Origin of the sequence: Nocardioides aquaticus, from assembly GCF_018459925.1 — a bacterium.
GTDB classification, from domain to species: domain Bacteria; phylum Actinomycetota; class Actinomycetes; order Propionibacteriales; family Nocardioidaceae; genus Nocardioides; species Nocardioides aquaticus.
Window position 1 is genome coordinate 724,256 of the sequence record NZ_CP075371.1, and the last position, 227,083, is coordinate 951,338.

Annotated in this window: 206 protein-coding genes, 1 tRNA gene and 2 pseudogenes (1 of these 209 only partly in view); 115 read left to right on the top strand and 94 right to left on the bottom strand. The window is 73.3% G+C overall.

Annotated features, from left to right (window positions below; translation table 11 throughout):
* Positions 1–24: 24 nt before the first annotated feature.
* Both ENKNEFLB_RS03585 and ENKNEFLB_RS03590 read left to right on the top strand, forming a co-directional pair.
* On the top strand, positions 25–231 hold the full coding sequence (locus ENKNEFLB_RS03585) for a heavy-metal-associated domain-containing protein (protein WP_214057936.1): 207 nt from the start codon (positions 25–27) through the stop codon (positions 229–231).
* Positions 228–2,465 carry a heavy metal translocating P-type ATPase gene (locus ENKNEFLB_RS03590; protein WP_214057937.1) on the top strand — a complete coding sequence of 746 codons (2,238 nt, stop codon included), beginning with the start codon at positions 228–230 and terminating at the stop codon, positions 2,463–2,465. The genes ENKNEFLB_RS03585 and ENKNEFLB_RS03590 overlap by 4 nt, the downstream gene beginning before the upstream one ends.
* 21 nt (positions 2,466–2,486) lie before the next feature.
* Here ENKNEFLB_RS03590 and ENKNEFLB_RS03595 read toward each other — a convergent pair whose 3' ends face one another.
* The gene (locus ENKNEFLB_RS03595; protein ID WP_214057938.1) at positions 2,487–3,605 is read right to left on the bottom strand and encodes a hypothetical protein; all 1,119 of its coding nucleotides are present in this window, start codon (positions 3,603–3,605) and stop codon (positions 2,487–2,489) included.
* A 40-nt stretch (positions 3,606–3,645) separates the two neighbouring features.
* Here ENKNEFLB_RS03595 and ENKNEFLB_RS03600 point away from each other — a divergent pair, with 40 nt between their 5' ends.
* The 6 genes from ENKNEFLB_RS03600 to ENKNEFLB_RS03625 all read left to right on the top strand — a co-directional run bounded on the left by ENKNEFLB_RS03600 (position 3,646) and on the right by ENKNEFLB_RS03625 (position 10,020).
* Positions 3,646–4,524: an NUDIX hydrolase gene (locus ENKNEFLB_RS03600; RefSeq protein ID WP_214057939.1), complete on the top strand. Its 879-nt coding sequence runs from the start codon at positions 3,646–3,648 to the stop codon at positions 4,522–4,524.
* Between the two features lie 209 nt (positions 4,525–4,733).
* Positions 4,734–5,852: a phosphate ABC transporter substrate-binding protein PstS gene (locus ENKNEFLB_RS03605; RefSeq protein ID WP_214057940.1), complete on the top strand. Its 1,119-nt coding sequence runs from the start codon at positions 4,734–4,736 to the stop codon at positions 5,850–5,852.
* Positions 5,853–5,993: 141 nt separating this feature from the next.
* Positions 5,994–6,944, top strand: coding sequence for a phosphate ABC transporter permease subunit PstC (gene pstC, locus ENKNEFLB_RS03610; protein ID WP_246535823.1), 951 nt, complete (start codon positions 5,994–5,996; stop codon positions 6,942–6,944).
* A 4-nt stretch (positions 6,945–6,948) separates the two neighbouring features.
* Entirely contained in the window at positions 6,949–8,037 is a 1,089-nt protein-coding gene (gene pstA / locus ENKNEFLB_RS03615; RefSeq protein WP_214057941.1) for a phosphate ABC transporter permease PstA, read from the top strand.
* 34 nt (positions 8,038–8,071) lie between these two features.
* Positions 8,072–8,851, top strand: coding sequence for a phosphate ABC transporter ATP-binding protein PstB (gene pstB / locus ENKNEFLB_RS03620; RefSeq protein WP_214057942.1), 780 nt, complete (start codon positions 8,072–8,074; stop codon positions 8,849–8,851).
* Positions 8,852–8,994: 143 nt separating this feature from the next.
* Positions 8,995–10,020, top strand: coding sequence for a hypothetical protein (locus ENKNEFLB_RS03625; RefSeq protein ID WP_214057943.1), 1,026 nt, complete (start codon positions 8,995–8,997; stop codon positions 10,018–10,020).
* 63 nt (positions 10,021–10,083) lie between these two features.
* Here the strand turns inward: ENKNEFLB_RS03625 and ENKNEFLB_RS03630 are convergent, their stop codons facing one another.
* From ENKNEFLB_RS03630 to ENKNEFLB_RS03640, 3 genes are all read right to left on the bottom strand, one after another.
* A complete protein-coding gene (locus tag ENKNEFLB_RS03630) occupies positions 10,084–11,103 on the bottom strand; it encodes an inorganic phosphate transporter (RefSeq protein WP_214057944.1) in 1,020 nt (339 codons plus the stop codon).
* Between the two features lies 1 nt (position 11,104).
* The gene (locus tag ENKNEFLB_RS03635; protein WP_214057945.1) at positions 11,105–11,722 is read right to left on the bottom strand and encodes a DUF47 domain-containing protein; all 618 of its coding nucleotides are present in this window, start codon (positions 11,720–11,722) and stop codon (positions 11,105–11,107) included.
* A gap of 75 nt (positions 11,723–11,797) precedes the next feature.
* Positions 11,798–14,014 (bottom strand): RNA degradosome polyphosphate kinase, encoded by a 2,217-nt coding sequence (locus ENKNEFLB_RS03640; protein WP_246535824.1) that lies wholly within the window; start codon positions 14,012–14,014, stop codon positions 11,798–11,800.
* Between the two features lie 133 nt (positions 14,015–14,147).
* On the opposite strand from ENKNEFLB_RS03640, the gene ENKNEFLB_RS03645 reads away from it, so the two are divergent.
* Positions 14,148–15,380 carry an alpha/beta hydrolase gene (locus ENKNEFLB_RS03645; RefSeq protein WP_214057946.1) on the top strand — a complete coding sequence of 411 codons (1,233 nt, stop codon included), beginning with the start codon at positions 14,148–14,150 and terminating at the stop codon, positions 15,378–15,380.
* A gap of 155 nt (positions 15,381–15,535) precedes the next feature.
* On the opposite strand, the gene ENKNEFLB_RS03650 is transcribed toward ENKNEFLB_RS03645, so the two are convergent.
* The 3 genes from ENKNEFLB_RS03650 to ENKNEFLB_RS03660 are packed head-to-tail and all read right to left on the bottom strand — an operon-like array spanning position 15,536 to position 17,803.
* Positions 15,536–16,150: a hypothetical protein gene (locus ENKNEFLB_RS03650; protein WP_214057947.1), complete on the bottom strand. Its 615-nt coding sequence runs from the start codon at positions 16,148–16,150 to the stop codon at positions 15,536–15,538.
* Positions 16,147–17,034 (bottom strand): mycothiol synthase, encoded by an 888-nt coding sequence (gene mshD / locus ENKNEFLB_RS03655; protein ID WP_214059309.1) that lies wholly within the window; start codon positions 17,032–17,034, stop codon positions 16,147–16,149. The genes ENKNEFLB_RS03650 and mshD overlap by 4 nt, the downstream gene beginning before the upstream one ends.
* Positions 17,024–17,803: a winged helix-turn-helix transcriptional regulator gene (locus ENKNEFLB_RS03660; protein ID WP_214057948.1), complete on the bottom strand. Its 780-nt coding sequence runs from the start codon at positions 17,801–17,803 to the stop codon at positions 17,024–17,026. Before ENKNEFLB_RS03660 ends, mshD begins: the two co-directional genes overlap by 11 nt.
* A gap of 89 nt (positions 17,804–17,892) precedes the next feature.
* Between ENKNEFLB_RS03660 and ENKNEFLB_RS03665 the strand changes: the two genes are divergently transcribed.
* Both ENKNEFLB_RS03665 and ENKNEFLB_RS03670 read left to right on the top strand, forming a co-directional pair.
* A complete protein-coding gene (locus tag ENKNEFLB_RS03665; RefSeq protein WP_214057949.1) occupies positions 17,893–18,204 on the top strand; it encodes a MoaD/ThiS family protein in 312 nt (103 codons plus the stop codon).
* A 175-nt stretch (positions 18,205–18,379) separates the two neighbouring features.
* A complete protein-coding gene (locus ENKNEFLB_RS03670; protein WP_214057950.1) occupies positions 18,380–19,228 on the top strand; it encodes an alpha/beta fold hydrolase in 849 nt (282 codons plus the stop codon).
* 31 nt (positions 19,229–19,259) lie between these two features.
* On the opposite strand, the gene ENKNEFLB_RS03675 is transcribed toward ENKNEFLB_RS03670, so the two are convergent.
* Positions 19,260–19,643 (bottom strand): DsrE family protein, encoded by a 384-nt coding sequence (locus ENKNEFLB_RS03675; protein WP_214057951.1) that lies wholly within the window; start codon positions 19,641–19,643, stop codon positions 19,260–19,262.
* A gap of 38 nt (positions 19,644–19,681) precedes the next feature.
* Between ENKNEFLB_RS03675 and ENKNEFLB_RS03680 the strand changes: the two genes are divergently transcribed.
* From ENKNEFLB_RS03680 to ENKNEFLB_RS03720, 9 genes are all read left to right on the top strand, one after another.
* Positions 19,682–20,176, top strand: coding sequence for a heme-binding beta-barrel domain-containing protein (locus tag ENKNEFLB_RS03680; RefSeq protein WP_214057952.1), 495 nt, complete (start codon positions 19,682–19,684; stop codon positions 20,174–20,176).
* A 1-nt stretch (position 20,177) separates the two neighbouring features.
* A complete protein-coding gene (locus ENKNEFLB_RS03685) occupies positions 20,178–20,678 on the top strand; it encodes a Fur family transcriptional regulator (protein WP_246535825.1) in 501 nt (166 codons plus the stop codon).
* Positions 20,675–21,682, top strand: a complete 1,008-nt coding sequence (gene ygfZ, locus ENKNEFLB_RS03690) for a CAF17-like 4Fe-4S cluster assembly/insertion protein YgfZ (RefSeq protein ID WP_214057953.1) — start codon at positions 20,675–20,677, stop codon at positions 21,680–21,682. Before ENKNEFLB_RS03685 ends, ygfZ begins: the two co-directional genes overlap by 4 nt.
* Positions 21,679–22,173 carry a thioredoxin family protein gene (locus tag ENKNEFLB_RS03695; protein ID WP_214057954.1) on the top strand — a complete coding sequence of 165 codons (495 nt, stop codon included), beginning with the start codon at positions 21,679–21,681 and terminating at the stop codon, positions 22,171–22,173. Before ygfZ ends, ENKNEFLB_RS03695 begins: the two co-directional genes overlap by 4 nt.
* Before the next feature lie 277 nt (positions 22,174–22,450).
* On the top strand, positions 22,451–23,980 hold the full coding sequence (locus ENKNEFLB_RS03700) for a hypothetical protein (protein ID WP_214057955.1): 1,530 nt from the start codon (positions 22,451–22,453) through the stop codon (positions 23,978–23,980).
* Between the two features lie 250 nt (positions 23,981–24,230).
* The gene (locus ENKNEFLB_RS03705; protein ID WP_214057956.1) at positions 24,231–24,695 is read left to right on the top strand and encodes a DUF4395 domain-containing protein; all 465 of its coding nucleotides are present in this window, start codon (positions 24,231–24,233) and stop codon (positions 24,693–24,695) included.
* Positions 24,696–24,755: 60 nt separating this feature from the next.
* The gene (locus tag ENKNEFLB_RS03710; RefSeq protein ID WP_214057957.1) at positions 24,756–25,604 is read left to right on the top strand and encodes a sulfurtransferase; all 849 of its coding nucleotides are present in this window, start codon (positions 24,756–24,758) and stop codon (positions 25,602–25,604) included.
* Positions 25,604–25,900 carry a DUF1416 domain-containing protein gene (locus ENKNEFLB_RS03715; RefSeq protein WP_214057958.1) on the top strand — a complete coding sequence of 99 codons (297 nt, stop codon included), beginning with the start codon at positions 25,604–25,606 and terminating at the stop codon, positions 25,898–25,900. The genes ENKNEFLB_RS03710 and ENKNEFLB_RS03715 overlap by 1 nt, the downstream gene beginning before the upstream one ends.
* A gap of 87 nt (positions 25,901–25,987) precedes the next feature.
* A complete protein-coding gene (locus tag ENKNEFLB_RS03720) occupies positions 25,988–26,305 on the top strand; it encodes a putative quinol monooxygenase (protein WP_214057959.1) in 318 nt (105 codons plus the stop codon).
* Positions 26,306–26,447: 142 nt separating this feature from the next.
* Here ENKNEFLB_RS03720 and dtd read toward each other — a convergent pair whose 3' ends face one another.
* Positions 26,448–26,882 carry a D-aminoacyl-tRNA deacylase gene (gene dtd / locus ENKNEFLB_RS03725; RefSeq protein WP_214057960.1) on the bottom strand — a complete coding sequence of 145 codons (435 nt, stop codon included), beginning with the start codon at positions 26,880–26,882 and terminating at the stop codon, positions 26,448–26,450.
* Between the two features lie 296 nt (positions 26,883–27,178).
* Here dtd and ENKNEFLB_RS03730 point away from each other — a divergent pair, with 296 nt between their 5' ends.
* The 5 genes from ENKNEFLB_RS03730 (at position 27,179) to ENKNEFLB_RS03750 (ending at position 32,062) form a co-directional block, all read left to right on the top strand.
* Positions 27,179–27,880 (top strand): maltokinase N-terminal cap-like domain-containing protein, encoded by a 702-nt coding sequence (locus ENKNEFLB_RS03730; protein ID WP_214057961.1) that lies wholly within the window; start codon positions 27,179–27,181, stop codon positions 27,878–27,880.
* A gap of 49 nt (positions 27,881–27,929) precedes the next feature.
* Positions 27,930–28,859 (top strand): NADP-dependent oxidoreductase, encoded by a 930-nt coding sequence (locus ENKNEFLB_RS03735; protein WP_214057962.1) that lies wholly within the window; start codon positions 27,930–27,932, stop codon positions 28,857–28,859.
* A 141-nt stretch (positions 28,860–29,000) separates the two neighbouring features.
* Positions 29,001–29,885 (top strand): SDR family oxidoreductase, encoded by an 885-nt coding sequence (locus tag ENKNEFLB_RS03740; RefSeq protein WP_214057963.1) that lies wholly within the window; start codon positions 29,001–29,003, stop codon positions 29,883–29,885.
* 91 nt (positions 29,886–29,976) lie between these two features.
* Complete coding sequence (locus ENKNEFLB_RS03745; protein WP_214057964.1) at positions 29,977–30,306, top strand: hypothetical protein; 330 nt, start codon at positions 29,977–29,979, stop codon at positions 30,304–30,306.
* A 148-nt stretch (positions 30,307–30,454) separates the two neighbouring features.
* A complete protein-coding gene (locus ENKNEFLB_RS03750) occupies positions 30,455–32,062 on the top strand; it encodes a glycoside hydrolase family 5 protein (RefSeq protein ID WP_214057965.1) in 1,608 nt (535 codons plus the stop codon).
* Positions 32,063–32,224: 162 nt separating this feature from the next.
* Here ENKNEFLB_RS03750 and ENKNEFLB_RS03755 read toward each other — a convergent pair whose 3' ends face one another.
* The 3 genes from ENKNEFLB_RS03755 to ENKNEFLB_RS03765 form a co-directional block, all read right to left on the bottom strand.
* A complete protein-coding gene (locus ENKNEFLB_RS03755; protein ID WP_214057966.1) occupies positions 32,225–32,911 on the bottom strand; it encodes a GAF and ANTAR domain-containing protein in 687 nt (228 codons plus the stop codon).
* A gap of 71 nt (positions 32,912–32,982) precedes the next feature.
* Positions 32,983–33,654, bottom strand: a complete 672-nt coding sequence (locus tag ENKNEFLB_RS03760; protein ID WP_214057967.1) for a response regulator transcription factor — start codon at positions 33,652–33,654, stop codon at positions 32,983–32,985.
* Positions 33,655–33,764: 110 nt separating this feature from the next.
* Positions 33,765–34,556, bottom strand: a complete 792-nt coding sequence (locus ENKNEFLB_RS03765; RefSeq protein WP_214057968.1) for a DUF4118 domain-containing protein — start codon at positions 34,554–34,556, stop codon at positions 33,765–33,767.
* A 313-nt stretch (positions 34,557–34,869) separates the two neighbouring features.
* On the opposite strand from ENKNEFLB_RS03765, the gene kdpA reads away from it, so the two are divergent.
* The 6 genes and pseudogenes from kdpA (at position 34,870) to ENKNEFLB_RS03795 (ending at position 43,022) form a co-directional block, all read left to right on the top strand.
* A complete protein-coding gene (gene kdpA / locus ENKNEFLB_RS03770) occupies positions 34,870–36,534 on the top strand; it encodes a potassium-transporting ATPase subunit KdpA (protein WP_246535826.1) in 1,665 nt (554 codons plus the stop codon).
* Positions 36,531–38,566, top strand: a pseudogene (kdpB, locus tag ENKNEFLB_RS03775) (potassium-transporting ATPase subunit KdpB). Before kdpA ends, kdpB begins: the two are co-directional and overlap by 4 nt.
* A 7-nt stretch (positions 38,567–38,573) precedes the next feature.
* Positions 38,574–39,200: a K(+)-transporting ATPase subunit C gene (kdpC, locus tag ENKNEFLB_RS03780; RefSeq protein ID WP_246535827.1), complete on the top strand. Its 627-nt coding sequence runs from the start codon at positions 38,574–38,576 to the stop codon at positions 39,198–39,200.
* A gap of 40 nt (positions 39,201–39,240) precedes the next feature.
* Positions 39,241–41,733, top strand: coding sequence for a DUF4118 domain-containing protein (locus tag ENKNEFLB_RS03785; RefSeq protein ID WP_246535828.1), 2,493 nt, complete (start codon positions 39,241–39,243; stop codon positions 41,731–41,733).
* Positions 41,730–42,410 carry a response regulator transcription factor gene (locus tag ENKNEFLB_RS03790; protein ID WP_246535829.1) on the top strand — a complete coding sequence of 227 codons (681 nt, stop codon included), beginning with the start codon at positions 41,730–41,732 and terminating at the stop codon, positions 42,408–42,410. Before ENKNEFLB_RS03785 ends, ENKNEFLB_RS03790 begins: the two co-directional genes overlap by 4 nt.
* Before the next feature lie 90 nt (positions 42,411–42,500).
* Positions 42,501–43,022, top strand: a complete 522-nt coding sequence (locus ENKNEFLB_RS03795; RefSeq protein ID WP_214057970.1) for a hypothetical protein — start codon at positions 42,501–42,503, stop codon at positions 43,020–43,022.
* Positions 43,023–43,047: 25 nt separating this feature from the next.
* On the opposite strand, the gene ENKNEFLB_RS03800 is transcribed toward ENKNEFLB_RS03795, so the two are convergent.
* Entirely contained in the window at positions 43,048–44,637 is a 1,590-nt protein-coding gene (locus ENKNEFLB_RS03800; protein ID WP_214057971.1) for a PAS domain-containing sensor histidine kinase, read from the bottom strand.
* A gap of 110 nt (positions 44,638–44,747) precedes the next feature.
* Between ENKNEFLB_RS03800 and ENKNEFLB_RS03805 the strand changes: the two genes are divergently transcribed.
* Positions 44,748–45,611: a beta-keto acid cleavage family enzyme gene (locus ENKNEFLB_RS03805; protein ID WP_214057972.1), complete on the top strand. Its 864-nt coding sequence runs from the start codon at positions 44,748–44,750 to the stop codon at positions 45,609–45,611.
* 10 nt (positions 45,612–45,621) lie between these two features.
* Here ENKNEFLB_RS03805 and ENKNEFLB_RS03810 read toward each other — a convergent pair whose 3' ends face one another.
* The 3 genes from ENKNEFLB_RS03810 to ENKNEFLB_RS03820 all read right to left on the bottom strand — a co-directional run bounded on the left by ENKNEFLB_RS03810 (position 45,622) and on the right by ENKNEFLB_RS03820 (position 48,101).
* Positions 45,622–46,503, bottom strand: a complete 882-nt coding sequence (locus ENKNEFLB_RS03810) for a LamG-like jellyroll fold domain-containing protein (protein WP_214057973.1) — start codon at positions 46,501–46,503, stop codon at positions 45,622–45,624.
* The gene (locus tag ENKNEFLB_RS03815) at positions 46,500–47,360 is read right to left on the bottom strand and encodes a S24/S26 family peptidase (protein ID WP_214057974.1); all 861 of its coding nucleotides are present in this window, start codon (positions 47,358–47,360) and stop codon (positions 46,500–46,502) included. Before ENKNEFLB_RS03815 ends, ENKNEFLB_RS03810 begins: the two co-directional genes overlap by 4 nt.
* 87 nt (positions 47,361–47,447) lie before the next feature.
* Positions 47,448–48,101 carry a hypothetical protein gene (locus tag ENKNEFLB_RS03820; protein ID WP_214057975.1) on the bottom strand — a complete coding sequence of 218 codons (654 nt, stop codon included), beginning with the start codon at positions 48,099–48,101 and terminating at the stop codon, positions 47,448–47,450.
* A 467-nt stretch (positions 48,102–48,568) separates the two neighbouring features.
* On the opposite strand from ENKNEFLB_RS03820, the gene ENKNEFLB_RS03825 reads away from it, so the two are divergent.
* Both ENKNEFLB_RS03825 and ENKNEFLB_RS03830 read left to right on the top strand, forming a co-directional pair.
* Positions 48,569–48,739, top strand: a complete 171-nt coding sequence (locus ENKNEFLB_RS03825; protein ID WP_214057976.1) for a hypothetical protein — start codon at positions 48,569–48,571, stop codon at positions 48,737–48,739.
* 133 nt (positions 48,740–48,872) lie between these two features.
* Positions 48,873–49,073: a hypothetical protein gene (locus ENKNEFLB_RS03830; RefSeq protein ID WP_214057977.1), complete on the top strand. Its 201-nt coding sequence runs from the start codon at positions 48,873–48,875 to the stop codon at positions 49,071–49,073.
* A 71-nt stretch (positions 49,074–49,144) separates the two neighbouring features.
* On the opposite strand, the gene ENKNEFLB_RS03835 is transcribed toward ENKNEFLB_RS03830, so the two are convergent.
* Positions 49,145–49,723: a copper resistance CopC family protein gene (locus ENKNEFLB_RS03835; protein ID WP_214057978.1), complete on the bottom strand. Its 579-nt coding sequence runs from the start codon at positions 49,721–49,723 to the stop codon at positions 49,145–49,147.
* Positions 49,720–50,286: a hypothetical protein gene (locus ENKNEFLB_RS03840; RefSeq protein WP_214057979.1), complete on the bottom strand. Its 567-nt coding sequence runs from the start codon at positions 50,284–50,286 to the stop codon at positions 49,720–49,722. The genes ENKNEFLB_RS03835 and ENKNEFLB_RS03840 overlap by 4 nt, the downstream gene beginning before the upstream one ends.
* A gap of 210 nt (positions 50,287–50,496) precedes the next feature.
* Here ENKNEFLB_RS03840 and ENKNEFLB_RS03845 point away from each other — a divergent pair, with 210 nt between their 5' ends.
* The 6 genes from ENKNEFLB_RS03845 to ENKNEFLB_RS03870 all read left to right on the top strand — a co-directional run bounded on the left by ENKNEFLB_RS03845 (position 50,497) and on the right by ENKNEFLB_RS03870 (position 60,682).
* A complete protein-coding gene (locus tag ENKNEFLB_RS03845; protein ID WP_214057980.1) occupies positions 50,497–51,798 on the top strand; it encodes a DUF1501 domain-containing protein in 1,302 nt (433 codons plus the stop codon).
* 85 nt (positions 51,799–51,883) lie between these two features.
* The gene (locus ENKNEFLB_RS03850) at positions 51,884–53,761 is read left to right on the top strand and encodes a DUF1800 domain-containing protein (RefSeq protein ID WP_214057981.1); all 1,878 of its coding nucleotides are present in this window, start codon (positions 51,884–51,886) and stop codon (positions 53,759–53,761) included.
* Between the two features lie 67 nt (positions 53,762–53,828).
* Entirely contained in the window at positions 53,829–55,214 is a 1,386-nt protein-coding gene (locus tag ENKNEFLB_RS03855; protein WP_214057982.1) for a lipopolysaccharide biosynthesis protein, read from the top strand.
* A 123-nt stretch (positions 55,215–55,337) separates the two neighbouring features.
* Positions 55,338–56,714 carry a hypothetical protein gene (locus ENKNEFLB_RS03860; protein WP_214057983.1) on the top strand — a complete coding sequence of 459 codons (1,377 nt, stop codon included), beginning with the start codon at positions 55,338–55,340 and terminating at the stop codon, positions 56,712–56,714.
* Positions 56,715–56,872: 158 nt separating this feature from the next.
* The gene (locus ENKNEFLB_RS03865; protein WP_214057984.1) at positions 56,873–59,080 is read left to right on the top strand and encodes a hypothetical protein; all 2,208 of its coding nucleotides are present in this window, start codon (positions 56,873–56,875) and stop codon (positions 59,078–59,080) included.
* A 327-nt stretch (positions 59,081–59,407) separates the two neighbouring features.
* Positions 59,408–60,682 carry a hypothetical protein gene (locus tag ENKNEFLB_RS03870; RefSeq protein WP_214057985.1) on the top strand — a complete coding sequence of 425 codons (1,275 nt, stop codon included), beginning with the start codon at positions 59,408–59,410 and terminating at the stop codon, positions 60,680–60,682.
* Here ENKNEFLB_RS03870 and ENKNEFLB_RS03875 read toward each other — a convergent pair.
* The 3 genes from ENKNEFLB_RS03875 to ENKNEFLB_RS03885 form a co-directional block, all read right to left on the bottom strand.
* On the bottom strand, positions 60,679–61,455 hold the full coding sequence (locus tag ENKNEFLB_RS03875; RefSeq protein ID WP_214057986.1) for a hypothetical protein: 777 nt from the start codon (positions 61,453–61,455) through the stop codon (positions 60,679–60,681). The two genes, ENKNEFLB_RS03870 and ENKNEFLB_RS03875, sit on opposite strands and share 4 nt — an antisense overlap.
* A gap of 152 nt (positions 61,456–61,607) precedes the next feature.
* On the bottom strand, positions 61,608–62,897 hold the full coding sequence (locus ENKNEFLB_RS03880; protein WP_214057987.1) for a hypothetical protein: 1,290 nt from the start codon (positions 62,895–62,897) through the stop codon (positions 61,608–61,610).
* A 1,042-nt stretch (positions 62,898–63,939) separates the two neighbouring features.
* Entirely contained in the window at positions 63,940–65,367 is a 1,428-nt protein-coding gene (locus ENKNEFLB_RS03885; protein WP_214057988.1) for a hypothetical protein, read from the bottom strand.
* A gap of 244 nt (positions 65,368–65,611) precedes the next feature.
* Here ENKNEFLB_RS03885 and ENKNEFLB_RS03890 point away from each other — a divergent pair, with 244 nt between their 5' ends.
* Positions 65,612–66,547, top strand: a complete 936-nt coding sequence (locus ENKNEFLB_RS03890) for a sulfotransferase family protein (RefSeq protein WP_214057989.1) — start codon at positions 65,612–65,614, stop codon at positions 66,545–66,547.
* A 16-nt stretch (positions 66,548–66,563) separates the two neighbouring features.
* Here the strand turns inward: ENKNEFLB_RS03890 and ENKNEFLB_RS03895 are convergent, their stop codons facing one another.
* The 3 genes from ENKNEFLB_RS03895 to ENKNEFLB_RS03905 all read right to left on the bottom strand — a co-directional run bounded on the left by ENKNEFLB_RS03895 (position 66,564) and on the right by ENKNEFLB_RS03905 (position 70,249).
* Entirely contained in the window at positions 66,564–67,463 is a 900-nt protein-coding gene (locus ENKNEFLB_RS03895) for a hypothetical protein (RefSeq protein ID WP_214057990.1), read from the bottom strand.
* A 352-nt stretch (positions 67,464–67,815) separates the two neighbouring features.
* Positions 67,816–69,111: a hypothetical protein gene (locus tag ENKNEFLB_RS03900; protein ID WP_214057991.1), complete on the bottom strand. Its 1,296-nt coding sequence runs from the start codon at positions 69,109–69,111 to the stop codon at positions 67,816–67,818.
* Between the two features lie 787 nt (positions 69,112–69,898).
* Positions 69,899–70,249, bottom strand: a complete 351-nt coding sequence (locus ENKNEFLB_RS03905) for a hypothetical protein (RefSeq protein ID WP_214057992.1) — start codon at positions 70,247–70,249, stop codon at positions 69,899–69,901.
* 320 nt (positions 70,250–70,569) lie between these two features.
* Here ENKNEFLB_RS03905 and ENKNEFLB_RS03910 point away from each other — a divergent pair, with 320 nt between their 5' ends.
* Positions 70,570–71,505: a sulfotransferase domain-containing protein gene (locus ENKNEFLB_RS03910; RefSeq protein ID WP_214057993.1), complete on the top strand. Its 936-nt coding sequence runs from the start codon at positions 70,570–70,572 to the stop codon at positions 71,503–71,505.
* 25 nt (positions 71,506–71,530) lie between these two features.
* Here the strand turns inward: ENKNEFLB_RS03910 and ENKNEFLB_RS03915 are convergent, their stop codons facing one another.
* The 3 genes from ENKNEFLB_RS03915 to ENKNEFLB_RS03925 form a co-directional block, all read right to left on the bottom strand.
* Positions 71,531–73,069, bottom strand: a complete 1,539-nt coding sequence (locus ENKNEFLB_RS03915; RefSeq protein WP_214057994.1) for a tyrosine-protein kinase domain-containing protein — start codon at positions 73,067–73,069, stop codon at positions 71,531–71,533.
* A 143-nt stretch (positions 73,070–73,212) separates the two neighbouring features.
* Positions 73,213–74,196, bottom strand: a complete 984-nt coding sequence (locus ENKNEFLB_RS03920; protein ID WP_214057995.1) for a glycerophosphodiester phosphodiesterase — start codon at positions 74,194–74,196, stop codon at positions 73,213–73,215.
* Positions 74,197–74,425: 229 nt separating this feature from the next.
* Entirely contained in the window at positions 74,426–75,607 is a 1,182-nt protein-coding gene (locus ENKNEFLB_RS03925) for a glycosyltransferase (RefSeq protein WP_214057996.1), read from the bottom strand.
* A gap of 283 nt (positions 75,608–75,890) precedes the next feature.
* On the opposite strand from ENKNEFLB_RS03925, the gene ENKNEFLB_RS03930 reads away from it, so the two are divergent.
* Positions 75,891–76,784 (top strand): sulfotransferase, encoded by an 894-nt coding sequence (locus tag ENKNEFLB_RS03930; RefSeq protein WP_214057997.1) that lies wholly within the window; start codon positions 75,891–75,893, stop codon positions 76,782–76,784.
* A gap of 53 nt (positions 76,785–76,837) precedes the next feature.
* The gene (locus ENKNEFLB_RS03935; RefSeq protein ID WP_275955959.1) at positions 76,838–77,953 is read left to right on the top strand and encodes a glycosyltransferase; all 1,116 of its coding nucleotides are present in this window, start codon (positions 76,838–76,840) and stop codon (positions 77,951–77,953) included.
* A 227-nt stretch (positions 77,954–78,180) separates the two neighbouring features.
* Here the strand turns inward: ENKNEFLB_RS03935 and ENKNEFLB_RS03940 are convergent, their stop codons facing one another.
* Both ENKNEFLB_RS03940 and ENKNEFLB_RS03945 read right to left on the bottom strand, forming a co-directional pair.
* A complete protein-coding gene (locus ENKNEFLB_RS03940; RefSeq protein ID WP_214057999.1) occupies positions 78,181–78,930 on the bottom strand; it encodes a hypothetical protein in 750 nt (249 codons plus the stop codon).
* Positions 78,931–79,026: 96 nt separating this feature from the next.
* The gene (locus ENKNEFLB_RS03945) at positions 79,027–79,383 is read right to left on the bottom strand and encodes a hypothetical protein (protein ID WP_214058000.1); all 357 of its coding nucleotides are present in this window, start codon (positions 79,381–79,383) and stop codon (positions 79,027–79,029) included.
* A 487-nt stretch (positions 79,384–79,870) separates the two neighbouring features.
* Here ENKNEFLB_RS03945 and ENKNEFLB_RS03950 point away from each other — a divergent pair, with 487 nt between their 5' ends.
* The 6 genes from ENKNEFLB_RS03950 to ENKNEFLB_RS03975 all read left to right on the top strand — a co-directional run bounded on the left by ENKNEFLB_RS03950 (position 79,871) and on the right by ENKNEFLB_RS03975 (position 88,809).
* Positions 79,871–80,956, top strand: coding sequence for a glycosyltransferase (locus ENKNEFLB_RS03950; protein WP_214058001.1), 1,086 nt, complete (start codon positions 79,871–79,873; stop codon positions 80,954–80,956).
* Positions 80,953–82,107, top strand: coding sequence for a glycosyltransferase family 4 protein (locus tag ENKNEFLB_RS03955; protein ID WP_214058002.1), 1,155 nt, complete (start codon positions 80,953–80,955; stop codon positions 82,105–82,107). Before ENKNEFLB_RS03950 ends, ENKNEFLB_RS03955 begins: the two co-directional genes overlap by 4 nt.
* A complete protein-coding gene (locus ENKNEFLB_RS03960) occupies positions 82,104–84,284 on the top strand; it encodes a glycosyltransferase (protein ID WP_214058003.1) in 2,181 nt (726 codons plus the stop codon). Before ENKNEFLB_RS03955 ends, ENKNEFLB_RS03960 begins: the two co-directional genes overlap by 4 nt.
* Positions 84,285–85,747: 1,463 nt before the next feature.
* Positions 85,748–86,635 carry a sulfotransferase domain-containing protein gene (locus ENKNEFLB_RS23100; RefSeq protein WP_420830542.1) on the top strand — a complete coding sequence of 296 codons (888 nt, stop codon included), beginning with the start codon at positions 85,748–85,750 and terminating at the stop codon, positions 86,633–86,635.
* On the top strand, positions 86,632–87,393 hold the full coding sequence (locus ENKNEFLB_RS03970) for a hypothetical protein (RefSeq protein WP_214058005.1): 762 nt from the start codon (positions 86,632–86,634) through the stop codon (positions 87,391–87,393). The genes ENKNEFLB_RS23100 and ENKNEFLB_RS03970 overlap by 4 nt, the downstream gene beginning before the upstream one ends.
* A gap of 72 nt (positions 87,394–87,465) precedes the next feature.
* Positions 87,466–88,809: an oligosaccharide flippase family protein gene (locus ENKNEFLB_RS03975; RefSeq protein WP_214058006.1), complete on the top strand. Its 1,344-nt coding sequence runs from the start codon at positions 87,466–87,468 to the stop codon at positions 88,807–88,809.
* A gap of 28 nt (positions 88,810–88,837) precedes the next feature.
* Here ENKNEFLB_RS03975 and ENKNEFLB_RS03980 read toward each other — a convergent pair whose 3' ends face one another.
* Genes ENKNEFLB_RS03980 through cysD form a run of 3 tightly spaced genes read right to left on the bottom strand, consistent with a single transcriptional unit; the run spans position 88,838 to position 91,876 of the window.
* A complete protein-coding gene (locus ENKNEFLB_RS03980; protein WP_214058007.1) occupies positions 88,838–89,647 on the bottom strand; it encodes a polysaccharide pyruvyl transferase family protein in 810 nt (269 codons plus the stop codon).
* A gap of 34 nt (positions 89,648–89,681) precedes the next feature.
* On the bottom strand, positions 89,682–90,962 hold the full coding sequence (locus ENKNEFLB_RS03985) for a sulfate adenylyltransferase subunit 1 (protein WP_214058008.1): 1,281 nt from the start codon (positions 90,960–90,962) through the stop codon (positions 89,682–89,684).
* Complete coding sequence (gene cysD / locus ENKNEFLB_RS03990) at positions 90,962–91,876, bottom strand: sulfate adenylyltransferase subunit CysD (protein WP_160004932.1); 915 nt, start codon at positions 91,874–91,876, stop codon at positions 90,962–90,964. Before cysD ends, ENKNEFLB_RS03985 begins: the two co-directional genes overlap by 1 nt.
* Positions 91,877–92,013: 137 nt before the next feature.
* Here cysD and ENKNEFLB_RS03995 point away from each other — a divergent pair, with 137 nt between their 5' ends.
* The 3 genes from ENKNEFLB_RS03995 to ENKNEFLB_RS04005 all read left to right on the top strand — a co-directional run bounded on the left by ENKNEFLB_RS03995 (position 92,014) and on the right by ENKNEFLB_RS04005 (position 95,715).
* A complete protein-coding gene (locus tag ENKNEFLB_RS03995) occupies positions 92,014–93,327 on the top strand; it encodes a UDP-glucose dehydrogenase family protein (protein ID WP_214058009.1) in 1,314 nt (437 codons plus the stop codon).
* 144 nt (positions 93,328–93,471) lie between these two features.
* A complete protein-coding gene (locus ENKNEFLB_RS04000; protein WP_214058010.1) occupies positions 93,472–93,891 on the top strand; it encodes a hypothetical protein in 420 nt (139 codons plus the stop codon).
* Positions 93,892–93,969: 78 nt separating this feature from the next.
* Positions 93,970–95,715, top strand: a complete 1,746-nt coding sequence (locus tag ENKNEFLB_RS04005) for a DUF4012 domain-containing protein (RefSeq protein ID WP_214058011.1) — start codon at positions 93,970–93,972, stop codon at positions 95,713–95,715.
* 4 nt (positions 95,716–95,719) lie between these two features.
* Here the strand turns inward: ENKNEFLB_RS04005 and manA are convergent, their stop codons facing one another.
* Genes manA through cysC form a run of 4 tightly spaced genes read right to left on the bottom strand, consistent with a single transcriptional unit; the run spans position 95,720 to position 99,846 of the window.
* Positions 95,720–96,643: a mannose-6-phosphate isomerase, class I gene (manA, locus tag ENKNEFLB_RS04010; protein WP_214059313.1), complete on the bottom strand. Its 924-nt coding sequence runs from the start codon at positions 96,641–96,643 to the stop codon at positions 95,720–95,722.
* A complete protein-coding gene (locus tag ENKNEFLB_RS04015; RefSeq protein WP_214058012.1) occupies positions 96,550–96,954 on the bottom strand; it encodes a type I phosphomannose isomerase catalytic subunit in 405 nt (134 codons plus the stop codon). Before ENKNEFLB_RS04015 ends, manA begins: the two co-directional genes overlap by 94 nt.
* A 41-nt stretch (positions 96,955–96,995) precedes the next feature.
* Positions 96,996–98,000, bottom strand: a complete 1,005-nt coding sequence (locus tag ENKNEFLB_RS04020) for a sulfite exporter TauE/SafE family protein (RefSeq protein WP_214058013.1) — start codon at positions 97,998–98,000, stop codon at positions 96,996–96,998.
* Between the two features lie 13 nt (positions 98,001–98,013).
* Positions 98,014–99,846, bottom strand: a complete 1,833-nt coding sequence (gene cysC, locus ENKNEFLB_RS22840; RefSeq protein WP_214058014.1) for an adenylyl-sulfate kinase — start codon at positions 99,844–99,846, stop codon at positions 98,014–98,016.
* A gap of 81 nt (positions 99,847–99,927) precedes the next feature.
* Here cysC and ENKNEFLB_RS04030 point away from each other — a divergent pair, with 81 nt between their 5' ends.
* Positions 99,928–100,884 (top strand): asparaginase, encoded by a 957-nt coding sequence (locus ENKNEFLB_RS04030; protein WP_214058015.1) that lies wholly within the window; start codon positions 99,928–99,930, stop codon positions 100,882–100,884.
* Positions 100,885–100,942: 58 nt separating this feature from the next.
* Here the strand turns inward: ENKNEFLB_RS04030 and gmd are convergent, their stop codons facing one another.
* Positions 100,943–101,980 (bottom strand): GDP-mannose 4,6-dehydratase, encoded by a 1,038-nt coding sequence (gene gmd / locus ENKNEFLB_RS04035; RefSeq protein ID WP_214058016.1) that lies wholly within the window; start codon positions 101,978–101,980, stop codon positions 100,943–100,945.
* 110 nt (positions 101,981–102,090) lie between these two features.
* On the opposite strand from gmd, the gene ENKNEFLB_RS04040 reads away from it, so the two are divergent.
* From ENKNEFLB_RS04040 to ENKNEFLB_RS04055, 4 genes are all read left to right on the top strand, one after another.
* Complete coding sequence (locus ENKNEFLB_RS04040) at positions 102,091–102,498, top strand: helix-turn-helix domain-containing protein (RefSeq protein WP_214058017.1); 408 nt, start codon at positions 102,091–102,093, stop codon at positions 102,496–102,498.
* 11 nt (positions 102,499–102,509) lie between these two features.
* Positions 102,510–103,214 carry a hypothetical protein gene (locus ENKNEFLB_RS04045; RefSeq protein WP_214058018.1) on the top strand — a complete coding sequence of 235 codons (705 nt, stop codon included), beginning with the start codon at positions 102,510–102,512 and terminating at the stop codon, positions 103,212–103,214.
* 105 nt (positions 103,215–103,319) lie between these two features.
* Entirely contained in the window at positions 103,320–103,598 is a 279-nt protein-coding gene (locus ENKNEFLB_RS04050) for a DUF2516 family protein (protein ID WP_160004280.1), read from the top strand.
* 96 nt (positions 103,599–103,694) lie between these two features.
* A complete protein-coding gene (locus ENKNEFLB_RS04055) occupies positions 103,695–105,146 on the top strand; it encodes a tyrosine-protein kinase domain-containing protein (protein WP_214058019.1) in 1,452 nt (483 codons plus the stop codon).
* A gap of 677 nt (positions 105,147–105,823) precedes the next feature.
* Here the strand turns inward: ENKNEFLB_RS04055 and ENKNEFLB_RS04060 are convergent.
* Complete coding sequence (locus ENKNEFLB_RS04060; protein ID WP_214058020.1) at positions 105,824–107,227, bottom strand: sugar transferase; 1,404 nt, start codon at positions 107,225–107,227, stop codon at positions 105,824–105,826.
* A 329-nt stretch (positions 107,228–107,556) separates the two neighbouring features.
* Between ENKNEFLB_RS04060 and ENKNEFLB_RS04065 the strand changes: the two genes are divergently transcribed.
* Positions 107,557–108,048 carry a hypothetical protein gene (locus tag ENKNEFLB_RS04065; protein ID WP_214058021.1) on the top strand — a complete coding sequence of 164 codons (492 nt, stop codon included), beginning with the start codon at positions 107,557–107,559 and terminating at the stop codon, positions 108,046–108,048.
* A 32-nt stretch (positions 108,049–108,080) separates the two neighbouring features.
* Here the strand turns inward: ENKNEFLB_RS04065 and ENKNEFLB_RS04075 are convergent.
* Positions 108,081–109,750: pseudogene (locus ENKNEFLB_RS04075) on the bottom strand (sugar transferase).
* Between ENKNEFLB_RS04075 and ENKNEFLB_RS04080 the strand changes: the two are divergent.
* The 4 genes from ENKNEFLB_RS04080 to ENKNEFLB_RS04095 are packed head-to-tail and all read left to right on the top strand — an operon-like array spanning position 109,710 to position 113,116.
* Complete coding sequence (locus ENKNEFLB_RS04080; RefSeq protein ID WP_214058024.1) at positions 109,710–110,633, top strand: alpha/beta hydrolase; 924 nt, start codon at positions 109,710–109,712, stop codon at positions 110,631–110,633. The pseudogene ENKNEFLB_RS04075 and the gene ENKNEFLB_RS04080 sit on opposite strands and share 41 nt — an antisense overlap.
* Before the next feature lie 4 nt (positions 110,634–110,637).
* A complete protein-coding gene (locus ENKNEFLB_RS04085; protein ID WP_214058025.1) occupies positions 110,638–111,657 on the top strand; it encodes a glucosyl-3-phosphoglycerate synthase in 1,020 nt (339 codons plus the stop codon).
* A gap of 23 nt (positions 111,658–111,680) precedes the next feature.
* Positions 111,681–112,541, top strand: a complete 861-nt coding sequence (folP, locus tag ENKNEFLB_RS04090) for a dihydropteroate synthase (protein ID WP_246535831.1) — start codon at positions 111,681–111,683, stop codon at positions 112,539–112,541.
* 59 nt (positions 112,542–112,600) lie between these two features.
* Positions 112,601–113,116 carry a class III extradiol ring-cleavage dioxygenase family protein gene (locus ENKNEFLB_RS04095; protein WP_246535832.1) on the top strand — a complete coding sequence of 172 codons (516 nt, stop codon included), beginning with the start codon at positions 112,601–112,603 and terminating at the stop codon, positions 113,114–113,116.
* Between the two features lie 1,128 nt (positions 113,117–114,244).
* Here ENKNEFLB_RS04095 and ENKNEFLB_RS04100 read toward each other — a convergent pair.
* Positions 114,245–114,595: a hypothetical protein gene (locus ENKNEFLB_RS04100; protein WP_214058027.1), complete on the bottom strand. Its 351-nt coding sequence runs from the start codon at positions 114,593–114,595 to the stop codon at positions 114,245–114,247.
* Positions 114,596–114,663: 68 nt separating this feature from the next.
* On the opposite strand from ENKNEFLB_RS04100, the gene ENKNEFLB_RS04105 reads away from it, so the two are divergent.
* Both ENKNEFLB_RS04105 and ENKNEFLB_RS04110 read left to right on the top strand, forming a co-directional pair.
* The gene (locus ENKNEFLB_RS04105; protein WP_214058028.1) at positions 114,664–115,278 is read left to right on the top strand and encodes a rhomboid family intramembrane serine protease; all 615 of its coding nucleotides are present in this window, start codon (positions 114,664–114,666) and stop codon (positions 115,276–115,278) included.
* Positions 115,275–115,967, top strand: coding sequence for a dihydrofolate reductase family protein (locus ENKNEFLB_RS04110; protein ID WP_214058029.1), 693 nt, complete (start codon positions 115,275–115,277; stop codon positions 115,965–115,967). Before ENKNEFLB_RS04105 ends, ENKNEFLB_RS04110 begins: the two co-directional genes overlap by 4 nt.
* A 5-nt stretch (positions 115,968–115,972) precedes the next feature.
* Here the strand turns inward: ENKNEFLB_RS04110 and ENKNEFLB_RS04115 are convergent, their stop codons facing one another.
* Positions 115,973–116,761, bottom strand: coding sequence for a DeoR/GlpR family DNA-binding transcription regulator (locus ENKNEFLB_RS04115; RefSeq protein ID WP_214058030.1), 789 nt, complete (start codon positions 116,759–116,761; stop codon positions 115,973–115,975).
* 311 nt (positions 116,762–117,072) lie between these two features.
* On the opposite strand from ENKNEFLB_RS04115, the gene ENKNEFLB_RS04120 reads away from it, so the two are divergent.
* From ENKNEFLB_RS04120 to ENKNEFLB_RS04150, 7 genes are read left to right on the top strand one after another with little or no spacing between them, the layout of a single operon-like run.
* Positions 117,073–118,173: a substrate-binding domain-containing protein gene (locus ENKNEFLB_RS04120; protein ID WP_214058031.1), complete on the top strand. Its 1,101-nt coding sequence runs from the start codon at positions 117,073–117,075 to the stop codon at positions 118,171–118,173.
* Positions 118,170–119,024, top strand: a complete 855-nt coding sequence (locus ENKNEFLB_RS04125) for an ATP-binding cassette domain-containing protein (RefSeq protein ID WP_246535833.1) — start codon at positions 118,170–118,172, stop codon at positions 119,022–119,024. The genes ENKNEFLB_RS04120 and ENKNEFLB_RS04125 overlap by 4 nt, the downstream gene beginning before the upstream one ends.
* Positions 119,021–120,289 carry a sugar ABC transporter permease gene (locus ENKNEFLB_RS04130; protein ID WP_214058032.1) on the top strand — a complete coding sequence of 423 codons (1,269 nt, stop codon included), beginning with the start codon at positions 119,021–119,023 and terminating at the stop codon, positions 120,287–120,289. The genes ENKNEFLB_RS04125 and ENKNEFLB_RS04130 overlap by 4 nt, the downstream gene beginning before the upstream one ends.
* 40 nt (positions 120,290–120,329) lie before the next feature.
* Complete coding sequence (locus tag ENKNEFLB_RS04135) at positions 120,330–121,853, top strand: FGGY family carbohydrate kinase (RefSeq protein WP_214058033.1); 1,524 nt, start codon at positions 120,330–120,332, stop codon at positions 121,851–121,853.
* Positions 121,850–123,373, top strand: a complete 1,524-nt coding sequence (locus tag ENKNEFLB_RS04140; RefSeq protein ID WP_214058034.1) for an FGGY-family carbohydrate kinase — start codon at positions 121,850–121,852, stop codon at positions 123,371–123,373. The genes ENKNEFLB_RS04135 and ENKNEFLB_RS04140 overlap by 4 nt, the downstream gene beginning before the upstream one ends.
* Positions 123,370–124,011 (top strand): histidine phosphatase family protein, encoded by a 642-nt coding sequence (locus ENKNEFLB_RS04145; protein WP_214058035.1) that lies wholly within the window; start codon positions 123,370–123,372, stop codon positions 124,009–124,011. Before ENKNEFLB_RS04140 ends, ENKNEFLB_RS04145 begins: the two co-directional genes overlap by 4 nt.
* 37 nt (positions 124,012–124,048) lie before the next feature.
* Entirely contained in the window at positions 124,049–125,098 is a 1,050-nt protein-coding gene (locus tag ENKNEFLB_RS04150) for a 2-hydroxyacid dehydrogenase (protein ID WP_214058036.1), read from the top strand.
* Positions 125,099–125,108: 10 nt separating this feature from the next.
* Here ENKNEFLB_RS04150 and ENKNEFLB_RS04155 read toward each other — a convergent pair whose 3' ends face one another.
* The 3 genes from ENKNEFLB_RS04155 to ENKNEFLB_RS04165 form a co-directional block, all read right to left on the bottom strand.
* Entirely contained in the window at positions 125,109–125,744 is a 636-nt protein-coding gene (locus tag ENKNEFLB_RS04155) for a fasciclin domain-containing protein (RefSeq protein WP_214058037.1), read from the bottom strand.
* 128 nt (positions 125,745–125,872) lie between these two features.
* A complete protein-coding gene (locus ENKNEFLB_RS04160) occupies positions 125,873–126,463 on the bottom strand; it encodes a sigma-70 family RNA polymerase sigma factor (RefSeq protein WP_214058038.1) in 591 nt (196 codons plus the stop codon).
* A 306-nt stretch (positions 126,464–126,769) separates the two neighbouring features.
* Positions 126,770–128,110: a DUF2254 domain-containing protein gene (locus ENKNEFLB_RS04165; protein ID WP_214058039.1), complete on the bottom strand. Its 1,341-nt coding sequence runs from the start codon at positions 128,108–128,110 to the stop codon at positions 126,770–126,772.
* A 99-nt stretch (positions 128,111–128,209) separates the two neighbouring features.
* On the opposite strand from ENKNEFLB_RS04165, the gene ENKNEFLB_RS04170 reads away from it, so the two are divergent.
* The 4 genes from ENKNEFLB_RS04170 (at position 128,210) to ENKNEFLB_RS04185 (ending at position 132,127) form a co-directional block, all read left to right on the top strand.
* Complete coding sequence (locus tag ENKNEFLB_RS04170; protein ID WP_214058040.1) at positions 128,210–128,539, top strand: hypothetical protein; 330 nt, start codon at positions 128,210–128,212, stop codon at positions 128,537–128,539.
* Between the two features lie 79 nt (positions 128,540–128,618).
* Positions 128,619–129,512, top strand: coding sequence for a mechanosensitive ion channel family protein (locus ENKNEFLB_RS04175; RefSeq protein ID WP_214058041.1), 894 nt, complete (start codon positions 128,619–128,621; stop codon positions 129,510–129,512).
* A 115-nt stretch (positions 129,513–129,627) separates the two neighbouring features.
* A complete protein-coding gene (locus tag ENKNEFLB_RS04180) occupies positions 129,628–129,957 on the top strand; it encodes a hypothetical protein (protein WP_214058042.1) in 330 nt (109 codons plus the stop codon).
* A 67-nt stretch (positions 129,958–130,024) separates the two neighbouring features.
* Positions 130,025–132,127 (top strand): ATP-binding protein, encoded by a 2,103-nt coding sequence (locus ENKNEFLB_RS04185; RefSeq protein ID WP_214058043.1) that lies wholly within the window; start codon positions 130,025–130,027, stop codon positions 132,125–132,127.
* 19 nt (positions 132,128–132,146) lie between these two features.
* On the opposite strand, the gene ENKNEFLB_RS04190 is transcribed toward ENKNEFLB_RS04185, so the two are convergent.
* Positions 132,147–132,359, bottom strand: a complete 213-nt coding sequence (locus ENKNEFLB_RS04190; RefSeq protein ID WP_214058044.1) for a hypothetical protein — start codon at positions 132,357–132,359, stop codon at positions 132,147–132,149.
* Between the two features lie 272 nt (positions 132,360–132,631).
* On the opposite strand from ENKNEFLB_RS04190, the gene ENKNEFLB_RS04195 reads away from it, so the two are divergent.
* Complete coding sequence (locus ENKNEFLB_RS04195) at positions 132,632–134,056, top strand: DEAD/DEAH box helicase (protein WP_214058045.1); 1,425 nt, start codon at positions 132,632–132,634, stop codon at positions 134,054–134,056.
* A 79-nt stretch (positions 134,057–134,135) separates the two neighbouring features.
* Here ENKNEFLB_RS04195 and ENKNEFLB_RS04200 read toward each other — a convergent pair whose 3' ends face one another.
* A complete protein-coding gene (locus ENKNEFLB_RS04200; RefSeq protein ID WP_214058046.1) occupies positions 134,136–134,738 on the bottom strand; it encodes a hypothetical protein in 603 nt (200 codons plus the stop codon).
* Positions 134,739–134,851: 113 nt separating this feature from the next.
* Positions 134,852–136,051, bottom strand: coding sequence for a glycosyl hydrolase (locus tag ENKNEFLB_RS04205; protein WP_214058047.1), 1,200 nt, complete (start codon positions 136,049–136,051; stop codon positions 134,852–134,854).
* Between the two features lie 363 nt (positions 136,052–136,414).
* Between ENKNEFLB_RS04205 and ENKNEFLB_RS04210 the strand changes: the two genes are divergently transcribed.
* Together ENKNEFLB_RS04210 and ENKNEFLB_RS04215 are read left to right on the top strand one after the other, a co-directional pair.
* Entirely contained in the window at positions 136,415–137,599 is a 1,185-nt protein-coding gene (locus ENKNEFLB_RS04210; RefSeq protein ID WP_214058048.1) for a zinc-dependent alcohol dehydrogenase, read from the top strand.
* Positions 137,600–137,655: 56 nt separating this feature from the next.
* Positions 137,656–138,525: an SDR family NAD(P)-dependent oxidoreductase gene (locus tag ENKNEFLB_RS04215; protein ID WP_214058049.1), complete on the top strand. Its 870-nt coding sequence runs from the start codon at positions 137,656–137,658 to the stop codon at positions 138,523–138,525.
* Positions 138,526–138,697: 172 nt separating this feature from the next.
* On the opposite strand, the gene ENKNEFLB_RS04220 is transcribed toward ENKNEFLB_RS04215, so the two are convergent.
* The 4 genes from ENKNEFLB_RS04220 to ENKNEFLB_RS04235 form a co-directional block, all read right to left on the bottom strand.
* A complete protein-coding gene (locus ENKNEFLB_RS04220) occupies positions 138,698–139,354 on the bottom strand; it encodes a response regulator transcription factor (RefSeq protein ID WP_214058050.1) in 657 nt (218 codons plus the stop codon).
* Positions 139,355–139,529: 175 nt separating this feature from the next.
* Positions 139,530–141,743, bottom strand: coding sequence for a catalase (locus ENKNEFLB_RS04225; protein WP_214058051.1), 2,214 nt, complete (start codon positions 141,741–141,743; stop codon positions 139,530–139,532).
* Positions 141,744–142,168: 425 nt separating this feature from the next.
* Complete coding sequence (locus tag ENKNEFLB_RS04230) at positions 142,169–142,468, bottom strand: hypothetical protein (protein ID WP_214058052.1); 300 nt, start codon at positions 142,466–142,468, stop codon at positions 142,169–142,171.
* Positions 142,469–142,479: 11 nt separating this feature from the next.
* Positions 142,480–142,896, bottom strand: coding sequence for a TetR family transcriptional regulator (locus ENKNEFLB_RS04235; RefSeq protein ID WP_214058053.1), 417 nt, complete (start codon positions 142,894–142,896; stop codon positions 142,480–142,482).
* A 211-nt stretch (positions 142,897–143,107) separates the two neighbouring features.
* On the opposite strand from ENKNEFLB_RS04235, the gene ENKNEFLB_RS04240 reads away from it, so the two are divergent.
* The 5 genes from ENKNEFLB_RS04240 to ENKNEFLB_RS04260 all read left to right on the top strand — a co-directional run bounded on the left by ENKNEFLB_RS04240 (position 143,108) and on the right by ENKNEFLB_RS04260 (position 146,851).
* Positions 143,108–143,953, top strand: a complete 846-nt coding sequence (locus ENKNEFLB_RS04240) for a YsnF/AvaK domain-containing protein (RefSeq protein WP_214058054.1) — start codon at positions 143,108–143,110, stop codon at positions 143,951–143,953.
* A 9-nt stretch (positions 143,954–143,962) separates the two neighbouring features.
* Complete coding sequence (locus tag ENKNEFLB_RS04245; RefSeq protein ID WP_214058055.1) at positions 143,963–144,607, top strand: hypothetical protein; 645 nt, start codon at positions 143,963–143,965, stop codon at positions 144,605–144,607.
* A gap of 67 nt (positions 144,608–144,674) precedes the next feature.
* A complete protein-coding gene (locus ENKNEFLB_RS04250; RefSeq protein ID WP_214058056.1) occupies positions 144,675–145,376 on the top strand; it encodes a hypothetical protein in 702 nt (233 codons plus the stop codon).
* A gap of 106 nt (positions 145,377–145,482) precedes the next feature.
* A complete protein-coding gene (locus ENKNEFLB_RS04255) occupies positions 145,483–145,881 on the top strand; it encodes a hypothetical protein (RefSeq protein WP_214058057.1) in 399 nt (132 codons plus the stop codon).
* Between the two features lie 169 nt (positions 145,882–146,050).
* Positions 146,051–146,851, top strand: coding sequence for a mechanosensitive ion channel family protein (locus ENKNEFLB_RS04260; RefSeq protein ID WP_214058058.1), 801 nt, complete (start codon positions 146,051–146,053; stop codon positions 146,849–146,851).
* 151 nt (positions 146,852–147,002) lie between these two features.
* Here ENKNEFLB_RS04260 and ENKNEFLB_RS04265 read toward each other — a convergent pair whose 3' ends face one another.
* Positions 147,003–147,686, bottom strand: coding sequence for a response regulator transcription factor (locus tag ENKNEFLB_RS04265; RefSeq protein ID WP_214058059.1), 684 nt, complete (start codon positions 147,684–147,686; stop codon positions 147,003–147,005).
* Positions 147,687–147,855: 169 nt separating this feature from the next.
* Between ENKNEFLB_RS04265 and ENKNEFLB_RS04270 the strand changes: the two genes are divergently transcribed.
* Genes ENKNEFLB_RS04270 through ENKNEFLB_RS04280 form a run of 3 tightly spaced genes read left to right on the top strand, consistent with a single transcriptional unit; the run spans position 147,856 to position 150,736 of the window.
* A complete protein-coding gene (locus tag ENKNEFLB_RS04270) occupies positions 147,856–148,290 on the top strand; it encodes an SRPBCC family protein (protein WP_214058060.1) in 435 nt (144 codons plus the stop codon).
* Positions 148,287–149,924 (top strand): phytoene desaturase family protein, encoded by a 1,638-nt coding sequence (locus tag ENKNEFLB_RS04275; protein WP_214058061.1) that lies wholly within the window; start codon positions 148,287–148,289, stop codon positions 149,922–149,924. The genes ENKNEFLB_RS04270 and ENKNEFLB_RS04275 overlap by 4 nt, the downstream gene beginning before the upstream one ends.
* A complete protein-coding gene (locus tag ENKNEFLB_RS04280; protein WP_214058062.1) occupies positions 149,921–150,736 on the top strand; it encodes an MBL fold metallo-hydrolase in 816 nt (271 codons plus the stop codon). The genes ENKNEFLB_RS04275 and ENKNEFLB_RS04280 overlap by 4 nt, the downstream gene beginning before the upstream one ends.
* A gap of 40 nt (positions 150,737–150,776) precedes the next feature.
* Here ENKNEFLB_RS04280 and ENKNEFLB_RS04285 read toward each other — a convergent pair whose 3' ends face one another.
* Both ENKNEFLB_RS04285 and ENKNEFLB_RS04290 read right to left on the bottom strand, forming a co-directional pair.
* The gene (locus tag ENKNEFLB_RS04285) at positions 150,777–151,874 is read right to left on the bottom strand and encodes an NAD-dependent epimerase/dehydratase family protein (RefSeq protein ID WP_214058063.1); all 1,098 of its coding nucleotides are present in this window, start codon (positions 151,872–151,874) and stop codon (positions 150,777–150,779) included.
* A complete protein-coding gene (locus ENKNEFLB_RS04290) occupies positions 151,871–152,311 on the bottom strand; it encodes a Rieske (2Fe-2S) protein (RefSeq protein ID WP_214058064.1) in 441 nt (146 codons plus the stop codon). The genes ENKNEFLB_RS04285 and ENKNEFLB_RS04290 overlap by 4 nt, the downstream gene beginning before the upstream one ends.
* A 331-nt stretch (positions 152,312–152,642) precedes the next feature.
* On the opposite strand from ENKNEFLB_RS04290, the gene ENKNEFLB_RS04295 reads away from it, so the two are divergent.
* Positions 152,643–153,374 carry a hypothetical protein gene (locus tag ENKNEFLB_RS04295; protein WP_214058065.1) on the top strand — a complete coding sequence of 244 codons (732 nt, stop codon included), beginning with the start codon at positions 152,643–152,645 and terminating at the stop codon, positions 153,372–153,374.
* On the opposite strand, the gene ENKNEFLB_RS04300 is transcribed toward ENKNEFLB_RS04295, so the two are convergent.
* Entirely contained in the window at positions 153,371–154,486 is a 1,116-nt protein-coding gene (locus ENKNEFLB_RS04300; protein WP_214058066.1) for a two-component system sensor histidine kinase NtrB, read from the bottom strand. The two genes, ENKNEFLB_RS04295 and ENKNEFLB_RS04300, sit on opposite strands and share 4 nt — an antisense overlap.
* 91 nt (positions 154,487–154,577) lie before the next feature.
* On the opposite strand from ENKNEFLB_RS04300, the gene ENKNEFLB_RS04305 reads away from it, so the two are divergent.
* Positions 154,578–155,996 carry a sensor histidine kinase gene (locus ENKNEFLB_RS04305; protein ID WP_214058067.1) on the top strand — a complete coding sequence of 473 codons (1,419 nt, stop codon included), beginning with the start codon at positions 154,578–154,580 and terminating at the stop codon, positions 155,994–155,996.
* A gap of 31 nt (positions 155,997–156,027) precedes the next feature.
* Here the strand turns inward: ENKNEFLB_RS04305 and ENKNEFLB_RS04310 are convergent, their stop codons facing one another.
* The 3 genes from ENKNEFLB_RS04310 to ENKNEFLB_RS04320 all read right to left on the bottom strand — a co-directional run bounded on the left by ENKNEFLB_RS04310 (position 156,028) and on the right by ENKNEFLB_RS04320 (position 160,782).
* Positions 156,028–156,846 carry an SGNH/GDSL hydrolase family protein gene (locus tag ENKNEFLB_RS04310; protein WP_214058068.1) on the bottom strand — a complete coding sequence of 273 codons (819 nt, stop codon included), beginning with the start codon at positions 156,844–156,846 and terminating at the stop codon, positions 156,028–156,030.
* A gap of 136 nt (positions 156,847–156,982) precedes the next feature.
* Positions 156,983–158,647, bottom strand: coding sequence for a sensor histidine kinase (locus ENKNEFLB_RS04315; RefSeq protein ID WP_214058069.1), 1,665 nt, complete (start codon positions 158,645–158,647; stop codon positions 156,983–156,985).
* A 122-nt stretch (positions 158,648–158,769) separates the two neighbouring features.
* On the bottom strand, positions 158,770–160,782 hold the full coding sequence (locus ENKNEFLB_RS04320; protein WP_214058070.1) for a fibronectin type III domain-containing protein: 2,013 nt from the start codon (positions 160,780–160,782) through the stop codon (positions 158,770–158,772).
* 305 nt (positions 160,783–161,087) lie between these two features.
* Between ENKNEFLB_RS04320 and ENKNEFLB_RS04325 the strand changes: the two genes are divergently transcribed.
* The 3 genes from ENKNEFLB_RS04325 to ENKNEFLB_RS04335 all read left to right on the top strand — a co-directional run bounded on the left by ENKNEFLB_RS04325 (position 161,088) and on the right by ENKNEFLB_RS04335 (position 167,368).
* Positions 161,088–162,557, top strand: coding sequence for a helix-turn-helix domain-containing protein (locus ENKNEFLB_RS04325; protein ID WP_214058071.1), 1,470 nt, complete (start codon positions 161,088–161,090; stop codon positions 162,555–162,557).
* A 79-nt stretch (positions 162,558–162,636) separates the two neighbouring features.
* Entirely contained in the window at positions 162,637–163,962 is a 1,326-nt protein-coding gene (locus tag ENKNEFLB_RS04330; protein ID WP_214058072.1) for an MFS transporter, read from the top strand.
* A gap of 166 nt (positions 163,963–164,128) precedes the next feature.
* Entirely contained in the window at positions 164,129–167,368 is a 3,240-nt protein-coding gene (locus ENKNEFLB_RS04335) for a reprolysin-like metallopeptidase (protein WP_214058073.1), read from the top strand.
* A 142-nt stretch (positions 167,369–167,510) separates the two neighbouring features.
* On the opposite strand, the gene ENKNEFLB_RS04340 is transcribed toward ENKNEFLB_RS04335, so the two are convergent.
* Positions 167,511–168,917 (bottom strand): FAD-binding oxidoreductase, encoded by a 1,407-nt coding sequence (locus ENKNEFLB_RS04340; RefSeq protein WP_246535834.1) that lies wholly within the window; start codon positions 168,915–168,917, stop codon positions 167,511–167,513.
* Between the two features lie 123 nt (positions 168,918–169,040).
* The gene (locus tag ENKNEFLB_RS04345; RefSeq protein WP_246535835.1) at positions 169,041–169,805 is read right to left on the bottom strand and encodes an IclR family transcriptional regulator; all 765 of its coding nucleotides are present in this window, start codon (positions 169,803–169,805) and stop codon (positions 169,041–169,043) included.
* Between the two features lie 92 nt (positions 169,806–169,897).
* Here ENKNEFLB_RS04345 and ENKNEFLB_RS04350 point away from each other — a divergent pair, with 92 nt between their 5' ends.
* Both ENKNEFLB_RS04350 and ENKNEFLB_RS04355 read left to right on the top strand, forming a co-directional pair.
* Complete coding sequence (locus ENKNEFLB_RS04350; RefSeq protein WP_214058075.1) at positions 169,898–172,147, top strand: malate synthase G; 2,250 nt, start codon at positions 169,898–169,900, stop codon at positions 172,145–172,147.
* A 28-nt stretch (positions 172,148–172,175) separates the two neighbouring features.
* Entirely contained in the window at positions 172,176–172,613 is a 438-nt protein-coding gene (locus tag ENKNEFLB_RS04355) for a GlcG/HbpS family heme-binding protein (RefSeq protein WP_214058076.1), read from the top strand.
* 89 nt (positions 172,614–172,702) lie between these two features.
* Here the strand turns inward: ENKNEFLB_RS04355 and ENKNEFLB_RS04360 are convergent, their stop codons facing one another.
* The 3 genes from ENKNEFLB_RS04360 to heR all read right to left on the bottom strand — a co-directional run bounded on the left by ENKNEFLB_RS04360 (position 172,703) and on the right by heR (position 176,172).
* Entirely contained in the window at positions 172,703–173,260 is a 558-nt protein-coding gene (locus ENKNEFLB_RS04360) for a hypothetical protein (protein WP_214058077.1), read from the bottom strand.
* 101 nt (positions 173,261–173,361) lie between these two features.
* Positions 173,362–175,257 carry a translational GTPase TypA gene (gene typA / locus ENKNEFLB_RS04365; RefSeq protein WP_214058078.1) on the bottom strand — a complete coding sequence of 632 codons (1,896 nt, stop codon included), beginning with the start codon at positions 175,255–175,257 and terminating at the stop codon, positions 173,362–173,364.
* A 120-nt stretch (positions 175,258–175,377) separates the two neighbouring features.
* Positions 175,378–176,172, bottom strand: a complete 795-nt coding sequence (heR, locus tag ENKNEFLB_RS04370; protein ID WP_214058079.1) for a heliorhodopsin HeR — start codon at positions 176,170–176,172, stop codon at positions 175,378–175,380.
* Between the two features lie 77 nt (positions 176,173–176,249).
* On the opposite strand from heR, the gene ENKNEFLB_RS04375 reads away from it, so the two are divergent.
* Positions 176,250–176,714: a PPOX class F420-dependent oxidoreductase gene (locus ENKNEFLB_RS04375; RefSeq protein WP_214058080.1), complete on the top strand. Its 465-nt coding sequence runs from the start codon at positions 176,250–176,252 to the stop codon at positions 176,712–176,714.
* Between the two features lie 3 nt (positions 176,715–176,717).
* Here the strand turns inward: ENKNEFLB_RS04375 and ENKNEFLB_RS04380 are convergent, their stop codons facing one another.
* Positions 176,718–177,560 carry a helix-turn-helix domain-containing protein gene (locus ENKNEFLB_RS04380; protein WP_214058081.1) on the bottom strand — a complete coding sequence of 281 codons (843 nt, stop codon included), beginning with the start codon at positions 177,558–177,560 and terminating at the stop codon, positions 176,718–176,720.
* Positions 177,561–177,690: 130 nt separating this feature from the next.
* On the opposite strand from ENKNEFLB_RS04380, the gene ENKNEFLB_RS04385 reads away from it, so the two are divergent.
* A complete protein-coding gene (locus tag ENKNEFLB_RS04385) occupies positions 177,691–178,569 on the top strand; it encodes an alpha/beta fold hydrolase (RefSeq protein ID WP_214058082.1) in 879 nt (292 codons plus the stop codon).
* Positions 178,570–178,663: 94 nt separating this feature from the next.
* Here the strand turns inward: ENKNEFLB_RS04385 and ENKNEFLB_RS04390 are convergent, their stop codons facing one another.
* Both ENKNEFLB_RS04390 and ENKNEFLB_RS04395 read right to left on the bottom strand, forming a co-directional pair.
* Positions 178,664–180,970 (bottom strand): MMPL family transporter, encoded by a 2,307-nt coding sequence (locus ENKNEFLB_RS04390; protein WP_214058083.1) that lies wholly within the window; start codon positions 180,968–180,970, stop codon positions 178,664–178,666.
* Entirely contained in the window at positions 180,967–181,557 is a 591-nt protein-coding gene (locus tag ENKNEFLB_RS04395; RefSeq protein ID WP_214058084.1) for a hypothetical protein, read from the bottom strand. The genes ENKNEFLB_RS04390 and ENKNEFLB_RS04395 overlap by 4 nt, the downstream gene beginning before the upstream one ends.
* Positions 181,558–181,688: 131 nt before the next feature.
* On the opposite strand from ENKNEFLB_RS04395, the gene ENKNEFLB_RS04400 reads away from it, so the two are divergent.
* From ENKNEFLB_RS04400 to ENKNEFLB_RS04410, 3 genes are all read left to right on the top strand, one after another.
* Entirely contained in the window at positions 181,689–182,156 is a 468-nt protein-coding gene (locus ENKNEFLB_RS04400; protein WP_214058085.1) for a hypothetical protein, read from the top strand.
* A gap of 80 nt (positions 182,157–182,236) precedes the next feature.
* Complete coding sequence (locus ENKNEFLB_RS04405) at positions 182,237–183,565, top strand: M4 family metallopeptidase (RefSeq protein ID WP_214058086.1); 1,329 nt, start codon at positions 182,237–182,239, stop codon at positions 183,563–183,565.
* Positions 183,566–183,592: 27 nt separating this feature from the next.
* Positions 183,593–184,552, top strand: coding sequence for a DMT family transporter (locus tag ENKNEFLB_RS04410; RefSeq protein ID WP_214058087.1), 960 nt, complete (start codon positions 183,593–183,595; stop codon positions 184,550–184,552).
* A gap of 100 nt (positions 184,553–184,652) precedes the next feature.
* Here the strand turns inward: ENKNEFLB_RS04410 and ENKNEFLB_RS04415 are convergent, their stop codons facing one another.
* Positions 184,653–185,342: an aspartate/glutamate racemase family protein gene (locus tag ENKNEFLB_RS04415; protein ID WP_214058088.1), complete on the bottom strand. Its 690-nt coding sequence runs from the start codon at positions 185,340–185,342 to the stop codon at positions 184,653–184,655.
* A gap of 120 nt (positions 185,343–185,462) precedes the next feature.
* Positions 185,463–186,209 carry an SDR family NAD(P)-dependent oxidoreductase gene (locus tag ENKNEFLB_RS04420; protein ID WP_214058089.1) on the bottom strand — a complete coding sequence of 249 codons (747 nt, stop codon included), beginning with the start codon at positions 186,207–186,209 and terminating at the stop codon, positions 185,463–185,465.
* A gap of 100 nt (positions 186,210–186,309) precedes the next feature.
* Between ENKNEFLB_RS04420 and mshA the strand changes: the two genes are divergently transcribed.
* Together mshA and ENKNEFLB_RS04430 are read left to right on the top strand one after the other, a co-directional pair.
* The gene (gene mshA, locus ENKNEFLB_RS04425) at positions 186,310–187,575 is read left to right on the top strand and encodes a D-inositol-3-phosphate glycosyltransferase (protein ID WP_425543754.1); all 1,266 of its coding nucleotides are present in this window, start codon (positions 186,310–186,312) and stop codon (positions 187,573–187,575) included.
* A complete protein-coding gene (locus ENKNEFLB_RS04430; RefSeq protein ID WP_214058091.1) occupies positions 187,572–188,213 on the top strand; it encodes a YbjN domain-containing protein in 642 nt (213 codons plus the stop codon). The genes mshA and ENKNEFLB_RS04430 overlap by 4 nt, the downstream gene beginning before the upstream one ends.
* A 27-nt stretch (positions 188,214–188,240) precedes the next feature.
* Here ENKNEFLB_RS04430 and ENKNEFLB_RS04435 read toward each other — a convergent pair whose 3' ends face one another.
* From ENKNEFLB_RS04435 to ENKNEFLB_RS04445, 3 genes are all read right to left on the bottom strand, one after another.
* Positions 188,241–189,647: a bifunctional diguanylate cyclase/phosphodiesterase gene (locus ENKNEFLB_RS04435; protein ID WP_214058092.1), complete on the bottom strand. Its 1,407-nt coding sequence runs from the start codon at positions 189,645–189,647 to the stop codon at positions 188,241–188,243.
* A 1-nt stretch (position 189,648) separates the two neighbouring features.
* Positions 189,649–190,080, bottom strand: coding sequence for a response regulator (locus ENKNEFLB_RS04440; RefSeq protein ID WP_214058093.1), 432 nt, complete (start codon positions 190,078–190,080; stop codon positions 189,649–189,651).
* 166 nt (positions 190,081–190,246) lie between these two features.
* Positions 190,247–191,653: a putative bifunctional diguanylate cyclase/phosphodiesterase gene (locus ENKNEFLB_RS04445; RefSeq protein WP_214058094.1), complete on the bottom strand. Its 1,407-nt coding sequence runs from the start codon at positions 191,651–191,653 to the stop codon at positions 190,247–190,249.
* A 319-nt stretch (positions 191,654–191,972) separates the two neighbouring features.
* Here ENKNEFLB_RS04445 and ENKNEFLB_RS04450 point away from each other — a divergent pair, with 319 nt between their 5' ends.
* Positions 191,973–192,491, top strand: coding sequence for an RsiG family protein (locus tag ENKNEFLB_RS04450; RefSeq protein ID WP_214058095.1), 519 nt, complete (start codon positions 191,973–191,975; stop codon positions 192,489–192,491).
* Positions 192,491–193,261, top strand: a complete 771-nt coding sequence (locus ENKNEFLB_RS04455) for a FliA/WhiG family RNA polymerase sigma factor (RefSeq protein WP_214058096.1) — start codon at positions 192,491–192,493, stop codon at positions 193,259–193,261. Before ENKNEFLB_RS04450 ends, ENKNEFLB_RS04455 begins: the two co-directional genes overlap by 1 nt.
* Here the strand turns inward: ENKNEFLB_RS04455 and ENKNEFLB_RS04460 are convergent.
* The 4 genes from ENKNEFLB_RS04460 to zwf all read right to left on the bottom strand — a co-directional run bounded on the left by ENKNEFLB_RS04460 (position 193,239) and on the right by zwf (position 198,395).
* A complete protein-coding gene (locus tag ENKNEFLB_RS04460) occupies positions 193,239–194,195 on the bottom strand; it encodes a DMT family transporter (protein ID WP_214058097.1) in 957 nt (318 codons plus the stop codon). The genes ENKNEFLB_RS04455 and ENKNEFLB_RS04460 overlap by 23 nt on opposite strands.
* Positions 194,196–194,276: 81 nt before the next feature.
* Entirely contained in the window at positions 194,277–194,933 is a 657-nt protein-coding gene (gene eda, locus ENKNEFLB_RS04465) for a bifunctional 4-hydroxy-2-oxoglutarate aldolase/2-dehydro-3-deoxy-phosphogluconate aldolase (RefSeq protein ID WP_246535836.1), read from the bottom strand.
* Positions 194,917–196,893, bottom strand: coding sequence for a phosphogluconate dehydratase (edd, locus tag ENKNEFLB_RS04470; protein WP_246535837.1), 1,977 nt, complete (start codon positions 196,891–196,893; stop codon positions 194,917–194,919). Before edd ends, eda begins: the two co-directional genes overlap by 17 nt.
* Positions 196,890–198,395: a glucose-6-phosphate dehydrogenase gene (zwf, locus tag ENKNEFLB_RS04475; RefSeq protein ID WP_214058098.1), complete on the bottom strand. Its 1,506-nt coding sequence runs from the start codon at positions 198,393–198,395 to the stop codon at positions 196,890–196,892. The genes edd and zwf overlap by 4 nt, the downstream gene beginning before the upstream one ends.
* Before the next feature lie 101 nt (positions 198,396–198,496).
* Here zwf and ENKNEFLB_RS04480 point away from each other — a divergent pair, with 101 nt between their 5' ends.
* Positions 198,497–199,744 (top strand): ROK family protein, encoded by a 1,248-nt coding sequence (locus ENKNEFLB_RS04480; protein ID WP_214058099.1) that lies wholly within the window; start codon positions 198,497–198,499, stop codon positions 199,742–199,744.
* A gap of 59 nt (positions 199,745–199,803) precedes the next feature.
* The gene (locus ENKNEFLB_RS04485) at positions 199,804–200,448 is read left to right on the top strand and encodes a maleylpyruvate isomerase N-terminal domain-containing protein (protein ID WP_214058100.1); all 645 of its coding nucleotides are present in this window, start codon (positions 199,804–199,806) and stop codon (positions 200,446–200,448) included.
* Between the two features lie 13 nt (positions 200,449–200,461).
* Here the strand turns inward: ENKNEFLB_RS04485 and ENKNEFLB_RS04490 are convergent, their stop codons facing one another.
* From ENKNEFLB_RS04490 to ENKNEFLB_RS22395, 3 genes are read right to left on the bottom strand one after another with little or no spacing between them, the layout of a single operon-like run.
* Positions 200,462–201,139, bottom strand: a complete 678-nt coding sequence (locus ENKNEFLB_RS04490; protein WP_160005166.1) for a response regulator transcription factor — start codon at positions 201,137–201,139, stop codon at positions 200,462–200,464.
* Complete coding sequence (locus tag ENKNEFLB_RS04495) at positions 201,136–201,996, bottom strand: sensor histidine kinase (protein ID WP_246535838.1); 861 nt, start codon at positions 201,994–201,996, stop codon at positions 201,136–201,138. The genes ENKNEFLB_RS04490 and ENKNEFLB_RS04495 overlap by 4 nt, the downstream gene beginning before the upstream one ends.
* Positions 201,909–202,388, bottom strand: coding sequence for a hypothetical protein (locus ENKNEFLB_RS22395; RefSeq protein WP_246535839.1), 480 nt, complete (start codon positions 202,386–202,388; stop codon positions 201,909–201,911). Before ENKNEFLB_RS22395 ends, ENKNEFLB_RS04495 begins: the two co-directional genes overlap by 88 nt.
* Before the next feature lie 131 nt (positions 202,389–202,519).
* On the opposite strand from ENKNEFLB_RS22395, the gene phoU reads away from it, so the two are divergent.
* The gene (gene phoU, locus ENKNEFLB_RS04500; protein WP_214058101.1) at positions 202,520–203,173 is read left to right on the top strand and encodes a phosphate signaling complex protein PhoU; all 654 of its coding nucleotides are present in this window, start codon (positions 202,520–202,522) and stop codon (positions 203,171–203,173) included.
* Positions 203,174–203,230: 57 nt separating this feature from the next.
* On the opposite strand, the gene ENKNEFLB_RS04505 is transcribed toward phoU, so the two are convergent.
* The 3 genes from ENKNEFLB_RS04505 to ENKNEFLB_RS04515 all read right to left on the bottom strand — a co-directional run bounded on the left by ENKNEFLB_RS04505 (position 203,231) and on the right by ENKNEFLB_RS04515 (position 205,674).
* On the bottom strand, positions 203,231–203,974 hold the full coding sequence (locus tag ENKNEFLB_RS04505) for a phosphoglyceromutase (protein ID WP_214058102.1): 744 nt from the start codon (positions 203,972–203,974) through the stop codon (positions 203,231–203,233).
* A gap of 10 nt (positions 203,975–203,984) precedes the next feature.
* On the bottom strand, positions 203,985–204,620 hold the full coding sequence (locus ENKNEFLB_RS04510; RefSeq protein ID WP_214058103.1) for a hypothetical protein: 636 nt from the start codon (positions 204,618–204,620) through the stop codon (positions 203,985–203,987).
* A 112-nt stretch (positions 204,621–204,732) separates the two neighbouring features.
* The gene (locus tag ENKNEFLB_RS04515; protein WP_214058104.1) at positions 204,733–205,674 is read right to left on the bottom strand and encodes a hypothetical protein; all 942 of its coding nucleotides are present in this window, start codon (positions 205,672–205,674) and stop codon (positions 204,733–204,735) included.
* Between the two features lie 254 nt (positions 205,675–205,928).
* Between ENKNEFLB_RS04515 and ENKNEFLB_RS04520 the strand changes: the two genes are divergently transcribed.
* Positions 205,929–206,414, top strand: a complete 486-nt coding sequence (locus ENKNEFLB_RS04520) for a CarD family transcriptional regulator (protein WP_160005177.1) — start codon at positions 205,929–205,931, stop codon at positions 206,412–206,414.
* Between the two features lie 105 nt (positions 206,415–206,519).
* Positions 206,520–207,128, top strand: a complete 609-nt coding sequence (locus tag ENKNEFLB_RS04525) for a 2-C-methyl-D-erythritol 4-phosphate cytidylyltransferase (RefSeq protein ID WP_246535840.1) — start codon at positions 206,520–206,522, stop codon at positions 207,126–207,128.
* A gap of 154 nt (positions 207,129–207,282) precedes the next feature.
* On the opposite strand, the gene ENKNEFLB_RS04530 is transcribed toward ENKNEFLB_RS04525, so the two are convergent.
* Together ENKNEFLB_RS04530 and ENKNEFLB_RS04535 are read right to left on the bottom strand one after the other, a co-directional pair.
* On the bottom strand, positions 207,283–207,972 hold the full coding sequence (locus ENKNEFLB_RS04530; RefSeq protein ID WP_214058105.1) for an IspD/TarI family cytidylyltransferase: 690 nt from the start codon (positions 207,970–207,972) through the stop codon (positions 207,283–207,285).
* Positions 207,973–208,050: 78 nt separating this feature from the next.
* Positions 208,051–208,368: a hypothetical protein gene (locus ENKNEFLB_RS04535; RefSeq protein ID WP_214058106.1), complete on the bottom strand. Its 318-nt coding sequence runs from the start codon at positions 208,366–208,368 to the stop codon at positions 208,051–208,053.
* A gap of 148 nt (positions 208,369–208,516) precedes the next feature.
* Between ENKNEFLB_RS04535 and ENKNEFLB_RS04540 the strand changes: the two genes are divergently transcribed.
* Positions 208,517–208,945, top strand: a complete 429-nt coding sequence (locus tag ENKNEFLB_RS04540; RefSeq protein WP_214058107.1) for a hypothetical protein — start codon at positions 208,517–208,519, stop codon at positions 208,943–208,945.
* A gap of 109 nt (positions 208,946–209,054) precedes the next feature.
* On the top strand, positions 209,055–209,426 hold the full coding sequence (gene nirD, locus ENKNEFLB_RS04545; protein ID WP_214058108.1) for a nitrite reductase small subunit NirD: 372 nt from the start codon (positions 209,055–209,057) through the stop codon (positions 209,424–209,426).
* On the opposite strand, the gene ispF is transcribed toward nirD, so the two are convergent.
* Positions 209,408–209,920, bottom strand: a complete 513-nt coding sequence (ispF, locus tag ENKNEFLB_RS04550) for a 2-C-methyl-D-erythritol 2,4-cyclodiphosphate synthase (protein WP_214059320.1) — start codon at positions 209,918–209,920, stop codon at positions 209,408–209,410. The two genes, nirD and ispF, sit on opposite strands and share 19 nt — an antisense overlap.
* A 101-nt stretch (positions 209,921–210,021) precedes the next feature.
* On the opposite strand from ispF, the gene ENKNEFLB_RS04555 reads away from it, so the two are divergent.
* Positions 210,022–211,554, top strand: coding sequence for a molybdopterin-dependent oxidoreductase (locus ENKNEFLB_RS04555; RefSeq protein WP_214058109.1), 1,533 nt, complete (start codon positions 210,022–210,024; stop codon positions 211,552–211,554).
* Positions 211,555–211,575: 21 nt separating this feature from the next.
* On the opposite strand, the gene ENKNEFLB_RS22845 is transcribed toward ENKNEFLB_RS04555, so the two are convergent.
* A complete protein-coding gene (locus ENKNEFLB_RS22845; protein ID WP_214058110.1) occupies positions 211,576–212,886 on the bottom strand; it encodes a peptidase C39 family protein in 1,311 nt (436 codons plus the stop codon).
* A gap of 162 nt (positions 212,887–213,048) precedes the next feature.
* Between ENKNEFLB_RS22845 and cysS the strand changes: the two genes are divergently transcribed.
* Together cysS and rlmB are read left to right on the top strand one after the other, a co-directional pair.
* The gene (gene cysS / locus ENKNEFLB_RS04565; RefSeq protein ID WP_214058111.1) at positions 213,049–214,470 is read left to right on the top strand and encodes a cysteine--tRNA ligase; all 1,422 of its coding nucleotides are present in this window, start codon (positions 213,049–213,051) and stop codon (positions 214,468–214,470) included.
* A gap of 51 nt (positions 214,471–214,521) precedes the next feature.
* Positions 214,522–215,514: a 23S rRNA (guanosine(2251)-2'-O)-methyltransferase RlmB gene (gene rlmB / locus ENKNEFLB_RS04570; RefSeq protein ID WP_214059321.1), complete on the top strand. Its 993-nt coding sequence runs from the start codon at positions 214,522–214,524 to the stop codon at positions 215,512–215,514.
* Positions 215,515–215,583: 69 nt separating this feature from the next.
* On the opposite strand, the gene ENKNEFLB_RS04575 is transcribed toward rlmB, so the two are convergent.
* The 7 genes from ENKNEFLB_RS04575 to ENKNEFLB_RS04605 form a co-directional block, all read right to left on the bottom strand.
* Positions 215,584–216,759 carry a GNAT family N-acetyltransferase gene (locus ENKNEFLB_RS04575; protein ID WP_214058112.1) on the bottom strand — a complete coding sequence of 392 codons (1,176 nt, stop codon included), beginning with the start codon at positions 216,757–216,759 and terminating at the stop codon, positions 215,584–215,586.
* 80 nt (positions 216,760–216,839) lie between these two features.
* The gene (locus ENKNEFLB_RS04580) at positions 216,840–217,793 is read right to left on the bottom strand and encodes a hypothetical protein (protein ID WP_214058113.1); all 954 of its coding nucleotides are present in this window, start codon (positions 217,791–217,793) and stop codon (positions 216,840–216,842) included.
* A gap of 129 nt (positions 217,794–217,922) precedes the next feature.
* Positions 217,923–219,134 (bottom strand): DUF4032 domain-containing protein, encoded by a 1,212-nt coding sequence (locus ENKNEFLB_RS04585; protein WP_214058114.1) that lies wholly within the window; start codon positions 219,132–219,134, stop codon positions 217,923–217,925.
* 109 nt (positions 219,135–219,243) lie between these two features.
* Entirely contained in the window at positions 219,244–220,590 is a 1,347-nt protein-coding gene (locus tag ENKNEFLB_RS04590) for an NAD(P)/FAD-dependent oxidoreductase (protein ID WP_214058115.1), read from the bottom strand.
* A gap of 40 nt (positions 220,591–220,630) precedes the next feature.
* Positions 220,631–221,812 (bottom strand): FAD-binding oxidoreductase, encoded by a 1,182-nt coding sequence (locus ENKNEFLB_RS04595; RefSeq protein WP_214058116.1) that lies wholly within the window; start codon positions 221,810–221,812, stop codon positions 220,631–220,633.
* Positions 221,809–223,113 (bottom strand): aromatic ring-hydroxylating oxygenase subunit alpha, encoded by a 1,305-nt coding sequence (locus ENKNEFLB_RS04600; RefSeq protein WP_214058117.1) that lies wholly within the window; start codon positions 223,111–223,113, stop codon positions 221,809–221,811. Before ENKNEFLB_RS04600 ends, ENKNEFLB_RS04595 begins: the two co-directional genes overlap by 4 nt.
* A 32-nt stretch (positions 223,114–223,145) precedes the next feature.
* The gene (locus ENKNEFLB_RS04605; RefSeq protein ID WP_246535841.1) at positions 223,146–225,218 is read right to left on the bottom strand and encodes an oxidoreductase; all 2,073 of its coding nucleotides are present in this window, start codon (positions 225,216–225,218) and stop codon (positions 223,146–223,148) included.
* A gap of 73 nt (positions 225,219–225,291) precedes the next feature.
* On the opposite strand from ENKNEFLB_RS04605, the gene ENKNEFLB_RS04610 reads away from it, so the two are divergent.
* Both ENKNEFLB_RS04610 and ENKNEFLB_RS04615 read left to right on the top strand, forming a co-directional pair.
* Positions 225,292–226,227, top strand: a complete 936-nt coding sequence (locus tag ENKNEFLB_RS04610; RefSeq protein ID WP_214058119.1) for a LysR family transcriptional regulator — start codon at positions 225,292–225,294, stop codon at positions 226,225–226,227.
* 40 nt (positions 226,228–226,267) lie between these two features.
* Positions 226,268–226,340, top strand: a tRNA-Thr gene (locus ENKNEFLB_RS04615).
* Here the strand turns inward: ENKNEFLB_RS04615 and ENKNEFLB_RS04620 are convergent.
* Positions 226,332–226,727, bottom strand: a complete 396-nt coding sequence (locus ENKNEFLB_RS04620) for a 3-keto-5-aminohexanoate cleavage protein (RefSeq protein ID WP_214058120.1) — start codon at positions 226,725–226,727, stop codon at positions 226,332–226,334. The genes ENKNEFLB_RS04615 and ENKNEFLB_RS04620 overlap by 9 nt on opposite strands.
* Positions 226,728–226,750: 23 nt before the next feature.
* Positions 226,751–227,083, bottom strand: the 3' portion of a protein-coding gene (locus tag ENKNEFLB_RS04625; RefSeq protein WP_214058121.1) for a GTP pyrophosphokinase. The gene runs 423 nt beyond the window's last position; only the last 333 of its 756 coding nucleotides appear in the window; its start codon lies off the right edge, out of view; the stop codon is at positions 226,751–226,753.

Genomic DNA, 227,083 nt, shown 5'->3' on the forward strand with positions numbered 1-227,083 from the left:
CGTACGACCCCCGAGGAGCACCAGATGACCCGCACCAGCGAGTGGACCGTCACCGGCATGACCTGCGAGCACTGCGTCGCCTCGGTCACCGAGGAGGTCTCCGAGATCCCGACCGTCACCGACGTCTCCGTCACCCTCGACGGCGGCCGCGTCGTCGTCACCAGCGACGCCCCGCTCGAGCGGTCGCAGGTCGAGCAGGCCGTGACCGAGGCCGGGTACGCCCTGGCATGAGCACCACCGACCCCGAGCTCGAGCTGGCCATCACCGGGATGACCTGCGCCTCGTGCGCGCACCGGATCGAGCGCAAGCTCACCAGGCTCGACGGGGTCGAGGCGACGGTCAACTACGCGACCGAGAAGGCCACCGTGCGCCACCGCGTCGACGTCGACCCGCAGCTGCTGCTCGACACCGTGGCCGCCGCGGGCTACGCAGCGAGCCTGCCCCCGCCGCCCGGCGAGCAGGACGGGACGGACGACGCCGCCGATGCCGAGCTGGCCCTGCTGCGCCGCCGCCTCGTCGTGGCCTCGGTCCTGGCGCTGCCGGTCGTGGTGATGGCGATGGTGCCGCCCGCCCAGCTCCCCGGCTGGCAGTGGCTCTCGCTGGTGCTGGCGGCGCCGGTGGTCACCTGGGCGGCCTGGCCCTTCCACCGCGCCGCGGCCGTCAACGCCCGGCACGGCGCCGCCACCATGGACACCCTCGTCTCCGTCGGCGTGCTGGCCGCGACCCTCTGGTCGCTGGTCGCGCTGACGGTCGGCACCGCCGGCGAGATCGGGATGACGCACGGGTTCTCGCTGACCGCGGCCGGCTCCGACGGGCTGGGCAACGTCTACCTCGAGGTCGCCACCGCCGTCACCGCGTTCCTCCTCGCCGGGCGCTACGTCGAGAAGCGCGCCAAGCGCCGGGCCGGGGCCGCGCTGCGGGCCCTGCTCGACCTCGGCGCCAAGGACGTCGCCGTCCTCGACGAGCACGGTGTCGAGCAGCGCGTCCCCACCGACCGGCTGGCGCCCGGCACCCGCTTCGTGGTGCGCCCCGGCGAGAAGGTCGCCACCGACGGCGAGGTCGTCGAGGGCCGCTCCGCGGTGGACGCCTCGCTGGTCACCGGCGAGCCGGTGCCGGTCGAGGTCGTCCCCGGCGACACCGTGGTCGGCGGCACGATCAGCACCAGCGGGCGGCTGGTCGTCCGCGCCACCCGGGTCGGCGCCGACACCCAGCTGGCGCAGATGGCCCGGCTCGTCGAGCAGGCGCAGTCCGGCAAGGCCGACGTGCAGCGCCTCGCCGACCGCGTCGCAGGGGTCTTCGTCCCCGCGGTGCTCGTGCTGGCCCTGCTCACCCTGGCCGGCTGGCTGCTGCTCGGCGGGAGCGCCACCGAGGCCGCGACCGCGGCCGTCGCGGTGCTGATCATCGCCTGTCCCTGCGCGCTGGGCCTGGCCACGCCGACCGCGCTGCTGGTCGGCACGGGTCGCGGTGCTCAGCTCGGCATCCTGATCCGCGGGCCCGAGGTCCTCGAGAGCACCCGCCGCGTGGACACCGTCGTGCTCGACAAGACCGGCACCGTCACCACCGGCGTGATGAGCCTGGTCGACGTCGTCGCCGCGCCGGGGGAGGAGGTCGACGACGTGCGCCGGCTCGCCGCCGCCGTCGAGGCCGCCTCCGGGCACCCGGTCGCCCGTGCCGTCGTGGCCGGGTCGGCCGCACCGCTCCCGCCGGTCACCGACTTCACCTCCCTCGAGGGCCTCGGCGTGGAGGGCGTCGTCGAGGGCCGTGCCGTCGTCGTCGGCCGGCCGCGGCTGCTCGCCGAGCGTGGCGTCGACCTCCCCGCCGCGCTGCTGGCGGCCGTGGAGGCGGCGGAGGCGGCCGGGCGTACGGCCGTCGTGGCCGCCTGGGACGGCCGCGCGCGCGGCGTGCTCGTGGTGGCCGACACCGTCAAGGACGGCGCCGCCGAGGCGGTCGCGTCGCTGCGCGGGCTCGGGCTGCGCCCGATGCTGCTGACCGGCGACCACGCCCGCGCCGCGCGTGCCGTGGCCGACGAGGTCGGGATCGAGGCGGGCCCCGACGGCGCGGGCGTCGTCGCCGAGGTGCTGCCGGCCGAGAAGCTCGCCGCCGTCCGCCGCCTCCAGCAGCAGGGTCACGTGGTGGCGATGGTCGGCGACGGGGTCAACGACGCCGCCGCGCTGGCCCAGGCCGACCTCGGGATCGCGCTGGGCACCGGCACCGACGTCGCCATCCAGGCCGCGGACCTCACACTGGTGCGCGGCGACCTGCGCCTGGCGGCCGACGCCGTACGCCTGTCCCGCCGCACCCTGGCCACCATCCGGGGCAACCTGTTCTGGGCCTTCGCCTACAACGTCGCGGCGCTGCCGGTGGCTGCCGCCGGGCTGCTGAACCCGATGATCGCGGGGCTGGCGATGGCGCTGTCGTCGGTCTTCGTGGTCACCAACAGCCTGCGGCTGCGCCGCTTCCGCTGACCGCCCCCGGGACGACCACCCTCAGCAGGTCGCGAACAGGACCGGCCCGGACGACAGGTCGGAGAGCACGCGCGCGTCCTCGGTCGGCTCGAGCTCCATCGTCACGACCCGCCCCTCGGCCGCGGTGGTGCCGAGGCTGAACCGGTCGGCGAAGTCGCCGCCCTGGCCGGGCGCCGGGCCCGAGGCCAGCCGCGCGCGGGTGTCGGCGTTCTCCCGGGCCTGGTCGTCGGTCTCGAAGGCCAGCGCCGCGGTCGCGTCGCCACCGGGCTGGACGCCCAGGCCGAAGCCGGCGAGCGGGTTGACCGGTCCGGCGGCGGCGAGCAGCGTGCGGGCCTGCTCCTGCGCGGCCCCGTCGGCCGAGGCCATCGCCAGGGACTCGCAGGCCACGGCGCTGTCGTAGACCGCGGCCGCGAGCGGCGGGCCGGCGTCGGCCAGCGCCTCCACGGCGTCCGCGACGCCCTGCCCGGGCTCGGGCGGGTCGGTGTCGACCGCCCGCTGCAGGTAGGCCGAGGCGTCGCTGGCGCGCACGACGAGCTCCTCGCTGTCGACCGCCACGAAGGACAGCTCGGGGGAGAGCTGCCCGAGCGTGGCGAGCACGTCCGGGCCGCCGCGCCACACGCCGGTCGCGTCCTCGGGCGGGGTGAAGCCGGCCTGGCGCAGCCGGTCCTCGACCAGCGCGGCGTCGGACTCCTCGGCCAGGCCCATCGTGACCAGCGCCCCCTCCTCGCCCTGGCTGAACAGCTCCCAGGACAGGGTCGCGGGGGAGAAGCCGAGCGCGGTCTGGGAGGTCGCCGCGGACTCGCCCAGCGCGGTGGTGGCGGACAGGTCGGCGTCAAAGGCGGCGTCGAGCAGCTCCTCGACGTCCCGGGTCGACGGGTCGGCCGGCGGGTCCAGGGCGAGGTCGTCGCGCACCCCGGCCCAGTCGGTCCACGAGAAGCGCACCGCGTCCGCGGGGGCCATCGCGACCGCCCGCTCGAGCTCCGAGCCGGGCCCGACCCCGGGCAGCGCGGAGAGGCCGGGGACGTCGGCGAGACGGGGCAGCGTCCCGCGTACCGCCCCCGCCACGACGGCGGCCGCCGTGAGGGCCAGGAGCACGCCGAGGACCAGCAGCAGCCGCGCCCGGCCGAGGTCGTCCCCCACGGTTCTCCTCCTGGTCACCCGGAGATGTGAGACTAGCCCCATGGTCAGCACGCCCCCCCGCGCCGTCCTCGCCGCCGGCGTGGTGGCGTTCCGCGCGGGCCGCCAGGTGCTGGTGGTCCACCGCCCGCGCTACGACGACTGGTCCTTCCCCAAGGGCAAGGTCGACCCCGGCGAGCACGTCACCGCCACCGCCGTGCGCGAGGCCTGGGAGGAGACCGGGCTGCACGTCCGGCTCGGCCCGCAGCTGGCCGACCAGCGCTACGCCATCGCGGGCGGGCGGCCGAAGGTCGTCTCCTACTGGACCGGACGCGCCGTCGGCGACGACGACGTGGCCACCTACGCCGCGAACCGCGAGATCGACGAGGTCGCCTGGGTCGACCTCGACAAGGCCGAGGGCCTGCTGACCTACCCCCACGACCGCACGACGCTGGCGCAGGCGACCGGGCTGCGGCGGCGTACCGCACCCATCGTGGTGCTGCGCCACGGCAAGGCGCGCTCCCGCAAGGCGTGGCGCAAGGACGACCGCCAGCGCCCCCTGCTCGCGCTGGGCACGCTGCAGGCCGAGCGGCTGGTCCCGGTGCTGTCGGCCTACGCGGTGACCCGCGTCGTCACCTCCTCCAGCACCCGCTGCCTGCAGACCGTGACGCCCTTCGCCGACACGACCGGCTGGGAGGTCGAGGCCACCGACGGGCTCAGCGAGGAGGGGCACACCAAGGGCTCCGTACGCCGGGTGGTCGCCGCCGCGCGCGAGGCCGCGGCCGACGGCGTCGGGACCGTCCTCTGCTCCCACCGCCCGGTGCTGCCGCAGCTGCTGCGCGAGCTCGGGCTGAAGGACCCCCAGCTCGCCCCCGGGCAGCTGCTCGTCGCTCACACCCGCAAGGGCGACGTGGTCGCGCACGAGGTCCAGGGCGTCGGCTGAGCGGGTCCTCCTACCCCGTTGACCTGGGTCGATGGTCCCGTTCCCGGGGTCGTTCACCCGCCGTACGTCCCCCGGCCCCGGCCCCGCCCACCAACCGTCCGGGTGCGTTCACCCCTCGTTCACCGTCGGCCCCCGATCGGGTCACCTCGCATGCCTAGCGTCTGCGTCGTCCGAGACACAGCCTCATCTCTCTCTTCAGGAGTCACGAAGTGACGATCACTTCCCTGCGCCGCGCCGTCCTCCCCGGCGTCGCCACCCTCGCGCTCGCCCTCTCGGCGTGCAGCGCGTCCAACGAGACCGACACCGCGTCCGGTGGCGGCGACGAGGCCGCGGCCGAGCTGTCCGGTCAGTACACGATCGGCGGCGCCTCCTCCCAGGAGGCCGCCCAGCTGGCCTGGACGACCGGGTTCACCGAGGTCGCCCCCGACGTCACCATGACCTACGAGCCCGTCGGCTCCGGCGGTGGCCGCGAGAACTTCATCTCCGGCGCCTACATGCTGGCCGGCTCCGACGCCTACCTCACCGACGACGAGGGCGAGCTGTCCGACGCCACCGAGCGGTGCGGCGGCGAGGCCCCGATCGAGGTGCCCAACTACGTCAGCCCGATCGCGATCATCTTCAACGTCGACGGCGTCGACGAGCTGAACCTCACCCCGGAGACCCTCGGCGCCATCTTCGCCGGCGAGATCACCCAGTGGGACGACCCGGCCATCGCCGAGGAGAACCCCGACGCCGACCTGCCGAGCGCGCCGATCAACGCGGTGCACCGCTCCGACGAGTCCGGCACGACCGAGAACTTCACCAGCTACCTCGACGTCGCCGCGTCCGACTCGTGGACCGGGGGCGTCGTCGAGACGTGGCCCCGCGAGTTCGGCGGCGAGGGTGCCCAGGGCACCTCCGGCGTCGTCTCCGCGGTCACCGACGGCCAGAACGCGATCGGCTACGCCGACGCCAGCCAGGCCGGCGACCTCGGCACCGCCAACATCCAGGTCGGCGAGGAGTTCGTCGCGCCGACCCCGGAGGCGGCCGCCAACATCCTCGCGGTCTCGCCGCTGGCGGAGTCGGCCGAGGAGAACCAGCTGATCTACGACCTCGACTACCTCACCGAGGAGGCCGACGCGTACCCGATCGTGCTGACCTCCTACATGATCGCCTGCCCGACCTACGAGGACCAGGCCGAGGCCGACGTCGCCAAGGCCTACCTCGAGTACGTCATCGGCCCCGAGGGCCAGGAGCAGGGCGCCAACGAGGCCGGCGCCGCGCCGCTCGAGTCCGGTCTGCAGGAGGACGCGCTCGCGATCATCGAGACGATCTCCGCCGGCAGCTGACGCCGGTCCGACCCCGCGAGGGTCCCGCTCCCGCCCGTCCGGCGGCCGGGACCCTCGCGGTGCGTCACCGCCCGTCCACGGCGGTGACAGACTCAGCACGACCCACCATCTCCACGTAGCACCACCGAACCAGGGGGCCAGGTGTCCACCACCGAGAAAGAGCGCGCGGAACCGCGTGAGCCGGAGGCTCCGCGCGGCGTCTCGCGCCGCGGCGACCTGATCTTCGCCGGGCTCGCGAAGGGCTCCGGGCTCTTCATCATGCTGGCGCTGGCCGGCGTCGCGATCTTCCTGGTGCTCCAGAGCATCCCGGCGATCGGGGCCAGCGGGGACAACGCCTACGGCCGCGACAACATCGTGCTCTACATCTGGCCGCTGCTCTACGGCACCGTGCTGGCCGCGATCATCGCCCTGGTGATCGCCACGCCGCTGGCGATCGGGGTCGCGCTGGTGATCAGCGTCTACGCGCCGCGCCGGATCGCCCGCCTGCTGGGCTACGTCATCGACCTGCTCGCCGCCGTGCCCAGCGTCGTCTACGGGCTCTGGGGCCGCGAGACGCTGCAGAGCTGGGTCTTCCCGATCTACCAGTGGCTGGCCGACAACCTCGGCTGGATCCCGCTCTTCGCGGGACCGGTCACCACCGGTCGGACGATCTTGACCGCCGGGATCGTGCTGGCCGTGATGGCCCTGCCGATCATCACCGCCCTGTGCCGCGAGGTCTTCGCCCAGACCCCGACCATGCACATGGAGGCCGCGCTGGCGCTGGGGGCCACCCGCTGGGAGATGATCAAGATGGCGGTCTTCCCCTACTCCCGCTCCGGCGTCACCTCCGCGGTCCTGCTCGGCCTGGGTCGCGCCCTCGGTGAGACCATGGCCGTGGCGCTGGTGCTCTCCGCCAGCGGCGTGATCACGATCAACCTCATCTCCTCCCAGAACCCCTCGACGATCGCGGCCAGCATCGCGCTGAACTACGCGAACGCCTCGGGCATCAAGACCAACGTCCTCATCGCCGGCGGACTGGTCCTCTTCGTCGTCACCTTCGCCGTCAACTTCCTCGGCCGCTGGCTCGCCGCCCGCGGTCAGGCCAAGGGGTAAGACCATGGCTCAGACCACCCAGACCCGCCCGCCGGGACCCGACGACACCGCCGTCGTGCCGCTGACCAAGCCGCAGCTGCCGGGCTGGGCGCCCCTGCTCGCCGGGGTCCTCGCCTTCGGCGCCGCCGCCTTGGTGGGGCTCCTGCTCGGCTGGGGCGTCGTCGGCATCCTCGTCGTCGGCTGGATCCTCCTGCTGATCGGTCTCCCCGCCTGGTCCACCGCCGTCGAGGGCTCCCGCAAGGGCACCGACCGCCTGGTCGGCACCGTGGTGTGGTCGACCCTCGTGATCGCGATGCTCCCGCTGGTCGCGGTGCTCTGGGAGGTCGTCAGCCGTGGCGCCCCGGCGCTGAGCAGCACCTTCTTCACCGCCTCGCAGTCCGGGGTCCTCGGCGAGGGCGGCGGGATCTACCACGCGATCATGGGCACGCTGATCGTCACGCTGATCGCCACCGTCATCTCGGTGCCGATCGGGATCATGGCCGCGATCTACCTGGTCGAGTACGGCAAGAAGAACCGCCTCTCCCAGGTGCTCACCTTCCTGATCGACGTGATGACCGGCATCCCCTCGATCGTGGCCGGTCTCTTCGCGCTGGCGCTGTTCACGCTGATCTTCGGCCCCGGCGTCCGGATGGCCTTCGGCGGCTCGATCGCGCTGAGCGTGCTGATGATCCCGATCGTGGTGCGCTCCACCGAGGAGATGCTCAAGCTGGTGCCGGACGAGCTGCGCGAGGGGGCGTACGCCCTGGGGGTGCCGAAGTGGCGCACCATCGTCAAGGTCGTGCTCCCCACCGCCCTGGGCGGCATCGTCACCGGCGCCACCCTGGCCGTGGCCCGCGTCGCCGGCGAGACCGCGCCGCTGCTGCTGATCGTGGGCACCTTCCGCGCCACGAACTTCAACCCGTTCGACGGGGCGATGGCGACGCTGCCGGTGCTGATCTTCTCCGAGGCCACCCGCGGCGGCCTGCAGGAGTACATCCCCTTCCAGCTCGAGCGCGCCTGGGGTGCGGCGCTCGTGCTGATCATCATCGTGATGGCGCTGAACCTGCTGGCCCGCCTGGTCGGCAGCTACTTCTCGCCCAAGACCGGCCGCTGACCGGCCCGACGTGCCACCGAGGACCTGAGGACACATGGCCAAGAGCATCGACATCTCCGACGTCAACATCTACTACGGCGACTTCCTCGCCGTGCAGGGCGTCAACATGACCGTCAAGGCGCACCAGGTGACCGCCTTCATCGGGCCCTCCGGCTGCGGCAAGTCGACGGTGCTGCGCACCCTGAACCGCATGCACGAGGTCATCCCGGGCGCCCGCGTCGAGGGCAAGGTCGTCGTCGACGGCCAGTCGCTCTACGACGCCAGCGTGGACCCGGTGGCCGTGCGCCGCCAGATCGGGATGGTCTTCCAGCGCCCCAACCCGTTCCCGACCATGTCGATCTACGACAACGTCCTGGCCGGCAACAAGCTGAACGCCAAGAAGATGAAGAAGTCCGAGGCGGACTCCATCGTGGAGAAGTCGCTGAAGGGCGCCAACCTCTGGAACGAGGTCAAGGACCGCCTGGCCAAGCCCGGCATGGGGCTCTCCGGCGGCCAGCAGCAGCGTCTCTGCATCGCCCGCGCGATCGCCGTCGAGCCCCAGGTGCTGCTGATGGACGAGCCGTGCTCGGCGCTCGACCCGATCTCGACCTCGGCCATCGAGGACCTGATCCACGAGCTCAAGGCCGACTACACGATCGTGATCGTGACCCACAACATGCAGCAGGCCGCCCGCGTCTCCGACGAGACCGGCTTCTTCAACCTCAAGGCCACCGGCGAGCCCGGCCAGCTGGTCGAGTTCAACTCCACCACCAAGATGTTCTCCAACCCCGACGAGCCGGCCACCGAGGCCTACATCTCCGGCCGCTTCGGCTGATCCTGCGGGTCCCGGGGCACGCTGCCCCACGTTCGTGTGGCTGATCCGCCCTGTGGGCCACACGAACGTGTGGCAGCGTCGGTCGACAGGGCGCCTGTGGACGGCGCGAGCGGTCGCGGCCTGCCGTGGGCCACGGTGGTGCCATGCGCACGACCGACCGTCCGGGGCTCGTACGCCCGGTGCGTCGTGATCCCCGGGGCCTGACCGGGCCCACCCCGGAGCAGACCCGGGGTAGCGCCTGGCGGCGGACGAGCCGGGGTCTCTACGTCCCCGCAGCCGTCGACGGCACCTGCCCCGAGCAGCGGGTCCTGGAGGCGGCGCCGCTCGTCCCGCGCGGGGGAGCGGTGACCGGCTGGGCGGCGGTGCGGTGGTGGACCGGCAGCCCGTGGTTCGACGGGACCACGCCCGACGGGGGTCTCCACCCGGTCGCGATCGTGGCGCCGTCGGTCCGGGTGCGGTCCAGGGCCGGGGTGGAGGTGAGCGAGGAGCGGCTGGGCCGCTCGGACCTCCGCGATCGGGACGGTGTGGTGGTGGCCCGTCCGGGGAGCGCGGTCTCCTACGAGGTGCGCCGCCGTACGGCCCGGGTGGCCGACGCCGTGGCCTGCCTCGACATGGCCTGCGGGACCGACACCGTCTCGCTCGACGAGCTGCGCGAGGTCGCTGCCGAGCAGGCCGGGTGGACCGGCGTCGAACGGCTGCGACAGGCCCTCGACCTGGCCGACGAGAACAGCTGGTCGCCGCAGGAGAGCCGTGCGCGGCTCGCGTGGGTGGGAGCCGGGTTCCCGCAGCCGCGGTGCAACGCTCCGCTCTTCGACCGCTCCGGTCGCCACCTCGGCACCCCGGACCTGCTCGACCCGGTCGCCGGGGTGGTCGCGGAGTACGACGGCAGGGTCCACCTCGGCCGGCGGCTCCAGGACGTGCGGCGCGAAGACCTCTTCCGCGAGCACGGGCTGGAGTACGTCACGACCCTCGCCGGGGACCGGGGCCCGCAGGGCTTCGTCATCCGGCTGCGCCGGGCGTACGACCGGGCGCTTGCGGCGCGGGACCGCGGTGAGGCCCCGAGGTGGTGCGCCGACCCGCCCCCGTGGTGGACCAGCACCGAGACCGTGGCCCAGCGACGCGCGTTGAGCCCGGCGCAGCGGGCGCGGTTCCTGCGCTACCGCCGCTGACGCTGCCACACCTTCGTGTGGGCGTACGGCCCTCCGACCCACACGAACGTGTGGCAGCGGCGCCTACAGCACCTCGAGGAAGAAGTGGGCCACGGCGTAGCAGAGCGCGGCGGCGGCGGCGGCCATCGGGAAGGTCAGCACCCAGGCGGTGAGGATGGAGCGGGCGACGCCCCAGCGGACGGCCGAGAGGCGCTTGGTGGCACCGACGCCCATCACGGCGGAGGTGATGGTGTGGGTGGTCGAGATCGGGGCCTCGTACACGTAGGCCGTCGTGTAGAGCACCGTCGCCGCCACCGACTCGGCGGCGAACCCGCGGGAGGGGTCGAGGGCGATGATCCGGCGCCCCAGGGTGCGCATGATCCGCCAGCCGCCCGAGTAGGTGCCCAGCGAGATGGCGGCCGCGGCCGAGAAGATCACCCAGACCGGCAGGTCGTCGCCGGCGCTGACGTACCCCCCGGCGAGCAAGGCCAGGAAGATCACGCCCATCGTCTTCTGCGCGTCCTGCAGGCCGTGGCCGAGGGCCATCGCGGCCGCCGAGACGGTCTGCGCGACCCGGAAGCGGCGCTGGGCCCGGTGCGGGTTGGCCCGCCTGAAGAGCCACATGATGGCGATCATCACCGCGAAGCCCGCGCCGAACGCGAACAGCGGCGAGAGCACCATCGGGATCAGCACCTTGTTGACGACGGTGTCCCAGTTCACGCTGACCCCTCCGGCGATCGCGGCGCCGCCGAGGCCGCCGATCAGCGCGTGCGAGGACGACGAGGGCAGGCCGTAGTACCAGGTGATCATGTTCCAGGTGATCGCCCCGAGCAGCCCGGACATCACGATCACCAGCGCGTGCACCGGGTCGGCGGCGAGCATGTCGTCGGGGAAGCTGATCACCTCGGCGACCGTCTGGGCGACCTTCTGGCCCAGGAACGCCCCGATGAAGTTCATCACCGCGGCCATCGCCAGGGCGACCCGCGGGGTCAGCGCCCGGGTCGACACCGAGGTGGCGATGGCGTTGGCGGCGTCGTGGAAACCGTTGGTGTAGTCGAAGACCAGGGCGACGACGACGACGGCGATGACGATCGCGAGGACCACCTCAGCCCTCCTTGACGGCGATCTGCTCCACGGTGTTGGCGACCGTCTCGAAGGCGTCGATCGCGGACTCGAGGGTCTCCACGATGTCCTTCAGCTTGAGCACCTCGAGCGCCTTGTACTCGCCGGAGAACAGCCGGGCCATGATCCGGCGGTGGTTCTTGTCACCGGCGTTCTCCAGGCGGTTGATCTCGATCCAGTAGTCCTCGAGCGACTGCATCGACCGCAGCCGGGGCATCGAGGTCGCGGTCAGGTCCGCGCACTGCTGCAGCACCTCGACCTGGCCCAGCACCTCGGCCGGCATCGACTTCACGTGGTAGAGCAGGATCATGTCGACGACCTCCTCCATCTCGTCCATCACGTCGTCGAGCCCGGAGGCCAGCGCGTAGATGTCCTCGCGGTCGAAGGGCGTCACGAAGGTGCCGTTGACCTTGCGGATGATCGCGTGGGTGGTCTCGTCGGCGGCGTGCTCGGCCGCGCGCATCCGCTGCGCGACGTCCTCCTTGTCGGCCGACTCCGAGAGCATCTCGGCGACCAGGGCGACGCCGCCGACGAGGTGGGCGGCGGCCTCGGTGAAGAGGTCGTAGAACTCCGCGTTGACCGGACGAAGACGCAGACCCACGGGGAACTCCTGGTGACGGGATGGCAAACGTCGACCAGCGTAGGGGGCGCGGTCCCCGCCTGCGAAACCAGTCGGTCAGGCGCGCCGCCGCCGCTGGCTCTCGATCAGCTTCTCCTGCAGGTGCACGCCGCCGTCGTTGGGCGTCCAGGTCCCGTCGCGGTGCAGCTCCCACGCCGAGGTGTCGTCGTCGAAGGCCAGCTCGAGCAGGTCGGTCACCGGCTGGCGCGACTCCTCGCCGGGCAGGCGTACGAGGACCTCGACGCGGCGGTCCAGGTTGCGGTGCATCATGTCGGCGGAGCCGATCCAGGCCTCGTGCTCGCCGCCGTTGGCGAACCAGAAGACCCGGCTGTGCTCGAGGAACCGGCCGAGCACCGAGCGGACCCGGATGTTCTCCGAGAGCCCCGGCACCCCCGGGCGCAGCGCGCAGATGCCGCGCACCAGCAGCTCGACCGGGACCCCCTCGCGGGAGGCGAGGTAGAGCGCGTCGATGATCGCCTCGTCGACGACCGAGTTCGCCTTGATCCGGATGTGCGCCTCACGCCCGGCCCGGTGGTGCTCGATCTCGTGGTAGATCCGCTCGACCAGCCCGCTGCGCACCGAGTCCGGCGCGACGAGCAGCTCGGCGTACGTGGCGTTGCGCGACCAGCCGGACAGGTTGTTGAACAGGTGGGCGACGTCTTCGGCGATGGCGGTGTTGGTGGTGATCAGGCCGAGGTCCTCGTACATCCGTGAGGTCTTCGGGTTGTAGTTGCCGGTGCCGAGGTGGACGTAGCGGCGGATGCCGTCGGGCTCGTCGCGCACCACCAGCGCGAGCTTGCAGTGCGTCTTGAGCCCGACCTGGCCGTAGACGACGTGGCAGCCGGCCTGCTCGAGCTTGCGCGCCCAGCGGATGTTGGCGTGCTCGTCGAAGCGGGCCTTGATCTCGACCAGCACCAGCACCTGCTTGCCGACCTCGGCGGCGTCGATGAGGGCGTCGATGATCGGGGAGTCGCCCGAGGTGCGGTAGAGCGTCTGCTTGATCGCCAGCACGTGCGGGTCGGCGGCGGCCTGCTCGATGAAGCGCTGCACGCTGGTGGCGAAGGAGTCGTACGGGTGGTGCAGCAGCACGTCGTGGCGGCGTGCGGCCTTGAACACGTCGACCGGCGCGGCCGACTCGACCTCGGCCAGGAACGAGTGCGTGGTCGGCACGAACGCGGGGAACTTCAGCTCCTCGCGGGACAGGTCCGCGATCCCGTGCAGCCCGCGCAGGTCCAGCGGGCCGGGCAGCTTGAAGACCTCGTCCTTGGTGACCTCGAGCTCGCCCATCAGCAGCTCGAGGACCGCGCTGCTGATCGACTCCTCGACCTCGAGGCGCACCGGCGGGCCGAACCGGCGGCGCAGCAGCTCCTTCTCGAGCGCAGCGAGCAGGTTCTCGGCGTCGTCCTCCTCGACCTCGAGGTCCTCGTTGCGGGTGACCCGGAAGGTGTGGGTCTCGACGACCTCCAGGCCGGGGAAGAGCCGCTTGAGGTGGGCGCCGATGACGTCCTCCAGCGGCACGAAGCGGGCGTTGCCCAGCGGCACGAACCGCTCGAAGATCGGCGGCACCTTGACCCGCGCGAAGTGCGTCTTGCCGGCCTTGGGGTCGCGCAGCACCACGGCGAGGTTCAGCGACAGCCCGGAGATGTACGGGAACGGGTGCGCGGGGTCGACGGCCAGCGGCGTGAGCACCGGGAAGATGCGGTCGCGGAAGAGCCGCTTGCACTCCTTCTGCTCCTCGCGGTCGAGGTCCTCCCAGCGCACCAGCTTGATGTCGTGCTCGGCCAGCGCCGGCACGATCTGGTCGGCGAAGGTGCGGGCGTGGCGCTGGGTCAGCTCGGCGGTGACCCGCCAGATCGACTCCAGCACCTCGCGCGGCATCATCCCCGAGGCCGCCTTGACGGCCAGCCCGGTGGCGATCCGCCGCTTCAGGCCGGCCACGCGGACCATGAAGAACTCGTCGAGGTTGCTGGTGAAGATCGCCAGGAACCGGGCCCGCTCGAGCAGCGGGAGGTTCTCGTCCTCGGCCAGCTCGAGCACCCGCTGGTTGAACCGCAGCCAGGACAGCTCGCGGTCCAGGAACCGCTCGGGGTGCTCCTGCACGGCGGCCAGGGCCGCCTCGTCGGGGGCGTACGGGCCGGTCTCGGCGACCTCGGCCAGGTCGGTGGGGGCGGGGGACTCGTACCCCTCGTCGACGGCGGCCTCGCCGGCGAGGGTCTCGTCGCCCCCGTCCGGGTGCGGTCCGGAGGACTGGCTGTTCGTGGTCTCGACGGACATGGCGCCATCCTCCCACCCGCGGGTGAACGTCGGGTGACTCCTGGGCGTGGTCGCCCGCCCATCCCGGGGTGCTTCCGCGTGATGCTACTCACCAGTAGTCTCACGCATCGCTCCCGATCGAGAGGAACCCCGGATGGTCGCCGTCCCCCGTCAGGTCCACGCCGCCGCAGCCGGTGCCGCAGCCGGTGCCGCAGCCAGCGTCGAGGCCGGCGCGATCCGTGCCGTGCTCGGCCTGCCGACCACGCTGCTGCGCCGCGTCGCCGGAGAGCCGATCACCCGCGACGGCCAGCGCCTCGACACCGAGACCCAGGTGGTGCTGAAGATGATGGCGCTGTCCGGCAAGCCCGACCCGGGCTCGCTCGGCGTGCCCGAGGGCCGCGCCGCGCTGCTGGCCCAGACCACCTCGGTCGGCGGCCGGCAGCCGATCGCCGAGACCCGCGACCTCACCGCCGGCGGGCGGCCGGCCCGTCTCTACGTGCCGGGCGGACGTCCGCCGGGCCCGGACCCGCTGCTGGTCTTCTTCCACGGCGGCGGCTTCATGCACGGCGACCTCGAGACGCACGACGCGCCGTGCCGTTACCTCGCCGAGCGCGCCGGCGTCCGGGTGCTGTCGGTCGACTACCGCCTCGGCCCCGAGGCCGTCTTCCCGGCGGCCCACGACGACGCGTTCGCGGCGTACGAGTGGGTGCTCGACCACGCCGACGAGCTCGGCGCCGACCGGGACCGGATCGGCGTCGGCGGCGACTCGGCCGGGGGCAACCTGGCCGCGGCCGTGGCCATCCAGGCCGCCCGCTCGGGCTGGCCGTGCAAGGTCCAGGTGCTGGTCTACCCGGCCACCGACTGCGTCGACCGCTCCGGCTACCGCAGCTACGAGCTGTTCGCCGAGGGCTTCTACCTGACGAAGGTCTACATGGAGCTGGCCAACGAGTCGTACGCCCCGGACCCCGCGGTCCGCGGCGACTGGCGCCTCAGCCCGGTCCTGATGGACCCCGCCGACCTGCCCGACGACCTGGCCCCCGCGCTGGTCGCCACCGCGGGCTTCGACCCGCTGCGCGACGAGGGGGAGGCCTACGCCCGCAAGCTCGCCGACGCCGGCGTCGAGGTCCAGCTGACCCGCTACCCCGACCTCGTCCACGGGTTCTTCAACATCGTCGGCGTCGGCCGCCAGACCCGCGCGGTCAACGCCGAGATCGCCACCCGGGTCGGCAACGCCCTGCGCCGCGACCCCGAGCCGGCCGACGAGGACCAGCCCGACAGCGAGCTGGACCAGGACCCCACCTCGGAGTCCGGCAGCCACCAGCCCGGCACCGACGGCGAGCGCGACGCCAGCACCGGCCTCGGCAGCGCGGAGCTCGGCAAGGGCTGACCCGGCCGGGGACCCGATCGCTGCGATGCGGTGCCGTAACCAGGCGTACCAGCCGGGTGAACGGCCCGGAGGGCGACCCGCTGACCTGCGCAGATGTGGGTGACCAACGCCCGGAAGCTCGTTGGGTACGCCTGGCTACGGCAGGTGGGGCGCCCTCAGGCCTCGGGGCGCCAGCGGCGCAGCTCGGCGGTGAACGCCTCGGGGTCGGTCGCGGCCGGGGTGACGACGAGGTCGTCCAGGCCGCGCCGCACGAGCACGACCTGCCAGCCGCGGTCACCGGGCTCGCCGACGACCCGCACCGTCGTGGCCTCGCGGCGCAGGTCGAAGCGGTGGACGCCGTCGCGCCCGCGCAGCACGATGACGCCGTCCTCCACCCGGGCCCGGGGGCCGCGCATGGTCCAGGCGCGGCGGGTGGCCCACACCAGCCCGGCGGCGATCAGCACGGTCAGCGCGCCGCCGACCGAGAGCAGCTCGCCGTTGAGGACGACCAGCGCGACGACCATCACCGCGACCACCGCGGTCGCGCCGACGCCGACCACGAGGATCCCGGGGTCGGTGCCGTCGCCGGTCGCCGTGCTGCCGGTCGGCAGCGCGCCGGCGGGCTCGGGGTCGTGGGACTCGGCGGCCGCGGTGACGTCGGCGCGGGCGGCGGCCAGGTGCGAGGCGAGGTCCTCGGCGATCTGCTCGGCCTCCAGGCAGCGGTTGCGCCAGCGGTCCCGGTCGGCGCGCAGCGCCGCGAGCTCGACGGCCGGCCCGTCGTCCCGGCTCACGCGGGACGCCGGTACATCACGTGCGTGTCCACGTCCGCGTGGTCGAACCCCAGCCGGGAGTAGACCGCGACCGCGGGGGCGTTGTCGGACTCGACGTAGAGCAGCACCTCGCCGACCCCGCGCCCGGCCAGGTGGTGCAGCCCGGCCAGGGTCAGCGTGCGCCCCAGCCCGCGGCCCTGGGCGGCCGGCGCGATCCCGACGACGTACACCTCGCCGAGCGTGGACGAGTGCTGCTTGGTCCAGTGGAAGCCGAGCAGGTCGCCGGTCGCCTCGTCGGTGGCCAGCAGCAGCCCGGACGGGTCGAACCAGTCCTCGGCCATCCGCGCGGCTAGGTCGGCGCGGTCCATCCCGCCCTGCTCGGGGTGGTGGGCGAACGCAGCCCCGTTGACGGCCAGCAGCGCGGCCGTCTCCGCCTCCGGGTCCGGCTCCCACCCGTCGCGCCAGTGGCCCAGGCGTACGCCCGGGGCGGGTGCGACCTCCGGCAGCGGGGGAGCGGCGGGCCCGACGGGCCGGCGCATCACCCACAGGTCACGTACCCGCTCCAGCCCCTGGGCGGTGGCGATCCGCGCGGCGGCGGGGTGGTGGCCGTGCGACCAGGCGGTGACCTCGCCGGGCGCGGCGAGCGCCTGCGCGGCGAGGCCCGAGCCGACGCCGCGACCACGGGCGCCGGGGCGTACGACGAGGTCCAGCGCGCCCTCGTGGCGCAGCGCGACCCCGTCCCACGGCCCGTCCGCGGCGCCGTCGGTCCACAGGTCGGTGCCGTCCAGGCCCTGGTGCTTCAGGCGCAGGTGGACGGACTCGTCGACCGGGTCCTGCCCGTCGGCCGCGGCGGCCTCGGCGAGCAGGTCGCGCAGGGCTGCGAGGCGGGGGTCCTCAGCGCTCAGCGGTCTGCTCCCGTACGGCGCCGTGCGCGGCGTCCTCGGCGGCCCGGGTCGCCTGCGCCTCGGCGGTGGCCGGGTCGTCCTGGCCCCGCTTGGAGGGCAGCACGAACCGGTAGCCGACGTTGCGCACGGTGCCGATCAGCGTCTCGTGCTCCGGGCCGAGCTTGGCGCGCAGCCGCCGGACGTGGACGTCGACGGTGCGGGTGCCGCCGAAGTAGTCGTAGCCCCACACCTCCTGGAGCAGCTGCTGGCGGCTGAAGACCCGGCCCGGGTGCTGGGCCAGGAACTTCAGCAGCTCGAACTCCTTGAAGGTCAGGTCGAGCGTGCGCGGGCCGACCCGGGCGGTGTAGGTGGCCTCGTCGACCACGACCTCGCCGGAGCGGATGACGTGGGCCTCGGGGTCGGCGGCGTCGTGCGCGGCCTGGAGCCGGCTCACGGCCAGCCGGATCCGGGCCTCCAGCTCGGCCGGTCCGCAGGTGCCGAGCACCACGTCGTCCATGCCCCAGTCGTGCGCGACGACCGACAGGCCGCCCTCGGTGACCGCCAGCAGGACGGGCACGTCGGTGCCGGTGGTGCGGATCAGCCGGCAGAGGTCACGGGCCCCGGCGAGGTCCTGGCGGCCGTCGACCAGGAGCAGGTCGGCGTCGGGCGCCTCGAGCAGGGCGCTGCCCTCGGCGGGCAGGATGCGCACCTGGTGGCCCAGCAGCGCCAGCGCGGGCACCACCTCGGCGGAGGGTTGGAGCGCGTTGGTGAGCAGGAGGAGGGTGCTCATGCGGGTCTCCCTGGGCACGGGTGCGGGTGAGACCGAAACGCGACGGTGGGCTCCGGCTGCTGCTGGTGTTACAGGCAGAATAGCGAAACATGAGCGAAACCCCTCCGCTACCGCCCGGTAGTGAGACGTACGTGACGGTCCGCTACTGGGCCTCGGCCCGCGCCGCGGCCGGCGTCGCGTCCGACCGGCTGCCGGTCACGGGCGACGTCACGCTGGCCGACGTGGCCGCCCGCGCCGTCGCCGCGCGGGAGGGGAGCCCGGCCGCCGACCGCCTGGCCCGCGTCCTGGCCGTCTGCTCCGTGCTCGTCGGGGAGACCCCCGTCGGCACCCGCGACCACGCCGACGTGGTCGTCCACCCCGGCGACTCCGTCGAGTTCCTCCCGCCCTTCGCCGGCGGCTGACGCCGGGACGACGCCCCCGCCCAGACAACGCCCCGCCGGGATAACTCCCCGCCGAGATGACGCTCGCGGACAGCCGAGGTGACGCTCGCGGCGCCTCGAGGTGACGGTTGCGGCGCGTGATCGGGGGCCGTGCGCCCCACCCGCCCGGGCCGACCGCGGCTGGCAGCATCGCCGGGTGACCTCCCGCACCTCCGCGCGCACCTCCTCCCGCCCCTCCGCCCGCATCTCCTCCCGCCCCGCCGCCCGCCCGTCCGTCGGCCTGCTCGGCACCGTCGGCCTGCTCAGCGCGGGGCGCCCCCTGGCCCCCGGCCGCGTGGCCCGCCCGACCGGACCGCCGCCGGCCTCGCGCCAGGTCGGTGAGCTCGCCGCCGGTCTCCAGGTCGCCCGCCTCGTGGCCGCCGCGCCGCGGCTGCTCCTCACACCCCGCGCCTCCCGCGCCCCCCGCGACAGCCCCACCGGCAGGGTCGTCGTCGACGTCCCCGGCTGGAAGGCCCCCGAGGCCACCGGGCTGCCGCTGCGTCTCTACCTGCGCCGGCTCGGCTGGGACGCCCGCGGCTGGGGCTACGGCACCAACACCGGCAGCCCGGACGCCGACGCCGAGCGGCTGACCGCCCAGGTCGTCGCGCTGGCCGCCGAGCACGGCCCGGTCGCCCTGGTCGGCTGGAGCCTCGGCGGCGTGATCTCCCGCGAGGTGGCGCGCCGTCGGCCCGACGCCGTACGCCGGGTCGTCACCTACGGCACCCCGGTCGTCGGCGGACCGAGCTTCACCTCGGTCGCCCCGCTCTACCCCGCCCGCACGCGCCGGCGGATGAGCGAGGTGTCGGCCCGTACCGAGCGCGACGCCCCGCTGCGGGTGCCGGTCACCGCGCTGCTCAGCCGCCGCGACGGCGTGGTGGCGTGGGAGTCGTGCGTCGACCGCACCTCCACCGACGTCGAGCACGTCGAGGTCGGCTCCCCGCACCTCGGGATGGGCATCGACCCCGACGTGTGGCGGGTCGTCGCCGACCGGCTGGCCCGCCCCTGACCCCCGGCGACGGCAACGGCGACGGCGACCGTCAGTAGACGAGCGCCTGGACGCCCTCGGCGAGGACCTCCTCGGTCCACAGCGCCGCGCCGGCCAGGCGTACCCCCGCCAGCAGGTCGTCGTCGCCGATCCCGCGCCGCGCCGCGCACTGGCTGCACACCGTGACCCGCCCGGCCTCCAGGACCACCGCGAGCAGGTCCTCGGGCGCGACCGCGTGCTCCAGGTCGTACGTCGGGGGCCGGCCGTCGGTGGCGACCACGGTGCCCAGCCAGGCGGCGTCCCCGGTCAGCCACAGCGACACCCGGGAGCCGGCCGCGATCGCCGTCGCGGCGACCGTCAGGCCTTGGTTGCTGCGTTCGGGGGCGTCGGCGGCGCAGGTGACCTTGACGTTGAGCGGGCGCGGGGAGGACGGCATCTGCCGACCTTAGGGCCCGGGGCTCCTAGACTGCCCCTGTGCCTTTCGAGATCCCCGACAACCTCCACCCCGACTGCGGCCCGGTGGCCTGGATGCTCGGCACGTGGCAGGGCAACGGCCACGGCGACTACCCCGGCATCGAGAAGTACGAGTTCGGCCAGGAGCTGATCTTCACCCACGACGGCCGCCCGTTCTTCCACTACTTCTCGCGGAGCTGGCTCGTCGACGCCAGCGGCGAGAAGGTGCGCGAGGACGCCCTCGAGACCGGCTTCCTGCGCTGCCACCCCGGCGGGGCGGTCGAGCTCGTGCTGACCCACGAGACCGGGTACGCCGAGATCTACTACGGCGAGGCCGGCGGCGGGAAGCTCGACCTCACCACCGACGCCGTGGCCCGCACCGAGACCGCCGACGAGTACACCGCCGGCAAGCGGCTCTACGGCAACGTCGAGGGCGACCTGCTCTACGCCTACGACGTCGCCGCCCGGGGCGAGGGCCTGCAGCCGCGTCTCTGGGCCCGGTTGAAGCGGGCCTGACGTGCCGCCGGGCGAGGTCGAGGGCGTGGTCCCGGGCGCGCCCGACTGGCGCGCGCAGCTGCGCGAGCGCGGCTACCGGCTCACGCCCCAGCGCGAGCTCGTCCTCGCGGCGGTCGACACCCTCGGCCACGCGACCCCCGACGAGGTCCACCACGAGGTACGCCGGCACGCCAGCGCGGTCAACGTCTCGACGGTCTACCGCGCCCTCGAGGTGCTCGAGGACCTCGGCCTGGTGCGGCACGCCCACCTCTCGGACCGGGCCCCGACCTACCACTCCGTGCGCGGCCACGAGCACGTCCACCTGGTCTGCCGGGCCTGCCGGCGCACCATCTCGGTCGACGCCGAGGTCGTCGCCGCGCTGACCGAGCGGCTGCGCGCCGAGCACGGGTTCGTCGCCGACGTCGGCCACCTGACTGTCTTCGGGGAGCACGAGGACTGCGAGGCCGGGGCGGCGGAGGACGCGAGGAACACCACGCCGGCCGAGGGTGTTGACCCCGCATGACTGAGCAGCCCCCCACGACGGAGCAGCACCGAGCCCCCGCGAGCCCGCTGCTGGCCCTACCCGGTGCGGTGGCCGGCAACGACGTCGACGCCCCGGTCGCCGCGCACTACGGGTCCTTCAACGGCGAGCAGCGCGTCCTCGAGGCCGGTGACGGGTTCGTCGACCTGTCGCACCGCGACGTCGTCCGCATCTCGGGACCCGACCGGCTGACCTGGCTGCACGCGCTGACCACCCAGCACCTCGAGCAGCTGCAGCCCGGCGTCACCACCGGCGTGCTGGTGCTGAGCCCGAACGGCCACGTCGAGCACGCCTTCTTCGGCTCCGACGACGGCGAGGCGTTCACCGCCCACACCGAGCCCGGGGCGGCCGCCGCGCTGGTCGGGTTCCTGGACCGGATGCGGTTCATGTCGCGCGTCGAGGTCACCGACCTCACCGCCGACCTCGCGGTCTGCTGGCGGCCGGCCAAGGTGGGCGAGGCGCCGTACTCCGGCTACGAGCTCGTGCCCCGCGCCCAGCTCGAGGCGTACGCCGAGGCCGCGGGCCCCGCCGCCGGGCTCTGGGCCTTCGAGGCGCTGCGCATCGCCCGCGGCGAGCCGCGCCTCGGCCTGGACACCGACGAGCGGACCATCCCCAACGAGGCCGGCTGGATCGGTCCCGCGGTGCACCTCGAGAAGGGCTGCTACCGCGGCCAGGAGACGGTCGCCCGCGTGCACACCCTCGGCCGACCCCCGCGCCGGCTGACCCTGCTGCACCTCGACGGCTCCGAGAACCGGCTGCCCACCCGCGGCGCCCCGCTGGTCGTCGACGGCGACCCGAAGGCCAAGCCGGTCGGCTTCGTCGGCACCTCCGCACGCCACCACGAGCTCGGACCGATCGCCCTGGCCCTGGTCAAGCGCAACGTCGACCTGGGCGTACCGCTTCTCGCCGACGGCCTGCCCGCCGCCCAGGAGGTCGTCGTCGACCCGGAGGTCGGGCTGCACGTGCGCCCGACCGGCTTCCGGTGACCGCCGGGGCCTGGGTGCTGCTGGTCGCCCTCGTCGCCGCAGGCGGCTTCGGGCTCTACCGCGCCCGCACCGACGGCCGCTTCGGTCGTACGCGCGCCGCCGCCGCCGCGCCCGGCGTACCGGCCCCGCCGTCGGCCACCCCGGCCACCGCGGACGACGCGGACGCCGCGCCGACGCCCGAGCCCACCACCTGGGACAGCGTGGCCGCCGCGGCCGGCGTCGAGCCGGGGGAGCGGGCGACGCTGGTGCAGTTCTCCTCCGCCTTCTGCGCTCCCTGCCGCGCCACCCGGCGGGTGCTCTCCGACGTCGCCGAGGTGGTCCCGGGCGTGGTCCACGTCGAGATCGACGCCGAGCTGCACCTCGACCTCGTCCGCGAGCTCGACGTGCTGCGTACCCCGACCACGATCGTGCTGGACGCCGCCGGGGTCGAGCGCACCCGCGCCGTCGGCGCCCCGCGCAAGGAGCAGGTGCTGGGCGCGCTGTCCGCCTGACCAGCCGGCCCGCGTCCGCTCGTGGCCCGGCCCGCCGCGGTCCGTCCGCCGCTGTCCGCCCGCCCCGACCGCGAGCTGTAACGCTGTGTTACTTCGTCAGGTGCGGTGTCGTGACGCTGGATCTGACGAAGTAACACAGCGTTACAGCGCAGGTCGGGCCGCGCGGTCCAGACCGGCGCGCCCGGATCGTCCAGCCCACGCGACACGCGGTGACCCCGGTGGTGGTCGGTCGTTCGGGGGCAGGGCCGGACCCCCGCTGGCCGCAGAGGAGACCGCCGTGCCCCCCACCCGCCGTACCCCCGCGACCCCTGCCGCTCCCGCCGCCCCCGGCAGGGATGCCGTCCCCGACGTGCCGAGCGACGCCGCGCTCGTCGCGCTGGTGGTCCTGGGCGACGAGGCGGCCGGGCACCGGCTGCGCGCCCGCCACGAGCTGTCGGTCGGTCCGTACGCCGACCACCTCGCCGCCGCGGACGGCCCCGAGCTCCTCGGTGACGCCTGGGCGCGGCTGCTCGAGGGCGTCCGGCTCGGCGCCGGTCTCGACGTGCCGGTACGGGTGGCCTGGGTGTCGCTGGTCGCCCAGCACGCCACCGGCTCCCGCGTCGCGCGCCCGTGGGTCGGGGGCGACACCACGTGGGCGGCCTTCCTGTCGCTGCCCCCGGCCTGGCAGGTGGTGCTCTGGCACGCCGAGGTCGAGGGCGACCCGCCCGAGGTCCTGGCCGCGCTGGCCGGGGCCGACCAGTCCAGTGTCGAGCGCTGGACGCGGGTGGCTCGTGGCGCCCTGCGCCGCGAGGTGGTCCGACGGCACCTGCCCACGCTGAGCGACGCCGCCTGCCTGCGCCTGGCCACCGGCCTCCTCGGCGACCTCGACGCCGCGGCCTCCCCGGTCGAGCTGGGCCACCTGCACACCCACGGCCTGGGCTGCGCCTCCTGCGGGGAGCTCTCCGCCGACGTGCTCGGCGTCGAGCGCGACCTCGGCCGGGTGCTGGCCCGGCGCGTGCTGGGCGACGACACCGGGTGGTACGTCGGGGAGGTCGACGCCGTGCCGGTTCCTGTCCCGCTCCCCGCCCCGGTCCCCGCCCTCGCGTCCGCGCCGGCTCCCGCGCCGGCTCCCGCGCAGGTGCTCGAACCGGTGGCGGCGCCGACCCCTCCGGCGGCCCACCCCGCGCCCCGTCCGACGCCACGTCCGACGCCGCGTCCGGCGGCCCGGACGACGTCGCGACCCGCCCCGGCCCGGCGCCGCGGCGGCAGCCTGCTCGTCGGGGTCGCCGCGGCGGCGGTGGTCGCCGGCATCCTGGTCGGCCTGCGTGACGATGCCCCGCTCGACGCCGACCTCGAGGCCGGGCGGGAGGCCGGGGGGCGTCAGGGCCGGGCGGCGCAGGTCGCCGACGGCGACCGCGACGGGGGACCGGCGGCGTCCGCTCGCACAGCCTCCGCGCCCCCTGCAGGCACCGCCCCCGCGGCCTCGTCCGCCGCCCCTGCGTCGGAGCCGGTCGACGCCCCGGCGGAGGCTCCGGCCGCCGTCCCCGCCGACCGGTCTGCTCCGGACCGGTCCAGCAGCCCGTCGGCGCCGACCGGGCCGAGCAGTCCCAGCAGTCCGAGCACCTCGCCCCCGGCAGGCGGCAGCACCGGCACCGACCCCGTACCCCAGCCCCCGACCGGAACGCCGGACCTCCCGCTGCGCCTGTCGGTCGACCGGGACTCCGGCTCGGCCACGGTCGAGCTCGACCCGCCGCTGCTGGGTGGCAGCCTCAGCCTGTCCACGCCGCCGCTCGGTGCGCTGGGCGGTCTGGGAGCCGGCGCCCGCTGACCCTATCTCACCAAATGAGACTCGTGTCCACGCCTCGGGACGCCCGGCTGGTTTACCCCTCGGGCGGTCCCTACGCTGGATCCATGTTCTCGACCTGGTTGACGAAGCGACGCGCAGTGGACCACTGCCGCGTGCGCTCCAGCCTGTGTCGACGCTCCTGAGCGTCGAGGACCCTCTCTGCCCTGATCCAGGGCCAGCCCGCCTCGGCCGACGCCCGACCATCGTCAGCGCTGCCAGGAGCACGAGCACCATGACCGACATCCGCGCCACCCAGGCCGTCCGGCCGGCTGCCCCCGGGATCGACCCGCGCGGCCCCCGCGTCGCCGCGACGATCACCAGCCTCGTGCTGGCGCTGGTGCTGCTCACCGCGCCGAGCGCGTTCGCCACCACCCTGCTGGCGCTGCAGACGGTCGTCTTCGCCGTCGGCGCGACCGCGGGCGTCCAGCGCACGCCGTACGCCTGGTTCTTCCGGCGCGTCGTGCGCCCCCGCCTGGACCCGCCCGCCGAGACCGAGGACCCGCGCCCGCCGCGGTTCGCGCAGACCGTCGGCCTGGTCTTCGCCGTCGTCGGCCTCCTCGGCCTGCTGAGCGGCGTCACGGCCCTCGGCCTGGTCGCGGTCGGCCTGGCGCTGGTCGCCGCCCTGCTCAACGCGGTCTTCGACTACTGCCTGGGCTGCGAGATGTACCTGCTGCTCAAGCGCGTCCAGCACGCCTGACCCCACACCCCTCACCCCGTCCGACCCTGTCCCCGCACCAGAACGCACCAAGGAGCACACATGACCCGCGAGAACGTACTCGTCACCGCCCAGTGGGTGGAGGACCACCTCGACGACCCCCAGGTGGTGCTCGTCGAGGTCGACGAGGACACCTCGGCCTACGACAAGGGCCACATCAAGGGCGCCATCAAGCTCGACTGGACCAAGGACCTGCAGGACCAGGTGCGCCGTGACGCGATCAGCCAGGACCAGTTCTCGGCCCTGCTCTCCGAGCGTGGCGTGAAGAACGACGACACCGTCGTCCTCTACGGCGGCAACAACAACTGGTTCGCCGCCTACGCCTACTGGTACTTCAAGCTGTACGGCCACTCCGACGTGCGCCTGATGGACGGCGGCCGCAAGAAGTGGGAGCTCGACTCCCGCGAGCTGACCGACGACGCCGTGTCGCGCGAGGCCACCACCTACACCGCCTCCGCGCCCGACCTGTCGATCCGCGCCTTCCGCGACGAGGCCGTCGAGGCCATCGGCACCAAGAACCTCGTCGACGTGCGCAGCCCCGACGAGTACGCCGGGCGGCTGATGGCCCCCGCGCACCTCCCGCAGGAGCAGGCGCAGCGCGCCGGCCACATCCCGACCGCGGCGAACGTCCCGTGGTCCAAGGCGGCCAACGACGACGGCACCTTCAAGTCCGACGACGAGCTGAAGCAGATCTACACCGACGCCGGCGTGGACTGGGACAAGGACACCGTCGCCTACTGCCGTATCGGTGAGCGCTCCAGCCACACCTGGTTCGTGCTCAAGGAGCTGCTCGACCAGCCGAACGTCAAGAACTACGACGGCTCGTGGACCGAGTACGGCTCCCTCATCGGCGTGCCGGTCGTCCTCGGTGACGAGAAGGGCGACGCCTGATGTGCGGCGCCACCGAGGGCGGTCTCTCGCTCGACGGCGTCGACGTGGACAAGGAGGCCGTGGTCCAGGGCCAGGTGCTGCGTGACGGCGAGCCCGTCGGCAACGCCTATGTCCGCCTGCTCGACCGCACCGGCGAGTTCACCGCCGAGGTCCCCACCTCGGCCAGCGGCCACTTCCGCTTCTTCGCCGGCGACGGCGAGTGGACCCTGCGCACCCTGGCCCCGAAGGCCGACCCGGTGGACCGCAAGGTCAGCGCCGCGGTCGGCTCGGTCGCCGAGGTCAGCATCGCGATCTGAGCCCAGGCTCACGCAGCGTCAGTGACGGCCCGCCATCCCCTCGGGGTGGCGGGTCGTCCGCGTTCCCGGTGAGACTCCCGATGACTCGTGACCGCCGAGCGGGTCGACCCCCGCATGATCATCGTCTCCGGCCACCTCACCGTCGCCCCCGAGCAGCGGGACGCGTACCTCGCCGACTGCGTCGACGTCGTGCGGCAGGCCCGCGCGACGGCGGGCTGCCGGGAGTTCGCGATCTGCGCCGACCCCCTCGACCCCGGCCGGATCGTCGTCGTCGAACGGTGGGACTCCCGGGGGGCGGTGGAGGCCTTCCGGGGCGACGGCCCCGGCGAGCAGCAGCAGATCGCGGTCCTCGACGCCTCGGTCGACGAGCACGAGGTGGCGTCCTCCCGCTCCCTGACCGGGTGAGGCCCGGAAGAACGTACACAAGGCCGATCTGGCGCTCGTGGGCCGGATCGGCAGGTCTCTGACCTGCGGCGATGTAACAGGTGGGGCGAGCGGAGCGGGCACTGTACGTTCTTCCGTCGCCCCGGCCCCGGGTCGGGCCCCGTCAGCGCTCCAGCAGCAGCGTCATCGGCCCGTCGTTGACCGACTCGACCGCCATGTCGGCGCCGAACACCCCGCGCTCCACCCGCGCGCCGAGCCGCTCCAGCTCGGCGCAGAACGCGTCGTACGCCGGCTCGCCGACCTCGCCAGGGGCCGCCGCCGACCAGGTGGGCCGGCGGCCCTTGCGGGCGTCGCCGTAGAGCGTGAACTGGCTGACCACCAGCACCGGCGCGCCGACGTCGGAGGCGGACTGCTCGTCGTGGAGCAGCCGTACGTCCCACACCTTCCGGGCCAGCCAGGCGGTCTCGGTCGGGCCGTCGCCGTGCGTGACGCCGAGGTAGACCAGCAGCCCCGGACCGTCCTCGGCCGCGACCTGCCCGACCACCTCTCCGTCCACGCGTACCGAGGCCGACGTCACCCGCTGCACCACTGCCCTCATCCGGGCGAGCCTGCCACGGCCCTCGCCCGCCCGCCCGCCCGCCCGCCCGCCGGCCCGCCGGCCCGCCGGCTGTAACGCTGCGTTACTTCATCTGGTGCAGCAGCATGACGCCGCACCAGAGGAAGTAACAGCGCGTTACAGCTGCCGCCCGGCCCGCCCGGCCCGCCCGGCCCGCCCGGCCCGCCCGCCCGCCCGCCGGCCCCGCGCCCACCAGTCCCCGCCCGCCCGACCGCCCGCCCGCCCGACCACGCCCGCAGGTGGTCCGGCCGTGCCGGCCCGCCACCTAGCCTCACCCCATGGCCCTCCTCCACGCCGCCCAGCTGTCCCCGTCCAAGGCCGAGGTGGTCGGCCGGCTGCTGGCCGCCGCCCCCTGGACCCCCGCCGACGTCGACCCGTCCACCGTCACGCTCGTCGGCGCCTACCGCCTTGACGACCCGGCCGGCGAGGTCGGGATCGAGGGCCACCTCGCCACCGTCGGGGCGGACCCGACCGTCTGGCACGTGCCGCTGACCTACCGCGCCGTCTCGCTCGAGGGCGCCGAGGACCACCTCGTCGCCGAGATGGAGCACACCGTGCTCGGCGCCCGGTACACCTACGACGCCGTCGGCGACCCCGCCTACCTCGCCTCCGTCACCGCGCTCGCCCTCACCGGCGTCGGGCAGGCCGTCGAGATGCGCCAGGACGAGCAGGGGCACTGGCAGACCCGCCCGGCCTCGGTACGCCTGGCCGGCGGCCCGCGCCCGGGTGACGCCGGGCTGGCCGCGGGGGAGTGGGCCGAGGTCGGCGCGTACTCCGGCCCCGACGTCCAGGGCACCAGCACCACGCTGCGCAGCGGCGCCTGGGAGCTGCGCGTCGAGCGCCGCCCGCAGCCGACCCAGCAGCCCTCCCGCGCCTACGACCTCACCGGCACCTGGGCCGGGCAGGAGGACCCCGCGCTGCTGGTGCGCGTCAGCGACCTCGCCACCCCGGTGCCGCCCGAGACCGGCTTCGAGGGCTGAGGCCGGTCCCACCCGCGCTCACCCGCCCCGCGGCCGTACGGTCGCTGCCATGAAGGCCATCACTTACAGCCAGTACGGCGGCGCCGAGGTCCTGCAGCTGACCGAGGTCGACGACCCCAAGATCGGCCCCGACTGGGTCGCGATCGACGTCAAGGCGACCTCGGTCAACCCGGTCGACTGGAAGATCGCCTCGGGCGGTCTCGACGCGATGCTGCCGACGTACTTCCCGGTCGTGCCGGGCTGGGACGTCGCCGGCGTCGTCACCGCGGTCGGGCCGTCCGTCGACGACCTGGCGGTCGGCGACGAGGTCTACGGCTACCTGCGCAAGGACGCCGTCCAGGACGGGACGTACGCCGAGAAGGTCGGCGCCCCGCAGCGCTGCGTGACCCGCAAGCCCCAGCGCGCCTCCTTCGCCGAGGCCGCCGCGATCCCGCTGGCCGGCCTCACCGCGCTGCAGTGCCTCGACCTCGTCGGCACCACCGGCGAGGACACCGTGCTGGTGCACAGCGCCGCCGGCGGCGTCGGCATGCTCGCGGTCCAGATCGCCCGGGCCCGCGGCGCTCGCGTGATCGGCACCGCCTCGCCCGACAACCACGACTTCGTCCGCTCGCTGGGCGCCGAGCCGGTGGCGTACGGCGACGGGTTGGTCGCGGCGGTCCGCGAGCTCGCCCCCGACGGCGTGACCGCGGTCCTCGACACCCAGGGCGGCGACACCCTCACGCAGAGCGTCGAGCTGCTCGCGGACGGTGCCGCCGGCCGGATCGCCTCGGTCGCCGACCCGTCGGTCGCCGAGCACGGCGGCCGCTACGTCTTCGTGCGTCCCGACGTCGCCGACCTCACCACCCTCGCCGGGCTGGTCGACGCCGGCGAGATGCGCGTCGAGGTCGCCGAGCTGTTCCCGCTGGCCGAGACCGCCCGCGCCTGGGAGCGCAGCATGGAGGGCCACGTCCGCGGCAAGCTGGTCATCACCGTCCCCTGACGGAGGTACCCGGCGGAGCCCCGGGACGTCATACGTCGCGCCGCCCGGCCCCGGCGCCGGTCGTATGACGTCCCGCACTCCTGGCCACTTCGCCCCCCAGGGGTGGCGGTACGCGCCGCGCCCGCGGGACAGGGTGGTCGCATGACCTCCGAAGCAGACCAGCAGGACACCGACCAGGGCGAGCAGCTGCCCGCCCCGGGCTCTCCCGGCTCCGTGACCTCCGCCCTGCGCCAGCAGCCCGACCACGGCGAGGAGTCGTACGTCGGGCACGGGCGGCTGACCGACCAGGTCGCCCTGATCACCGGCGGCGACTCCGGGATCGGCCGGGCGGTCGCGCTCGCCTTCGCCCGGGAGGGCGCCGACGTGGCGATCGCCTACCTCGCCGAGGAGGACGAGGACGCGCAGGAGACGGCCCGCCTGGTCCGCGAGGCCGGCCGCCGCGTCCTGCTCGTCCCGGGGGACCTCACGCAGGAGGACAACTGCCAGGCGCTCGTCGACGCCACCGTCGCCGAGCTCGGCGGGATCGACGTCCTGGTGAACAACGCGGCCTACCAGATGGCGCAGACCGGCGGCATCGCCGACATCACCACCGAGCAGCTCGACCGCGTCATGCGCACCAACCTCTACGCGCTGTTCTGGATGTGCCTGAAGGCGCTGCCGCACCTGCGCCCGGGCTCCTCGATCATCAACACCAGCTCGGTGCAGGCCTCCTCGCCGGCCCCGGCGCTGCTCGACTACGCCACCACCAAGGCCGGCATCGTGAACTTCACCCGCGGCCTGGCCACCAGCCTCGCCGAACAGGGGATCCGGGTGAACGCGGTCGCCCCCGGCCCGATCTGGACGCCCCTCATCCCCGCGACCATGCCGGCCGAGCAGGTCGCCGAGTTCGGGGAGCAGACGCCGATGGGTCGGGCCGGCCAGCCCGCCGAGGTGGCCACGGCGTTCGTCTACCTCGCCTCGAGCGACGCCAGCTACGTCACCGGCGAGGTCGTGGCGGTGACCGGCGGGCTCCCCGTCCCGGCCTGACCGGCCGTCCGCCCGGGCCGCGCGGGACGTCATACCTCGCGCGGACCGGGTCCCGCCCCAGCCGTATGACGTCCCACCAGCAGGAGACCGGATGACCGACCCCGACGACACGACCGAGACCGACGACGGCTTCTGGTCCGGCGACGACACCAGCCAGACCGCGGCCCAGACCGCCGAGAGCCGGCGCACCAGGGGCACCGGCCACTCAACCAACGACTCCGCCGACGACTCCGCCGACGACTCCGCCGACGACTCCGCCGACGACTCCACCGACGACTCCACCGACGACTCCACCGACGACTCCACCGACGACTCCACCGACGACTCCACCGACGACTCCACCGACGACTCCACCGACGACTCCACCGACGACTCCACCGACGACTCGGCGTCCGACTCCACCGCAGACGACGGCAGCTGACCGGCGCCCCCCGCGGCGCCGCGCGCGTCACGTTCCCCGTCGTTCCCCGTCGTTCCCCGGACACCGCCCCGCCGACCCCCTAGCCTGGATCCGCCCCCGCACCCTCCCGCCGCGCCCGCGGCACCCCCCGCCGTACCCGGAGCCCCCCGTGCCCGCACCCCCAGCACCCCTGCTCCGGCACCGTCCCCTCGTCGTCGGGCTGCTCGCGCTGGTCGCCGTGGTGGTCGTGGCCCTGGTGACCGCGCTGCTCACCGGTCCCGGGCCGAGCGCCCCGACCGGCGCCACCTCCGCCGACGACCGCACCCAGCTCCCGACCCCGGGCGCGATCGCCGCGGCGGCGCCCGCGCCGGTCCAGGCGGACCCGCCGCACCCCGTCGTGCGCGGCGCCCGCCTCGTCGACGCCCGCACCGGTGACCCGCTCCGGCTCGCCGGGGTCAACCGCTCCGGCGCGGAGTACGCCTGCATCCAGGACTTCGGCTTCTTCGACGGCCCCGTCGACGACGCCGCCATCGCCCGGATCGTCGCCTGGGGCACCAACGTGGTGCGGGTCCCGCTCAACTCCACCTGCTGGCTCGGCATCAACGGGGCCCCCGCGCGCTGGTCCGGCGCGGCCTACCGCGGCCAGGTCGACGCCCTCGTCGACCGCCTGCACGCCCAGGGCCAGGCCGTGATCCTCGACCTGCACTGGTCCGCGCCCGGCACCCGCCAGGCCACCGAGCAGACCGTCGCGCCGGACGCCGACCACGCCCCCGACTTCTGGCGCAGCGTCGCCCGCCGGTACGCCGACGACCCCGCGGTGATGTTCGAGCTCTTCAACGAGCCCCGCGACATCTCCTGGGGCTGCTGGCGCGACGGGTGCACGACCCCGGAGGGCTGGCGCGCGGTCGGCCACCAGCGGCTCGTCGACGTCGTCCGCGCCACCGGCGCCCGTCAGCCGATCGTGCTCGACGGCCTCAACTACGGCGGCGACCTCTCGGCCTGGGCCGAGTACGAGCCCACCGACCCGCTCGACCAGCTGGTCGCCGGGTGGCACATCTACAACTTCTCGCAGTGCGGCGTGGAGTCCTGCTGGGACGCCACCGCCGGCCGCCTGTCCCGGACCACGCCCGTGCTGCTCACCGAGACCGGGCAGGACGGCTGCCGCGGCGACTTCCTGCGCGCACTGCTGCCCTGGGCCGACCGCCACCAGATCGGCTACCTCGGCTGGGCCTGGAACGCCGCCGACTGCTCGGCCGGCCCGTCGCTGATCTCCGACTACGACGGCACCCCGACGGCGTACGGCCGGGTCTTCCGCGACCACCTCGCCGCCACCGCGCCGGACCCCGACGACCCGGACCCCGACGCACCGAGCGTTCGGATGGACTTCGAGCGGGCCGGCACCCAGGGCTGGGCCGTCACCGCGGGTCGCGGCACGGTCGCCCGGACCACCGCCGGCCCCGTCCGCGGCCGGGCGTCCCTGGCGCTGACCAGCCGCTCCGCCACCACCACCGCCACGACTCGCCGAGTGAGCGGGCTCGCGCCCGGCGACGTGGCGACCCTGCGGGTGCGGCCCCTGGGGCGGGGCGCTGCCCCCGCCGTACGCCCGGTGCTCGCCACCGCCGACGGCCTCACCGTCCTCGCCCCGCAGCGGCTGCGGAAGCAGGCCTGGCGCACGGTCACCGTCACCGTCCCGGCCGACCTCGCCGCCCCGGCCGCGCTCGGGCTGCGGACGAAGGGTGCCGGCGTCCGGCTGCTCGTCGACGACGTCGCCTGGTAGCCCGGGACGTCATACCCCGCGCCGCTCGGCGCAGGCACCAGCCGTATGACGTCCCGCGCCCGCGCCCGCGCCCCGCGCCGCTCGGCGCGGGCACCAGCCGTATGACGTCCCGCGCCCACGCCCACGCCCGCGCCCTCGCCCCTCGCCCCACGCCCCGCGGGCTCAGCCGCCCGGCATCGTCCGGGTCACGACCAGCTCCTGCGCGACGTCGCGCACCTTGCGGTTGAGGTCCTGCGAGAGCCTCGACAGCACGGCGAAGGCCCGGTCGGGCTCGAGGTCGAAGCGCTCCATCACGATCCCCACGGCCTGGCCGATGACGGTCCGGGAGTCCAGCGCGATCTCAAGGTTCTCGATCTTCTGCGACGACACCACGGCCAGCGCGGCGTGCGCGGCCAGCGCCGCGCCGGTGTCGCGGTCGTGCTCGTCGAAGGAGCCCGGCTCGGTGGAGTAGAGGTTCAGGGCCCCCACGACGTCGTGGTGGGCGAACAGCCGGAAGGCCATCATCGAGCGGATGCCGGTCTCCTCGACCGTGCGCGGGCCCCACACGGGCCAGCGCGGGTCGTGCGCGAGGTCGGCGGAGTGGACCCACTCGTGCTGGCGGATGGCGTCGAGGCAGGGGCCCTGGTCGAACTCGTACTGCAGCTCGTCGACCCGCTGCACCACCGGGTCGCTGGTGGCCGGCGAGGTGATCACGCCACGCCGGTTGAGGGAGATGCCGGCGTGCCGGCACCCGTCGACCATCTGCACGGCGAGCTGCGCCACCCGGTCCAGGGTGTCCTGCGAGCCGGTCTCGCGCTGCAGCGCGCGGGCGGCGGTCACGAGGGACTCGGCCAGTGCGCTCTCCGTCATCCACCCACGCTCCCACGTCCCGGACGGGCTGGGGGGCGCCCGCCGCCACGGCCCGGGCGGGGCGTCGTCCATCAGGACGTCCCGGCCACGGCGGGCGGCACCACGCGCAGGGTGGGGACGTCCACCCACGGCGACGGGGTGGGGTCGAAGCCGTGCCCCAGCGCCCAGATCACGGCCTGTGAGCGGGTGGTAGCCCCGATCTTGCGGTAGGCGGAGCGGATGTAGGTCTTGACCGTGTTGATGCTGACGTAGGCCTCCGCGGCGATCTCCGCGTTGGTCAGGCCGCGGCTCACCATCGCGATCACCTCGGACTCCCGCACGCTCAGGCCGTGCGCCGCGCCCCGCCAGGGCAGGGCGTCGTACGGCGCGCGCCGCTCGCCCGGTCGCACCGTCTCCCCGGCGTGGACCCGCTCGACGGCGTCGACGAGCTCGGTGGCCGTGCTGGACTTGACCAGGTAGCCGTCGGCACCGGCGGCGAACGCCACCGCCACCAGGTCGGCGTCGCCGCGCCAGCTGAAGACGATCAGCCTCGCGCGGGGACGACCGAGGACCCGGCGCGGGTCGGGCGAGCCCGGCTGGGGTCCGGTGAAGGGGTCGTGGAGGACGACGTCGACGGCGAGCGCGGCGACGGGTGCCAGCGGCCCCGCGAGCAGGCGGACCCGGTCGGCGTACGGCGCGAGGACGGTGCCGAGTCCGGCGAGGACCAGGGGGTGGTCCTCGACGAGGGCGACGGTGACGGGCATCGACGGACCTAGGGGGTGCGGCTGCGACGCTCGCGCGGGGTTGGCGCGACCGGGCCGGGCCCGGGCAGCGCTCCGAGACTAGCCCTTCCCCTCGGCCCCGGCTGGTGATCTCACCAGCGGGGACGCTGCTCCCCGGGGTCGACGCCGGCGAGCACCGGCACCACCTGCTCGGCCAGGAGGACGCAGACGCGGCGCTGCTCGACCGTCGGGTAGGTGGCCGCCACGGAGCCGATGACGAACTGGCCCACGAGGTCGGGCCCGCGACGGACCGGCAGCGTGGTCTCCTCCATCACCGGGAGCCCGCCCCGGTCGACGTCGACGACGTGGCCGGCCCACACCACGGTGCCGTCCGGCTCCAGGACCGCGTGGCGGGGGTCGAGCAGGGCGACCGGCTCGAAGTGGCAGTCGGTGACGTCGAGCACCGTACGGATCTGCTCGGCCACCCGGGCGCACAGCGCGTCGGCGGGCAGGTCGCGCACCGCGGCCAGCCCGGCCACCTCGATCACCCCGTCGAGGTAGCCCTCCCGGCGGCTGGCCCGCTCCTGCTGCCGGCGGCCCCACAGGGCCAGCTCCGAGACCGCCGCCCCGATCAGCACCAGCAGCACGGTGATCTCGACGTTGTCCCGGTCGCGGATGGTCAGGCTGTAGAAGGGCCGGGTCAGGAAGTAGTCGAACCAGACGCCGCAGGACACCGCGGCGACGAGGCCGGCCGCCCGGTCCCCGGCGGCGGCCACGGCGACCACGGCGGCCACCAGGACGAGGCAGGCGGACGTCGGGGGGACCGCGTCCCGCACGCCCGCCAGCGCTCCGGCCACCACGACCGGGACCACCGCCGCGACCAGCACCAGCACGGCCCGCGACGGCGGGCGGACGCCGTCCGGGAACCACCGTCGGCCGGTCATGACGGGACTGTCGTGGTCGAGGTCATCCTCCGACGCTAGGACGGTCCGGGCCGCCTGCGGCCGGTCCTCACGCTTCCTTGACGCTCGGTGGCCCGACCTTGATCCCGCCTTGACGCCCGGCCGCGCCGTGGCCCGGGTCACACCGTCGCGCGGATCGCGTCAAGGAACGGCCCGCGACCGTCAAGGAAGCGTCAAGAGGGTGCGGTCACGACCTCCGGCCGGACTACGAATGACCCGTGACCGACCTCCTCTACCTCTCCCTCACCGTCGGGGCCTTCCTCGCGCTCGCCCTCCTGACCCGCGTCCTCGACCGGTGAGCGAGCTCGCCCCGGCCCTGGGCCAGATCGCGGTGCTGGTCGCCGCGCTGGCGGTGACCGTCCCGTTCCTGGGCCGCTACCTCGCCCACGTCTACACCGCGCCGCGGCACCTCGCCGTCGAGCGCGTGACCTACCGCGTCCTGCGCGTCGACCCCGACGCCGACCAGCACTGGCGCAGCTACGCGATGTCGGTGCTCGGCTTCTCGCTGGTCGGGGTGCTGTTCCTCTACGCGTTCGGGCGGCTCCAGCAGCACCTGCCGCTCAGCCTGGGCTTCGCGGCGCTCCCAGCCGACGGGGCCTGGAACACCTCGGTCAGCTTCGTGACCAACACCAACTGGCAGTGGTACTCCGGCGAGGCCGCCCTGGGCCACCTGATGCAGATGTCCGGCCTGACGGTGCAGAACTTCGTCTCCGCCGGCGTCGGGATGTGCGTGGCCGCCGCCTTCGCCCGTGGCCTGGCCCGCGCCGGCGGCGACGCGCGCGTCGGGAACTTCTTCGCCGACCTCGTCCGCACCGTGCTGCGTGTCCTGCTGCCGGTCGCCGCGGTCGCCGCGCTCCTGCTCGTCCTGCTCGGCGCCGTCCAGAACCTGGCGTCCAACGCCGACATGGACACCCTCGGCGGCGCGACCCAGGTGCTCACCGGTGGCCCCGTGGCCAGCCAGGAGGCGATCAAGGAGCTCGGCACCAACGGCGGCGGGTTCTACAACGTCAACTCCGCGCACCCCTTCGAGAACCCGACCCCGCTGTCCAACATCCTCGAGATCTACCTCCTGCTGCTGATCCCCTTCGCGATGGCGTGGGCCTTCGGGCTCATCGTCCGGGACCGCCGCCAGGGCGTCGCGGTGCTGACCGTCATGGGCCTGCTGCTCAGCCTGGGCGTCGGCCTGCTGACCTGGGCCGAGATGGCCGGGCCCGGCACGGCGCCCCAGCTGGCCGGCGCCGCGATGGAGCGCAAGGAGACCCGCTTCGGCGAGGCCGGCTCGGCGCTCTTCGGCGCGGCCACGACCGGCACCTCGACCGGGGCGGTGAACTCCATGCACGACTCGCTGACCGCCCCCGGCGGGGGAGTGACCCTGTTCTCGATGATGCTCGGCGAGATCGCGCCGGGCGGCGTCGGCAGCGGGCTGTACGGCATGCTCGTGCTGGCCATCCTGACGGTGTTCCTGTGCGGCCTGATGGTCGGCCGGACGCCGGAGTACCTCGGCAAGAAGATCGGGCAGCGCGAGATCGTCCTGGTCGCCGCCTACGTGCTGGCCACGCCCGTGCTGCTGCTGACCGGGATCGCGGTCGCGATCACCGCCGGCGGCGGGCTGGCCGGGCTCCAGGAGTCCGGGCCGCACGGCCTCTCGGAGGCGCTCTACGCGGTCACCTCGGCGGCCAACAACAACGGCAGCGCGTTCGGGGGCCTGACCTCGGGCACGCCGTTCTGGAACACCCTGCTCGGCGTGCTGATGCTCTTCGGCCGGTTTCTGCCGATGCTGCTCGTCCTGGCCCTGGCGGGCCGGTTCGCCCAGCAGAAGCAGCTCCCGCCGAGCGCCGGCACGCTGCCCACCCACCGGCCGCTCTTCGTGGCCCTCCTCACCGGCGTCGCCCTGGTCGTGGTCGGTCTGACCTACGTCCCCGTCCTCGCCCTCGGTCCGATCGCGGAGTCCCTCTCATGAGCACTGACGTACGCCCCCCCGCCCCCGCGCGCAGCAGCATGCTGACCCCCGCCCAGCTGCGCGAGGCCGTCCCGGGCGCCCTGCGCAAGCTGGACCCCCGGGCCCTCGTGGCCACCCCCGTGATGCTCGTCGTCGAGGCCGGGGCGGTGCTCACCACGGTGCTGTCCGTGCTGGACCCCAGCGTCCTGGGCTGGTCGGTCACGGTGTGGCTCTGGCTCACGGTGCTCTTCGGCAACCTCGCCGAGTCCGTCGCCGAGGGCCGCGGCAAGGCGCAGGCCGCCAGCCTGCGCGCGCTGCAGGAGGAGACCACCGCACGCCGCCGGGGCCCCGACGGCTCCACCGAGGAGGTCCCCTCCACGGTGCTGCGCACCGGCGACCTGGTCGTCGTCGAGGCCGGCGAGCGGATCCCCGGTGACGGCGACGTCGTCGAGGGCGTCGCCTCGGTCGACGAGTCGGCCGTGACCGGCGAGTCGGCCCCGGTGATCCGGGAGTCCGGCGGCGACCGGTCCGCGGTCACCGGCGGCACGATCGTGCTCTCGGACCGGATCGTCGTACGCATCACTTCCGACCCGGGCCAGTCCTTCGTGGACCGGATGATCGCGATGGTGGAGGGCTCCCAGCGCCAGCGGACCCCCAACGAGATCGCGCTCGGCGTGCTCCTCTCCGCGCTGACCATCGTGTTCGTGGCCGTCGTGGGGTCGCTCTACTTCGTCGCCGACTACAGCGACGCCGGGCAGTCCGTGCTGGTCCTGACGGCCCTGCTGGTCTGCCTCATCCCGACCACCATCGGGGCGCTGCTCTCCGCGATCGGCATCGCCGGCATGGACCGCCTCGTGCGGCGCAACGTCCTGGCGATGTCCGGGCGGGCCGTCGAGGCCGCCGGCGACGTCGACGTCCTGCTGCTCGACAAGACCGGCACCATCACCTACGGCAACCGCCAGGCCTCCGAGGTGCTCACGCTGACCGGGGTGCCGCGCGAGGAGCTGCTCGACGCCGCCCTGCTGTCGTCCCTGGCCGACGAGACCCCGGAGGGCCGCAGCATCGTGGCCCTGATCGGGGAGGGTCGCGACGTGCCGGCGGGCGCCACGTTGGTCGAGTTCTCCGCGACGACCCGGATGAGCGGCCTCGACGCCGAGGGCCGCCGGGTCCGCAAGGGCGCCGCCTCCTCGGCCGTGCAGTGGGTCCGCGACTCCGGGGGGCAGACGTCCGCCGAGGTCGACGACCTCGTCGGCCGGGTGAGCGCCTCCGGCGGCACCCCGCTGGTCGTCGCCGAGCAGCGGGGGACCGACCCGGCCCGGCTGCTCGGGGTCATCCACCTCAAGGACGTCGTGAAGGACGGCATCAAGGAGCGCTTCGAGGAGCTGCGGGCGATGGGCATCCGCACGGTGATGATCACCGGCGACAACGCCGTGACCGCGCAGGCGATCGCCGAGGAGGCCGGGGTCGACGACTTCCTGGCCGAGGCCACCCCCGAGGACAAGATGGCCCTGATCCGTAAGGAGCAGGCCGGGGGCCGGATGGTCGCGATGTGCGGCGACGGCACCAACGACGCCCCCGCGCTGGCCCAGGCCGACGTCGGCGTCGCGATGAACACGGGGACCTCGGCGGCCAAGGAGGCCGGCAACATGGTCGACCTCGACTCCGACCCCACCAAGCTCATCGACGTCGTCGAGATCGGCAAGCAGCTGCTCATCACCCGCGGCGCGCTGACGACCTTCTCGGTGGCCAACGACGTGGCCAAGTACTTCGCGATCCTGCCGGCGATGTTCGTCGTCGCCTTCCCCGGTCTCGACGTCCTCAACGTGATGCGGCTGTCCTCGCCGGGCTCGGCGATCCTCTCCGCGGTCGTCTTCAACGCCCTGATCATCGTGGCGCTGATCCCGCTCGCGCTCCGCGGCGTGGCCTACCGGCCGGCCGCGGCCTCCGACCTGCTGCGCCGCAACCTGCTCGTGTACGGCCTCGGGGGCTCGTCGCGCCCTTCGTGGGCATCAAGCTCCTCGACCTCGTCATCTCCCTCCTCCCAGGACTGTGATCCGACCATGCTGAAAGACGTCTACGCCCTCTTCCGCCAGAGCCTCGCCGGGCTCCGGCTCCTCCTGGCCGCCACCGTGCTCGTCGGGGTGGCCTACCCGCTGGCGGTGACCGGGGTCGCCGCGGTCGCCCTGCCCTGGCAGGCCCGCGGGTCCCTGGTCACCGCCGACGGTGAGCGCACCACCGACCCGGCGGAGGCCGTCGGCTCCGCGCTGGTCGGCCAGGCCGTGGTCGGTCTGGCCGACGGCACCCCGCTGTTCCACCCGCGGCCCTCGGCCGCGGGCGACGGCTGGGACATGCTGTCGACCTACGGCTCGAACTACGGCCCGGAGAGCCCGGAGCTGGTCGCTGCGATCACCGAGCGGCAGGCCGAGGTCGCCGAGCGCGAGGGGGTCGCCCCCGGCGACGTGCCGGCGGACGCGGTCACGGCCTCGGCGTCGGGCCTCGACGCCGACATCTCGCCGGAGTACGCCGCGCTCCAGGTCCCGCGGGTGGCCGCGGCCACCGGCCTGTCGGAGGAGGAGGTCCGTGACCTGGTCGCCGAGCACACCTCGGGCCGGACCGCCGGGGTGCTCGGCGAGCCCCGGGTCAACGTGCTGCTCCTCAACCTGGCCGTGCGTGGCCTCGCGGGCTGAGCCCCGCGCCGGCCGGGGACGGGCGCGGGATACTGGGGTGGTGAACGAGGAGCACCGCGGCCGCCTGACCGTCTACCTCGGTGCCGCGCCGGGCGTGGGGAAGACCTACGCCATGCTCGGGGAGGCCCGCCGGCGACGGGACCGGGGCACCGACGTGGTGATCGGCTACGTCGAGACCCACGGTCGGGAGCAGACCGCCTCCCAGGTCGAGGGCCTCGAGGTCGTCCCGCGGGCGGTGGCGACGTACCGCGGGACCACCTTCACCGAGATGGACACCGACGCGGTGATCGCCCGGGCGCCGGCCGTGGTCCTCGTCGACGAGCTCGCGCACACCAACGTCCCCGGCAGCCGCCACGAGAAGCGCGCCCAGGACGTGGAGGCGATCCGGGCCGCGGGCATCGACGTGATCACGACCGTCAACATCCAGCACCTCGAGTCGCTCAACGACGAGGTCGAGCGGATCACCGGCGTCCGGCAGCGCGAGACCGTCCCGGACGAGGTGGTCCGCACCGCCGACCAGATCCAGCTGGTCGACATGGCCCCCGACGCCCTGCGCCGACGGATGGCGCACGGCAACGTCTACAAGGCCGAGAACATCGACGCCTCGCTGACCTCCTACTTCCGGGTCGGCAACCTGACCGCGCTGCGCGAGCTGGCGCTGCTCTGGCTGGCCGACCGGGTCGACGACGCGCTGAGCGACTACCGCCGGGCGCACTCGATCTCCCGCACCTGGCCGACCAAGGAGCGGATCGTGGTCGCGGTGACCGGCGGCGCGGAGAGCGAGACGCTGATCCGCCGAGGCGCCCGGCTCGCGCAGCGGGCGGCCGGCTCGGAGCTGGTCGCGGTGCACGTCATCGCCACCGACGGCATCGCCACCGTCGAGGACCGCCGGATCGCCCGCGCCCAGCAGCTGGTCGCCTCCCTGGGCGGCACCTTCCACTCGGTGGTCGGCGAGGACGTCTCGCAGGCGGTGGTCGACTTCGCGGGGGGCGTCAACGCCACCATGGTGGTCGTCGGGGTCTCCCGGCACGGCCGGCTGCGGCGGTTGTTCGCCGGGACGACCGGCGACCGCGTCGCCCAGCTCGCCGGCACCATCGACGTGCACCTCGTCACCCACGAGCAGAGCGCGCGCACCGGCCGGCCGCGGTCGTACCTCTCCCCGTTGAGCCGGCAGCGACAGGTCCTCGGCCTGGCGCTGGCCGTGGTCCTGCCGATCCTGCTCACCCTGGTCCTCCAGGCCTCCCACGACGAGGACCAGCTGCCGCTCGACCTGCTGCTGTTCCTCGCCCTGACCGTGCTGGTGGCGCTGGTCGGCGGCCTGGTCCCCGCCCTGTTGGCGGCGGTGGGCGGCTTCGTGCTGATGAACTGGTTCTTCACCCCGCCGGTGAACACGATCACCATCGCCGACCCGCAGAACCTCGTCGCGCTGCTCGTCTTCGTCGCGGTCGCCGTGGGGGTGGCCACGGTGGTCGACCGGGCGTCGCGACGCTCCGCCGAGGCCGTCCGGGCCCGTACGGAGGCCGCCACCGTCGGCGCGCTCTCCCGCTCGGTGCTCACCGGGCAGGACACCGCCGAGGCGATCGTGCAGCGGCTGCGCGAGACCTTCGGGCAGGACGCCGTCTCGCTGCTCGAGCGCACCGGCGTGGGGTGGCAGGTCGTGGCCTCGACCGGGGGCCCGTGCGCGTCCGCGCCCGAGGAGGGCGACACCCGGGTCGACGTCGACGAGGACCACCTGCTGGTGCTCTGCGGCGAGCCGCTGCGGGCCAGCGACCGGCGGGTGCTGGAGGCGTTCGCGGTGCAGACCGGCCTGGTGCTCGAGTACCGCCGCTTGCGAGGCCGGGAGGAGCGCGCGGCCGTGCTGGAGCGGGCCGACGCCACCAGCACGGCCCTGCTCCGCGCGGTCTCCCACGACCTGCGCACCCCGCTGGCGACCATGCGTACCGCCGTCGACGGCCTGGTCTCGGGCACCCTGGGGGAGACCGACCGTGCCGAGCTGGTCGGCGCGGTCGACTCCTCGACCGAGCAGCTGGAGCGGCTGATCGACAACCTGCTCGACCTGTCCCGGCTCCAGTCGGGTCTGGTCCGGCCCCGGCTGGCCGACCGCAGCCTTGACGAGGTGCTCCCGCTCGCCGTCTCGGGCCATCCCCCCGGCCGGGTCCGGCTCGAGGTGGACGAGGGGGTGCCGTTCGTCCGCACCGACGCCGGCCTGCTGGAACGCGTCGTGGCGAACCTGGTCGGCAACGCCGTCCGGCACTCGTCCGGGACGCCGGTCCGCGTGCTCGCCCACGTGCTGCCGGGCACCGTCGAGGTGCTGGTCGTCGACCGCGGCCCCGGGGTGCCGGCCGCCCAGCAGGAGCGGATGTTCGAGCCGTTCCAGCGTCTCGACGACACCTCGCCCGGCGGGCTCGGGCTCGGGCTCGCCGTCGCGCGCGGGCTCACCGAGGCCGTCGGCGGCACCCTGGCCGGCGAGGACACCCCCGGCGGGGGACTGACCATGGTCCTGTCGCTGCCCCGGGTGGGGGCGAGCGCGTGAGCGCGAAGGTGCTGGTCGTCGACGACGAGCCCGCCCTGGCCCGCGCGCTCGCCATCAACCTGCGCACCCACGGGTGGGAGGTCGTCCTCGCCGGCGACGGGCGGAGCGCGCTCGAGGCGGCCTCGACCCACCACCCCGACGTGGTGCTGCTCGACCTCGGCCTGCCCGACATGGACGGCACCGAGGTGATCGCCGGTCTGCGGGGCTGGTCGAAGGTGCCGATCGTCGTGCTGTCCGCGCGCCAGCACGGCGAGGACAAGGTCGAGGCCCTCGACCTCGGGGCCGACGACTACATCACCAAGCCGTTCGCGATGAACGAGCTGCTCGCCCGGCTGCGGGCCGCGCTCCGCCGCGGCGCCACCTCCGAGCCCGAGCAGACCAGGGTGGAGGTCGGGGCGCTGGTGGTCGACCTCGCCCGGAAGAAGGTCAGCCGTCGGGGTGAGGACGTCCGGCTCACCCCGACCGAGTGGGCGTTCCTGGAGCTGCTGGCCCGCCACGTCGGGCGCCTGGTGACGCGGGAGCAGGTCCTGCGCGAGGTGTGGGGGCCGGGCTACGAGGACGAGACGGGCTACCTGCGGGTCTACGCCGCCCAGCTGCGCCGCAAGCTCGAGGACGACCCGGCGCACCCCCGCCACCTCGTGACGTCGCCGGGGCTGGGTTACACGCTGGAGCCCTGACGTCAGGGATCCGTGAGGATCCCGGGCCGGTCCGTTCGGGTCCCGTCAGCGACGGCCCCGCGGCCCCCGCCCGGGGGCAGCATCGTGCGGGTGAACACCTCCGCCGACCTGAGCCACCTGCTGAGCAGCACCACCGACGCCTTCGGCACCAGCCTGCACGCCCTGCTCGACGCCGACCGGCACCAGGCCCGCCAGGTGCTCCGGGCCTCGCTGGACCGGCGCACGCTGGCCGCCGAGACCGCCCGGGCCTGCCGCGCCCACGCCTGGGTGCCCGCACCCCAGCTCCACGGGGAGCTCCGCTACGTCGCGGACATCGCCCGGGTCGGGGCGCTCTGCGACGACCTGGCCCGCGCGATCGTCGGCAGCGACGCCGTACGCCTCCTGCCGACCCAGCGGATGGAGGCCGCGGTCCTCCTCGACGCCGGAGGGCAGCGGCTCCGCCAGCTGGCCGACGGGGCGGCGGGATCGGCGTCGTGCCACGGCTACCGCCGCTGCGGCAGCGCCCTGGCCGAGGTCGCCGACCGCGGTGGCCGCGACCGGTCCACCACCATGGTGCTCTGCGGGGCGCTCGCGGTGGTGCTGCTGCAGGCGTCGCGGCACGCCTGCCGGTAGGGCTGCGTCCTCGGCTGAGGGCGGCTCAGTGGTCGGGTCGGAGGTCCCGTACGGCGTGGTCGCCGCGGGGCAGCACCACGCAGAAGGTCGACCCGGCGCCCGGGGTGCTGTCGACCTCCAGCCGACCGCCGTGCGCGACCACGATCGACCGGGCGATGCCCAGGCCCAGCCCGACGCCGGGTGCGACCCGCTCGCGGGCGTGGTCGGCGCGGAAGAACGGCTCGAAGAGCCGCTCGAGGTCGTCCGGCGCGATCCCGATCCCGGTGTCGGTCACGCTCAGCGTCACCTCGTCCTCGTCGGCCTCGACGGTGACGTCGACGCTCCCGCCCGGGTCGGTGTACTTGACGGCGTTCGAGACCAGGTTGTCGAGCACCTGGTGGACGCGGTGGACGTCGACCACGGCCCGGACGCAGTCGTCCGCGTGCGCCACGACGGCGATCTGCGCGGCGCGCGCCTCGGCGGAGCCGGTGGCCACCACGTCGCGGACCAGGGCGGCGACGTCGGTGGGGGCGCGGAGCAGCTCGAGGGTGCCCAGTCCCCGAGCGGCGGGGTCGAGCAGGTCCGAGACGAGGTACTGCAGCCGGGTGGCGTTGCGCTGGGCGACCCGCAGCTGCCGGGTGGCCGCCTCGGACAGCCCGGGGTCGTCGAGCACCAGCTCCAGGTGGCCGAGCACGCTGGTCAGCGGCGTGCGCAGCTCGTGGGAGACCGAGCTCTCGAAGACCTCCCGGGCCTGCAGGGCGGTGACCAGGTCGGTGACGTCGCTGAAGGCCAGGGCGGCGCCGACGGCCTCGCCGGCGGCGTCACGCACGGTCCGCGCGGAGACCGAGAGCGCGCGGCGGCTGGCCCGGTCGGGGCCGACCCAGACCCGGTCGTCGTCGAACTCCTCGCCGCACACGGCCCGCATCGTCGGCATCTGGTCCACGGTCAGCGGCGTGGTGCCGTCGGCGGCGTAGAAGTGCCCGTTGTGCCCGGTGCTGCTGAGGAGGCCGTCGGGGTCGGCCATCGCCAGGATCGCGAGCTGGCGTCGGTTGACGCGCTCGGCACCCCCGTCGCGGTCGACGAGGACCAGGCCGACGTCGACGGTGTCCAGGACGGCCTGCGACAGGGAGCGCTCGCGCTCGACGGCCGCCATCGCCTGGGCTAGCCGCTCGCGGTCCTGGCGCTGCGTGGTCACGTCGAGCACCTGGCTGATGAAGTGCAACGGGGTGCCGTCGCTCGCGCGCATCAGCGCGACCGACAGGTCGCCCCACACCACGCTCCCGTCGGCGTGCAGGTAGCGCTTGACCAGGCGGTACGAGGTCCGCTCACCGCGCAGCGCCTGCTCGAACAGTGCGACGTCCTCCCCGAGGTCGTCGGGGTGGGTGAGCTCCTGGAAGGTCAGTCCACGCACCTCGGCCTGGGTGTAGCCGATCATCTCGGCGAAGGCGCGGTTCGGCATCACCAGGTCGCCCTCCAGGTTCACCAGGCACATGCCGACCGGCGAGTGCTCCACCGTCAGCTGCCACAGCGCGTGGTCGCCCTCGCGGACGTCGCGCGGGCTGTCCTGGTCGGCCCGCAGACGACCGAGCCGCGCCGCGTCGAGCGCGGTCGGGTCGGGGGTCCGCCGGCGGTCCATTCCTGGAGGATGGCACCGATCGGTCCGCCGCGCGCCACCCGGACAGCGTGACCCCGAGCGTGATCCCGAGCGTGTCCCGGGGCGGACCGCCGCTCTGGCAGAGTCCTCCCGTGAGCAGCCACGACCCCCGCCCCGTCCGCGCCGACGGCATCCTCGTCACCGTCGCCCCGACCGGCGCCGAGACCGCCAAGGCCGACTGCCCGGCGCTGCCGACCACGCTCGAGGAGCTGGTCGTCGCCGCGCAGGAGTCCCAGGCCGCGGGGGCGGCGATGGTGCACGTGCACATCCGCGACGACGACCATGCCCCCTCGCTGGACGCGACCCGGCTGCGCGACACCGTGCAGGCGCTGCACGAGCAGACCGACCTGGTCGTCCAGCTCTCCACCGGTGGCTCGGTGCACGACCCGCTGGAGCAGCGGCTGAAGGTGCTCGACGCGGAGCCGGACTCCTGCAGCCTGACCCTCGGCACGGTCAACTTCGGCGACGACGTCTTCCTCAACCCGTGGCCGTTCGTGACCGAGCTCTACCAGCTGGCCCAGGAGCGGGGCGTGCTGCCGGAGTTCGAGATCTTCGACCTCGGCCAGGTCGCCACGCTGCGCCGCCTGCTGGACACCTACGGCCCTCCGCCCGCCGGCGCGGTGCACTGCGACTTCGTGATGGGGGTGCCCGGCGGGATGCCCGGCACCGCCCCCGCGCTGGTGGCCGCCCACGCCGCGCTCCCGCCCGAGGTCACCTCCTGGTCGGCGACCGGCGTCGGACGCACCGCGCTGCCGGTCGCGCTGACCACCCTGGCGATGGGCGGGCACCTGCGCGTCGGCATGGAGGACACCCTGACCCTGCGACGCGGGGTGCCGGTGGAGTCGAACGCCCAGCTGGTCGAGCGGGCCGTACGCCTGGCCGGCGAGGCGGGGCGCACGCCGTACGACGTCGACGAGGCGCGGACGCTGCTGCGGCTGCCGGCCCGGACCCGCTGACCCGCGGGCGTCAGCGCCCGGCGTTCCAGATGGCCGTGACCTGCGCCTGCGACAGGACGCTGGTGTGGACCGAGGCCCAGGCCAGGCTGCCCTGGTAGTACTCGCTGGTGGGGGCCTGGGGCCAGGTCGTCAGGTTGTCCCAGCCGATCCGCCACTGCCCGGTGAAGTTCTCGGCGGCGCTCACCGAGGTGTCGCTGTCGACCAGGACGCCGTCGACGTAGAGGCGCAGGCCGGTGCCGGGGGACAGGGTGCCGACCGCGTAGTGCCAGGTGTTGTTGTTCAGCCCGGTGCTCGACTCCACGGTCCTGATCGCGTTCGGGTAGACGCCGAAGACGACCCTGCCGGTGTTGGTCAGGTAGAGGTGCCGGTCGTAGCTGCCGGACTCGTCGGTCCCCGTGCCGTTGCCGAACCCGATCAGTCGGCCTCCCCGGGTGCTGGAGGTCTTGAACCAGATCCCGGCGCTGAACGTGCCCGGTCCGGCGACGGTGCCGGAGGGCCCGCTCAGGAACGCCCGGCCCGTGCTCGAGGTGAGTGGGGTGTTGATGCTGACGCCGGTCCCGGCGTCGCGGTCGCAGGGCCCGTCCTGGCGGTAGCTGATCGGGCTGTTGCGGTAGGTGCCGGGCCGGGCGGGGGTCGACGTGTCGGCCACGGTGCCCCCGGAGGCCTCGTTCATCGGGTAGACGAAGTACGGGGTGCCGACGGTCGTGGTGCTCTGGCAGGTGGCGGTGCTGCCGAAGACGGCGCTGGCGGCGGTGTTGGTCCGGTTGGTCACCGACGTGGTGAAGCCGCCGAACGTGCTGGGCGAGGCCACGGCGGCCACGACGGCCAGGAGGATCGCGGCGACGGCGAGCAGGACCGTACGCCGGTCGCCGGCGCGGGCTCGGACGCTCACGCGGCCGCCGCCGGCTCGAAGGCCGGCTCGGGCTCGTGCGGCACGAGACCGACCGCGAGGGTCCAGAGCAGCGGGAGCAGGCAGAACAGGACCAGCGCCACCCACCAGCCGAAGGACAGGTCGAGCCGGGTGAGGACGTCGTACGCCCCGGTGTCGGCGCCGGTGGTCAGGTGCAGCGTGCCGACCTGGCCGTCGACCAGGGGGACCGAGGCCGGGCCGTCGGGCTCGAAGGCCTCGATCGGGAGCAGCCCGGTCGAGACGACGTCGAGCAGGACACCGCGCGAGCCGTCGGTCGGCGCGGCTTGCGTCATCCGCTCGAGGCCGACCCACGGTTTGAGCACGAACGTGGTGACCGCCAGGGACAGCGAGACCCCGACGACGCGCCAGGAGTAGCGGCGGGGGACTGCCACACGGATGGTCAGCAGCCACACGACGGCCAGCCCGACGAAGAACAGCGGCAGGCCCTGGATCGCCCAGCCGAGGCCGGGGGCCGAGAAGGACACCCCGCCGACGAGGTCGTCGGCGCCGACCACCCAGGGGTCGACGGCGGCGTTGATGTCGCCCCGGGTCCGCAGGCCGGCGTCGGTGACCCGCGCGACGCGGTGGGTGTAGACCACCCCGGACTCCGGGTTGCGGAAGGTGATCACGTCGCCGTCCGCGACCGCGCCGAGCTCGGTCGGCGTCGTCAGGACCAGGGAGCCGACCGGGAGGCTCTGCCCCATCGAGGGCGTCTCCACGATGAACCAGCGGCCCCCGTCGAGGCGGAACAGCACGGCGGCCACGACCGCCGAGAGCACCAGGAGCGCGCCGAGGCCGAGCGCGGTGCGGCGCAGGGTCCTCGTCGTGGTGCTGCTCATGGGGGCTCCGTGCTGTGCGGGGGGGTGGGGGGTCGAGGTGGTGCGGGGGCTCCGAGCCTAGGAGGGGAAGGCCCGGAGCGGGGCTGATTACTGGTTGAAGGTCCAGGTCAGCGGCTGCGAGACCTGCTGGCCCTGGATCGCGGTGGTCGCGGCGGCGGGCAGGGTCACCTTGAAGGTGTACGCCTGGTTGGCGGCCACGGCGATCGGCTCGATGGCTGCGGTGGCCGCGAAGGCGGACATGGAGCCGTTGTAGTAGGGCGTGCCGGTGGCGGTGGCGCCCTTGTAGACGGCGACCTGGAGGACCGAGCAGAGGTTGCCGGCGGTGGTGTTCGGCGTGCTCGGGGTCGTCGCGCCGGTGGCGCCCGTGGTCGTCGCGACGCAGGTGCCGGGGGCCAGGGTGGCGGAGCCGACGGCCACGGAGCCGGTGTTGTTGAAGGTCACCGTGGTGGTGTTCGAGGAGCCGGGGGCCAGCGGGGTGCCGGTGCCGCCGTACTTGTTGATCGTCGTGCAGTTGGCGGTGCTGTCGTAGCTGAGGCAGGTGGCGCCGCCGGAGGTCTCGGACACGGCCAGCGCGGCCGACGAGGCGGTGTTGGTCGCGTTGGTGATGGTGGCGGTGAAGCCCGACAGCGAGGCGCCGAGCGAGGCGGCCAGGACGACGGAGCCGGCGAGGCCGGTGGCGACGGCGGCGCCGGTCAGGCGACGGCGGCGGGGGGCGGTGGCGCGGGGGGCGGTGGAGGTCATCGGTGGTGCCTTTCGAGAAGCAGGAGAGGGAGGGGGAGGAGCTGGTGCGTTGGGATGATTGAACAGTCCACGACCCCCCTCGTACGCAGGGTAAAAAGGATCGGGACCTCTGGCCCGCCGGTTCCGGGACTCGGCCTGCCAGGCCGCTGACCTGCGGATACTCTGATTCCTCCCGACCGACCCGGGACCTTTGTCAGAACGAGGACAGGTCCCGGGACACGCTCCGGGGACCGCTCCCGGAGCCGACTTGTCTAGCCCGCTGGCCTCGATGGGGCGCTCCCTCAAGGCCGGGGTGCCGCGTGCCGATCACCTCTGAGCGTGAGCGGACCCCCCGCCGCTCACCTCGGAGCGAGGAGCTGGCGATGACGACGGCGATGGCGACGGCAGGCGCGACGGTGGTCCGGACGACGGCGGTTCGGGCGACGGCGGCTCGGACCCGGTCCGGCCGCAGGGACACCCTCGCCGCGATGCTGCTGGTCGCGGTCGGCCGCGCGCTGGCCCTCGTGCTCCTCCTCGTGGTCGCCGCGACCGCCGCGCACGGCCCGCTCCCCGGCCTGTCGCTGGTCCCGGCCTCGGACGGGTCCGCTGTCCTAGACCACGCAGACCGCCCCGTGACCCATCCGGTCCTCGTACGTTGAGGCTCGTGGTCGACGCGACCACCGGCGCCGTCACCGACCAGACCGACGAGCCGCTGCCCGATCTCGAGGACGCCCCTGGCCCACCTGGCCGCGGGGGCGTGAGCAGGCCCCGCACGCCCGAGGACACCACCGCATGCCTGGCGCTCCACGCGAGCCTGACGACAACAGCACACACCACCCGGACCCGGACTCCGACGCGACCCCGGACGACGACGGCGAGGACGATCTCGACCGGCACGACGTCCCGATGCTGGGGGGCGCCGGGCCGATCCTGGCGATCCTGGCGATGGCGCTGCTCGCGTTGCTCGCGGTGCAGCTGAGCGGCACCCGCTGACCGGCCGGCTCGCGGGTCGTGTGCCCGACGACCCGCTGTGGGCCGTTGTCAGGCACACGACCCCGGGTCGGTCAGCCCCGTCCGGGGTCGGCGTCAGAGGCGCGGTCGCGCCGCACCCGCAGCACCACCGCGGCCGCGGACACCAGGCCCAGGCCGACCAGGGTCCAGACCACCCAGACTGGGACGCCGGCGTCGGTCTCGGTCATCTCGGCGAGGGTCTGCGCCTCCCCGGGGGCGGCCAGCTCGGCGTCGGCGCAGGGACCGGGGTCGGCCTGCTCGCCACCGGGCAGCACCTCGAAGGCGAACCGGCTGCCGAAGCGGTGGCCGTCGACGCCCGTCCCGGCGTAGTCGATGGTCCAGACGCCGTCGGTGAGCGGCTCGACCGCGGCGCAGACGTAGTCGGAGTCGACGACCTGCGCCTCCCCGACCGCAACCGGGTCGCCGGCCTCATCGGTCACGGCGACCGACAGGGGCGCGTCCCCGTCGACCTCGAGGAGGTCGAGCCGCAGCGTGGTGACACCCGGCGCGGTCTCGTCCCCGGGCCCCGGGGAGCCCCCGGTCAGGTCCCCGTGCGCCGACGCCGCCCCTCCGGAGGCCAGGACGAGAAGCAGAGCAGCGACCCCGGTCGCCCCGCACCGACGCTTCGTCACGAGAAGTCGGCGCACGCCAGCCGGTTGTCGGTCGCCTCGGCCGGGTGCACCACGATCGACGGCGCCCCGTCCTCGACCCGCTGGTCGTTGGTGACGGTGGCCATGCCGGTGCCCTGCTCGGTGGCGGTGAAGCCGAGGTGCACCTCGTTGGGCGGGAGGTCCCCACCGGCGGGGTCGAACTTGAAGTGGTCGCCACCGTCGCCGTCGGTGCAGGCGGCGTCGTGCAGGTGGGAGACGTACTCGACGCCCGGCTCGAGGCCGATCAGGCGGATGGTCACCGTGGTGCCGTCGTCGTCCTGCGCCAGGAACGCCTCGCCGGCGACCTCGTCGCTGCCCGGGGGAGCGGTGTCGAGGACGACGAACTCGCCCTCCTCGACGTCGCCGTCGACCTCGTCGGCCGGGGTGGCGTCGGGCTCGTTCATCGCCGACATGTCCATCCCGGCCATGTCCCCGCCCGAGCCACCGTCTGCGCTGTCCTCGGACCCTCCGCCACCGCAGGCGGTGAGGGTCAGCAGGAGCGAGGCCGCTACGACGGCGGCAGGACGGAAGCGGGTCTGCAGCATGCTCCTACGGTGCCAGGTTCTCGGTTGCCGTCGGCGCGGTGGTCGGGGACGTCCCGGGCGGGCGTGGCCCACCTCACCCCCCGACCTCGCCCCATCCCGCCTGAACCCGGTCTGAACCCGGTCTGACCCACCCCTACAGCCGCCCAGACCCCTGGCCGATGACTCCTGCGCCATCCCTGGACCCCACCTCCGGAACCCGCAGGAGACCCCATGCCCGCCTCGCCCGTCCGCCCCGCCACCCCCGGCGTCACTCCCGACGTCACCTGCGCCGACGCCGGCTGCGCGGGGTTCACCGCCTCCCGCCGGCGGGTGCTCGGCGGGCTCGCGCTCGGCGGGCTGACCACGATCACCGGGTCCACCGTGGTGACCATGAGCGGCGCGCCCGCACTGGCCGCCGAGGCGGACGACGACTCTGTCCTCGTGGTGCTGTCGCTGCGCGGTGCCAGCGACGGTCTCTCCCTGGTGGTGCCCCACGGCGACCCCGCCTACTACGCCGCCCGGCCCCGGATCGCCGTCCCCAGCGACCGGCTGGTCGCCAAGGACGGATTCTTCGGCCTGCACCCGTCCTTCACCCCGCTGCTGCCGATGTGGGAGGCCCGCGAGCTGGCCGCCGTGCACGCCACCGGTCTGCCGGTTGCCAACCGGTCGCACTTCGCGGCGATGGAGGAGCTCGAGGACGCGGCCCCCGGCTCGCCCGAGCGCTCCGGCTGGCTGAACCGGCTGCTCGGCGAGAGCGGGGAGTCCCGCGCGGTCGAGGGCGTCGCGGTCGGCGGCGGGGCCGCCCCGACGTCGCTCTTCGGCGAGGAGCCGATCCTCTCCTACCCGACCCTCGCCGGCGCGACGCTGGCCGGCGACAAGCCGTCGGACTCGCGGCGGACCCGGCGTACCGCCCTGGAGCGGATGTGGGCCTCCGACGGCAGCCGGATGGGCCGGGCCGTCCAGGGTGCGATGAGCGCCATCGAGGACCTCCGTGTCGGCGCGGCCCAGGCCAACAACGCAGCGAGCTACCCACGCAGCGACCTCGGGTCGGCGCTGGCCACCGTCGCGCAGACCCTGCGGGGCGACCTGGGGACGCGGCTGGTGACCGTCGACCACGGCTCCTGGGACATGCACTCCAACCTCGGGACGTTGGCCGGCGGGCGGCTGGTCGGGATGGCCGACACCCTCGCTGCCTCGCTCGCCGCGTTCTTCGACGACCTGGGCTCGGTGCGTGACCGGGTGACGGTGGTGACGATCAGCGAGTTCGGCCGCCGGGTCGCGGAGAACGCCAACTTGGGCCTGGACCACGGCTGGGGCAACGCGATGCTGGTGGCCGGAGCGGGGGTCAGCGGGGGCCGGTACCACGGTCGGTGGCCCGGTCTGCAGAACACCACGGACGCCGACCTGACGGTGACCACCGACTACCGCAGCGTGCTGGCCGAGATCGTGGCCGCCCGCTTCCCGGGCGCCTCCCTCCCGCAGGTCTTCCCGGGGTTCACCCGCGAACGGGTCGGCGTCATGACAGGTCAGTGACGGACCCGCGTCCGAGCAGACCGCGCCCCCGAGCCCTCCCGTCCGTCCCCCGCATCCCCCCGGAGCCCCCATGTCCGAGCCCCTCGTGACCGAGTCATCCGCGACCGAGCCGCCCACGCTGACCCGACGTTCGTCGCTGTCCCTGCTCGGCACCGCCGCCGCCGGCGTGGTCGGCGCGGGCCTGCTGCCGGCAGCTGGCGCCGGCGCGATGAACCCGGCCGCCCCGACGGCTGCCAGGCCCGTCGCCCGCCGACGGCGCCGCAAGGGTCGTCGTCCCCGGGACAGGGGCCTGCAGTACGAGTCGTACCTCGAGCCTGTCGATCCTCCGGTCACCAAGCCACCCACCCAGCCCGAGCCGGAGACGCCCACCGAGCCGGAGACGCCCGCCGAGCCGGAGACGCCCACCGAGCCGGAGACGCCCACCGAGCCCGAGACGCCCACCGAGCCCGAGACGCCCACCGAGCCCGAGACGCCCACCGAGCCCGAGACGCCCACCGAGCCCGAGACGCCCACCGAGCCCGAGACCTCAGGTCCGCGCGACGCGCTCGGCCTGACCGCCCAGGACCGGGTGGTCGCCGGCCGGTTCTCCTGCGGCCTGACCGCCGCCCTGGCCGCTGAGGTCGCCGCCGCTGGCGGTGGACCGGCGTGGTTCGAGCAGCAGGTCGCGCTGACGATCCCCGACGCCGGCGCGGACGTCGCGGACTGGTGGCCCCAGCTCCACGGCGACCCGGTGACCCTGTGGGGTCGGCAGATCGCCGAGACCGAGAGCGGCCACGAGGTGGCCAGCCTGGCAGTCAGCCGGGAGATGGTGCGCCGCATCTCGTCCCCGACGCAGGTCCACGAGGCGATGGCGGAGTTCTGGCAGAACCACCTCCACGTGCCGGCCACCGGCGACAACTACTTCATGTGGCGCGCCGACTACGGCGAGATGATCCGTCGGCACGCCCTCGGCCGCTTCGACCAGATGCTGGCCGAGGCGGTGCTGCACCCGGCGATGCTGATCTACCTCAGCGCGGGCGTGTCCACCAAGACCCGGCCGAACGAGAACCTCGGCCGGGAGCTGCTGGAGCTGCACACCGTCGGCGTCGGCAACCACGGCGAGGACGACGTGAAGAGCTGTGCCCGGGTCCTCACCGGGTACCGGATCGACATGGGCAAGACGTGGCAGCCCTCCTACCGGCCGACCGACCACTGGACCGGCGCGGTCCAGGTCCTCGACTTCCGTCACGCCAACACCTCGCCGGCCGGTGAGCCGGTCGCGCAGGCGCTGCTCGCCCACCTGGCCCGGCACCCGCTCACCGCCCGCCGGATCGCGACGAAGCTGGTCCGCTGGTTCGTGGCCGACGAACCGTCCGAGGCGCTGGTGGCGCACCTGGCGTCGGTCTACCTGGCCCACGACACCGAGATCGTGCCGGTCCTGCGGGCGCTGGTCGGCTCCGCGGAGCTCGCGGCGTCCGCGGGGAAGAAGCTGCGCGACCCCGGTCAGGACGTGGTGGCGATGCACCGGGTGCTCGGCACGACCTTCCGCCCGCCGACCGCCCCGCGCCCCGCCGCGCAGGTGATCCGCCAGCAGGCGTCGACCATCGGCATGGCGCCGCACCAGTGGCCGACACCGGACGGTCCGCCGCTCACCGCCGGCCCCTGGGCCACCCCGGGGCGTGCCCTGGCCTCCTTCCGCGTTCACTGGGCGGCGGCCAACCAGTACTCCCCGAGCGACGACGTCACCTACCGCTCGGTCGCCGAGTGGCTGCCGAGGCTGCCGATGACGGTGCGGGCCGTCGTCGACCACCTCTCGCGCGAGCTGCTCGTCGCCGAGACCCCCGAGGGCCTGCTCGACGTCGTGTGCTGGCTGACCGGGAGCGGGCCCGAGGAGGTGGTCACGGCCAACCACCGCCTGGTCAGCCGCTACTGGGGTCAGGTGCTCGGGACGTTCCTGGACCACCCGAGCCGGTTCTGGCGCTGACCGGTGCCGTCCGTCTCCTAGGCTGACCCCCGATGCGTGGCAGGACGACCAACCTCGGGGGGCGACGGTGAGCTCCACCCCGGCACCTCCCACCCGTACGTCGGGGTCGCGGGGCCGTCAACGCTCGAGCCTGCTCGGCGCGCTGGGGTGGTTCGCCGCGAGCTACGGCTTCGCGGTCGTCGGCTCCCTGGGAGTCAACGCCATCGCCAGCCGGTGGTTGGGGGTCGACGGCTTCGGCTACTTCATCATCGCCACCACCGTCTCGGTCGGGATCGGCCAGCTCGCCCTGCTCGGGGTGCACCGGGCGGGCCTGCGGGACGCCGCCACGATGGAGGCCGGCGCGGACCCCGACACCGTGCTCCGCGACCTGCGCTCCGCCGCGCGCGGGGCGATCATGGTGTCGCTACCGGCGTTCAGCCTGGTCGCGGCCTCGATCCTCTACGTCGTGCTGACCGGGGTGTCGGGCAGCGACCGGGTCCTGCTGGCAGTCGTGTTCGGCGTCCTGGTCTTTCTGGCGGGACTGCAGAAGCTGTGGGCCAGCTATCTGCGCGGCATGGGCGTGGTCCGGCTCGCTGGCCTGCTGGAGGGCCGCTCCGGGGGTGCCCTGGTCGTCCTCGCCCAGGCCGTCGCGCTCGCCCTCGCCTGGTGGCTGCTCGAGCCGACCGGCCTGACCGGGGCACTGGTGGCGGTCAGCATCGGCTACCTCGTGCCCGTCCTGGCCCTCGGTGCCGTCGTGCAACGGCGGTGGCGGCACGTGGACCGGGGCGCCGGAGCGGTGGTCGCGCTGGGTCGCGCCGTTCGCCGGTCCTGGCGCTTCGCGGTCAACCAGTTCGCCTCCTACCTCGGCGGGATCGTCGAGATCTGGATGGCCGGACTGTTGCTGAGCGCGCTCGACACCTCCTTGTTCTCCTCCGCGCAGCGGCTGGCCCTGTTGATCGTCGTGCCGTTGATCGCGCTACAGATCGTGTTCGCGCCCATCTGCGCCCGGTTGCTGCACCAGGGCGAGACCCAGCAGCTCGAGCGCGTGCTGCGCACGGGTGCGACCCTCGCCGCGCTCTGCACGCTGGTGTTCTGGCTGCCGACCCTGGTGGCGCCGGGCCCGGTGCTGTCGGTGGTCTTCGGCGAGCCCTTCGCGGCGGCCGCGACCGTCCTGGTCGTGCTGTCCCTCGGCAATGCCGTCAACGTGCTGACCGGGTTGAGCGGTGCGGCGCTGACCATGTCGCACCGCGAGGGCGCGGCCGCGACGGTCCAGGTGGCCACGCTGGTGCTGCGGATCGTGGTCGGCACCGCTGCGGCTCTGGTCTGGGGACTGATGGGCCTTGCCGTCAGCTCGGCCGCCCTGTCCACCCTGAGCTTCGCCGTCATGTGGTGGCAGGCGCGCCGACTCGTCGGCGTCAGCACCCACATCACCCTGCGCCCGGACCTCCGGCTGCTGCGGTCCACCAAGGGCTGAGGCCGGGCACCCCCAACATTGGGTAAAGCCGCACCTCACAGCGACGAGGGGCGGTCACATGCCTAAGGTCCTGGGGGCGCCGCCGGACCGGTGGGGCAAGACGGTCATGCAAGGAGAGCTTCGATGGGGACGAGCACGACACGGCAGCGTCTGGCGGTCGCCATCGGCGCCGGGTGCCTGGCGCTGACGACGATGACGTCGGTGGCACCGGCACAGGCCGCAGAGCAGCAGCCCGAGGTCGTGGGCGTGCGCGCGTCGGCCGTCATGCCGCGCCTGGTGGCCACGCAGGACGAGTCCCAGCCACGGGTCAATGCCCTCGCCGAGCTCGGCGACACCATGGTCGCCGGCGGCAGCTTCCGAGCGGTCGAGCAGGACGGGCGGACCGCCACCCGCACCAACGTGGTGGCCTTCGACCGCTTCACCGGCGAGCTGACGCCGACGTTCGCGCCCACCTTCAACGGACAGGTGTGGGCGCTGGCCGCCGATCCCGACACCGGCTCGGTCTATGTCGGAGGCAAGTTCACCACCGTCAACGGCACCACGCGACCGGCCCTGGCCAAGCTCGACGCCGTCACCGGCGCGCTCGACCCCGCCTTCTCGCCGCGGTTCACCGGCGGCCAGATCAACGACATCAGCCTGGTCGAGGTCGCCGGGGTCAAGCACCTCGTCCTGGCCGGGAAGCCCTCGAAGAAGGTGATCTCCCTGAACCCGGCCACCGGCCGCAACGACCGCTGGATCCAGCTGGACGTCACCGGTCCGCTGCCGGGGTCCAACAACGGGGCGTTCGCCTCGCGCCTGGCGATCGACAACGCGTCGACCCGCATGGTGGTCACCGGGAACTTCACCACCGTCGACGGCCAACCCCGCAGCCGGCTCTTCGTCGCCGACCTGTCTGCCGAAGGTGCCACGCTCAACTCCTGGTACTACCCGGGGTTCCAGAAGTCCTGCACGTCGCGCACCCCGGCCAAGATCGACTACCTCGAGGGCGTCGACTGGTCCCCGGACGGGCAGTCGTTCAACGTCGCAGCGACCGGGAACTACCCGCTCAACCGCTCCGACATCTGGTACCAGCGCCTGGGTGACGCGAACCGAGCGAACACCACCGTCTGCGACGCGGTCGGGCGCTTCGACCTCGACGACGACGAGCGCCCAGCCTGGATCAACTACACCGGCGGCGACACGGTCTGGTCCGTCATCGACACCGGCGCCGCCGTCTACGCGGCCGGGCACTTCAAGTTCTTCGACAACCCCGACGGCAGGGACTCCTCGCAGACCGGCGACCTCGTCTCGGGACAGCCGGCAGTGCGTCGCCAGGGCGTCGGCGCGATCAACCCCGAGACCGGCCTCGCCCTGCGGTGGAACCCGGCGCTCGCCCAGACCCGACTGGGCGGCCGCGACTTCCTCGCCGACCCGACCGGGCTCTGGCTCGGGAACGACGCGACCAGGCTCAAGGGAGAGCCGCGCCGCGGCCTGCAGTACGTGCCCTTCCGCGCGCGATGACCTGCCGTCGAGCGGCTGCGGGACGTCGCGGGGGACCCCCGGCCCTTCCGACCGGACCCACTTCTGAAAGAACGCCGTCCTCGGTCGCCAGGGCGCGGTGGTCTCCGTACGCTGGGTGAGCGTGGCCCTGTCGCCTCGGGGTCCGGGGGGGCACCACCATGACTGTTATTAAGAATGCCTGTCGTCAGGCCACCGTGATCGTCGCCGCGGGGGCGGTGGCGGGAGCCGTCTGCCTCGGCCTCGCGCCACCGTCCGGCGCCGCGGAGCCCCACCCCGAGGTGGTGACGACCAGCTCGTCGCCGGCGATGCCGCGCCTGGTCGCCAACGGCGCGGTGGCCCAGCCTCATGTCGACGCGTTCGCCGCCCTGGGCGGGACCATGTTTGCCGGGGGTGCGTTCGACCGGGTCGAGCAGGGTGGACGGGAGACCGCACGCACCCACCTGATGGCCTTCGACCGAGAGACCGGTGAGCTGTCCGACCGCTTCACCCCCAGTCTGGCCGGCGGCCAGGTCTGGGCGCTCGCGACGGACCCCGCCACCGACTCGGTCTACGTCGGAGGCAAGTTCACCACCGTCGACGGCGCGTCCCGGCCCGTGCTGGCCAAGCTCGATGCGAGCACCGGCGAGCTGGACACCCGGTTCCGACCGCGTTTCAAGGACGGGCAGGTCAACGACCTCGAGCTGGTCGCGACCGGGGGCGTCACCCACCTCGTCGTCGCCGGCAGCACCGGACGCAAGGTGATGTCGTTGAACCCTGCCACCGGCCGGGACGACGGTTGGATCACGACGTCCGTCACCGACCAGCTCCCCGGGTCGTGGGGCACCGTCACTGCTCACCGGGTGGCGGTCGACCCCAGTCGGACCCATCTCGCGGTCACGGGCAACTTCCGGCAGGTCGACGGCCAGGCGCGCAGCAAGTTCTTCATGCTCGACCTGACCCCCACCTCGACGTCGCTGTCGCCGTGGTACTACCCGGGCTTCGCGAAGAGGTGCGCCACGGAGACGCCCCGACGGGTCGCGAACCTGCAGGGGATCGACTTCTCCCCGGACGGCACCTCCCTCACGGTCGCTGCCACCGGGCAGATCCCGGAGGAGAAGGACGACATCTGGTATCACCGGCTCGGCGACGCGAACCGCCCCGACACCAGCGTCTGCGACGGGATCGGGCGCTTCAGCCTGGCGGACCCGACGAAGCCCGAGTGGATCAACTACACCGGGGGCGACAGTGTCTGGGAGGTGAGCGACACCGGGGCAGCGGTCTACGTCGCGGGGCACTTCAAGTGGCTCGACAACCCCGACGGTTACGCCAGCATCGGGACCGGCGACCGCACGTCCGGTGCGCCGGCGACGAGACGGAGCGCCATCGGGGCCATCGATCCGACCACCGGACTCGCGAACTCGTGGAATCCCGCGCTGGGGCGGACGAAGATCGGTGGCAAGGTCCTCCTGGCCGACGCCGCCGGCCTGTGGGTCGGCAACGACGCGACCACCTTCGCCGGCGCCCCGCGCCGCGGCCTGGCCTCGGTGCCCCTGCCGGCCCCGCCGGTTCCCGATCAGGTGGTGTGGGCCGTGGGCGAGTCCTGCGAGGCTGGCGACCCGGTGAGCGACGAGCGGTGTGCGCAGGTGGGGCGGCTGATCGCCGACGACACCGAGACCACCGCCGTGCTCGGGCTGGGCGGCCTGCAGGCGCCCCAGGGCTCCCTGGCCGACTACCAGCAGTACTACGACCCGGCGATGGGCAACGGTCCTGGGTTGTACGCCCGGACACTCCCGGTTCCCGGCGACGAGGACTACCTCACCGCCGGTGCCGCCGGTTACTTCGACTACTGGGGTGCGCGCGCCGGCGACCGGACCGGTGGTTACCACGCGACCGACGCCGGGGCCTGGACCCTGGTGGGCGCCAACTCCAACTGCCCCCAGATCGGTGGCTGCGCCCCGAAGCAGCCCCAGGGCGTCTTCCTCAGGAGTGAGCTGCGGGACGCGGCGTCCACCTGCGAGGTGGTGTTCGCCAGTCGGCCGGCCCTCTCGGACGGCGTGCTGGGGGACCAGCGATTCGGGCAGGTCCTGTTCAACCAGTCCTACTCCAACGGGGCCGATCTGATCCTGTCGGCCCACGACACTGGTTATCAGCGCTTCGCCCCGAGGCTGCCCGACGGCAGTACGTCGGCCAGTGGGCTGACGTCGATGGTGGTCGGCTCCGGTGGGCGTGCGTCGACGGAGTGGCGGACGGGACCCCAACGCTCCGTCTACCGGCAGAACGAGCAGCTCGGTGCACTTCGCCTCGTGCTCTCCGACGGCAGCTGGAGCTCGGAGTTCGTCAGCGTCTCCGGCGAGGTTCTGGACACCGCCTCCGGCACCTGCCGCTGACCGGCCCGCCGACGCGGGTCGAGAGCGGGTGAAGAGGAGTGACTCAAGACCCCCGCCAGGGACTTTCGACCCCTCAGGCAGGCACGTGATCCGAAAGAACCCGGCCTCAGGTCGCCAACTCCAGTCCAGTTGCCTACGCTCCGGATGGGTCCTGGGGTGTCCGGGATCCGGGGGGGGGGGGGGGGGGGGGGGGGGGGGGGGGGGGGGGGGGGCGACACCATGCATCTCAAGACAGCGCTGCGCAACACGATCACGCTCACGGTGGTCGGGGCCGCGTGCCTCGCTTCCGCCTCGCCAGCGGGGGCGGCAGAGCCACACGCTGACGTCGTGACCATCCGTGCTTCTGCGGTCATGCCGCGCCTGGTCGCCACCGACACGTTGCCCAACCCGCACGTCGACGCCCTGGCGGTCCTCGGCGACACGATGTTCGCCGGGGGTGCCTTCGACCGGGTCGAGCAGGGCGGGGTCGAGGCGCTGCGCACCCACGTGGTGGCGTTCGACCGCGGGACCGGCGAGCTGTCCACGCGGTTCACGCCGCGCCTGGCCGGCGGCCAAGTCTGGGCGCTGGCTACGGACCCCGCCACGAGCTCGGTCTACATCGGGGGCACGTTCACCAGCGTCGACGGCGTCGTCCGGGGTGCGGTGGCGAAGCTCGACGCGACGACCGGCGCACTGGACACCGGTTTCCGGCCCGCCTTCCGCAAGGGGCAGGTCAACGACCTCGAGCTGGTCGAGGTGGGCGGGGTCAAGCACCTGGTCGTCGCCGGCAACCCAGCACGCAAGGTGACGTCCCTCAACCCGGCGACCGGGAGGGACGACGGGTGGATCACGACCTCCGTGACCGATCAGCTCCCGGGCTCGTGGGGCACCGTCACCGCCCACCAGATAGCCGTCGACCCCAGTCGGACCCATCTCGCCGTCACGGGCAACTTCCAGCAGGTTGACGGTGAGGCACGCAGCAAGTTCTTCATGCTCGACCTCGCGCCCACCTCGACCTCGTTGTCGCCCTGGTACTACCCCGGTTTCGCCAAACCGTGCGCCACCCAGGCGCCCCGGCGCATCGCCAACCTGCAGGGGGTCGACTTCTCCCCGGACGGATCATCCATCACGGTGACCGCCACCGGGCAGATCCCGGCCGAGAAGACCGACATCTGGTACGCCCGCCTCGGTGACGCGAACCGTCCCGACACCAGTGTCTGCGACGGGATCGGGCGCTTCAGCCTGGCGGACCCGACCAAGCCCCAGTGGATCAACTACACCGGCGGTGACAGCGTCTGGTCGGTCAGCGACACCGGAGCGGCGGTCTACGCCGGCGGTCACTTCAAGTGGCTTGACAACCCGGACGGCTACGCCAGCATCGGCACCGGCGACAAGGTCTCCGGCGCGGCGGCCGCCAGGCGCAGTGCCATCGGTGCCATCGACCCGCGCACCGGGCTGGCGGTCTCGTGGAACCCTGGTCTGGGCCAGACCAAGATCGGTGGCAAGGCGTTCCTGGCCGACTCGGCCGGGCTTTGGATCGGCAACGACGCCGCATCGTTCGGGGGGACACCGCGTCGTGGGCTCCAGCTCGCGCCGCTCCCGTCTCCGGTCGCCGCCAACTAGCGGTGCCCCGGTCGTCCCGGGAGACCGAGGCGACCGGGAAGCCAGAAGCCGAGGTAGAGGTGGATGAGGATCCAGCCCCAGTACGCTTCCGCGGCGCGGTGCAGGTAGTCGATCCCGTGCTCGACCGGGCCGGAGAGGTCCGGCCGCACGGCGTACGCCGCTAGCAGTGCCACCGCCGCGAGAACGGCCAGGGAGGCGCACCAGGCGAGCCGTCGGGCGGGCCGGTCGGGCTGAACAGGGTCGAGGATGCTGCGGTCCACGATGTCGAGGCAGATCGGCGCCAGCACCAGGAAGCCGAAGGCCTCGGACTGCTCGAGCACGATCTCGGTGTCGAAGAACACGAGGACGACGGTCACCACGACGGCACTCCAGGCGAGCGGCCATCGGACCGGGCGCCGGAGGTTGACGTACAGGGCGGTGAGCCCGCCGGCGACCAGGGGCTCGGTCAGGGTCCGCACACCCGGCGGAAGCGTGGACTGCCGCAGTGCGATCGCGAGCCCCACGCAGACGACGGCGAACGCGCCGGCCACGAGCCACGAGCGCGAGGTAGGCGGCCGGTGGCGGCGGGCGACCTGGATGGTGGCTGCGACGATCACGGCGTAGAGGACGGACTCGCCGTAGTTGCCGAGCTGGGCGGCGAGGCCGCCGGGCAGGACGTAGGTGAGCAGCTTGGCCATGGTGACCACCAGGAGCCCGACGCACACGACGTAGAAGATCGCGCCGCGGGTTCGTGCAGACCACGGTGCCGCGGCGAACGCCGCCGCCGCCGTCATCGGGGACTGCCGGAAGAGGTCATCAGCGTGCTCGTCTCAGCCATTGAGGGTCCGGGGACCCGGGGACGGGGAAGGAGAACGGGCCCCACCGGCAGCGCGTCAGCGTGGTGACGCTCCGGTGGGGCCCGCTCTCTGTCAGACGTTCAGGACGGTCACGGCAGGGCCGCGAACCGGATCCCTCGCGCATAGCGACCGCCGAAGCGGGTGCCGTCCGTGGCGAACCAGACGCCCTCGCTGGTCGGCAGGATCTGGAAACCGCCGGACTGCTGGGGCATGACCGGGTTCCAGTCCAGCGCCATGCCGGTGTTCGGGTCCACGGCGCCACCGCCGAGGCGGCTGACGGCACCGGGGCCCGCGAAGTCGACACCGAACGGGTTGTCCAGCCAGCGGCTGTGACCCTGGACGTAGACGGCGGCACCGGTGACAGCGACCGACTTCAGCGAGTCGCCACCGCTGTAGTTGATCCAGGTCGGGCTGACCGGGTCCAGGTTGTCGGTCTCGAAGCGGGACACCGAGTCGCAGAGCTGCAGGCCGCGCTGGCCGTTCTGGTACATGAATCCGAAGGCGGCCACGGCGAACCAGGAGCTGCCCGGCGCGAAGTCCACGTCCTGCAGGTACGCCTGGGCGTTGGCGCGCGGCGAGGTGCAGTTGATCCCGTTGGGCTCGTAGTTCCACGACGAGAGCGTCGAGCCGGTGGGGGCGAGGTCGAGCATGAACATGCGCGGGCGGGCCTGACCGTCGATCCCGGTGAAGTTCCCGACCGCAGCAAGGTGCTGGCCGTCGTCGCTCACGTCGAACTTGAAGACCTGGGCCGCGTCGCTGTTGGGCAGCTTGCCCTCGACCGTGTGCTGGATGTAATCGGTGACGGCGCCGGTGTTCGGGTCCACCGACATGAGTCGGCTCCGGATGGTCCCGGCCACGATGAGCTGGCCGTCGACCAGCTCGAGGTCGCTGACCCGCCCACCCTTGAGCCTCGCGTTGAAGGCGGTGTCGAGCTGGCCCGTGGCGAGGTCGAGCTTGGCGAGGGTGGCGCGTGCGGTGCCGTTCACGTTGCGGAACGTGCCACCGATCCACACCGACGTGCCGTCGGACAGCGTTGACCACACGACGCCGTCGACGTTGGGCGCGAAGCCCTCGTTGAGCGCGCCGGTGGCGGCGTCGAAGGCGAAGACGTTGCTCCGCGAGTACTGCGTGCTCCGGCTGCCGTTCTGCACGGTCTTGAACCGGCCGCCCACGACCATCTGCGAACCGGCCTCGGCGATCGTGTTCGCCACCGCCTTCGGCTCGCCCGGGGTGTCGGCGACGTGGGGCACCCATCGCTCGGAGGTCGCGTTCACGACCGTGTCCTGGGCGTAGTTCGAGCCGTAGGCGCCGCCGGCGCCCACCGCCAGCATGCCGCAGGTCGCCGCGGCAGCGAGGCGTACCAGGGTCTTGCACTTCATGTCGTTCTCCCATGCAGGTCGAGGCCCGAGCCGGGCAGAGGCCCATCAGCGGGCACGGTGGAAGACTGCTCCGGGAATGGCGCCGAGAGGCCGCACAGGGCCCGATATCATCGAAATTAGGTACCGGCAAGGACAGGACGAGGGAGACGCGGTGTGAATCGCAGCAGCACCGCGAAAGAAGCCCGCCCGTCTCTGGTGATCTCCCGCCGCGGCCTCGCCCTCGGTGCCGCCCTCGGCCTCACCGCCTGCACTACCGGTGGCGACCCGCCGGCTGACGGCCCGAGCCGGCTCATGCCGGCGATGAGGCGTCCGGTCGAGCAGCTGGTCGCGGTGCGCGTGTTCCCGACCTACCGCACCGCGGTCTACGGCCGGCACGACGCCGTGCTCGGCCGTCTCGGCACCCTCGGGATCAAGCGCATCTCGCACAAGCTCAGCCCGTCCATGGACCCCGCGACGATCGCGTTCACCCAGCGCGCCTACCGGGAGCACGGCATCAAGTCCTGGTTCACCGTCGGCTCGCCCCGGGTGCCCCTCGGCGCCAGGGAGTGGGACCAGGTCGAGGGCCTCCTGACCGGCGAGCTGGCCGGGATGGTCGAGCGGTGCTTCGGGTGGAACGAGCCCAACCACGACCGCGGGGAGGACCGCTCACCGATCAGTGGCCGCAGCAGACGGCCGCCCACCAGCAGCAGCTGTGGTCGCGGGTGGCGCCGCTCGGCATCAAGATCGGTACCCCCCAGCTGTGGTCGGGCGACCTGGACACCCACGACGCCGACCTGGCCGTCCTGGCCCCGCTCCTCGAGGGCACCTTCGACCACGTCGGCTGGCACCTCTACCCCCGCGGCGACGTCGGGGTCGACCTGATCGAGCGGTTCGAGGCGACCTACCGCGACCTGCTCGGCGCGTTCCCGGTCATCTGCACGGAGGCCGGGTACCTGGACGCGGCCGACTACTCCGGCGGCGCGGCCAACCTCACGCCCACCCAGAAGGCGGGCTTCCTGCCGGAGCTGGTCGACGCCTACGTCTCCCGGGGGTACGGCATCTCCTACTTCGAGCTGCTCGACGACCCGGATCCGTCGGCGTCGGAGCGCGAGGCGAGCCTGGGGCTCGTCGAGTGCCCGGAGGTGGACCCGGCGACCTGGGTCGACAAGCCGGCGTTCGACGAGCTCGCGGCGTACCTCCGGCGCGCCTGAGCGACGTCGGCGTCAGGACGGGCGCTGTCGTCGTCCAGCAGCGCACGGCGGTAGGCCAGCAGGCCAGCGGCGACACCGAGCCCGACCCAAGACACCGGCGGGACCTGCCCGCCACCCGCGGTCATCAACCGGACGAGCGGCAGCACCAGCATGATGGCAGCCGGCAGCACCCAGACCGGCTCACGGTGCAGCCGGATGGCCAGCGAGACGAAGAGGCCGACCAGCAGGACGAGGACCACGGCGGCGGCGACCGCCCCGAACACGCCGGCCCGGAGCCAGCTGTCGAGCACGAAGTTGTGCGAGCTGGCGCTGACGGTGTCCACGCCGCCCATCACGGCGTTCGCCCGGATGTTGTCGAAGGCGAGCTGGTAAAGGCCGTCACGGGCCTGGTAGGAGCTGGTGTCCTGCGTGAACCGCACCCAGAGCACGGAGAGCACGCCGGTGAAGGCCAGCACCGCGGTGGCCACCGCGCCGACCGCGATCCCGCCCACCAGGCGAGGTGTGAGCCGCATCGCCAGGACCGCGCGGAGCAGTGCCAGGAGGGGCCACACGGCGAACGCGATCATCACCGAGCGGGACAGCGACAGCAGGATCAGGGCGGTCGCCAGCACCATCGACCCGAGGTAGAGCCGGTGCGCGACGACCGACCGGAACGGGCGCACACCGACGCAGGCGGCGGAGACCGTCATCGCGAGGAGGAGGGCGCCGAACACCTCGTGCCGGAGGTTCCCGCTGACCACGTCCTCCTCGAAGCCGAACCCGGTGAACGCAGCCCGGTAGAGCTCCTTCTGCAGGATCTCGGGGTCCGCCGCGGCGATGGTCTGGCCGAACACGGCCGCCGCGTTGACACCGTTCAGCGCCATCGAGACGGTCAGCGCGCCGACCAGGGACACCGAGGCGACCAGCGCCGCCCACCGCAGCCCGGCGACCGCGCCGCCGCTCCGGAGCGCCCGATACACGGCGGCACCCACGGCGACCGACACCGCGAGGTAGACCAGCTGCTCGACCGGTGGGCGCAAGCCGAGCCCGTGGTAGCCGTTCGCTCCGAGCCACACGACGTTCAGCGCGAAGTTGGCCACCACGAAGGCCCACGCCACGCGGAGCACCGGTTGGAACGCCCGGGAGGAGTGGGTGGCGAGGGTGAAGACCAGGAAGACGAACAGCGCGAGGAGGTGCAGCCGGATCCCGCGCACGACGACGAACCACTGCAGGGGCAGGACCGCGAGGAGCAGCAGCAGGGGCCACTTCATGAGGGCGTGCTCCTTCTTGGCGTCGGACACGGAGAGATGGGGACAGCGTTCCACGGGGACCCCGACGGGGCGAAGTCTTCGGTCCACCTGCCGGTGACCCGGAGCTGTCGCTGGTGAGCTGAGGGTTCTTTCCCTTGACGCTGCCGGCTCCTCTATCATCGCCAACAGTCGCGACGTCGCCTCGGAGGCGGGAGTGTCCAGTTCGCGTAGGTCCGCACCGGCGGAGCCATAGGCTGCCGACCGGTCGGCATCACCGTCGAAAGTTGGAGCTCACATGTCTGCTGCCGTCGAGGTGGGCCCGGACCTCGTCATCGCCGGCGCTGCCCGGTCCGGCACGTCCTTCCTGGCCTCAGTCCTCGGCCAGCACCCTCAGGTCGACCCGTGCGCGGTGAAGGAGCCGAACTACTTCAGCCGCGAGCACGACCGGGGGCCTGGGTGGTACGACGGCCTGTTCACGCCGCGCCGGCCCGGGAAGATGCGCCTGGACGCGAGCATGTCCTACACCTACGCCCACTTCCCGGATGCCCTGGACCACCTGGCCGACGCCGCGCCCGATGCCTTCGTGGTCTACGCCGTACGCCATCCGGTCGCCCGGCTGGTCTCCCACATGCAGCTGCACCGGGACTACTTCCGCAACGAGTCGGCGCGCACCCTGGGCGAAGCGCTCCGGAGCACCGACATCTACGCCGGCGCCAGCGACTACGCCCACTGGCTGCCGCGCCTGGAGAAGCACTTCGGGCCCGACCGGCTCCTCGTGGTGCCGTTCCCGGTGGTCACGAAGCGGCTCGACGAGCTGCTCCCGGTCCTGTCGGCTGCCACCGGCCTGGCCACCGAGCCGTTCACCGACGCCGGCGAGACCGCCGGTCGCCACCGCAACCAGGTGGTCGAGGTCAAGAGCTCGGGCATCCTCGCCGGGCGCCGTCTCGTGCGTCGGTGGGGGCTCTACCCCGCCCTGCGACGGACCCTGGGGCCCGAGCGGCTGCGCAAGGTCCGGGACTGGTCCACCCGGCCCGTCGAGACCGAGTCGGTGACGACCGCGCTCGCCACGTGTGATGACGAGCAGCATGGCCGGCTCGAGGAGCTCTACGCCTCCGCGCGGCTGGCGGCGGCCACCAGCCTCCGTGCCCAGGACGTCCGACTCGGGCTGTCCTGGGCTGAGGCGTGGGAGCAGGAGTGTCCTGCGCCCGGTGTTCGCGGGACCGACTGGTAGCCGGCGAGCATCAGGCCTAGTTGCCGGCCAGGTGCGCCTTCAGGGAGTGGTAGCCGGCCTTGGGGGTCCAGCTGGCAGGGTTCATGCTCGGGGTGTTGAACAGCCCGAGGTGCGCCTCGCGGTTCGCGCCGCTGGGATCCGGGTCGTTGAGCAGCTCGAAGTAGGAGATACCGTAGCCGCGCTTGACGTAGGAGTCGACCAGCTTGGGCAGGTAGTCGGCCTCCTGGGCCTCGGTGACGTTGATGGCGCCCCCGCGGTAGTTCGGGGCCGTGAAGTAGCCGGCCTCGGTGCACACGACGGGGAAGGTGCCCCCCAGGGCCGCACGATAGGTGTCCTCGAACCGGTCCAGCAGGTGCTCGCCGACGGTCCCTCGCGGGTAGAGGTGCCACCCGATGTGGTCGAAGTTCCCCCGGATGTGCGGAGCCAGCTTGAACAGATCGCGGTCGTGCCGGTCGAAGTCGCCGGACCACAGCTGCGGCGTGCCGACCTTGATTCCGAGCGGAGCCATCCGCGCCCAGAGCTGTGCCTGGTGGGCTGCGGCCTTGAGGTGCCAGTCGGCGGGCAGCGGGCTGCCGCCGCCGCGGACGTGGTTGGGCTCGTTCCACCCGTAGACGCGCTCCACCATCCCGGCCAGCGGGCCCTTGAGGACCCTGACCATCTTGTCCCACTCGGCGGGGCTGATCGGAACCCGCGGCTCGCCGACCGTCAGCCACGACTTGATGCCGTGCTCGAAGTAGGCGCGCTGCGTGAAGGAGATGACCGCCGCGCTCGAGGCGATCGCCGGGGTCAGCTTGTGGCTCATCCGCTTGATGCCGAGGTCACCCAGACGCTCCAGGACGGCGTCGTGCTGGCCGTAGACCTTGGTCCGGTAGGACGGGAAGACGCGAACGGCGGTCAGGTTCGTCGCCGGGTTCACCGCCGGACGGGGCCGACGGGGCCTGCGGCGACGCCGGGCCGCCACGGTCCGTGCGCGGAAACGCGTGCCGTTGGCGGCCGTGGCCGACGAGGCGACGGAGGCGAGACCGATCCCGCCGGCCGCAGTGATCAGTGCGCCTCGGCGGGAGACGACAGGGGTGGGGGGCGTGGTGCCGCTGCTGAAGGACATGGGGGGATGTCTTCCGGGGAGAGGGGGCGACGTCGGTGCGACGCCGTCACTCCCTCTATCGGCTCCCTACCCGACCGACTTGAAGGTCCGGCCCGGGACAATTTCACCCTCGAGACACCGATGACCGCAGAAGCGGCAGTGCCACCGCAGTGGAGAGCCGGGGTCAGAGGCGCACGGAGGTCACCCGGTGGTCGACCTCGACGTAGCGGACCCCTCCAGCGGTCTCCAGCTTCGCCCGTACGGTCGGGACGGCGATCGCGCGACGAGCAGACGAGTCGTAGCAGTCCCTCGCCCGACGCACGTGAGCGGTGACGGTGCCGTCCCGCTTCGCCGTCAGCGTGGCCCGCAGGTCGCTCGAGCCGCTGACCCTGAACCTGATCGGGGCGGGGGTGTGGGCCGGACCAGGGTCGGCCAGCGACGTCAGGAGCGTGCGCAGGCTGGCCACGATGGGCTTCGCCCGCCACGGCGGGCCGTCGCCGGTCCTGGTCGCGAACAGGCCGAAGTTGGCCTCGGGGTGGTCCTTGGCGCCGGCGTCCGGGTCGTCGAGCATCTCGAAGAACGCGGTCCGGCACCCACGGTCGACGGCCTCCAGCAGCGCGGACGGGCCGTACGCCGCAGCGACAGACTCCGGCACGGCCCGGGGCCCGCTGCGGCTGGCCACGGCATTGGTGTAGCCGGTCTCCGCGATCCAGATCGGCTTGCCGGGCCAGGTCCGGCGCAGCATCGAGAGCCGGTCGTCCATCAGGTGGTCCGGGTAGGACCCGCCCGGGTAGCGGTGGATCGCGCCGACATCCATGGTCCTCAGCAGTCCGCGGTCGGCCAGGCGCTGGTAGTCGGCCCGGACGGCCGTGTTGTCCTGCAGGGTGGGGCCGACGACGGTCACCCCGGCGAGACGCGGGTCGGCCTGGACGGTGTCCCAGATGACGCGCTGGATCCTCAGCGTGTCGGTCTCCCAGTTGGCGACCGGTCCGGTGCCGCGGTCGTAGTTCGGCTCGTTCAACCCCTTCACCGACGAGCAGACGTCGGCGGCGTTCGCCGCGATGTGACGCAGGGTGCGCCGGATCTTCTCCGAGGAGGTGCCCCGGCCCTGGACCACCACCATGTCCCACGTCAGCCCCAGGCGGCGGGCCTCGGCCACGACCTCGAGGGTCCGGGGCAGACCGGGGGCGTAGAGACCACGGAACGACGTGGCGCCCATGTCTGCGATCGCTCCCATCCACTGCTTGTAGAAGCGGTAGCCGGATCTCAAGAAGTTCGGTCGCGCGTTGACACCGAAGGCTCCCACCACGGCGGCCGACGACATCGGGCGCACCAGGGGCAGAGCGGCGGCGGCGGGGCCGGGCGCCGCAAGGACACCGGCGCCGGCTGCGGCTCCGAGCAGGGCGATCCTTCGGGAGGCGTACGGCGAGCGCGCCGAGCCGTTGGCGTCGGTCACGGCGGAGTCTCGGTGCGTGGACATTGGCAGACGTTAACCCGGACACGGGGTCGCGGCGCAAAACCCGGGACGTCGTCTTTTCCCGTTCGCCTGCGGCGCAGGGGGCCGACCGGCTACCATCCGGGCCCAATGATGGAGGAATGTCGGTGCGCGCGATGAGGCGGAGGGCGTCCACCGGCACGGGCCCGGCCACGGTGCGGTCGGCGGCCGAGGCCCTGTGGCCGGCATCCGGTGCGATCTCGCTGGCACGCCGCCCACGGGGGGCGCCCGGCGGGAGTGCGGCCGGCGGGGGTGGGTACACGACGTACGCGGTGGTGCCGTCGCTGCGTCGCCCGCGCTACCTGGTGCCTCGGGCGCCGGAGGTCGCGGTGGCGCTGCGGCCCGCCCAGGGCGGGTTCCGGGGGCTGCCCATGCTGACCCTGTCCTACCTGCAGCGCTGGACGCTGCTCCACCGGCTCAGCGCACGCCACCTGCATGTCATGGCCGCCCCGGAGCCGGGCGGGATCGAGGACCTGCTCGGTGCGGTCGTCGGCGATGTCGCGCACGTCGTGGTCCGGCTCGGGCAGCCCCGACCCAACCGGACCCTGGTGGTGTGGGCGTTCGCCGCCGACGGCACACCGCTGGCGATCGCCAAGGTCGGCCGGGGTGAGGTCGCCCAGGCGGTGATGGAGACCGAGTACGCGGTCCTCGCCCAGGAGCCCGTCCAGCACGTCCCGGGTCTGGTGGCGCCGCGCGCACTGGCCTACGTGCGGTGGCACGGCAGTGACGTGCTGGTGATCTCCGCCCTGGTGAGCGCGACCGGGGGTCCCAGTCACGAGCCGCCGGTGCCGCAGATGCGCGCCCTGGCCGCCTCGCGCGGCGTGATCGCGCAGCCGCTGCGTGACACCGCCTTCGTCGACCGGCTGGGGCGCGAGATCGACGCGCTCGTCTCCCAGGCCGACCGGACGTGGTTGGCCGACGGGCTCGCCGCGCTGCTGCGCGACCACGGCGACACGGTGGTCCGCACGGGGGCCTGGCACGGCGACTGGGTCTCGTGGAACCAGCTGGTGGCCGGCGAGCGGGTGCTGCTCTGGGACTGGGAGCACCACGCGTCCTCCGCGCTGGCCGGCTTCGACCACGTCCACTTCCTGGCCCAGGAGCAGCGCAGCCGCGGCACCGACATCCGCAACGAGGACCTGTGGCTGGGCGACGCCCATGCAGTGCTTGCCGACGCCTGGGACCTGGACGGCGACCAGCGGAGCGCCGTGCTGCGCGGCTACCTGCTCGAGGTCAACCTGCGGTTCGTCCGCGACCGTCAGCTCGACGATGCACCGCCCGCGCGGGCTGGCTGGGCCCGGGAGCTGGTCGAGCGGCTGACAGGTCCCCCCAGCGCTGAGCCGGCGTCGACCGGTCTGCTCCGTTTCCCCCGCTCCGGGTCCCGGTCTGTCAGGATCCGTCCATGGCCAGAGGTGCACGCGCGCAGAGCAGTGTCAGAGACGCCGGATGAGTCGACCCACCGGGCGGGGGATCGGCGGCGTACGCCGGTCACCGGCCGCCGCCCGAGCCCGGGCGCTGCTGCCCGACCCCGTGGTGAGCGGGATCCGATCGGCGGTGCGGAGCTACGGCTCGGCGACCGCCTCGCGGCGGCCGGCGCCGGAGTTCCTGGTGATCGGGGCGAAGAAGGGCGGCACCACCTCGGTCATCAACTGGCTGCTGCGCCACCCCCAGGTGATGGGGATGATCCCGAGGGCGCAGAGCGCCAAGAGCCCGCACTACTTCGACATCAACTACTGGCGTGGGCAGTCGTGGTACCTCTCCCACTTCCCGACCTACGCCGCCCGCTCCCGGCGGGCCGGCAAGGTGGGTCTGCCGCAGCAGACCGGGGAGAGCTCGCCCTACTACCTCTTCCACCCCTACGCCGCCGAGCGGATCAGGGCCACGACTCCCGACGCGCGGCTGATCGCGATCCTGCGCGAGCCGGTGTCACGGGCCTACTCGAACTACTGGGATCGTGTCGCCACCGGCAACGAGACGCTGTCGAGCTTCGAGGAGGCGGTGGCCGCGGAGCCGGCGCGTCTGGCCCGACCCGAGAGTGCTCTGGCCGACCCGCGGGCCTACGACTTCGACCACGACCACCACGCCTACCTGCGCCGCGGGGAGTACGCCCCGCAGCTGCGCCGCTACTTCGAGGCCTTCCCTCGCGAGCAGCTGCTGGTGCTGACCTTCGACGAGCTGCGCACCGACGCGGAGGGGGTGTTCCAGCAGGTGCAGCAGCACCTCGGGCTCGAGGACCACGCGCTCGACCAGAGCCTCGAGGCGTTTAACGTGCGGACCGACTACCCGAAGATCGACCCGCGCACCCGGGACCGTCTGCGCGACCACTTCGCCCCGCATAACGCCGAGCTCGAGCAGCTGCTGGGCCGTCCGTTGGGCTGGTGAGCCACCCGCCCGCCGCAGGCGCGCGTCAGGGCTGGCGCGGGTAGTAGCCGCCGACGACGTCCCGTGCGGGCACCTTCGTCAGGACAGCACCCGACGGCGTCGCACCCACCAGCTGCATCCGCTCGACCACCGTCCGCACGTCGCGGCGCGTGGTCCTGCCACGCTCGACCACCATGACCACGCGGTCGGCCTCCGTGGCCAGCTCGAGGGTCTCGGCGGCGTAGAGGACCGGAGCGGTGTCGACCACGACCAGGTCGTTCTCGGCCCGTAGTGCGTCCCAGACCGTGGTGGCGTTCGCCCGGCTGAGCAGCGTCGCGGGGTCGGCGTGCATTTCGCCCGCCGGGAGCAGGCGCAGGTTGTCGACGCCGACCTCGACGGGACGGGGCGTGCTGACCGTGTCCTGTAGGAGCAGGTCCGTGAGTCCGGGCCCGGCGGGGGTTCCGAAGCGTGCGGCCAGCTGGGGGTTGCGTAGGTCGGCGTCGACGAGCACGACCCGCAGGCCCATCCCGGCCGCGGTGAGTGCGAGGTCGCCGGCGACCGACGACTTCCCCTCACCGGGGGACGCCGAGATGATCAGGGCCATCACCCCGGCGCCGGCGACCGGGGCAGTGCGGTTGCCGCTGGCCGAGCGCGGGTGCTCGACCCGGAGCCGCAGGTTGACCGCAAGGCCTCGGTAGGCCTCCGCGGTCTTGCTGCCGGGGTCGCCGACCACCCCGCCGCCCCGGGACCCGGTGGACGCGCGCGGGATACGCCCCAGGATCGGGGTGCTGCCGACCAGCCGCACCAGCTCGTCCTCGTCGCGGATCCGATCGTCCGAGGCGTGGCGGGCGTAGGCGATGACGAGGCCGACGAGGAACCCCAGGACCGCGCCGAAGAGTCCCGCGCGGAGGCGTCCGTTGCCGCCACCCGTCGCCACAGCCTCTTGTAGCACGTCGGCCAACCGGGGAGCCGTGGTCGGGTCCTGCGCCTCGGCAAGGCGGTCGATAACCCGGGCCTGTCGCTGCTGCTGCCGCGTGATCGCGGCCCGAGCCTCGGCCAGGTCGAGGCCGGTGAGGCCGTCCACGTCCCGCTGCAGGGAGACCAGTCGGCCTGACGCCTCGTCGAGCTGACGCTCGAGCTCCTCGACCGTGCTGGCGCGGTCCTCGGTCACCGACTCGCGCGAGAAGGTGACGTAGGCCGTGGCGAAGGCGTCCGCCACCGCGATCGCGTCCGCCGAGGTGGCTCGCGCGGCGGTGATCGAGATCGCCGTGGTGTCGGGCACGACCGCGACGGTCAGGCTGTCGCGCAGCTCGTTTGCCTCTGTGCCGTCGCCGAGGTCCGCCACCGCACGCCGGACGACGTCGTCGGAGGTGACCACCTCGACCTGGGTGTCGACCAGCGTCGGGTCGGCGGAGTCTTGCGCCACGGGGACGAGCACGACCGACTCGGCGCTGTAGGAGCTGGCGAGGAGCGGGGCGGCGAGCGCGCCGAGGACGCCGCCGAGCAGGGCGGCCAGGACGATGATCCATCCCCGTCGGCGCAGCACGGCCGCGTGGCCGGACACCTGGGTGAAGTCCTCGGTCATCGTGGGTTCTCGCTTCTGCGGTCGGCGGAGCGGTCGCTGGGCGACGGTGTCGGGGAGCGGAACACGCGCTGGTCCGGGAGGAGACTACGGCAGGCCCGAACCCGCCGCCGCCATTCCTGCGGTTGCCGGGTCCGGACGCGGGATCAGCGCCGCAGGCGGACCGTGCGCTCGACCGCACCGTTCGGGGTGCGGACGTAGACGCGGACCCGCTTGGCCCGCACGCCCTTGATCCGGGCGTCGATGCGCTGGGGCGAGGCCACCTTGAAGGCGACCTCGCGGCCGGCGACACGGACGTTCTGGACGTCGTAGAAGAACGAGCCACGGATGACCATCGCGCGAGGGCCCGTGCGACCGGACCTGCGGGGCTTGATCCGCGGGTCCTCGAGCGCCACGGGGCAGAAGGCCACGAGTCCAGCCGGCCGGTCGGTCAGCTGGGCGTCGGCCCCGGCCTGGATGAGGCGCCGCCAGGACCCCGTCTTCTTGATGTTGCGGCCCTGCACCTCGATGCCCCGGCGCTGGTAGCGCGCTACCGTCCTGGCCTCGAGACGACCGGACTGGCCGGCGACGATGCCGACTCCGGCTCGGAGGAAGGCCCTGGGACGCCGGGGGAGGGTGCCGTCGACCTTCTGGACCACCTGGACGGTCGGCTGCGCTGCACGGACCTGGTCCGTGTACCCCGTGATCCAGGTCGACGTGGTGCGGCCGCGGGCGACGACGGCATCGGCCACGTCGTCGGCGACGGAGGGGTTCTTGGGCTCGAGGTAGACCCGCGTCTCCGGGTAGGCCTCGAACGCGGTGAAGGCGTCCTCGAGCTTCAGCAGCGGCGAGCCGGCCTTGCGGTAGCGCAACGCCTCCACCTCGGCGGTGGTCATCTGGTTGATCAGTCCGGGCGTGCCGGTCGACTTGAACGTGCTGCGGTCGTGGAACATCCACAGCACCTGCTCGGCGTCGACCCACACGTCGGCCTCGATGCTGTAGCCGTTCCGGTTTACCTTGTCGTAGGCGGCGACGGTGTTCTGGTCGATGCCACGGGTGTCGTCGCCCCGGTGGGCGATCACCTCGAGGGAGTCGCAGGACGTCGGTGCCGCGGTGGCAGTGGGAGCGGCGGCGAGGGAGCCCGCGGCCATGCCTGCGGTGAGTGCCGCCGACGCAAGCGCAGCGGTGCCTCGGATGGCGAACGACATGTGGACAGGTCTCCCCATGACCTGCGCCGCGTCGTCCGGAGGACACGGAAGAGCTGCGCGGTCGCTGTGTATGTGACGCGGACGTGAACGAGACCACAATAGAGGGGGCGCGGTCATGCCAGCTTGTTCCCCCAAGGTTGCTACCCGGCTTGACCCGGGAGGCGGGGGTGGGTCAGCCGTAGACGCGGGTCAGGGCCTCGACTTGGCGCTCGCGGGAACACATGGCGAGCAGCCAGGCGTGGTGGTCCTCGACACGGGCCCAGACGTCCTCGTCCTGGAGGTCGGTCAATCCATTGACCAAGTCCCGGGGGTCGGTCAGGGGCACCGGGAAGTAGTAGCGCTGGATGGCGGGGATGGCGCGGGCCAGGGTGGGCACCCCCGCGGTGATCGCCTCGAGGATCGTGATCGGGAAGCCCTCCCACGCGCCGGTGTGCACGTAGACGTCGGCCTTGCCGAGGCGCGCGGTGAACTCGTCGCGGTGCAGCCAGCCACTGACCTCGACACCGACCTCCTCGAGGGCGGCGCGCATCTCCGGGCTGCCGTCGCCCAGCCACCGTGCATCGACGTCGATGTCGGCGTCACGCAGCGCCTTCACACAAGCCACGAAGTACGACGGGTCCTTTTGCGGGCTGAGGCGACCAGCGCCCACGACCACCGGTCGCGTGGCCGGCGGCTTGCGCAGCGGGTGCCAGCCGAGCTCGGCCGGGGCGATGTTGGGGACGACTACGCCGGCAACGCCGCGACGCAGCTTCCGTGCCAGGCTGAGCTCGCGCGGGGAGCAGGCAGCCACCACCGTCGCAGGGGACCACCACGCCATCATCTTCTCGATCAGGTAAAAGGCCAGGACGACGGCGCGGCCCTTGTCGCGGCGCTCGAAGGCGTAGCAGTGAGGCGTGTAGGCCGTCGGCCGACCAGGCACCCACCTCGAGACGAGACGCAGGTAGACGCCGGCCATGCTGGAGTGGGCGTGGAACAGCGTGCCCTCCGGCGCCTCGCGCATCAGCCGGGTCAGATGACGGATCCAGGTCAGGTGGCCGCTCGGCAACATGTGCTGCGAAGCGAAGATGGACTCCGAGCGCGGCGGAACCCGGGCGTCGGGGCGGTCGGCATAGACCAGGTCGTGGTCCAGGTCGGGCCTGCTCTCGACGTAGTCCGAGACGGCCGCGGCGGCGCCGCCCCCGTAGGCCTCGACGACGTGCACGACGCGGGTGACCGGGGGCGCGGCCCTGTGGTAGGGCGGTGCATGCCCGAGGTCGGTACCGAGTCGCGTGGAGAGGGTGTAGGCGGGAGCTTGGGCTGACTCGCGGCGCAGGGACCCGGCGAGCTGGGCCGGGCTGAGCGCGGAGATGGCCATGACGTGAGCTCCTGGTGTGTGTCCCCCGGCGGCGTTCCGCTCGGTGACAGTGAACGTAAGGCCGCAGAGAGGTGAAGGAACGACCTCAGAAGTTCTTTCCCCAATATGTAGTAGCGGCTGATTCACTCTCACGGACCGACTGTCGACGCAGTGCTCGGCAGCTAGGGTTCACCCGGCGCCGGTAAGGACGCACGCAGCATCATCGCAGGTGAGCAGCATCACGAGCAGGACCCCGCTAGGGCGTCCATGGAAGAGGAGCCCGGTGACCGGACCAACGTTTCTGGTGGTCGGAGGCGCACGGTGCGGCACCAGTGCCCTCGTCGAGGGGCTGCGGGCGCACGCCGAGATCTTCGTGACGGACCCGAAGGAGCCGCACTACTTCGCCTTCCACGCCACCGGCGCCCACTTCACCGCGCCCGGTGACGAGCACACCGTGAACAAGGTGTCCGTGACCGACCGGGAGGCCTACCTGGCGCTCTACCCGCGAGAGCACACCTACGTCGCGCTGGGCGACGGCTCGGTCTCGACGATGTACTACCACCAGCAGGCACTGCCCGAGGTGGTGGCGATGAACCCGGACATGAAGCTGGTCGTGCTGCTGCGCGAGCCGGTCGACCGGGCGTACTCGGCCTTCCAATACATGCGCGGTCGCGGGCTCGAGCCGGTCGAGGACTTCCTCGAGGCCGTCGCGCTCGAGGAGGAGCGCAAAGCCGCCGGGTGGCACCACATGTGGCATTACACCGCGATGAGCTACTACGCCGACGCGATCGAGGCCATGCAGGAGGCCGTCCCGGCAGAGCAGCTCGGCGTCTTCTTCTACGACGATCTGCAGGCGGACTACGACAGGACCCTGGAACGGGTGCGGGGCTTCCTCGGCGCCGCGCCGCTCGGCGACACCGCCTCCGAGGTACCGCGGGTCAACATCTCCGGCAGCCCACGCTCGAAGCTGCTGCACGCCGGCCTCGCCGCCGCGACCGCCAGCCCGCGGCTGCGAGCCTCGGTCAAGCGGATGACGACCTACCGCTTCCGTGAGCGGGTCCGCCGGACGGTCCTGCGCCGCGACGGGTTGCCGGCCGACGCCGTCGAGGCGTTGGGCCCGCGCTACGTCGAGGACCTGAGGCGTTTGCGTGCCCTGGTCCCCGGTGCCGTGCCGTCCTGGCTCTCCGAGGCCTTGTGAGGATCCTCCAGCTCCACAACGAGCACGCGTCCCAGGGTGGGGCGACGGAGCTGATGCACCACGAGGCTCGGGTGCTCACCGACGGCGGTCACGGGGTGGAGCAATACCTCGTGCCCTCGGCGGAGGAGGCGCAGCTGTCGGCGGTGCGGGCAGGCGCGAAAGCGGTGTGGAACAGGGAGGCGTCCCGGGAGGTGACGCGTCGGATCAAGGCGTTCCGGCCCGACGTCGTCCATGTCCACACCCCCTTCCCGCTGATGTCGCCCGCCGTCTTCCGCGCCGCCCGTGCGGCCGGCGTCCCGGCGGTGACGACGCTGCACAGCTACCGCTACTCCTGCGTCGTCGGAACCTGTGTGCGTGACGGTGCGATCTGCGAGGACTGCGTCGGTTCTCGCACGAAGCTCGCCGGTGTACGGCACGCCTGCTACCACGACAGCCGCCCTGCCACCGCCGCGCTGACCCTGAGCCTGGGGTTGCACCGCGCGATGGGCACCTTCGACCACTGCGTGAGCCGCTACCTGACGCTGACCGAGTTCTCGCGGCAGCTGCTCATCCGGGACGGCTACCCGGCCGAGAAGATCCAGGTCAAGGCCAACTCAGTGCCCGACCCCGGCTACCGCGCCGTGACCAGTGACGGGCCGCGCACCGTCCTCTTCGCTGGCCGCCTGGTCGACGTCAAAGGCGTTCGCACGCTGCTGGACGCGTGGGCGCAGGTACCTGCCGGACTGCGACTGGTCATCGCCGGCGACGGCGACCTGCGACCGCTCGTCGAGGAGCGCGCCGCTAGCGACTCGTCGATCGAGTTCGTCGGTTGGGTCTCCCAGGACAAGGTGGTGGAGCTGATGGGCGCCGCCGAGGTCGTGGTGGTCCCGTCCCAGTGGTATGAGGGTGCGCCCCTGGTCATCCTGCGCAGCCTGGGCGTCGGCACGCCGGTGCTGGTCTCGGACCTGGAGAACCTGTCGGCGGAGGTCCTGGCCGACAGGGTCGGGTGGGCGTTTCGGACAGGCGATGCTGCCGCCCTGGCTGCTGAGCTGGACCGCCTGCGTCAGGACCCGGGCCTGGCAGAGGGGCTGAGGTCGGCGGCGCGGGCCTCGTACGACGCGCGCTATTCGCCGGTGCTGGACCTAGGGCGGCTGGAGGAGGTCTATCAGCTGGTCGCCGGATCCGACTAGGTGGCCGGCACCTCGTCGGCCAGGTCCCGCGAACGCGTCGGCTGCGCTTCTCGGTCCCGGGATGATCAGAGAAGCCCATCCCGCTGACGACCCGGAACGCCTCGCGGTCAGGGGCCCCACGAGGCCTCGGGATGGTCGGCGGCCTCCATCGGCTAGGCCCAGGCGTCGGCCTGAGGGAGGCGTTCCACCGAACGTGTAGGGGTGACCCGCGCCACACGGGACTGTACCTACACCTGGTTTGTCGACCCAGGCGGGGCGGTAGGACGGAGCATCATCTGGTGGACGCCGAGAAGGATCAACGACATCGCACCCAGCTCGCCCGTTGTTTCAAGGAACGTGGTCATCCGAAGCGCGCTGAACTCAAGGAATCGGGCTACTGCGGAGCCCATCATGTCCACGACGACAGCAAAGGCGGCGAGGACGAGCAGGAGGCGCGCGAGTGTCCACGTGACGTCGCGGTGATCGGGCGAGCGTAAATGTGCCACGACGACCACGCTGCCGAGAACCAGGCCCAGCGCCGCCCAGACGCCGAGCTCCCCGACGTCCTGCGCACGAAGCCCGCCGGGGCCAGGGAGCCCGAAGGTCACAGCAGCCCACGAACCGGCTGTCTCGTGAATGCGGAGGAAGTCGTCAGCGACGACGACGGCCAGCAGCAGAGCCCACGCCCCGTAGATCGCCCCACCGCGTCGCCGCCACAGCACGGCAAGGATGGCCACGGCGAGCAGCAGCTGGGCATGGCCGAGCATCTCGGCGTACGAGCCGTCGGTGTTGCCGTTCCAGGCTTCCCTGTCCGTGAGCAGCCCGGAGCCCGGTGCCAAGGAGTGGAGGACGTTGCCCGTGAGGACGACGGCGTCGACCACGACCAGCCAGACGAGCAGGGCGGCGCGCTGGTCTTCGCGTGAGAGCGCAGCGGGAACACCGGGACCTCTCGCCTCACCGCTTGACGGTGCGGCCGGTGCCACGGTGGGCTCGCTCATGCTGGTCTCCTCAGGCTCAGGGAACAAGAACCGTAGGCATGGTTCATGAGGGGAGCGTGAGAGCGAAAACCTATGAGTCCGGCGCGGATTCCGCCATTACGTGGTGTTGTGGATCGGCCGTAACTCGGACGTGCACGACCATTGCCCAAGGCCATGTACCAGCGAGGCGTTCAGGACTCGGCGGTACTCCTCAGTGCCGGCCCCGAGAACCGTCCGGTGGTAGGACCCGAGCGTAGCCAAGGTCAGCAGCCACGTGGCGACGATGGCCGGCGGCGCCCAAGCGAGCTTGACCTCGATGGCGCTTCCGAAGAGGCCGGGCGACTCCCGGGCCACGACGGCGAAGGTCATCACGATCACCAAGACGATGGCGTCGACGCCTGCGGTGATCACCGGCAGCGACTTCAGCGCCCGGCTGGGCTCGGTGCGAGCCAGTCGAGCACGACGTTCGGACAAGCGGATCAAGATGGTCCCCCCACAGGCTTGGATCCAGGCAAAAGAACGCGAAGTGGCTCCATTGCCAGACCTGATGGTCACCGATGCGGCGGCGGACCTCAAACCTGCTTCGCCTGGGGGGACAGACGAAAGATCGGTGTTTAGTTCTACACGCGGGCGGGGTGAGGTGTGACCCGCGTCATGGCAGGTGTTGCCGTCACCGTCGGACGGTCCCGCTTTGCACTCAGAAGACGTCCAACGACGATCCCGACCGGGACCGACAGGGCGGACCAGATCAGGAGCAATATGACGACGGTCACCATGAGCCAAGTGTGCGCCGGTTACCGAACCTTGTCCAGGCGATGTAGTAAGTAACAGGTCAGGCATGGCTGAGGTCTAGCCCGGCCGCCAGACAGTCCCGTCGGCCAGAACTGCCGTTCCCATTCCAGAACTCGATCGGGCTGCAAGGATTGCGGTCCACGCTGGGAACCATCGGGAGGAGGACCTCTTGCAGGACCGGACGGACGGCGCTATGGCCATCGCTCACGAGTGGATCTCTGCGCGTGCCGGCAGCGAGAAAGTTTTCGAAGCGCTGGCGGCGACCTACCCCGAGGCGGACCTCTACGCCCTTACGCGGACGCCGGGCGTCGACCTCGAGACCGGGGGGCGCCCGGTACGCACGACGTTCCTCGACCGCCTCGGGCCGATCCGGGACCGCCGTGGGCTCACCCTCCCTCTCATGCCTCTGGCTTGGAGGAACGCGGGGGGCGGTCGCCGCTACGACACGGTCGTCACTTCGAGCCACGCCTGCGTCAAGGGATTCCGACCGGCCCGCGACGCGCGCCAACACTGCTACGTACACGCCCCGATGCGCTACGTCTGGTCGCCGGACATCGATGCCCGCGGCGGCCACTCGATGCTCGCCCCGGCGCGTGCGGCGCTCAGGCGCTGGGACCTGGGCTCGGTGAGGTGGGTGGACTCCTTCGCCGCCAACTCGCGGACGGTGGCGGATCGGGTGGGTCGCTACTACGACCGGGAGGCAGTGGTCATTCCACCGCCGGTCGACACTGGGTTCTTCGCGGCTGCCCCGAGACCCGAGCGCAAGAGCGGGCTGGTCGCGGTGGGCCGGATGATCCCGTACAAGGGCTTCGACCGGGCGATAGCGATCGCGGCCGAGCTTGAGCAGCCGTTGACCATCGTGGGTCGCGGGCCTGACGAGTCGAGGATCCGCGCCCTCGCCGCCGCCTCGTCCGCCCCGGTCGACGTGGTGACCGGCGCGTCGGACGAGCAGCTTCGCGCGCACGTTGCCGCGGCCGCGGTGCTCCTCTTCCCGACGATCGAGGACTTCGGAATCGTGCCGGTCGAGAGCCAGGCGGCAGGTACGCCGGTGGTGGGCCCCGCCCTCGGAGGGCTCCTCGACACTGTGGTGGACGGCGTCACCGGGCACCTTGCCCCGACGAACGAGCATGAGGACCTCGTCGAGGCGACGCGTCGCGCGCTCTCCGTCGAGCTGAGTGGTCAGGCGTGCCGTGACCACGCCGAGACCTTCGGGGCCGCATACTTCGAGCGCCGGGTCCGGACGTGGGTCGGATGAGCGGCGGCCCGCTTCGGAGCGTCGTGGTCAACGGGCGGTTCCTCGCGCAGGACGTCACCGGAGTGCAACGCGTGGGCCGGGAGATCCTGCACGCCCTCGATGAGCTGATTGGCCTTGACCTATACCCGGGCGTGGAGTTCGAGGTCGTCGTACCCAGGGCCACGCCCGACGAGTGTCTTCCGCGTCTGGAACACCTCCGGCTGCGGCGGGCGGGACGCCTCCAGGGGCACCTGTGGGAGCAGCTGGAGCTGCCGCTGATCGCCGGCGACCGCACGCTGCTGTGCCTCGGGAACCTCGCTCCGGTCCTCCGGCTGCTGCGAGGTGCCCGGCCGACGGCCACCATGGTCCACGACCTCTCCTACCGCTACTTCCCGGACGCCTACAGTCGCGCGTTCCGGGCGCTTTACTCGGTCGTGATACCGGTCGTGCTCGCGCGGTCAACCGTAATCGTGACCGTCTCCGAGAGCGAGAAGGTGTCGATCCTGCGCCATTACCCGCGGCTAGCACGCACCCACCGGTTGCACGCAGTGCAGAACGGCGGGGGAGTCCCGTCGTCCATGTCTGCGACGACCGGAGCGTCGTTCACGCCGATCGGTGCCGCGGTGTCGGGTGACGACGAGCAGGTAGTCCTCTACGTCGGGTCGTTAACACGACGCAAGAACGCAGACGGACTCCGGCGGATCGCTGACCGCCTGACGTCGGCCCGGCCTGTCCGTTTTGTCTTCGCAGGGGCCACTGCAGGGGTCTTTAGCGGGCTCGACAGTGGAGGTGCTCCGGCACCCTCCTCGCCACGGATCGAGTTCCTCGGTCAGGTCAACGACCCGCATGTCCTCGAGGAGCTCTACCGGCGTGCGTCCGTCTTTGTCTTCCCGTCCTTCTACGAGGCCTCTCCGTTGCCGCCGGTCGAGGCGATGAGCGCCGGCACGCCGGTGGTCGCCTCGGACATCCCCAGCCTGCGCGAGCGTTGCGGAGACGCTGTGACCTACGTGGAGCCGCACGACATCGACGGCTTCGTCAACGAGATCGGGGCACTCCTGGACGACCCCGCGCTACGGGACTCGATGGCGGAGCGCGGCCGGGCCAGGGCCGCGGCCTACTCGTGGCGGGCGCAGACAGAGCGGCTCGTCGAGCTGTTGGGGGTCGAGCAGTGAGGGTTGTCGCCTGGCCGGCGCGTAAGAACGCCGACACCAACCCGTACCAACGGCTCTTGTATGACGCTGTTGCTGCCAGCGGAACCGAGGTGGAGGAATTCTGCCCGAACGCCCTCATGCGGGTCAGGCGGGGAGACGTCCTGCACCTGCACTGGCCAGACGTCTACCTCGCGGCCGGGGAGGGGTGGCGCTTCTGGCAACGCCTCGCCAAGCTTCGCGGCGCAGTAGTGCTGGCACAGGCGCGGGGAGCTCGGGTCGTGTGGACCGCACACAATCTGCGGCGGCCGACGCAGCGCAACGCGGCGAAGCTGGAGAAATTCTTCTGGCCGTGGTTCCTGCGCTCTTTGGATGGCGTGATCTTCATGACCGAGGGTTCGAGGCACCGAGCGCTTGCCACGGAGAAGGACCTACGCGACACCCCGACGATCGTCATCCCCCACGGCCACTACCGCGAGGTCGCAGCAAAACACGCGGATAACGAGACGAGGCGGCCGAGAGTCGACGGCGATGAGGCGCTGACTGCCTTGTTCTTCGGCAGTGTCGCGGCCTACAAGGGAGTCCACCGCCTCGTAGGCGCATTCGACGGTGTCAGGGGCCACCCCCGGCTGAGAGTGCTCGGCGCTCACAGCAGCCAGGCTCCGGACGTCGCGCTACAACCCATCCTCGCCTCGCTGGCGTCCGACGTGCGGGACCGGATCGAGGTCCGGGACGTATTCCTTGCCGAGGCCGCCCTTGTCGACGCCGTGCGCCGTGCCGACCTTGTCGTGCTGCCGTACGACGAGGTCGACAACTCGGGGTCGGCCCTCTTCGCCTTGTCCGTTGGACGTCCCATCCTCGTCTCGGACGTAGCCCCCTTCCGTGAACTGCGTCAGCTGGTCGGTGACGAGTGGGTCTGGATCTATGAGGGCGCCCTGACAGCCGCGGTGCTCGAGGTCTCGCTCGAACGGGCCCGTTCTTTGCGGGATTCGAAGGCTGTGCCGGACCTTGCAGCCCTGGACTGGGACACGCTAGGTCGAGCTACCACCGACTTCTATCGCCGAACGGTCGACCGCCGAGGTGAGACCTCGGACGCCCCCCGCCGTGTTCGGATCGTGCACGAGACCAACCCGACCAAGTACTTCCCTGCGCTGCTCGACCTGGCAGAGCAGGGCCGGATCGACATCGTGGGCCTTCACCGTTACAGCGTCGTCAAGGAATGGCTGCGCGCAGGTCTGAAGGACCGCACGCCGTGGTGGACGAGAACGCGTCACGCACTCGGCGACGCCTGGTTCCGGCTGCAGGTCCCGTTCGTGTCGGGCGAGACGATCGTGCTCGGGTTCGCGCCCTGGGATTGGCGGCTGCTCGTCTACCGCCAGCTCGCCCGGCGGAACCGGATCATCCTGCACACTTCGTGGCCGGATTGGGCCGATCACCATGTCCCGCGTAGCGGGGGTCCACTGCTCGGCTTGCGTAAGAGGGCGTGGGTGGGATTCCTTGCAGATTCCGCGGTCACGGTCGTCTGCGTGATGCCCCAGATCCGCGACGAGCTTGCGGAGCGTTTTGGAGCGGCAGCGACCGTGATCCCCCATGCTGTGCCGGACGTGTTCTTCGACCAAGATCCGACACGCGACGATGTGGGTCCTTTACGGCTTCTGTACGTCGGTGAGCTGTCGGACAAGAAAGGAATTCCGCAGCTGCTCGCGCTTGCACGCGACGTGGCAGCGGAGGGCGTGACCCTCACCCTGGTGGGCGACGGGCCGCTACGCGGTGCATGCGAGAAGGCTTCGCAGGAGGTCCCTTCGATCGTCGTCCACGGCCCTGAGCGGGATCGGAAACGGCTCGCCGGGATGTTCGGCGAGCACCACGTCCTGATGCTCCTGTCGCAGCGCGAGGGATCGTGGCAGGAGCTGTTCGGCATCGTCGTGGTCGAGGCGGTGGCAGCCGGCGCGGTTGTCGTCGCCACTGATCACATCGGCCCCAGCGCTCTTCTTGGGGGCTGGACACCGGAGACGTTGGTCGACGAGCGGTCGGTCCGCTGCGCGGCGCGGCTGGTTCGGACCCTTGCCAACGACCGTGCCCTCGTCGCGCGGTTGGCAGCGCGACAACGACCTGCGGCGGACCCGTTCCGCATGTCCGCCATAACTCACGCATGGCTGCGAGCGCTGAACGCAGGACGGGATCCGGAGGGACAGGCGTGAGTCTCTCCAAGATGCTCTTGATTTCCGCTTTCGCGGCGATGTTGGCCACTGTGACGGTCGCCGGGACTGCTAACGGTCCCACCGGGGTCGACGTGGCCAAGGCGTGTTATCTACTGGGCGCCGGGTTCTACTTCACCCACTGCGTGGTGGACAGCCGCCGCGGGGGGTGTCTATCATGGTGGGTTTCTACTTCCTGTTCCTGGTGGCGGTGCCGGCGTACGTGCAGATCGACCGGGGCATCTACCCGTTCTATGCCCGTTACACAGTCGCCCAGCTCGCCACCGGCCTCGTTGTCGTGGCACTGGCACACGGGGCATTGATCGCTGGTCAGGCGATGAGCGGCTCGGTTCGCAGAACGGGTGCAATGGCCAGGACACAGCCTTGCAACGGCAACCCGGCATCGGTCCGGCTGAGCCGGAACTTCGCGGCGGTGATGTTGGCCGCCAGCGTGCTGCTGGCCGTCTACGTCGGACCGGAGACGCTGTTCTTGAACCGGTCTGAGCGAGGCGGTCTCGAGCAGCAGGGGATTGACATCCAGCTCCTGTACATAGGCCGGTCGACCAGTCTGGTGGCATTGTGCGTGTGCGTCCTCATGCTTCGCCGTGCCGGGAGCGGTCAGCGGGTCCGAGGTGTCGTGGAATTGAGTATTCTTGCGGTACCTACCTTCCTTGTCCTCAACTTTCCTCAAGGTTTGTCCCGTTTCCAGCTGCTTGGCTCCGCGCTTGCGATTGCGGTCCTTTGTACCTCGGTCTTTCGGACGTCGCGCAAGGCGGCCTTCGCGCTGGGTGCGCCTTTCTTCCTCTTTATCTTCTTCCCGTTGATCAAGGCGATCGGCACCGGCGGTGAAGTGGACCTGTCTGACGCGATGTCTCGGGACATCGGCGCTTACCTCCTGCGCGTCGACTTCGATAGCTTCAAGCAAATAGTCGACACCACCATCTATGCGGACACCGGCCCGCTCCGGCTCGGGATGAACTTCTTGGGCGCACTTCTCTTCTGGGTGCCCCGTTCGCTCTGGCAGAGCAAACCAGTGGATTCGGGAGAAATTGTCTCGACCTCACTCGGATACCCGTTCACCAACGTGTCGTCGCCGCTCCCGGCCGAGGCGTTGATCAGCTTCGGCTTGGTAGGGGTTTTAGTGGTCTTCCTACTCGTGGGAATGGCCGTCAGCAGCATCGAACGCAGCGCGATGCTCGTCGAGCGGGTGGGCGGTCACGAACTGATTCTCTATGCAATCACCACGGGTTTTGTCACGATCATCCTTCGGGGGCCCTCAACGGAGTCGCGCCGATCTTCGGTGCGGGTTTTGTCGCCTACGGTGGACTTGCCTACCTGGCCCGCCGCCGGTGTCGATCCGACGGGCGAGGAGCGTCGGGGAGGTCCCCTCGAGGCGTCCGCGCGGAGCCTCCCATCAAACCCGGTGCAGCGACCCAGCGAGACGTTGCCTCATGACTCTCGACTTCATGATCCTGGGCGCACAGAAGGCGGCGACGTCATCTCTCCATCAAGCGCTGCGTGTCAGACCGGGGATTTCGATGCCAGTCGGCGAGAGCGCCTTCTTCGAGGACCCAGATTTCGCCAGCCGACCGTGGACCCGTTTTCGAGAGAAGGCCGGGAACCAGACCAAGCTAGGCATCAAGCGGCCCGACAGTCTGTGTCGCAACGACATTCGGGAGCGCATCTGTTCGACCCACCCCTCTGCACGCTTCATCGTTGTTCTCCGGGAGCCGGTCAGTCGTGCCGTCTCGGCCTACTTCCACCTTGCTCGGCATGGACACATCAGGGCGGAGGGACTCGACAAGGCAATCCACCGGGGTCTGGCAGACCACCGTGAAGGGCTGAGAACACCGGCGTCATCACTCGTCGAGTTCGGCTTGTACGGCTCGAGCCTGGAGGTATGGATGCAGCGTTATCCAGAGCGCAATTTCCTGGTGCTAGGGCAAACTGAGGTCGCCGACGACCTGCCGGGAGTCTTGTCTAGGTGCAGCACCCTGATAGGGACGCCAGACATCGCTGCCGACGCGCGAGGTGCTGGTCGGGACGAGAACGTGGGGTCGTACGATCCGCGCACGTTCCGAATGCACCGTTGGGGCCAGCTGGCAAGGACACGGCCGCTCGCCGGCACTGATCGGCGGGTTCCGAGGGACGCACCAGCCCTTCGCTTCGCGGGTCATGGCCTTGTCGTGCTGGCGAAGGGACTCTCACGTACCGGTCTACCTCCGCCCGACCTGAGCCCTCGGATCAGAGAGGAACTGGTGGACCTGTACGCAGCGGACCTCCCCAGGCTCCAGGGCCTCGTTCCGCCGGATGCCGTCTATTGGGCTACTTCCCCAGGCAACGAGGGACCATGAAGGAGCAGCTCAAGGAGGGAGTGCGTCCTTGGTACGCGTGGACCCGCCGTCAGGCAAGGTCCGGTGTGCACGCTGTGCGTGCCAAGCGGAACTCGAGGCCCACCGTGGTGCATCACGGGATCCAGCGCTCCGGGACAAACTATGCGTGCGCACTGCTGGAGCAGAGTGGCTACTTCGTGCTGAATCGGGTCGACCCCCGGCGGGATGATCCTCGGCACAAACACTTCCGGTGGCAGCCGGACAAGTCGACCATCTCGATGGATGTGTCTTTCCGCAACAGCACGGTGGTGGGTTCGGTCGCCGAACTGAACGCCGCAGCCGGATGGCCGCCCGAGCAGCACCACTTTCTGGTGTTCAAGACTCCTGACGAGTGGCTGATGAGTATCGAGCGGTGGGCCGTCGCCTCTGGCTGGATAGGTCGTGGTGTCGATGATGCTGATCTCGACGCTGCCCGACGCCGTTGGCTCATCGAGTGGGACGCCTACCACTCGACGTGGTTCGGACTTGCTGTACAGAACCCAGACCGCATTCTGACCGTTGCGTACCAAGACTTGATATCGGAGCCGCAGAGGAACTTGGACTTACTGCACTCGATGACCGGAGCGCGAGACGTGCTGCCCCTTCTCAATAAGGGACAGGTGGGTCGAGTCGCTCACTCCCATGGCCGACGACCGTCGGGTCGGGCGTCGGAGGAACAGAGGGTGCTGGTGTCGGAACTCGTGACGTGCGACTGGCGTTCGTTCCTTCGCCCGTCATGAAGGCCACCCTGTGGAGTGAACAATCTGGTCCTCTACTGCGCATCCACCCGTTTTCCGGACAGGGAGCGTCTCGTGGCTGAGAACAGGTCCGTCGGCCCCAGTCGGCGACAGTTCTCGACAGTGTTCATGTGGCGTGCGGTCGCCATGGCGGCCACCGTGCTGCAGTCGATAGTCCTGGCGCGTGTGCTCGGGGCAGAGGTGTTCGGCGGGTTCTCGTTCGCGATCTCCACCATCTCCATCGTCGCGTTGCTGGTGAGCCTTGGACTCGATCAGCTCTTCATGCGCGACCTCTCGGCGGTGGACCCCGATCGTGCGGAGGGCCGGGAGAGGGTGGTGGGAGTGCTCGCCCTGTCCGCGACCGTGGTCGCTCCCGGGTGCGTGTTCGTCGCCGCCGTCGGAGTCGCGCTTCTCGTCATGAGCTCCGAACCGACGAGGGACGCAAACCCGTACATCTACCCGCTCGTTGTCGTGCTCGTGACACTGCCGATCCTCATGCTGCGAAAGTTCGCCGAGGCAGGCATCCTTGCAGTCAAACGGCCGGTGCTGTCGTTCGTCGGCAGCAACCTGATCTTCCCAACCATGATCAGTGTCGGCGTTGTGCTCGCCGAGAGGTTCGTCCGGGTCGGACCCCTCACGATATCCGCCGTGTACGCCGTCGCGCTCTTTGCGTCGGCAGCGTTCGCGGTCCTCGTCCTGCGACCAGAACTTGTGCGACGTCTCAGAGCGGGGCGTGGGCCCGTGCTGAGCAGGGTGCCGTTGCGCAGTACTTTGCGGACATCGGCGTCGTTGGCGCTGGTGGGCTCAGGGTTCCTCATCAGCCAGAACCTGGACGTGATCCTCACCGGCGTCTTCGCGACACCTGGCGACGTGGCAACGGTTCGCATCGTCTCCAGACTGGGTGAGATGATCGCGATCTTCCGAGTCATCACATTGCTGCAGTACAAGCCCTACCTAGCGAAGGCTGGGATGGCCGGGGACTGGCCCACACTTGAGCGCTTGATGGCCAAGATGACACGTACGTACGTGCTCACTGGCGCACCGCTCATGGTCGTCGCCTTCGCACTGTCATCGCAGATCCTCTCGCTCTGGGGTCCAGACTTCGCGGAAAGTGAGTGGACGTTTCGGGTCTACATGCTCGGCGTGTTCGTGATGCTTCTCGGTGGTCCGGCTGCGACTGCCCTGTCGTTGTCGGGTCACGAGAAGTGGGCGGTGCGGTCACTCTGGACGTCCGTGGCGGTTGGCGCAGCCGGCAACTGCATTCTCATACCGATGTACGGCGCCTTCGGATGCGCACTGGCCAGCTTGGCGTCGATGATCGTCCTGGCATGGACGTCGAATCGCTGGGCCCGGACTCGGATGGGGGTCAACGCCACCGTGTTCACGGCGTTCAGGCGTTCCCCGCCAGCCATCAGCTAGCCCACCGACGGGCTGAGCGCGCCGAAGACTACGGGGCGCGGTCCGTCCCGTCTCCGGTCCACAAGTCGTACGGGAAGGCCTCCAGCAGGGGCTCGACGTCGTAGTCGAGGGCTTGCACCGGCCCAGACCGCAGAGCGGCCTCGACGGATGGCTGCGGGTCGAATCGTCGGCCGGTTCCCTCGTAGTAGTCCTCATACTTGAACGCTGGCTCCGCGGTACTGACGATCGGCCGGGACGGAATACCGAGAGCGTCTGCCACGACCAACCCGTGCAGCGAGGAGCCGACGACGAACTCGCTCGACCCGATCGTTTCGAGGCAGGTGCGGAGGGGGGCTCGCGGGTCCAGGACGGTCAGCCCTGGTGCTGTGGGGTGGGGCTGATCGTTCAGGTTCATGACCACAGTGACCCCGGAGGTACGCGGCAGGCCTAGCAGTGCAGGAAAGAGTCGCCCGAGCAGAAGCGCAGGATCGCCGAAGACAGAGGGGACCGTGTGCCCGGCTCGTCGGAGGACCGCAGCGGTTCGTGGACCCCGGACGGCGCGAACGTCTAACGGCAGGGTCGAGTAGTCGAATTCGATCTTGCCGTTGACCCCGGAGCCCCACACGGTCGCCCCGGGTCGCGCCAGATGAAGGACTGAGCCGACGCTCATCAACTGCGTGGCGCCGTTCGGAGATTCGTCCGTCGTCTGGACGTCTGCGCGATCGAGAAGAGCCGCCACAATGAGGGGACCGAGCAAATCCCCGAAATTGTCGACAGGTCGCCGGATCGGCACCAAGCGCCACAAGCGGTTCGTGCCGATCCGGCGCGACGGGTTCCACGAGAAGACCTCGACTGACATGGTCGTCCAGCCCTCTCCTCCTTGGTTGTGCCGCTTAGAGAATCATCCCGGCGCCGACGGTGACTCCGGTGGCCTCATCGATCAGGATGAACGAGCCGGTGGTGCGGTTCTGCGAGTACGAGTCGCAGAGCAGCGGCCTGGTGGTCCGCAGCTGCACCCGACCGATCTCGTTCAGGCCGAGCTCCTTGGTGTCCTGGTCGCGGTGCAGCGTGTTGACGTCCAGGCGGTACTGGATGTCCTTGATCAGCGCCCGCGCGTTGTTGGACGTGTGCTTGATCGCCAACTTCTGGCGCGGCTGCAGCGGCTTGGTCGCCATCCAGCAGATCATCGCGTCGATGTCCTGGCTGGGCTGCGGGGCGTTCTTGACCCGGGCGATCATGTCGCCTCGCGAGACGTCGACGTCGTCGGCCAGACGGATGGTGACCGACATCGGCGGGAACGCCTCGGCGATCTCCTTGTTGAAGAGGTCGATGCCCTCGATGGTCGACGTCATCCCGCTGGGAAGCACAACGACCTCGTCGCCGGGCTTCAGAATCCCGCCGGCGACCATGCCGCCGTACCCGCGGTAGTCGTGGTGCTCATCCGACTTCGGGCGCACGACGTACTGCACCGGGAAGCGGACGTCGACGAGGTCGCGGTCGGAAGCGACGTGGACGTGCTCGAGGTGGTGCATCAGGGTGGGACCGGAGTACCAGTCCATGCTCTCGGAGCGGTTGACCACGTTGTCCCCGGCCAGCGCCGAGATCGGGATGACCTCGAGGTCGGGGATATTGAGCTTGGTGGCGAACTGGGTGAACTCCTCGCGGATCTTGGTGTAGACGTCCTCGGAGAAGTCCACGAGATCCATCTTGTTCACCGCGAGCACCAGGTGGGGCACCCGGAGCAGCGACAAAATCACCGCGTGACGGCGAGACTGCTCGGTGAGGCCCTGACGGGCATCGACGAGCACCAGGCCGAGGTCGGCGGTCGAGGCGCCGGTGACCATGTTGCGGGTGTACTGCACGTGGCCCGGCGTGTCGGCGATGATGAACTTGCGGCTGGGCGTCGCGAAGTAGCGGTAGGCAACGTCGATCGTGATGCCCTGCTCGCGCTCGGAGCGCAGGCCGTCGGTCAGCAGTGCGAGGTCGGTGTAGTCGTAGCCCTTGCCGCGGCTGGTGGTCTCCACAGCCTCGAGCTGGTCGGCGAAGATCGACTTGGAGTCGAGCAGCAGCCGACCGATCAGGGTCGACTTGCCGTCGTCGACCGAGCCGGCCGTGGCGAAGCGCAGCAGGTCCATGTTGGTCGCGCTGATCGTCTGGGTGGTCTCGTCGGCCATCAGAAGTAGCCCTCCTTCTTGCGGTCTTCCATTGCAGCCTCAGAGAAGCGGTCGTCGCCGCGGGTGGCGCCGCGCTCGGTGAGCGTGGCCACGGCGATCTCCTCGATGATCTCGGGGATGGTCGAGGCGGTGCTCTCGACGCAGCCGGTCAGCGTGATGTCCCCGCAGGTGCGGAACCGCACGGTGCGCTCCTCGACGACCTCGCCCTCGCGGGTCGGGTTCAGCGGGGTCTCGCTCATCAGCATCCCGTCGCGCTCAAAGACGCGGCGCTGGTGGGAGAAGTAGATGTCGGGGATCTCGATGCCCTCGCGGCCGATGTAGTCCCAGATGTCCAGCTCGGTCCAGTTCGAGATCGGGAAGATCCGCATGTGCTCGCCCTCGTGCAGGCGGCCGTTGTAGAGGCTCCAGAGCTCGGGGCGCTGCAACTTGGGATCCCACTGCCCGAACTCGTCCCGGTGGGAGTAGACGCGCTCCTTCGCGCGAGCCTTCTCCTCGTCGCGTCGCCCGCCACCGAAGGCGGCGGTGAAGCCGTTCTCCTCGATCGCGTTGAGGAGCGTGCCGGTCTGCATGCGGTTGCGCGAGGTCTTGCCGTCGTCGACGACGACGCCGTTAGCGATCGCGTCGTCGATGCTGGCGACCACGAGCTTGACGCCGAGGCGGTTCACCCAGTTGTCGCGGGTGCCGAGGACCTCGGGGAAGTCCAGGCCGGTGTCGACCTGCAGGACTGGGAACGGGATCTTGGCCGGGTAGAAGGCCTTCTCGGCCAGGCGGAGCATCACGATGGAGTCCTTGCCGCCCGAGAACATCAGGACGGGCTTCTCGAACTCGGCCGCAACCTCGCGGAAGATGTGGATCGACTCCGCCTCGAGCTGGTCGAGCTGACTCAGCTGGTAGTCGGCGTGCGTGTCAGTCATGGGCGACGGTGTACCTCTCGGGTGGACAGCAGCCTGCATCGTAGCGACGCCGCGGCGCGGCGCGAACCCGACGCGGCCCGGCGGACCTGCACGATCTTCCGGGTCGGTTTCGCTGCCGGCCCCTAGGGTGGACGCCCATGCGCATCTCCGTCTTCGGTTGTGGCTACCTCGGTGCCGTCCACGCCGCCTGCATGACCCGCCTCGGGCACGACGTCGTCGGCGTCGATGTGGTCCCTGACCACGTCGCGTCGCTCAACCGGGGTGAGGCGCCGTTCTTCGAACCAGGTCTGCCCGAGCTGCTCGCCGAAGGGCTCGCGACCGGCCGGCTCACCTTCACCACTGACGCCGCGGACGCCGCGGACTGTGATGTCCACTTCGTCTGTGTGGGGACGCCTCAGAAGGCGGCGGAGAATGCCGCCGACCTGCGCTACGTGCACGCCGCCATCAGCGACATGCTGCCGCTGCTGCGCCCCGGTGACGTCGTGGCCGGGAAGTCGACCGTGCCGGTCGGCACCGCCGAGGAATTGGCCTCCCGCCTCGACGAGGAAGCGCCGGGAGCGGAGCTGATCTGGAACCCGGAGTTCCTGCGCGAGGGGTTCGCGCTCAAGGACACCCTGCACCCCGACCGTTTTGTCTACGGCGCGCGCGACACCGAGCAGGGGACCGCTGCCAAGCAGCGCCTGGACGAGGTGTACGCCGCGGCGCTCGCCGAGGGCACTCCCAAGATCGAGGCCGACCTTGCCACCGCCCAGCTGGTCAAGGTCGCGGCCAACTCGTTCTTGGCCACGAAGATCTCGTTCATCAACGCCATGGCCGAGCTGTGCGAGGCCACCGGCGCCGACGTCACGCTGCTAGCTGACGCGATCGGCCACGACGCCCGGATCGGTCGCCGCTTCCTCAATGCCGGGCTCGGCTTCGGAGGCGGGTGCCTGCCCAAGGACATCCGGGCCTTCATGGCCCGCGCCGGCGAGCTCGGCGCCGACCAGGCGCTGAGCTTCCTGCGAGAGGTGGACTCCATCAACATGCGCCGTCGGGTGCGGATGGTCGACCTTGCCCGGGAGCAGTGCGGGGGATCAATCGTCGGGAGGCGAATCGCCCTGCTAGGTGCGGCGTTCAAGCCAGACAGTGACGACGTCCGCGACTCGCCCGCCCTCAGCGTGGCCGCCCAGATGCAGCTCCAGGGTGCGAAGGTCGTGACGACCGATCCGCAGGCGATCGACAACGCCCGCAAGAAGTGGCCGGACCTTATCTTCGCGCCCACGGTGGAGGAGACCGTGCGGGACGCCGAGCTGGTCATCGTCCTCACCGAATGGCCGGAGTACGTCTCCCTCGAACCGGCCGACCTCAGTCCTCTGGTGGCCGCGCGCAGCGTGATCGACGGTCGCAACTGCCTGGACCCCGTGCGCTGGCGCAGCGCAGGGTGGACCTACCGCGCGCTCGGCCGCCCGTAGGCAACTCGGCGGGCGACCGGTCCAGACAGGTCGGGCCACAGGACGGGGTTTCCGGGTTATCTGAGGCAAACGCCTCGGTGCGACGCCCCCGCTGTGGTCTGCTATCGCTTGTCACGTTCCAACAGCCCCCCGGGAGCCCCCCTCATGAAGAAGATCTTCGCGGCCGTCATCACGGCCTTCCTGATGTCGGCTGGTTTGGTCGCGACGACGTCGTCGCCGGCTGCCGCCGCCTGCACCTACCCCGCCACCTGCTTCCCGACCATCACCCAGGGCAGCGGCCTCAACGCCGGCGCCAACAAGGCCAAGGTCTTCGTCCGGGTCGGCACCTTCGGCAACGGGCGCGCCACCGGCCCCGTCGTCTTCACCTTCGTCAAGAACAACGGCAAGTCCTTCACCTTCACCCGCGACTTCCCCGCAGCGCGGGGCAAGGGCAACATCTTCAACTTCCGGGGCCTGAACAAGGGTCGCTACACCGTGATCGTGACCTACCAGGGCACGGACGAGAAGTACCTCGGCAGCGGCACCTCGTTCAACACCAGGGTCAAGGGCCCGCGCCGCCGCTGACACCAGCACGCTTCGTACGATGCCCCGCGACCCCCGGTCGCGGGGCACCGTCATGTCTGACGCAGGGAAGGGATCGACGTGATCACTCGAGGTCGCCTGACGGCGTTCGCCGCGCTGCTCCTGCTCACGGCCGGCCTGTGGACTGCGTGGCTGGCGCTCCAGGCATACGACGGCCTGCGCCAGGCGGAGGCGGCAGCGACCGACCTCCGGACGTCAATCGACGCGGGTGAGAGGGAAGCCCAGCAGGACGCGGTGGGCGACCTCGCCGAGGGTGCCGCGCAGGCCCGGGACGCTACGGACGGGTGGTGGTGGGGCGCGCTGACACACCTGCCATGGGTCGGGGACGACTTCGAGGCCGTGCAGGTCCTCGGCTCCAGCCTCGACCTGGCGGCCGGGGACGGGGCCGAGCCCCTCCTGGCCGTGAGCGGGGAGCTCGACGGCGTCACGGCGGGGGGCAGGCTGGACCTCGACGTGGTCCGTGCCCTGCAGGCCCCGATGCGTGCAGCGGCGACATCCTTCCAGGACGCCGCGGATGAGGCCGGCTCGGTCGACCCGGACAGCCTCAGTGGGGTGCTCCAGCGGCGTTTCCTGGACTACCAGGCCCAGCTGACCACGGTGGCGGACGGGCTGGGCGCGGGATCCACGGCCGTCGACCTGCTGCCTGCCATGGCCGGAGGCGAGGGGGATCGCGACTACCTGCTGATCTTCCAGAACAACGCCGAGATCCGGGCCACCGGAGGACTCCCCGGGTCCTGGGCGCGGCTGTCGGCGCGCGACGGCCGTCTCGAGCTCCGGGAGCAGGGAGTCTGGGCGGACTTCCCGACCCTCGACGCGCCGGTGATTCCGTTAACCCCGGCCGAGCAGACCTCCATGCCCAGCGGGTACGGGCTGACCTTCCAAAGTCCCGGGTACTCCCGGGACTTCCCCCGCGCGGCGCGGATGTGGGATGCGTTCTGGTCCGCGAAGTATCCCGCCACCGACCTCGACGGGGTCCTCGCGCTCGATCCGGTCGCCCTGTCCTACCTGCTCGACGGCACGGGGCCGGTCCAGGTCGGTGACACCACCCTGACCTCGGACAACCTGGTCCAGGAGGTGCTGAGCGAGCCCTACCTCACCATCGAGGACCCGACGGCGCAGGACGTCTTCTTCCAGGCCACGGCCCGGGCGATCTTCCAGAGGCTGACCGGTGACCTCGCCTCTCCCACCGACTTCGTGGGCGGGCTGGCCCGAGCGGGCCGCGAGAGCCGTCTCCTGGTGGCGCCGTTCGAGGACGCGGAGGCCGCCGCCCTCGACGGCACCACCGTGGCCGGCCAGCTCCCGTCCGAGCAGGACGCGTTCCCGACCACCGGGATCGGCATCAACGACGCCACCGCCTCCAAGATGTCCTACTACCTCCGCTACGACGCGACCACCACCGCCACCGCCTGTCGAGCGGGCGTGCAGGAGCTCGCGGGCTCGCTCGTGCTGCGTCAGGACATCGCACCAGCCGACGCGAGGTCGCTGCCGAGCTACCTGACCGGGGGCGGGAGCGCGGGGACGGAGCCGGGTTCCCAGTTGCTGTCAGTGCAGGTTTACGGGCCGGCCGGCGGTGACTTCGGTGCGGTGCAGCTCGACGGTGAGGTCGTGCAGGGGCTGACCAGCTCCCGCCTGGACAACGGCCAGCCCGTGATCCGACTGGCGGTGCTCCTCGACTCCCGCGACGACGTACGAGTCACCTGGTCGGCCTCGTCGGGCGAGGGACAGGTGGGCGACCCCCGGCTCGAGGTGACCCCGGGCGTCGTACCGGGCGACCAGGGCAGCACCTCGGCCAGCGCCTGCCGCTGAGAGGTCAGTCGCCGACGGACCCGATGGCTGCCCGCCCGTCCACTTCTAGTATGTCCGCCCCCGCCGGCACCAGCAGGCCCTGGCCTCGCTGCAGAGGGTGGTAGGCGCCGCCGCGCGAGACCCGGCAGCCGTCCTCGAGGGCCAGTACCACCCGCGGGCCGGTCGACGCCGGAAATCGGCCGCCGACCAGCTCCACGGTGAGTGTGAAGTCGGCCACCGGGGGGCTAAAGCGGTGCGACGAGCCGTCGACCACCGGCTGCCACCGGGGGACCGGGATCGGCGTGAAGTCCGTGACGTCCAGCAGCTCGGGGACGTCCCGGTGCTTCGGGGTCAACCCGGCGCGGAGCACGTTGTCGCTCGCGGCCATGATCTCGACTCCGAACCCCGACGCGTAGGCGTGCACCACGCCCGCGCCGACAAACATCGCCTCGCCGGGGGCGAGCACGACGTGGTTGAGCAGCAGCGTCACCAGGACACCCGGGTCGTCGGGGTAGCGCGCCGCCAGGGTGGGAAAGAGCTCGAAGACCCGGATGGCCTCGCGTCGGACCACCGCCCCCTCGGTGTCGCGCCGGCTGCGCAGCGCGCCGTGGGTGCGCTCGCGATCGTGACCTCGCGCGGCGGCATCGCGGGCGGCCTCTACCAGGCCAAGGAGGATCCTGCGGACGTCGTCGGCCGGTGTGGTGAGGATCTCGGTGACGACGGTACGCAGCGTCTGGCTGGCGAACTCCGGGTCGAGACGCGCAGCGACACCGCTGGCCCAGGGGTTGCGGAGTAGCTCGAGCAGGGCGGTCGAGCGACCGACGTCGCGGAACCCGGCCATCCCCTCGAAACGGGTCAGTGCGTAGACCAGCTCCGGCTTGTGCCACGGGTCGCGGTAGCTGCGTTGGGGGCATCGGCCGGGATGCCGGCACGCTCCTCGCGGTGGTATCCCAGCCGTGCCCGCTCCGCCGAGGGGTGGACCTGGAGCGACAGCGGCTCCGCCACCGCGAGGACTTTCATCAGGAACGGGAGACGGGCGCCGTGGTCGGCGTGCACCCGCTCGCCGAGCAGCCCGACCGGGTCCTCGGCGATGGCGTCGTCGAGCCGACGCCCGTCGGGCAGCACCGACGGGTCGCCCTCATGGGCGCCGATCCACAGCTCGGCCTCCGGGCCGCCGCTGGGCTCCCGGCCCAGGAACCGGGCCAGTCGGCGCTCGGAGCCCCACGCGTAGTCGCGCACGGGGTTGGTGAGCAGATACACCGGGGCACCTTCGCGGGTCGGGGTCGATCAACGACCCCAGGCTAGTCGTCCGCCGCCGGTGTGGACCGGGTTCTCTCCGATCGACCGGGCTCCTCCAGCTCGGCGATGGTGGGCGCGCCCATGAACGGCAGACCCTGTTCCTTCCGGAGCAAGCCCCACACCACGGGGACCAGCACGATCATGGCCAACCCGATGCCGGCGACAAGCATGGGGCTGGTCTCCTCCCGGCCCAGGGGCGCCCAGCCGGCCTTGTCGAGTAGGGCGACGCCGGACATGGTCAGCACCACGACGATGCCGCGACGGATGAGGGACTGCGGGACGCGGGGCGCGATCTTGGAGCCGATGATCGTCCCGGGCACGGAGCCCAGGATCAGCGGGATGGTCAGGCCCCAGTCGAGGCCGTGGATGGCGATGTTGGAGATGGCCGCGGCCAGTACCAGCGGCACGGCCTGGACCAGGTCGGTGCCGACCAGCTTCACCGCGGAGAGGCCGGGGTAGAGCATCAGCAACGCCACCATGATGACCGAGCCGGAGCCGACGCTGGTGATGCCGACCAGCAGCCCGCCGAGCATGCCGACGAGCAGCGTCGGGATAGGCCGGATCTTCGGGTTGGGGTCGCCCCCGTCGTAACCCGCCCGGACCCGGCGCAAGTTGATGTAGAGCCGGATGGCGTAGGTGCTGGCGGCCAGCAGCAGGGCGAAGCCGATGGCCAGCTGCAGGGTGGTGTCCAGGTCCTCCGAGTCGGTGAACCGGCTGACCAGGTAGGGCCCCAAAAGCGCGGTGGGCACCGAGCCGAGTACCAGCCACTTGGCCAGCTTGAGGTTGGGCGAGCCCTCGCGTGAGTGCACGATCGCCCCACCGGTCTTGTAGACCGCCGCGGCGGTGAGGTCGGCGGTGACCACCGCCGAGGTCTCCCCGACACCGAGGAAGATCAGGGCCGGGGTCATCAGGGCGCCGCCGCCCATCCCGGTCAGCCCGACCACGATGCCGACGATGAAGCCCGCCGCCGCGATCGAGAAGACGGCGGCGGTGATCAGGTCCTCCATGAGGGGTCCTCTCTCAGACCAGGCGGTCGACGGCGGCGGCGAGCAGCTCGTCGAGGTGGGCGGATGCGGCGGCGGCGGCCTCGGGGCCGCGGCGGTAGGGGTCCTGCACGTCGAGCGCCGGGTCGGCGTTGCCCCGGTGGCGGCCGACCTGTTCGATCAGATCACGTCCGCGGACGTCCTCCGGCAGGCGACGGACGCCCTCCACGAACTGGCCGAGCGTGTAGATCTTGCGGAACCCCCCTGGGTCGTCTTCGAGCAGGATGGTGCGGTGGGCGGCCTCGGCGGTGAGCACCAGGTCGGCCGCGGCTACGAGCTGCCTGCTGACCGGGCGGCTCGTGAACCCGGCGGGATCCACGCCGTGGGCGATCAGCCCGGTGGCCATCTCGGGGTCCATGGGGTGCTGGTCGAAGCCGTGCGTCCCGGCGCTGGTGAAGCGGACAGTGGCGCTGTCGCCGGCGAGCTGGCGCGCGCGCAGCTCCATGTAGGGGGAACGGCAGATGTTGGCGGTGCAGACGAAGAGGACGTTCAACGGGGCCTGGTCTCGAGACGCTCGCTGCACTCGCTCCTCGACCACCGGCGGGGTGTGGTCTCGAGACTCCTCGTTCCTCGGCTCCTCGACCTCCGGGGTGCGGGGGATGAGGCCGGCTTCGTCGAGGGCGTCCAGGACGTCGTCGAGGGCGGCCTCGATGGTGCGGCCGGTGGTGTCGACGCGGACGTCGGCGTCCTCGGGCTCCTCGTAGGGCGAGGAGATGCCGGTGAACTCGGGGATCTCACCGCGGCGGGCCTTGGCGTAGAGACCCTTGCGGTCGCGGCGCTCGCACTCCTCCAGCGGCGTGGCGACGTGGACGAGGAAGAAGGCGCCGCGGGCCTCGTCGACCATGGCCCGGACCTGCTGGCGGGTCTCGTCGAAGGGTGCGATCGGGCTGCACACCGCGACGCCGCCGTGGCGGGAGATCTCGGCGGCCACCCAGCCGATCCGGCGGATGTTGGTCTCGCGGTCGGCCTTCGAGAAGGTGAGGCCGGCCGACAGGTGGCGGCGGACGACATCCCCGTCGAGGCTCGTGACGCTGCGACTGCCGGCCTCGAGGAGTCGGTCCATCAGGGCGCGGGCGAGCGTGGACTTGCCGCTGCCGGACAGGCCCGTGAAGAACAGCACCAGGCCCTGCTCGTCCGGGGCGGGCTGGTCCTGCTCGACGATCGCGGCGACGCGCGCGTCAGGCTCGCCGTCGGCGCGCAACCCGTGGACCGGGTCGTCGCCGGCATAGGTCGCGGCGACCTGCACGCCGAGGCGGTGGTCGGTCTCGGCGTCGCCGTGGGAGGCCAACGGCACGGCCACCACGACTGCGTCGAGGTCCTCGGCCGCGGTCAGGGTGGCGCGGACCAGGGCGACGGGGGAGAGGGCGGAGAGCCCGGTGCCGCAGAGGGTCAGCAGCAGGACCGGGCCGAGGGCGCGCAACTCTGCGGCCTGCTCGACGGTCAGCGCGTCGGAGACCGGGACCACGGTGCGCCCCGCGTGCTGGGCGCGGACCTCGACGGGGGAGAGGTGCAGGCGGCGGAAGGGGCCGTACTCGGACCGCGAGAGCGGTTCGACGACCCGGGAGCCGGCGGGCCCGCGGGTGGCTCGCGCCAGCGGCAGACCCTCCGGGTCGACCAGCTCAACCACGTCGGCGTCCGCGAGGTCGGCGGGCAGGGCCAGGCTCACCGGGCTGCCCGGCTCGTCGAAACCGCGCAGGGGCGCGAGAGCGCCGGTGACGAGGAGCTCGAGGTCGTCGAGCTCCCGGGGCGTGGGGCAGTGCTGGGGCGCCGGGCCTGGGGAGGGGGCGGGCGCCGCGGTGGGCTCGGGCATCCGGGGAATCCTAACTGCAGAACGTCGATCGACTTGGGGTCCGCGCCGCAGGTCATTGGTCACCTGCGTAGGTTGCGGTCCATGCCAGCACAGGTCGTCGCCGAGATCATCCGCTCCGGGTTCGTCGAGGGCCACCACTACGGCTCGCTCGTCGCGCTCGACGCCGCCGGCGAGGAGGCGTGGTCGGTGGGCGACGCGACCGCGCCGATCCTCCCGCGCTCGTGCAACAAGCCGCTCCAGGCGCTCGGGATGGTCCGCGCGGGCCTCGACCTGCCCGAGGAGCTGCTCGCGCTGACCTGCGCCTCGCACAGCGGCGAGCCGATGCACCAGGACGGCGTCCGCGTGATCCTGGCCACCGCCGGCCTCGACGTCGACGCGCTGCAGACGCCGCTGGACTGGCCGATCGACGACGAGGAGCGCGAGCGCGCCCTGCGCGGCGGGGGGCAGAAGACGTCGCTGGCGATGAACTGCTCCGGCAAGCACGCCGGGATGCTCGTCACCTGTGCGGTCAACGGCTGGGACCTCGCGACCTACCGCGACCCCCAGCACCCCCTGCAGCAGGCGATCGCGGCCACCTTCGCCGAGGCGACCGGTGAGCCGGTGGAGGCCGTGGCCGTCGACGGCTGCGGCGCACCGCTGCTGTCCACGTCGCTGACCGGCCTGGCCCGCGCCTTCCGCCGCCTCGCCGTGGCCGAGGACGGCCCCGAGCGCCGCATCGCCGAGGCGATCCGGCACCACCCGCAGATGGTCTCCGGGACCCGCCGCGACGAGCTGACGCTGCTGCGCGCGATCTCCGGCGCGATCGGCAAGGCCGGCGCCGAGTCCTGCTACGCCGTGGCGCTGCCCGACGGGCGCGCGTTCGCGCTGAAGACCGACGACGGCGCGGGGCGCGTGCGGCCGGTGCTGATGGCTGCGGCGCTGGAGCGCTCCGGGGTGCTGGACGACGCCGGGGTCGACGCGGACGCCGTGCGCGGCACCGGGGTCGTCACCCTGCTCGGGGCAGGGCAGCCGGTGGGGGAGATCCGCGCCGCATTCTGAGTGAGGGTCTTGGTCTCGAGATGGTCGCTGGCGCTCCCTCCTCGACCTCCGAGGCCGGTCAGTCGGTGGCTAAGACGGGCCAGGTCGGGAGGCGGACGTCGTCGACCCAGTGCCGCCCCTCGTGCTCGAGCGCGGCGACGTCGGCGTCGACCATGATCCGGGCCAGCTCGGCCATCTGCACCGTTGCCCGCCAGCCCAGCTTCTCGGCCGCCTTGTCGGGGACACCGAGCAGCTCGACCACCTCCGTGGGGCGCAGGTAGCGCTCGTCGAAGCGGACGTGGCGGTCCCAGTCCAGGCCGGCGTGGTCGAAGGCGGCCTCCACGAAGTCCTGCACCGGGTGACCGGTGCCGGTGGCCAGCACGTAGTCGTCCGGTTCGTCCTGCTGCAGCGTGCGCCACATGCCCTCCACGTACTCCGGGGCATAGCCCCAGTCGCGGACGGGGCTGAGGTCGCCGAGGTAGAGGAAGTCCTGCCGGCCGGCCTGGATTCGGGCCACCGCCTGGCTGATCTTGCGGGTCACGAAGGTCTCCCCTCGCCGCGGCGACTCGTGGTTGAACGCGATCCCGTTGACGGCGAAGAGGTCGTAGCCCTCGCGGTAGTTGCGGGTGGTCCAGTGCGCGTAGGCCTTGGCGGTGGCCTCCGGCGAGCGGGGCGCGAGCAGGCTGAGCTCGGTGTGCGGCGGGGCGCTGTCGCCGAACATGTCGGAGGACCCGGCCTGGTAGAACCGGCAGGCGACCCGGCTGTGGCGGATCGCCTCCAGCAGGTGCAGGGTCCCCATCGCCACGATCTCCGCGGTGAACCGGGGTTGGTCGAAGCTCTCCCGCACGTGCGACTGCCCGGCCAGGTTGTAGACCTCGTCGGGGGCGATCGCGCCGAGCAGGGTCAGCAGCCGCACGCCGTCGGTCATGTCACCGTGGTGCAGGAACAGTCGGGCGTCCGGGTCGCGGGCGTCCTGGTAGACGTGGTCGATCCGTCCGGTGTTGAAGCTCGAGGCGCGACGGACCAGGCCGTGCACCTCGTAACCCTTCAGCAGCAGGAGCTCGGCGAGGTACGAACCGTCCTGACCGGTGATGCCGGTGATGAACGCTCTCTTCACGGGTCCGATGCTCGCACCTTGCGGGTGGGCACGTATTCCTCGGGGGAATGTGCACGACGTCACGCTTGCAGAGTTTGCAATCTGCTAGCAGGAGCAAGCATCATGGATGCATGGCAAAGCGGAAGGTCGGGCACACCGTGGCCGGTCTAGGTGAGTACCTGAAGGAGCAGCGCCTCGACTCGAGGTTGTCGCTTCGTCAGCTCGCCGAGATGACCGGGGTGTCCAACCCCTACCTCAGCCAGATCGAGCGCGGTCTCCGGCGGCCCTCGGCCCAGGTCCTGCAGCAGCTCTCGAAGGCGCTCCGCGTCTCCGCGGACCAGTTGTATGTCCGGGCCGGCATCGTCGGCCTCGACGACTCCACCGGGGTCACTGTCGAGAACGCCGTGCTCAACGACCCCCTGCTGACCGAGCGGCAGAAGCAGTCGCTGCTCGACGTGTACTCCTCGTTCCTGGCGCTCAACGCCCAGGCCGAGCTCGAACCCCACGACTCCCAGCCTGGCGCTGGGGCCAACCGATGAAGGAGATGGACATGGCCACCGCCAAGTTCGACATCAAGAAGATCGAGATCCCCGCCGAGGTGACCCGCCCGCTCTACGCCGGCGTGGGCGCCACCGACCTCGCCGTCGAGTACGTCCGCACCACCGTGGCCGACGTGCAGAAGCGCGTGAACAACGTGCAGCAGCGCGTCACCGACGTGCAGAAGTCGGTCAAGAACATCGAGCTGGCCCCCCGTGCGCTGCGCGGCAAGGTCACCACGACCCTCGACGAGACGGCCACCACCGTCACCGACACGTACGTCGGCCTGGCCGAGCGCGGCGAGGACCTCGTTGTCCGCATCCGCAAGCAGGACTCGACCCAGCAGGCCGCCAAGGCTGCCGGCACCGCCAAGGCAAAGGCGAAGACCGTGAAGACCCAGGCCACCAAGGCGGCCGACAAGACCGCCGCGACGGCCAAGCGCCAGGGCACCACGGCCGCGAAGACCGCTAAGGCGAACGCCGACTCCGCGGCGACGTCGGTCGAGTCCAACGCCAAGGCCGCGACCACCACGGTCAAGAAGAGCGCCGACTCCACCGCCAAGACCACCAAGTCGGCGGCGAAGAAGACCTCCAGCACCGCCAAGAAGACCTCGGCCCCGGCCCGCAGCAGCGCCAAGGGCGCCACCACCGCGGCCGCCAAGACCGCCGAGAGCACCACTCAGGCTGTCACCGAGGCTGCCAAGAAGGTCGGCGACTGATCCTCGCCCCCGGCCGATGATTACCGGCCCCTGAACCACCGAGAACCCCGGACCGTTGCGGTCCGGGGTTCTCGTCGTCCGGGGCCTCGCTAGGCTCAAGGCATCATGGAGATCTTTGCGATTCAGGGCTACGTCGACCTGGTGGTGTTCGTCGTCCTGCTGGCGGTGAAGCTCTTCGCCTTCATCAACTCGCTGCTGTGGTCGGCTGAGTCCTACGAGGCTGCCGGGAAGCTCACCAAGCCAGCGTGGACCATCATCTTGGGCATCGGGGTGCTGCTGCAGTTCATCGGCATCCTCTTCATCCTGAGCATCGCTTTCACCATCGCGGCGTTCGTCTATCTCGCGGACGTACGGCCGGCGTTGGCCGGATTGCGCAGGCGCTGACCGGTCAACCCCGACCATCTGGTCTGAACCACCGCGAGACGGTCTCGACCCGGATACGCTCGTCGCGTCCGCAGCACGCGCTCAGATGGAGATCCCGTGGAACTCAAGGACTACTGGCTCACCATCCGACGGCGGTGGGTGCTCGTCCTGCTTACGTTCGTGGTCGTGCTCGGTGGTACGGCGGCCTTCACCGCGCTGACGACGCCGCTCTACTCCTCGCAGGTCTCGTTGTACGTGGGGGCGCAGTCGAGAGACATCAGCTCGGCGGCCACCGGCGGCCAGTTCACCTCGCAACAGATCGCCTCCTACGCCGAGATCGCTGCGCAGACCAGCACGGCCGAACAGGTCGCCGACGCCCTAGGCGGCCAGGTGGACGCCGAGACGATCGCCCGCGAGGTCGAGGCCACCGTCTCGCCCGAGACCACCAACCTCGTGCTGACCGTGACGGACCCGGACCCGACGCAGGCGCGGGACATCGCGGCCGCCTACGGCACCGTCGTCAGCAACCAGGTCGAGGCCCTCGAGACGCCCGTCGGCAGGGACACTCCGATCGTCGCGGTCACGGTCACGCAGTCCGCCGACGTGAATACGACCCCCGTCAGCCCGAACATCGTGCGGAACCTCGGGCTCGGCGCGGTGCTCGGCCTCCTGCTGGGAATCGGGCTTGCGGTCCTCCGGGATCTCCTGGACACCTCGGTGTCCTCGGTGGAGGACGTGCAGCAGGTGACCGCGGCGCCGATCCTGGGCCACATCAACTCCGACGCGGCGGCGGTGAAGAAGGACCCCGAGGTGGCGTTGCGTGAACCGACACCTTGGGCCGAGGCTTTCCGGGTGCTGCGGACGAACATGCAGTTCGTCGAGGTCGACCACGACAAGCGGATGTTCGTGATCTCCAGCCCGCTTCCGGGGGAGGGCAAGTCGACCACCACGGTCAACCTGGCGATCACCTTGGCCGCGGCGGGGCAGAGCGTCGCCCTGGTCGACTGCGACCTGCGTCGGCCCATGCTGGCCACCCGGCTCGGGGTCGATGGTGCGGTCGGCACCACCAGCGTGCTGATCGGACAGGTCAAGCTTGACGACGCCCTGCAGACCCTGGAGGGCTCCGGGGTGCAGGTGCTTGCCAGCGGGCCGGTGCCCCCCAACCCCTCGGAGCTGCTCCAGTCGCAGGCGATGGCCGAGCTGGTGACCGACCTGCGGGAGCGCTTCGACATCGTGCTGCTCGATGCCCCGCCCCTGCTGCCGGTCACCGACTCCGCGCTGCTGGCCGCGCAGGTCGACGGGTTGCTCCTGGTCACCCGGCACGGCAAGACCACCCGGGACCAACTCGCCCATGCGCTGGACCGGTTGGCCCAGGTCGATGCCAAGCCCGTCGGTGTCGTCATCAACATGGCGCCGGCGAAGAAGTCCGCCCGAGGTTATGGCTACGGGTACGGCTACGGGTACGGGCCCCAGCAGCCCGGTCAGGAGCCCTCGCGGTCCGACGCCCGCAAGGAGCGCAGGGCCGCGGCTCGTGCCGCCTCGACCCGGGGCAAGCGCATCAAGGCCTGACCCTGCCCCTCCACCGGTCCGGCCTGCCTGGGTCGGCCGGTGAGTCCCCGGGGTTGCTGGATGGGGCGGGCCGGTCTGCCCACGGACCGGGGCCCGCACGGGGTGTCGTTCCGCGCCAAGGCGGGCTGTCGTGTGGGGCTCTGCGAGAGGGCCCACCCAGATGCAACGAACCGCTGCTGGTGGTGGTGTGACGCGTCATGTGCTCGGCCCGATGCGTCGGCGCCGCTCCGCAAGCGCGGACCGAGTGCGCACGACGTACTGAGCCCGCACCCGGCGCATGACTTGATCGACCTTCGCAGGTCGGGCCTGTCGACGAAGCGACCCGCTGGAGTGGCTGGACCGTCAGGTCGAACGGCGTGCCGAGGTCAGCGGGGATCCTCCCGACCCCGGCGCCCTGCTCCGGCTGACCGCCTGCGTCCTGATCGAGGCTCACGACGAGCGGCAGGTTGCCGAGCGCCGCTCTCGTCCAGAAGGCTCCATGGCCCTGTTCGACCCGCCGGCCCCGACCATCAGCGCCAACGCGAAGTCCGGAGACCAGAGTAGATCGACGCCCCCGCCGCCGTTAAGCCATGGTTCGACCAGCAGAGCGCCACGCGCGGCTACTTCCAGCACGCTTCGGGACTTGATCGGACCGACGTACAGCCGGCGACTCGTGGTGGCCGTGTCCGGAGCCGGGCTCAGTAGGCCCCGCGAGATCCGAGGACGGCGCGGGCCGTGCGGGCGAGGATCGAGACGTCCTGCAGCATCGACCAGTTATCGACGTAGTAGAGGTCGAGACGGACGGCTTCCTCCAGGGTCAGGTCGCTACGGCCCGAGACCTGCCACAGACCTGTCATGCCGGGACGGACGTGGAGCCGGCGACTCATCGCGTGGTCGTACAACGCCACCTCCTTGGCCACCTGCGGGCGCGGGCCGACGAGGCTCATGTCGCCTCGCAGCACGTTGAAGAGCTGGGGGACCTCGTCGACCGAGAAGCGCCGTAGCCACCGGCCGGGGCGGGTGATCCGGGGGTCGCCCTTGACCTTGAAGAGCAGGGCGCTGGCGCCGGACTCGGTCTGCATGTCGGCGATAAGTCGGTCGGCGTCCGGCACCATCGTCCGGAACTTGAGGCAGGAGAACTCCTCACCGTGCCGGCCGATCCTAGGGTGCGAGAAGAGCAGGGGGCCGCCGTCGTGCAGCCGGATGCGCAGCGCCACGAACACCAGCAGGGGGCTGAAGGCGAGGATCAGCCCGAGACTGCCGAGGACGTCGAAGAGTCGCTTGCCCCAGCGAGACGCGTCCGACCAGGTCGGCGGATCGATGTGGATCAGCGGCAGGCCGCCGACGGGCCGGATGCCGACGCGCTCGCTGGAGATGTCGGTGACGCTGGGGGCGACTACGACCCCCACCTGCTGCTTCTCAAGGGTCCAGAACATGCTGCGCATCACGGTGGCCGAACCGGCGGACCCGCCGGCGAAGAAGATGATGTCGGCGCCCTGGTCCTGGGCGACCTCGGGAGCGTCGGTGGTGTTGCCGAGGACGGGCAACCCGGTGCTCGTCTCCTCGCCGAGGTCCCACTCGGGGGTGAGCGCGCCGATGACGTCGTATCCCAGCCAGCGCTCGCGGCCGAGGACCCGGGCCACGTCGTCGACGTGGGAGCGCGTGCCGGCGATCAGCACGCGGCGGGTCAGGGCGCCGCGGCGTCGAGCTGCGTGCAGCATCTTGCGGACGGTGTAGCGGCCGATGAGGACCAGCGGGACCCCGATCGCGTAGGCGAGCAGGAAGAAGCCCCGGGACAGCGGGTACTGGGCGACGTAGCACCCGACGGCGGTCAGTCCGGTGGCGACCAGACCGGCGTTCAGCACCCGCTTGTACTCGTCGGTGCCTGCGCCGAACACTTCCTGGCGGTAGCCGCCGAGGACCGCGATGGCGGCGACCCAGCCAAGCAGCATGACCGGGCCGACCATGCCCACCGACTCCCGGATCCCGCCGGCGGAGACGTCGAAGATGCTGAGCTCTTCGCGCCCGAGCACGGCGATGGTGCCGGCCACAGAGATCAGCGCGACGTCGAGCGCCAGGAGGGTGAGGGGCAGGAAACCCAAGGTCCGCCTAGCATGTGCCGACGCTGGGACCGCCTGCGCAGGCAGTCCGGAGAGCAGGGTCACGGCGTCAATCCTTCGTGTCGTCCGGCATGCGAGGCGCCCCTACGGCTCGACGGAAACCGCCCGTGGTATGGCGTCGTGACCACGCCGGGCAGGTCATGTCCCAGGTCGGGCTCGGGACGTCAGAACCGTAACGTCGCCCGTTCGCTGGCATGGCGAAACGTCGAGATCGGGTCGATCTGACGTGGATCTGACCAAGGCCGTCCAGACCGGTGCCGTGGAGCCGTAGGGTTCCCACGTCCGGACCGGCCAGTGAGAGGTTCCCCCTGATGAGACTCCCGTCATCCCGCACCCGCCGGGCGGTGTCCGCCCTCGGCCTGCTCGTCGTGCTCGGGACGACCGCGTCGGGGTGCAGCGGTGGTGCCGACCAGGAGCCGGCCGAGTCGCCCGTGACGTCGGCGTCATCCCCGCAAGGCGAAGTGCCGACGGAGGTCGAGCCGGACGGACTTCCGGTGGACTTCCCGCGGGACGAGGTCTCGGTCGTCGATGGCGAGATTGTCTCGGTCCAAGAGCCCACGGCGAAGAGCGGCGCCTACAACGTGCTGGTCTACGCCGGCGGAACCCCACGGCTCACGGTCGTCGAACAGGCGGTCGGACTGCTCGAGGACGTTGGGTGGTCACTCGAGACCACCATCGAGGGCAACCCCCCGGCGCCCCAGGTGCTGACGAAGTCAGACGGGGTCGCTCAGCGCGTCATCATCACGAACAGCGCCCCGGGTGACGAGTCGGCCATCGGGTACACCGTCCAGGTGCGGGACTGACCCAGGCGGTCGTCTGCCCCGTGGACCCCGGCTCAGTAGGCTCCGCGGCCACCGAGAACGGCGCGCGCGGTCTTGGCCAGGATCGTGAGGTCCTGGGCCATTGACCAATTGTCGACGTAGTAGAGGTCGAGGCGGATGGCTTCGTCCCACGACAGCTGTGAGCGGCCGGAGACCTGCCACAGGCCGGTCATGCCGGGGCGGACCCACATCCGGCGGGCTGCTCCAGCGTCGTACCCCTCGACCTCGCTGGGCAGCGGGGGCGGGGACCGATGAGGCTCATCTCGCCGCGCAGCACGTTGAGCAGCTGCGGCAGCTCGTCGATCGAGAGTCGACGGATCCAGCGACCGGGCCGGGTGATCCGCGGGTCATCGGCCATCTTGAACAGACCGCCGTCGAAGCCGACCTCGGCGTGGAGCTGGGCCAACCGCTGCTCGGCGTCCGTCACCATGCTGCGGACCTTGAAGCAGCCGAACTCACGTCCGTTGCGACCGACGCGGGTCTGCCGGAAGAGAATCGGGCCGCCGTCGTCGAGCTTGACCAGCAGCGCCACCGCAGTCAGCAGCGGGGCGAGCAGGAAAAGAAGCACGGAGGAACCGGCGATGTCGAAGGCGCGCTTGCCCCACCGGGAGGCGTCAGCCCAGGTCGGCGGATCGACGTGCACGAGCGGCATCCCTCCGACAGGGTGCACGCGGACACGCTCGCTGGAGATGTCGTTGATCGACGGGGCGAGCACGACGCCGACGCCGGCCCGCTCGAGAGCCCAAGAGGTGGCCCGCATGTCCCGCGCCGAGCCGGCTGCGCCACCGGCGAAGAAGGCGACGTCTACCTCGTGTTGAGCCGTCACGGTGGTCAGGTCCGCGGTGGTGCCGAGCACCGGCACCCCGGCGGGGGTCTCACTCATCGTGGTGCCAGCCGGCAGGACGGCACCGACCACGTGGTAGCCGAGCCAGGTGTCGCGCTGCAGCACCCGGGCGATGTCGTCGACGTGCGCGGCGTCGCCGCAGATGACGATCCGCTGGGCGTAGAGACCCTCGCGGCGGGCCCGGTGCAGCGCCCTGCGCAGTCCGAAGCGAACGACGAGCAGGCCGGGCAGGCCCACGCCGAAGAGGAGTAAGAAGAAGCCACGGGAGAGGTCGTAGTCGGTGACGTAACAGGCGAAGCCGAACGCTGCACCGGCATAGACGGTGGCGCGAGCCACCCGGCCGTACTCCTCGCTGCCGGCGCCCTGGACGTCGGAGCGGTAGCCGCCGACAAGCGCGATGGCCAGCATCCAGCCGACGAGCACGAGGGGCGCGACGAGGCTCAGGTCGCCGGTCACGGTGGTGGTCGCGCCGACCAGCCACCCGGCTTGACGGCCAAGAAGGGCGACGGCGCCGGCCAGGGCCACGACGACGGCGTCGCCGATCAGGGTCGGCAGGATCCAGGAGCGTGCTCCACGGATCCGGCGACGACCTTCGTACGCCGGTGCGAAGGTCGTGAGCGCCCGCGAATCGGCCGCGGCGTACTGCGTCATGTGCAAATCCCCCCGCAGGGCCCGTCGGGAGCGCGGCCCTGCAAGTCTGATTGAAGAGGTGATGACCGACCCGTAGGACGATTCGGCGCTGCGTTCCCCAAAACCGGGTAGCGACCAAGGTCCGGGGTCGGGCGGGCAGGATGGCCCCATGCCACTCGACCCCGGAACCCAGTCCCTGCTCGACCTCATCGCCGCCGCCGGCTACCCGCCCATGCACGAGGGCACCCCGACCACCGCTCGTCAGGCGATGCGGTCGATGACGGTCGACCTGGTCACCGACGAGACCCGGATCCCGGTCGGCGAGGTCACCGACATCGACGCCGGCGGCGTGCCCGCCCGGTTCTACCGGCCCGAGGGCGACGGCCCGTGGCCGACCCTGGTCTGGATCCACGGCGGTGGCTGGGTGATCGGTGACCTCGACACCTACGACCAGACCTGCCGCCGGTTCTGCCGCGACGGGGAGATGGCGGTGCTGTCGGTGGACTACCGGCTCGCTCCGGAAGCGCCGTTCCCGGCCGCGGTCGAGGACTCGATGACCGCGGTCCGCTGGGCGCTGGAGCACCGAGCCGAGCTCGGTGGCAGCGACCTGGTCGCGGTGGGCGGGGACAGCGCGGGCGGCAACCTCTCCGCCATCGCCGCGCAGGAGCTGCGCGACCAGCTGGCCGCTCAAGTGCTGATCTACCCCTCGACCGACATGGCCGGCGACTACCCATCGCGCGCTGAGAACGCCGAAGGCTACTTCCTCGACCTCGCCACGATGGTGTGGTTCTCCGGGCACTACCTGAGCGGCGGCGAGCGCCTCGACCTGGCCGACCCGCGGCTGTCGCCCATCGCCAGCGACGTCGCCGGTGTCGCACCGGCCGTCGTGGTCACGGCGGAGTACGACCCGCTCCGGGACGAGGGCGAGGCCTACGCCGACAAGCTCGCCGCGGCCGGCGTCAAGGTCGACCGCACTCGCTACGACGGCCTGGTGCACGGCTTCCTCGACATGGGCGCGATGAGCCCGGCCGCGGACGCCGCGCTCGGTGACATCATCGCGCTCACGAAGGCCCTGCTCGACCGGCTCGCCTGAGCCGGTGCGGGCGCTGCACGGGATCGCGACGCACGCCTGGGACGACTGGACCCTCGGTGACCTGCTCGCAGCGAAGGTCGCTGCAGGCACGACGGTGAGCCTCGTGGTGCCGGCGCGGAACGAGGCCGCGACGGTCGGAGACGTGGTGACGCGGGTGCGGGAGGCGCTGGTCGAGACGACCGCCCTGATCGACGAACTCATCGTCGTGGACTCCGACTCGACCGACACCACCTACGACGTCGCGACCGACGCCGGGGCGACCGTGCACCGCAGCGCCGAGATCCGCCCCGACCTCGGCTCGCATCCCGGCAAGGGCGAGGCGATGTGGAAGTCGCTGTTCGTCACCACCGGCGACCTGGTCGTCTTCATGGACGCCGACCTGCTCGACTGGGACACCCACTTCGTGCCGGGGTTGCTCGGGCCGTTGCTTCTCCCGTCGCCGGGTCTCGAGGCTTCGGGCCCGGCGGCCCTCGCACCTCGACCAGCGGCGTCCACGGAGGTCGAGGAGCGAGCGCAGCGAGCGTCACGAGACCCGGTGAGTCGAGTGGCCCTGGTCAAGGGGTTCTACGAGCGCCCCGGCGCCGACGGGCCCTGGGAGGGCGGCCGGGTGACCGAGCTGGTCGCCCGGCCGCTGATCGCGACATCGTTCCCCGAGCTGGGCGGGCTGGTGCAGCCGCTGGCGGGGGAGTGGGCCGCACGGCGCTCGCTGCTGGAACAGCTGTGGATGCCGACGGGGTACGCCATCGAGCTGGCCGCGCTGATCGACACCGTCCGGCTGGTGGGCACCGACGCGGTCGCCCAGGTAGACCTCGGCCGTCGCGCCCACCGGCACCAAGCGCTGCGCGATCTCGGCGGGATGTCGACCCAGATCGTCGCCGCCGCGCTCGCTCGCCTCGGGGCCCGGGAGGTCGGAGCGCCGGCGGTGCTGCGTCAGCACGGGCCGGGGCCGGGCGGGATGCTGACCAGTGACGACCGCGACGTGGTGACCGTGGAGCGTCCGCCGGCGGGCGGCGTGGGCGGGTAGGCGCGTCCGGCTAGGTTCACCACGTGCTCCGACTCGGCCGTCACGTCTTCACCGACGACACCACGCTGATGATGGCCATCGTCAACCGGACGCCCGACTCGTTCTACGACCGGGGGGCGACCTGGGCCGAGGACCGGGCCTTCGAGCGGGTCCAGCTCGTCGTCGAGCAGGGCGCGGAGATCGTCGACATCGGTGGCATCAAGGCGGCCCCCGGGGCCGAGGTCGACGCCACCGAGGAGAAGGCGCGGGTCGTCGACTTCGTGGGGCGGGTGCGCGAGGCGTACCCCTCGCTGGTGATCTCCGTGGACACCTGGCGCGCCGAGGTCGGCGACGCCGTGTGCCGGGCCGGCGCTGACGTGCTCAACGACGCCTGGAGCGGTGCAGATCCCGAGCTGGTCGACGTGGCTGCGACCCACGACGTCGCGCTTATCTGCACCCACACCGGGGGAGCGGTGCCGCGCACGCGTCCCTACCGGGTGGAGTACGACGACGTGGTCGCCGCGGCGATCGCCGACACCACGGCCTATGCCGAGCGGGCTCTGGCCGCCGGCGTTGCGCGGGAGTCGGTGGTGATCGATCCGGCGCACGACTTCGGCAAGAACACCTTCCACTCCCTCGAGCTGACTCGTCGCCTCGGCGAGATGGTCGACACCGGGTGGCCGGTGCTGGTGTCGTTGAGCAACAAGGACTTCGTCGGGGAGACCCTCGACAAGCCGGTGGGGGAGCGGTTGCTCGGCACGCTCGCCGCCACCGCGGTCTGCGCGACCGCGGGAGCCCGCATCTACCGGGTGCACGAGGTCGTCGAGACCCGCCAGGTCGTCGACATGGCCTGGAGCATCGCCGGGCGGCGGCTACCGGCGCGGGCGATCCGGGGGCTGCAGTGAACTCGGAGGTCGAGGAGCGAGCGCAGCGAGCGTCTCGAGACCCGGGCCGCATCGCGCTCGTGCCAGGCGCGCTCGCCCTGCTCCCCGAGTACGCCGGCCAGCAGGACCCCCTGGCTGAGCTTCGCGCCGCCTGTCGCGCCGCCGTGGCGTGGTTGTGCGAGCCGGGCGAGACGGTTGCGGTCCAGTGCGAGCACCAGAGCCTGCGGCTCGCGGAGCACCTGGTCGGCGAGGCCGGCGGGACCCTCCACCCGATCGACGACCGGCCCGCGCCGACGCTGGTGATCGGTAACGGGTCGGCCCGGCGTACCGAGAAGGCTCCGGGCCACCTCGACCCCCGCGCGGCGTCCTTCGATGCCGCGCTCGGCCGGGCCCTCACCTCGCCCGACCCGGCCGCGCTAGCCCGCCTCGACGGCACCCTTGCGCAGGAGCTCTGGGCCGACGTCGAGACGTTGCGGTGGCTCGGCGCCGAGGTCCTGACCGGCTCCGAGCGGGTCATGGTCGACTACGACGACGACCCGTACGGCGTGCAGTACTGGGTGCTGCGGTGGGAGCGCGACCAGGGCGTCGGCGGGTGACGGCTGTGCCGGAACCGTTGACAGGGTCGTCGCCCATCGCCACGCGTGCGGCCCGCCGTCCCAGGTAGAGCCCGCCACGGGGACGGCCGGCAGCACCAGCAGCATGCCGGTCGCGGGGGGCCGACGCGGCGCCGGGCTGTTTGAGTGGCGGCAGCGTGAGGGCGTCGGGTGGGAGGGGTGGGTGATCGCGGCCGACCCGCCGCAGGGTGGCGCGACGGAGGCGACGGTGCGGCAGTCGTGGGTGCCGGCGTCCTCGATTCGGCCCGTAGACGTCTGAGACCAATCCGGACGAGGGGTTGGTCCGAACCATCGTCGCGTGCTGCGGGTCGAGCCTCAGCCGGCGAGAGGGAGAACACTCATGGGGACTACCGGGGAACGACTCGCGCCCACGCTGATCAGCGTGGCGGTGACTGTTGGTTGCGCGTGCGGCGAGGAGAGCGTGTTCGACGAGCTCATGCTCGGAGCGGAGAACACGTGGCCTTGCAGTCACTGCGGTCGGCCCTTGTCGGTCTGGGTCGAGCGACCGGACGTGCGCTGCGATGGGGTGCGCTCCACCGACCGTTGAGGGTGGTCGGCCTGAAACGTAAGACGCCCCCGGCCCGTCATTGGGGGGGCGATGACCGGGGGCGCTGCCCCGTCCGCCAGATTTGGGGGTGGCTGACGGGACGCCAGGACCCTACCTGCCGCGGGCGATGGCCAAGCCGATGAGGATGCCGCCTAGGGCGGCGCCGAGGTGGGTCAGCAGAGAGAAGCCGCCGAGGGCGTACATATGGGTGCAGCGTGGGCCGGAACTCGGCAGGAGTCCGGGCCTAGCTGACGGCGCGGGCAGCCTCCTCGTAGACCCTCTCCATGCCAGCGACCATGGCCTCGAGCGAGAAGGCGCGGGGTCACCTCGAGCCTCGAGCGGCGGCTTTCGACACCAAGCTCGGCCGGTCGCTTGCCGCGCCCGACCCCGCCGCACTGGCCGGCCTCGACGGCACCCTCGCGCGGGAGGTCTGGGCTGACGTCGAATCGTTGCGGTGGCTCGGCGCCGAGGTCCTGACCGGCTCCGAGCGGGTCATGGTCGACTACGACGACGACCCGTACGGCGGCAGTACTGGGTGCTGCGGTGGGAGCGCGACCAGGGCGTCAGCGGGTGACGGCCGTGCCGGAACCGTCGACAGGGTCGTCGCCCATCACCACGCGTGCGGCCCACCGCCCCAGATAGAGCACCGCCACGGGGACGGCCAGCAGCACCAGCAGCAGCGGCGGCGCCCCGATCGCCACGGCGACGACCGAGACCAGCAGCAGCGCAGCCAGCATCACGGCGACGGCCTGCGTCTCGCGACGCCGGGTCGGCGCGGGAGCCCACCGGTCGAGGTCGCCCCGGAGATGGGGGAACCGGTCGTCGATACGTCGACGAAGGTCGTCGGCCATGGTGGTGTCCTCCCCGTCCGGGGTGTCCGGCCAGTCTCGCTCGGGTCCGAGGGCCGGGCTCATGACAGACGTCATCTCTGCCGGCGACGTGTGGGAGCGCCTGCTCTTCGCCCGCTGGATACCGTGACGGTGTGAGCCTCCACCAGACCCCGCAGCACCAGCGCACCCCCGACTGGGTGCGCGCCGCGATCTGGGCCGGCGGCTTCGTGGCGCTGCTGTGGGTGCTCGAAGGTGTCGACAAGGTGGCGTTCAACGAGTCCCTCGACGGCGAGGGCATCCGCCCCCGCAGCGAGGAAGGACTGCTGGGCATCCTGCTGGCGCCGTTCCTGCACGGCGGGTGGGGCCACCTGGTCGCCAACACGCTGCCTGCGCTCGTCCTGGGCTACCTCGTCCTGGCCTCCGGCATCGGCCGCGGCCTCGCCGCCACCGCGATCATCTGGCTGGTCAGCGGGGTCGGGGTGTGGGTGTTCTCCCCGTCGCTGTCGGTGACCGTCGGTGCCTCTGGCCTGATCTTCGGGTGGCTGGTCTACCTGCTCGTCCGTGGCTTCTTCACCCGGTCGGCCTGGGACATCATCCTCGGCCTCACGCTCTTCTTCCTCTACGGCGGCGTGCTGCTCGGGGTCCTGCCCGGCCAGCCCGGCATCTCCTGGCAGGCGCACCTGTTCGGTGCGGTCGGCGGCGGGATCGCCGCGATGATGCTGGCGGAGCGCCGCCCCTCGCAGCGGCAGCTCGAGTACTACGGGTGAGGCTGCTCCTGGGCCCTGACGCCCCCCGGGACGTCGCCGTCGACGACCTCGCCGGCCTGTACGCCCGCCCGGCCGACGCGCCCGACGGCCCGTGGATCCGCGCCTGCATGATCTCGTCCCTGGACGGCGCGGCCACCGGCCCCGACGGCCTCAGCGGCGGGCTCAACAACGAGCCCGACCACGCCGTCTTCGGCGCCCTCCGCGGTCTGGTCGACGCGGTCCTCGTCGGCGCCGGCACGGCGCGCGACGAGGGGTACGGCCCGGCTGACGTCCCGATCGTGCTGCTCAGTCGGGGCGGCCGCGTGCCCGACGGGCTGCGGGACGCCGAGCCCGGGCGGGTCGTCATGGTGGTGCCCGCCGGCGCCGAGCACCTCGGCGAGGCCGAGCAGGTGCTCGGCGCCGACAACGTATGGGTGGTGGGCGAGGACGAGATCGACTTCGCCGCCCTGCGCGACCGGATGACTGCGGCCGGATGGCGCGAGGTCACCTGCGAGGGAGGACCGACCACGTTGGCGGCCCTGCTGGCCGCAGGACTCATCGACGAGGTCGCAGCCACGGTGGTCCCGCGGGTCCTGGCCGGCGAGCACGCGCGGATGTCGATGGGTCCGGACGTCGACGTCGACCTGGACCTAATCTCGTTGCTCGAGCAGGACGGCACCCTGCTGGGACGGTGGCGCGTGCGCCGCTGAGCGACTCATCCGAGGTCGTCGCGACCAGCGACCGGGACCACGGTCAGGTTCACCTTCTGCTCCCGCAGCTGCCGCTGCTCGGCCACGGGTAACCCGTCATCGACCAGGACGTGGTCGAAGGCGGTGAGCGGCGCGAGGTGGTGCAGTCCGCGGCGGTCGAACTTGGAGGAGTCGACCAGCAGCACGCTGGTCTCAGCGGCTGCCATCATCGCCCGCTTCACCGCCACGGTCTCCTGGGACTGGTGGTAGCAGTGGCCGCGGCGCACTGCCGTGGTCGAGGAGATCAGGACGTCGGCGCGCAGGCTCGCGAGGGCCTCGACGGTGCGCAGCCCCAGGAACGCGTCGTAGGCGGCGAAGTAGGAGCCCCCGAGAGCGATCAGCTCCACCCCCGGCTCACCGGTGAGTCGGTTCACCAGGGGCAGGAAGTGCGTCACGACGGTCAGCGGCGCCCGCGCCGCCACCAGGTCGGCCATCGCCAGCGCAGTGGTGCTCTCGTCCATCAGCACCGCCTGACCAGGCTCGATGTGACGCACCGCCGCGCGGGCCAGGGCCTGTTTGGCCGCGGTCATCGTGCCGAGCCGGTGGCGCACGTCGCCGTGGTGCATCGAGGACGGCACCGCGGTCGCCCCGCCGCGGACCTTGCGGAGCCATCCGTGGCTCTGCAGGTCCTCGAGGTCGCGGTGGATGGTCATCGCGCTGACGCCGTGCTCGGCTGCGAGCGCGTCGATGCGGACGAAGCCGGCGTCGGCGACCCGGGCCCGGATCTGGTCCCGGCGGCTCCGGGGGCGGTCCATGCTCCCCTTCATCGCGGGCCACCCAGCCTTGCGCGGATGTGAGGCGAGATGTGATCACACACGTACCCAGGGTGCTCGTCTGCCCGGTCGACCGGGGCCGGGTCTGGGTCCGCGACCCGTCCTCGGGCCAGGTCAGATGGGGTTTTGTCGCCCGAGGCTGCAACCCCGCCCGCCCCACCCTGCCCGTCGTACCTCACACCTGTCCGCCCGTCGCTGCGTCCTCTGGTGAGGACTTCATGGGATCTCTTGACGCTGTCATCACACCACACTGTGCTGTCGATCACACCGCTCGTGACCCGAGGAGTCCTTCCATGCGCACACCGTCCCGTCCCGCCCGCCGCGCAGCCCTGGCCGCCACCACCGTCCTGACCCTCACCGGCCTGCTCGCCGGCTGCGCCGACGAGGGTGGCTCGACCGCGAGCGGCGGCGGTGGGGCCGCCGACCCGAACCAGGCCTCGGTCGCGTTCCTGATGCCCGACCTCGCCTCGACCCGATACGAGCTCTACGACGCCCCGCTCTTCACCGAGAAGATGGGCGAGCTGTGCCCCGACTGCACGGTGATCTACCAGAACGCCGACAGCAGTGCCGCGACCCAGCAGGAGCAGGCCAACTCGGCGCTCGCCCAGGGCGCCAGCGCGATCGTGCTCGACCCCGTCGACTCCGCTGCCGCGGCCACCATCGTGCAGACCGCGCAGTCCCAGGGAGTCCCGGTCATCGCCTACGACCGGCCGATCCCCGACCGTGCAGCCGACTTCTACGTCTCGTTCGACAACGAGGCGATCGGCGCCAGCATCGCCGAGTCGCTGGTGGAGTACCTCGACGCCGAGGGGATCCAGGGCGGCCTGCTCCAGGTCAACGGCTCGCCCACCGACGCCGCCGCCGGGCTGATCAAGGACGGCGCCACCAGCGCCGTGGAGTCCAGCGACTTCGAGGTCCTCGCCGAGTACGACACCCCCGACTGGACCCCCAGCCGCGCCCAGGACTGGGTCTCGGGCCAGGTCAGCAAGTACGGCGACGAGATCGCCGGCGTGGTCGCGGCCAACGACGGGACGGGCGGCGGCGCGATCGCGGCCTTCAAGGCCGCCGGCGCCCCGGTCCCACCGGTCACCGGCAACGACTTCGAGCTGGCGGCCGCGCAGCGGATCGCGGCCGGCGACCAGTACAACACCATCAGCAAGCCCATCAAGACCGTCGCCGAGGCCGCCGCCGACGTCGCCTGGGCCTTCGTCAACGGCGAGGAGCCCGAGGCCGACACCACGCTCTTCGACACGCCCTCGCAGCTCTTCGAGCCCACCGTGGTCACCCAGGACAACCTCGCGGAGGTGCTCGGGGGCGCCGACGCCCCGTTCACCGTCGAGGACGTGTGCACCGCGGAGTACCGCGCCGACTGCGAGAAGCTGGGGCTGCTGTGACCACCCCGGCCACCGCCGGTCTGGCGCCGGCAGCGCCGGACCAGGCCGGGGACGTCGTGCTCGACCTGCAGGGCATCAGCAAGTCCTTCGGTGCCGTCGCCGCGCTCACCGACGTCGACCTCGACGTCCGCCGCGGCGAGGTCGTGGCCGTCGTCGGCGACAACGGCGCCGGCAAGTCGACCCTCGTCAAGGTGCTCTCGGGCGTCCACGCCGCCGATGCCGGCCAGATCTCCTTCGACGGGCGGCCGGTGCGGATCGCCTCGCCGGCCGATGCCCGCGACCTCGGCATCGCCACCGTCTTCCAGGACCTGGCGCTCTGCGAGAACCTCAACGTCGTCCAGAACCTCTTCCTCGGCTCCGAGCTGCGCGGGCTACGGCTCGACGAGGTGCAGATGGAGGTCCGCAGCTGGGAGCTGCTGCGCCAGCTCTCGGCCAAGATCCCGACGGTCCACGTGCCGGTGGCTGCACTCTCCGGCGGGCAGCGTCAGACCGTCGCCATCGCCCGCTCCCTGCTCGGCGACCCCACCGTCGTCATCCTCGACGAGCCCACCGCCGCCCTCGGCGTCGCCCAGACCGCCGAGGTCCTCAACCTCGTCGACCGGCTCCGGGAGAACGGTCACGGCGTGGTGATGATCAGCCACAACATGGAGGACGTCCAGGCCGTCGCGGACCGCGTCGCGGTGCTGCGCCTGGGGCGCAACAACGGCACCTTCGACGTCGGCTCGACCAGCGTCGAGGAGGTCATCGCCGCCATCACCGGCGCCACCGACAACGCCGTGACCCGCCGCCGTGTCCGGTCGCGCGAGCCCCGGCCGACCGACCCGCCCGTCCCCACGGAGGAGACCCGATGACCGCCGACACCAGCACCGGAACCAGCGCCGGGACCGACACCCGCCCCACCGACCGCCAGGACGAGCGCCTCACCCAGGCCACCGGCCTCGGCGGAGCCGCCCGGGCGCAGCTCGACCGGCTGCGCGCCGGCGACCTCGGTGTCGTCCCGGTGATCGGCGGGCTGGTCGTGATCGCGGTGGTCCTCCAGCTGCTCAACCCGGTGTTCTTGTCCAGCACCAACCTGGTCAACCTTCTCCTGGAGTCGGTGCCGGTCGGGATGATCGCGCTGGGCATCGTGGTCGTGCTCCTCGTCGGGCAGATAGACCTGTCGGTCGGCTCGGTCAGCGGGCTGTCCGCGGCCACCCTCGCCGTGCTCTTCGTCGACCAGGGCCAACCCGCGCTCGTCGCGCTGCTCGCCGCTGTGCTGTCGGGGACCGTGATCGGGCTGTTCTACGGGTTCGTCTTCACCCGCTTCGGCATCCCCAGCTTCGTGATCTCGCTGGCCGGGCTGCTCGGGTTCCTCGGCCTGCAGCTCTACGTGCTGCGCGGGATCGGGTCGATCAACCTGCCCTTCGACTCCCAGCTGGTCTACTTCGCCCAGCTGGCCTTCCTCCCGGCGTGGCTCAGCTACGTGCTGGTCGCCGCCGTCGCGGCCGGGCTGCTGCTCACCGGGCTGGGCCGGTCCCGTGAGCGCCGCGCCGCCGGGCTCTCGGGTGCCTCGACCACCTTCGTGGTCGTCCGCTCCGTGCTCGTCCTGATCGTCGCCGGCGCCGCGGTCGCGTACCTCAACACCGCCCGGGGCCTGGGCTGGATGGTCGTGCTGTTCGTCGCCCTCGTCCTGGTCATGCACTACGTGCTGACCCGCACCAAGTACGGCACCTACCTCTTCGCCGTCGGTGGCAACGTCGAGGCCGCCCGCCGGGCCGGGATCGATGTCCGCCGCGTCTACGTCGGGGCGTTCGTCACCTGCTCGACCCTGGCCGCGCTCGGCGGGGTGCTCGCCGCCTCCCGTCTGGCAGCCGCCAACCAGAGCACCGGCACGGGCGACGTGAACCTGAACGCCATCGCCGCCGCAGTGATCGGCGGGACCTCGTTGTTCGGGGGCCGCGGCACGACCTTCGCCGCGCTGCTCGGGATCCTCGTCATCCAGTCGATCTCCAGCGGACTGACCCTGCTGAACCTCGACTCGTCCTTCCGGTTCATGGTCACCGGCGCGGTGCTGCTGCTGGCCGTCGGTGTCGACTCCGTGGCCCGGGCCTCCCGCGCCAGCCACGGACGCGGGTGAGACCCGTGTCCCACACGACCGAGCAGAGGAGAGTGCAGCGATGAGCGTGGTGACGATCAGCGTCGACGTCGGGACCAGCGTGGTGAAGGCGGTCGGCTACGACGCCGACGGCCAGGAGACCGGGGTGGCCCGCCGGGCCTCCCAGGTCGACCGCCCCGGCCCCGGCCGCGCCGAGCAGGACGTCGAGGCCGTACGCCGCCGCGTGCTCGACGTGGTCGAGGAGGTGGCCCGGTCCGGGGGCGGCTCGGAGGAGGTCGACCTGGTCTCGGTCACCGCCCAGGGAGACGGCTGCTGGCTGGTGGACGCGGACGGCGCCCCGACCGGCACCGGACTGCTGTGGAACGACGGTCGCGCCGGCGCGCAGGTGCGGACCTGGCAGGCCGACGGGGTGCTGGCCGATGGGTTTGCCCGCACCGGGTCGATGACCTTCTCCGGGCTGGCCAACGCGCTGCTCGCGTGGTGCGCCGAGCACGAGCCGGCCCGCCTCGACAACGCAGCCGCCGCGCTCAGCTGCGGCGGGGTGGTGCACGCGGCGCTCACCGGCCGCACCGCGATCGAGACCACCGACGCCTCCGCGCCCTTCCTGCCCGCGGGGGAGACGGCGTGGGCCGAGGACCTGTTCGCGCTCTACGGCCTCGACTGGGCCCGCGACCTGTTCCCCGACCCGCTGGCCGAGGACGACCGGTCCCGGCCGCTCGTCGACGGCCTGGCGGCCGAGCTCGGCCTGGCCGACGACGCGGTCGCCGTCATGGCGCCCTACGACGTGCCCTCGACCGTGCTGGGCAGCGGCGCCGTGCGCGTGGGGGAGGCCTGCGCGATCCTCGGCACGACGCTCTGCACCGCCACCGTGATCGGTGCCGACGAACCGGTCCGGGGACCCGAGGCCGGCCTGCGGCTGCGCTCCGGGGTGCCCGGGCAGGACCTGCGGGTGATGCCCACCGCGGCCGGCACGGACGTGCTCGACTGGGCCTGTGGACTGGTCGGCGTCGACGCGCCGGTCGACCTGGTCGCCCTGGCCTCCCAGAGCCCCGCGGGTGCCCGCGGCCTGGTCTTCCTGCCCTATCTCTCCCCGGCCGGTGAGCGGGCGCCCTTCCTGGACCCCGGCGCCCGGGGCAGCCTGCACGGCCTCAGCCTGGAACACGGCCGCGAGGATCTCGCGCGGGCCGTGCTCGAGGGCCTCACCCATGCGGTGCGCGACTGCGTGGCCATGGCCGGACCGATCCCCACCGTGCTGCGCCTGGCCGGCGGTGGCAGCCACAACGACACCTGGGCCCAGCTGGTCGCCGACGTGGTCGGGTGTCCGGTCACGCGTTGCCAGGACGCCGAGGTCGGCGCGCGGGGGGCGTACCTGGCCGGGCTGGTCGCCCGGCGCGACGTCTCGGCGGGCAGGATCACCGCCGCCGACGTGGCCGAGGTCGCCGACCACCACGTCGCCGCGGTCGGCCGACTCGAGCCCGACCCGGCAGTGACCGCCCGCTACGACGACCTGCACGCCCGCTTCCTCGAGCTGCGCGAGGCGGTCGCCCCGACCTGGGCCACCGCCCCGGGCGCGGGCCCGGCATGAGCGGCATGAGCGGCGAGGTGTGGCTGGGGGTCGACCTCGGCACCGGCGGTGTCCGGGCGCTGGCGGTCACCTCGACCGGGGAGATCGTCGGCCGCGGCGAGCGGCCGCTGACCAGTCACCGCTCCGGTCCCCGGCACGAGCAGGACCCGCACGAGTGGTGGTCGGCCGCGGCGGCCGCGATCGCCGACGCCGTCGCCGACCTCGACCCGCACCGGGTCGCCGGGATCGCCGTCGACGGCACGTCCGGCACGGTCCTGGTCGTCGGGGCGGACGGCGCCCCGCTGACCCCGGCGGTGATGTACGACGACGCCCGCGCCACCGCGCAGCGCGACCGGGTCAACGAGGCCGGGGCCACGACGTGGGAGCGGCTCGGGTACCAGCGGATGCAGACCAGCTGGGCGCTGCCCAAGCTGCTCCGGCTGCTCGAGGAGCATCCCGGCGCGCGCGGTGGGCTGCTCGCCCACCAGGTCGACGTGGTCAACCGACACCTGGTGGGTGGTCCCGTGGCCACCGACCTGTCGAACGCGCTGAAGACCGGTGCCGACCTGGAGTCCGGCACCTGGCCGGCCGAGGTCCACGAGGCGCTCGGCCTCCCGGCCTCGCTCTTCCCCGCGCTGGTCCGCCCCGGCGCGCGTCTCGGGGTCGTGGGCGCCGAGGCCGCGGCCCGCTGCGGGCTGGTCGCCGGTACCCCGGTCCTCGCCGGGGCCACCGACGGCACGGCCGCGCAGCTGGCCTCAGGCGCCACCGAGCCCGGCAGCTGGAACGTCGTGCTCGGCACCACCATGGTCTTCAAGGGCGTCACCCGCGACCTGCTGCACGACCCGCAGGGCGTGGTCTACAGCCACCGGGCCCCCGACGGGTCCTGGCTTCCGGGGGGCGCCTCGAGCACGGGCGCGGGGGTCCTGGTCCACGAGCAGGAATCCGGTGGCCTTGCCGGTTGGTCGCTGGACGACCTGGGTGCGGCGGTCGACGTGCGCGAGCCCGCCCGCACCGTGGTCTACCCCCTGGTCGGTGAGGGAGAGCGGTTCCCGTTCGTGGCCCCCGACGCACGAGGACTGACCCTCGGTGACCGCACGGGCGAACGGCCCCCGGAGCGGTTCGCCGCGCTTCTCCAGGGCGTCGCGCTCGTCGAACGGCTGGCCCTCGACGGCCTGGACCGGCTAGGCGCCGACCTCGCGGGGCGGCACGTCAGCACCGGCGGCGGCTCCGCCAACGCCGCTTGGACCCAGCTGCGCGCCGACGTCACCGGACGCGACCTGGAGGTGCCCGCCGCCGGCTGGTCGGCTGCCGGGTCGGCCGCCGGGATGGCCGTGCTCGCGGCCTCGTCGACCGGCCCGCTGGCCGACCGGGCCCGGGAGATGGTGCCTGCGGCGCGGACCCACCACCACGACCCCGAGCGCGGGGCGGTGTTCGCGCCGGCGTACCGCCGTCTGGTCACCGAGCTCGCCGACCGGGGCTGGCTGCCTCCGGAGTCCGCCGAGCACGCCCTGGCCCGCGCCGGTGCAGGGGTGGCGTCGTGACCGACCTCGTCCTGGTCCGCCACGGCGAGACCGTCTGGCACTCCGAGGACCGCTACGCGGGCAGCAGCGACATCGAGCTGACCCCACGGGGGGTGCGCCAGGCCGAGCTGCTGGCGCGGTGGGCGACCACCGCCGACCTGGCGGCCGTGTGGTCGTCCCAGCTCAGCCGCGCCGTGCGCACGGCCCGGGACTCGGCCGCCGCCCTCGGCGTCGAGCCGGTCGTCGACGACCGGCTGCGTGAGCTGGACTTCGGCGCCGCCGAGGGGCTCACCAAGTCCGACCTGGCCAGCACCTTCCCCTCCGAGCTGGCCGCCTTCCGCCACGACCCGGTCGAGCACCACCTGCCGGCGGGGGAGTCCCCGGTCGAGGCCGCCCACCGGTTCGTGGCCTGCCTGCGCGACATCGCCGGTGCCGAGCCCGACGGGCGGGTGCTGGTCGTCGCGCACACGACCGCCATCCGGCTCGCGGTCTGCCACCTCGTCGGCATCGACCTGTCCCGCTACCGCCAGGTCTTCCCGGCGGTACGCAACTGCGCGCTCACCGAGGTCCGGCTCGACCCCGGTGCTCCGGGAGTGGACGGGGCTGCGCTGCTGCAGTTCAACACCCCCGTCGAGGGCGTCCTCGAGCTCAGTCACTGACCACCCGCACCGCCCGCCGACCCACCCCAGGAGACCCATGACGACCGTCCTCGCCGCCGGTGACCACTTCGTCCGCGCCGACCGCCTCGCCGCCGCGGTGCGCGAGGCCTGCGGGCCGGACGGGGCCGACCTCGACGTCGTCGAGCTGACCCTGCCCTGGCCGGACGTCCCGTTCGGCCGGGTCGCGGAGGTCGACGAGGCCTCGGACGCCGAGGACGAGATGATCGCGCACCTCGCCGGGGCGCAGGCATGCGTGACCCAGATGGGGCCGGTGACCGCGCGGGTGCTGGAGGCCTGCCCGGACCTGCGCTTCGTCGGGGTCGGACGCGGTGGACCGGTCAACGTCAACCTCGAGGCCGCCACGGCGCACGGCGTGCAGGTGACCCGGGCGCCCGGACGGAACGCCGTGGCCACCGCGGAGCACACGGTGGCGATGATGCTGGCCGCAGCCCGACGCATCCCGCAGGTGCACGCCGACCTGCTGGCGGGGACCTGGCGCGGCGACTTCTACCGCTACGACACCGCCGGTCCGGAGATCGCCGGCAGCACCGTCGGCCTGGTCGGGGTGGGCGAGATCGGGGAGCGGGTGGCCAGCCGGCTCGAGGGGTTCGGGGCGCGGGTGCTGGTCCACGACCCGTACCTGCCTGAGGGCCACCGGCGTGCCGCCGGCGCCGTCGACCTCGACGAGCTGCTCGGGGCCGCGGACCTCCTCAGCCTGCACGCGCGGCTCACCGCCGACAACGTCCGGATGATCGGGGCCCGGGAGCTGGCGCTGCTGCCCCAGGGTGCGGTGCTGGTGAACTGCGCTCGCGCCGGGCTGCTCGACCACGACGCCCTGTGCGACGCGCTCGAGTCCGGTCACCTGCACGCGGCGGCGCTCGACGTCTTCCCCGATGAGCCGCCGGCAGCCGACTCGCGCCTGCTGCGAGCCCCGCGGCTCGTGATGACCCCGCACCTCGCCGGCGCGAGCCGCCAGACGGCCGACAACGCCTGCCGGATCGTCGCTGCCGACCTCGCCGCGCACCTGCGCGGGGAGCCGCCCGAGCACCTGGTCAACCCCGAGGTGCTTGAGCAGCCCCACCGCTGAGCGTCGGACCTCAGTGCGGCATCGCCGGCATCAGCACCCGGTTGATCCCGTGCGCCACCTGGCGGTTGCCGCGGTTGATGTCGACCTGGACCACGCGCGCGTTCTTGCCGTCCGCGCGGTCGAGGACGAACACCTTGCCCTTGCGGGTGACCTCGATGCGGACCTTCTGGCCCTGCGCCGTCGTCAGCCGCGCGCCGTCGGAGGCCAGCACCCGCGTGCTGCCCAGCGCCTGGCCCGGCACCACGTGGTAGAGCAGCACGGTCTCGATGGCCTCGACACCCAGTGCCCCGGCGAGCGCACCGAAGGTCTCCTCCTCCGAGCCCGGGTCCTCCCCGAGCGCGGCCTTGGCCAGCCTCTCGAACGCGAAGTCGTTGGGCGCGAAGGCGACCAGGCGCTTCCTGCCCTGGGTGAGGATCCCGACCGGGCTCTCCGGGTCGTTCTCGAGCACGGCCAGGACGGCGGCCTCGAGGATGTCGTAGTCCGCCGCGTTCCGGTCGAAGCCGGAGTCGGCGGCCAGGACCGTGGCCAGGCTGGTGGTGCCACGAGGCTTGGCCGCCTCGACCGGCGAGGCCATGGTCACGGCGACGGCCGAGGCGGCCAGGGCGGCGACGGTGAGCCGAGCCGAGCGGATCAGGTTGTTCTTCATCTCGTCCTCCGATGATGAGGCGCCGATGCACGGCGCATCAGATGTGTGACGCCGATCATGCACGCAGTGTCCAAGGTCCCGGGTGAACACGATGTCGAATCGGTGCGCGCGCCAGGCCTCGCGGTGGGTCAGTCCGCCAGCTCGTCGCGGAGCCGGCGGAGGCCGCCGCGGATGCGGGACTTGACCGTCCCCACCGGCAGGCCCAGCCGGTCGGCGATCTCGACGTGGGTGCGCCCGTCGAAGTAGGCCAGGTGGATCGACTCTCGCTGCGCCGGGGTCAGCACCGCCAACGCACGCCGTACGCGGGTCGCCTCCCACCGGTCGTGGACCGCCGTGAAGGTCGCGTCGTCGTCGTCACGGTTGCGGAGGTCGCTCGCGTGGACGATGGTGTCGCGCCGCGCCTGTCGCTCGACCGCCCGCACCCGGTCGACGGCCTTGCTGTGCACGATGATCAGGATCCAGGTGACCGCCCCGCCGCGGGTGGGGTCGAAGCGGGTCGAGAAGCGCCAGACCTGCAGGTACGCCTCCTGGACCACCTCCTCGGCCTGGGCGACGTCCCGCAGGACGCGCAACGCCACCCCGAAGGCACGGGCCGACGTCGCGTCGTAGACCTGCGCGAAGGCTGCGTGGTCGCCGCCAGCAGCCCGCTGGAGGTCGGCGGCGACGCGGCGTTCGGCATCGCCCCCGCGGCTCGTTCCGCGGTGAGTCGTCTCGAGCATCGGCACCCGTTCGTGGCCCGGAGGGAGCACGCGCTACCGGGGTCCGGGGCAGCACCTAGGCCCACGAGGCTAGACGCGCGGCCGGGCGACGGCAACGACTGCGCCACCGGACGGCCAGGACGGCAGGTCCGGGTCGGGTGGCCGCCTCCAAGGTTCACGCCGGGGTCGCACCCCGGAAACACCCACGGGGCACCGTCGGGCCATGTCCTACCCCGGCCATCTCTGGCGACGGCTCCGTTGCAAGGTGAAGTACGGCTCCGCCTGCCCGCACCACCCCGCGCACCGCTGAGGTCGCGACTCGCCCCGTCAGCCGCGACTGAGCGTCCGCTCGACCTCGACCCCCAGCTCCTCCAGCGCACGCCGCTCGGTCTGGTCGAACGACTGGGCGGCGACCGTCCGCCGCACCCGGTCCAGGTGGTCGACGACCACGCTGCGCTGGTCCGGAGCGACCCGCCGGGCGAGGTCGAGCAGGACTTGGAGGATCTGCGCGAGGACCTGGGGGTCCTCGGCGCCGTACCGGCGGGGCTGGGAGAGCCCGAGGTCGACGAAGTCGGCCAGGTCCGGTCCGCGCAGCACCACCCGGGCCTCCCCGTCCTCGTCCCGCAGGACGGTGGCGGCCAGGTCCCGCTCGACGAGCACGCAGAGGAACGCCGAGATGTGCCCGAGGGCGTGGACGGCGGTGGTCGGGTCGTTGATGCCGGGGGAGAGGCCCTTGTTGGCCACGTCGACCAGCTGGCGCAGCCCGAACCCGACGTCCTGCGACGAGGTCCGCTCGAAGCTGAGCTGCAGGCAGTCGGCGACCCGCGCGGCGATCCGCTCGGTCGTCTCGTCGTCGTGACGCCCGCCGGTCCGGGGCCAGGCGGTGCCGAGCGGCGTGCCGACGACCACGAAGTCGCCCGGGCTGACGTCGATGCTCAGCAGCGTCGCCTCCTCGGTGGCGACCTCGAGCAGGGCGTCGTGGTCGATCCAGGTCAGGAACCCGTACTCGGCCGACGCCAGCTCGCTGGCCGTGGGTGGCGGTCCCGGGGTCGCGGGCGGTCCGTTCCCGGCCGCAGGATCGCGCTCGGGGAGCGTGGTGCGCAGGGTCCGCAGCGCCTCGTCGTGGACGTCGCGCAGCATGGTCTCGGGGCGGATCTGCTGCGTCAGGTGGGCCAGGAAAAGGACCAGCGCCACGACGCTGGCCAGGGCCAGCACGAACGACACCGTCACCGCGATCTGGGGGACCAGCTCGACCTCGCCCGCGCCGTCGCCGCCGCTGCGCACGGCCCGCAGGACGGTCAGGGAGTAGGTGAAGGTGGCCAGGAAGAGGGCCAGGGTGGCCTGCACGAACTGGTCGCCGGCGAAGGTCCGCAGCAGCCGGGGCGAGAACTGGCTGCTGGCCAGCTGCAGGGTCACCACGGTCAGGGAGAAGGTCAGCGCGGTCACGGTGATCATCGACGAGGAGATCGCGTCCAGCAGGGTGCGGGCGGCGTCCGCGTCGCCGCCGAAGAGCCAGGCCTTGACCCCGGCCGGCAGGTCCTCGTCGACCGCCGCGTCGAGCTCGGGCAGACCGAGGCCGAGCAGCAGCGCGAGGGTCACCGCGATGGTGGGCACGGGCCACAGGCGGGTCCGCACCAGGTCGCGGGAGTTGGCCCACCAGGTCCTCATCGGGCCAGCCTCCCAGGACCGGCCGCGCCGGTGTGGCTCGTGGGCGGCGCCGCGCCGGGCGTTCCGGGAAGCGACCGGGCCCGTGCGAGGGTGGGGGGCGTGCCTGCGCCCCGCCCCCGCCGTACCGCCGCAGACCCTCGAGGTCTGCGACTGTTCGTCCACCTGGCCCGCATCGCCGCCGCGACCGCCGACCTCGGAGGCCTCGGCCAGGCGGGCCTGCGCAGCGACCTGCGTCAGCTCGAGGCCGAGGCTGCCCGCGAGCGTCCCCGCCCGGCGGTCGCCCGGGCGCTGGTCGACGAGGTCGTGACCGGCCTGGCGGCCGTGGTGTCCGAGGAGACGCGGGCACTGCTCGCCGAGGCCCGCGACGACGTACGCCGCCCGCATCCCGACCTGCGCGCGGTCGACGACGAGGTCTCGGAAGCCGGCTGAGCCAACCGAGGACTTACGCCGTAAGTTTCCTACCTCCAGGGGTGGGGCAGCGGCCCCACCGATCTGCGTGACTGGTGGCATGGACATCGGTAGCTCATTCGAGAACGCGACGGACGGCATCTTCGCGTTCATCCCCAACCTGCTCGGCTCGCTCCTGCTCCTCCTGATCGGCTACGTGATCGCCACCGTGGTCGCCAAGCTCGTCAAGACGGTGCTCGACAGGCTCCACCTCGACACCCGCCTCCAGGAGTCGGACGCCCACACCTACGTGGAGCGGGTCGTGCCCGGCGCCAGCGCCAGCAACGGCATCTCCCGCGTGGTGTTCTGGCTGATCTTCGTCTTCTTCATCTCCGCCGCGATCGGCGCCCTGGGCATCCCCGCGGTCAGCACCTTCATGAACCAGGTCCTGGCCTACCTGCCGAACGTGATCGTCGCGATCCTGATCTTCGTCGTCGCCGCGCTGGTCTCCGGTGCCGCCGCCGCGGGCGCCGCCAAGCTGCTGGGCGACACCCCCACCGGCAAGATCGCCGCCACGGTCATCCCGGCCCTGGTGATGGTCATCGCACTGTTCATGATCCTCAACCAGCTGCAGATCGCCCCCGAGATCGTCACGATCGCCTTCGCCGCCACCATGGGCGCGCTCGCGCTCGGCACCGCCCTGGCCTTCGGCCTCGGCGGCAAGGACGTCGCCGGCCGCATCCTCGAGGACGCCTACACCAGCAGCCGCGAGGCCAAGGAGCGCGCGAAGAGCGATCTGCAGACCGGTCGTGCGCGCGCTGAGCAGCAGCTCGACCAGCGTGGTGACAGCTCCTACCAGCAGGACGCCAACCAGCAGGGCGCCTACGAGCAGCCCGGCACCTACGAGCAGGGCTACTACGACGAGGGCCCGTACGACCAGGGCGTCGAGACCCAGCGCACCCAGCCGGTGCAGTCGACCGACCCGGGCTACGACCCGTACCAGCAGGGGCGCTGACCCACCGCGCTTCACTCCGCATCAACGCACCAAGCACGTGAGCACGTGGGCCGGGCGGGACCTCCGAGGTCCCGCCCGGCCGTGCGTGTCCCCGCTCCCGACGCGAAAGGGCGCCGTGACCAGCAGCCAACCGGACCTCCCAGGCCTTCCCGACCTGCCCGCGCACCGCGCAGCGATCGAGACGTTCGTGCACCTCGCCCGGCTCTCGATGCTCACCACCGACGTCAGCGGGCAGGCCTACGACGGGCTGCGCCGTGACCTCGCCCAGCTGGCCGCCGAGGCCGGACGACGCCGCCCCCGCCGCGAGGTGGCGGTCGCGCTGGCCGACCTGATCCTGGCCGACCTGGTCCTGGCCGACCTGCCCGCGGACGAGAACGCCCACGGGTTGCTGCGCCACGCGCGGGACGACCTCGCGCACGGCCGGCCGGCCCGTCCGCCGCACTGATGTGGACGGATCTGCGGATGTGTTGAAGTCCAGGACGGGTGTCGGCCCGGCTCCCTAGACTCCCGCCGTGGAACGGCCCCGGACCCCGGTGACCCGCCGGCGCGAGGCCCTCGCCCTGGCGGCGCTCGCGCTGCTCACCTTCGCGCTGAGCCTGCTGGCCCGCTCCACCGCCAGCGACACCGACCACGCCCTGGTCTGGCCGCTCGCCGGCTTCGTCGTGCTCTGGCTGCTGCACCGTGGTCCGCGCGCCGGTGTCGTCGACGCCGTCGCCGTCGCGGTGCCGGCCGGGGCCGCGCTCGCCTGGACCGGGCTCGGCGCGGTCGAGTCCGCCCTCGGCGGGGTCGCGGTGCTGGTGCAGCCGCTGGTCACCGTCGCGCTGGTCCGGCGTCTCGCGCCCGGCCTGGCCCGCCCCCGTGGTGAGCGGGAGTCGATCGCCTCGCTCTCGGTGCTGGCCGGACTGGCGCTCGCGCTGGTCGGTGGCGTGCTGGCCACGGCAGCGGTGCTGGTCCTGCTCGAGGTGGTCGGCGGCGCCGGCCTCTCCTGGTCGGTGGGCCTGCTGTGGGTGGTGCGCGACCTGACCGGGGCGTTCGTGGCTGTGTCGGTGGGAATGGTCGCCTCCCAGCACCGCACCGGCGGGCGGGCCCGGGGGCCTGCGGGCCGGCTGCACCGCGGCACGCGCCTGGAGCTCGTCGGGGTGCTGGGCCTGTCGACCGCGATCTTCGCCACCACGTTCGTCTACGAGGGTCTGCCGCTGTCCTTCCCGCTGCTGATCGCCACCGGCTGGCTCGGCCTGCGCTTCGACATGCTGGTCACGACCGCCCACACCGCCGTCTTCGGCGCCGCCATCACCGCCGCGACGCTGTTCGGTCAGGGACCGTTCGCCGACGCCGGGACACCGGTGGAGTCGGCGTCCTTCGTCCAGTTCTTCGTCCTGCTGATGGGGGCCGCCGGCCTCGTGGTCAGCGCCGAGCGCGCCCAGGTGCACGTCCTCAACGAGGAGCTGCGTCAGGCCGCGGCCGCCAACCGGGACCAGGCCGACCTGCTGCAGGAGATGATCGACGCGATGACCGAGGGCGTCATGGTCGTCGACGACGCCGGGGAGGTGCTGGCCAGCAACCCGGCGCTCGACCGGCTGCTCGGGGTCGGGGCGGGACGGCGTACCGAGCGGCTCCAGGGCCTGATGGCGTTCCGTCTCGACGGGACCCGGATGCTCGAGGACGAGCGGCCGTCACGCCGCGCGCTGGCCGGCGAGCGGGTGGTGCGCGAGCAGGTGCTCTACCGAGCGGAGGGTCGCCCGGACCGCGTCCTGGCCGCCACCGCGCTGCCGCTGCCCGACCACGACCGGACCGGGCGGCGTCGCGCGATGATCCTGATCGAGGACGTCACCGTCGAGCACGACCGCCGCGCCGACCTGGTCACCTTCGCCCAGATGGTGGCCCACGACCTGCGCAACCCGCTGAGCGGCATCCTGGGGTGGACCGGGCTGGCCGCGCGGCGTTTGGAGGAGACCCAGGAGGTCCCGTCGGCCGAGCTCGGCGGTTACCTGCGGCGCACGGGCGACGCCGCCCGCCGGATGGACGACCTGATCGAGCACCTGCTGGACCGGGCCACCCGCGACGTGGAGCCGCACGACGAGGAGGTCGACCTCGGCGAGGTGCTCCTGCGGGTGGCCCGTGAGCGGGGTGTCGGATCCCTGGTCGAGGTCGCCAGCGTGCCCGTCCTGCGCGCCGACCCCGGGATGCTGCACCAGCTGGTCGACAACCTGCTCGCGAACGCGGTGAAGTTCGCCCGCCCCGGCGTCGCGCACGCGATCCACTGCACCAGCCGGATGGCCGACGGGGGTGTGGTCGTCTCGATCACCGACAACGGTCGCGGCGTGCCGGCCGGCCAGCACGAGCAGATCTTCGCCGAGGGCCACCGTGGCCATCCCAGCCTCGTGGACGGCACCGGCCTCGGCCTCTCGGTCTGCCGTCGGATCGCGGGGCGTCACGGCGGCACGATCCGCGCGGTCGACAACCCCGACGGTCCCGGGGCGGTGCTGGAGATCGTGATGCCGATGGAGCGGGTGATCTCGCTCCCGCAGCGTCACGCGGACCACGCCGCCAGCAGTCCTGCCGAGACCACCCACATCGTGGCGCCGTCGATGGAGCGCGAGAACCCCGGCCGCTGAGCGACCCGTGGTGGGGGCCTCAGTCCCTGACCCACAGCACTCCGCAGAGCGCCATCCCGACGAGCCAGGCCCCCACGATCGGCAGGTCGCCGAGGTGCAGCCCGTGGTTGCCGAACCCGACGATCACCTGGACGTCCCGTGTGGCCGCCGAGGGCTCGACGCTGAGGCCGGCGAGCAGCAGGCCGGTGAGGAGCAGCGCCGCAGCGAGGGCGACGGAACGGATCGTGGACACCGGGCGCACCCTACGACCGTCCTCCCGTGGGATCGCGCCAGCAGCACCGGGTGTGACGAGTCTCCCGCGCGGCTGATTAGGCCGCTGACCTGCGTACCCGTAAAGTGAAGAGCGCGATGGCGGCCCCATCCGTTCTGCCTCGGGCCGCGCACCACACGTCGTCCCCCGAGCGTCGCGGCCACCCAGCACCACTGCTGGGACCAGGATCCGCGCCGGGCAGGACACCCAGCCGATCGAGAGCGAGACAGCGGCGCCCTGCGCCGCCTGCCCCCATGAGCACTTCCTTTTCTGACTTCGACCTTCCCCGCCCCGTCCTGGACGTCCTCACCGGCGCCGGCGTCACGGAGCCCTTCCCCATCCAGTCCGCCACGCTGCCCGACAGCCTGGCCGGGCGTGACGTCCTCGGCCGCGGCCGCACGGGCTCGGGCAAGACCTACGCCTTCCTGCTGCCGCTGGTGACCCGCCTGCACCAGTCCACCAGCAAGCGGACCCCGAAGCGTCCCCGCGCGCTGATCCTGGCCCCCACCCGCGAGCTGGCCACCCAGATCCACGAGGCGATGGCCCCGATGGCGCAGGCCCTCGGCCTGAAGACGACCACCATCTTCGGTGGCGTCGGCGCCAACCCCCAGATCCAGGCTCTCCGCAACGGCGTCGACGTCGTCGTCGCCTGCCCCGGCCGGCTGGCCGACCACGTCCGCTCGGGTCACTGCGACCTCGGCGCCGTGGAGATCACCATCCTCGACGAGGCCGACCACATGGCCGACCTCGGCTTCCTGCCCGAGGTCAAGCGCCTGCTCGACAAGACCCCCGAGAAGGGCCAGCGGATGCTCTTCTCCGCCACCCTCGACGGCGGCGTCGACGTGATCGTCAAGCGCTACCTGCACAGCCCGGTCACCCACAGCGTGGACACCGCGCAGTCCCCGGTCGCCTCGATCGACCACCAGGTGCTGCACGTCGGCGCCAACGACCGGCTCGCCGTGATCACCGACCTGGCCGCCGCGCCGGGCCGCACGATCATCTTCACGCGCACCAAGCACGGCGCCAAGCAGCTGACCAAGAAGCTCAACCAGGTCGGCGTGGCCTCGGTCGAGCTGCACGGCAACCTGTCGCAGGGTGCCCGCACCCGCAACCTCGAGGCGTTCTCCACCGGCGCCGCGCAGACCATGGTCGCCACCGACATCGCCGCCCGCGGCATCCACGTCGACGACGTGGCCCTCGTGGTCCACGCCGACCCGCCGGTCGAGCACAAGGCCTACCTGCACCGCTCGGGCCGTACGGCGCGCGCCGGTGCCGCCGGCACCGTGGTCACCGTGATGACCGACGCCCAGGTCGGCGACGTGCGCCAGCTGACCCGCAAGGCCGGCATCAAGGCCACCACGACCAAGGTCGTCCCCGGCCACGCCGTGCTCACCACGATCGCCCCGGGCGAGCGCGAGTACGCCTCCGCGCCGGTCACCCCGGTCGCGGCCCCGGCCGAGCAGTCCCGCGGTGGCGGCGGTGGTGGTCGCTCCGGTGGCGGCGGTCGTCGTCGCTCCGGCGGTGGCGGCGGTCGCCCCCAGGGTGGCGGCTCCGGCGGTGCCCGCTCCGGCGGCCAGGGAGGTGGCCGCTCCGGCGGTGCCCGCTCCGGTGGCGGTCGCGGCGGCTCGTCGCGCACCTCGGGTGGCGGCTCCAGCGTCGTCTACTCCTCGGGCCGCTGACCCTCACCTAGCTCCACAGACAGCACGACGCCCGGTCCGCCTCACGGCGGGCCGGGCGTCGTCGCGTTCCAGGGCGGTCCTACCCGGCGACGGGGCGCAGCTGGTAAGTGCCCTCCGACCGCAGCAGGTCGCGGGACCAGAAGCGGCCGCCACGGTCCGGCTCGGTCGCCGCCAGCGTGTCCACCGACACCGGCACGTCGGGGACGCACCGGTAGGGCACCGAGGTGCTGACCACGTCCCCGTCCGAGACCCTGGTGACCAGGCCGCGGCAGAGCTTGTCGTCGCCGTCCTCCCCGAACCGCCCGGCCGCGCCGGAACGGCGCTCCCCGGGGCTGGGGGAGAACCGCACGGCGCCCCCGACGGTGTCCGACCCGTAGACGACCGTGACGACCTGGTCGAACCTCGTCGAGCCGGTGACCCTGCGCAGCTGCACCGCCACGTCGATCTCCCGGTTCGCGTCGTCCTGGACGATCTGGACGGAGCCGAGGTCGATGCTGCGCCGCTGCCGGTCGGACAGGCCGTCCTTCCTGGTGATCTTCACGTCACCGGCCCCGTCGGTGGCCTGGTACGACGGCGGCACCCCGAGAGCGGCGCTGGGCGTCGTCGAGGCCCCGGTGAGGCCGGCGGCGAGCGCCAGGCCGAGCGCGGCGGCCGTCGTACGGGAGCGGGTGGTGCGGGTCATCGTGGTCGTCCTTGTCGTCCTTGTCGTCGTGGCGCCGATCGAGCCGGCCCCAGTGGTCTGCGCATCGTGGGCCCTGGAGGGGCCGGTGGCTACGGGACGCGCCGGTGGTCTGGTCAGCGGTCGCCGAAGCGCGCCCACGCCGGGAGTGCGTCGGCGTACGCCGCGGCGAGGTCGGCGTCGCGGGTGACGGTCCAGTCGATCCGGCCGCCGGTCTCCGGCTCGTCCTTGTCCCACTCGAACCAGTTGACCATCTTGATCCCGGGCAGCTCCTCGACCAGGGCGGGGTCCCACACCTGCGACCACCAGGCCTCCTTCACGGCCCGCTCGGAGGGACCCGGCCCGCCGGGGACGTAGAGCGCGGCGGTCTCCGTGATCGAGACCGGATTGCCGTGGCCCACGGCGTACGCGGCGTAGAAGTCGGGCACGACCTGCTCCTGGGTGCCGGGCACGGCGTAGTCGCCGCGCAGCTGGTCGACCAGCTTGCCGGCCGACGGCAGCTCGTTCTCGCCCCACGGGTACACCTGCCCCCAGTGGTAGAGCGACATCCCGACCCAGTCGACGGCGTCGTCGCCGGGCCAGTACGGCGCGTAGCCGTCGTCGCGCTCCGTCAGCCGCCCGTCGCCGTCGGTGTCGAGGACCCGCTGGTCGGCGCGGTCGGCCGACCACTCGCCGCCGTCGAAGGGGTAGCCGCCGGCGTAGCTGGGCGCCCACATCATCGACGACGCCGGGGCGCCGGCGTGCACCGCTGCTGCCACCCGGCGGAAGGTCGCGACGTACGCCTCCGGCTGCTGGCCCCAGGCGTACCAGGACCCGTTCATCTCGTGCGCGAACCGCACGAAGACGCCGACGCCGGAGTCGTTCCAGGCCCGTAACCGGGCGACCAGGTCGTCGATGACGGCGTCGTCGACGGCGTCGAGCCCGTCCAGCGGTTCCAGGGTCAGCAGGACGCTGCTTCCGGCCTCGCGCGCCTGGGTGACCGCCCCGTCGACCGTCGTCAAGTCGGTCTCGCCGAAGGGCAGCTCGGCGAAGGTGACCATCACGGCGGGCGTCCGGCCCAGTCGGTCCGCGTAGTCGGCCAGGCTCTCCTGCGCGCCGTCGAGGCTGACGCCGACCAGGGCGCCGGAGTCCGGGGGAGCGACGTCGGCCGCGGTGGCCGGGGGGAGGCTGGCGGCGGCGTCGTCGGCGGCGCTGCCGTCGGCGCTGCCGTCGTCGCTGCCGAGGTACAGGCTGAGCGCGGTGACCAGGGAGACGACGACCACGAACGCGACGGCCGGCAGGAGCCACGGCGGGATGGTGCGGGCGGCGCGGGACACGTGCGGCGACGCTACCGCCGGGGCTCGCTCGCCGCGGGCGAACGGCGGCACCCGGCGTGGGCGGGACGGTCGCCGCCTCATCCGACCCGGCCGGTCTCGAGACGCCCGCTGGGCTCGCTCCTCGACCACCGGGTGGGGCGTGGTCGTCCACCCGTACTGCCCCGCGGGGTGTAGGCCCCGCACCGGAGCGCCGTCACGGTGGAGTCGTACACCGACGCGTGCCGCACCGAGGCCCGGGTGTTCCTGTCCTGCGGCAACCGTCTCGGCTGCCCCGGCTCGACCCTGCCTGACCCCTGCCTGACCCCTGCCTGACCCCTGCCCCCACCGACCGACGCTCCACCCCACCCACCTGGAGGCACCCCCATGCGAGCTCTCACCTTCCACGGCAAGCGCGACCTGCGCGTCGAGGACGTCCCCGACCCGCGCATCGAGCAGCCCACCGACGCGATCGTCGAGATCACCTCGACCGCGATCTGCGGCTCCGACCTGCACCTGATGGAGGTGCTCGGCCCGTTCCTGAAGACCGGGGACGTGCTCGGCCACGAGCCGATGGGCCGGGTGGTCGAGGTCGGCCCCGAGGCCGGGAACCTGAAGGTCGGTGACCGCGTCGTGGTGCCGTTCAACATCTCCTGCGGGCACTGCTGGATGTGCTCCAAGGGTCTCTTCGCGCAGTGCGAGACCACCCAGAACTACGCCACCGGCAAGGGCGCGAGCCTGTTCGGCTACACCCAGCTCTACGGCGGCGTGCCCGGCGGCCAGGCCGAGTACCTCCGGGTGCCGCAGGCGCAGTTCGGCCCGATCGTGGTCCCCTCCGACGAGCCCGACGAGCGGTTCCTGTTCCTCTCCGACATCATCCCCACCGCCTGGCAGGCCGTGAAGTGGGCCGACGTCCAGGCCGGGAGCACCGTCGTGGTGCTCGGGCTCGGCCCGGTCGGCCAGTTCGCCGCCCGGATCGCGCGCCACCTCGGCGCCGCCCGGGTGGTCGGCGTCGACCGGGTGCCCGAGCGGCTCGCGATGGCCCAGCGCCACGGCATCGAGACCCTCGACGACTCCGGCGTCGACGACGTCGCCCCCGCGCTGCTCGACCTCTTCGACGGCCGCGGGCCCGACGCGGTCGTCGAGGCCGTCGGCATGGAGGCCCACGGGTCCCCGTTCGGCAAGGCCGCCCACGCCGTGGTCGGCGCCCTGCCCGACGCGCTCGCCGCCCCGATGGCCGACAAGATGGCGCTGGACCGGATGGGTGCGCTGCACACCGCGGTCAAGGCCGTACGCCGCGGCGGCACCGTCTCGGTCAGCGGCGTCTACGGCGGCGAGGTCGACCCGATGCCGATGATGGAGATGTTCGACCGGGGCATCACGATGCGCTTCGGGCAGTGCCACGTGCGGCGCTGGATCGACGACATCATGCCCGTCGTGCTCGACGGGGCCGACCCGCTCGGCACCCTCGACATGACCACGCACCACGTGCCGCTCGAGCAGGCCCCGGCGGCCTACGACATGTTCCAGAAGAAGGAGGACGGCTGCATCAAGGTCGTCCTGAAGCCGTGACCGGCCCGCACCCGTCGCCCCGGTCGCCCGGCGACCCCGGTCTCGAGGGGCGGCGCGTGCTGGTGACCGGCGCCTCCTCGGGGATCGGGCGCGCCACCGCCCACCAGCTCGCCGCCCGCGGCGACCGGCTCCTGCTGTCCTCCCGCTCCGAGGACGTGCTCGGCGAGGTGGCCCGCGAGTGCACCGCCCGCGGCGCCGCCGACGTGCTTGTCGTGGCCGCCGACGTCGCCGACCGGCGACAGGTCGCGGCGGTGTTCCGCGCCGCCCACGAGCGGTGGGGCGGGCTCGACGGGGTCGTCCACGCCGCGGCCGTGGTCGCCTACGGCCGCTTCCACGACGTGCCGGCCGACGTCTTCGACGCGGTGATGACCACCAACGTGCTCGGCACCGCCAACGTCGCCCGCGAGTCGCTGCGGCTCTTCGAGGACCAGCGCTCCGGGTCGCTGGTGCTGCTCGGGTCGGTGCTGGCCAAGATCGCCGCCCCGCTGATCAGCCCGTACGGCTCGAGCAAGGCCGCGGTGCACGCCCTGGCCCGCGCGATCCAGGTCGAGGCGCGCCGGATGCCCGGCGTCGAGGTCAGCATCGTCTCCCCGGGCGGCGTGGACACCCCGATCTACGACCAGGCCGCCAGCTACACCGGCCGCCCCGGCCACCCGCCGCCGCCGGTGACGACCCCGGAGCGGGTCGCCACGGCCTGCGTACGGGCGCTGGACCGGCCCCGGCGCGACACCAACGTCGGTGTCGCCAACGCGGTCATGGTCGCCGGGTTCCGGGTGATGGCGCCGGCCTACGACCGGATGGTCGGCCCGCTGATGTCGCTGCTCGGCCAGGGGCGGGGACACGTCGAGCCGGGGCCGGGGAACGTGCTCGCGCCGCGGCCGGCGCGGGAGTCCGTCCGCGGGCGCTGGCCGCACGTCTGGGGCTGAGTCCCGGCGCCGGGCCCGACGTCTGAGGCAGGTGCCCCGTGCGAGACCCCGAGCGCGTGGGGGTTGCTCGGGGCCTCGCGGCACCGGTCCCGCATGGGGGCGGGGGGTACGGCGCCGTCGGTGATCCTGCGGTACCGGCCCGGCCGGGTCAACTCCCGGGGTGCGTGTCCCCTCAGCGACGTCCGGGGCCGGCGTCGACGACCTCGTGCGCGGTCTCGGTCCGGAACCCGTGCGACAGCGCCCAGATGACGGCCTGGGGCCGGGTGGTGACGCCGATCTTGCGGTAGGCGGAGCGGATGTAGGTCTTGACGGTGTTGATGCCGATGAAGGCGCGCTGGGAGATCTCGAGGTTGCTCAGGCCCTGGCAGATCAGGGCGAGCACCTCCGACTCCCGGGGGCTGAGGCCGTGCTCGTCACCGGGCCAGCGGCCCAGGGCGGGGGAGTCCTCGGGGTCCGTCTCGACGGCGGGGAGCACCTGCTCGCCGCGGTGGACCCGCTCGATCGCGTCCACGAGCTCGTCGGGCGAGACCGTCTTGGAGATGTAGCCGTCGGCGCCGTTCTCGACCGCGCCGCGGACCTGGCGGGGGTCGGTGTCCCAGCTGAACACCACGCGCCGGGGCGCGCCCGGGCCGGCGTGCGGGCGGGGGTCGCCCATCGGCTGCTCGGGGTTGCCGAAGCTGTCCTGCAGGACGACGTCGACGCCGTCGGTGACCGCCGAGCTGAGCGCGACCTCGGTCACGACGACCCGGTCGGCGTACGGCTCCAGGACCGCGCGCACGCCGGCGACGACGAGCGGGTAGTCGTTGACCACGGCGAGGGTGAGGGGCACGGCACAGGTCCTTCCGAGACGGTCCCGGGGCGGATCGCGCCGCGGGAGTCGTCATGGTAGGTCGTGCCCGGACCGCCCTCCTGCCCTGAAGGGGTGGCCGGACGCAGCCGGTGGCCGGCCCCTGCGTGAGGGACCGGCCACCGGTGTCCGGGGTGGGCTCAGGAGCCCGGCTGCGTCACAGCGTCGAGGGGAACCGGTCCCAGCTGCGGTGCCCGGCGAGCCCGACGAGGGTCTGCTCGACCACGGCGTCGGGGGCGTCGTCGACGACGACCCCCGGGCCCGCGCCGATCCCGACGACGTCGAGGACGGTCGCCCCCGCGCCCCAGGCGCCGATCGCCTTGCAGTGGCGGTAGGCCTCCTGGACCAGCTGCACCACGCGCGGGTCGAGCGTCTCCGCGGTGCCGCCGGCGGTGGTGCCGGTGCCTGCGAGGAGGTCGGCGCCCGGTGCGGGGCAGCCGACAAGCAGCAGGGCGTCGAGCTCGATCGAGCGGACGGTGGCGAAGGTGCGCTGCACGACCAGGCCGTCGCCGACCTGGCCGCCGTGCTCGGCGATCACGAAGGCGTTCAGGCCGGCCGCGACCAGCGCGTCCTGGACGAGCCCGGCCTGGCGCAGCGCCTCCGGCTCGCCGGTGGCGTCGACGACCAGACCCACGATCCGCCCGTCGGTCGGCCACTGGCCACCGACCTGCGACAGCGCGGGGCTGGGGTCGACGTCGGCGACCTCGACCGTGGCAGCCGGCGCGGGCAGGCCCAGGCCGTTCGCCACGATCTGGCACAGCTCCGTGTCGATGTTGGCCAGCGCCAGCAGCTGACGCTCCTTGATCACCTGCTCGTAGACCTTGCCGAGCTCGAAGGCGTACGCCTGCGCGGTGTGGTGCTGCTCGACCGGGCTCAGGCTGCGCCAGAACATCCGCGCCTGGCTGTAGTGGTCGTCGAAGGACGCGGGGTTCTCCCGCACCTTGCGCGAGGCCGGGATGGTGACCGCAAGGTCCTCGTAGGCCGACATGTCGGCGCCGGCCATGAAGGGGCAGCCGCCGTCGAGGGTGTTCGGCTGGTACGGCGCCACGCCGCGGTGGTCGGCGCTCTGGTGCGCGCCGTCGCGCAGCATGTCGTTGACCGGCACGTGCGGGCGGTTGATCGGCAGCTGGTCGAAGTTCGGGCCGCCGAGCCGCGACAGCTGGGTGTCGAGGTAGGAGAAGTGACGCGCCTGCAGCAGCGGGTCGTCCGTACCGTCGATGCCCGGCACGAGGTGCGCGGTGTGGAAGGCGACCTGCTCGGTCTCGGCGAAGTAGTTCGAGACGTTGCGGTTCAGCACCATCTCGCCGACGGGCTGCACGGGGGCGAGCTCCTCGGGGACGAGCTTGGTCGGGTCGAGCAGGTCGATGCCCTCGAACATCTGCTCGTCGTTGTCGGGGAAGACCTGCAGCCCGAGCTCCCACGACGGGAACGCGCCGGCCTCGATCGCGTCGGCGAGGTCGCGGCGGTGGAAGTCGGGGTCGACGCCGTTGGTCAGCAGCGCCTCCTCCCACACCAGGGAGTGCACGCCCAGCTTGGGCTTCCAGTGCAGCTTGACCAGGGAGGTCGCGCCGTCGGCGTCGACCATCCGGAAGGTGTGGACGCCGAAGCCCTCCATCATCCGGTAGCTGCGGGCCAGGCCGCGGTCGGACATGTTCCAGATGGTGTGGTGCTGCGCCTCGGTGTGCAGCGAGACGAAGTCCCAGAACGTGTCGTGCGCGCTCTGCGCCTGCGGGATCTCGCGGTCCGGGTGCGGCTTGCCGGCGTGGATGACATCGGGGAACTTGATGCCGTCCTGGATGAAGAACACCGGGATGTTGTTGCCGACGAGGTCGAAGTTGCCCTCGGAGGTGTAGAACTTCGTGGCGAACCCGCGGGTGTCGCGCGCGGTGTCGGCCGAGCCGCGCGAGCCCAGCACGGTCGAGAACCGGACGAAGACCGGCGTCTCGGCGCCCTTGGCCAGGAACGCCGCACGGCTGATCTTCTCGGCGGTGCCGTAGGAGGTGAACGTGCCGTGGGCGGCCGCGCCGCGGGCGTGCACCACGCGCTCGGGGATGCGCTCGTGATCGAAGTGCATCATCTTCTCGCGCAGGTGGTGGTCCTGCAGCAACGTCGGGCCGCGGGGCCCGGCCTTGAGCGAGTGGTTGGTGTCCCGGACCCGGGCGCCGGTGGCGGTGGTGAGGTACGCGCCGCCCTGCTGGTTCACCTCGGGCGGGTTGCCGGTCTCCTGACCGGTGGGGCTGACCGTGCGCGGGCCGGCCTGGTCGGGCTTGGGCGGCGGCGTCTCGCGGGGAGCGGTCGGCTCCTCGAGCGTGGGCGGCTCGCTGGCGGGGGCGCCGGGGATGGGCTTGGAGTTCTTCTGGTCCGAGGTCATCGGGCTCCTTCTCGTGAGGACACGAAGGACACCGGCGAGCGGCCGTACGGGCGCGCTGCGGTGTCGGTGGGCTGAGGTCGGGACGTGGGTCGCCGGGCACGCTGCAGGTCGCGCGCATCAAGGCGTACCTCCACTGTGCCCCGCCGCAGGGGGGCTCGTGATCCCTCCCCGGGGGTGGCACCAGCCCCGCCGAGATGACGCTTGCGGACAGCCGAGATGACCGTTGCGGACAGCCGAGGTGGCGGTTACGGACAGGGGCGTCGACCGAGCGGAGCCACGACGATGTCGATGGGTGGATCGCACGCACCGGGTGGAGGTGATCCACCCGTCGACCACGCGGCGGGCTCGACCGCGCCGGGTGCGGGCCACGTACCTGTCCGGAAGCGTCACCTCGAGGCGCCGCGAGCGTCATCTCGGCGGTGGTGCTACTGCTCGGAGCGGAGCCGCGCGATCCGGTCGAGGAGGTTCTCCAGGGACTCGTCGAACTCGGGCGCGGAGTGGTCCTCGGACAGGTCGCCGCGCATCTCCTCGACCCGCGGGTACGGAGCCAGGGCGGACCGGGGCGGGTCGCTGTCGTCCTCCAGCACGTCCAGGGGCCCGACGTCCGCGCCCATGGCCGAGACCTCGAGCAGCAGGTGACCCAGGAGGAAGCTGGTGAAGGCGCGGTAGGCCGCCACGGTGCGTTCCCGGTCGAACCCCTCCTCCAAGAGGCTGTTCAGGAACACCTCCACCCACCTCAGGTCGCGCAGCGGAGGGCGCAGCCAGGGTGCCTCGGGGGGCGCGACACCACGAGCGGGAACACCTTCGGGTGCCGCAGGGCGACCCGGCGCACCCCGTGGGCCAGGCGGTGCAGGAAGTCCTGCCAGCCGGCGTCGGGCTCGGCGGGGACGTCGTCGTCGTCCTCCATCTCGGCCATCACGCGCACGACGATGGCGTCGAGCAGCTCCTCGCGCCCGACCACGTGACGGTAGAGCGCCATGGCCTCGACGCCGAGCTCCTGGCCGAGCCGACGCATCGTGAGCTCGGCGAGGCCGCGCTCGTCGATGAAGGCGATGGCCGCGTCCACCACGATGGTCGGCGTCAGACGGGTCCGCTCGGACGGTGCCGGCTTGCCGGCCACCAGCCGTGCGTCCGCGTCGAGGTCGTCACTCACCCGTGCCTCCCGTCCGGCGCCGGCGCCGTGCGCGGCGGCCGCTCGTCGAGGACCCAGCATGCGTGCTGGGCGTCCCCGGCGCACCACCGGGTCCGGCCCGGATCGCGTGCCACCCCGCGGGATGGAGGCCGACCCCCCGGTCCGCGTGGTCTGTTTATGCCGTAAACATCGGGTCATCAGGGCCCGGTGTGGACGACGAAGGGGAAACACCATGATCACCACCGACCAGGCCCACCAGCTCCTCGAGGGCGGCGGCAACGTCGTGGGCACGAACGGCGACAAGATCGGCAGCATCGGACAGGTCTTCCTCGACGACCAGTCCGGTCAGCCCGAGTGGGTGACCGCGAAGACCGGCCTGTTCGGCAACGGCGAGTCCTTCGTGCCGCTGCACCAGGCGGAGTCCGACGGCCGCGACGTGCGGGTCCCGTACTCCAAGGACCAGGTCAAGGACGCTCCCCGTGTCTCGGACTCCGACGGCCACCTCAGCGAGGACGAGGAGACCACCCTGTTCCGCCACTACGGCCTCGCCGACGGCACGCCCACCGGCACTCCCGACCGCGACTCCCGCGACTCCCGCGACTCCCGCGACTCCCGCGTCGGCCAGACGACCGGGACCGAGTCCGGCACGGTGGGTCGCGACACCTCCGGCCCGACGACCGACTCGGCGATGACGCGCTCCGAGGAGCAGCTCCACGTCGGCACCGAGAAGGTCGCGACCGGCAAGGCTCGCCTGCGCAAGTACGTCGTGACGGAGAACGTCACCAAGACCGTGCCCGTCACCCGCGAGGAGGTCCGCCTCGAGCGTGAGCCGATCACCGACGCCAACGCCGGCGACGCCCTCTCCGGTGGTGACCTCACCTCCGAGGAGCACGAGGTCACCCTGCACGAGGACCGCGTCGTGACCAACAAGGAGACCGTGCCCGTCGAGCGGGTCAAGGTCGACACGGACACCGTCACCGAGGAGCGCCAGGTCGACGAGCAGGTGCGCCACGAGGAGATCGTCCTCGACGACGACGCCACGGACGGCCGTACGACCGGCTCCGCCGACCAGCGATAAGGGGCCGTCATGCGCAAGGGAGCGAAGAAGATGGAGGCCGGGCACGACCACGGCACCCAGCACCATGAGGGCGAGCGGCGCGCCGAGAACGACCGGAGCACGGTCGTGGCCCGCGAGAAGGAGCAGCACGGCGGCATCAAGTGGGGCTCGGCCTTCTTCGGGTGGCTGACTGCCACCGGGATGGCGGTCGTCCTGACCGCCCTGGTCGCGGCCGCCGGCACGGCGGTCGGGCTGGTCGCGGACACCAAGGTCGGCCAGGTCACGAACCAGGCGACGAAGCAGGCCGACACCGTCGGCCTGGTCGGCGGGATCGTGCTGCTGGTCATCGTCCTGCTGGCCTACTTCTGCGGCGGGTACGTCGCGGGCCGGATGGCGCGGTTCGACGGACTCAAGCAGGGGCTGGCCGTCTGGATCTGGGCCGTCGTCGTCGCGATCGTGGTCGCGATCATCGGCGCGGTCGCCGGGTCGCAGTACAACGTGCTGGCCTCGCTCAACAGCTTCCCGCGGCTGCCGATCGGCGAGGGGACGCTCGGCCTGGCCGGGATCGTCGCGCTGGTCGCCGTAGCCGTGGCCAGCCTGGTGGGTGCGCTGCTCGGTGGTCTCACCGGCATGCGGTTCCACCGCAAGGTCGACAAGGCCGGGCTGGGGCGCTGACGCAGCGGACGGACCTCACGGTCCACCGCTGCGCAGCATCGACGACGCAACGTCGGGGGAGCAGGGCATGAGGCACTACCGCACGATCTGGCGCACCTGCTGGGCAGCACTGGCCCTGCTCCTGCTCCTCGCCGGCCTGGTCCTCGGGTCGGCGGGGGCGATCCTCGTCACCGGGGTCCTGGCCGGCCTTCTCGGCGCGGTCGCGGCGGCCGCCCTGCTGCAGAACGACGGCGGCGTCCGGGTGCCGGTGTCGGAGCACGGGCGGGTGGCGGGCCGGTTCGGGCTCCGGGCCGGCGCCGTCGTCGGCGTGCTCGGTGCGTGGGCCGAGGCGGCCGGCTCGCTGGTGCCGCCCCTGCTCGTGGCCGCGGCCGTGACCTCGCCGCCGGTGGTCGCCGCGCTCCTCGGCGCGGACTGGCGACGCCGACCCCGCGGGTCCGGTGGGGCGGTGCACGACGACGAGCGGTGCGGGTGCGGGTGCGCGGACCCGGTCTCGGCCGAGGAGGTGCGCGTGCTGCTGACGCTCCACAGCGACGCCGAGCTCGTACGGTCCTGGCGGCACAGCCTCACCCGTCTGCACCAGGCGCGGTCGGCGGCGGAGTGGTCCGGCCTCGTCGCGCTGCGTACGGCCTGTCTCGCCGAGCTGGAGGACCGCGACCCGATCGCGTTCCGGCGGTGGTTGGACTCCCGTCCGCCGCCCGCGACCGCGCCGGAGCTGGCGCGCCCGACCGAGGGCCCGATCGCTCCGGTCGTGCCGCCACCCGAGCCGTGACGACGACCGACGGTGTGGCCACGTGCAGCCCGGGCTCGTCCCGCGCTCCCGGCCCTCTGTGGTGCAGTCCATCCGGGTCCACTCGTTCACGCTAGGAGAAGGACCCGTGCCCTCGACTCGTCACCCGTCGCTCACCCGGCTGCAGGAGCGGCTGAACGACGGCCCACCGAGGCGTCGGTGGCGAACATCGGTGGGGACCTCGGCCAGTGCGGACCTGGGTCTGCGCCTCGTGGTTCTCGTGGCCGGACTGGTCCTGGTCGCCGCCGGTGCCGCGCTGTGGTTGTTCTCGACGCTCCTCACCGCACCCCTGCTCCTCGCCGGCCTGTGGGTCCTGTCCTGGGAGTTCGCCTGGGCCCGGTGGCTGCTGCACCGCTTCACCATGTGGGTACGGCCGTTCGTGGGACGCGTTCGGCGTCGGCCCGCGAGGTGGACGGTCCTGACCGCCGGTGGCATCGCCTCCGGTGCGGCGGGTTACTGGGCCTTCATGGTCCTCGGCCCCCTCTAGCTGCGGTGTGTCCGCCAACCGAGCCGCGACGACGCCCAAGACCGCCGGTAGGTGACTTGTTTATGGCGTAAACAGAATACCTCCAAGGGTGGACCAGACCGATGAAGGTCTTGGCTGACTGGGACAACGAGCGCCGCGCCAGCGGCCCCGGAAAGGAATCAGTCACACCATGGACATCGGAAACAGCTTCGCGAACGCCACCGACGGCGTCTTCGCGTTCCTCCCCAGCCTGCTCGGCTTCCTCCTGCTCCTCATCATCGGCTTCGTCGTCGCCAAGGTCGTCGCCAAGGTGGTCAAGACCGTGCTCGACCGCCTCGGCCTGGACCAGAAGCTCCGCGAGTCGGAGGCCAACGACTACGTCGAGAAGGTGCTCCCCGGCGCGAGCCCGGCCAACGGGATCTCGCGGGTGGTGTTCTGGCTCATCTTCGTCTTCTTCATCACCGCCGCGATCGGCGCGCTCGGCATCCCCGCCGTGACCACCTTCATGAACCAGGTGCTCGCCTACCTGCCGAACGTCATCGTGGCCATCGTCATCTTCGTGCTCGCCGCCCTGGTCTCCGGCGCGGTCGCGGGCGCGGTCGCCAAGGTCATGGGCGACACGCCCACCGGGAAGATCGTCGCCACCGCGGTGCCGGCGCTGGTGATGGTCATTGCGCTGTTCATGATCCTCAACCAGCTGCAGATCGCGCCCCAGATCGTCACCATCGCCTTCGCGGCCACCATGGGCGCCCTGGCGCTCGGTGCGGCGCTCGCCTTCGGGCTCGGCGGCAAGGACGTGGCGGGGCGGATCCTGGAGGACGCCTACCGCAACGGCAAGGACGCCAAGGACCGCGCCCGGCGCGATCTCGAGACCGGCAAGGACCGCGCCCAGGGCGAGTACGAGAGCCGCACGGGCGACTCCTCGACCAGCCAGTACACGCAGCGGGTGCAGACCGACGGCGCCTACGACCCGTACCAGCAGGGTCGCTGACCCTGGCGGTACCGATCAGCACGACACGTCCACCGGGCGGGGCCACCACGGCCCCGCCCGGTGCTGCGTCCGGGCCGACCGCTGCGTGTCCGCAAGCGTCACCTCGGGGCGCCGCGAGCGCCATCTCGGCTGTCCGCGAGCGACATCGCGGCTAGCGGCCGGCGGGGTCCGTACGACCTGTCGGCGCGGGGTCGACGACGCGGTGCTCGGTGCCGGGCTTGAAGCCGTGCGACATCGCCCAGATCACGGCCTGCGGGCGGGTGGTGACGCCGATCTTGCGGTAGGCCGAGCGGATGTAGGTCTTGATCGTGTTGACCCCGAGGTAGGCGCGCTCGGAGATCTGCTGGTTGCTCAGGCCCTGGCAGATCAGCGCCAGCACCTCGGACTCACGGCCGCTGAGGCCGTGCTCGTCCCCGGGCCACCGGCCCAGCGCGCCGGCCTCGTCCCTCGTGGCCGCCGGCGCCATCGACACCGGGACCACGCGCACGCCCCGGTGGACCTGCTCGACGGCGTCCACCAGCTCGGCGGCGCTCGCGGACTTGAAGACGTAGCCGTCGACGTCGCCGGCCATCGCGGTGCGCACCTGGTGGGCGTGGGTGTCCCAGCTGAAGACGATGAGCTTGGCGCCGGTCTGCCCCATCGCCCGGCGCGGGTCGGGGGAGCGGCCCTGGGCGTTGCCGAAGGTGTCCTGGAGGACCACGTCGACGCGGGTGATGACGGGAGTGTTGACGTCGAGCTCGGCGACGAGGACGCGGGACTCGTACGGCTCGAGCACGGCGCGGAGGCCGGCCACGACCAAGGGGTAGTCGTTGACCACGGCCACGGTGAGAGGCATCGGGGGTCCTTGAGGCAAGGCTGCTCGTCTCGCGCTGGTTTGCACGACCGGGTACCCCCGGGCAGGTGGCGTCAGTCTAGGCCCACCTCTGATGGGGTGGACGGGTGAGCAGGGGTGGGGCGACCGGGCACGCCACCACCCGCCGGACCACGACGAAGAACGGAAGCCGATGAGCACCAACGAGCGAACGATCGACGCGACACCCGAGGAGGTCTGGGCGGTCCTGGCCGACGGGTGGCTCTACCCGCTGTGGGTCGTGGGCGCGACCCGGATGCGCGAGGTGGAGCCGTCCTGGCCCGAGGCGGACTCGCGGATCTTCCACTCGGTCGGGGCGTGGCCCCTGGTCATCGACGACAGCACCTCGGTGGTCGAGAGTGTGCCCGCGCAGCACCTCACGCTGCGCGCCCGCGCCTGGCCGGCCGGCGAGGCGACGGTCGTCATCGACCTCGAGCCCGCCGACGGACGGACCCTGGCCCGCATCCAGGAGGACGTCGCCAGCGGGCCGGGGCGCCTCGTCCCGCCGCCGGTACGGCACCTGCAGCTCGGCTGGCGCAACACCGAGACGCTGCGCCGTCTGGCCCTCGTCGTCGAGGGCCGCCGGTGAGCGGCGCGGGCGGCGCCGGCCACGACGCCGTCGTGGTGGGCGCCGGGCCGAACGGCCTGGTGGCGGCCAACCACCTCGCGGACGCCGGCTGGTCGGTGCTGGTGCTGGAGGAGCAGCCCGAGGCCGGTGGCGCCGTGCGCAGCGACCGCGAGCTCGACCCGGACTTCGTGCACGACACCTTCAGCGCGTTCTACCCGCTGGCCCTGGCCTCCGCCGCCGTCGTCGACCTGCGCCTGGAGGACCACGGCCTGGAGTGGGCGCACGCCCCGGCCGTCCTCGGGCACGTGATGTCCGACGGTCGGTGGGCCCTGCTGCACCGCGACCGGCACGTCACCGCGGGCCTGCTCGACGACCTCGAGCCCGGCGACGGCGAGGCGTGGCTCGAGCTGTGCGCGACCTGGGACCGGATCGGCGGGCCGCTGGTCGAGGCGCTCACCTCTCCGTTCCCGCCCCTGGGCGCCTCGACCCGGCTGCTGCGCGCGCTGCCGCGCGCCGGGGGCCTGGACCTGGTCCGCACCCTGCTCACCCCGGCCGCCTCGATCGCGCGGCACCGCTTCCGCGGGGAGGCGCCCGGCCTGCTGCTGTCCGGGAACGCCGGTCACGCCGACCTGCCGCTGAACTCGCCCGGGTCCGGGGTGTTCGGGCTGCTGATGACGATGCTCGGCCAGACCGTCGGGTTCCCGGTCCCGGTCGGCGGAGCCGGCGCGTTGAGCGCCGCGCTGGTGCGGCGGCTCGAGGCGAAGGGCGGGGAGGTCCGTACGGGGGCCGCCGTCGACCACGTCGTCGTCACCGACGGCCGCGCGGTCGCCGTGACCACCCGGGACGGGCAGCGGTACGACGCCGGCCGCGCCGTGCTCGCTGCCGTCACCGCGCCCGCGCTCTTCGAGCACCTCCTGGACCCCGCCGACGTCCCGTCCCGGGTCTCGCGGGGGATGCCGGCGTTCGAGCTGGACCCCGGCACGGTCAAGGTCGACTGGGCGCTGGACGGCCCGATCCCGTGGGCGAGCACCCCGGCGTACGCCCCGGGCACCGTCCACGTCGGCGACTCGGTGGCGCAGATGACCGAGGCGATGACGCAGGTCGGCGCGGGCAGCATCCCGGCCGCCCCCTTCATGCTCACCGGGCAGATGACCACCAGCGACCCGACCCGCTCGCCCGCGGGCACCGAGTCGTTCTGGGCCTACACGCACGTGCCGCAGCCCGGCCTGACCCGCGGCGACGCCGGCGGCGACGACCTGACCGGGCGGTGGGACCACGACGAGTGCGAGCGGTTCGCCGACCGGATGCAGGCCCGGATGGAGGCGGTCGCGCCGGGCTTCGGCGACCGGGTGCGGGTACGGCGGGTGCTGGGGCCGCACGAGCTCCAGGCGCGGGACGCCAACCTGGTCGGCGGCGCGCTGAACGGCGGGACCTCGCAGCTGCACCAGGAGCTCTTCTTCCGCCCGGTCCCCGGCATGCTCGGGCGGGCGGGGACCGGCGTGCGCGGCCTGTTCCTGGCGTCGTCCTCGGCGCACCCCGGTGGCGGGGTGCACGGGGCCGCCGGCGCCAACGCCGCCCGGGCGGCGCTGGCGCGGCACCCGGTGGCGGGGGTGGCCCGCACGGTCCGGCAGGTCGGCCGGGGGCGGGGCCGGTGACCACCCCGGCGGGAGCGGGCGGTCCCGAGGCGCCGTCCCTGGAGTTCATCGGCACGGCCACCACCCTGCTGCGACTGGGACCGTTCACGCTGCTGACCGACCCGAACTTCCTGCACCGCGGCCAGCGGGCCTACCTCGGCCGCGGGCTGTGGTCCAAGCGGCTCACCGAGCCCTCGACGCAGCCCGGCGGCCTGCCCGAGCTCACCGCGGTGCTGCTCTCCCACCTGCACGGCGACCACTTCGACCGGGTGGCCCGCCGCGGTCTCGACCGCTCCGTTCCGGTGCTGACCACGCCGGCGGCGGCGCGGCGGCTGCACCGGTGGGGGTTCTCGGGGTCGTACGGCCTCGAGACGTGGGAGTCGAGCGAGCTCCTCTCGGACGGGTGGTCGCTGCGGGTCACCGCGGTGCCCGGCGTGCACGCACCCGGCCCGGCGCGGCCGCTGCTGCCGACGGTGATGGGGTCGGTGCTCGAGCTGCGGCGGGGCGACGGCCCGGTGCACCGCACCTACGTCTCTGGGGACACGCTGTTCCGGCCCTGGCTGCGCGAGGTGGTCGAGCGGACCGGGCCGCTCGACGCCGCGGTGCTCCACCTCGGCGGGACCCGCGTGCTCGGGCTGCTGGTCACCATGGACGGGCAGCAGGGCGCCGACCTGGTCGACCTGCTGGACCCCGCGCTCACCGTGCCGGTGCACCACGACGACTACGGCGTGTTCCGGTCCCCGCTGACGGACTTCACCGACGAGCTCGCCCGCCGCGGCGACCAGCACCGCGTACGCGTGGTGCGACGCGCCGAGCGGGTCGAGCTCGTCTAGCGAGGGGGTGGGAACAGCCGGGCCGAGAGCGGGAGCCGCCTCAGGGGCGGCGGCGCCCCGCGATCGGGCCGCTGCGCACCCGCTCGCGCAGGTTGCGCGCGACGCTGCGCGGGCGCAGCACCGCGGTCGACCCGGAGGCGGAGTCGCGCATCCCGGCGACGGTCTCCTCGAGCACGGAGACGGCCGTACGGCTCGCCGACCACCCGAGCTCCTCACGCGCGCGACGGGTGTCCATCAGCGGCACCTCGAGGGCGAGGTCGATCCAGCCCGGGTCGAGCGGCTGGAGGCGGGCCTGCCAGCTCGCGCTGACCGCCGCGCGCAGCAGCCGGCCGGGGGCGTGCACGTGGCGCGCGCCGAGCGCCGAGGCGATGTCGGCCGGGGTGACCGGGGTCGGGGCGGCGAGGTTGAAGGCGCCGGTGGAGCGCTGCTCGAGGACCCGTCCGACCGCGTCCGCGACGTCGGCGGCGTGCACCATCGGGACCAGCAGGGAGCGGTCCAGGGGCAGCACCGGCAGCAGGGTCACCGCACGACCGGGGACCAGGCCCGGCAGGCCGTAGCGCAGCAGGGCGCTGCCGGCGTCGCGCTGACCGACGATGCCGGGACGCAGCCGGGCGACCGCCGGCCCGTCGGTCCGGCCGGCGGCGACGGCGGCCTCGTGGTCGTCCAGCAGGCTCTCGGCGGTGGCCTTGTGCCGGCTGTACATCGAGGAGCGGATGCCGTGGGTGGGGTAGGACTCCGCGACCGGGAGGTCGTCGGTCTTCGGGGAGTAGGCGCCGACCGAGGACATGTGGACCAGGTGCGGCACCTGCTCGGCGGTGGCCGACTCCAGCACCCGGCGGGTCCCGCCGACCCCGAGCGCCTCGAGGTAGTCCGGGTCGTGCGAGGGCTGGAAGCCCCACGCCAGGTGCACGACCGCGTCGGCGCCGCGCAGGGCCACCCGCAGCGCGGGCAGGCAGGCGTCGTCGCTGAGGTCGACACCGGCCCAGGTCAGCCTCCCGGCGTACGCGTCGTCGGCCGCCGCCGTGGTGGGCACCCGGCGGGCCAGCCCGACCACCTCGACGTCGTCGCGGGTGGCGAGCAGGTGCTCGACGACGGTGGTGCCGACGTTGCCGGTCGCGCCGGTGACCACGACCCTCACGAGGCGCTCCCGTCGGTGCCGTCGTTCTGGCTGCCGGTCTTGCTGCTGGTGTCGACCACGACGCGGTCGCCCTGCACCGAGGTGGCGCGGCGGAGCAGCGGGAGGAAGCGGGCGTAGCCCTTGACCAGCTCGCGGTAGCCCCGGCTCGGACCGTGGTAGCCGAAGAACCCGCGCGGGCCCTGCACCATCCGCCCGTCCCGGACGTCGTAGCGGGCGCCGTGCCACGGGCAGACCAGGCACCCGTCGGCGTCGACGGAGCCCTTCGACAGGTCCGCGAGCTGGTGGCGGCAGCGGGAGTCGACCGCGAACGGCTCGTCGCGGCTGAGCCCGACGGTCCACGCGCCGACCCGGCGTACGGCCCCTCCCGCCAGGGCGGCGAGCGGGACGGAGGCTGCCCCGGAGGACGAGGCGGAGGAAGAGGGGTCGCTGTCGGTCACCCCTCGAGTGTCGGGGTGGGGGCGGGGGTGCTGTGCTCACCCGGCCCCGGCGGTCGCGGCCCCGGCGGTCGTGGCCCCGGAGGCGGCCGTGGCCCGGCCCGGCGAGCGGACCGGGCCACGGGCGCGTCATTCACCCCAGAGCGGGTGGACAGGCCACCCGGGACGTGGTGAGTCGACGCGCTCACGACGCTAGGGGCGTCCGTACGCCGCCCGAGCCACCCCGCGGGGCGGGTCCGGCGGTCGACGACCCGGACCACGCCTGGGGGTGGTGCCCGGTCGTCGCCGTGCGCGGAGGATCGTGTCCAGGACGCGCGAGACAGGAGCAGCCGTCGTGGAACCCACCCCGGACACCGCCCGGACCCTGAACCAGCTGGACCCCGTGCCCGGCGACGAGGACGACGCACTGGTCGACAGCTTCCGTGAGGCCGGTCGGTCGGTGCTGGACCTGGTGCCGGACTGCATCGGGTTCAGCATCTCCCGCCTCGAGGACGGCCTGGTCTTCACGATGCTGTCCACGGCCGAGGACACCGCGGTGCTGGACGCCATGCAGTACCTCGACGACGGGCCCTGCCTGGAGGCCGTACGACGCGAGGAGCTCGTCGAGACGTCGACCGACGACCCGCTGGACGAGGGGCGGTGGCTGCTCTTCGCCACGGCCGCCTCCGAGCTGGGTGTGCGGAGCACGTTGACCCTGCCGATCTACGAGCACGAGCAGGTCAGCGGCAGCGTGAACCTGTACGCCGCCAGCGCGGACGCGTTCGAGGGCCACCACGACCGGCTCGCCGAGTTCTTCGGGGCGTGGTCGAGCGGTGCCGTCACCAACGCCGACCTCTCCTTCGAGTCCCGCCGCCGCTCCGAGCGCGGGCCCGCCCTGGCCGAGGACCTGAACCGGGTCCAGGTCGCGATCGGCATCGTCGCCGCCACGCTGTCCGTCGACGTCGACGCGGCCACCGAGCGGGTGCGTCGTGCGGCCGACCTGGCCGGGGTGAGCGAGGCGACCCTGGCGCGCGGCCTGATCGCCCTGGTGCGCCCGCCGGACCGGGACGCGGGTGACCGGCGCTAGGTGACGGGCGTGACCGGCATCGTCACGAAGAACGTGCTGCCCCTGCCCGGCGCGCTGTCCAGGGCGACCGTGCCCCCGCAGATGGCGACCAGCTGCTTGACCGTGCTCAGGCCCGGGCCGCCGCGGGTGGCGTGCCCCGACGTGGCCGGCGAGCAGGGGTGGGACGGGTCGAACAACCTGTCCTGCTGCGCGGCGTCGATGCCGACGCCGGTGTCGCTGACCCGGTAGAGCACCACGGTGCCGGTGCCCGTGGAGGCCGTGGTGCTCACCGTGAGCCCGACGTGGCCGCTGTCGGTGTGCTCGACGGCGTTGTCGAGCAGGTGGTCCAGGATCTGCGCGGTCCACGTCGGGTGGTCGTGGACCTGCCGCGGCACGTCGCGGCTGATGTCGAGGTCGAGCCGCAGCCCCTTGCGGGCCGCACCGCCCGAGACGCGCGCGACCGCCTCCCGTGCGGTGGCGTGCAGGTCGAGGACCTCCGGCTCGGGCGGGGTGGTCCCGGACGCGCCGAAGTCGAGGACGCCGTCGACCAGGGCGTGCAGACGGTTGCCGGCGCGCTGCAGGACCGCCACCAGCTCGTCGCGGTCGGCGGGGTCCTCGGTCGTGGCCAGCAGCTCCACCGCGGCGAGGATGCTGGTCAGCGGGGTGCGCAGCTCGTGGCTCATCCGCGCCGCGAAGTCGGTCTTGGCCCGGCTGCTCTCGGCCGCGATCTGCTGGGTGACGACCAGGTCGCGGGCGACCCGCTTGCGCTCGGTGACGTCCTCGGCCACGCCGTAGACGCCGCGGACCTCGCCGTCGGCGGACCAGGGGATCCCGGAGACGGCGACGTCGCGGAGCCGGCCGTCGACGTGGCGCAGCGCCAGCTCGACGCGGGGCAGGGCCTCGTGGAGGGCCTTCGCGAAGGCATCCCGCGCCCGCTCCACGTCACCGGGCTCGAGCAGGTCGGCGAACGCGGTGCCGAGCAGGTCGTCCACGCTGCGTCCGCTGATCAGCGCGCAGGCGGGGTTCACCTCGACGAACCTGCCGTCGAGGTCGAGCAGGAAGACCGGGTGCGGGTGGTGCTCGAACAGGGAGCGGTAGCGCTCCTCGAGGTGGGGGCGTTCGCGCTCGGGCACCGTCCACCGTAACTGCGCGGGCCGCGCGGTGTGCAGCGAACTCCGTGACGGGGGGCGGCGCACCCGGTGACGGGGCCCTACTGTCTGCTGCGTGAGGACGTCCTGGTTCGGCTCGATGCGGGTCCGGATCCTCGCCGTCGTCATCGGTCTGCTGCTCGTCTCGGCCGTCGGGTCCGTGCTCGTGCTGCGGGCGGCGCTGCTGGCCAACCTGGAGGACGAGGTCGCCGTCTCGCTGGAGCGGGAGGCCGAGGAGTTCCGGCTGCTCGCCGGCGGTACCGACCCACGGACCGGCGAGCCGTTCGCCGGGGACCTCGAGGCGGTCTTCGACGTCTACTTCGCCCGCGAGGTCCCCGACGAGGGCGAGTCGCTGCTGGCCTTCGTCGACGGCGCCCTCTACGAGTCCCGCCGGGCGACCGGCGCCGCGGAGCCGGGGGAGCTGACGGAGGCGACGGCCTCCTGGCTGGCCCTGGACGCGGACCGGCGCGGGGTCCTGGACACCCCGGTCGGGGAGGCGCGCTACGTCGCCCTGCCGCTGGAGGGTGCCGACGGGCGCGACGGCGTCTTCGTGGTCGCCAACTTCCCCGCCCTCGAGCGGGACGAGATCGAGGAGTCCGTCCGCGCCCAGCTGCAGATCACGCTGGTGGCGCTGGTCCTGGCCTCGATCGTCGGCGCGCTGCTGGCCGGGCGGGTGCTGCGCCCGCTGGTGCGGCTGGCCCACACCGCGCGGACCATCTCGGACACCGACCTGACCCGCCGGATCCCGGTCCGCGGGCGCGACGAGGCCTCGATGATCGCCCTGGCGTTCAACGACATGCTGACCCGCCTGGAGCAGGTGTTCGCGACGCAGCGCGCGTTCCTCGACGACACCAGCCACGAGCTGCGCACGCCGCTGACGATCATCCGCGGCCAGATCGAGCTGCTCGCGCTCGACGACACCGAGGAGGCGCGGGCCGAGACCATCGCCCTGGTCACCGACGAGGTGGACCGGCTGTCCCGGATGGTCGACGACCTGTTCCTGCTGGCGCGCGCCGAGCACCCCGACTTCCTGCGGCCCGACGACCTCGCCGTCGACGACCTGGTCGAGGGGCTGCACCGCACGCTGGCGGCCCTGGCGCCGGTGCACCTCCGGGTGGAGGCCCTGACCGGCCTCGTGGTGCGCGCCGACCGGCAGCGGCTGACCCAGGCCGTCGTGCAGCTGGTGTCCAACGCGCTCCGGCACGCCGGCCCGGACGCCACGATCGAGGTCGTCGCCCGCGCCGACGGCTCGGAGCTGGTCCTCACGGTCGGCGACGACGGCCCGGGCGTCCCGGCCGCCGAGGCGGAGTCGATCTTCGACCGCTCCGTGCGCGGGGGGTCCGCGGCGGCCGGTGGCGCCGGGCTCGGGCTGTCGATCGTCCGGGCCATCCTGGAGGCGCACCGCGGTTCGGCGAGGGTGCTGCCGACGGACGGGCCGGGCGCGACCTTCGAGCTGCGGCTGCCGCTGGGCAGCGACGTCGTCGCCGGGGTCTGAGACGCCTGAGGGAGCTGCGGCGACGCGAGCGTCAGTCGACGACGCCCTCGGCGGTGAGCAGGTCGCGCACCCGGGTGGCGATCATGCCGTGGCCCAGGTTGGTGGGCAGCACGGCGTCCTCGGCCACGGCGCCCGGCTCGTCCGCGGGCAGCCACGGCGGCTCGGCGAGCGGGTCGGCGTACGCGACCCCGGCGTCCTCGGCCGCGGCCTGCACGGCCGTGCGGACCTCGGGCCCGCCGGTGGTCGGCGGGTAGAGCGCCGGCCACATCGGCCCCACGACGACCACGGTGACCTCGGGCAGGCCCTTGGTCAGGACGCCGAGGGTGCGGCGCGCGGCCTGCTGGACCGCGGCGGGATCGCTGGCCGCGTCGATGCGCCCGCCGATCACCACGACCGCGTCCTCCGGGCCGCCCGCGCCGTCGCCGGCCCAGTCGGTCACGAGCTCCTCGGCGCGGTCGACGAACGTGGTGCCGGCGGCGCCGGCGACGTAGCCGCTGGCGGTGACGGCGTACGGCGTCACCTCGACGCCGGCCCGCTTGCCGAGCAGGACGGGCCAGGCCTTCTCGCCCTCCCCGCCGAGGGGGGACCCGGCGGTGTAGCCGTCGCCGAGGACCGCGACCTGCACGTCGCCGCCGTCACCGCCGCCGGCTTCCTCGTCCGTCGTCTCGGACGGGTCGGGCGAGGCGGGGCCGGACGGGTCCAGCGCCTCGGCGGGCAGGTCGGCCGGCGGCGGGTAGGAGACCACCAGCCAGCCCGAGAAGGCGATCACGACGACCGCCATGACGACGGCCACGACGGCCAGCACCGGGCTCGCGCCCCCGCCGGTGCGTCCCCCATGTAGACCCAGCACGCGACGACCCTAGCGACCCGACGGCGTCCTGGTCAGGCCCTCCCGCCGCCGAGATGACGCTCGCGGACAGCCGAGATGACGCTCGCGGACAGCCGAGATGACGCTCGCGGCGCGTCGAGACGACGTTTGCGGCGGCTCACCGCACGTGGATCCTCGGGGGTCCGCTCGCGGGGACGGCGGTCGTCGACGCCACCGTGGCCAGCGATCCCGGGGCGGGGCGGTCGGGCAGGAACAGGTCGAAGCCGCGGCGGACGCGGTCGTAGGAGGCCGAGCCACCGTGCGCCTCGACGAGGTCGCGCACGACCGACAGGCCCAGGCCGGACCCGGCGGCGGCGTCCACGTGCTCGGGGGCACGGGAGTACCGGTCGAAGAGGCGGTCGACGAACGCCTCGGGCACGCCGTCACCGGCGTCGTCGACGCTGATCGAGACCCCGCCGTCGTCGGCGCGGGCGCGCAGACGGACGGGCTCGGCGCCGTACTTGAGCGCGTTCGAGACCAGGTTGCCGAGGACCTGCTGCAGCCGCAGCGGGTCGGCGACCAGCGGCAGGTCCAGGTCGCCCTCGAGGTGGACCTCGGCGTCGGGGAACGCGGCGACGACCTCCTCGAGGACGGTGCCGACCCGCAGGGTGCGGGAGTGGATCTCGAGCACGCCCTGGTCGGCCTTGGTCACGGTGACCAGGTCGTCGATCATCAGGGTCAGCCGCCGGGTCAGGTCCTGGCCGCGGCGGACCATCCGGGCGGCCTGCTCGCGGGGGAGGTCCGCGTCCTCCAGCAGCTCGAGGTAGCCCGCGATCCCCGTCACCGGGGTGCGCATGTCGTGGGTCACGACGGCCGTGAGGTGGTCGCGCGCGGCGTGGGCCTCGCGCAGGGCGGCGTTCTGCGCGGCCAGGCGGACGGCGTCGAGGCGCACCCGACGGTGCAGGGCGGTGATCTCGCGGAGCAGGGCGAGCAGCACGACGACGGCGGCGGCGAGGGCGAGCAGACGGGCGGCGTACCAGCCGAGGGTGAACCGGTCGGCCGCGAGCAGCGTCAGCGCGACGTCGCCGCCGGTCGCGACGACGGCGACGAGCGCCCAGCCCTCCGGGCCGACGCGGCGGCGGGCGGCGAACCCGCGAAGCGCGAGCCCGAGGGAGACCAGGACGACCACGGCCATCGGCGGGCCCACGGTGCGGGTCAGCGCGGTGTAGTCGGCGCCGTCGATCACCGCCGGGACGGTGGCCGAGCCGATCGTCGCCCAGGCCACGACGACCAGGGCCGCCAGGACGACGACGCCCTGGCTGGTCAGGATCCGGCGGCTGCGCGCCTCGGGGCGGTCCAGGAGGTCGTGCACGGCGGGGGGCCAGGGCACCAGGGCGAGGCCGAGCAGCAGGGCGAACCCGGCGTGCCACGACGTCCACAGCCAGGCGGCGCTGCTGGGCGCGGCGTTCAGCAGGCCGTCGGGGGCGAGCACCCCGGGGAAGGTGAGTCCGTGGAAGAGCACGGTCACCGAGGAGAAGGTGTAGGCCCACGACAGCGCCAGCAGGCGGGGCCCGGCGCCGGTGCGGTACTGCTCGGTCAGCAGGACCGCGGTGAGCAGGTCGATGCCCAGGACGAGGGTGAGGAACGCCGGCAGGAACGCCGGGGTCTCGCCGAGCGGCTGGCGGGCGACGACGAGCAGGACGAGCACGAGGGGGACCAGGGCCGCGGCAACGAGGAGGACCGTACGGCGGGCCGAGTCGCCGGGCCGGTCGTCGCGGCGGTCCCTGCGGTCCTCGGGTGCGGAGCCGTCGCGGGGAGGGGAGATCAGGCTGGCGGCGACCACGTCAGCATGATCGGTGCCACGGGCCGGAGCGTGAAGTGCCTTCCCGGGTGAGGCCGCCGAGATGGCGCTCGCGGACGGCCGAGATGACGCTCGCGGCGCGTCGAGGTGACGGTTGCGGCGCCTCACCGCACGCGGATCGTCGTGGCGGCGCTCGCGGGCGAGGTGCCGACGCGGTTGGTCGCCGTGACCCGGACGGTGTGCCGGCCGCGGGAGACCCCCTTCACCACGACGGCGCGCCTCGTCGCCGCGACCTGCCTGCTGCGCTCGCCGCTGACCAGGACCGTGTAGCCGGTCACGGGCGCCCCGTTCGCCGCGGCCGGGCGCCAGGTCACCGTCGCCGTCGTCCCGCGCACCGAGACGCCTGGCGCCGCCATCCGGACCGGCGCGGCGGCCGGTGTCACCGGGGCGGACGCCGCGGAGGCCGGTGAGCTGCCGACGGCGTTCACGGCGGTGACCACGAAGCGGTACGGGGTCCCGTTGGCCAGCCCGCTCAGCGTGGCCGAGCGCGCGTCGCCGCCGAGCACCGCGGTCGCGCCGCCGGGGGTGCTGGTGACGGAGTAGGAGGTGACGGGGGAGCCGCCGTCGGCGGTCGGGGCGGTCCACGACACGCGGGCCCGTCCGGGGCCGGCGGTGGCGGTGACACCGGTGGGGGCCGGGGGTGCGGTGGCGGCGTCGGGGTCCGGCGCCGGGTCGGGGTCGCAGCCGGGCGCCTCGACGTCGTACGCCCCCAGGCTCGCGTAGGTGGTCCACCCGGCGCTCACGCCGTCGACCACCGCACCGCTGCCGGCGCCCGCGACCTCCACCAGGTAGCGGCCGTCGGCGGGCACGCCCAGCGCGGCGTCGAGCCCGTACGCCCGGGTGTCGTCGGTCCGCCCGGCGACCGGGTCGTCGGTGACGAGCACCGAGCCGTCGGGGGAGAGGAGCCGCGCGACGACGTCGAGGTCGGGGCTCGCCGAGGGGCTGCGGACCGTGACCACGCTGCCCGCGCTGCACTGACCGAGGGTGAAGGTGTCCCGGTCGGCCGCCGAGGTGACGTAGGCCGTCGCGGGCGGGGGTCCGGGCGGCTCGTCGGCGCGACGCGGGAGGTGCTTGCCGATCAGGGCGAGGTCGTCCTCGCGGTTGCTGGCGCCGGCGTACTCGCCGCGGCTCCACTGCGTCAGCGGGCGGCCGTAGCCGACGCCCATGATCGGGGCCCAGGCGCCGTGGCCGCCGTAGTAGGCGTCGCGCGCGGTGCCGTCGTGGTCCAGGCCGAGGGTGTGCCCCACCTCGTGGCTGGTGGCCTCGGCGACCGCCTTGGGGGACTGGCCGAGAGCCTGCGGGAAGACCCACGCCGTCTGGTAGTCGCCGCCCAGGAGGCTGAAGACGTCGACGTAGGCCAGGCCGCCGCACGGGTCGCCGCACAGTGCCGAGAGGGCGGGGTCGCTCGGCGTGACGAGCGCGCGCACGCCGTACGTCGGGTCCTCCGGGCTGTCGCGCTCGAGGCCGGCCCGGCCGGGGTCCTGCGTGGTGACGTCGACGTCGTAGGCCGCGAAGTCTTCGCTGACCATGGACCAGACGAGCTGCACCGCGGCGCGCTCGGCGTCGTCGAACGCGGGCCCGTTGCCACCGAGGTCCCACGCCGGGTAGACCCCGGGGACGTGCCACGCGTCCTCGTCGTCGGTCGTGTGGCCGTCGACGTCGATCAGGATCGTACGGCTGGCGCCGGGGTTGCTGTGTAGCGCGAAGGTGTCGCCCAGCGGTGCTGCGGCCTGACGCAGGAGCCGGCCGTCGGGGACGACCGGGGGCGGGTCGCTCGCTGCGGGCTCGACGTAGAAGAGGAGGCCGTCGGTGTCGAGGCGGGCGGTGCGGTCGGAGCGCAGCAGCGTGGCCAGGTCGCGAGGGGCGACGTCGTTGCGTCGGGCCGCCGTCGGGAGCCGGTCGCCGAGCTCGCGGAGCGCCGCCGTGCCGCCGGCGGGGTCCTCCAGCAGCGGGTCGTCCCGGTCGGTGGTACCGGTGGCGCGGTCCTCGGCGGGCACGGCCACCGGTGGGCCGGCGGGTGAGGCGGCTGCGGGGGTCGGCGGCAGCGCGGCGACGACCCCGAGCGCGAGCACTGCGGACGCGACCCGGGCGGACGCGGCTCGGACGACGTGGTGCACGGACCCTCCCTCGGACTCTCGGACCCTAGACGCGGCGGAGGCGGCGCGGGGCCGTTCGACCGGACCGGGCCGGACGTCCTGTCCGGAATCGTCATCTCGAGGCGCCGCGAGCGTCATCTCGGCCGGTCGGGAGGGTCACCTCGGCTTGTTTCGCAGACGGGGTCCGGGGGAAATATCGGAGGGGGCTCGGGGGGCCGGAGGTCCCCGAGCCGCCAGCGCTCCTACTAGCGTGCCGCCAGCAGGTCATCAGAGGTCCTGCCCGGGACGGAGGGAGGACCGGCGTGACCGGTGGGCGACCACAGACGGTGCTCGACGACGAGACCGACCTCAACGGGCCCCGCGTCGACGTCGACCGCCGGGTCGGGTGGGTCCTCCGGATGGCGCGCATGACGACCCCGGGACCCGCAGGCGGGCCGCTGCGCCTGGAGGCGATGGCCGAGGCCGTCGGCGTCAGCACCACGCGGCTGCACCGCGTCGAGACCGGCGCGACGCGCAGCGGCCAGGTCACGGACGCCTACGAACGGGTGCTCGCGATGCCCGAGGGCTCCCTGCGTGCCCCCGTCGACGTGGCCTGCCGGACCTTCCCCTACGCCCAGCCCGACCGCGACCCCGGGCAGCCGGTCACCTCGACGCAGGAGATGTCGGCGCTGACCGAGGCGCTCCAGGGCCCGGAGCCGGCCGCGGGACAGTGGCTGCGCTGGGCGCGCGCCCTGGCCCAGCCCGGGGCGATCGGGCTCCCGGAGCGGCTGGCCCGCGACCTCGTACGCCGCCTGGCCGACGAGATGTCCCGCTCGGTCGGGCACGCCTACCCGGCCCGGTACGAGGCGCTGGCGCTGCTGCGCTGCAGCGCCTACGGCCACCTGGTGCTCGAGGTCGCGCAGGAGGTCGTCGGCGACCCGCACGTGCAGGTGATGTACGACCTGATGAGCGCGGTGGGGGAGCGGCCGACGCCCGAGGCGCTGGCGTGGTGCCTGGAGCTGCTCGACGCCGGGCGGGACCGGCTCGTGATCGGGGGCGCGCTGGCGATCGAGGCGATGGCCGAGGTCACCGGGCAGGGGTTCTGGGCGCCGGTGGTGGCGCCGCTGGTCGACCGGCTCGACGCCGCCGAGGAGGGCACCACCCGCCACGACTGGCTCTCGCACCTGCTGCGGCTCGTGCCGCGCCCGGTGGTGGCCGGCAGCGGTCGCCGCCCGGTGCACCCGCTGGCGCCGGTCCCCGCGATCCCCGACTGGTCACGGACCAGGGTGAACCAGCACTGGTCGGAGTGCCAGGAGCGCGCCTGGACCATCACCGAGGAGCTCCGGCTCGGCCCCCAGCCGATGCTGGCGCGGCTGCTCTTCGACATCGCGATCGGGCCGTACGAGAGCCGCGCGGCGACCTCGCACATCCTGCTGCGCGGGGTGCCGGTGCTCGCGGCCGAGGTCGGCACCCAGGTCGGCGAGATCGTCGACGGCCACCCCGACCCGCTGGTGCGCGAGCGCGCCGGACGCCGCCTGATCGGCACGATGGACCACCGCTACCACCCGCTGGCGACGCGATGGATCGCCGCCGGCAGCGCCGAGGAGCGCGACCGGGGGCTGCGGCTGGCCGGCTCGGCCGGGCACCTGGTGCCGGAGGAGGAGCTGCGTGCCGGGCTCACCGAGGCCGCGCTCTACGCCGCCGGCCTGACCGGGCACCCGTGCCTGCCGGCGCTGGCGGCCGACCCGACGCTGACCGAGCGGGTACGCGGCGCGGCGGCGTGGTGGCTGCGCGCGGGACCGCGCGTCCTGCACTAACGCACGACCGGCGGAACCGGCGGAACCGGCGGAACCGGCGGCCGGAATGGGCGGGGGCCCGGCGGCGTTGGGTCGTCTCGTGAAGCCCGACGACTCCCGCCGCGTCTCGATGCTGCTGGGACTCCTCTTCGGCCTGGCCGGGATGGGCTCCTCCTCGGCCGCTGTCGCGCTGCCGCTGCTGGGTGACGAGCTCGGCGTGAGCGTGTCGGTGGCGACCTGGACGATCAGCCTCTACGCGCTGATGCTCGCGGTCACCACGGCCGTCTACGGCCGGATCTCCGACCTCGTCGGCATCCGGATCCCGATGCTGGTGGGGATCGGGCTGATGGCCGGCGGCGCGCTGGTCGCTGCGTTCGCGCCGACCTTCGAGGTGCTGCTGGGCGCCCGGCTGGTGCAGGGCGCGGGGGCCGCCGCCGTACCGACGCTCGGGGTGGCCGGGCTCTCGGCCCGCTACGACGGCGCGGTCCGCGGGCTCGCGCTGGGACGGCTGGCCGGCGTCGCCGCGGCCGTGAGCTGTCTCGGCCCGCTGCTCGGCGGACTGGTCGAGCAGGCCTTCGGCTGGCGCGCGGTGATGGCGCTGCCGGTGCTCGGGGTGCTGGTGCTGCCCCTGATCTGGCGGGCGCTGACCGGCGAGGGCAGCGGCGCGCGGCTCGACGTGCTCGGCGCGGTGCTCGTCGCCGGCACCGCCGGTGGGCTCGTGCTGCTGGTGCAGTCGCCCTCCACCGGGCTCACGGTGGCCCTGGTCGGGATCGCGATGATGGCGCTCGGCGTCCCCGCCGTGGTCGGCTGGACGCGCCGCCGCCCCGACGGGTTCCTGCCGGTCGAGGTGGTCCGCAACGCCACGGTGGTCCGCAGCGCGCTCGCCGCCGCGGCCGTGCCGGCGGCGTGGTTCGCGCTGCTGGTCGGGGTGCCGGCGGTGCTGGTCGGCGAGGGCTGGGAGCCCTGGCAGGTCGGCATGCTGCTGCTGCCCAGTGCGGTCCTCGCGCTGCTCACCCCGCGGCTGGCCGGGCCGATGCTGGATCGGTTCGGGGCGACCCGGTCGCTGGTGGTCGCCGGGGTGATGGCCTCGCTCGCGCTCGTGCTCGCCTCCGTGGGCCTGGGCCTGGTGGCCCCGGTGCTGGTCGGCCTCGCGGTCGCGCTGGTCACCGTCGCCTTCGGGATCGGCCAGCCGGCGCTGTCGGCCGCGGTCGGCGACGCCGTACCGGCCGAGGTACGCGGGGTCGCGCTCGGCGTGGCCACCCTGCTGTTCCTGGTCGGCGGGTCGGTCGGCTCCGCGGTCGTCGGCGGCCTGGGCGGCCTGGTCGGCATCCCGGTCAGCCTCGCGGTCCTCGCGCTGCTGCCGGTGCTGGGCCTCGTCGCGCTGCGGCCCGAGCTGGGACGCGCGTCGGCGCGTACCCCCGCCTGACGAGACGACGCTCGCGGACAGCCGAGATGACGCTCGCGGCGCCTCGAGGTGACGGCAGCGGCGGGGCCGAAGGTCCCGATTCGTGACGCGATCGTGACGACCCGTCCGGGGTCAGGTGGCCCGGGCCCGGGGTAGGAACGGGGTCCACCTACGAAGGAGAACAGCGTTGTCCCGACGCACATCCCGGAGCGGACCTCGGGTCCGGCTCCGCACGGCGGCCCTCGGGGGCCTGGCCGTGACCCTGCTGGCCGGCTCGGCCCAGCTCACCGCCGCCCCCGCCGGGGCGGCACCCGCACCCGCGGCGCCGGCTCCCGGCACCGACCTGTGGAGCCCGGTGTCCGCGCGGCTGCCCGACGCGGGCGACCTGCGTCCGCGCGTGCAGCCCAGCGACTACCGCGCCTACAGCCTCGACCAGGCCGGCCTCGACGCGCTGCTGGCCACCGCCCCCGACGAGGACGCCCGGGGCGCCGCCACCGGCGCCGCGAGCATCCTCGTCCCGGCGCCGAACGGCGAGCTCGTCGAGTTCGCGGTCGTCGAGTCGCCGATCATGGAGGACGGGCTGGCCGCGGCCAACCCCGACATCACGACGTACGCCGGGCGCGGGGTCGAGGACCCGACGGCGAGCATCCGCCTCGACGTCACGCCGATGGGCTTCCACGCCTCGGTGCTCGGTCCCGGCGACACCGCCGCGTGGTACGTCGACCCCGCCTTCAACGGCGACGACCGCCTCTACCTGTCCTACCTCGGCGCCGACCTGCCCGAGCCGCAGAAGGGCCTGATCGAGCCCCCGGAGGCCGTCGACCTGCACGCCGAGGACGTCCAGCGCGCCGGGGCCGCCGCCGGTGAGGCGCCCAGGGACCTCGTGCAGCGCCGGACGTTCCGGCTGGCGCTGGTGACCGACCCGTCGTACTCGACCTACTTCGGCCCGGAGAACGTCCTGGCCGAGAAGGTCACCCTGATGAACCGGGTCAACCAGATCTACAACGACGACCTCGCCGTGCGGATGGTGCTCATCGACGGCACCGAGGACCTGGCCTTCGACACCCTCGCCGAGGCCGTCGAGCCGGGCGGGGCCTGCGGCGCCAACCCCTGCTACACCGAGGCCCAAATCACCCAGGGCTGCGGCGGCTCGCTGCTGAACGCCAACCGGATCGCGCTCGGCCAGATCGTCGGCGCGAGCGCGTACGACGTCGGCCACATCGCGCTGGGCATCAACGGCGGCGGCATCGCCGGGCTCGGCGTCATCGGCGGCAGCCGCAAGGGCGCCGGCTGCACCGGCCTGCCCCAGCCCGAGGGCGACTTCATGGCCATCGACTACGTCGCCCACGAGCTGGGCCACCAGTTCGGCGGCCCGCACACCTTCAACGGCACCCAGCTGAACTGCTCCGGCGGCAACCGCTCCGGCGGGTCCTCGGTCGAGCCCGGCTCGGGCTCCTCGGTGATGGCCTACGCCGGCATCTGCCGCCAGGACGACCTGCAGCCGCACACCGACCCGTACTTCAGCCAGCGCAGCATCTCCGACATCACCGGCACGATCCTGGCCGGGCGCTCGGACCTCAACGAGGTGCAGCAGGTGTCGCTGGCCGGGTTCGGCTCCGACGGTCTGGGCTTCCGGCTGCGCTACGACGGCCAGGTCACCGAGCGCATCGTGCGCGGGGTGAACTACGACGCGGCCGGCATCAAGGCCGCCCTCGACGCGGTGCTGGCGCCCTCGACGGTGACCGTCACGGCGTACGGGAGCAACTCGCCGCTGGTGGGCGACACCGGGTTCCAGGTCACCTTCGACGGCGGTCCGCTGGCCGGCACCGACCTCGACCTGCTCGAGGTCGTCGACCCGTCGGTCACCGTGACCGGCGCCGTGGACGAGACCGACCAGGGCGGCCCGCAGGCCAACGGCGGCAACGAGGTCGAGTCCTTCGGCAACCGCGCCCCCGAGGTCGACGTGCCCGCGGCGGCGACCATCCCGGTCCGCACGCCCTTCGCGCTCACCGGCGAGGGCACGGACGTCGACGGCGACGCGCTGGTCTACTCCTGGGAGCAGAACGACCGCGGCGGCGCGACCGGCACCGCCCTGGTCGACCAGGTCAAGACCAACGGTCCGCTGTTCCGCATGTTCGACAGCTACGCGCCGGTGACCCCGGCCGGCACCCTGCAGTACGACTCGCCGGGGGAGAACCAGGCCACCGGCGACCCGAGCCGGACCTTCCCCGACCTCGACCAGGTGCTGGCCAACAACACCAACGCCGTCTCGGGCGCCTGCCCCGCGCCGCCGGCCGCACCCACCACCGGCGGCAGCAACGTGCCGGTGGAGCTGCGCGAGTGCTTCGCGGAGTGGCTGCCCACCGCCGCGTACACCGGGGACGCGCTGGCCGGCAACACCGAGCCGTCGCTGAACTTCCGCCTGACCGCCCGCGACCTGGACCCCCAGGCCGGCGGCACGGCGTACGGCGACGTCGAGCTCACGATCGACCCGAGCGCCGGACCGTTCCTGGTGACCGGGAAGAACACCGCGGGGACCGCAGCGGTCGCCACGCGTACCGAGAACCTGACCTGGGCGGTGGCCGGCACCGAGGACCTCGCGCCCACGGTGACGATCTCGCTGTCCACCGACGGGGGCCAGACCTACCCGACGGTGCTCGCCGACCGGGTCCCCAACGACGGTGCGCAGCTGGTCACCTGGCCGGACACGCCCACCGAGGAGGGGCGGATCAGGATCGAGGCCGACGACAACTACTTCTTCGACGTCACCGACAACGACCTGACCATCCTGGCCGACCCGTCGCCGGAGCCCGAGCCCGACACGGCCCCGGAGACGACCGTCACCGAGGGGCCGGGCGCGATCCTGGACTCCGACGCGGCGGACTTCACCTTCGGCTCCGACGCCGAGGGTGCGACCTTCTCCTGCACCGTGGACGGGCAGGCCACGACGTGCGAGGACGGTGCGCTGACGCTGGCCGACCTCGACGCCGGGACCTACGAGGTCGCCGCCACGGCGACCTCGGCGGGCGGCACGGCCGACCCGACGCCGGTGGTCTCGCGGTTCACGGTCCCGGTCGACGACCGGGAGCTGGACCGGGCGCGCGGCACCTGGCGCGAGCGGTCGCGCGACGCGGCGTTCCTCGGCACGGTGTCGGTCTCGACGTCGCGTCGCGACGTCCTGGTACGACCGGTGGCCGACGCCGAGCGCCTCGTGCTGCTGGCCGAGCGCGGACGCGGCGCCGGCAGCGTCCGGGTCCTGCTGGGTCGTCGGGTCCTCGACGTGGTCGACCTGTCGGGCCGCAACGGCCGGAAGGCGCGGATCGACCTCGGGAGCTTCGCCGAGCCGGTCGACGGACGGGTCCGCCTGGTCACGACCAGCGACGACCGCGTGCGCATCGACGGGCTGGCGGTGGTCGAGGCGCCGTGACCGGCTGACGGCCCGTCAGCAGAGCGACGAGAGGCCCGCCGCAGACACCTCGGGGTGTCCGCGACGGGCCTCTCGGCTGTCCGGAAGCGTCATCTCGACGCGCCGCAACCGTCATCTCGGCTGTCCGGGAGCGTCATCTCGGCTAGTAGCCGGCCCCCGGGTTGAGCAGGCCGGCCGGGTCGAGCGCGTTCTTGATGATGTGGTTCAGCGCCAGCACGTCGTCGCCGAGGTAGGCGTTGAGCCACTCCTTCTTGAGCCGGCCCACGCCGTGCTCGCCGGTGATGGTGCCGCCGAGGGCGATGGCGAGGTCCATCACCTCGCCGTAGGCCTTCCGGGCGCGAGCCTCGGCGTCGGCGTCGGTGGGGTCGAAGACGATCAGCGGGTGGGTGTTGCCGTCGCCGGCGTGGGCGATGACCGCGATCATCACGTCGCGCTCGGTGGAGATGTCGGCGATGCCGCGCACCAGGTCGCCGAGGGCCGGCAGCGGGACGCCGACGTCCTCGAGCAGCAGGGTGCCCTTCTCCTCGACGGCCGGGATCGCCATCCGGCGGGCCACGACGAACTGCTCGCCCTCCTCCTTGTCGGTGGTGGAGAAGACCTCGCTGGCGCCGTTCTCCTCGCAGATGCCGGTGATCTTCTCGATCTCGGCGGCGGCGTAGTCGACCGGCTCGTCGGACTGGATGATCAGCATCGCCTCGGTGTCGCGGTCCAGGCCCATCTTGGTGACGTCCTCGACGGCGTTGATCGAGGCCTTGTCCATGAACTCCAGCATCGAGGGCCGCATGGTGCGGGTGATGCCGAGGACGGTGGCGGTGGCCTCGTCGAGGGTCTTGAAGGTCGCGATCAGGGTGGCCGGCGGGCGCTGCAGCGGCACGAGGCGGAGCACGATCTCGGTGACGACGCCGAGAGTTCCCTCGCTGCCGACGAACAGCTGGGTCAGCGACAGCCCGGCGCTGTCCTTGAGCCGGGGACCGCCGACGGTGATCACCTTGCCGTCGGCCAGCACGACGGTCAGCCCGAGCACGTAGTCGCGGGTGACGCCGTACTTCACGCAGCACAGGCCGCCGGCGTTGGTGGCGATGTTGCCGCCGATGGAGCAGATCTCGTACGACGACGGGTCCGGCGGGTACCAGAGGTCGTGCTCGGCGCAGGCCTTCTTGACCTCGGCGTTCAGCAGGCCCGGCTGCACCACGCAGGTGCGGGTCACCGGGTCGACGCGGATGTCGCGCATCCGCTCGGTCGACAGCACCATGCAGCCCTCGAGCGCCGAGGCGCCGCCGGACAGGCCGGTGCCGGCGCCGCGGGGGACCACGGAGATGCCGTGCTCGGCGGCGAAGGTGATCGCGGTGGCGACGTCCTCGGTGCAGGTCGCCCGGACGACCACCAGCGGGGTGCCGGCGTTCGGGTCCTTGGCCCAGTCCATCCGGTAGCCGGCCATCGAGTCGACCTCGGTGATCACCGCCCCGTCGGGCAGGGCGTCGATCAGCGGTGCGAGGTCGGGGCCGTCAGCGGCGGACCTGGTGGTCGGGTCGGCGGTCGTGGTGGACACGGGGCACTCCCAAGGGGTGACGTCTGAGCGGTTCCACGATGCGGATTCCGTCAGGCGGAACAAGTGGTCACCGTCACCCTCCGCCGTCTGCGCGCCCGTGTCAATCCCGCGCAGGGGTGGGCGTCAGGCGCCGTCGCGGCCGGCGACCAGGCGTACGGCGGCCGCCTGCAGCGCGGGGACGGCCCGCTCGACCACGTCGTCGGTGACCCGGGTCAGCGGGCCGGAGACCGAGACGGCCATGCCCACGCCGGCTCCGCCGACCGGGACCGCCACGCAGCGCACGCCGAGCTCCTGCTCCTCCTGGTCCTCGGCGTAGCCGCGCTCGCGCACGAGGGCGAGCGCGTCGCGCAGCGCGGGCAGGGTGGTGAGCGTGTGCGCGGTGTGGCCCGGCAGGCCCTCGCGCGCCGCGACGGCGGCGACGGCGGCGTCGTCGAGCTGGGCGAGCAGGGCCTTGCCGACCCCGGTGCAGTGGAGCGCGACCCGATGACCGACCTGGGTGAACATCCGCATGGCGTAGCGGCCGGGGACCTGGGCGACGTACTCGGCGCGGGGGCCGGCCAGCACGGCCAGGTTGGCGGTCTCGCCGAGCTCGTCGACCAGGTCGGCCAGCACGCCCTCGGCGACCTCGCCGAGCAGCGCGGTGGCGGTGGTGCCCAGCGGCACCAGGCGGAACCCGAGCGCGTAGCGGCGGTCGGGGCGCTGGCGCACGTAGCCCCGCTCGACCAGGGTGCGCAGCAGCCGGTGCGCCGTGGCGGCGGGGATGCCGGCGGTCTCGGCGAGCTCGGCCAGCGGCAGGTGGCCGCCGTGGGCGCCCGCCGCCTCGAGGGCCGCGACCAGGTCGAGGGAGCGGTGCAGCGACTGCACCCCGCCCCCGGATGCGGTTGACACCTCGGGCACCTCCTGGAAACCTTCCGACTGATGCGACCACTCTTCCACATCGTGGAACGAGCCGCCAGAGATCGTTAGTCGAGGAGCCCGCAGTGAGCCAGGCACAGGACCAGACCCAGCAGGACGCGTACGACCGCCACGTCGAGGTCGCGGGGATCCGCGTCCATCCCGTGCTCCACGCCTTCGTCCGCGACGAGGCGCTCCCGGGCTCCGGGGTCGAGGAGGACGCGTTCTGGTCCGGTCTCGCCGGCGCGCTGGCCGACCTGGCCCCGCGCCAGCGGGCGCTGCTCGCGAAGCGCGACGAGCTGCAGCAGACGATCGACGCCTGGCACCGCGAGCATCCCGGGGCGGTGACCGAGGAGGGCTACGCCGAGTACGAGGCGTTCCTCCGCGAGATCGGCTACCTGGTCGAGGCGCCGGAGCAGGTCGAGGTGACCACCGAGGGCGTCGACGTCGAGGTCGGCTCGACCGCCGGCCCCCAGCTGGTGGTCCCGCTGCTCAACGCCCGCTTCGCCACCAACGCCGTCAACGCCCGCTGGGGCTCGCTCTACGACGCGCTCTACGGCTCCGACGTGATCGGCACCGACGGCGGCAAGGAGCCCGGCTCGTCCTACAACCCGACCCGCGGCGCGGCCGTCGTCGCCCGGGCCAAGGCCTTCCTCGACGAGAGCTTCGCGCTCGAGGCCGGCAGCCACGCCAACGCCACGGCGTACGCCGTCGACGACCAGGGCCTGGCCGTGACGGTCGACGGCCAGGTCCGTCGCCTGGCCGACCCCGACCAGCTCGTCGGGCACCGGGGGAGCACCGACGCGCCCGAGGCCGTCGTGCTGCGCCACCACCACCTGCACGTCGAGGTGCAGGTCGACCGCGACGCCCCGATCGGGCGCGACGACGCCGCCGGCGTCAAGGACCTGCTCGTCGAGGCCGCGGTCACCACGATCATGGACCTCGAGGACTCCGTGGCCGCCGTCGACGCAGACGACAAGACCCTCGGCTACCGCAACTGGCTGCACCTGATGAAGGGCACGCTGGCCGAGGAGGTCACCAAGGGCGGGAAGACCTTCACCCGCGCGATGAACCCCGACCGCGTGCTCACCGGGCGCGACGGCGCCGAGACGACCCTGCCGGGCCGGTCGGTGCTCTTCATCCGTCAGGTCGGCCACCTGATGACCACCGACGCCGTGCTCGACGCCGAGGGGAACGCGGTGCCCGAGGGCATCCTCGACGCCTTCGTCACCGGCCTCGGCAGCACCCACGACGTCCGCGGCGGCGAGACCGGCCCCGACGGGAAGCCGCGCCTGGTCAACTCCCGTGCCGGCGCGATGTACGCCGTCAAGCCGAAGATGCACGGTCCCGACGAGGTGCAGCTGACCTGCGACCTGTTCGACCGTGTCGAGGACGCCCTCGGCCTGCCCCGCCACACGGTCAAGGTCGGCATCATGGACGAGGAGCGTCGTACGTCGGCCAACCTCATCGCCTGCCTGCAGGTCGCCCGCGAGCGGGTCGCCTTCATCAACACCGGGTTCCTGGACCGCACCGGCGACGAGATCCACACCGACATGGAGGCCGGCCCGGTCGTCCGCAAGGGCGCGATGAAGTCGGAGTCCTGGATCAAGGCCTACGAGGACGCCAACGTCGACGCCGGCCTCGCCGCGGGCTTCCGCGGCCGCGCCCAGATCGGCAAGGGCATGTGGGCCGCGCCCGACGAGCTCGCCGCGATGCTCGAGCAGAAGGTCGGCCACCCGCAGGCCGGCGCCAACACCGCCTGGGTGCCCTCGCCGACCGCGGCGACGCTGCACGCGCTGCACTACCACCAGGTCGACGTGGCCGCGCGCCAGGAGGAGCTCGCCGCCGGCGGACGCCGCGGGACCCTCCAGCAGCTCCTCACCATCCCGGTCGGCGACCCGGCCGACTGGAGCGCCGAGGACCTGCAGGCCGAGCTGGACAACAACTGCCAGGGCGTCCTGGGCTACGTCGTGCGCTGGGTCGATGCCGGCGTCGGCTGCTCCAAGGTCCCCGACATCACCGGCACCGCGCTGATGGAGGACCGGGCCACCTGCCGGATCTCCTCCCAGCACGTCGCCAACTGGCTGCGCCACGGCGTGGTCACCACCGAGCAGGTCGAGGAGACGCTGCGCCGGATGGCCGCGGTCGTCGACGAGCAGAACGCCGGGGACGACACGTACGTCGCGATGGCCCCGGCCTTCGACGGCCAGGCGTTCCTGGCCGCCCGCGAGCTCTGCCTCGAGGGCACCGCCCAGCCGTCGGGCTACACCGAGCCGATCCTGCACCGCCGCCGCGCGGCCCGGAAGGCCGAGCTGGCCGGCACCAGCACCTCCTGACCCTCACCCCAACGCAAAGGACCACCGCATGAGCACCCAGCACCTCGACCTCGAGACCGCCCGCACGATCGTCTCCGGCGCCCGCGCCTCCGGCCGCGAGCAGGGCCTCAAGCCGCTGACCGTCGTCGTCCTCGACCCCGGCGGCCACATCGTCGTCGCCGAGCGCGAGGACGGCGCCTCGATCGGCCGCGTCGACATCGCCCGCGGCAAGGCCCACGGCGCGCTCGCGCTCGGGATGGGCTCGCGCTCGATCATGAACCGCGCCGAGCAGCAGGCCTACTTCGTCGCCGCGGCCGGTGCCGCGATCGGCGGCTCGCTGGTCCCGGTCCCCGGCGGCGTGCTCATCCGCTCCGGCGACGGCGACCTGCTGGGTGCCGTCGGCATCACCGGCGACACCTCGGACAACGACGAGACCGCCGCCGTCGCGGGCATCGAGGGCGCCGGCCTGGTGGCCCAGCCCGACTGAGCCGAGATGACGCTCGCGGACAGCCGAGATGACGCTCGCGGCGCGTCGAGGTGACGGTTCTGGCGCGTCCGGATGACGGGTACGGGCGGCTACTCGGGCCCGCCGGGCCGTACGTCCATCGCCCGGGCCGCGGTCGCGAGGGCCCGCGCCCGCCGCGCCTCGGGTGAGGTCTGCTCCCAGCCGGCGCTGAGCCCGGTCAGCCGGGCGAGGGCCTGCGCTGCCTGGGGCTCCGCGTGCCGGGCCAGGTCGCGCTCGGCCGCCTCCAGCAGCGGCAGCGCCTCCTCCAGGCTCTCCTGCGAGGCGCCGCTGCGACGCCGGTGGGGGAGTCGCCGGCGCTCGGCCTCGAGCGCCTCGCGCAGCGTGCGTACCGCGGCGTGCACCTCGGGGTAGGAGCGCTGCAGGCGTCGGCCGCGGCTGCGCCACCCCGCGGCGAGCAGGGCGACCAGCGCGCCGCCCACCCCGGCGACGCCGGCGGAGGCGACCTGCCAGCCGAGCAGCACGAGCAGCCAGACGAGCAGCGCGAGCAGCACGGACCCGCCCAGGGCGAGCACGACCAGGCCCCACCCGCTGTCGACGAACCAGCGCAGCCGCGAGCGCACCGGCCCGTCCGGCCGGACGATCACGTCGTCGGGGTCGTCCTGGTCCACCGCGGCAGCATCCCACCGCGGCACCCCGCCCCGGGACGCAGCACGCCGCCGCCGGCAGGAGCCGGCGGCGGCGTGGGGTCGTACGAGGTGGTGCGGGGCTGCTACTTGCCGCCCTTGCGCACGCGCGAGGCGGTGCGGGCACGCTCGCCGGCGTCGAGTACGACCTTGCGGATGCGGACCATGTCCGGGGTGACCTCGACGCACTCGTCGTCGCGGCAGAACTCCAGGCACTGCTCCAGCGACAGCTTGCGCGCCGGGATCAGCTTCTCGAAGTTGTCGGAGGTGGCGGAGCGGATGTTGGTCTGCTGCTTCTCCTTGGTGATGTTGACGTCCATGTCGTCGGCGCGCGAGTTCTCGCCGACGATCATGCCCTCGTAGACCTCGGTGGCCGGCTCGAGGAACATCACGCCGCGCTCCTGCAGGTTGGTCATCGCGTACGCGGTGGTCGCGCCCTTGCGGTCGGCGACCAGCGAGCCGTTGGTGCGCGAGCGGATCTCGCCGGCCCACGGCTCGTAGCCCTCGGAGATGCTGTGGGCGATGCCGGTGCCGCGGGTGTCGGTGAGGAACTCGGTGCGGAAGCCGATCAGGCCGCGCGCCGGGACGACGAACTCCATCCGCACCCAGCCGGTGCCGTGGTTGGTCATCTGCTCCATGCGGCCCTTGCGGGAGGCCAGCAGCTCGGTGATCGTGCCGAGGTACTCGTCGGGCGCGTCGATGGTCAGGCGCTCGAACGGCTCGTGCAGCTTGCCGTTCACCTCCTTGGTGACCACCTGCGGCTTGCCGACCGTGAGCTCGAAGCCCTCGCGGCGCATCTGCTCGACCAGGATCGCCAGGGCGAGCTCGCCGCGGCCCTGGACCTCCCAGGCGTCGGGGCGCTCGGTCGGCAGGATCCGGAGCGAGACGTTGCCGATGAGCTCGGCGTCGAGACGGTCCTTGACCAGGCGGGCGGTGACCTTCCCGCCCTTGGTACGACCGACCAGGGGGGAGGTGTTGGTGCCGATGGTCATCGAGATGGCGGGCTCGTCGACGTGGATCAGCGGCAGCGCGACCGGGTTCTCGGGGTCGGCGAGGGTCTCGCCGATGGTGATGTCGGGGATGCCGGCGATGGCCACGATGTCGCCGGGGCCGGCGGACTCGCCGGGCTTGCGCTCGAGGCCCTCGGTGACCAGCAGCTCGGTGACGCGGACGTTCTTGACCTCGCCGTTGCGGCGCATCCAGGCCACGGTCTGGCCCTTCTTCAGCTCGCCCTCGTGGATGCGCAGCAGCGCGAGGCGGCCCAGGAACGGGGAGGCGTCGAGGTTGGTGACGTGGGCCTGCAGCGGCGCGCCCTCGGTGTAGGTCGGGGCGGGGATGGTGTCCAGGATCGTCTTGAAGAGCGGCTCGAGGTTGTCGCCCTCGGGCATGGTCGCGTTCTCGGGGGCCACCAGCGAGGCGACGCCGGCGCGGCCCGAGGCGTACACGACGGGGAAGTCGAGCGCGTCCTGGGAGTGGGTGTCGTCGAGCAGGTCCATGAAGAGCTCGTAGGTCTCGTCGACGACCTCGGCGATGCGGGCGTCGCCGCGGTCGGTCTTGTTGACGACCAGGATCACCGGCATGTCGGCGTTGAGCGCCTTGCGGAGCACGAAGCGGGTCTGCGGCAGCGGGCCCTCCGAGGCGTCCACGAGCAGCACGATGCCGTCGACCATCGACAGGCCGCGCTCGACCTCGCCACCGAAGTCGGCGTGGCCGGGGGTGTCGATGATGTTGATGACCATCGGCTGGCCGCCGCCGGCGGGGCCCTCGTAGTGCACCGCGGTGTTCTTCGCGAGGATCGTGATGCCCTTCTCGCGCTCGAGGTCGCCGGAGTCCATGACGCGCTCGGCGACGCTCTCGGCCTGGTGCGCCGTGAAGGCGCCGGCCTGGCGCAGCATGGCGTCGACCAGCGTGGTCTTGCCGTGGTCGACGTGCGCCACGATCGCGACGTTGCGCAGGTCCGAACGAGTGGTGGAGACAGGCATGACGAAGTGGTGTCGCTTCCGCTGGAGGGTCGATGAGCCGGGAGGCCCCAGGGGAGTCTACGGGCGCGGCTGCCCCTGGCCGATTCGTCGCCGGGCGCTCGTGACGTGGTTCACAAGGCCTCAGCCGGCCAGCGAGCCGCCGAAGATCTGCCAGGCGAGCGCCGACTTCGCCACCAGGCTCAGCACCAGGTACGCCTTCTCGCCGAACGCGTAGCTGCGCCACGGCCCGACCCCGCGGTACTGCAGCCACTGGTTGACCGCGAACGAGGAGAAGAAGACCAGCAGCGAGGCGAAGATGCCCAGCACGAACCCCGGCACCTCCTCGGCCGCGGCGATGTTCCACCCGACCGCCAGCCACGGCGCGAGGCCGGCGACGGTGCCGAACCAGAACGGCAGCATCGTGGTGGTGGTGCGACCGGGCGGGTTCATCTGCTCCTGCAGCCAGCCGAACAGGATCATCGCCACGTTGGCCCCCACGATCCCGATCACCGCGGTCACCTCGGTGACGCCGGCGTAGAAGCCGATCAGCACGATCATCACGGTCGCGGAGACCGAGTACTCGCACCAGCGGAACCGGTTGATGCCCCGGCGCAGGTCCCGCTCGTACGTCCCGCGGGCCGCCGTGGCGGTCAGGGCGTGGTCGAGCGCGGCGAGCAGCAGGAAGAACGCGATCGCCCAGCCGACCCGGACGTCGACCAGCGCCTCCGGGGCGGCCGGGGTCGAGCCCGGCGGACCGGTGGGCAGCATCGTGGTGACGGTGATCGCGAAGTCGGACGCCAGGACGAGGACGGCGACGGCCTGGACGGCGTGGAGGACGGCGAGGCCGAGGTTCCAGCCGCGCAGCGAGCGCAGGGAGGAGTCGTCGACGCCGCTCGCGGTCGCCTCGTCGGTGTACGCGGCGCGGTGCTGGGCCATGGGGTGCTCCTGCTCGTGCTCCTGCTCGTGCCCGTGGAGGCGCGGGACGGCGGCTGGGATGTGCCTAGTCTGTCGCCATGGTCAACTACGCCACCGCCGACCGGGTCTCCCGCGACGAGCTGCTCGCGTTCGTCCGGCCCCGGCACCGGATGACCCTGATCACCCGTCGCAGGGACGGCCGGCCGCAGGCCTCGCCGGTCACCGGCGGCGTCGACGCCGACGGACGGCTGGTCATCTCGACCTACCCGCAGCGCGCCAAGGCCGCGAACCTGCGGCGCGACCCCGTGACCAGCGTGGTCGTGCACTCCGAGGACTGGGACGGACCGTACGTCCAGGTCCACGGCAGGACCGAGGTGCTCGACATGCCGAGCCGGGAGGCCGAGGACGGCCTGGTGGAGTACTTCCGCTGCATCGCCGGCGAGCACGACGACTGGGACGAGTACCGCGCCGCGATGCGCAGGCAGGGCAAGTCGCTGCTGCGGATCACGCTCGAGGACTGGGGTCCGGTGGCCACCGGGGGGTTCCCGCCCGAGCAAGACTGACGGTCAGCGTGATCGCGCCGCGAGGGCGCGGCAACCGTCGGCGGTGAGCTTGTCGGAGGGGAACCACTGCTCGATCCGCAGCTCGTCGACGGCGACCTCCAGCGGGGCCTGGACGGTGCTCACGACCAGCTGGAACGCCCACACCTCGGCCCGGACGCGCAGCTGCAGCTCGACCGACGGCGCGGACGGGGTGGTCGGGTCCGGCCGTCGCCAGTCCGGCTCGACGACCGGTGAGGCCAGCAGCTCCTCGACCAGCGCACGCAACCGGGCGTCGCCCGGGTCGGCGAGCAGCTCGCGCTGCATCCGCCACAGCAGCTCCCGGGCGATCGCGGCCTGGTTGACGATGGCGCGCCCCCCGCTGTCCGGGTCCAGGCAGAGGCGGGCCAGGTTCAGGCCGGCGGGGTCGAGGGTGGCCGGGCCGGGCAGGGCCGCGCCGAGGACGGCCAGCGCCCCGGCGTTGACGTCCAGCACCCGGTACGTCCGGTCGATCACGACCAGCGGGAACGGCTCGTGGTGCCGCTTCATCAGCTCGAGGGTCGCCCGGACCTGGTCGGGCAGTGCGGAGTCGTGGGCGGGCTCGGCGTACCAGGCGGGGTGGCCGGCGGCCCGCAGCATCGCGTTCGCCTGCCGCAGCGGCACGTCCAGCGCCGTGGCCAGGCGCACCACCATCTCCGCGCTGGGCGAGGACCGGCCGGTCTCCAGGAAGCTGACGTGCCTGCTCGACACGTCCGCGACCAGTGCCAGGTCCAGCTGGCTGAGGCCGCGCCGGGTGCGCCAGTGCCTCAGCAGCGCCGCGAAGAGCCCGGCGCCGCTGTCCGCCGCCCCGGCCCCCGGTCTGCTCGCCACCCGGTCACCGTAGGCCGCGGACGGGACCCGGGCACCTACCTCCGCACGTCGTTGCCCCGGGCCGGGCCACGGGTGAGGGTCGCAGCACGGCCCGCGCCGGACGGGTCCACCCCGACCCCGAGGAGCCCTGATGAGCACGATGACCACCGCCGAGGCGAGCGACCTGTTCCGGGCGCCACCGCCCCGCCACGTCGACGTCGGGAACGGGCAGGTCGCCGTCCGCAGCGTCGGGTCCGGGCCCGACGTCCTGCTGGTGCACGGCTGGCCGGCCTCCGGGGCGACCTTCCGGACCCTGCTGCCGCTGCTCACCCCGCACCTGCGGTGCCACGTCGTCGACCTGGTCGGGGCCGGTGGCAGCCGGTTCGACCGGACCGTCGGGCTCTCCGTCGCCGACCACGCGGTGGCCGTCCGCGGGGTCGTCGACGCCCTCGGCCTGGACGACGTCGCGGTGGTCGGGCACGACAGCGGCGGCCTGATCGCCCGCCACGCGCTGGCCGGCGACCGGCGCGTACGGGCGTGGGGCCTGGTCGCGACCGAGCAGCCGCAGGGTCCCAGCCGGAGGTTCAGGTCGTTCGTCGCGGCCCGCCGCGTGCCCGGGTTCGAGCACCTGCTGGCCCGGGTGGTCGCGCACGACCGGCTGCGGTGCACCCGGTTCGTCCTCGGGGACTGCTTCGACGACCGCAGCCTGATCGACGGGGAGTTCGACGAGTTCTTCTTCCGTCCGCTGCGCGACCCGGAACGACGATGGGCCGCGGGCGAGCTCCTGCGCCGCTTCGACCTCGGGTCGTCCTTCGCCGCGCTCGGTGGGCTGCACGCGCGCATCCGGGTGCCCGTCCAGCTGGTCCAGGGTGCCCGCGACCCGTTCTTCCCGCTGCGCTGGACCCAGGAGATGGTCACGACCTTCGGTGGCCCGGCCCGGCTCCACGTCGTGGGCCGCGGCAAGCTGTTCGTCCACGAGGAGTTCCCGCGCGAGACCGGGGAGGCGCTGGTCCCCACCCTGGTCGGCTGAGCCGGGACCACCAGGCGCCGCGAGCGTCACCTCGAGGCGCCGCGAGCGTCATCTCGGTTGTCCGGAGGCGTCATCTCGGCGGGGGCGTCACCGGTCACCGGCCGGCGGGGCCGTGCATCCGGCGGCGGGCGCCGAAGCGGCTGCTCGGCCAGGCCGCGCGGGGGCCGAGCACGGTGAGCAGCGCCGGCACGACCAGCAGCCGCACCACCACGATCTCCAGGGCGATCCCCAGCCCCACCGCGAACGCCAGCTGGGAGAAGGGTGCCAGCGGCACCAGGGAGAGCAGCGCGAAGCTGGTGCCCAGGGCGAGGCCGGCGGTCACCACGGCGCTCACCGACGACGGCAGCGCGTGGCGCACGGCGGCGCGCAGGGTGCGGCCCTCGGCGTCCTCCCAGACGTGGCCCACGGTGAAGATGTTGTAGTCCGAGGCGAAGGCCAGCAGCAGCACCGCCGCGGCGAACGGGACGTAGAAGGTCAGGCCCTGCCCGGGGGCGGCGAGGTCGAAGACCAGGCTGGTGATGCCCAGCGTCGCGCCCAGCGAGAGCAGGCTGGTGGCCAGCAGGGCGATCGAGGCGACCACGGCGCGCAGGAACAGCAGCAGCATCAGCAGGTTCGCGACAAGCGCGGTGAGCGCGATCCGGAGCAGGTCGGCCTCGGTCTGCTCGACCAGGTACGCCGCGGTGGCGCTGTCGCCGGCCAGCGCGACGCTGGTCCCGGCCAGCCCGGCCTCGCGCAGCATCCCGGGCAGGGCGGCCTGCACCAGGTTGGTGGTGGCCACGGCGTCGGCGCCGAGCGGGTCGCTGTCCAGGATCACCAGGTAGCGCGCGGCGTCGCCGTCGTCGGAGAGCAGCAGCAGCCGCTCCACCGGCCCCGGCTGGGAGCCCGGGCCGAGCACGCCGGCGACCCCGGGCAGCCGGGCGATGCTGGTGCCGAGCTCGCGCAGGGCGCCGCGGCGCTCGGCGACGTCGTCGCCCTCCACCACCAGCTCGGTGGGGGAGAGGATCCCCTCGGCGAACCCGTCCTGCGCCTGCGCGGCGGTGGCCCGGATCTCGGAGCCGGGCGGCAGCGCGCCGATGAACGAGACGCCGAGGTCCAGGCGCAGCACCAGGCTCGCGGACAGGGCGAGCCCGGCCAGGCAGGGCACCAGCACGAGCAGCCCGGCGCGGCGCGAGGCGGTGGTGCGGTCGATCACCGCCGCGGGCCACTGCGGGGTGCGGACCGTGGTCCAGGAGCGCCACCGCGCCCCGACCGCGCCGAGCCGGCCGCTCAGCGCCCGGCGGCGCTCCTCGCCCGGGCGGCGCGAGGGCCAGAAGACGAGCCCGCCCAGGATCGCCATCAGGGCCGGGACGAGGGTGATCGCGACGACCAGGCCGACGGTCACCGTGAAGGCCAGCGCCGGGCCGAGCGCGCGGAAGAACGGCGACTCGGCGGCCAGCAGCGTGGCCGTCCCGGCGGCCACGGCCAGCCCGGCGACCGCCACGATCGGCCCGGAGCGGCGCACGGACGCCGTGGTCGCGGCGATCGAGGCGGCGCGCACCTCGGCCCGGGTGCCCTGGCCGCGCAGCAGGGCCGGCTGCTGGTCGCGCAGCGAGGAGCAGAAGAAGATGACGTAGTCGGTGACCACGCCCAGCAGCAGCGCGATCACCACCGGTTCGAGCTCGTCGGGGCTGGCCAGGCCGAGCAGGTCCGAGAAGTACGCGGTCAGCCGCAGCGTCACCACGAAGGACACCCCGGCCGCCACCAGGGCGATCAGCGGCGCCACCAGCGAGCGGAACGCGAACCCCACGATCAGCACGATCGCCAGCAGCGTGATCGCCTCCACCCCCGGCAGGGCGTCGCGGATGATCGCGCCCTGCTGGGAGCGGGCCGGCGCCGACCCGGTCACCCCCACGACGTCGTCACGCTCGGTGAAGAACCGCTCGGCGTAGTCTTCCGCCGAGCGGGTGCGCTGGCCCAGCGAGGCGTCGGCGCCGTAGAGCAGGTAGGTCAGCGACGTGGTGCCGGTCTCGCGGGAGCCCGGGAACAGCCCGAGGGTGTTGGTGACCGGGATCGCGCCCAGCAGCGGGTCGACGTCGCCGGCGCGGCCTCGGTCGACGGCCAGGGCGCGGACCACGGTGCGCGCCTGGGCGTACGGCGAGAGCCCCGACGGGTCGCGCTGCACCACGACGGTCCGCGCGACCAGCGGGAAGCCGAACAGCTCGACCGAGCGCAGCTCGGCCTCCACGGCCGGCGTGTCGCCGGAGAGCAGGCCCGACAGGCCCCCGCCGCCCGAGGCCTGGGCCGGGAGGAAGGCCAGGCAGGCGCCGACCGCGGCGAGCCAGGCCACGACGACCAGCCAGCGACCGGCGACCAGGCCGCGCGCGAGCACGCCGCTCAGGCCGCCGCCCGCGCCGGGGGTCACCGTCGTGCGGGGGAGGGCCGACGGATGCCGAGCCGGGCCAGCTCGGCGTCGGCGAGGACGCGGTGGGTGGCGCGGGCCTGCTCGGGGGTGCGGCCCGAGGACGCGTCGTCGGGGGAGGGGTCGAGGGTGGCGACGGTGGCGTAGGGCAGGGAGGCGCGGGCCCGGTCGGCGAGGTAGCGGTCGTAGCGCGGGTCGTCGTCGTGCTCGGCGAGGTGCCGGCGGATCTGGGCGACCTCCCGACCTCGCCGCAGCCGCAGCGGGACGTACAGCCCGGCGATCGGGGTGACGGGGATGCCGACGACGGCGATGCCGAGCACGACACCGAGCTGGCGGAGCTGGCCCTTGACCTCGCCGCCGCGGGCGCTGATCTCGTCGGCGGTCTCGGTCACGTCGGCGCCGATCTCGGCCGGGCGCTCCCCGACGAGGGGCACCGCGGACAGCGACTGCAGGCCCTCGCCGACGGAGACCAGGGAGCGGCCGGAGGAGGCGACGGTGTCGCCGACGTCGGCGGCCCGCCACAGCGTGACGCCGGTCCAGGCCCCGATGGCGATCCACAGCACCACCCAGGACAGGACGGCGGCGTCCATCAGCCGGAGGGTCCGGTGGTCCGCAGCTACCCGTATGGTCGTCGACACGGGCCCTGTCTTATCAGAGCCGACCGACACCCCTTCGCTCCTCAGGGCCGGCCCCCGGCCCGGGACCCGCCGCAGGAGACGCCATGACGAGCCCGACGAGCCCGACACCCCCGCCGACGACGACCATCGAGGTCGAGGAGTCGGGGTGGCAGCGGTGGGCGTCGCGGCTGCTGCCGGTGCTGACCTTCCTGGTCGGCCTCGGCCTCGGCGCGCTCGTCGTGACGGCCGGGCAGCCCGCCGCCGAGGCGCCGGAGGCCTCCGGCGGGCCGTCCGCCACCCCGACCGGCGAGGCCGGGGAGGCCGGGCAGGAGACGGCCGACACCGTGGTGACCCTGCCGGGGGCCTGCGAGGACGCCGCGGAGACGCTGACCGAGGCCACCCGCCTGATCGACGACGTGGCGGGGGCCGTCCGCGACTTCCGCCCCGACGAGCTGGTCGGGCTGCTCGACCGGCTCGAGGACCTCGACTCGGAGGTCCGCTCGCAGACCGCCGAGTGCAGCCGCGTCGACATCAGCGAGAGCGCCTCGCCGGAGCCCTCGCCGTCCCAGTGAGGCCCGGTGGGGCCAGGCGAGGCCCGGTGGGGCCCGGTGAGGCCTGGTGCGGTGTCGGCGGTGTCGGTGAGCATGGGGCGATGACCTCGACGCCGCAGACCCGTCCCACCGTCCGTTGCGGCATCGTGCCGCCCTACCTGCTGGAGCACCTGGGGTACGGCGACACCCTGCTGCTCGACGACCGGATCCGCGCGCGACGCCGCGACCGGCGGGGTGACGGCGCGGCGCCGCTGACCGGGGCGTGGACGGTGCACGACGCCGGCAACGGCACCGACCTGCCCGGCCGGCCGGTGCGCAGCGCGGGCGAGCCCGGGTCGGGCGACGCGGCCGTCGACGAGGCGGCCGCCGGGATCACCGGGGCGCTGGCGCTGTTCCGCGAGGTCTACGACCGCGACTCCTACGACGGTCGCGGGGCGCCGGTGTCGCTGACCGTCCACTACGGCCGCGACTACGCCAACGCGTTCTGGGACGGCACCCAGCTGGTCTTCGGCGACGGCGACGGCGAGGTGTTCGCCCGGTTCACCAAGGCCGCCGACGTGCTGGCGCACGAGCTCGCGCACGCCGTGACCGAGCGCACCGCCGGGCTGGTCTACCAGGGCCAGCCCGGGGCGCTGAACGAGTCCGTCTCCGACGTCTTCGCCGCCTGCTCCGAGCAGCGGCTGCTGGGCCAGCAGGCCGCCGAGGCCGACTGGCTGATCGGCGCCGAGCTGTTCCTGCCCGGTGTCCGGGCCCGGGCGCTGCGCGACATGGCCGCGCCCGGCACGGCCTACGACGACCCCCGCCTGGGCACGGACCCGCAGCCGGCCCACCTCGACGACTACGTCGAGACCACCGACGACAACGGCGGGGTGCACATCAACTCCGGCATCCCCAACCGCGCCTTCCAGCTGGCCGCGGTCGCCGTCGGCGGCTCGTCGTGGGCCGGCGCCGGCCGGATCTGGTACGACGCGCTGACCGGCGGCGACGTGCGCCCCGACACCGACTTCGCGGGCTTCGCGGCAGCGACCGTCGCGGCCGCCGGGGACTCCGCGGCCGCGGTCGAGGAGGCGTGGCGCCAGGTCGGGGTACGCCCGGTCGCCGGCAGCTCGGCGCCCGCGACGGGCGGCGCCGCCCCCGGGGGCCCGCTGCGCACCGTCCGCGTCCGCCGCTCGGGGGGCTTCGTGGGCCGCACCGTCGAGGCCGAGGTCGACCTCGGCGGCGCGGACGAGCGCGCGGCGACCCTGGCCGGGCTGGTGGACCGCATCGACCCGCAGGCCGCCCGCCCGGCCGGCAGCCCGATGCCCGACCACTTCACCTACGAGTTCGACCTCGACGGCCGGCAGGTGCGGGTGCCCGAGCAGGACCTGACCGACGACCTGCGCGCCGTCGCCGACCTGGTGCTGCGGCCCGACGGCCCGACGGAGGCGTAGGTCCCGGACGGCTGCGACGATGCCCCGGTGAGGACTCCTGCCGCGGCGCCGGCCACCGCCGGGGCGCCGGGGCCGGTGCTGGGCCGGGGGCTGCTGCTGGTCTGCCTGGCCGGCGTCCTCTGGGGGACGATCGGCCCGTCCGTGCCGCTGGCCGTCGAGGCCTCCGGGCTCGGCCCGCTGACGGTCGGGGCGCTGCGCGGGCTGGTCGCGGCCGGCGTCCTGCTCGCGGCGGTGGCCTCGGTCGGACGGCTGCGCCGCTGCTGGGTGCTGGCCCGGCCGCAGTGGCGCCGCGTGGTGGCGGTCGGCGTGCTCACCGCGACCTTCCAGCAGCTGTTCTTCGTCGCCGTGCTGTGGGCGGGGGTCAGCATCGCCACGGTCGTGTGCCTCGGGTTCGCCCCGGCGCTGCTGCTGGTGGTGGGCAGCGTCCGCGAACGCCGGCCCCCGGCCGCGGGGGCGCTGGCCACCGTGGTGGTCGCGGTGGTCGGGCTGCTGCTGGTCGGCGGCGCCGGAAGCGAGGGGCCGGCCGGCTCCCGCCCGGTCGTCGGGGTGCTGGCCGCGCTCGCCGCCGGTGCGGCGTACGGGTTCTCCGCCGAGGTCGGCGCCCCGCTCTCGCGGCGCCTCGACACCCTCACGATGACGACCGCGACGATGGTCGTGGCGGCCGGCGTCCTGCTGCCCCTCGGGCTGGGGCTGCCGCTGCTGCGCGGGGAGCCGGTGCTGACCGCTGACCTCGCGTCGTGGGGGTGGATCGTCTACCTCGGCGTGGTGACGATGGCGGTCGCGTACGCCCTGCTGTTCACCGGGCTGCGCACCACCTCGAGCGGCACCGCGGTGGTGGCGAGCCTGCTCGAGCCGGTGACGGCGGTGCTGCTCGCGGTCGCGTTCCTGGGCGAGCGGCTGAGCCCGGCCGGCGTGCTGGGCTCGGTGCTGATCCTGCTGGCCATCGCCACGCTGGGGCGGCGCACGAGGGAACCGGCGCCGCAGTAGCGGCCGGTGGGTGGGTCCCGGGCAGGCCCGCGACGTCATACGTCGGCGCGCTCGGCCGGGGTACGGGACGGATGACGTCCCGCGGCCTGCCGGGGTGGGGTCAGGCCAGGGCGCGGTCGAGCGCGGCGGCGACGTGCAGCGAGGTGCACGGGAAGAGCGGCAGCTCGGCGTCGGCCTGGCGCACGAGCAGCTCGAGCTCGGTGCAGCCGAGCACCACCCCGCCGGCGCCGGCGTCCCACAGCTCCTCGACCAGCCCGACGACGGTGCGGCGCGAGGAGTCCAGGACGCGGCCGTGGATCAGCTCGCCGTAGATGATCGCGTCGAGCTCCTCGTGGTGGTGCGCCTCGGGCACGTGCACCGTGAGGCCGTGGCTGCGGAGCCGGTCGAGGAAGAAGGTGCGCGACATCGCCAGGGAGGTGCCGACGAACCCGATCTCGTCGAGACCCTGGGCGCGGACGGCGTCGGCCACCACGTCGGCGAGGTGCAGGACCGGGATGTCGACGGCGTCGGCGACCTGGTCGGCCACCCGGTGGAAGGTCGTGGTGCACAGCAGCAGGAAGTCCGCGCCGGCCCGCTCGACGCCCGTCGCGGCGCCGACGAGGACCTCGGCGACGTCGTCCCAGCGCTCGGCGCGCTGCAGCGCGTCGACCTCGGCGAAGTCGACCGAGCTCAGCACCGTCCGCGCCGAGCTGAGCCCGCCGCGCCGCTGCTGCACCCCCCGGTTGAGCATCTCGTAGTAGACCGAGCTGCTCTCCCAGCTCATCCCGCCGATCAGTCCGATGGTCTGCACGGGCGGATCATGCCACTCCGGCCGAGATGACGCTCGCGGACAGCCGAGATGACGCTCGCGGCGCCTCGAGATGACGTTTCCGGCGCGCCGGCGGGGGGGCGGGGCCGGCCGTACGGCCGCTCAGACGCGGTGGACCTTGTGCTGCGCGGCCTGCGCGCGGGGCTTGATGACCAGGCTGTCGACGTTGACGTGGGCGGGACGGGTGACCATCCACCCGATGGCATCGGCGACGTCCTCGGCGGTCAGCGGGTCGGGCACCCCGGCGTACACGGCGTCGGCCTTCGCCTGGTCGCCGTCGAAGCGGACCGCGCTGAACTCCTCGGTGCGGACCATGCCCGGGGCGATCTCCAGGACGCGGACCGGCTGGTCGAACAGCTCCAGGCGCAGCGTCTCGGTCACCACCTGGGTGCCGTGCTTGGCCGCGGTGTAGCCCGCGCCGCCCTCGTAGGCGATCCGGCCGGCGGTCGAGCCGACGTTGAGGATCGTGCCGGCGCCCGAGGCCAGCAGGGCCGGCAGCAGGGCGCGGGTGACCTGCATCAGCCCGATCACGTTGACCTCGTACATCGCGCGCCACTGCGCGGAGTCGGCCTCCGCGACCGGGGTCATCCCGAAGGCGCCGCCGGCGTTGTTGACCAGCACGTCCAGGCGCGCCCCGACCTGCGCGGCCAGCGCGGCGACCTGGTCCTCGTCGGTGACGTCGCAGGTCACGGCCGTGCCCCCGATCTCGCGGGCCAGCTCCTCGACGCGCTCGGCCCGGCGCGCGGCGCACACGACGTGGTAGCCGGCGGCGGCCAGGGTGCGGGCGGTGGCGGCCCCGATCCCGCTGCTGGCTCCGGTGACGACGGCGAGGGGTGTGGTGGTCTCCATGAGCCCATTGTGGAGGGGGTGGGGGAATGTCGTGCGGCGGGTGAGGGTTGGGCCGGAGGTGCCCGGGCGAGCGACCCGGGCCGGAGGAGGTGCAGGCGACGTGACGACCCCGGCAGTACGCCGTGTGGCCATGATCAGCCTGCACACCTCCCCGCTGGACCAGCCCGGCACCGGTGATGCCGGCGGGATGAACGTCTACGTCACCGAGCTGTCGCGGCGCCTGGCCCGCCACGGCGTCGAGGTCGACATCTTCACCCGCGCCACGAGCTCGGCGCTGCCCGAGGCCGTGGCCGTCGACCCGGGCGTGGTGGTGCGCCACATCCACGCCGGCCCGTTCGAGGGCCTAACCAAGAACGAGCTGCCCGGCCAGCTGTGCGTCTTCGCCCGCGAGGTGCTGCGTGCCGAGGCCGCCCAGCCGTCCGGGCACTACGACGTCGTGCACTCCCACTACTGGCTCTCGGGCCAGGTCGGCGCGCTGGCCCGGGACCGCTGGGGCGTGCCGCTGGTGCACACGATGCACACGATGGCCAAGGTCAAGAACGAGGCGATGGCCGCCGGCGACACCCCCGAGCCCGCCGCCCGCGTCATCGGCGAGGAGCAGGTGGTCGACGCCGCCGACGTCCTCGTGGCCAACACCGACCTCGAGGCCAAGCAGCTGATCAACCTCTACGACGCCGACCCCGGCCGGGTCGAGGTCGTCTACCCCGGCGTCGACCTGGACACCTTCACCCCGCGCGACCCGGTCGCCGTACGTCGCGACCTCGGCCTTCCCGCGGACGCGACCGTGCTGCTCTTCGCTGGCCGGATCCAGCCGCTGAAGGCGCCCGACGTCCTGCTGCGCGCCGTCGCCCACGTGCTCGAGCGCCGCCCCGGCCTGCGCAGGCACCTCGTGGTCCCCGTCGTCGGCGGCCCGTCGGGCAGCGGCCTGGACCGCCCGGCCAGCCTGGTCCAGCTCGCCCACGAGCTCGGCATCTCCGACGTGGTGCGGTTCGTGCCCCCGGTCGCGCAGACCGACCTGGCCCGGTGGTACGCCGCCGCGACGCTGGTCGCCGTCCCCTCCTACAACGAGTCCTTCGGGCTGGTCGCGGCCGAGGCCCAGGCCTGCGGCACGCCCGTGGTCGCCGCCGCCGTCGGCGGGCTGCCCACCGTGGTCCGCGACGGCGTCAGCGGGCTGCTGGTCGAGGGCCACGACCCCGTCCGCTGGGCCGACACCCTGGAGCGCCTGCTCGCCGACCCCGCCCGGATCGAGGCGCTCGGCGCCGGGGCGCTGGCGCAGGCCCGTGAGTTCTCCTGGGAGGCCACCGCCGGCCGCACCCTCGAGGCCTACGACCGCGCGCGCACCGTCATGCGAGGCTCGGGCACGTGAGCGACCCGACCGACCAGCCGACCGACCAGCCGACCGACCAGCCGAGCGACCAGCCGAGCGACCCGCTCGGGGACGCGCCGGCGTCGATGACGCCGGACCAGCAGCGCCGGGCCGCGACGCTGCGCGCGTACCTGCAGGCCAACGACCTGGAGCACACCGAGACCGCCGTCGGCGGGTTCTCCTTCGCGCTGCCCGGCGAGCGGAAGCTCCAGACGCCGGTACGCCTCGACGTCGGCGTGCACGCGCTCGGGGTGCACGCGTTCGTGTGCCGCCAGCCCGACGAGGCGCACGAGCGGGTCTACCGGTGGCTGCTGGAGCGCAACCTCAAGACCTTCGGCGCGGCCTTCGCGCTGGACCACCACGGCGACATCTACCTCGACGGACGGCTGCCGCTGGGCGTCCTCGACGCCGGGCAGGGCGCGGACGGCCCCGCCGACCCGACGGACCTCCCCGAGCTGGACCGCCTGCTGGGCGCGGTGCTCTCGACCGCCGACGAGTCGTTCAACGCGATCCTGGAGCTCGGGTTCGCCTCCTCGATCCGCAAGGAGTGGGACTGGCGGCGCCTGCGCGGGGAGTCGACGGCCAACCTCGAGGCGTTCCGCGGCTGGCTCGAGGCCGGGGACGACGCCCGGCCGTAGCGGACCACCCGTCCGGCGACCGTTCCCTCAGGCGGTCGTCCCGGCGTCGGCGCGGATCAGCGGGGCGACGGCCGGCATGAAGACCTCGGGCCGCATCGGACGCCCGAGCAGGTAGCCCTGCCCGAAGACGGCGCCGACGGCCTGCAGGTGGGAGGCCTGGACTGCGTCCTCGATGCCCTCGGCGACGACGGTGACCTGGGTGGTGCCGAGCAGCCCCAGCACGGTGCGGATCAGGGCGAAGTCGGTGGCGGAGGTGGCGATGTCGCGGACCAGGGACCGGTCGATCTTGACGGTGTCGACCGGGAGCCGGTGCAGCTGCGCGATCGAGGAGTAGCCGGTGCCGAAGTCGTCGATGCCCAGGCCGACGCCGAGCGCGCGCAGCCGGTACAGCGTGGTCAGCACGTGCTGGTCCTCGGTCAGCAGCGCCGTCTCGGTGATCTCGAGCAGCAGCATCTCCGCCGGGGTGCCGGAGCGGTCCAGGGCGTCGGCGACGCTCTCGACGTAGCCCGGACGCTGCAGCTCGAGCGCGGAGACGTTGACGTGGGTGCGGTACGCCGGCCCCACGTGACCGATCCACGCCGCGGTCTGCGCCAGGGCCAGGTCGAGCACGAGCCGGCCCAGGTCGTGGATCAGCCCGGACCGCTCGGCGGCTGCGACGGCCTCGGCGGGCGAGACGTCCCCGCGCTCCGGGTGGTGCCAGCGCAGCAGGGCCTCCGCGCTGGTCAGCGTGCGGCTGCGCAGGTCGAGCACCGGCTGGTAGACCAGCGACAGCTGGGAGGGGTGCTCGTGCAGCGCGGCGGCCAGGTCGGCGACCAGGCCGAGCTCGCGGCGGACGACGGCGTCGTGCTGGTCCTCCCCGCCCGCACCGCCCGTCCCGCCCGCACCGGTCCGGTCGGGCGAGGCGTTCCACCGTACGCAGCCGCGGTGGTGCCGGCCGGCGGCGTAGAGGGCGCCGCGCACCTCGCGCAGCGAGCGCCAGCCCTCGTCGTCGGCCCGGCAGCGGCGCAGCGCCACGGTGACCACCGGCCACACCCGCGCGCCGCCCTGCTCCAGCGGCAGCGTCGCGAACCCGGCCAGGCGGGTGGCGACCGCCTCGACGTCGTCGGCGTCGAGGTCGGGGTGGACCACGAGGCCGGCCAGGACCCCGCCGACGGGGGAGACCTGCAGCAGGTGGATGACCAGGTCGGGGGTCCCGTCGTCGGGCACGGCCGGTGGCTGCTGGTCGACGCCGAGCCGCGCGACGACGGCCGCGGTGACCGCGCCGAGCGCCTCGTGGCCGTAGGCGTCGGCGAGCTCGTCGGCGTTGGAGACGCTGGCCGCCAGCAGCACCACCTGGCGCCCGGCGTGGCCGGCCTCGACGCACAGCGACTCGACGCGGTCGCGCAGCGGGCGCGGGTCGGTCAGGCCGAGGGCGAGCGGGTCGAAGTGCGCCACCTCAGGTCACCGGCTCGGCGCGCTCGAGGGCCCAGGGCAGGTTGAGGCCCCGGATGACGTCCAGCAGCGCGCGGGCCGCGACGTGGCCCGACAGGTAGGTGGCGCCGTGCTGGTGCAGCACCGCGATCTCGTCGTCCCCGGGGTCGCCCCCGGTCACCACGACCGGCAGCCGGCGCAGCCCGGCGTCGGCCCGCAGCAGGCGCAGCACCTCCGCGGCGCTGCCCAGCGGCAGCCGGAGCGCCGTCACCAGGACCACCGGCAGCGGGTGGTCGGCGCGCTCGGCGTACGGCGCCCGGCCCAGGACGTAGGCGGCCGCCTCGTGACCGTCCTCGCAGGCCAGGACGGGGTTGGTCAGCCCGCCGGAGATGAAGTCGTCGCGTGTGCGTCGGACCGCGGCGGCGTCGTAGCCGACCAGCAGGACCGGAGCACGCATGGTTCCTCCGTGGATCGGTGACGGGACTGGCCCGGACACCCCCGCGTCCCGGAAGTAGCAGTGAATCCGATCCCTCGCACGGCGTGCGGGGGAACCCGCGATCCCGGTGCGCGGTCCAGACCAGTCCTCCACCACGGTACGCCGGTCCGGCCGCCGGCGGCAGGTCTCAGCCCCTGGTCGGGGCCGTCCGCGGACCCGGCGCGGTCCGGCGCACCGCCGCGCCCACCGCCGCCCAGTGCCCGGCCTGGCGGGCGAGCTCGGCGGGGTCCGCGGCCGCGCCGAGCCACCGGCCCTGGAGGGTGTCGACGCCGAGCTCCTGCAGCCGGGCGACCGCGGAGGCGGTCTCGACGCCCTCGGCGACGACCTGGACCTCGAGGGCGTGCGCGGCGCTGACCATGCCGCGCACCTGCCGCTCGGTGGTGGGGTCGGTGAGCAGGGTCGCGATGATCTCGGGGTCGATCTTGATCTGGCGCACCGCGGGGAAGGTCCACAGCGAGCGCAACGAGGACGAGTCCCGCCCGAAGCCGTGGATGCTAACCCGCACCCCGGCGTCGTGGACCTCCTCGAAGAGCGACGCGACGTCGGGCGTGGGCCAGGTGGCCGCCTCGGTGATCTCCAGCACCAGCGACGCCGGGTCGTGCCCGGCCCGGCGGACCCGGTCGATCAGGTCGGTGACCAGTCCGCGGGCGGCCATGTGCCGGGCCGAGACGTTGAGCGCGAGCCCGGCTCCGGGCGCCATCCGGCGCAGCGCGGGCAGGTCGGCCAGGGCGCGGTCGAGCACGGCGTCGGTCAGCGGCCCGAGCAGCCCGCTGCGCTCGGCCTGCGGCAGGAAGTGGCGCGGCAGGAGCAGCCCGAGCTCGGGGTGCTCCCAGCGGACCAGGGCCTCGTAGCCGGTCGTGCGACCGGTCGCCGCGTCGACCTGCGGCTGGTAGTGGACGTCGAGCTGCCCGGCGAGGACGGCCTCGCGCAGCTCCGCGACCAGGCGCGGGCCGTGCACCGCGGCCAGGACGGGGTCGGTGAGGTCGCCGAGGGGTGCGGGCGCGTCGCCGCCGGCGCGCTTGACGGCGTACATCGCCTGGTCCGCGGCCCGGGTCAGGTCCTCGAGGGTGTTGCCGTCGCGGTCGAGCAGGGCCACGCCGACCGACGCGGTCACGGTGACCTCCAGCTCCTCGACCGCCAGCGGGGCGGCGACGGCGGCCACGATCCGGGCGGCGAGGTCGCCGGCGTCGTCGACGCAGGCCAGGGGCGCGGTGAGCACGGCGAACTCGTCGCCGCCGAGGCGGACGACGAGGTCCTGCGCACCGACCACGGAGCTGAGCCGGCGGGCCACCTCGACCAGCACGGCGTCACCCTCGTGGTGGCCCAGCAGGTCGTTGATCCGCTTGAACCCGTCGAGGTCGAGCAGCAGCAGCGCCACCGGGCGCCCGGAGGCCCGGGCCAGCGCGAGCGCCAGCGGTCCGCGGTCGCGCAGCACGCCGCGGTCGGGCAGCCCGGTCAGCGGGTCGGTGCCGCGGCTGCCCAGCCGTCGTACGACGCCGCACAGCAGCCCGCGCACGTCGCGCAACCCGGTCACCGACGGCGCCGGCGGGCGGTGGTGGGGCGCATGTCGGGTCTCCGGGGTGGCTCGGCGGGCCACGGCTCCCCGTGGTCGAGGGGGTCATCGGGTCCGCGAGGGCAGGACTTGAGTCCCGTACGGTCCGGTGTCTCGGCACCGGGACACGTCCGGAGGCCCCTCGACGGCCCCTCGGTACCCCCACGACGGGGCCCGATCTGGCCGACCGGGGCCCGACGAGCTGCCGGAACCCTCGGACGACGGCCCGGTCGCGCTGGCAGGATGCGGGGGACGCCCGCGGCCCACCCCACCCTCGCCGCGGCCCGGCACGAGGAGCACGGTGAACGACCAGACCGCCACGGGACCCGGCACGCTCGACGTCGGCGAGGCCCCACGGCTCGACGACCTCGACCTGCCCGCGCTGCGCGGCTACCGCCAGCGCCTGCGCGACGAGGAGGACCGGGCCTCGTACTGGCGCCGCGTCGTGCACGCGCGGCTCGACCTGATCGAGGCCGGCGGGAGCGGTACGGGCGGCGGCGCGGGCGTCGCGATCGGGCTCGAGGACCTCGTCCGCGTGCTGGGCGACACCGCCACCGGCGCCGGGCGCACCGCGCTGCTGCGCGTCCGCGCGGCCGACCCGCTGCCCGAGCTGCCCGACCTGGCCGAGGTGTGGGCGCCGCCGGCCAGCCCGGCCGAGACCGCTGTCGTGGTGGAGCGGCTGCGGGCCGCCGAGCGGCAGCTGACGGCGTACCGCAGCGCGCTCTTCGCCCGCCTCGACGAGAGCACGGCCGCGCTGATCGCGCGCTACCGCAGCGACCCGTCGGCGGCGCTGTCGGTCCTCGAGCAGGGCGCCGCCTGATGTCGCGTGCCACGCCGCGGACCCCGCCGCGCAACCCGCCGCGCACCACGCCGCCGGAGATCGGGGAGACCTGGCGCGAGTACAAGGCCACCGGGGACGTCGACCTGCGCAACCGGCTGGTGATGCAGTACTCGCCGCTGGTCAAGTACGTCGCCGGACGCGTGCGCAGCGGCCTGCCGGCCACGGTCGAGTCCGCGGACCTGGTCTCCGAGGGCGTGTTCGGGCTGATGGACGCGATCGAGAAGTTCGAGCCGGACCGCGGCTGGGAGTTCCAGACCTACGCGGTGCCCCGGATCCGCGGCGCGATCCTGGACTCCATCCGCAGCGCCGACTGGGTGCCGCGCTCGGTGCGGACCCGCCTGCGTGCGGTCGAGGAGGCCCGCACCGCGCTGCACCGCGAGCTGGGCCGCGACCCGGAGGACGTCGAGCTGGCCCGGCGCCTCGACGTCGGGGTCGGCGAGCTGCGCGAGCTGGTCGCCAAGCCGACCCAGATGGGCGGCGGCGGGGACGAGGAGATCGCCGAGATGGGCGACGAGGCCCCCGGCCTGGAGGAGGCCTTCGAGGACGAGGGCACCCGCGAGGTGCTGCGCCGCACGGTGCGCGAGCTGCCCGAGCGCGACCAGGTCGTGATCGCGCTCTACTTCTTCGAGGGCCTGACCCTGGCCGAGATCGGTCAGGTGCTGCAGGTGACCGAGTCCCGGGTCAGCCAGCTGCGCAGCCGGGCCACCAGGTCGCTGCGCGAGCGGCTCACGGTGGCGCTGGCGACCTGACCGGGTCGGCGCCCACCGGCGCCCGTCCGGTCTTCCGTCCGGCCGCCGGGCCGCGGCGGGCCACGGCCACGCCGACGAGGGCCAGCACGCCCCCGGCGTACGCCAGCGCGGGCGGCGCCTCCCCGAGCAGCAGCAGGCCCAGCACGATCGTGATCGGCGGCACCAGGTAGGTGGTGACGCCCAGCCGCGAGGCGTCCATCCGCCCCAGCGCGTAGGCGTAGGTGGTGAAGGCCAGCGCGGTCGGGAAGACGCCGAGGTAGACCACCCACCACACCGAGGAGGTCGGCGCGGCGCGGACCTGCGCGAGCAGGTCACCGGCCCAGGGCAGGCAGACCAGGGCCCCGACCGTGCAGGCCGCCCAGGTGACCTGGAGCGCGGGCAGTCGGCGTACGAGGGGCTTCTGCAGCACCAGCGAGACCGCGTAGACCACCGCGGCGAGCAGCACGAGCGCGACGCCCAGGACGTCGCGGTCGCCGTCGGCTGGGCCGGCCAGGGCGATCAGGACCACCCCGCCGAAGGCCAGCGCGAGGCCGAGCGCGAGGGCGCCGGTGAACCGCTCGCCCAGGAACAGCGCCGCCAGCAGCGCGATCAGCACCGGTGAGACCTGGATCAGCATCGCCGCCGTGCCGGCGTCGACGCGCAGCTCGCCCTCGTTCAGCGCGACGTTGTAGACCCCGAACCACAGCACGCCGATCGCGGCGAGGGCCAGCGCCTCACGGGTCGTGGGACGCACCAGCGCCCGACCCGTGCGCCGCCGGGTCACCGCCACCACCACGCCCAGCGTCAGCGACCCGACCAGCAGCCGCCCCAGCGACAGCGCGCCGGGGGAGAAGTCGCGGCCGAGGTGCCGGATCGCGACGAACGCCGAGGCCCACAGGACCAGGGTGCAGCCGACCGCGGCGAGCGGCAGCCAGGAGGGGGCGGGACGGGACACGTCCGGAGCGTAGGACCCGCCGCCGACAGCGCCCCCGCGGGTCGGTGCCGGCCGCGGGGTCCCCGGCGCGGGTGGGACGGCTCAGCCGAGCGCGGCGGCCTCGCCCGCGAGCCGCGCGACCCGGTCCCAGTCGCCCTGCTCCAGGGCGTCCTTCGGGGTCAGCCAGGACCCGCCGACGCAGCCGACGTTGGGCAGGGCGAGGTACGCCGGGGCGCTCGCGGCGGTGATGCCGCCGGTCGGGCAGAACCGGGCCGCGGGGACCGGGGCGGAGACGGCCTTGAGCCACGGGGCGCCGCCGGAGGCCTCGGCGGGGAAGAACTTCATCTCCGTCACCCCGGCCTCGAGCACCGTCAGCACCTCGGAGACCGAGCTGGTGCCGGGCAGGAACGGCAGGCCGGTGCCGAGCATCGCGTCGAGCAGCCCGGGGGTGGCGCCGGGGGAGACCAGGAACTGTGAGCCCGCCGCGGCCGCCGCCTCGGCCTGGGCCGGGGTGCAGACGGTGCCGGCGCCGAGGAGGATCTCGGGGACCTCGTCGGCGATCGCGCGGACCGCCTCGAGCGCGACCGGGGTGCGCAGCGTGACCTCGATGATCGGCAGGCCACCGGCCACCAGCGCGCGGGCCAGCGGGACGGCGTGGGTGACGTCGTCGATCACGACGACCGGCACCACCGGGGCGACGGACAGCAGCGACCCGGGGGGCAGCGGCGCGGGCGTACGGGTCTCAGACGTGCTGGTCAACGCGGACCTCCTGGAGGGTCGGGGTGGCGTCGACGGCGGCGAAGACGCTGGCGCCCTCGTCGGCCGGTCCGACGGTGGCGCGGAAGGCGGCGAAGAGCTCGCGGCCGGTGCCGGCCCACTCCTCGCCCTGGGGCGGACGGCCGGTGGACTCGCGGGCGTCGAAGTCGTCGTCGGTGGCCACGCCGAGCGTGCCGGCGTCGGCGTCGAGGGTGACCAGGTCGCCGTCCCGGACCCGGGCCAGCGGCCCGCCGAGGGCGGCCTCGGGCGTGACGTGGATGGCGGCCGGGACCTTGCCGGAGGCGCCCGACATGCGGCCGTCGGTGACGATCGCGACCCGCTGACCGCGGTCCTGGAGGACCCCGAGGGCGGGGGTGAGCTTGTGCAGCTCGGGCATCCCGTTGGAGGCCGGGCCCTGGTAGCGCACGACCGCGACCAGGTCGCGTCCGTCGAGGCGGCCCTCGTCGAACGCCGCGAGCAGGTCGTCCTGGTGGTCGAAGACCATCGCCGGTGCGGTGACCACGCGGTGCTCCTCGGCGACGGCGGAGACCTTGACGACCGCACGGCCCAGCGGCCCGCGCAGCATCCGCAGCCCGCCGTCGGGGCTGAACGGGGCCTCGACCGGGCGGAGCACGTCGGTGTCGAGCGAGGCGGTGGCGCCCTCGCGCCAGGCCAGGGTGCCGTCGGCGCCGAGCTCGGGCTCGCAGGTGTAGCGGGCCAGCCCGCGGCCGACGACCGTCTCGACGTCCTCGTGCAGCAGCCCGGCCTCGAGCAGGGTGCGGACCAGGAACCCGATGCCGCCGGCGGCGTGGAAGTGGTTCACGTCGGCGGAGCCGTTGGGGTACATCCGGCTCAGCAGCGGCACGACCGCCGACAGGTCCGAGAAGTCGTCCCAGGTCAGCGCGATGCCGGCGGCGCGGGCGACCGCGACCAGGTGCATCGTGTGGTTGGTGGAGCCGCCGCTGGCCAGCAGCGCGACGCAGGCGTTGACCACGGCCTTCTCGTCGACCAGCTCGCCGATCGGGGTGGGGGCGGCGCCCTGCTTGGCCGCGCCCTGCACCGACAGCGCCACGGCGCGGGCGGCGGCGGCGCGGGTCAGCGGCTCGCGCAGCGGCGAGTCGGGGTTCTCGAAGGAGGACCCGGGAAGGTGCAGCCCGAGGACCTCCATCAGCAGCTGGTTGGAGTTCGCGGTGCCGTAGAAGGTGCAGGTCCCGCGGGAGTGGTACGACGCGGACTCGGCCTCGAGCAGCTCCTCGCGCCCGACCAGCCCCTCGGCGTACCGCTGGCGGACCGCGGCCTTCTCCTTGTTGGGCAGGCCCGAGGTCATCGGACCGGCCGGCACGAACACCGTCGGCAGGTGGCCGAAGGACAGGGCACCGATCAGCAGCCCGGGCGTGATCTTGTCGCAGACGCCGAGCATCAGCGCGGCGTCGAACATGTCGTGCGACAGCGCGATCGCCGTCGACATCGCGATCACGTCGCGGCTGTAGAGCGAGAGCTGCATGCCGTCGCGGCCCTGGGTGATCCCGTCGCACATCGCGGGCACGCCGCCGGCGACCTGGGCGATCCCCCCGGCGCGGATGACGGCCTCCTTGAGCACCGGCGGGTACGTCCCGTACGGCTGGTGCGCGGAGAGCATGTCGTTGTAGGAGGTCACCACGGCCACGTTGGGCTTGGTGCGCCCACGCAGCCCGGACTTCTCACGGGGCTCGGCGGCGGCGAAGCCGTGCGCGAGGTTAGCGCAGCCGAGGTCGGCCCGGGCGGCGCCGCTGGCGGCCCCGGCGGCGACGCCGGCACGGACCCGGCGCAGGTACGCAGCCCTGCTCGCCGTGCTGCGCTCGACCAGCCGCTCGGTCACGGCCGCCACGACGGGGTGCGTCGCGGGGAGCGTCAGGTCGGGGCGCGGGACGGGCCCGTCGGTGGGTGCAGGGGTGGGTGCGGGGGTGGGGGTCGGGTCGGTCACTCGATCTCCTGCCAGGACCGGCCGTCGCGCTCGATGAGCGCGGTGGCCGCGGTGGGGCCGCTGGTGCCGGCGGCGTAGCGGCGGGGGCGGTCGGGGGCGGTGGTCCAGCGGTCCAGGATCGGCTCGGCCCAGCTCCAGGCGGCCTCGATCTCGTCGCGGCGCATGAACAGGGTGGCGTTGCCCTTGACGACGTCCATGATCAGTCGCTCGTAGGCGTCGGGGGAGCGCTGGTCGAAGGTGTCGGCGTACGACAGGTCCAGCGAGACCGGGCGCAGCCGGTAGCCGCCCGGGCCGGGCTCCTTGGCCGTCATCGTCAGCCGCATGCCCTCGTCGGGCTGGACCTGGATGTGCAGCCGGTTCGGCTCGGCGCTGCCCTCGCTGTGCGGGAACATGTGGTGCGGCGGCGCCTTGAAGACGACCACGATCTCGGAGGTCCGGCGCGGCAGCCGCTTGCCGGTGCGCAGGTAGAACGGCACGCCGGCCCAGCGCCAGTTCTGCACCTCGGTGCGCAGCGCCACGAACGTCTCGGTCGTGCTGCCCGACTCGGGGGCGGCCTCGCCGAGGTCGTCGGCGTAGGACCGCACCGGCTGCCCCTCGACGAGACCCTCGCCGTACGTGCCGCGGACGGTGTCGCGGTCCACGTCGGCCGGCGTCATCGGCTTGAGGGCCTGCAGCACCTTGAGCTTCTCGTCGCGCACGGTCTCGCGGCCGATGTAGGTCGGCGGCTCCATCGCGACCAGGCACAGCAGCTGCAGGAGGTGGTTCTGGACCATGTCGCGCAGGGCGCCGGCGCGGTCGTAGTACGCGCCGCGCTCCCCGACGCCGAGGGACTCGGCCACGGTGATCTGCACGTGGTCAACCCAGCGCGAGTTCCACAGCGGCTCGAGGAAGGTGTTGGCGAAGCGGGTGACCAGGAGGTTCTGGACGCTCTCCTTGCCCAGGTAGTGGTCGATGCGGAAGACCTGGGACTCCGCGAAGACCCGGCCGACCGCGTCGTTGACCTGCTGCGAGGAGGCCAGGTCGTGGCCGATCGGCTTCTCCATCACCACCCGCGAGCGCTCGCTGACCAGGCCGACCTCGTCGAGCTGGTCGCAGATCAGGCCGAAGGCCGACGGGGCGACGGCGAGGTAGAAGACCGTGACGGCCTCCTCGACGCGCGGACGGTCCTTGAGCAGGCCGTGCAGCAGGTGCCACTGGGCGAGGTCGTCGAACTCCATCGGCACGTGGTGCAGCCGGGACAGCAGACGGTCGACGGCGCCGTCGTACAGGTCGCTGCGCTCGACGTGGGAGGCGAGCGCGTCCCGGACGACGGCGCGGTACGCCTCGTCGTCCAGGTCGGCGCGGGAGACGCCGATGATGCGGGTGTCCTCGGGCAGGCCGCCCTCGAGCTCGCGGCGGTAGAGGGCCGGCAGGAGCTTGCGCAGCGACAGGTCGCCGGTGCCTCCGAAGACGACGAAGTCGCAGACCTCGGGGGTCGCGGGCGGGGCGGCGGTGTCGGACATGATCTCCACGGTAAGGACCTTAGGGTTGGGATGCAACGTGCTTAGGTATTAACCAGGCAAAAGTTGCGTGTCTTCCGGGTGTCGGTGTTTGAATGGTCACGATGACGCTCTCCCCGAAGTCCGCTCTCGAGCACGAGGTGCGCCGCGCCCGCGACGCCGGCTCCACCACCGGCGAGCTGCTGCGCCTGGTGCGCACCGGTCGCGCCTCGACCCGGGCCGACCTGGGCCGGCTGACCGGCCTGTCCCGCACCGCCGTGGCCTCGCGGCTGGCGGCGCTGGGCGCGGCCGGTCTGCTGCGCGCCGGTGACGAGCTCGCCTCGACCGGGGGCCGCCCGCCCACCGAGCTGGTCTTCGACACCGGGTTCGGCGTCGTGCTCACCGCCGCCCTCGGCCGCTCGCGCACCCAGCTCGGTGTCTTCGACCTGGCTGCGAACGCGCTGGCCACCAGCTCCCGCGAGCACCCGGCCGGGGTCGGGCCCGCGGAGCTGATGCCCGCGGTCGCCGCGGGCCTCCGGGACCTGCTGGCCGGGCTGGACCACCGGCCGCGTCGCGTCGTCGGGATCGGCGTCAGCCTGCCGGGCACGGTCGACGGGGTCCGCGGCGCCAGCGTCGACTCCCCGGTCATGTCCGGCTGGGACGGCGTCGAGCTGGCGCCGTACCTCGCCGACGTCGTGCCCCCCGGTCTCACCGACGACGACGTCCCGCCGCCGTTGTTCCTGGGCAACGACGCCGACGCGCTGGCCCGCTCCGAGCGGATGGGTCGCACCGGCGCGCTCGAGGACGTGCTCGTGGTCAAGGCCTCCACCGGCCTCGGGCTCGGCATCGTCGCCGGCGGCCAGGTGCTGACCGGCCACCTCGGCGCCGCGGGCGAGATCGGGCACACCGCCGTCGACGCCGGCGGCGAGCGGACCTGTCGCTGCGGCGCCACGGGCTGCCTGGAGACGGTCGCGGGCGGCTGGGCGCTGGTGGCGCGGATGAACGAGCAGGGCCGCGCGGTCACCCACGTCCGCGAGGTGGTCGACCTGGCGCTGGCCGGGGACGGCGAGGCGCGCCACCTGCTGCGCGAGAGCGGCCGCCACCTCGGCGACCTGCTCGCGGTCGCGATCAACCTGCTCAACCCGCAGGCCGTCGTGCTGGGTGGCGACATGCCGGTCGTCTTCGACATCTACTCCGCCGGCGTCCGCGAGTCGGTCTACGCCCGCGCCGCCGCGCTGGCCACCCGCGACCTGCAGATCCTGCCGGCCACCTTCGGCGACCGCGCCGGGCTCGTGGGCTGCGCGGCCACCGTGCTCGACCACGTGCTCAGCCCGGCCTCGGTCGACGCGTTCCTCGCCCACGCGCCGAGATGACGCTCGCGGCGCGCCGAGATGACGCTCGCGGCGCGCCGGGGGCGGCCTAGCGTGGCCCGATGACCTCGGACCTGCTGGCGGACGCGTACGCCGGGACCAGCCGCGCGACGGACCGGCTCACCCCTGCCGACTGGGAGCGGCCGACCCGGGCGGCGGCCTGGCCGGTGCGCGCGCTGCTGCACCACCAGCTGATGGACGCCCAGCGGGCGCTGGTGGCGCTGGCCTGCACGACCGACGCCACCCCGGACGTCGACCGGGAGACCTACTGGGCCGGCTTCCTGCCCGACGGCGACGCCGGTGCGGGCCCCAGCGCGCGCGTCTCGGCGGCCTACGACCCCGCGGACCTGCGCGCCCAGTGGACGGCGACCGCGGCCGCGGTCGTCCGGGCGTCCGAGGTCGCCGACCCGACGACCCGGGTCGAGACGCAGGGCCACGTGATCACGGTCGACGACCTGGTCTCGACGCTGGTCGTCGAGGCGACGGTGCACCACCTCGACCTGGTCCTCGACCTCGACGACCCGGGCCCGTCCGCGGCCTGCCTGGCCCACACGCGTGCGGTGCTCGAGGGGATCCTCGGGGCGCCGCTGCCGTCGTCGTGGGACGACGCCACCGCGGTGCTGCGCTCCACCGGCCGCGAGGCCCTGACCGACGCCGACCGCGCGGCGCTGGGCGTACGGGCGGGGCGGCTGCCGCTGCTCGGCTGACCCGGCCCGCCCGCTACAGGTCCAGCTTGTAGCCCAGCCCGCGCACGGTGACCAGGAACTTCGGCTCGCCCGGGTCGGGCTCGAGCTTGGCGCGCAGGCGCTTGACGTGGACGTCGAGGGTCTTGGTGTCACCGACGTAGTCGGAGCCCCAGACCCGGTCGATCAGCTGCCCGCGGGTCAGCACCCGGCCGGGGTTGCGCAGGAACATCTCGAGCAGCTCGAACTCCTTGAGCGGGAGGCGCTGCTCGTGGCCGTCGACGGTCACCACGTGCCGCTCGACGTCCATCCGCACCGGGCCGGCCTCGAGGGTGTCGGGGGCGACCTCCGTCTCGACCCCGCGCCGCATGACGGCGCGGATCCGGGCCACCAGCTCCCGCGGGGAGTACGGCTTGGTGACGTAGTCGTCGGCGCCCAGCTCCAGGCCGACCACCTTGTCGACCTCGTCGTCCTTGGCGGAGACCATGATCACCGGCACCGAGCTGGTCTGCCGGATCGTGCGGCAGACCTCGGTGCCGGGGATGCCCGGCAGCATGAGGTCGAGCAGGACGACGTCGGCGCCGTTGCGGTCGAACTCCGCCAGGGCGGCGTGCCCGTCGGCGGCCACGGCCACCTCGAAGCCCTCCCGCCGCAGCATGTACGACAGCGCGTCGCTGTAGCTCTCCTCGTCCTCGACCACGAGTACCCGGGTCACGGGCGGTCCTCCTGCATCTCGTCGGCCGCGGGTGCGGCCGTGGTGTCCATCATGGGGGTCAGGTCGCTCGGGCGGGGTCCGGCGTCGGTCCCGTCGTCGTCCTCGTCGTCCTCCTCGGGGGCGCCCAGCGGGTGCTCCGGGGCCAGCGGCAGGGTCAGGGTGAAGGTCGACCCGCGGCCCTCCTCGGACCAGACCCGCACCTCGCCGCCGTGCGTGGCCGCGACGTGCTTGACGATGGACAGGCCCAGGCCGGTGCCGCCGGTGGAGCGGTGGCGTGCGGGGTCGACGCGGTAGAACCGCTCGAAGATCCGGTCGATCTCCCCGGCCGGGATGCCGATGCCCTGGTCGACCACGGAGACCTCGAGGTCGTCGCCGACGGCCTTGGTCGAGACGAGCACGGTCGCGCCGGGCTCGGAGTAGCTGACGGCGTTGGCCACCAGGTTGGCCACGGCGGCCGTGATCTGCTCCTCGTTGCCGTGCACCTTGAGCCCGGTCGGTCCTCCGGTGACGACGGAGACCTGGCGCGCCGCGGCGTCGATCGCGGAGGTGTCGACGGCGACGCCGATCACCTCGTCGACCGCGACCGGCAGCGGCCGCTCCAGCGGCTCGTCGCCCTGCAGCCGCGACAGCTCGATGACCTGCTGCACCAGGCGGCTCAGCCGCTCGCCCTCGGTGACCATCCGCAGGGAGAAGCGGCGCACCGCCTCGGGGTCGTCGGCGCCGTCGTGGATCGCCTCGGCCAGCAGCCGCATCGCGCCGACCGGCGTCTTCAGCTCGTGGCTGACGTTGGCCACGAAGTCGCGGCGCACCGCCTCGACGCGTCGCTCGCGGGTGCGGTCCTCGACCAGCGCCAGCACCAGGCGGTGCCCCAGGGGGCGATCCGGGCGGTGACGTGGCGCGGCGGCCCGCCCGAGCGTCCGATGACCAGCTCGGTCTCGCGGATCTGCCCGTCGCGACGGACCCGGGTGACCAGGTCGGCCAGCTCGCCGGCGACCAGCTCGGTGCCGCGCACCAGCCCCAGGGCGTACGCCGGGGCGCTGGCCTTGACGACGAGGTCGGCGTCGTCGACGACGACCGCGCTGCTGCGCAGCACCGAGAGCACCGCCGCCACGCCGGGCGGCAGGAGCGGTTCCGGCAGGGCGGTGGTGTCTCGTTGCTGACGGTCGCTGACGTGCCAGGCGAGCACGGCGCCACCGGCCACGACGGCGCCGATGACCGCCGCCAGGAAGGCCTGCGTCGTCGGGTCCACACCCCGAGCCTAGTGGCGGGTCACCCGGGGTTCGCCGAACGGACGCCCGACTCCCCACTGTTCACCGCTCGTTCAGCCGATCCCCCCGGCAGGACACCGTGGGGTGGGCCACGGCGCCTAGGGTCGGGGACATGCGCGACGTCTTCCACGAGCAGCTCGACGCCATCTTCTCCGACCTCGCGAGCATCTGCCGCAACGTCGAGGCGGCGGTGGGCCTGGCCACCCGCGCCCTCACCGAGGGCGACGCCGAGATCGCGCAACGCGTGATCAGCGGCGACCGCGAGATCGACCTGGCCCGCGAGCGGGTCGAGGACGCGGCGTTCAACCTGCTGTCCCTGCAGCAGCCCGTCGCCGGTGACCTCCGGATGGTCGTGGCCGGCCTGCGGATGGTCAGCGAGCTGGAGCGGATGGGTGACCTGTCGGTCCACGTCGCCAAGATCGCGCGGCTGCGCGTGCCCGAGGTGGCGGTGCCCCGCGAGGTGCAGCCCACGATCAACAAGATGGCGATGACGGCCGAGGACATGGTCTCCCGCGTCGCGAAGATCATCGTCGACCGCGACGTCGAGGCCGCCATCGAGCTGGGCCGCGACGACGAGGTGATGGACCAGCTCCGCCGCCAGAGCTTCACCGAGCTGCTCTCCGAGGACTGGTCCCACGGCGTCGAGGCCGCGGTCGACCTCGCCCTGCTGGGCCGCTACTACGAGCGGATCGCCGACCACGCCGTGTCGGTGGCGCACCGCGTCGTCTTCGTCGTCACCGGCGAGTACCCCCGCGCCACGGCCTGACCCGCGTACGGCCGGCGACCCGGCCGTACGCCCGCAGCCCGTGCCGAGTGTGCGGGGTCAGCGACCCTGGCTGGCGACCGCTGCGGCGGCCGCCTCGGCGGCCTCCGGGTCGAGGTACTCCCCGCCGGGCACGGTCGGGCGCAGGTCGTCGTCGAGGCGGTAGACGAGCGGCTGACCGGTAGGGATGTTGAGCCCCGCGATGTCGTCGTCGCCGATGCCGTCGAGGTGCTTGACCAGCGCGCGCAGGCTGTTGCCGTGCGCGGCGACGAGCACCACCTTGCCCTCGCGCAGGTCGGGCACGACCGCGGACTCCCAGTACGGCAGGAACCGGACGATCACGTCGGCCAGGCACTCGGTGCGCGGCATGTCGTCGCCGAGGTCGGCGTACTGCGGCAGCCCGGCCTGGGAGTACTCGTCGGCCGGGTCCTGCTCGGGCGGCGGGGTGTCGAAGGACCGGCGCCACAGCATGAACTGCTCCTCGCCGTACTCGGCCAGGGTCTGCTTCTTGTCCTTGCCCTGCAGCGCGCCGTAGTGGCGCTCGTTCAGCCGCCAGGACCGGCGTACGGGGATCCAGTGCCGGTCGGCCTCGTCCAGCGCGAGGTGCGCGGTGCTGATCGCGCGGCGCAGCAGCGAGGTGTGCACGACGTCGGGCAGGACGCCGGCCTCCCGCAGCAGCCGTCCGCCGGCCGCGGCCTCACCCCGGCCCTTGTCGTTCAGCGGCACGTCGACCCAGCCGGTGAACAGGTTCTTGGCGTTCCACTCGCTCTCGCCGTGGCGGAGCAGGACCAGGGTGTGAGTCATCGGGTGCCTCTCAGTGGTGGAACGGCTCGGGCAGGACGCAGTCCCAGGCGTTCGAGTCGGACTCGAGCTGCTCGCCCGGCTCCTCGGTGCCCTCCGGCTCCTCGAGCTGGGGGTCCGCGGCCTCGGGCTGCAGGGCGTCGGCGTCGGAGGAGGTGTCGACACCCTCCCACTGACGGCAGCCGGGCACGACCGGGACGTTGAGGTCGATGGTGGTGCCGTCGTCCAGGGTGTACTCGATCGGCGCGAAGTCGCCCGGGACGAAGTCGCCCTCGACGGGGATGCCGCCGACGCCGACGCCCTCCTGGTCGGTGGTGGTGACCCGGTCCAGCGGCGGGACCTCGATCGGCTCGAAGGACGGGGCGTCGACGACGGGCTCGCCGGTGCCGGCCAGCGACTCGACCGTCGCGGCCGACTCCGGGCTCTGGTTGACGAAGGTGGTCACCAGCGTGCCGGAGCCGGGCTGGGCGGAGACCAGCACGACGCCGATCGCGTCGAGCGTCCCGCCGCGCTCACCCACGTCGTGCGAGATCGTGTTGACCTGGTTGGTCTGGTAGTCGAAGCCGCACGAGGCCAGCGCCGGGGCGCCGATCACGAGCAGCGCCGCCGCCGGGACGAGGCGGCGGGCGAGGGGAGATCGGCGAGTCATGTCAGCTGGCTCTTCTCGGTCTGCGGGAGGTCGTGGACCGACCGGGGTCGGCAGGGCAAGCCTAGCGTCCGGGCGCCGCACCCCGACGGCTGCTCCCGGGCCCGGGCGCGGGTCAGGCGGTGAAGCCGTCGCCCAGGCCGAGGACGACGAGCGCGGCGGCCAGGGCGAGCGCCAGCAGGCCGCCGACGAGCAGCACGCGGCTGGCACCGATCCTGAGGGCGACACGGACCGGCAGCGTGCGCCAGCCCTCCTCGTGGTCGACCACGAGACCGGGGGCGGAGCGGGCCAGGTGGACCGCGACGCCGAGCAGGGCGGCGAGCACGGTGACCAGGACCGACGGGGGCGAGCCGAGGTGGTCGCCGCCCCAGCCGCCGTAGGTCAGGTAGGCCGGGTAGAGCCCGAAGGACACCGCCCAGGGCACCCACGACAGGACGCCGCCGCGGAGCACCAGGTTGCCGAGCAGGGTGACCAGCAGGGCCGCGAGGTACGTCAGCCCGGCGACCACGCCCGTGCTGATCGCCAGCGGCACGACGAGCAGCACGCCGCAGGCGATCGAGAACCACACCGTGCCCGGGTCCAGGTCGGGCACGGTCAACGGTTTGCGGCCGGCGTGGTGGCGGCGGTCGCGGTCGCGGTCGACGAGGTCGTGGTGCCACCCGGCGACGACCTGGCCGACCAGCACGGTCGCCGCGACGACGGCGGCCTCCTGGGTGGCGCGGCCGAGCAGCAGCGCGCCGGCGCCGAGGGCGGCGGCGGTGAGCAGGGCCTGGCGCGGGTGGGCCGCGCGCAGCAGGAGCAGCGGCCACCACCGGCGTACGCCCGCGAGCCGGCCCCCGTCCGAGGTCGGCGCCGCGGTCCCGCCCGTCGTCCCGTCCGTCGTCCCGTCCGCGGGCGCCGGCGCGGGTCGCTCGGCCAGCGCCGTGCCCCCGCCGCCGGGCCCGCCCGGGGTCTCCGTGGTCGGGCGGACCGGCGGGCCGCCGGGTCGTACGGGCGCCGCCGGCGCCGTCGTCTGCGCCGTCGCCTGGGCGGCCTCGCGCCGCTGCTTCCTCCGCATGCGCGCAGTATCGCCGAGCGCGGGCCGATGTGGGCCACCTCACCACGATCCGGCCCGTCCCGGGCGCGCCGACCTGCGACAACGGGCCCCGAGGGGGTCCCGAAGGGGGTGGCGCACGGGGTCCCAGGACCCTTCCGGCACCACACAATTCTCGCGGTGTCAAGCCCGACCGAGCCTCTGACCTGCACAAACGCGGCGATCAAGGGTCGAAGGTCGTGGTAAAGTAGGGATCCCTAGGAAGGGGTACATCACATATGGCATTCACCGTCGGCGAAACGGTCGTCTACCCGAACCACGGCGCAGCGGTCATCGAGGACATCGAGACCCGCACGATCAAGGGCGAGGACCGCGAGTACCTGGTTCTTCGCATCGCCGCCCAGCAGGACCTCGTGGTCCGCGTCCCGTCCTGCAACCTCGACCTCGTCGGCGTGCGCGACGTGGTCGACAAGGAGGGCCTTGACCGGGTCTTCGACGTGCTCCGTGCCGAGCACGTGGAGGAGCCGACCAACTGGTCGCGCCGCTACAAGGCGAACCTCGAGAAGCTGCACAGCGGCGACGTCATGAAGGTCTCCGAGGTCGTCCGCGACCTGTGGCGTCGTGAGCGCGACCGCGGCCTGTCGGCCGGGGAGAAGCGGATGCTGGCCAAGGCCCGCCAGATCCTCGTCTCCGAGCTCGCGCTGGCCGAGTCCACCAACGAGGACAAGGCCGAGTCGATCCTCGACGAGGTCCTTGCCGGCTGATCGGCACCGCACCACCCTGCTCCACGACGACGGCCCCCGCGACCACCACGGTCCCGGGGGCCGCGTCGCGCCCGGACGGGCCCGGCGGCCCGTACGCTGCCGCGGGTGAGCACCTACCTGCTGGTCGACGACGCCGACGACGACGAGGCGCCGCCGGCCTCGCTCGGGACCGTGGCCGAGCAGGGCCGCGGCTCGCTGCCGTTCGCGCTGCTGCACGGCGAGGCGCTGGTGGCCTGCGCCGCGTGGGCGATGGGCGAGGCCGGGGTGCACCTGGTCGACATCGGCACCCCGTGGTCCTCGGTGGTCGCGGCGGAGGAGCCGTTCGTGCTCCACGACAGCCTGTGCCCGATGACGCCGCCGGCCTTCCTGGCCGCCTGCGTGCGTGAGGCGCTGGCCACCGGCGAGGTCGTGGTCGGCGTGCGGACGGTGACCGACACCGTCAAGCGGGTCGAGGACGGCGTCGTGGGGGAGACCGTCGACCGGGACGCCGTGTGGGCGGTGACGTCGCCGCTGGTGCTGCCGCCCGACGTGGTCGCCTCGCTGGAGGGCGAGGGGGGACCGGCTGCGCTGTCGCCGGACCTCGACCTGGCCGAGCTGCTCGCCGCCCTCGGGCGGCGGGGGCCCGTACGTCATCTCGAGGCGCCGGGCGAGGGTCGGCGGGTGTCGACCGAGGACGACGTCGAGGTGCTCGCCGCGCTGACCGGCCCGCGCTGACCGGCCAACGCTGACCGGCCAACGACGACCGCGTCCTTCTCCACAGGGGTGCCGCCGGCGTTGACACCGCTCGCAGGTCTGAGGCGCTCGGAATCCTGCGTGCGGTGTCAACGCGGACCGGGACCCTGTGGAGGACGGTCCCTGGAGGGCCGGGTCAGAGGGTGGCGAGCAGCGCCGCGGCCAGCGCGAGGTCGTCGGCCACGGTCACCTTGAGGTTGCGCGAGGAGCCGGCGACGAGGACGACGTGCAGGTCGCCGTCGGCGTACCGCTCCAGCACGCCCGCGGTGTCCGTGGCCGCGAACCCCTCGGCCCGGGCCCGGTCGAAGCCGGCGAGCAGCGGGCCGGCCCGGAAGGCCTGCGGGGTCTGCACGGCCACGGTGGCGCCGGTGACCGGGCGGGGGTCGTCGCGGCTGACCAGGGCGGTGACGGCGACGCCCGGGACGGCGCCGCCGTGCTGCCGGGCGGCGTCGACGACCGCGGTGAACAGTTCCGGCGGGGCGAGCGGGCGGGCGCCGTCGTGGATGGCGACCACGTCGACCGCACCGTCCTCGACGTCGGCACGCAGCACCTCGAGCGCCGCGGCCTCGGAGTCCGGCCGGGTCGCCCCGCCGGTCACCAGGACCACCTCGCGCTCGCCGAGCAGCGGCCGCAGCACCGCTGCCACGGCGGCCTCCTCGCCGGGCCGCGCCACGACCACCAGGCGGGCGACGTCCGGCACGGCCAGCGCCGCACGCACCGCGTGGACGAGCACGGCATCGTCCAGGAGCGGGAGCAGCACCTTGTTCACCTCGGCACCCACCCGGGTGCCGGCGCCGGCGGCGAGGACGACGACGGCGGCGGGCACCGGAACATCCTAGGAGGCGCGGGGTGCGGTGATCCGTCGAGCAGCGGGGCCGGCGTCGGATGTCGTTCGGCGTGCGGTCTAGCTCGTGGGTTTACGTCCACGACAGCGGTCCCACACCGTGAGCAACGCCGCGTGGAGAACGACGTTGAGCACCGCCCCGCCCGAGGACGCGGCGACCCAGGCCCGGTCGTCGAGACCCGGCAGCTGATCGGCGAAGCGGGCCATCGAGGAAGAGGTCCAGGGCATCCCGAGGATCTCCAAGGACATGAGGCCAAGACCCCGTCCGATGTCCGCGTCGGGCGTCGGACTGATTCCTCGGAAGAGGACGAAACCGACCAGCAGGACCACGAGGACGCAGTGGTTCCACCACATGGTCCGGGCGACCAGCCGGGTCACGGAGGCTGGGCTCTCGGTAGGTGCCCCCGTCGGTGTGTCCATCAACGAGAGCGTATTTCGGTCGAGCGGGTCGTGGATGAGTAGATCTACCCGGATGTGCACGTCCGCCAGGCTCGAAGGGGTCAGCAGAGGTGGCTAACCTCCGGCGGTGGCCGACTCACCCTCAGACCCGACCCAGGACGAGGACGGCTGGGTGGGGTCGCAGCTCTGGCCCCGGTACGCGATGAACCACTCGATCAGCGTGGCGTGGCTCGACCCCGGGCTGACCCCTGCCCACCTGAAGGCGTTCGGCGATGCGTGGGACGTCCTCGTGGTGCGCGAGGAGTGGCGCGCCTGGGTCCGCACGTGGCTCTTCCCAACGGCGCCATTCTTCGTTCTCACGGTCCGGCCGGAGCTCGACGTCAGGCGCCTGCGGAAGACGAAGTCGGGTGTCTCGATGCACCTGCCCGCGGCCGAGGTCTTCGAGGCGGACGGCGCCGACGACCTCATCGCGCTGTACGTCGGTGTCATCCATGCCATCTACTCGAAGTGGGCGCAGGTGAGCGCCTGCCCCCCTCCTCCTCCCGTCGCGACCTGATCGGGTCTGTGGCGCGTCCGAGGCGCGACGCTCGAGGCGCGGGCGGACGATTTTCACGCCTGTAACAACCGGAAACGCAGCCCGAACAGACCGGACCTAGGTTCACGTCATGTCGGCTCAGCGCATCCGGGAACGTGGGTCAGCAGGTCAGGAGTGGCAGCCCGTCTGCCGCGTGGCCGAGCTGGAAGTCGGGCGCGGGGTGACCGCGCTGGTGCACGGGCAGACGGTGGCGATCTTCCGGCTGGCCGAGGACGAGGTGCGCGCGCTCGGCAACCACGACCCGTACGCCCACGCCTCGACGCTGGCCAAGGGCATCGTCGGCACCCGCGCGGGCGTGCCGTTCGTCGGCTCGCCCAGCCACCGGCACGCCTTCGACCTGCGCACGGGCCGCTGCCTCGAGGACGCCGCGGTCGGGGTCCCGGTGTACGACGTGCGCGTGCTGGAGGGGGTCGTGCTGGTCGGCTACCGCCGCGCGGGCTGAACGTCCGGTCCGGCGTCCGGCCCGGCAGCGGGGACCACGAGCGCCGTGGCGATCGCGGCGACGCCCTCGCCGCGACCGGTCAGGCCCAGCCCGTCGGTGGTGGTGGCGGAGACGCTGACCGGCCCCCCGGCGGCCGCGCCGAGCGCGGCCTCGGCCTCCGCGCGACGGCGCCCCAGGCGGGGACGGTCGCCGATCACCTGCACGCTGACGTTGCCCACGACGTAGCCGGCGGCGCGGACCCGGGCCGCGGTCTCGGCCAGCAGCGCCACCCCAGGCGCGCCGGCCCAGGCCGGGTCGCTGGTGCCGAACTGCGAGCCCAGGTCGCCCAGGCCGGCCGCGGCGAGCAGGGCGTCGCACGCCGCGTGGGCCGCCACGTCGGCGTCGGAGTGGCCCTCCAGCCCGGCCGGCTCGTCGGGCCAGGACAGCCCGGCCAGGTGCATCGGCACGCCCGGCACGAGCCGGTGGACGTCGACACCGGTGCCCACCCGGGGCAGGGCCGCGACGGGGGTCGGGGAGGGGGCCGGGAGGTCGGTCGGAGCGGGCTCCGGAGCGAGCGGATTCACGTCGTGATCATGCCTGAGCCATGATCGGGAGCATGAGCACGTCCACCCGCGCCTGGTCCCTGGCCGGCCTCGTCGCCGGTGGCGCGGGGCTGTCCGCCAGCTACGTCGTCGCCACCCTCCTCGCCGTCCGCGAGTCGCCCGTCGTCGCGGTCGCCGGGGGCGTGGTGTCGCTGACCCCGGGGCCCGTCGCCGAGTTCCTGATCGGGCTGGTCGGCCGGGCCGACAAGCCCCTGCTGCTCGGCGGCGTGGTGCTGGTGGTCCTCGTCGTGCTGGCCTGGTCCGGGCGCCTGGCCCGCCGCCGCTGGTGGGCCGCCGTCGCGGTGCTCGCGGCCCTCGCCGTGGTCGGCGGGATCGCGGTGCTGGCCCGCCGGGGGACGGGGGTGGTGGACCTGGTGCCGGTGGCGGCGGGACTGCTGGTGTGGGTCGGGACGCTCTCGGTGCTGACCGAGCCGCTGCGGCGTACCGAGGAGGCCCTGGCCGCCGGCGCGAGCGAGGCGCCGGCGAGCTCGCGGCGCACCTTCCTGATCGGGACCGGGGCCGTCGTGGGCGTCAGCGCGGTGGCCGCGCTGGCCGGGCGCCTGGCCGGGTCGGGTCGTCGCGCGGTCGAGCAGAGCCGGGCCCTGCTGCGGATCCCCCGGGTGAGCGAGCCGGCGGTGCCGGCGGGGGCCGACCTCGGGATCGAGGGCGTCCCGCCGTGGATGACCCCGGTCGAGGACTTCTACCGGATCGACACCTCCCTGGCCCCGCCGGCGATCGAGCCCGGCGCGTGGCGGCTGCGCGTGCACGGCCTGGTCGACCGCGAGCTCGACCTGGGCTTCGACGACCTGGTGGCACGAGAACGTACGGAGTCCTGGGTCACCCTGAACTGCGTCAGCAACCCCGTCGGCGGCACCCTGGTCGGCAACGCCTGGTGGTCCGGGGTGCGCCTGGCCGACCTCCTCGAGGAGGCCGGTGTCCAGGACGGCGCGGACGCGCTGCTGCAGACCTCCGAGGACGGCTGGACCTGCGGCACCCCGCTGTCGGTGGTCACCGACGGGCGCGAGGCGATGCTCGCGGTGGCGATGAACGGCCGACCGCTGCCGATCGAGCACGGCTTCCCGGTCCGCACGATCGTGCCCGGGCTGTACGGCTACGTCTCGGCGACCAAGTGGGTCGTGGACATCGAGGTGACCCGCTTCGCCGACTTCACGGCGTACTGGACCGAGCGCGGCTGGGGCGAGCAGGGCCCGGTCAAGATCGCCTCGCGCATCGACGTGCCCCGGGGCGGGTCGACCGTGCCCGCCGGGCGGGTACGGATCGGTGGCACCGCCTGGGCGCAGGGCATCGGGATCGAGGCCGTCGAGGTCGCCGTCGACGGCGGCGCCTGGCAGGCCGCCGAGCTGGCGTCGGTGCCGAACGAGGACTGCTGGGTGCAGTGGCTGGCCGCGGTCGACCTGTCCGCCGGACGGCACCAGCTGCGGGTGCGCGCGACCGACGCCGACGGCGAGGTGCAGACCGGGGTGCTGCGCGACGTGCTGCCCGACGGGGCCACGGGCTGGCACACCATCGACGTCACGGCCGACTGAGGCTCACCCGGCGGTGGCGGCTCACCAGGCGGTGGCGGCGCCCCGGGGCGGCAGCGGGTGGTCGGCGTCGCGCAGGACGTAGACCAGGCCGCCGGAGCGGGTCAGCCAGGCGCGCTCGAGCTGGGCGCGGTCGTAGGTGCGGCGCACGCCCGACGCGCTCGAGGCGGCCGGGTCGTTGACGACCACGTCCCCGGCGGCGTCGAAGCCGACGATCACCAGCAGGTGGCCGGCCGTCGAGCCGATCGGGGCGCCGTCGAGCTCGCCGGGGCCGAAGGTGACCGAGGCGATCAGGGGGATGCCCGCGGCGATGAACCGCTCGGCCTGGCGGGCGCCGGTCAGCCGGGTCACGAAGGCCTCGCCGCCCCCGAGCCGGGAGGCCGCCCAGGCGGTGTTGAAGGCCCAGTTGCCGGTGCCGTCGTACCCGTGGTCGTAGGTCGCTCGCGCGGCCACGTCGACCCAGGGGTCGCGGTGGCCGTCCGGCACCCAGGAGGAGGCGCGGCGCCCCGGCAGCGCGTCGTAGTAGGACAGCACCATCGAGGTCGCCGTGGGGGAGCACCACGCCTCGCCGCCGCCGCCCCACTGCGGGAAGTGGCCCTGGTGGATCATCTGGGAGTAGCGCGGCACGTCGAGCACCCGGCCGCGGACGTCCCCGGGCTGCGTCGGGGCGGGCGTGCCGGCGGGCAGGCGGGAGGCCATCGCGCCGACGGCCTCCAGACGCGGGGTGGCCCGCTGGCCCTCGCGGCGCAGCAGCCGCACGCGCAGCTGGTAGGCGGTGACGCCGCCGGCGGCGGTCACGGTCCAGGTGTCGGTGTCCACGCGGGCGAGGTCGTCGCCCTGCCCGGCCACGGTCGTCCGCCGGACGTGCTGGTCGCCGGCCGCCCAACGGGCCATCAGGTCCCAGCTGGACGTGCGCCCGTCGGCGGTGCGGCCGCGCACCTCCACCTCGACCACGCTGTCGCGCGGGGTGGCGGCCGACCAGGAGGGGATCAGCGAGGTCAGGGCGAAACCGGGCTCGTGCCAGCCCGAGCGCCACGTGCCCTCGTCGTAGCGGCGCCCGTCCAGCGTGCGGCTGCCCAGACCGGCGGCGCCGGCGGCGTCCAGGCGCAGCCGGCCGTCGCCCACCACGGTGCCGCGGCGGGTGCCGGAGGCGAAGGCGCCGTCGGTGTCCCAGCGGCGGTAGTCGACCAGGCGGGCACCGGGACCGGCGGCCGCGGGACCGGCCGCGGCGGCGGGGGAGGCGTCGGCGCGGGTCACGGGCAGCATCATCGCGCCGGTCGCGGCGGCGAGGGCGGCGAGGGGGGCGCGGCGGGAGACGGGGGTCGGGAGGCGCATCGGCCCACGGTACGTCCCACCGGCCCCACGCGTCCCAGGATCCACCGCCGAGACGACCCTCGCGGACAGCCGAGATGACGATTGCGGCGCCTCGAGGTGACGCTCGCGGCGCTCGGGAGCCACGGATACGACGCTGGGCCGCGTCGTCCCTAGACTGTCGTGGTGACCTTCCGCCTGTACGACACCGCGACCCGCGGGGTGCGCGACTTCGTGCCCCTCGTCGAGGGCCACGCGGGGCTGTACCTCTGCGGACTCACCGTCCAGTCCGAGCCGCACGTCGGGCACCTGCGCTCCGGCATCAACTTCGACGTCCTGCAGCGCTGGCTGCGACACCGCGGGTTCGAGGTCACCTTCATCCGCAACGTCACCGACATCGACGACAAGATCCTGGCCAAGGCCGACGAGCAGGGCACGCCCTGGTACGCGCTGGCCTCGACGATGAAGCGCCAGCTCGACGCCGCGTACGCCGCCCTCAACGTCGCGCCCCCGACCTACGAGCCGGCCGCGACCGGTCACGTGCCGGAGATGCTGGAGCTGATCGAGCAGCTGATCGAGCGCGGGCACGCGTACGCCGCCGAGGACGGGTCGGCCGACGTCTACTTCGACGTCCGGTCGTGGCCGTCGTACGGCGAGCTGACCCGCCAGGGCATCGACGACATGGAGGCCGCCGGCGACGCCGACCCGCGCGGCAAGCGCGACCCGCGCGACTTCGCCCTGTGGAAGGGCGCCAAGGACGGCGAGCCGACGACCGCCTCCTGGCCCAGCCCGTGGGGCCGCGGCCGCCCGGGGTGGCACATCGAGTGCTCCGCGATGGCCGGCAAGTACCTCGGGCCCGCCTTCGACGTGCACGGCGGCGGCGTCGACCTGCGCTTCCCGCACCACGAGAACGAGCAGGCCCAGTCCCGCGCCGCCGGCCGCCCGTTCGCGACGTACTGGATGCACAACGCCTGGATCACCACGGCCGGCGAGAAGATGAGCAAGTCGCTCGGCAACTCGCTGGTCGTCTCCCAGGTCCTGGAGCGGGTCCGGGGCATCGAGCTGCGCTTCTACATGGTCGCCGCGCACTACCGCTCGCACGTCGAGTTCAGCACCGAGGCGCTCGAGGAGGCCGCGGTCGGCTTCCGCCGGATCGAGCAGCTGCTCGACCGCCTCGGCCTCGGCGCCGGCCGTGAGGAGACCCCGGCCGCCGAGCTGCCCGCGGCGTTCGTCGAGGCGCTCGACGACGACCTCGGTACGCCGGCCGCGGTCGCGGTGCTCCACGACACCGTCCGCGAGGCCAACCGCCTCGCCGACGCCGGCGAGCACGACCGCGCCCGCGAGCGCGGCGCCGCCGTGGTCGCGATGCTCGACGTGCTCGGGCTCGACCCGGCCGACCCGGCCTGGCGCGCCACCGGCGGCGACGCCGACCGCGAGACCGCGCTGACCTCAGCCCTCGACTCGCTGCTCGGCGCGCTCCTCGCGGAGCGCGACGCGGCGCGGGCGAGCAAGGACTTCGCCACCGCCGACACGATCCGCGACCGCCTGAAGGCGGCCGGCATCGAGGTCGAGGACACCCCCGACGGACCGAGATGGAGCCTCAGCTGATGGCAGGGATCTCGCTCCGCTCGCTCCTCAATCACCGTGAAGGACACTGACGTGGCTGGAAATTCGCAGCGCAAGGGCGCGATCCGCAAGTCGAGCAAGAGCCCCACGGCCGGCTCGGGCGGGCGCGTGAAGCGCGGGCTCGAGGGCAAGGGCCCGACGCCGAAGGCCAAGGACCGGCCCTACCACAAGTCGTACCGCTCGGGCGCTGCCGCGGCGGGCGGTTCCGGGGGCACGGGCGGCTCCGGCGGCTCCGGCGGCCAGGGACGCGGTCCCGGTACGCGCGGCGGCCAGCGTCGACGCAACAGCGACGCCGAGTGGGTCGCCGGTCGCAACTCCGTGGTCGAGGCGCTGCGCGAGGGCGTGCCGGTCAACACCGTCTACGTCGCCGACGGTGCCGAGCGGGACGGGCGCCTGCGCGAGGCGTTCGCGCTGGCCGCCGAGCAGGGCGTCGCCATCCTGCAGACGACCAAGGGCGAGCTCGACCGGCTCACCAACGGCGCCGTGCACCAGGGCCTCGCCGCGCGGATCCCGGCCTACGTCTACGCCCACCCCGACGACCTGCTCGACCGCGCCGCCCAGGCCGGCGAGCCGCCGCTGATCGTCGCGCTGGACTCCGTCACCGACCCCCGCAACCTCGGGGCGGTCGTGCGCAGCGCGGCCGGCTTCGGCGCGCACGGGGTCGTCGTGCCCGAGCGCCGCGCCGCGGGGATGACCGCCTCGGCGTGGAAGACCAGCGCCGGCGCCGCCGCCCGGATCCCGGTCGCGCAGACCGTCAACCTGGTGCGCCAGATCAAGGCCTACCAGCAGGCCGGGCTGATGGTGATCGGCCTGGCCGCGGAGGGCGAGGTCTCGCTGCCCGACCTCGACCTGGCCGACGGCCCGCTGCTGGTCGTCGTCGGTTCCGAGGGCGACGGGCTGTCGCGCTTGGTGGCCGAGACCTGTGACCAGCTGGTCTCGATCCCGATGGCCAACCGGCTGGAGTCGCTCAACGCCGGCGTCGCGGCCTCGGTCGCGCTCTACGAGATCGCCCGCCGCCGCGCCTGACCCGCCGAGATGACGCTCGCGGACAGCCGAGATGACGCTCGCGGCGCGTCGAGGTGACGGTTGCGGCGCTCAGAAGTAGTCGAGGACGGCGGGTGCCCGCCGACGTAGCAGCCGGTCCAGCACGGCGTCGGTGCGCGCGTCCCCACCGACCAGGTGGCCCCCGGCGCGCAGGTCGACCGCCGGCAGCGTGCCGGCGTACGCCAGGGCGAGCCCCTGCGGCGTCAGGGTCGGCAACCGGTCGTCGTCGCTGATCCGTGCGGCGGCCGACCAGCCCGGACGCGCCTCGACCGTCCAGGACCCGTCGAGCACCCCGAGCGGGTCCCCGACCACCCGTACCGACAGCTCGACGTCGTCGTCGGGTCCGGCGGTGAGCCGGCCGAGGGCGGAGGGGTGGACCCGCGCCATGTACGGGCGGCGCTCGACCGCCGTCCAGGTCGAGGTCGGCAGCACGAGCCGGGCGGGGTGGTCCCCCGAGGTGCGCAGCCGGACCGTGGGAGCGACGCTGGCGAAGCTGCCGAGGACCCGCCACAGCGCGCGGGCGGCGTCGGGCGTCAGCGTGACGAGGTCGTCGACGTCGACCCGGGACCCCGGGCCGTAACCGGGGCCGCGCGTCCAGGCGGCGTACCCCACCACGCCACCGTCGTCCTCGGCCAGGCTCACCCCGCTGACCTGGGAGAACCGCGCGTCAGTGTCGGTGGGGAAGCAGGGCGAGGTGCGGGTCAGGGGGCCGTTGCGGGTGACGGCCCACCGGGCGTACGCCGCGTCGACCGCAGGGAGGTCGGTCGCCGTCGCGCGGCGCACCGTCGTGCGGTCCGGCGCCCGGACCGAGGCGAGGGCCGCCGTGGGCAGGTCGACGTGGTCGAGCGAGCCGACGACCTCGTAGCCCAGGCTGCGGTAGATGCCCGGCGCGGTCGGGAACAGGGTCGAGACGGTCTGAGCGTGCTCGGCCAGCGCCTCGGCCAGCACCCCGCGCAGGAGGCCCCGTCCGCGGTGCTCCGCGGCGACGGCGACCCCGGCGATCCCGCAGGTCTCGAGCTGGTGGCCGTGCCAGTAGGACACGTCGTGCCGGGCGGTGGCCTTGGCGACCAGGTGACCGTCATCGAACGTGCCCCAGGTGGTCGTGCCGGGAGCCGGGAAGGCGCCGGCCGCCCGGTCGCCGGCGGGGCGCGGGTTCCCGAACGCCTCGTGGCCGAGCCCCTTCGAGGCGGTCACGTCGTCGGCGGTCAGCGGGCGGGTCTCGAGCACGGCCCGACGCTAGCCGAGGTGACGCTCGCGGACAGCCGAGATGACGCTCGCGGCGCCCCGAGGTGACGATCCCGGACACCTCAGCCCCGTCGCGGGTGCCGACCCGCGCCCTCGCCGCGGGCGTAGCGCCGGCACGAACCGCGGCCGTGGTCGGCGTAGGCGTCCCGCAGCTCGCCCACCCACCTGCTGAGCCCCGGCTCGACGAACCCGCCACCGCGGACGACGACGAACACCCACCCGTCCCGGACCATCGCCGCCCGGCGTTCCTCGTCGTCCGCCTGCTTCTGGTCGTCGCCGTGGACGTCGGCGCCGTCGTACTCCAGCGCGATCCGTCGGCGGCGATCGGCGAGGTCGAGGCGCACCCACCCGCGCCCCTCGACCCAGGTCTCGACCTGGGGCTCGAGGTCGGTGAACCCGTGGTCGTGCGCGGTGAGGCGGAGCCAGGACTCGCGGGGGGACTCGGCGCGGGGGTCGATGCGCGCGACGAGCTCGCGGTACTGCGTGACGCCGCGCCGCCCGGCGAAGCGGGCGACCATCGGTCGGTGCGCCTCGGCGTCGACCTGGTGCAGGCGGGCGAAGGCGTCGAGCGCCGCCATCGCGTCGCCGCGGCCCCACCGGCAGGCGAGGTCGGCGGCGGTGCGCAGCGGCGTGGTGACCGCGACCCCGTGCACCCGGGTGACCTCGTCCGGGGCGACCGTGCGCCGGCACCCGTCGGCATCGCCGCGGCGGGTGGCCCGTCGGCCGGCGACCGAGGCCACGTCGAGCACGTCGGGACCCCGACCCGGTCGGCCGGGACCGACGTCGACCCCGTGCAGCCAGGCCGCGGAGTAGTCGCACACGACCTGCCCCGGACCCAGCACGAGCGCGGCCGCCTGGGCGCGCAGCAGCAGGGAGCCCGCCACCTCGGCGCGCACCCCGACCCCGCGCAGCACGCGGCGGACCGCTCCGCGCGCCACGAGACGGCGTACGGAGCGGGGGTCGCGACCCAGGGCCGGGTCGGTGAGCAGGAACGGTGTCCAGGGCAGGTTCTCCATGTCCCTGGTATGCCCGATCGGGGCCCGCGGGAGCACTCCCGTGCGGGCGACCGGTGGAGGACCCTGTCCAGAACCGTCATGTGGACGCGCCGCGACCGTCATCTCGGCCGTCCGCGAGCGTCATCTCGGCTACGGGTCGTCGGCGGTGATGACCTCGTCGGGCCGCTCGGGCAGCTGGGTGTCGATGAAGTCGCGTGCGGTCTCGAAGAGGTCGACCTCGCGGCCGGCCTGCTCGGAGAGGTACCACCGGTGCTCGAGCACCTGGTGGAACAGCTCGGCCGGCTGCAGCTTGCCCCGCCGGTCGGCCGGCACCATCGCCATCAGCGGCTCGTAGACCTCGGCGAGCCACCGGTTCGCGACCAGGCTGCGGTCCTCGCGGCCCAGGTCGTGGAAGGCGGTGTACGCCGCGATGTCGTTGAGCATCCGCCGGGCCTGGGCGTCCTCGACGTCGAGTCCGGTGAGCCCACGCAGCTCGCGGCAGTGGTGCCCGAGCTCGACGACCTGGGGCTGGATGCGGACGGTGTCGCCGTCGAAGTCGGTGATGATGTCGAGCTCCTCGACGTCGAAGCCGAGCTCGTTGAGCCGCTCGATGCGCCGCTCGATGCGCCAGATCTCCTCGAGCGAGAACTCCTCGGCGCCGGTCAGCTGGTCCCACAGCGCGGCGTAGCGCTCCTGCAGCATCGCGACGACGTCGTGCGGGCGCAGGTCGGTGTCGACGGCGCCGCTGGCCTGCAGGTCGAGCAGCTCGGCGAACACGTTCTCAGTGGCCACGGTGACGTCGTGCTCGCGCATCCCGCGCGACAGCTGCGTGCGCAGCTCACCGGTCTCGGCGTCGACGAGGTACGCCGCGAACCCGCCGGCGTTGCGCCGGAACAGCACGTTCGACAGCGACACGTCACCCCAGTAGAAGTCGGCGAGGTGCAGCCGCACCAGCAGCACCACGAGCGCGTCGACGAGCGAGGGCAGGTTGTCGGCGCGCAGCCCGTGCGCGAACAGGCTGCGGTAGGGCATCGAGAAGGACAGGTGCTGGGTCACCAGCGCAGCGGGGAGCTCCTCGCCGGCGGCGTCGGTGCGCCCGGTGACCACGCCCTGCGGCATCACCGCGGGCAGCCCGATCCGCTGCAGGTCGCGCAGCAGGCGGTACTCCCGGAAGGCGATCTCCTCGACCGTCTCCTTGACCGCGTACGTCTCCCCGCGCAGCCGCACGATCCGCACCACGTGGCGCGACAGCCCGCGCGGGAGCGGCACGACGAAGTCGTCGGTCCACTCATCCAGCGGCGTCCCCCAGGGCAGCGAGATCACCGCGGGGTCCGGCCGGTGGGCCACGATGTGCAGCGCCATGGGCGAAGCCTAGGCCCACCGGGACGGCGTACGGGGCCGGCGAGGCGCCGGAGTCGTCACCTCGAGGCGCCGCGAGGGTCATCTCGGCTGTCCGCGAGCGTCATCTCGGCTAGCCCAGGACGGTGCAGCTGCTCGCGTCGTTGACCTCGCGCACCCGGCTGAAGGCCGAGAGGTCGATCTTGAGACCGGTGTGCTCGCCCACGTAGGTCACCGGGCTCGCGTCGTGGTCGTGGCCGTTCTCCACGGCGTCGACGATCGCGGCCAGGAAGCGCCCGGCGATCGGGGCGTTCTTGAACTGGTTCCCGCTGGTGCCCATGGCCACGTAGAAGCCGGGGGCGTCGGTGCGGTCGTAGATCGGGGTCCAGTCGTCGGCGACGTCGTAGACGCCGACCACGCCGGAGGGCCGGTTCGGCATCGTCAGGTCGGGCAGCCGGCGCGCGGCCCGGGTCACCTGCGCCTCGTACCGCTCCAGCGACACGTGCTGGTCGACCGCGTCGATCCCGGCGGCGCCGCCCTCGACCCACTCCATCGGGTCGCAGTCCGGCTCGCTGCCGCCGACGACCCACGCCCCGCTGGGGCCGGGGCGCATGTACGTCCCGAGGTCCAGGTCGAAGACGCCCGGCGCCGGGTCCTCGCGCCCGTCCCAGGCGGCCGGCCGGGCGACCTGGTGCACCTCCTGGCGCAGCGGGCGCACGCCGACGGTGAACTCCGCGCCGACCCCGGCCAGGGTGTTGAACGCCCCCGACCACGGCCCGGCGGCGTTGACCACGACCGGCGACTCGACCCGTCGGCCGTCGGCCAGCACCAGCACCCAGACCTCGCCGACGCGCTCGCAGGAGACGACCTCGGCGCGGTACGCCGTCCGCGCGCCGTGCAGCCGGGCGGCGTACGCGAGGTTGTCCGCGGCCAGCCGCGGGTCGTCCATGTAACCGGCGTCGGGGGTGTAGATCGCGCCGAGCCGCTGGTCGGTCTCCTCCCAGAACGCGTCGTCGGTGACCGGCTTGTTGGGCCAGTACGCCCCGACGTCGAGGTGCGGGAAGCGCGCCGCGAGGGCGTCGGCGTCGAGGTACTCGAACGGCACGCCCGCGGCCCGCAGCAGCTCCTGGCTGTGGTCGCTCGGCACCGCCGGCACGTCGAGGTGCAGCATCCCGGTGCGGTGGAACGCCGTCAGCGCGGGCGGGTCGGCCAGCGGCTCGAAGCCCGGCAGGCCGAGGTGCTCGGCCCACGCCTCCCACATGAACTTGGCCTCCCACGACGTGGCGGTGGTGTCGAAGGTGGAGTACAGGAACCGGATCACCGCGCTGGAGGCCGACGTCGACCCGTGGCCGGGCCCGGCCGCCTTGTCGAGCACGAGCACCGAGCGACCGGCGCGGGCCAGCTCGAGCGCGACGGCGGAGCCGATCACGCCGGAGCCGACGACGACGGCGTCCGCGGTCAGGGAGGAGGTCTGGTCCATCGGGTGTCTCCGTCGTCTCGGCTGGTCGCGCAGGTGGGGGTCAGGCGTCGACGACGATGTCGCCGTCGGGGGTGGAGCAGCAGGGCAGGAACTTGCCGGCGGCGACCTCGCGCGGGCGGATCCCGCCCTGGTGGCTCATCTCGACCTTGCCGGCGAGCAGGCCGGACTTGCAGGTCCCGCACAGCCCGCCGCCGCAGGAGCTCGGCAGGGACACCCCGGCCTGCTGGGCCGCGGCGAGCACGGTGGTCCCGGGCGCGCAGACGACCTCGCGACCGGAGCGGCCGAAGGTGACGGTCGCGGTCCCCGGCACGGCGGCGGGGACCTCGGTCAGCGCGACGGGGGCGTCGCCGGTCTCGGGCAGGGCCGGGACGGCGGGCGCGGCCGACTCCCCGAGCACGAAGCTCTCCTCGTGGCAGCGCAGGGGGTCCACGCCCACCTCGGCGAGCAGCGCCCGGGTCGCGGTCATGTAGCCCGGGGGTCCGCAGGTGAACACCTCGCGGTCGCCCACGTCCGGCACCTGCGCGGCCAGCAGGTCGGCGGTGAGCCGGCCCCGGGGGCCCTGCCAGGAGGCGGAGCCGGGGGAGTCGTCCTCGCAGACCCAGACCACCCGCAGGCCGGGGTGGTCGGCGGCGAGCGCGTCGAGCTCGCCGCGGCAGGCGAGGTCGGCCGGCGTCCGGGCGCTGTGGACGACCACCACGTCGTCGAGCTCGCCGAGGTCGGCCATCGTGCGCACCGTGGACAGGGTCGGGGTGACGCCGCTGCCGGCCGACAGCAGCAGGTAGCGCGCGGCCGGGTGCGCGGCGACGGTGAAGTCGCCGTTCGGCCCGCGCACCGACACCCGGTCGCCGGGGCGGAGCCGGTCGTGGAGGTACGGCGACAGTGCGCCCCCCTCCATCCGCTTGACCGTGATCGTCAGCAGGTGGGGCCGGGTGGGCGGCGAGGAGAGCGTGTAGCAGCGCTCGACCGGGACCCCGTCGACGTCGACGACCATCGTCACGAACTGCCCCGGGGCGTAGGCGAACGTGCCGGGCACGGTCGGCTCCAGCACCAGGGTCACCACGTCGTGGGTCACCGGCACCCGCCGGCGCAGCACCATCTCCTGGTCCAGGCCGGCCTCGGGCGCGAGCAGCCCGTCGCCGACCGCGCGGGGCAGGTCGGGCACCAGCCGTAGGCCCGGGGTGGGCCCCGGGTCGGTCCAGGCGTCGTGCCGCAGCTCGGTCATCGGACGATCTCCTCGCGGATGCGGGCGGCGTACCAGGAGACGAAGGCGTCCACCTGGGCCTCGGTCTCGGTGTAGGGGCCGGGGACGTACGCCGGGTCGGAGACGCCGCGCTGGGCGAGCGCGACGAAGGCGGCGTCCTCCTCGTTGGTGTGGCGCCAGACCTCGGTCAGCGCGTCGACGTCGTAGTCGACGCCCTCGACGGCGTCCGCGTCGACCAGCCAGGTCGTGCGCACCAGGGTCTTGTCGACGCCCACGGGGAAGACGGCGAAGGTGACGGCGTGGTCGGCGCAGACGTGCAGCCACAGGTTGGGCTGGGCGTGCAGGCCGAGCCGGCCCATCCGGAAGCCGTCGACGTCACCGAGGGTTCGCTGCACCAGGCGGGTGCCGTCGCGGCTGAACGACTCGCCGGCGGCGTCCATCGGGCTGCGCTCGACGCGGAAGCCGAGCGGGCGGTCGACGAGGTCGCTGATCGTCGGGTACGGCAGCCCCTGCGCCGCGCACCGCTGGGCCAGCTCGGCGTCGGCGAGCAGGAACCGCTCGTGCGAGGCGCGCATCCGGTCCGGCACCTGGTGCTCGGCCAGGCCCCAGGTCTGGAAGAAGGTGCAGAGCAGGTCCGGGTGGCCGTCGCAGTGGTAGCACTCCCGGTTGTTCTCCATGGTGAGCTTCCAGTTGCCGTCCTCGACGAGGTCGATCTGGGCGGCCACCTTGGCGCTGCCGAGGTGGTGCGGCGCGAAGTACGGCGCGATCACCCGCGCGACGTCCTCGACGTCGTCGGGCGGGTCGGCGGCCAGGCAGACGAACAGCAGGCCCTCGATCTCGCGGACGTGCACCGACAGCAGCGACAGGCAGGCCGGGTCGATGTCGGGGCCGAGCTGCGGGGCGTGCACGAGGCGGCCGTCGGTGCTGTAGGTCCAGCGGTGGTAGCCGCACACGATGTTGCCGACCGAGCCCTTGTCCTCGGTGACCAGGCGGGCCCCGCGGTGGCGGCAGACGTTGTGGAAGGCACGGACCTGCTCGTCGTCGTCGCGCAGCACCATCACCGAGGCCCGGCCGATGTCGAGGGTGACGTAGTCGCCCGGCTCGGGGACCTCGGCGGAGGTGCCGACGAAGACCCACTGCCGCTGCCAGAGCAGCTCGAGCTCGGCCTGGTGCAGGTCGGGATCGGTGTAGAGCGGCGCCGGCAGGCTGTGGCCGGGCGTCCGGGCGTCGAGCGCGCGCAGCAGCGCCTCGCGCTGCGGGGTGAGCGGTCGCGCCGGGGCGGCGGCCGGGACGGGGTCGAGGGCTGGTTCCAACAAGGACATGGCGGGGGTCCTCCGGGTGGGTGGGGAGGTGGTCAGACGGTCGTGCACAGGCGCAGGGAGTCGTAGACGGCCGCGTGGATGTTGCGGCTGGCCACGGCGTCGCCGACGCGCCAGAGGTCGAAGCGGCCGCCCTCGTTGGCGACCACCTCCTGGGGACGCCCGGCCAGCAGCGCGTCGTGGTCGACCTCGCCGAGGTTGCGCGAGGCGGGGACCAGGTCGAGGTAGAGCTCGTCGTTGGGCACGGTGCCGTGCTCGACGACGACGTGGTCGACGAGACGCTCGACCTCGGCGCCGGGCAGGTAGTCGCTGGCCAGGACCGCGACCAGGCGCGCTCCCGCGCCGGGCTCCGCGCGTCGTACGTCGACCAGGCGCCGCGCGACGGTGACCTCGACGCCGTGCTCGGCGAAGGCCTGCAGGTACGCCGGGCTGTTCATCGAGCCGACCGAGATCCCGACCATCCGCTCGGGGGTGACCAGCTCGACGCGGGCGCCGAGACGGGCCAGGTGCTCCGCGGCGTCCAGACCAGGCTCGCCGCCGTGGTCGTCGAAGACCAGGACGCGGTCGCCGGCCCGCGGGCCGCCGGCACCGGTGCCGCCGATGGCGTCCCAGGTGTCGAGGACCAGCGGCTGCGCCGCGGCCGGCAGGAAGGAGGTGTCGGGCACGCCGCCGGTCGCCACGACCACCAGGTCGGGTTCCTCGGCCAGGACGGTGGCGGCGTCGGCCCAGACGCCGTACCGGACGTCGACGCCGGAGTGCTTGGCCTCCGCGACGCGCCAGTCGACGACCCCGACGAGGTCGCGGCGGCGCAGGGTGGACGAGGCGATGAGCACCTGGCCGCCGGGGCGGTCGGCCGCCTCCATCAGCACGACGTGGTGGCCGCGCTCGCCCAGCACGCGGGCGGCCTCGAGGCCGGCCGGGCCGGCGCCGACGACCACGGCGCGCCTGCGGCGTCCGACGGTCGCGGTCACGACGTGCGGCATCGTGGCCTCGCGGCCGGTGGCGGGGTTGTGGATGCACTTGGCGTCGCCGGACTCGTAGATCGCGTCCAGGCAGTAGGAGGCGCCCACGCAGGGGCGGATCCGGTCCTCCTCGCCGCGGGCGACCTTGGCGACCAGGTGCGGGTCGGCGAGCTGCGGGCGGGTCATCCCGACCAGGTCGAGCAGGCCCTCGCGCAGCGCGTGACGGGCGGTCGCGACGTCACCGATCCGGGCGGCGTGCATGACCGGCAGGTCGACCAGCGCCCGGCGTACCTCGCCGGCGAACTCCAGGAACGGCGAGGACGGCGTGCCCATCGAGGGGATGGTCGCGGCCAGCCGGGCGTCGGACTCGAGCCCGCCCTTGATGACGGAGAGGAAGTCGATGCCGTGCTCGCGGTAGCGCTGGAGCACCGCGACGGCGTCGTCGAGGCCCAGGCCGTCGGGCAGGTCCTCGTCCATCGCCATCCGGATGCCGACGACGAAGTCGGGACCGACGGCCGCGCGCACCGCCTCGAGCACGCGCATCGGGAAGACCAGGCGGGCCTCGGGGTCCCCGCCGAACTCGTCGTCGCGGTGGTTGGTGGCCGGGGAGGCCCAGGCGTCGAAGAGGTGGCTGTAGGAGGCGATCTCGATGCCGTCGAGGCCGGCGGCCTGGCAGCGCTGGGCGGCCTCGGCGAAGTGGCGCACGATCCGGTCGACGTCCCACGACTCCGCGGTCTTGGGGAAGGAGCGGTGCTGCGCCTCGCGCAGCGGCGAGGGGTAGACCAGCGGCAACCAGTCGCCGGTGAAGTTCGAGGTACGCCGCCCGAGGTGCGTGACCTGGCACATCACCGCGGCGCCGGCCTCGTGGACGTCGTCGGCCAGCCGGGCCAGCCACGGCACGACCTCGTCCTTGTAGAGCAGCATGTTGCCGAAGGCCGGCGGGCTGTCGGGGGACACGACGGCCGAGCCGCCGATCATCGTCAGGCCGACCCCGCCGCGCGCCTTCTCGAGGTGGTAGAGCCGGTAGCGGTCCTTCGGCATCCCGTCCTCGGTGTACGCCGGCTCGTGACTGGTGCTGACCACCCGGTTGCGGAGCGCCAGGTGGCGCAGCCGGTAGCCGTCGAGCAGGGGGTCGAAGTGCGTCACGTGCTCATCGTGGGCCATGCCGACCGCCGAAGAACAGCGAACGAATTGCACGGTTAACGTGCAATCATCTTGCATGATCGACAGCCGTCTCCACGTGCTCCGGGTGGTGGCCCGCGCCGGCACGATCACCGCGGCCGCGCACGACCTGGGCTACACGCCCTCCGCGGTCTCGCACCAGCTGAAGAGCCTCGGTCGCGACCTCGGCGTGGTCCTGCTGGAGCCGGAGGGACGCAAGGTCCGGCTGACCGCCGCGGCGACCCTGCTGCTGCGCCGCTCCGACGCGCTGCTCGCGCACTGGGAGGCGATCCGCGGCGAGCTGCACGAGACCGCCGGCGGCAGCACCGGTCGGCTCGCGCTGGCCGGCTTCTCCACGGCGGCCTCCGCGCTCCTGCCCCCGGTGGCGATCCGGGCAATGCGGGAGTTCCCCGACTCCCGCATCCAGATCGTCGAGGCCGACCCGAGCGTGTGCGTCGACATGCTGCTGGCCGGCACCGTCGACGTCGCCGTCGTGGTCGGCACCACCGAGCTCCCGCCCACCGACGACCCGCGTTTCGTGCAGGAGCCGTTGATGGAGGACCGCCTGGACCTGCTCGTCCCCAGCGACCACCGGCTGGCCGGGCGCCCCTCGGTGCTCCTGGCCGACGCCGCCGAGGAGGCCTGGATCATGGACCGGCCGGGGTCGGCGCACCACGAGCTCGTCGCGACCGCCTGCCTGGCCGCCGGCTTCACCCCCCGCCACCTGCACCGCGTCGTGGAGTGGGACACCGGCGCCGCCCTGGTCGCGGCCGGGTTCGGCGTGGCGCTGATCCCGCGGCTGGCCCGCCTGCCCGGCCAGGACGACCTGGTCCGCGTCCCGCTGCGCGGAGACCCCACCCCCGCCCGGCACGTGCGGACCCTCGTGCGCGGCGGCACCGACCAGCAGCCCGAGATCGCGTTCGCGCTCGCTGCCCTGCGGGTGGAGGCGGAGCGGGTCCGCGAGCCGGACCCGGCGGAGACGTCCGTACGATGAGGCCCGCCGCTGCGGACCCGCTCACCCGGGGCCGCGGCACGCCGGTGTAGCTCAGTAGGTAGAGCGCCTCTCTTGTAAAGAGGATGTCGCGGGTTCGACTCCTGTCACCGGCTCCCCAGCAGCGCGGCCGCGGCCGCCACGAGCCCGGCGTCGTCCGGCGCCGGCGTCCCGTCCGCCAGGACGGACCAGGTGGCGACGCCCACGCCCCGCGCGGCCAGCATCGCGGCGAGCTCGCCGATGCCGTCCTCGCCCTGGTCGGCGGGGACGAGGTCCGGCAGGACGGACCCCCGGGCAGCGGGCCCGGGCGGCGTCAGCGTCGCGGCGACGGACCCGGCCTCGAGCGTCTCCACGCCGTCGTCGTCGTAGGCGTGGAGGTGGATCGAGGTCGCCCCCTCGGCGACGGACGCAGCGGCCTGCCGGGCGGTCTCCTGCGGCGTGCGCGGCATCCGGTGGTCGCCGACCCCGCCGTTCAGGGCGACCTGCAGGGTCGTCGGCGGCACCAGGCGCCCCTCCGGGTCGGCGCTCACGGGGTCGGCCGGGCCAGCGACTGCACCTCGGCCCGCAACCGCCCCATCTCGCCGTCGAGCGAGGCGGCCGTCCCGGCCACCGACCGCAGGGTCTCGCGCAGGTCGTCGGGCACCGCGCCGTCGTACTTGTAGTAGATCTGGTGCTCCACGCTGGCCCAGAAGTCCATCGCGATCGTGCGGACCTGGAGCTCGACGGGCACCTGCACGGTGCGGTCGGACAGGAACACCGGGACCTCGACCACGAGGTGCAGGCTCTGGTAGCCGTTCGGCTTCGGGGTGGCGATGTAGTCCTTGGTGCGCACCAGCGTGAGGTCCGGCTGGCGGGTCAG

Bases quoted from the DNA above. Each gene is read 5' to 3' on its own strand.
- ENKNEFLB_RS03705 (WP_214057956.1), top strand. From the start codon at position 24,231: ATGACCGACATCCGCGCCACCCAGGCCGTCCGGCCGGCTGCCCCCGGG.
- ENKNEFLB_RS04265 (WP_214058059.1), bottom strand. From the start codon at position 147,686: ATGCCTCTCACCGTGGCCGTGGTCAACGACTACCCCTTGGTCGTGGCC.
- heR (WP_214058079.1), bottom strand. From the start codon at position 176,172: ATGGCCCAGCACCGCGCCGCGTACACCGACGAGGCGACCGCGAGCGGC.
- cysD (WP_160004932.1), bottom strand. From the start codon at position 91,876: ATGACTGACACGCACGCCGACTACCAGCTGAGTCAGCTCGACCAGCTC.
- ENKNEFLB_RS03925 (WP_214057996.1), bottom strand. From the start codon at position 75,607: ATGGCCATCTCCGCGCTCAGCCCGGCCCAGCTCGCCGGGTCCCTGCGC.
- ENKNEFLB_RS04000 (WP_214058010.1), top strand. From the start codon at position 93,472: ATGAAGAAGATCTTCGCGGCCGTCATCACGGCCTTCCTGATGTCGGCT.
- ENKNEFLB_RS04045 (WP_214058018.1), top strand. From the start codon at position 102,510: ATGGCCACCGCCAAGTTCGACATCAAGAAGATCGAGATCCCCGCCGAG.
- ENKNEFLB_RS04385 (WP_214058082.1), top strand. From the start codon at position 177,691: ATGAGCACGATGACCACCGCCGAGGCGAGCGACCTGTTCCGGGCGCCA.
- ENKNEFLB_RS03640 (WP_246535824.1), bottom strand. From the start codon at position 14,014: ATGTCCGTCGAGACCACGAACAGCCAGTCCTCCGGACCGCACCCGGAC.
- zwf (WP_214058098.1), bottom strand. From the start codon at position 198,395: ATGTCCGACACCGCCGCCCCGCCCGCGACCCCCGAGGTCTGCGACTTC.
- ENKNEFLB_RS04480 (WP_214058099.1), top strand. From the start codon at position 198,497: ATGACGCTCTCCCCGAAGTCCGCTCTCGAGCACGAGGTGCGCCGCGCC.
- ENKNEFLB_RS03600 (WP_214057939.1), top strand. From the start codon at position 3,646: ATGGTCAGCACGCCCCCCCGCGCCGTCCTCGCCGCCGGCGTGGTGGCG.
- ENKNEFLB_RS03730 (WP_214057961.1), top strand. From the start codon at position 27,179: ATGGCCCTCCTCCACGCCGCCCAGCTGTCCCCGTCCAAGGCCGAGGTG.
- ENKNEFLB_RS03645 (WP_214057946.1), top strand. From the start codon at position 14,148: ATGGTCGCCGTCCCCCGTCAGGTCCACGCCGCCGCAGCCGGTGCCGCA.
- ENKNEFLB_RS04555 (WP_214058109.1), top strand. From the start codon at position 210,022: ATGAGCACGTCCACCCGCGCCTGGTCCCTGGCCGGCCTCGTCGCCGGT.
- ENKNEFLB_RS03715 (WP_214057958.1), top strand. From the start codon at position 25,604: ATGTGCGGCGCCACCGAGGGCGGTCTCTCGCTCGACGGCGTCGACGTG.
- ENKNEFLB_RS04100 (WP_214058027.1), bottom strand. From the start codon at position 114,595: ATGAGCCCGGCCCTCGGACCCGAGCGAGACTGGCCGGACACCCCGGAC.
- ENKNEFLB_RS04115 (WP_214058030.1), bottom strand. From the start codon at position 116,761: ATGGACCGCCCCCGGAGCCGCCGGGACCAGATCCGGGCCCGGGTCGCC.
- ENKNEFLB_RS04400 (WP_214058085.1), top strand. From the start codon at position 181,689: ATGACGAGCCCGACGAGCCCGACACCCCCGCCGACGACGACCATCGAG.
- ENKNEFLB_RS04065 (WP_214058021.1), top strand. From the start codon at position 107,557: ATGAGACTCCCGTCATCCCGCACCCGCCGGGCGGTGTCCGCCCTCGGC.
- ENKNEFLB_RS04595 (WP_214058116.1), bottom strand. From the start codon at position 221,812: ATGACCGAGCTGCGGCACGACGCCTGGACCGACCCGGGGCCCACCCCG.
- ENKNEFLB_RS03980 (WP_214058007.1), bottom strand. From the start codon at position 89,647: ATGTCAGTCGAGGTCTTCTCGTGGAACCCGTCGCGCCGGATCGGCACG.
- ENKNEFLB_RS04030 (WP_214058015.1), top strand. From the start codon at position 99,928: ATGCCAGCACAGGTCGTCGCCGAGATCATCCGCTCCGGGTTCGTCGAG.
- cysC (WP_214058014.1), bottom strand. From the start codon at position 99,846: ATGCCCGAGCCCACCGCGGCGCCCGCCCCCTCCCCAGGCCCGGCGCCC.
- pstB (WP_214057942.1), top strand. From the start codon at position 8,072: ATGGCCAAGAGCATCGACATCTCCGACGTCAACATCTACTACGGCGAC.
- ENKNEFLB_RS03875 (WP_214057986.1), bottom strand. From the start codon at position 61,455: ATGACGGCGGCGGCGGCGTTCGCCGCGGCACCGTGGTCTGCACGAACC.
- ENKNEFLB_RS03815 (WP_214057974.1), bottom strand. From the start codon at position 47,360: ATGAGCAGCACCACGACGAGGACCCTGCGCCGCACCGCGCTCGGCCTC.
- ENKNEFLB_RS04375 (WP_214058080.1), top strand. From the start codon at position 176,250: ATGGTCAACTACGCCACCGCCGACCGGGTCTCCCGCGACGAGCTGCTC.
- ENKNEFLB_RS04250 (WP_214058056.1), top strand. From the start codon at position 144,675: ATGAGGCACTACCGCACGATCTGGCGCACCTGCTGGGCAGCACTGGCC.
- ENKNEFLB_RS03820 (WP_214057975.1), bottom strand. From the start codon at position 48,101: ATGACCTCCACCGCCCCCCGCGCCACCGCCCCCCGCCGCCGTCGCCTG.
- ENKNEFLB_RS03955 (WP_214058002.1), top strand. From the start codon at position 80,953: ATGAGCGGCGGCCCGCTTCGGAGCGTCGTGGTCAACGGGCGGTTCCTC.
- ENKNEFLB_RS04520 (WP_160005177.1), top strand. From the start codon at position 205,929: ATGGCATTCACCGTCGGCGAAACGGTCGTCTACCCGAACCACGGCGCA.
- ENKNEFLB_RS03755 (WP_214057966.1), bottom strand. From the start codon at position 32,911: ATGACGGAGAGCGCACTGGCCGAGTCCCTCGTGACCGCCGCCCGCGCG.
- ENKNEFLB_RS03675 (WP_214057951.1), bottom strand. From the start codon at position 19,643: ATGCCGTCCTCCCCGCGCCCGCTCAACGTCAAGGTCACCTGCGCCGCC.
- ENKNEFLB_RS04040 (WP_214058017.1), top strand. From the start codon at position 102,091: ATGGCAAAGCGGAAGGTCGGGCACACCGTGGCCGGTCTAGGTGAGTAC.
- ENKNEFLB_RS04140 (WP_214058034.1), top strand. From the start codon at position 121,850: ATGAGCGGCATGAGCGGCGAGGTGTGGCTGGGGGTCGACCTCGGCACC.
- phoU (WP_214058101.1), top strand. From the start codon at position 202,520: ATGCGCGACGTCTTCCACGAGCAGCTCGACGCCATCTTCTCCGACCTC.
- ENKNEFLB_RS04580 (WP_214058113.1), bottom strand. From the start codon at position 217,793: ATGGAGAACCTGCCCTGGACACCGTTCCTGCTCACCGACCCGGCCCTG.
- kdpC (WP_246535827.1), top strand. From the start codon at position 38,574: ATGCTGAAAGACGTCTACGCCCTCTTCCGCCAGAGCCTCGCCGGGCTC.
- ENKNEFLB_RS04395 (WP_214058084.1), bottom strand. From the start codon at position 181,557: ATGGACGCCGCCGTCCTGTCCTGGGTGGTGCTGTGGATCGCCATCGGG.
- ENKNEFLB_RS04210 (WP_214058048.1), top strand. From the start codon at position 136,415: ATGCGAGCTCTCACCTTCCACGGCAAGCGCGACCTGCGCGTCGAGGAC.
- ENKNEFLB_RS04155 (WP_214058037.1), bottom strand. From the start codon at position 125,744: ATGAAGAACAACCTGATCCGCTCGGCTCGGCTCACCGTCGCCGCCCTG.
- ENKNEFLB_RS03905 (WP_214057992.1), bottom strand. From the start codon at position 70,249: ATGTCGGTGCCGCGGCTGCGCTGCTCCTGGGCCAGGAAGTGGACGTGG.
- ENKNEFLB_RS03590 (WP_214057937.1), top strand. From the start codon at position 228: ATGAGCACCACCGACCCCGAGCTCGAGCTGGCCATCACCGGGATGACC.
- nirD (WP_214058108.1), top strand. From the start codon at position 209,055: ATGTCGGCTCAGCGCATCCGGGAACGTGGGTCAGCAGGTCAGGAGTGG.
- pstA (WP_214057941.1), top strand. From the start codon at position 6,949: ATGGCTCAGACCACCCAGACCCGCCCGCCGGGACCCGACGACACCGCC.
- ENKNEFLB_RS04120 (WP_214058031.1), top strand. From the start codon at position 117,073: ATGCGCACACCGTCCCGTCCCGCCCGCCGCGCAGCCCTGGCCGCCACC.
- ENKNEFLB_RS04245 (WP_214058055.1), top strand. From the start codon at position 143,963: ATGCGCAAGGGAGCGAAGAAGATGGAGGCCGGGCACGACCACGGCACC.
- ENKNEFLB_RS04150 (WP_214058036.1), top strand. From the start codon at position 124,049: ATGACGACCGTCCTCGCCGCCGGTGACCACTTCGTCCGCGCCGACCGC.
- ENKNEFLB_RS03940 (WP_214057999.1), bottom strand. From the start codon at position 78,930: ATGAGCGAGCCCACCGTGGCACCGGCCGCACCGTCAAGCGGTGAGGCG.
- ENKNEFLB_RS03840 (WP_214057979.1), bottom strand. From the start codon at position 50,286: ATGCTGCAGACCCGCTTCCGTCCTGCCGCCGTCGTAGCGGCCTCGCTC.
- ENKNEFLB_RS03865 (WP_214057984.1), top strand. From the start codon at position 56,873: ATGACTGTTATTAAGAATGCCTGTCGTCAGGCCACCGTGATCGTCGCC.
- ENKNEFLB_RS04135 (WP_214058033.1), top strand. From the start codon at position 120,330: ATGAGCGTGGTGACGATCAGCGTCGACGTCGGGACCAGCGTGGTGAAG.
- ENKNEFLB_RS03710 (WP_214057957.1), top strand. From the start codon at position 24,756: ATGACCCGCGAGAACGTACTCGTCACCGCCCAGTGGGTGGAGGACCAC.
- ENKNEFLB_RS04515 (WP_214058104.1), bottom strand. From the start codon at position 205,674: ATGCGGAGGAAGCAGCGGCGCGAGGCCGCCCAGGCGACGGCGCAGACG.
- ENKNEFLB_RS04455 (WP_214058096.1), top strand. From the start codon at position 192,491: ATGTCGCGTGCCACGCCGCGGACCCCGCCGCGCAACCCGCCGCGCACC.
- ENKNEFLB_RS04050 (WP_160004280.1), top strand. From the start codon at position 103,320: ATGGAGATCTTTGCGATTCAGGGCTACGTCGACCTGGTGGTGTTCGTC.
- ENKNEFLB_RS04160 (WP_214058038.1), bottom strand. From the start codon at position 126,463: ATGCTCGAGACGACTCACCGCGGAACGAGCCGCGGGGGCGATGCCGAA.
- ENKNEFLB_RS04175 (WP_214058041.1), top strand. From the start codon at position 128,619: ATGGACATCGGTAGCTCATTCGAGAACGCGACGGACGGCATCTTCGCG.
- ENKNEFLB_RS04080 (WP_214058024.1), top strand. From the start codon at position 109,710: ATGCCACTCGACCCCGGAACCCAGTCCCTGCTCGACCTCATCGCCGCC.
- ENKNEFLB_RS03660 (WP_214057948.1), bottom strand. From the start codon at position 17,803: ATGAGCACCCTCCTCCTGCTCACCAACGCGCTCCAACCCTCCGCCGAG.
- ENKNEFLB_RS03800 (WP_214057971.1), bottom strand. From the start codon at position 44,637: ATGGACCGCCGGCGGACCCCCGACCCGACCGCGCTCGACGCGGCGCGG.
- ENKNEFLB_RS03760 (WP_214057967.1), bottom strand. From the start codon at position 33,654: ATGCCCGTCACCGTCGCCCTCGTCGAGGACCACCCCCTGGTCCTCGCC.
- ENKNEFLB_RS04200 (WP_214058046.1), bottom strand. From the start codon at position 134,738: ATGACCCGCACCACCCGCTCCCGTACGACGGCCGCCGCGCTCGGCCTG.
- ENKNEFLB_RS04165 (WP_214058039.1), bottom strand. From the start codon at position 128,110: ATGAGGACCTGGTGGGCCAACTCCCGCGACCTGGTGCGGACCCGCCTG.
- ENKNEFLB_RS23100 (WP_420830542.1), top strand. From the start codon at position 85,748: ATGATCCTGGGCGCACAGAAGGCGGCGACGTCATCTCTCCATCAAGCG.
- ENKNEFLB_RS04505 (WP_214058102.1), bottom strand. From the start codon at position 203,974: ATGACTCACACCCTGGTCCTGCTCCGCCACGGCGAGAGCGAGTGGAAC.
- ENKNEFLB_RS03625 (WP_214057943.1), top strand. From the start codon at position 8,995: ATGCGCACGACCGACCGTCCGGGGCTCGTACGCCCGGTGCGTCGTGAT.
- ENKNEFLB_RS03920 (WP_214057995.1), bottom strand. From the start codon at position 74,196: ATGGCCGCGGGCTCCCTCGCCGCCGCTCCCACTGCCACCGCGGCACCG.
- ENKNEFLB_RS03860 (WP_214057983.1), top strand. From the start codon at position 55,338: ATGGGGACGAGCACGACACGGCAGCGTCTGGCGGTCGCCATCGGCGCC.
- ENKNEFLB_RS03735 (WP_214057962.1), top strand. From the start codon at position 27,930: ATGAAGGCCATCACTTACAGCCAGTACGGCGGCGCCGAGGTCCTGCAG.
- ygfZ (WP_214057953.1), top strand. From the start codon at position 20,675: ATGACTGAGCAGCCCCCCACGACGGAGCAGCACCGAGCCCCCGCGAGC.
- ENKNEFLB_RS04600 (WP_214058117.1), bottom strand. From the start codon at position 223,113: ATGTCCTTGTTGGAACCAGCCCTCGACCCCGTCCCGGCCGCCGCCCCG.
- ENKNEFLB_RS03830 (WP_214057977.1), top strand. From the start codon at position 48,873: ATGCCTGGCGCTCCACGCGAGCCTGACGACAACAGCACACACCACCCG.
- ENKNEFLB_RS03910 (WP_214057993.1), top strand. From the start codon at position 70,570: ATGAGTCGACCCACCGGGCGGGGGATCGGCGGCGTACGCCGGTCACCG.
- ENKNEFLB_RS04270 (WP_214058060.1), top strand. From the start codon at position 147,856: ATGAGCACCAACGAGCGAACGATCGACGCGACACCCGAGGAGGTCTGG.
- ENKNEFLB_RS04020 (WP_214058013.1), bottom strand. From the start codon at position 98,000: ATGGAGGACCTGATCACCGCCGCCGTCTTCTCGATCGCGGCGGCGGGC.
- ENKNEFLB_RS03765 (WP_214057968.1), bottom strand. From the start codon at position 34,556: ATGACCGGCCGACGGTGGTTCCCGGACGGCGTCCGCCCGCCGTCGCGG.
- ENKNEFLB_RS04405 (WP_214058086.1), top strand. From the start codon at position 182,237: ATGACCTCGACGCCGCAGACCCGTCCCACCGTCCGTTGCGGCATCGTG.
- ENKNEFLB_RS04510 (WP_214058103.1), bottom strand. From the start codon at position 204,620: ATGACTCGCCGATCTCCCCTCGCCCGCCGCCTCGTCCCGGCGGCGGCG.
- ENKNEFLB_RS04440 (WP_214058093.1), bottom strand. From the start codon at position 190,080: ATGCGTGCTCCGGTCCTGCTGGTCGGCTACGACGCCGCCGCGGTCCGA.
- ENKNEFLB_RS03740 (WP_214057963.1), top strand. From the start codon at position 29,001: ATGACCTCCGAAGCAGACCAGCAGGACACCGACCAGGGCGAGCAGCTG.
- ENKNEFLB_RS03585 (WP_214057936.1), top strand. From the start codon at position 25: ATGACCCGCACCAGCGAGTGGACCGTCACCGGCATGACCTGCGAGCAC.
- dtd (WP_214057960.1), bottom strand. From the start codon at position 26,882: ATGAGGGCAGTGGTGCAGCGGGTGACGTCGGCCTCGGTACGCGTGGAC.
- ENKNEFLB_RS03995 (WP_214058009.1), top strand. From the start codon at position 92,014: ATGCGCATCTCCGTCTTCGGTTGTGGCTACCTCGGTGCCGTCCACGCC.
- ENKNEFLB_RS04240 (WP_214058054.1), top strand. From the start codon at position 143,108: ATGATCACCACCGACCAGGCCCACCAGCTCCTCGAGGGCGGCGGCAAC.
- ENKNEFLB_RS03935 (WP_275955959.1), top strand. From the start codon at position 76,838: ATGCACCACGAGGCTCGGGTGCTCACCGACGGCGGTCACGGGGTGGAG.
- ENKNEFLB_RS22845 (WP_214058110.1), bottom strand. From the start codon at position 212,886: ATGCGCCTCCCGACCCCCGTCTCCCGCCGCGCCCCCCTCGCCGCCCTC.
- ENKNEFLB_RS04260 (WP_214058058.1), top strand. From the start codon at position 146,051: ATGGACATCGGAAACAGCTTCGCGAACGCCACCGACGGCGTCTTCGCG.
- ENKNEFLB_RS03845 (WP_214057980.1), top strand. From the start codon at position 50,497: ATGCCCGCCTCGCCCGTCCGCCCCGCCACCCCCGGCGTCACTCCCGAC.
- ENKNEFLB_RS03825 (WP_214057976.1), top strand. From the start codon at position 48,569: ATGCTGCTGGTCGCGGTCGGCCGCGCGCTGGCCCTCGTGCTCCTCCTC.
- ENKNEFLB_RS04590 (WP_214058115.1), bottom strand. From the start codon at position 220,590: ATGGACCAGACCTCCTCCCTGACCGCGGACGCCGTCGTCGTCGGCTCC.
- ENKNEFLB_RS03890 (WP_214057989.1), top strand. From the start codon at position 65,612: ATGTCTGCTGCCGTCGAGGTGGGCCCGGACCTCGTCATCGCCGGCGCT.
- ENKNEFLB_RS04195 (WP_214058045.1), top strand. From the start codon at position 132,632: ATGAGCACTTCCTTTTCTGACTTCGACCTTCCCCGCCCCGTCCTGGAC.
- ENKNEFLB_RS03665 (WP_214057949.1), top strand. From the start codon at position 17,893: ATGAGCGAAACCCCTCCGCTACCGCCCGGTAGTGAGACGTACGTGACG.
- ENKNEFLB_RS03745 (WP_214057964.1), top strand. From the start codon at position 29,977: ATGACCGACCCCGACGACACGACCGAGACCGACGACGGCTTCTGGTCC.
- ENKNEFLB_RS04485 (WP_214058100.1), top strand. From the start codon at position 199,804: ATGACCTCGGACCTGCTGGCGGACGCGTACGCCGGGACCAGCCGCGCG.
- ENKNEFLB_RS03915 (WP_214057994.1), bottom strand. From the start codon at position 73,069: ATGACCGAGGACTTCACCCAGGTGTCCGGCCACGCGGCCGTGCTGCGC.
- ENKNEFLB_RS04225 (WP_214058051.1), bottom strand. From the start codon at position 141,743: ATGACCTCGGACCAGAAGAACTCCAAGCCCATCCCCGGCGCCCCCGCC.
- ENKNEFLB_RS04420 (WP_214058089.1), bottom strand. From the start codon at position 186,209: ATGGAGACCACCACACCCCTCGCCGTCGTCACCGGAGCCAGCAGCGGG.
- ENKNEFLB_RS03900 (WP_214057991.1), bottom strand. From the start codon at position 69,111: ATGTCCACGCACCGAGACTCCGCCGTGACCGACGCCAACGGCTCGGCG.
- ENKNEFLB_RS04610 (WP_214058119.1), top strand. From the start codon at position 225,292: ATGATCGACAGCCGTCTCCACGTGCTCCGGGTGGTGGCCCGCGCCGGC.
- ENKNEFLB_RS03985 (WP_214058008.1), bottom strand. From the start codon at position 90,962: ATGGCCGACGAGACCACCCAGACGATCAGCGCGACCAACATGGACCTG.
- ENKNEFLB_RS03880 (WP_214057987.1), bottom strand. From the start codon at position 62,897: ATGAAGTGCAAGACCCTGGTACGCCTCGCTGCCGCGGCGACCTGCGGC.
- ENKNEFLB_RS04355 (WP_214058076.1), top strand. From the start codon at position 172,176: ATGAGCACCCAGCACCTCGACCTCGAGACCGCCCGCACGATCGTCTCC.
- ENKNEFLB_RS04585 (WP_214058114.1), bottom strand. From the start codon at position 219,134: ATGGCGCTGCACATCGTGGCCCACCGGCCGGACCCCGCGGTGATCTCG.
- ENKNEFLB_RS03970 (WP_214058005.1), top strand. From the start codon at position 86,632: ATGAAGGAGCAGCTCAAGGAGGGAGTGCGTCCTTGGTACGCGTGGACC.
- typA (WP_214058078.1), bottom strand. From the start codon at position 175,257: ATGCCTGTCTCCACCACTCGTTCGGACCTGCGCAACGTCGCGATCGTG.
- ENKNEFLB_RS04130 (WP_214058032.1), top strand. From the start codon at position 119,021: ATGACCGCCGACACCAGCACCGGAACCAGCGCCGGGACCGACACCCGC.